This window comes from Cognatilysobacter terrigena (assembly GCF_004361065.1).
In the GTDB taxonomy this organism is placed as follows: Bacteria; Pseudomonadota; Gammaproteobacteria; order Xanthomonadales; family Xanthomonadaceae; genus Cognatilysobacter; species Cognatilysobacter terrigena.
In genome coordinates, this window is sequence record NZ_SELT01000001.1 from 166,948 (window position 1) to 342,938 (window position 175,991).

The following is a 175,991-nucleotide window of genomic DNA, read 5'->3' on the forward strand; positions in this document are numbered from 1 at the left end:
CGCTTCGTTGCCGTTCGCGTAAAGGTTGCTGACGCACAGGTTCGAATGCGCGCCGTACGACAGCCCGACCGAACCGGATGCGCGCGAGATCTCCTCCATCGCGACGAGATGCGCGAGATAGCCCATCTCGCTGCCGCCGTATTCGCCCGGCACGGTCATGCCGAGCAGGCCCATCTCGCCGAGCTTCGGCCAGAGGTCCTGCGGGAAGACGTTGTCGTGATCGATCTGCGCGGCGCGCGGGGCGATCTCGGATTCGGCGAAGCGGCGAACCGCGTCGCGCAGGGCATCGACCTCCTCACCGAGAGGGAAAGGACGCATGGAAGCTCCGTGTCAGGCTGGCGAAAAGCACGACGGGGCACGAAGCCCCGTCATGTCGAACGAACTGCGGATCAGTGACCGCCGCGGATGCGCCCGTGGAAGCGCGGCGCGGTACGGCCCATCGGCAGCTTGAGCTTGCCGATCGCGGCGATGCGCTCTTCGGCGAGGCGGTCGGCGGCCTTGTAGGTCGGGATGCCGTCGCGGTCGGAGATTTCGTAGATGCGCGAGAGGTTGTGGTAGATCGTGCGCATCATGCGCATCGCGCGCTCGCGGTTGTAGCCGTCGATCTCGAGCGACACGTTCATGACGCCGCCCGCATTCACCGCGTAGTCCGGCGCGTAGAGAATGCCGCGCTTCTGCACTTCGTCGCCGATCGCATTGTTCGCGAGCTGGTTGTTCGCGGCGCCGCAGATGATCTTGGCCTTCAGGCGCGGCAGCGTCTGCTCGTTGACCGTGCCGCCGAGGGCGCAGGGCGAGTAGACGTCGGCGTCGACGTCGTAGATCGCGTCCGGCGACACCGCTTCCGCGCCGTACTCTTCGACCGCGTGCGCGATCAGGCTCTTGTTGATGTCGGTGACGACCACCTTCGCGCCGCGCTCGCGCAGCAGCTTCACGAACTCCATGCCGACGTGGCCGAGGCCCTGCACCGCGTACGAGTAGTTACCGACTTCCTCGTTGCCGTACTTGCGGTTGAGCGTGGCCATCAGGCCCTGCAGCGTGCCGTAGGCGGTGAACGGCGACGGGTCGCCCGAACCGCCGTGCACCTGGTGCACGCCGGTGACGTATTCGGTTTCGCGATAGACGTATTCCATGTCGTTGACGTCGATACCGACGTCTTCGGCCGTGATGTAGCGGCCGCCCAGCGAATCGACGAACTTGCCGAACGCGCGGAAGAGGGCTTCGGACTTGTCGGTCGACGGGTCGCCGATGATCACCGCCTTGCCGCCGCCGATGTTCAGGCCGGCCACCGCGTTCTTGTACGTCATGCCGCGCGACAGGCGCAGCACGTCGTTGAGCGCGGCCTGCTCGTTCTCGTACGGCCACATGCGCAGGCCGCCGAGGGCGGGGCCGAGCACGGTGTTGTGGATCGCGATGATGGCCTTGAGGCCCGCGTCCTTGTTGTGGCAGAAGACAACCTGCTCGTGGCCGGTCGTGTCGAGGGTTTCGAAGATCATCTCGGGCTCCGCGCCGGCACCGACGAAACGCGCTCCGCGCTTTCCGGCCGACTGGGTTGGTTAAGTCGTTGATACGGCAAGGGGTGCTGCGACATGCCCGGCGCAAACGGCCCGAGACAGAAGCGGGATTTTAGCCCACTCCTGCGGCGCGAGCCTGTGTGCCCGGAGTGACGGAACCGTCCGCGCCACCCTTCGCAGGCGTACGGCCGCTTGGTGCGGTGGCGTCAGAACGCGCGGTAGGCGCGTTCGCGCAGCCACAGCGTGGCGAGCCATTTCTCGCCACGCTCCACGGGCAGGCCCGCATGCAGCGAATCCGGCTGGGGGCGACCGTCGGCATCGAGGTTGTCGAACACCACCGCGCGTCCCGCCTGCGGTTCGACGCGCACCTCGCGCGCGGGGAAATCCGTCGCGCCGCCTTCGGCCGGCGTATTGAGGTACGCGCAGATGGTGCGTCGACGATTGCCGGCCTGCGGTCCGTCGCGTTCGATCGCGTCGGGCGGCAGGTAGTCGCGATGCCGGCGGTATTCCTGGCCCGGTTCGTAGCGCAGCACGATGAGCTGCTCGGCGTCGACGAGCTCCGAACCGGCGGCGGCCGCCATGCGCAACTGCACGAGGCGCAGCGCGAAGTCTTCCATCAGCGGATCGAACGACGCATCGCTGCTCGTGCGCAGCGACTCGCGGCCGACGTCGCGTCCATCCGGCGAATGCACCTGCGACGGGCGCAGCATCGGCTGCGCGCTGGCGACGAGCAGTCGGCATTCGTCGACCGACAACAGGCCATCGAACTGCGCGATGTCCGGATCGGTGGCGAGCATCGTCGGCGCGGGTGGATCCAGCACTTCCTCGAGCGCCAGCGTCGACGGCGGCACCAGATGTTTTGGCGCGGCCGGCACCGCGATGATCTCGAGCAGATCGGGGAAACCGCTCTCGCGTAGGCGTGCCTTGAGTTGCGACGCCGCCTCCGGATTCGCGGTCACGCCTTCGCCGCGACGCAGGCGTTCGGCGAGCAGCTGGGCCGCGACGGCATCGCCGCGACCGGCGGCGTGGTCGAGCAGCTGCACCGCGAGCGCCTGGTCCTGCAGGTTCGGCTTGCGGCCGAAATGGATCGCCGCGGCACGCAACGCGGGTGGGTGACCGGCCTGCACGGCGGCGAGCAGGCGCGCGGCGACCTTTTCGTCGCGGGGCAGCGCCTTGTTCCCGAGCCCGATCAGCGCGAGGAAGTAGCCCGCGACCGGCTGGCCCGTCGCTTCGGCACGTTCAAACGCCTGCACCGCGCCCGGCAGGTCGGTGTCGGTGCCGACCCCGTACATCCGCATGCGCCCCAGCTCGATCAGCGAGCCGACATGGCCGGCGTCCGCGGCTGTCGCGTGGACGGCGTGCGCCTCCTCCATCTGCAGGTCCGCGACCAGTGCGGCGGCGAGTCGATGCAGGTCGTCGGGCGCGCCGCCGGCGGCCTTCGCGCGCAGGGCGCCGATGTCGTGTGAATCCGTCATGGCGCGCAGGGTACCCGACCCTACGCCGTCTTAAGGTCGCGTACGGACGCCTTGTTACAATCGGCCCATCCTTAGAAATAGATGTGCGACCGCCATGAGTTCGCCTGCCGACCGCCTGCCCGAAACCACCGCCACCGCCACGGAGACCGCGACGCCGCTGCGTTTCGTCACCGCCGCGAGCCTGTTCGACGGGCACGACGCCGCCATCAACATCATGCGCCGCCTGATCCAGGGGCAGGGCGCCGAAGTCATCCACCTCGGCCACAACCGCTCGGTCGAGGACGTCGTCCGCGCTGCGCTGCAGGAAGACGCCGACGCGATCGCGCTGTCGTCCTACCAGGGCGGCCACGTCGAGTACTTCAAGTACATGGTCGACATGCTGCGCGAGCGCGGCGCCGGCCACATCCGCGTGTTCGGCGGCGGCGGCGGCACGATCACGCCGGAGGAGATCCGCGAGCTGCAGGCCTACGGCGTGGAGCGCATCTACCACCCGAACGACGGCATGCACATGGGCCTGGTCGCGATGATCGAGGACGTGATTCGTCGCGCCGCGGCCGCGCGCCTGGACAGCCAGCCCGACACCACGCACCCGGCGATGACCGACGAGATCGCGCTCGGCCGCATGCTCAGCGCGATCGAAGAAGGCGCGTTCGACGAGGCGCAGCTCGCGCACCTGCGCAAGCAGTGGCAGCTCGCCGGCAGCAAGACGCCCGTCGTCGGCATCACCGGTACGGGCGGCGCAGGCAAGTCGTCGGTCACCGACGAACTGCTCAACCGCTTCCTCGCGCATTTCCCCGACATGCACATCGCGGTGATCTCGGTCGACCCGACCCGTCGCCGCACCGGCGGCGCGCTGCTGGGCGATCGCATCCGCATGAATGCACTGCGCAGCAACCGCGTCTACATGCGTTCGATGGCGACGCGCCGTCAGCACGCGGCGACGAATGTCGTGCTTCGCGACTGCATCGGCTTCCTCAAGGCGACGGGCTACGACCTCGTCATCGTCGAAACCGCTGGCATCGGCCAGAGTGATTCGGAGATCGTCGACCTCGTCGATTTCCCGATGTACGTGATGACGTCCGACTTCGGCGCGCCGAGCCAGCTCGAGAAGATCGACATGCTCGACTACGCCGAGCTCGTCGTGCTCAACAAGTTCGACAAGCGCGGCGCGGAAGATGCGCTGCGCGACGTGCGCAAGCAGTGGAAGCGCAACCGCGTCGCGTTCCAGATGGCGGACGAGGACGTGCCGGTCTATCCGACCATCGCCTCACAGTTCAACGACCCCGGCATCAGCTGGATGTTCGCCAACTTCTGCCGCCTGCTGCGCGAGAAGCTGCAGCTGCCGGCGGACAAGTGGACGCCCGAGATCGACACGAGCCTGCGCGAACCGCGCGCCACGGTGCTGATCCCCGGCAGCCGCGTGCGCTACCTCGCGGAGATCGCCGAGCAGGGGCGCGGCATCAATCGCCAGATCGAGACGCAGGCGGAAATTGCCGACCGCGCGCAGTCGCTGTGGCACGCGTTGAAGGAACTCGGCGACGCCAAGCTGCCGAAGGCGCTCGACCTGTACGACAGCGCCGACCTGCTCGGCACCACCGTGCAGCCCGCCGCATCGAACGTGCCGGACAGCCCGTCGCCGGTCGTCACCGTGCCGGCCGACACCACCGTCGACCGTTCGCTGCTCACGCTGCGCCAGCGCTACAACGATGCCGTGCAGTCGCTCACGTCCGAAGCGCTGAAGCTGCTGCGCGAGTGGCCGGCGCGTTTGAAGTCGATCACCGACGACATCACCGAATACAAGGTTCGCGACAAGGTCATCCGCGTCGAGAACTACCGCGAGTCGCTGTCGCACCAGAAGATCCCGAAGATCGCCGCGCCCACCTACCAGGGCTGGGGCGAGCTGCTCACGTTCCTGCAGAAGGAAAACCTGCCGGGCGAGTACCCGTACACCGGCGGCGTGTATCCGTACCGCCGCACGGGCGAGGATCCCATCCGCATGTTCGCGGGCGAGGGCACGCCGGAGCGCACCAATCGCCGCTTCCATTACCTCAGCGTCGGGCAACCTGCGGCGCGCCTGTCGACCGCGTTCGACAGCGTCACGCTGTACGGCGAAGACCCGGCGCCGCGTCCGGACATCTACGGCAAGATCGGCAACTCGGGCGTCAACATCCCCACGCTCGACGACATGAAGAAGCTGTACTCCGGCTTCGACCTGTGCGCACCGAGCACGTCGGTGTCGATGACGATCAACGGCCCCGCGCCGATGATCCTCGCGATGTTCATGAACACCGCGATCGACCAGCAGGTGGAGAAGTACCTGCGCGAGGACGACGCCCGCTGGCTCGCCGCGCGCGAGAAGATCGACGGGATGTTCGAGGGCCGCGAGCGCCCGACCTACGCCGGCCCGCTGCCGGAAGGCAACGACGGCCTCGGCCTTGGCCTGCTGGGCGTCACCGGCGATGAAGTCGTCGAGCCCGAAGTTTACGAGCGCATCAAGGCGCACACGCTGCAGACCGTGCGCGGCACCGTGCAGGCCGACATCCTCAAGGAAGATCAGGCGCAGAACACCTGCATCTTCAGCACCGAGTTCGCCCTGCGCATGATGGGCGACATCCAGCAGTACTTCGTCGACCGCAAGGTCCGCAACTTCTACTCGGTGTCGATCAGCGGGTATCACATCGCCGAAGCCGGCGCGAACCCGATCAGCCAGCTGGCCATTACGCTGAGCAACGGCTTCACCATCGTCGAGTACTACCTCGCGCGCGGGATGAACATCGACGACTTCGCGCCGAACCTGTCGTTCTTCTTCTCAAACGGCATGGACCCGGAGTACACGGTCATCGGCCGCGTCGCCCGCCGCATCTGGGCGCGCGCCATGCGCGAGCGCTACGGCGCCTCGCCGCGCAGCCAGATGATGAAGTACCACATTCAGACCAGCGGCCGGTCCCTGCACGCGCAGGAGATCCAGTTCAACGACATCCGCACCACGCTGCAGGCGCTGTACGCGCTGTTCGACAACTGCAACAGCCTGCACACCAACGCCTACGACGAAGCCATCACCACGCCGACGGAAGAAAGCGTGCGCCGCGCCGTCGCGATCCAGATGATCATCAACAAGGAGCTGGGGCTGAACTTCAACGAGAACCCCTGGCAGGGCAGCTTCATCGTCGACAAGCTCACCGACATCGTCGAGGAAGCCGTCTACAAGGAGTTCGAGGCCATCAGCGAGCGCGGCGGCGTGCTGGGCGCCATGGACACCATGTACCAGCGCGGCAAGATCCAGGAAGAGTCGCTGTACTACGAGCACAAGAAGCACGACGGCTCGCTGCCGCTGGTGGGCGTCAACACCTTCCTCGGCAAGGACGGCCATTCCGACGTCGCCACCGAGATCGAACTGATCCGCTCGACCGAAGAAGAGAAGGGCCAGCAGATCAGCAACGTCGCCGGCTACCAGGGCAACCGCAACGCGCGGGCAGGGGATGGCCTACGCTTCCTGCAGAAGACCGCCCGCGAACGCCGCAACGTGTTCGAGGCGCTGATGGAGGCGGTAAAGACGCATTCGCTGGGGCAGATCAGCCATGCGGTGTATGAGGTGGGTGGGGAGTACAGGCGAAATATGTAACCGAGCGCCGCCCCAACTGCGCCGTAGGTCGTCCGCGGATCGGGAATCAATCGCTGCAGAAGACCCGTAGTCTTGCCCCAGAGGCTGACACCGCTGCCCAGCACGAGTGCAGGAGATGAGCTGCTTGAAACGCTTGCGCGGCAGGGCTTTCCTTCGCGAGTTCCTGGACCAGTGCGGACTTCGACATGGTCGCTCCCAGTACCAGCCAGACTTCCCGCGAAGTGTCGGGCGCCCGGATTCTTCTATCGAGTAGGGACCAGGCATCCCTCGCGCCCGCGGGCCCTCGGCGAATGCGATTGAGTACCTGGCCCGTCGGAGTCTTTCCCGTGCGCCACGGTGCGCCCCAGTTTTTCAGGTTTGGTGGGCTGCGCATATTCAGCATGCTCAAGAACGATGCGTTCTTCACGGCTTGGCCGACCACTTCTTGAAGGGCGCTAGCTGACAGGGGCTTGTAGCTTGCTGCAGCCTTCGCGTGCGCCATCACAACTGTTTCGTTATTTGCCAAAAAGAAGTCGCACGTTTCCTTGTTCAAGTCATCGCAGATGATGACGTCAGGGCTTGGAAGAAAAGGCGCGAGCTCCGAGGTTCCGTCGCCGATCGCATCAATCCGTCCAAACAGGGAGTGGGCCTCCCAGCCGCTCCCGTCCGCGGCGCAAGTAGCTCCTTTTTCGGAATTGATCGCCCGAAAGCCAGATATGGGATGCAAGATCCCCGACAAAAGTGATGTTGACGGATCGAATCGGCGGCCGGTCGGGATTTGTGGATCGAAGAAGCTACCGTGGACGTACAACGCGCTGCGCGAAGCTGGGACTACATTGAACGACTGCCGTCGGTTTAGCCACGAAACCAAACCTTCGCTGCCGACGCTTTGGACATATCGATCGTCCAGGCTTTTTGACGCGATGACATATTGGCGACGTCGCGCGTCATAGGTGATCTCGCACTCCGTGACTTGCCCGTTTGCGACAAGCTCGAACTGCCATGTGCCGGGCTTCGACGGGTGAGCGACGCAATCAACACAGGCATCGTCGACCTCTAGCGGTTCGCCCGCGTCCCTCAAATCTTCCCTCAGTGCGAACACCGTCGATGCCTCTGCGAAGTCGACGAGCACGTTTCTGGGTGCGGTATTCGCTGGGCCGTCGGGAAGTTCGCGCGAATAACGCGATAGCAGGGTAGGGCCTCGTGCCCTGGTACTCGCAACCTTGGCAACGATGTCATCCGACCACGAGAAATATTCGTCAACGGTAGTCGACTTGCTGCTCTGCGACACTCGGCCCCGGCGGTAGCCGACGTACCGACGTATGGTGTCCGTCGCGCTTTCATCTGAGTAACCGGTGACCGCCGTGACTACGTGCTGGAAGTCGTCTAGGTAGGGGCTGAGATCATCCATGGACGGCGCGGTGGTGGTTCGCGTCCTCGATGTGCCGCGTGCAGCACTGCTGTTGCGCGTTGCAACCTCCGATATGCGGGTCCGAGGCCCTAGCTTTATGACCTTGCTCAAGCTCGCTTGCGGCGGCGCCCCGCAGATACCAGCTTCGAGCGCGTTTACGGGCAACATCCCACCGGAGTCATGAAACGCGATCAAGTTCTCGCTGGAATACAGCGTCGCTGCAACCAGGCCCAATCGTGGTTCTAGGAAATACATGCCTGACAGCAGGCGGGAGCTGGACGCGCGCGTGTAGGCGAGGAGTAGGCGATGTGACTCTCCCGAATCGTATTCCCGCCACTCGCAGTCTCCCGCCCCCAGTTGATCGACGACCCATCGACGAACACGCTCAACGGTGCTGTGGTCCGTTCGAAGGATGTATGCGTCCTTTGGAAGCCTAAATTCCGTGAGAGGCGATGCCACGCGATCGAACGAAAAGGGAGCTTTGAACTCTCGATCGAAGTATTGGAGGCCGGAGAACCCAGTACGCAGCAGCTCGTTTACCTGCTTCGCAAGGGAATTAGCGAGACTATCTGCAGTGACCGCCGCGTCGTACTCAAGAAACTGGTGCCACGTCTGTTCAAGTCGCCCCTCGTGGTGGTCGAGCACGAAAGCTGTTTCCCCTGTTCTGTTGCCGGGGTTCCGGGTTACGCGGCCGACTTGCTGGACGAACGCGCGGACGTTCATTGCCGGGCCGAACACTGCGAGCATGCGAAACGATGGCTCGTCAACGCCCTCTAACAGCTTGAATTGGTGAATCCACACTTGCGCGCGTTCAGTTCCGCGTGCAGGAACGGAATCCCGAAGCCATGTCTCCCGCGCGTCAGTAAAGCGATCGTGAATTCCAATAACCGACCGTCCGGTGCCGCGAAACGCATTGCACAATCGACGAATGGAAGCCGCGTCCTCACAACGAATGATGATCTTCGCTTCGTCACGCTTCGCTGCCGGCACATGACTCTCAAATGCGGCGATGACATCTCGGCAGTAGGCGTCGGGATCACTAAATTGCCCGCGTCTCAGCACTTGCACATCGCGTATTACGCCGCGGGAAACGGCGTCTCGAAACCGAAGTGTCGATACGCCCTGCTCGCTAATTCGGAAGGTCTTCAGGTCGTTCCGATAGGGCGTCGCCGTTAGCAGTACTGTCGGGCAGCGTAGGTCGCGAACCGTTTTGCTCCATGAAGACGCGGGTTCGTAGTGACCCTCGTCCATGAGCACAATGTCTAGGTTCGCGCGAAGAGCTTCATATTTTCCTGGCTCTAGCCTCCGCCATCGATCAAGCATCTGTACCGTGGTGACCAGCACTGCTGGCTCTGTGCTCAATGCTGCTTTCGCGGAAAGCTCTGCGACTAGCCGCGCTGGTACCGTTATCCCCGCTTTCAAAAAGAACGCGCCGCTCAACTCCTCGATCAACTGGGAGCGGATAGCGACCCTGGGGGCTATCACGAGTGCACGTCGGATTCCGGGGCAGAGGCGAGTCAGGGTGGCGATGATTCCAGTTTTTCCCGAACCGGTTGGCATTTGAACCAGTGCGCACGAATCGTCGCTAGCTGTCCGATGCTGGACAAATCTAATGACGTTTTCCACAGCCTCCTTCTGATGAAGGTGAAGCCCTAACCGTGAGAGCCCAGTTGGAATGCGAACCATGTGTGCTGCCTTTCCCCGTGTGAGCAGAAGACTAACGGCAAGGAGGCGGGAGCGAACGGAATAACGGGGTCGGGTTTGCGTTCCCCGGCGTGGCGGTCGCATGAGCCGGCACACGGGCCGGCCGCACGCTGGCGACGGCCCGGGTCGTTGCTTCGGCCGTCGCCTGGAACACGTTGCCGAGTAGCGAAAGGGAGTTAGGTTCAATCACCCCGAACGGCGCGGCGAGCGCCTCGCATTATTCGCTTGCTATCGGATATTTCGTGGCGAGGGCCTGGGCGATTAGGCCGCGCTTCGCCGCCGAAACGGTCTCATCGCCACGGGCGAACCACTCGCACCCGCGGCCCATCGGCGTGAACACGAAGATGTCGCCCGCCTTGCCAGCTTGGTTTTTTTCGATCCACCAGCCGGGTAGTGCAACCGCCGGCTGCACGTAGACGCCCTCTCCAAGAGTCTCCCGCAAGAACCCGGCCACGGACTGTGCTTGACGGCGTGCCTGCTCAAGAGGGGCGCTTGTCGCGAAATCTGGAAACCGTAGTGTCGAGCCGTCGAAGGCAACGACCGCCGGCTTGCCAGCAGAAATATTTTTTGGCTTGCGGAACGATTTGGTCTCGATCGCGAAGACGCCTCGGGGACTTACGACGACGTGGTCCACGTTGAAGCTGCCGAAGGGTAGGTCGTGAAGAATCAAACACCCTTCGGACATGAGACGGTTGAGCTGCATGCCCGTCACTCGCTCAGCGAGAAGCCCGTCTCGCGCCTGTTGCCTGCGCTTTGCGTGACGCTGATATTTCCATGCGCCAAAGATGAGGCAGCCGAGCCATCCCGCAATGAAGATGAGTTCGCCCACACCGAGGCGGACCATGCCCCAGTTGATTCTCATGGTTGCCCAAACGAGCGTAAGAAGTGGCGCTGCGATGATCATGACGTCAACGCCGAAGCTGGCTTCAAAGCTTTCGCTATCGATTCGCTCCAATAGCTGCTGACCGGGCAGGTGGCCAATTTGTTTCCCATAAAGTGGTGAGCGCCGTTGCCGACGTTGGCTTAGCCACTTAATGGTCAGGGTGATGGCCGCCGTGATGAATAACGAGCCGATAAAGATGAAGTGCCCCATGAATGCCTGCCACTTCATGCGCGTAGTCCGTCGCTAAATTGGCGGCCAATTTGACGCGAAATGGAGTGGGTTTCCACACCCGAGACGTTCAAGCCGGCCTGACGAGGAACCGCCTGTGGTAAACGGCTCAGGTTCAGTGATCCGCTACGCCTGCACGACCCGCCGGGAGTCTCCGATGGCCCAGGCGGGGGGACATCTCGCGACGTCAAATGCCGTACTTCCGCTTCAGCCCGCCTTGACGCGGTTGTAGTCGAATTCGAGAGCGCGTCGAAGATCATCACTTCGAAGATGAGACCTTCGAAGTGGTAGTCGGGGCCGCGGCCTGCGTCCTCGACAGAAGAGCGGGGTCAGGCTCACTCCGCGGGAGATCGGACCTGTCGCCTTTTCCACATTGACCCAACTCGTCAGGCGCCCGCCTCGATGCGGCTGAGCGCCGCGCCGGCGGTGTCGCGCCAAGCGGGGCTGAACTGCGGTTGCGTCGCGGCGCGTTGCAGCGCCGAGCGCACCGATGCCTTGCGCGTGGAGTACCGGTAGCCCTTCAGCACCGCGTCGAGCGCGGCGTCCTGACGGCCGAGCTCGGCATAGGTCTGGCCGAGGTTGAGCCACGTGGCCGAGCGCGTCGGCGACAGATCGAGCGCGGCCACGAGGCGCGACCGCGCGCGGTCATGGTCGCCCACCAGCATGTACGCGTAGCCGAGGTTGCCCAGCATCTCGGCGTCGCGCGGCTGCAGCACGAGCGCGTGTTCCAGCAGCGGGATCGCGGCCTCCGGTCGACCACCGTTGATCAGTGCGATGGCACGGGCATTGAGGCTGCGTGCATCGCCGTCGATCGCCGTCGCGGCGGTGGCGGGTGCGCGCGGCTGCGCTGCGGTGTCGCGCGCGCGTTCGGGCGTGACGTCACGCGGTGGCGCTTGCGCGATGTCGCGCGTGGTGGCGACGCGCGGCGCGGGGGCGTCCGTCACGGGCGGCGCGGTGCGGGCGCTGCGCGCAGGTGCGGCGGGCGCGCTGGCGGCGGTCGTATCGCGACGCATGTAGGCCTCGGCCGCCGAACGTCCGGGGCTTTCGTCGCGCGGCACATCGTCGTCGAGCGCAACGTCCCCGTCCTGCTCGATGGCCTCCTGCGACGGGGCCTCCACCACGACGCGCTCGGCGACCGCAGGCGTCGAATCGCCAACGGAACTCGGCGAGCCCGGCGCGTCGGAGACATGGAAGAAATCGTCGGAATCCGACTTCGACGACTGGCAGCCGCCGGCGGCGAGCGCCGCCGCCAGGGCGAAGGCGAGGGCGACGGGTGCGTGCGTGGCGCGAGGGGAGATGTCCATGCGCCCGACCGTAAGGATCGTGCGGTCGAAGGAGGGTTCAAGCGACGGGCCTGCGGTTAGAGCCGCTCCTGGAGTGTTCACCGTGGCGACGGGGTAAAGTTCATTGGCTCGTCCGGAAATTCGAGCCTGCCTCTTATCGCTCGCACGTCGCTCGCACAGCCAATCCTCTTCACGTGCGTTCGGCCAAACCGAACGAAGACCGTCCGGGCGATGCGCTACCCCTGCGGATTCGACGGTGCGTTGAAGCGCGGCAGTGCAGGGTCGTGCGATGACTCGAACCCCGTCTCTCTTTCCTCGCATCGTCGCCGTGCTGTTTGCGGCGGCGTTGTGCACGCCCGTCGTCGTCGACGCCAAGCCCGGGAAGCACGGTCACGGTCACGGCCATGGTCACGCCAAGGCGTGGAAGCACGGCGGATGGAAGCATCGGCTGCGGCTGTTCCGCGAAGTGGTGATCGAGCGACCGGCGACGCGGGTTGCAAGGCGCTTTCACGTCCACACGTCCACCGCGCCATCGGCGACGTATCGGGCGCGATCGACCGTCGATGGCCGCATGTCGTCGGCGGGTGCAGCGCCGTCGAACTCGCGCAATGTGGCGTCGACATCGAGCGTGGCGTCCACGCAGAACGATGCGGCGCGGAGCGCGGCGGTCGGTAGTTTCATGGCGGATCATCCGCCGCGTTGAGCGCGTGCGAACTCGGAGCAGCGGGCGAGTGATCCATCTTCGGATAGCGAATGGTGGAAGGGCCGGACAGGGGAAGAGGTCAGGCTCTCAACCTGAGTAGTCGCACTGCTGCTGCAGGTCGACGCTGTTGGCGGCGAGGTCGGTCGTTGCCGCGCACCACGACCTGTCGCGGCATATCACGCAGATCGAGATCGAGTAGGCGGGGCACGAACATAGGGTCCGGCGGCTTGGGCGATCAGGACATCCGGCCTCGCCGCGCCCGCGTGTCGGACGACGACAGCTCGACTCGAAGCGAATCTCCGCCCGTATGAGGTGGCCGGCTCAAGGCCGCCCGCAGGCGACCGTTAACGGACGCGACGCAGTCCCGGAGATGGGGCCGACGAGGCCCCTCGATATGCTCAGCGCCCTCAAAGACCTCGTGCTGACGCGCGATCCCAAGCAGCGCATCCGCCTCGCGCATTCGGGCCTGGCGTCGGTCTTGCTGCTCGCGGCCGTCGCGGCGATGCATGGGATGGCGGCGTTCGGCGTCAACGATGGCAAGGGCCTGTGGCCGTGGACGGCGGTGTCGATCACCTGCATCGTCGCGCTGTTTGCGGCGATCCGATTCGGCTGGTCGGCGCGTCTCAAGGATCCATCGCTGACGGTCGTGCAGCTGCTGTTCGCCGTGGCGTGCAGTGCGTCGGCCTATCGGGGGTCGCGGGCGCGGGGCACGGTGCGCCGCTCCTGATGGTCTCGGTGGTGCTGATGTTCGGCATGTTCGGACTGCGCGCGGTGCAGGCGTGGCTGATCGGCGGCTATTCGGTTCTGGCCTTCGGGCTCGCCATGTATTCGGGCGTCCGCGCGCGCCCCGACATCTACGACCCCCGCGTGCAACTCGCGTATTTCATCTGCCTGATCCTGTTCGTATGCGGTTTGACGGCGGTCAGCCAGCGCGTCGCGGCGATGCGCGATCGGCTCCGCGCGCAGCGCGCCGAACTCGCCGCGGCGCTGGAGCGCATCAGCCTGCTGGCGACGTCCGACGATTTGACCGGGCTGCCGAACCGCCGCGCGATGTCCGAACTTCTCGAACGCGAACGGCAGCGATCGGATCGCGCGGGGCATGCATGGTGCGTAGCGATCCTCGACATCGACCACTTCAAGCGCATCAACGACGTTCACGGACACGCCGCGGGTGATGAGGCGTTGCGTGTCGTCGCTCGCGTCTGCGCGACGACGATCCGCAGCTGCGACGCGGTGGCGCGCTGGGGCGGTGAGGAATTCGTACTGCTGTTCCGGGACGTGGATCCGGCGCACGCCGTGGCCGCGGCCGAACGTATCCGGGCGAGCGTCGCGGCGTCACCCGTGAGTTTCGGCGCGTCGACGTTCGGCCTGACCGCATCGATCGGCGTTGCGACCCATCAGCGCGGCGATGAAATCGCGCAGACGCTGTCGCGCGCCGATCGTGCGCTGTACACGGCGAAGGTCGCCGGTCGTGATCGCGTGCGGGATGCGGCAATAGGTTGATGCGATCCGTGCCTGTTCACGTGTGATGTGTCGCGAGAAGGGGACGGTGGCAGTCGAACGGGTTCATTGCTTGCGAAATCGCAGCTTGCCTCATCGCCTTATGAAACCGCGGCGTCGACGGCGGGCAACGAGGGCCAAGTCCCACGTCTGCGAAATGACCTGACCTGTGCTGCGCAGGCGCGGGAGTCTGATTCAGACTCCCGGATAGGCGATGCGAGATGCGACGCACCGTCGGCGCGACGGGCACCTCACGACCGCTTAGCGCCTGTACGCGTAACGTGCGCGGTCCAACCTCACGCAACCGCCGGCCATGAAGATCCTGATGGTGTTGACGTCGCACGACCGCCTGGGCGACACGGGCGAGAAGACGGGGTTCTGGCTGGAGGAATTCGCGGCGCCGTACTACGTGTTCAAGGACGCCGGCTTCGACGTCGCATTGGCGTCGCCCAAGGGCGGTCAGCCGCCGCTGGATCCGCGCAGTGATGCGCCGGACGCGCAGACGGACGCCACCCGTCGTTTCGGCAGCGACAATGCGGCGAAGCAGGCATTGGCGAACACGGCGAGGCTCGCCGACCTGCAGGCCAGCGAGTACGACGCGGTGTTCTATCCCGGCGGCCACGGCCCGCTGTGGGATCTCGCGTCCGATCCGCATTCGATTTCGCTGATCCAATCCACGTATGCGGCGGTGAAGCCGCTCGGCCTGGTGTGCCACGCACCCGGTGTCCTGCGGGACGCGACGGGCATGGACGAGGCGCCGCTGGTGCAGGGCCGCAAGGTCACCGGCTTCACGAACAGCGAAGAGGAGGCGGTCGGCCTCACCAAGGTGGTGCCGTTCCTCGTCGAGGACATGCTGAAGGCGAGGGGTGCCCACTACGAGAAGGGCGCCGACTTCGCGAGCCACGTCGTGATCGACGGCAACCTGATCACGGGGCAGAACCCGGCATCGTCCGCCGACGCGGCCAAGGCCATGATCGGGTTGCTCGGCAAGGGCTGATGCTCGCGGTAATCGACGTCGGAAAGTGCGCGCGCTTTGTGTCGCCTGAGCCGACGCCAGCGGGTGACCACCGATCCGATCCGTCCGATTTCCGCGAGCGCCGAATTTGAGTGCTGTTGCAGACTTTTCGCTCGAAGAACCAAGTCGTCGGGCGAGGCGGTTGGGTGCGCGCGAGCAGCGCTCTCTTCACCGTCATCGCCACGTCTGGCGCTAGAACTTCTCGCCGACCTTCAGATAGCGCCACGCTCCGGGCGGCATCGCGCCGTTCGGCCCCTTGCCGGTGCCGATGCGTCCGATCCGAAGGCGCCGGATCGACACGACGTCCAGGCCGGCCTGTGCGCACATCCAGCGCAGTTGTCCGTCGCGGACGCCCTTGATCGCGAACCGCAGGCGGTTCTCGTTCTGCCAGCTCACGTTGCACGGGGGCAGGGCGCGGCCCCGGTACTCGAGCCCGTGGCGCATCTTCGCCATGCCGTACGGGGCGAGTTCGCCGGAAATTTCGACGAGGTATTCGTGCTCGATCTCGTCCGCATCTTCGGTGAGTCGACGCCACACGCGGCCGTCCTGCGTAAGCACCATCAGCCCGCTCGCGTCACGCTCCAGCGGCACGAGTGGCGTGAGGCGGTGGAAATGACGCTGCAGCAGCCGCACGCCGGACGGGTCGTCGGCCCAGTGCGTTTCGGGTGTGACGAGCGCGACCGCCGGCTTCGGACCGTCGATCGCGTCGACGCCCACCGGCTTGTGGAGCAGGATCGTCGCGGGCTCGACGTCTTCGATGCGCGCATCCGCATCGATGTCGATGCGTTCGTCGGTGACGCGATGCTGCGGCGCTTCGACGACGCGTCCGTCGACCGACACCCAGCCGTTGCGCACGTACTGCTCCGCCTCGGCGCGGGAGCACTGCAGGAGCATCGCGACGCGTTGCGCGAGGCGGACCGGTTCGGTCACGGGCGTGCACCGGAAGAAGGGTCCGCAGTGTAACGGCCGCGGACGGGGCGGGCTGTTTGTTGCGTGGCGCGGACTGCGGCGGAGCTCGCTGGCCACGCCCGACGCGGGCGTCACGCAGCGTCCTCACGCATGTCAAATGCTGACCACTTGGCAACGTTGGGCCGGGTTAGGTGCTGTCCGACGAAAGGATGGGCGGCCGACGCGCTACTCGCGAACTGGGAGCCGCTCCTCCTTCGATGGCCTTTCGACGTCTGTCCGCGCGTGTGCCGCGCGTCGCCCGCGGGTGGCAAGATGCGATGCAAGGCGGGCGGGGGCCCGCTGCGACGGCCGACGTCGCGAATCGTTCAAGGGGAAACGGTGATGCGCAGCGACGAACATCGCGGCCTATTGGGCGCGAAGGGCAGGACACGTACCGGCGCCGTGCTGCTGGCATTCGCTTCGCTGGGCGCCTGTCCGCTCGCCGCCTTTGCGCAGGCCTCGTCCGCCTATTGCACGGTCGATGACTCCGGCGCGCGACAGATCTGGGTGTCGTCGGTATTCACGCCGCCGCCGTCGGCGAACGCGCAGGACCTCGCCACGGACTTCCACACGTACGTCGGCACACTGGGTGGTGCGGGCCTGAAGCAGTGCGTCGTAGCCGATCGGGCCACGGTGGATGCGACCCGCGCGCGCGTGGCCGAGATCATGGGCAAGCGCGTATTCGGCATGCGCGTGTACACCTGGCACGACGTGCCGTGGACTCCGGACGCGTCGCGTTACGCGGCGGCGTCGCCCGCGCCGCGCGGCGCATCGACGCAGTACGTGTACTGCCGCATGGTCGACGTCGAAACGCGAACGATGGTGACGAGCGCCGTCATCCCCGTGCAGATGCCGGGGCGTCAGGACATGGCGCACTTCAGCACGCTTGAGCGTTGGCAGAAGGCGTTCGGTGCGCAGGCCGCGGCGGCCTATCGCGTCAGCGAGTCGCCCAACTGCATCGCGAGCGACACCGCGGCGGAGGCCACCAAGGATCTCGAGGACTACCGCAAGGCGTTCCGCTTCTCGCGAGTGAAGAACATCGAGATGCCGTGGGTGCCGGATGCGGCCGATGCATCGGTACCGGCCGCCGCGCCGCAGGTTGCGCCGCTGAGCATTACGTCCGCAGCACCGAAGACCCCGCCGTCCGCCAATAGCGCAAAGGCTGCCGACGACGACGTCGAAGCCGAATTCTGGCGACGCATCAGCGGCAGCAGCCAGGCCGCGGATTTCGACGAGTATCTGGTTTCATTTCCGCAGGGCCGCCATGCACCGATCGCGCGGCTCGAGGCGCGTCGTCTGCGCGGTGAATCCGGCGGTGCGGCGACCCCGGCCGTCGCCTCGACGAACGTTGCAGGCGTGCCGGACGCGCTCGCGTCGCGCATCGCGAAGGATCCATTCTTCCAATTGCCGCCGTCGGGAACCGCGACCGTCGAGCGATCGGGCTCGCACAAGAACGGAGCGCTGGCGGTGAACCTGACGTTGCGTGCGCAGCGCGAGGCCGGGTCCAACCTCTGTCGCGTCCACACGACATCGAGCGCAGGCAGCGTCGAGACCCAGTACGACGGTACGACGTGGGCGGGATTGCTCGCGCTCGACGGAACGATGCGATCGCAGAGCCAAGTCGGCCCGCACGAGTTCCGCTCGCAGGTCACGTCGATCGACTCCTTGCAGGGCCAGCCGTTCCCGCTCGTGGAAGGCCGCACCTTCGGCTACACCACCAGCTTGCGCACGACGGATGGCGGCGCCACGAACATCTCGACGGCGACGTCCTATCGCTGCGTCGTCGGTCGCACCGGACCGGCCAGCGCCGTGGTGCCGGGCCTGTCGGGCGATGCGACGGAGTTGCAATGCACGCTCACCCTCAAGGACGGCGCGACGAGACCGTTGCAGCAGACGGTGCACTGGTTCAGTGACGCGGGCTGCTTCGTGCAGGATCCGTCGCGCTGACGAACGAGCCCCGCGTCCGTCGCTGGATGCATTGATGCGGTCGGGCGACGTGCCGCCTAGGAGAAGCAATGAGTCGACGTGCAGGACTTTTGAGTGCCGCATTCGGTGCGATGGCAGCTGTTGGCGCAACGTCCGCAATCCCCGTGCCATTGAGCGACAGCGCGCCGCCGCCCGCCGCAAGCACTTCGCTGCTGCCCGCAGACGCCGTCGTCGAAGGCGCGAGCTTCGGAGAATGGACGGGCCGTTGGTGGAACTGGGCGCTGTCGCAGCCGATCGAGCCGTACCTGGATCCCGACGGGCGTGTCTGTGATCAAGGTCAGGGCGGCCCGGTGTGGTATCTGGCCGGAACCGACGGCTCGTTCGACGCACACCGCGAATGCGTCGTACCGGAGGGGAAGTACCTGCTGATCCCCGTCATCAACATGGTGCAGATGCGGATGCCTGCGACAACACATTTGAATCGAGCGGCTTGTGACGATCTGCGGGAATCCGCGGCGGTCAACAACGATCACCTGGTGAGTGCGGTCGTCTTAATCGACGGCGTGAAGGTGCCCGATGTTTCCGGCTTCCGCGTTCGCAGCAGGCGATGCTTCGAAGTGGCGGCGCGTAACGCGAACGCCGCCGCGGACGGCTACTGGCTGTTCCTCAAACCGCTGCCCCGCGGGCGCCACGTCATTACGGTCGGCGCGAACTACGACTCCGGACGCGATCGCGGCTATGGAACGATGGTGCAGAACTTCGAGTACGTGGTCCACGTCGGCGGCCGGACAAACCTGACATCGCTGTGAGTCAAGAAGGGCTTGGTCGGGTCCTGCGGCGATCGGTTATCGACAAGAAGGGACGGCCTGCTGCGGGATGCGGGCCAGGGATCTGCAGTGGGCGTAGCAAGGGGTTTCCATAAGACGCCCATCGTGAGTCGACGTCGCGCGCCTGAGTGCGCGGAAACGCCGTTCTGAATCCGGTCGACCTACGCACTGCCGGAAAACACCACTCCGGCCCCGGTCCGTTGGCTGGCGAGTCGATTGATGTTTCGCGCAAGTTCTGTGTGGCGCTAGGCTTGCACCTTGGGGAACCGAGGCTTCACATGATCGTGTTTCGAAATCCAATTCGTCTGGCTGCCGCGTTGCTCATGCTCACTGCCTGCACGCCGCAGCCGCGCGACCGCGTAGTTGCGCAGGCGCGAGCCGACGTTACTGAGCGCGCATCCGCGCAGGTCGCCCGCACGGTCACGGGTTCGGCGAATGCAGTGTCGACGACGACGTTTCATTTCGAACGCGTGATCGTGACTCCGCTGGGTACAGGCTGGTACCCGCAGGACGTCATGGTCCGGGATGTCACGGGGGACGGATTGGCCGACGTCGTGCTGTCGTTGACGTACGGCGGGACGGACGGCTCGCAGGGGTGGGTCCGCGTCCGCATCCACGCGTCGAACTTGGACGGCAGCCTCGCGTCGCCGGTCGAACTCGACGTATCGAACAACGTGAACGCGGGACACGGCCTGGAGGTCGTCGATCTGGATGATGACGGGCGTGCCGAGATCATCGTGGGCAACCGCAGCGGATTGACGGTGTTCCGATGGGTCGATGGGGCGTGGGCGCGCAAGGAGTACGCACTGCCGGGTGAAACCCGCTACATGGTGTCGATCGACGCGGACGCCGATGGCCATCTGGACGTGTTCGCCCAGAGCTGGAGCAGCGGTGCGGACCTCTTCTACGGCGATGGACAGGGCGGCTTCCGCTCCGTCGCGCACGTCACGAGCAGCGCGGCGGGGTACAACATCGTGCGTGCCGCGGACTTCACCGCCGACGGTCGCAAGGACGTGGTCGTGACCAATGGGCAGGGATGGCCGAAGTTCTGGGTGCATCCCTTCGACCCGGTGTTGGGGCTGCGCCCGCAGGTCGAATTTGACCTACGCCCGGCCCAGCCGCGTCCGCTGAGCGGAATCGCAGTAGCGGACGTGAACCGCGATGGCCGACCGGATCTCGTGACCGCCGACGAGGGATCGAGCATCGAGTTCAAGGGCGTCCGCGTCTTCTATCGCGGCGCAGGCGATGACTTCAGCCGCGTGCTGCAGCTGCCGACGTCGGTCTACTACGACTATCCGGGCGCTGTGGATGTCGCGGACATCGACGGCAACGGCTATCCGGACATCGTCGTTATGCTCAACAGCAGCGACGGCATGGGCTACTACCTCCAGAACGCCGAGGGCTTTGCACCGATGGTCCGCGTGTCGGTGGACGACAACCCGTGGAGTAGCGGCTTCTACAACAACAAAGCGTTCGAGATCGTCGACCTGGATCGCGACGGGTGCAAGGACGTGGTGCTGGCCGAGTCCACCACCTCCCTGCGCGTGTTCTATGGCCGCGACTGCCTCGTCCCCAGACGTATCAAGAGCACGCCTCTTCCAGCGCAGCGCGCTTCGTAGCGGCGCCGTTCGACGGCTTCGCACAGTCGGCCGGGCGATCCGCGGGCGACTATCGCGGCGCCTATCCGGCACACGTCATGGTGCGTGGTCCGACTGTTGACCTCACGAACGGAGCGTCGATCGCGCACCCAGCTTGCTGTGAACCAAGAAAAGTGGGTCAGTTTCACTTCTTGCAAAGTTGGGGCGCCCCCTTACTTCACTAGCGCGGCGCGGGCCGCTCACGCCGGCTGGATTTGAGCGGCGCGCATCGAATTGTCGAAGGCCGCCTTCGGGTGGGCACTGTCGTCGCTCGACAAACCGGTCAGGTTCATTTCGTAGGAAATGCACACCAGCCCTTCTCGTTGAAAAGGACTCCCCAAGACGCCGGTGCTCAGTACCGCTAACGCAACGGCAGAAATAGCTCGGCCGCCGTGCCGAGTTCGGGCTTGTCGAGGAAGAAGCGCTGGCAGTAGATCGGGAAGTCGCGCATCTCCTCGCCGCTCTGCGGTAGCCAGTCGCGATAGAGGTAGAGCGCGGCGGGCTCCAGGTTGTGCGTGTCGCCGGTCACGCGCAGCACCGCGCATCGCCCACCGGGGATCTCGCCGAGCTTGACGTTGCCGTCGTTCGGATCGACCGCGTGGTCGGCATCGAGCCCGACACACAGGTCCATGCGGTAATCGGCCGGGTCGACGGGGTCGCGCTCCGAATACCAGATGTTGAACGTCGGGTTTGTCTGCGGCGACAGCCCAGCCGACTTTCGCCATGCGATGAAGCGCTGGATCGTCGCGTCGATGGTGCGGCGGTCGCCGTGGTGTTCGAAGATCGCGACGCGCGTGGGCGCGACGTCGCGAATGGTCACCTGATCTGCGCTGAATGTCGTGGTCATGATTTTGCTCCTCGCGTCATGGAGAGGTCGGAAGGCCTGGAGCCACGGCACCCAATCGGGCGACTTGCGAAAACTCGAAGGTGATTGCGTGAACCGCTGACGGAAGGCGCGCGCGAACGCATCGGGCGTCTCGTAGCCGGCGTCGAGCGCGATCTCGGTGATGCTCGGCCCTTGCGAACCCGCCAACTGCTTGGAGGCGCGCTGCAGACGCGCCAGCTGCACGTACCGGTGCAGCGAGACGCCGAAGAACGCGCCGAACTGCCGGTGGAAGTGGTACTTCGAGAACGCGGCGACGCGGCTCAAGGCGTCGAGGTCCAAGTCGCCATCGAGGTTGCGCTCGATGTGGTCGAGCACCTTTTCCATCCGGGCGCGATAGCGATCGAGATCGGTCATTGGGGTCCTTTGCCGTGGCCGCATGAGACTGCCGCGTGCCGCCAAGCCATGCTCGACCGATCTTGCGGCATGCGCGCCGTGGTGGCGCATTGAAGCGAGTGCGCCCGAAATGCAGGCCGACGGGTTCGCACGGTATCGACGCACATCGGCCAATGCTGCGCGCACCCCGCGCCCCGCGGAGGAGGACACGCGATGAACAACAATCTCGAAAGCCTGGCGCAGCAGCTTTCCGCGCATGGCAATGCGCCGGTGTCGCCTGAAGCGCGTCAGCAGGTCCAGCAGATCGTCGAGCAGGCGCCGCCGCAGGCGCTGAGCACGGGGCTGCAGGACGCGTTCAATTCCGACCAGACGCCGCCGTTCGCGCAGATGGTCAGCCAGCTCTTCGGTCACGCGAACGAGCAGCAGAAAGGGGGCATCTTGGGCGCGCTGCTCGGCGGCCTCGGCGGTGCGCAACATCCCGTCGTGCAGCAGGCCGGCATCGATCCGAGTGCGCCTGCACAGGCGACGCCGCAGCAGGTCGAGCAGATCGCGCAGCAGGCGCAGCAGCAGAACCCGGGCATCGTCGGGCAGATGAGCCAGTTCTATGCGCAGCATCCGACGCTGGTGAAGTCGCTCGGCGGCATGGCGCTGGCGGTGATGCTGGGGCGCATGCACGGCAGCACGCGGCATTGATTCGATGCGGGCTTCGCCATGACGGTGGCGAAGCCCGTTCGCGTTGCCGTCTCGATACCGGCACGCAAAGGCCCGCAGCGGAGTTCTGCACGGGCGCGGTCGACGATCGGGCCGGCACGTATGTCATCGCCGCGCCTCTGGCATGTCTGTTGCGGCGCGAATCCAAGTCGTCGCGGCACGAATCGCAGCGTCGTGCGCATGAGACGACAAGCGATCGAGGCTGGTACGCGTCGTATCCAGAGCCGTCGCCGGTCGGCCCCGGTTTGGGGATCGCATCCCGTTCCGTCGCTCGCCCTACGGGCTAACCTTGCGACGTACCGAAACAGGGACGAAGCAATGCGAACGACCGTCGTGGGTCTGGTGACGCCCCACCTCCTGCACCTCGTGGACCTCGCGAATCAGGCGGACAAGGGCGTCAACGTGGACTGGCACGTGCGTGCCGCGGTGAGCCGGACGGTGGGCGAGCTGCGCGAGCTGTTCAACGGGCCGGAGCTGATCGCTGCGTACATCGACGGGCTCGAGTCGGCGGCGGCGGATGCGCCTCCACGACGCGTCGAGTACGCCAACGTGCTTCGCGCAGCGGCCGAAGCGGCGCGAAACCCGCGCTAGAGTCTGAAAGACTGACGCGGCTGGTGTTCGCGCTGCTTACGATCGCGCTCCTCACTCGAATTGCCCGAGAACTCGCCTCGTCGCCGCAGGCGCCGCAGGCCTGAGCAAGCCATTCGACTCAATTGCTGACTTCATCGATCCGCGGCGGCTGACGTAGGCGGGCGGGGTGCCCCATGCGGGTGCAGTGGTCCCATCTGCGGTCCTCCGACCAACGGCAACCAAAAGGTTGCATAAGACGTTCTGTCAGGCGTAGAGTCGACGCGCAACCAAAAGGTTGCCCAAACACTCCCGCCGCGCCGGCGCACCGGTCGCGCCAACCTCAGGAATCCGCATGGACATCCAGGCCACCACCGACGCCATCGAACGCAGCATCATCATCAACGCCCCGCGCGAGCGAGTCTGGCGCGCGCTCACTGACACCACGGAGTTCAGCACGTGGTTCGGGGCCAGCCTCAAGGGACAGACCTTCACCGCCGGGCAGCGCGTGCGCGGGCCGATCACCCATTGCGGCTACGAGCACGTCAACTTCGACGTGGTGGTCGAGCGCGTGGAGCCGCAGACGGTGCTGGCCTATCGCTGGCATCCGTATCCGGTCGACCCGACGGTCGACTACGACGCCGAGACGCCGACGCTCGTGACCTTCGCCCTCAGCGAAGTGCCGGGCGGTACGCGCGTAACGGTGGTGGAGTCGGGCTTCGACCAGGTGCCGCCGGAGCGTCGCCTCGAAGCGTTCCGCATGAACGATCGCGGATGGGCCGCGCAGCTGGAGAACCTCGCTCGCCATGTCACCAACGCCTGATCCGAACGAGCCGGGCGCGGGCGCATCGCCCGCACTTCCGGGTGCGAACGACACGCTCGCGCGCGTGTTCGCCGCGCTCGGCGACCCGACGCGCCTGCGGCTGGTGATGTTGCTGTGCGCGGGCGGTGCGCTGTCGATCGCGCAGCTGACCGCCAGCACCGACATCAGCCGTCAGGGCGTCACCAAGCACCTCGAAGTGCTTGCGCAGGCCGGCGTCGTGCAGGACGTTCGGGCGGGACGCGAGCGCCTGTGGCAACTCGATCCCACGCAGATCGAGGCCGCGCGGCAGACGCTCGAGGTCATCGGCCGGCAGTGGGACGTCGCACTCGGAAGCCTCAAGGCGTTCGTCGAGTCGCAATGACGCAGCGGTCGGCTTGCCTCGCGCGGGCCGGCCGTACCGCGGGCGTGCAAGACGTCGGTCGGCCGCCGACAATGGCGCGCCGTCCACGACCACCTTCATCGCCCCATGGCTCACCGCATCCTGTTCGTCTGCGTCGAGAATTCGAACCGCAGCCAGATGGCCGAAGGTTTCGCGCGCCTGCATGGCGGTGACGACGTGGAGGCGATGAGCGCCGGCTCGAAGCCGTCGGGGCGCATCAACCCGAAGGCGATCCGCTTCATGGCCGAACGCGGCGTCGATCTGACGACGCATGCATCGAAATCGCTCGACGACGTCACGGGTGAATTCGATGCTGTAATCACGATGGGCTGCGGCGACAACTGCCCATGGGTGCCGGCCAAACGTCGCGAGGACTGGGCGCTGCCCGATCCGCGCGATATGGACGACGACGGCTACCGCGCCGTGCGCGACGAGATCGAGGCGCGGGTGAAGGCCCTGCTGGCGTCGCTGTGACGCCGCTTCCGCGTCGACTCGTCGCAGAGTTTCTCGGCACGACGCTGCTGCTCGCCACCGTAGTGGGCTCGGGCGTCATGGGCATGCAGCTGTCGGGCGGCAACGCGGGCATCGCATTGCTCGCGAATGCGGCCGCCACCGCGGCGATGCTCTACGTGCTGATCGTGCTGCTCGGCCCGGTGTCGGGCGCGCACATGAATCCAGCGGTGTCGATGGTAATGCGCGTGCGCGGCGAGCTACGCAGCCTGGAGCTCGTGGGCTACGTCGTCGCGCAGGTGGCCGGCGCCGCGGCGGGTGTCGTGCTCGCGCATCTCATGTTCGGGCTCGACATGGTGCAGCCCGGCGATCACGTGCGCAGCGGCGCTGCCCAGTGGCTCAGCGAAGCGGTGGCGACGTTCGGCCTGCTGCTGACGATCCTCGTCGGCGCGCAACGTCGGCCTGCAGCGAGTCCCGTGCTCGTCGCCGCGTACATCTTCGCGGCGTACTGGTTCACCGCGAGCACGTCGTTCGCGAATCCCGCCGTGACGCTAGCGCGATCGATGACGCGCACGTTCGCAGGCATCCGCCTGGATGACGTCATCGGATTCGTCGTCGCGCAGCTCGCGGGTGCGCTTCTCGCGCTGCCGGTTGCGCGTGCCGTGGCGACATCGCCGAACGGCGAGCCGCAGCACTAGGCGCCGCCACGGAACGCACGGCAACGCGCCTCGCGAGTTCAACTCGCAAGCGCGTTCATGTCCTTCGTCACTTCAACCGGATTCGCTGCAGGGCTCGACCGTGCGAGCGATGCGGTGTACCTCAGCCGTTCGTCGGCGTCTCGGTCGGGCGTGTCGCGCGGGCATCGCGCTTGCGCGCGTCCTTCTCGTCCTTCTGCTTCTTCTTTGCGAGTTCGCGCTGGCGCTTTTCGAAGGCGTAATTCGGCTTGGGCATCGGTAGTCCTGGTTGGAAGAGGGCGATCGTCAGGTGGCGGACGGCTTCGACTTGGCGCCTGCGGGCTCGCGCTGCGGCGCCCGCAGCGGCGTATTGCCGAGTCGCTCGACGATACCGCCCGAGGCCTCGAACGCCGCGACGTGATCGCGGATGTGTTCGCTGGTGATCTGGCGGCCGACGTCCGCACGGCGCGCGAACGCGGACGTGGCGGGTGCAGGCGACGTGGACGAGGGTGATTTCGCAGTCATGGCAACTCCTTAGATCAACACCGACGGGATGGGTGGATGGACCCTGCGCGTGTAGTCCTCGCGGACTGCGCAGCAGTACGGGCCGCCCATGCGGAAGCGGCGGCAGACGTCGGGGCGGGCGTCGTAGATCGAGCAGCACATGCGCGCGCTGTCGAGTGCCACGCACCAGCCTTCCGCATCGCGTGCCATGACGCGCAATCCGTTGAGATGCTCCATCAGGTGCTCGGCGATGCCGTCTTCCGGTTGGACGACGACGGTGAGGCGGCAGCAGACAGCGTCGCAACTGCTACATGAAACGGATGCGTCGACCTCGTCGGCATGCTGTTCGACGGGATTGGCCGACGGATGAAAAGGCAGCGACGGACCGACGGGGGCGTCGGCCAATGAACGGGCGGGTTGGTACACAACGCTCCCCAGGAGGGCGTCCGCAGTCGCGGTATCGCGTGAGAAGGAGCGGAACGGGGGCCGGAGCCGGCGTGGCGCACGAGTGGAGCTATGCGTCCATCCTACCCCCAAAGAGGCGCGACGCGGCCGGTCCTGTTCGGTTGGGGCAGTTCGGGTCAGGAGGCATTTCGGTATTGCGGCGGGCCGATGGGCCGTCCGGCGAGCGTTTCGCGCCGCTCGCGCCGCGCGCGTCGTCCGATGACGGAGTCGGTATCGAGTCGCCTCACGTGCCTTGAGGCCTGTTCACGTCCGACGTAACCTGCCGCGGTCGTCGAACGACTGCATGGGCCACGGACGGTCCGTATGCCGTGCAGTGCCAAGGAGTGGAATGCATGTTGCGTTGTCTGGCCTGTATCGGTCTTTTCCTGCTCACCGCCTGTAGCGCTTCGCCGCAGGGTTCTGTCGCGCCCGCCACGCAAACGCCATCACGTGCGCCAGCCGTACCTGCGCCCGCACCGGCTGCTCGGCCTGCACCGGTTGCGGTGCATCTGCCGTCGCAGGCGTGCGCGCGAGAAGGGTACGAGGCGTTTTTCGAAGCATTCGTCCGCGAGCCGGGGCATCGCGCCGCGCTTGCGCTGCCCGGCGCACCGGTCGCCGACCTCGACATCGCGATGCGTGACTACAGCTGGGTGCTCGCGTCGAAGCCGGACACGCTCCTGGATATCGACGAGCACCGATCAGGCGACGAGTTCTCCGTGAGCGCCAAGCCTGTCGAACGGAACGAAGACGATGAGGTGGTCAAAGTGCTCGGCCCGACACGCACCTACACGTTCCGATACGTGAATGGCTGCTGGAAGTTCGCATCCGTCCAATGACAACAACTGCCAGGGAGGGCACATGGGCCGCTACAGACTGATCGAGAGCGCGGAGCACGGCATCGAGCGCGTGCATGGCTATGCGGATCTGGAGATCCATCACCCGAGTCATCACGGCCACCAGCCGGGCCGCCATTACGCGACCGTCGACGGCCGCCGAGAAGAGGTTCTGAAGGCGCCGACTTCGGCCGGGCATCTGATGGTTTCGAAGGACTTCATCCTGACCGACGAAGCGGGATCGACCCGTGTCCCGGTGCCGTCGCCTGCCGCGGGCTACGTCGGAAAAGTGGATGCGCGTAACGGTCTGGTCTGCATTTACGACCGGAAAGGCGGAGAACTCATCGCCCAGGTGCGCCATATGGATCTGCACGGGTCCGGCGTCCACGAAGGACAAACGGTGGCCTACGGGCAGCCGCTCGGCTTCCAGGGTGGTTATGGTGGCGGCAATCCGCATGCCTATGGCGTTCACACGCATATCGATTTCAACACGGCGCGGCTCGACGACTTCAAGCGCTACTTCGCCGACTTGGACCGCGGGGTGATCACGATCGGTGGGGTACCGCACGTGCGGGCGACGCCGCAGATGCAGACGCTGCCCACATCCGGCGGCGAAGTCGCGCATTCGCAGGCACATCGCGGGGCTCACGCACCCGGGACGGCCACCGACGTCGCCGCGGTGCGACGCGCGCAGTCGGCGTTGGCCCACCTCGGCTATACAGGCGAAGACGGGCACGTCGTCCGGGTCGACGGCGTGGTGGGCGCGAACTCGCGTCACGCCCTTCGCGAATTCCAGCGGAACCATGGCCTCGTCGTTACCGGTGCGCTCGACGCGCAAACCGCGCAGCGCCTGTCCGAGGCGGAGCGCACGATGGCCAGCAGCACGCATCCGGCACATGAACTCTATGGGCAGTCCCTCAGCGCCGTGCAGGAACTGGACCGTCGCATGGGAATTCCGGGAGGACCCCACACCCTCGCGCTTGCGGGTGCGAGGGCCGCCGAGGCGGCGCGCGCGGGCCTCAAGCACATAGATCGGGTGGAGATCGGTCGCGATCGCGTGCAAGTGCAGGCCGTTCAATTCGCGCGCGGCGTCGACGATGCTGCGACCAATCGGATTTCCGCGCCGATCAATGTGGCGATCGCCGTAAACCAGTCGCTCGAAGAGAGCAGTCGGCAGGCGGCACGGGCCATCGAATCCCACGGGCGGACTGCGGAACAGCTCGCGCATCAGCACGCCCCAATGCGGAGTTCAGTGATGTAGCGAAGCTGGGCGCAACAAGGCGGCCGCCGCCTTGGCGCCACCGCGCGAGTCGCCCCAGTGAGTCGGCATCCGGGAATTGTTCTGTGGGGTGCCGACCCGCGCGTTCCTGCATTCATGACTTGCACGGCGAGCCGACCGGCGGGCAAAAGCAAGACAGCGTCGCCCGCGCCACCGGTCTATCCTCGACGCATGCAAAAGCTCGCCGACCGCTTCTGGAATATCCGCGGCACGTATCGTGTTGCCGGTGTGCTCAACATCGGCACGCACATGTCGCTCGTGCAGCGCGACGACGGTCGCTTTGTCGTCCTCGACGGTTGCGGCCTCGACGATGCGCAGCGCGATGCGTTGATGGCGCTGACCGACAACGGTGCGCTCGTCGACACCGTGATCCACGTCCACCCGTTCCACACCATGCACGTCGAGGCGACGCATCGGCTCCTGCCGAAGGCCACGCTGCATGGCACGGCGCGTCATCGCAAGCGGTTCCCGAACCTGCCGTGGTCGGGCGCACCGGTGGAGGAGTGGGCGGACGATCAGGCGTTCGCAGACGTGTTCGAGTTCTCGGTGCCGGCTGGCGTCGATTTCGTCTGCGTGGATGAGCGTGTGCACGTCGCGTCGGTGCTGGTGCGTCATCGCCCGTCCGGCATCGTGCATGTCGACGACACGCTCAACGTTCTTGCGCCGCAGGGTGCATTGCGTCGAATGCTGCCGCAGTCGTCCTTGCGCATGCATCCGCTGCTCGCAAGGGCGCTCAAGCCGAAAGCGGGCGCGGCGGACGACTACGTCGCATGGGCGCGTGGGCTGGCGGCGCGCTGGGCGGACACGCCTGTCGTCTGCGCGGCGCACTCGGCGGTGCGCCATCTGCCCGCGGGCGGTCTCCAGCGCGAGATGGAGGGCGCACTGGCGAAGGTGTCGCGCACGCTCGATCGGCATCGCGCGCGGCACGGTTGAAGCTCTGATGGTTCTGCGCGTGCGACGGCGGAGGCTGACGTTCGCGACCGGGATTCGACTGACTAAAGTTGATCCGGCCCATGCTGAGCGACATGTGTTGGCAGAAGGTCGACATACGGCTCGCGCACGAAGCCGCTCTTATTCGGCGACGCGCACAGACGCTCCTTCGCATATCCGCACTCTCGATGAACGCGTTGTTGCGACGCCGTTCGCAACTCGCTTCACGTTGACACGACGCTCACGTGTCGCGCTCGTAATTTGGCGCCATGGGGATTCCGACGCAGACCGAGTTTTTCGACTGCACTGCAGCGTCGGAATTGTTGACCCATGAATTGAGGCGAGTGGTCCGCACGTTCCGCCTCGACGCACGCCGCCTGGCGCGCGTACTGGCGATGGACGAAGGCGATGCGGCCGAGTTGCTTGCCGGACATCAATTGCTGCGCCCGTCCAGCCCTGAAGGACTGCGGACCTTGCGCCTCGTCCGCCTGCATCGCGCGCTGGGCGATGCGTTCGGAACGCTGGACGCGGTCGAGTGGTTCATGACGCACGCGAACGGCGAGGACGGTGCGATTCCGGCCGCGCTGCTCGAGGAGCCGGACGGGATCGAGCGTCTTTTCGCGCGGTTGGATTGCCAGGGCGTCGACCAGTGGCGTCCTCGCGAGTTCGCGCTACGCGTGGCGGGCGGGGTGTAAGCGGCGTCGGCCGAATTGCGCGTGACGGGGCGATGCGCTCGCATCGACCCGCTATCGGCCGCGCCGCGACCGGGCCACGGTCGAGATGCAACGGCTGCCGCAAAGCGTCCATCCATGCGCGTCACCTGGCTGACGGCCCGCCATCAAGCGATTCCCGGCCTATTGCGTTCACCCGGCCCGTCCCCACGTCGGTCGGACCGCGAGCGGGTATCCCGCTGTCACGAACGTGACGCAGGATCCGGCCGCCGGGCTTTCCCCGCTTTCGATGGGTGACCTCTTGGCAATGTCCAATTCCGATCGCAGCCGCGCAGCGCAGCGCACCGACGGCCGGTTCCGCAATCTCGATCCCGAGCGCCGCGCGCCGGCAACGGATCGCAACGTGATGTGGGACTTCTTCTTCAACAAGCCGAAGAACACGGTGCCCGCCGCGCCGATCCCGGTTCGTGCGCTCTCGCGCGCGGAACTCGACGCCGCGCCCGATCGCAGTCTGTATCGACTCGGCCATTCCACGCTGCTGCTGAAACTGCGCGGCGGGTGGTGGATCACCGATCCCGTGTTCGCGAAGCGCGCATCACCCGTGCAGTGGGCGGGCCCGCGCCGGTTCCACGTACCGCCCATCGCACTGCGCGACCTGCCGCCGCTGCGCGGCGTACTGCTCTCGCACGATCACTACGACCATCTCGATCGCGCCGCGGTACGTCGGCTCGCGAAGACGGGCGTGCATTTCTACATGCCGATCGGCGTCGGCGACCGCCTCGCCGCGTGGGGCGTACCGAAGCAGGCGATTCACGAGTTCGACTGGTGGCAGGGCATCGGCGTCGACGGCCTGCGCCTCACCGCGACGCCCGCGCAGCACTTTTCCGGTCGCACGTTGTCCGATCGCAACCGCACGCTGTGGGCGTCGTGGGTGATCGAGGACGGCGACTTCCGCCTGTTCTTCAGCGGCGACAGCGGCTATTTCAGCGGCTTCCGCGCCATCGGCGAGCGCTTCGGCCCCTTCGACGTCACGTGCATCGAGACCGGGGCCTACAACGTCAACTGGCCCGGCGTGCACATGCAGCCCGAGGAGACGGTGCAGGCCCACATCGACCTGCGCGGCCGCTGGCTGCTGCCCATACACAACGGCACGTTCGACCTCGCCATGCATGCCTGGTACGAGCCGTTCGAGCGCGTCCACGAGCTCGCGCACGCGCGCGGTGTCGCGCTCACGACGCCCGCATTCGGCGAACGCCTGCAGATGGACGCGCCGCACGCGGGAGCGGCGTGGTGGCGAACGGTCGAAGGCGCGCGACCGGCGACGTCGCAACTGGCGCCGGACGCGCGCTGATCGAGTCACCGCGGACACCGAGCGGCTGCGGTTGGGTCGACCAACCCGTCGCATAATCGCGACGGGCCATCGACGGCCCGCGAGTCCTCGGAGTCCGCCATGACGTTCGACGATTTCGGACCGCTGCTCGCGCGTGCGCATTCGCACGCGACGCAGTTTCTCGACGCGTTGCCCGAGCGCTTTGTCGGCGCGCGTGCGGGGCGCGACGAAATGATCGCGGCATTCGATACGCCGCTGCCGGTCGACGGCGAGCCCGGCACCGCGGTGCTCGATCGCCTCGCCGCGAGCGCGCCGCGCGGCGCGCAGGCGTGTGCTGGCCCGCGGTATTTCGGCTTCGTGATCGGCGGCGCGGTGCCGGTGGCGCTCGCGACCGACTGGCTCGTGTCGACGTGGGACCAGAACGCCGGCATCCACGTCATTTCGCCGCTGACCGCCGCGGTGGAGGAGGTCGCCGCGCGTTGGCTGCTCGACCTGTTCGATCTGCCGCGCGAGAGCGGCGTCGGCTTCGTGACGGGCTGCCAGATGGCGCATTTCACCTGCCTTGCGGCAGCGCGACACGGCGTGCTGCGCCGCGTCGGATGGGATGTCGAGGCCGACGGGTTGATGGGCGCACCGCGCGTGCACGTCGTCGCCTCGGCGGAAGCGCATGTCACCGTCGACGTGGCGCTTCGATATCTCGGTCTCGGCACGCGATCGATGGTGAAAGTCGATTCCGACGAGCAGGGCCGCATGCGCGTGGATCATCTGCGCGAGGTCATGGCGCGTCTCGACGGCCCGGTCATCGTCTGCGCGCAGGCCGGAAACGTGAATACCGGCGCATTCGATCCGCTGCGCGAAATCGCGGAGATCGCGCATTCGCGCGATGCGTGGCTGCACGTCGATGGCGCGTTCGGGCTGTGGGCACGCGCGGGCCACGCCGTGCGCGAGGTCGCCGACGGTATGGAACTCGCCGATTCATGGGCCACCGACGCGCACAAGTGGCTCAACGTGCCGTACGACAGTGGCGTCGCCATCGTGCGCAATGCGGAGGATCACCGCGCGGCGATGACGGTATCGGCGGCGTACCTCGTGCAGACACGCGGCGCCGAGCGCGACGCGGTCGACTGGGTGCCCGAGTTTTCGCGTCGTGCGCGTGGCATCCCGGTGTATGCGGCGCTGCGAGCGCTCGGTCGCTCCGGTGTCGCCGACCTGGTCGATCGCTGTTGCGCGCATGCGCGGAGGTTCGCGCAGCTGCTCGGCGATGCGCCGGGCGTGCGTGTGCTCAACGACGTCGTGCTCAACCAGGTGCTGGTGCGTTTCGGTGACGACGACGCCACCACGCGTGCGGTCGTCGAAGGCATCCAGCGGGACGGCACGTGCTGGGCGAGTGGCACGACGTGGCATGGGCTCGCGGCGTTGCGCATCTCGGTATCGAACTGGGCGACGACGGCCGATGATGTCGAGCGCAGTGCCGACGCGATGCTGCGGGTGTATCGCGAGGTCACGCAGCGCGAGCCGGCCTCCGGTTGATCGGCGACAGGGCCCATGGCCGCTTGCGACCCGCCCGGTGAGCGGCCATCGTGGCGTCCCACCCGCCCGGTAGCCCCGCCATGATCCCGAAGATCCGCCCCTGCCTGTGGTTCGATGGAAATGCCGAAGACGCCGCGCGCTTCTATGCGGAGACATTTCCCGATAGCCGCATCGATGCCGTGCATCGCGCACCGGGCGACTATCCGGCCGGGAAGCAGGGCGATCCGCTGGTGGTCGAGGCCACCATCCTCGGCATGCCCTTCATGCTCTTGAACGGCGGCCCGCAATTCAAATTCGACGAAGCGGTGAGTTTCCAGGTCGCGACCGACGACCAAGAAGAAACGGATCGCTACTGGAACGCCATCGTCAGCAACGGCGGTCAGGCGAGTGAATGCGGCTGGTGCAAGGATCGCTACGGCCTGTCGTGGCAGATCACGCCGCGACGCCTGACCGAATACATGGCCGCGGGCGGCGAAACCGCCGCGCGCGCATTCGGCGCGATGATGACGATGGGCAAGATCGACATCGCGACGCTCGATCGCGCGGTGCAGGGCGTTCCCGCCTGACGTTGCCTTCGCCGTGCAGCGGCACGCGGCATCGCCGTCGCGCGTCGTCATCTGAACCGTCGTTGTCCCGTGCGCGTCGCGCCTGGCTGCGCTGTGGCGGGATGTGACCTTCGGGGCTTGGCGCGGGCTGCGGACTTCGACAAAGTCCGCGCTTCATTCCTTCCCCCGGAGTGCCCGATGGGTCGCCTTGCGTCTTCCGTGCGTCTTGCCCTGTTCACCGCTGGCCTCGTGCTGTCCACGGGCGGCGCCGTCGCCGCGGGTACGCCGCAGGATTTCCTCGCTGCGCATCTCGACCGCTCGGTCGACCCGGGCGTCGACTTCTTCCAGTACGCGAACGGTGGCTGGCTGAAGGCGCATCCGATCCCGAAGTCGGAGTCGAGCTGGGGCATCGGCAACGAGGTCGACGACGAGCTGTACGCGCGGCTGCGCACCATCAGCGAATCGGCAGCGAAGACCAAGGCCGCCGCCGGCAGCGACACGCAGAAGATCGGCGACTTCTGGGCGACGGCGATGGATACGGCGAAGGCCGACCAGCTCGGCGTGCGTCCCCTCGACGTCGAACTCGGGCGCATCGACGCGATGGACACGACCGGCGCGGTCCTCGACGGCGTGTTCGCGCTCAAACCGATCGGCGTCGGCGCGCTGTTCCGCGTGGGTGTCGGGCAGGACAGCAAGGACAGCGCGACGATGGCGGTGCACGTCTCGCAGGGCGGCCTGGGCCTTCCGGAGCGTGACTTCTACTTCAACCCGGAGGCGGGCGTCGCCAAGCTGCGCACCGCGTACGTCGCGCACATCGCGCGGACTTTCGAGCTGCTCGGCCGCAAGCCCGACGATGCGAAGGCCGCGGCCGACAAGGTGATGGCGTTCGAGACCGCGCTCGCCCAGGCGTCGCGCAAGCTCGAGGACCTGCGCGATCCGGAGAAGAACTACAACAAGATGTCGCCGGCGGAGTTGACGTCGAAGTACACGCCGTCGATCGACTGGACCGCGCGCCTCGCCGCCTGGAACCTGCATCCGACCTACGTGATCGTCGGGCAGCCGGAGTTCCTGGCCGCCGAGGACAAACTCGTTCGCGAGACGCCGGTGAGCGTGCTGCAGGACTATCTGCGCTATCACCTCGTCGACAAGTACTCGCCCTTCCTCTCGAGTACGTTCGACGCCGAGAACTTCGACTTCCACGGCCGCGCGATGTCGGGCCAGCAGGAGCAGCGTCCGCGCTGGAAGCGTGTGCTCGACGAAGAGAACGACGCGATGGGCATGGTGCTCGGGCGCATCTTCGTCCGCGACTATTTCCCGGCGGCGTCGAAGAAACGCTATTCGGACATGGTCGAAGCGATCCGCACGACGTATCGCGACCGCATCGAACGCCTCGACTGGATGGGCGCCGAAACGAAGTCGAAGGCGCTCGCGAAACTGGCCGCGATCACGCCGAAGGTCGGCTATCCGGACAAGTGGAAGGATTACTCCGCACTGCAGGTCGGCCGTGATTCGTATGCCGCGAACGTGATGAACGCCGAGCGCTGGCAGTTCCAGGACAACCTGTCCAAGTTCGGCAGGCCGGTCGATCGCACCGAATGGGACATGACGCCGCAGACGTACAACGCGTACTACAACCCGTCGAACAACGAGATCGTGCTGCCGGCGGCGATCTTTATGGTGCCGGGCGTGCCGGACGCGAAGGTCGACGACGCGGTGGCGTACGGCTACGTGGCCGCGAGCACGATCGGCCACGAGATCACGCACGGTTTCGACGACGAAGGCCGCCAGTTCGACGCGAAGGGCAACCTCTCCGGCTGGTGGACGCCCGAGGACGCCGCGCGTTTCAACGCCGCGGCGCAGAAGATGGTCGACCAGTTCAACGCGTACGAGCCGCTGCCCGGCCTGCACATCAACGGCAAGGCCGCGCTCGGCGAGAACATCGCGGACTACGGCGGCGTGCTGCTCGGCCTCGAAGCCTTCGAGAAGACCGCGCAGTACAAGCAGGGCAAGTCGATCGGCGGCCTGACGCCGACGCAGCGCTACTTCCTCGGGTACGCGCTGGGTTGGATGAGCCAGCAGCGCGACGAGAAGCTGCGCCAGCGCCTGCTTTCCGACGTGCACGCACCCGCGAAGTGGCGCGTGCTCGGCCCGATGTCGAACGTCCCCGAGTTCTACCAGGCGTTCAACGTGAAGCCGGGCCAGCCGATGTGGCGCGCACCTGGGGATCGGGTGCGGATCTGGTGATGCATGAGGCTTCTGCGGATCGTGTCGTCGAGACGCGGTCCGCAGGAGCGCGATGCCCGGGCGCTTGCTGGCCGTCTACTCAGGCAGGCGTTCAAGTACGGGCGGACGACACGCGGCTCGATGACGTGTCGCACCTCGTACGCGGGGACGATTGGCTCGTCCGTTTAACGTAATGGCGACTATGGTGCCGGCGTCCGCTGCACGGGCTCCGTCGCGGGCGCCGGGCACCGCTTCATGTCGGGCGCCATCGGCAGCATGCAGACGACGCAGCACCTCGTCGGCGCCGTCGGCGTCAGCGGGCTCGTCGCGGGAACGTTCGCCGACGGGTTGAGCTTGAGCAGCGCGACCCAGTCCTGTCGATTGAAGTTGCAGGCGGACGGGTTGCCGGGATCGCAGTCGGGCTCGCCGCCGACGCGACGGGGCAGGGACCAGAACTGGCCGAGGCGGTTGAGCGGAAGCACACGCATCGTCACGCCTTGCAGCACGTTGCCGCCGACGAGGCGCGCGCGGCCGTTCGACGTCGAGACCACGATGTCGCAATGCATCGGCAGGCTGCCGGCGAATGGGCGGTCCAGCCATTGGCGGAACCCCTGCACGCCGAACACCTGCGAGGTGCGCGCGAAGCACATGAGGTCGCCCACCGCAGGCGCGACGGCATCGGGATCCGCGAGGCGATAGGGGCCGGTGTCGCCGTGCAGGAAGGCATCGCGCACGTAGTCGACGTGGCGTGCGGACGGCTGGAACCCCGGCACGCCCGCGCGCGTCATGACGTAGGACACGAACACCGCCGACCACGGGGTGTCGATCAGGAACGTGCGACATAGCGCCGATGCGACGTCGCCGCCCGCGCCGCTGCAATCCGCGCCGGCAGGCATCGACGACGCCGGCCACTGTGCGCCGCTGCCCTGCCAGTAGTTCGCGACGCGTCGCCACGCCGGCGTCGCGCCGTCGCGCAGACGAAGGCCTTCGGCTTCGGAGATGCGCAGGTTCGCGAGGCGCCCGTTCTCGTCGATGAAGGGCGCGTACCAGAGGTCGTGCTCCGCGCAGGCGACGGCGGCGATGCGCGACGCAGTCGTCCCGGTCGTCGACGCCGACGGATCCGCGCATACGTCGGCTGCATGCGCGCGCGCGGCGAACGCGGATGCGAGGAGAAGGGCGGCGAGGGCGCGGGTTCGCGAACGGGGCATGCGGGTCGGCGACGGCATCGAAGCCGTCGACGCTCGCACAGCGCGTGTTCGCATGCCGTCCATGACGTCGACCGTATGTCGGAAACTACGCTATGCGGTGCGACGGCCCGTATGCGGCGTCGTGATCAGCTTGGCGAGGTCGTAGCCGAGGCTGCGCGCGGTGCCGAGGAAGTCGTCGCGCGTGGCGGCATCGAGCGTGGGCTCGCGATGCAGCAGCCACAGGTACTCGTAGTCCGGGCTGCCGACGAGCGCGGTGCGGTAGGCGTCGTCGATGCGCAGCACCCAGTAGTCGCCCTTGGTGAACGGAATCCAGCGCAGGCCTTCCGGCAGGAACGTGACCCCCAGACGGCTCTTGTCGTTCGCATCGACAGGCTTGGCTTGGCCGATCGACTCCTGAAGCTCACCCTTGCCATCGAACGCGCGGTTCTGCACGCGCACGCTCCCGTCGGCGTCGAGGCTGTAGGTCGCGCTGACGTCGGTGTAGTCCGAGCGTTCGTAGCGCATGGGAAGACGTGCGATCTCGTACCACGTGCCGAGATAAAGGGTGAGATCGAGCGAGGCGACGGTCGGCGGTGCGGGACGGGACATGGGCAGCTCCGGAGCGGCGAGCCGCCGGTATAGAGGCGGGGCGGTGAATGGCGGGGCAAGGGATGACGGCAGCGAGCGCCACTTCGCCGTCAATGAATCCCGAGCATCGTGTGCACGCGATCGACACGTCGTGCGCGGATGTCGCTGTCACGGCGTCCAGCCAGCCCCTGCGCCACTGACGCCCACTCGCGGATAATCCAGGCGACCTCCGACGCGTCGTGGCCATGTCCATCGTTCTCACCGAATTCGCCCGCCCGCGACTGTTTCCGCGCGAGCCGCGGCGCAACACCATCCAGGACATCACGACCGAGCAGTTCGAGGCGCATCTCAACGAGGTGCCGCCGCTGAGGGTGCTCGACGGCTACGCGCCGTTCTGCAAGCTGCACGTGCATCGCAACTGGACATCGACGAGCTGTCTCGCCGTGCCGATCACCGACGACAATCGTCATCTGCTGCGCTCGGATTACGACGCACGCAACCGCGACGAACTCCCCGTACTGGTGCGCTGGTTCGAAGGCCTGGAGCCGCCGGTCGCGGCGTACCTGATCCCGATCCTCTACAGCCGCGAGCAGCTGGAGAAGGAAGGCACGCGCATCGATGCGGATTGGGGCGTCGTCGGCTGCATGTACACGGCCGAGCCTGCGGAAACGCCCATGGCGCCGATCACGATCATGCGCAATGCGCTGGGCGTCGAGGAGGGCGGCTCCGGCGTTCCGCTCGATCGCGAGGCCTACCTGCGCAGCGTCGAGTTCTGGCGCACGCACGCGAACTGGCGCGGCTGAAGGTAGATTCCTGCCATCGACCTGATGCCAGGCGCGTTACGCCCCCCGAGGATCCCGCATGTCGCTCGTCTTCTACGGCCATCCGTTCTCGTCGTACTGCCAGAAGGTCCTCATTGCGCTGTACGAGAACGCGCTGCCGTTCGACTACCGCGTGGTATCGGATCCCGATGTCGCGGGCGAATGGATCGCGTTGTGGCCGATGAAGCGCATGCCGGTGCTCGTCGACGATGGCCGCACGATCGTCGAATCCAGCATCCAGATCGAACACCTGCACCTGCATCATCGCGGCCCGGTGCCGCTGTTGCCGGACGATCCGGACGAGGCGCTCGAAGTGCGTTTCATGGACCGCGTGTTCGACCAGCACGTCATGACGCCGATGCAACAGCCGGTGGCCGAAGCGCTGCGGCCGGACGGCCGCGTGGAGGACGCGCGTCGTCGCTCGTCCGAGGCGCTGGAAGCCGCGTACGGCTGGCTGGAAACGCGCCTGAAGGGGCGCGAATGGGCGGCCGGCGACACGTTCAGCATGGCCGATTGCGCCGCCGCCCCATCCCTTTTCTACGCGGATTGGGTGCACCCGATCGGCGATGCGTATCCGACGCTGCGGGCCTACCGGTCCCGCCTGCTGCAGCGGCCGTCGTTCGCCCGGGCGGTCGAGGAAGCGCGTCCGTATCGCCCGCTGTTTCCGCTGGGGGCGCCGGACCGGGATTGACGCGGCAGCGCGGCAGGGTTCGCTATAGTCCGGCCGCGTTTTCCAGCGGGGCGGACCCTGTGACGGCGGTGAAGGCGGTATGCGACGCGAGTCTGGAACGGATTCGTTCCGGCGCTCCCGTCCTGGAAATTCTCGATGAGCTGGCCCGTGCGGCCGAGCAGGTGGCAGGCGACGGCGCGGCGTCGTCGATCCTCGTGATCAATCGCAGTGGCGTGTTGCGGAGCGCAGTCGCGCCGCAGTTGCCGCGCGAGTACACCGACGCGATCGACGGGCTGCGGCCCGACGCCGAGGTGGGTACGTGCGCGGCAGCGGCGGCCACGGGCGAAGACGTGTTCACGCCCAACTTCATGGAATGCGGCAAATGGCGCGAGCTGCGCCATCTTCCGCTCGCGCTGGGTTATGTCGGCGCCTGGAGCCGACCGATCAAGTCGTTGCTCAACGATCGCGTGCTGGGCACCTTCGGAACGTACTACCGCGATATCCGGCGGCCGTCGGCCGTGGAAATGGCGGCGGTGCGCGATCTGGCCATCGTCGCGGCCTGCGCGCTCGAGAATTGCGCGATCGACACCGAGCTTGCGCGTACGTCGGCGATGGCGTCCTAAGCGACGCTTTGGCGTATCGCGATTCATGCGTCACGCGGCGCGTCCGTGCGCCGCAGGAACGCGTTCCGATCTCAGTGCTCACGCGCCGCCACGTAGCCCGGCAGGTCCGTGCCGTCGAAGGCGAACACGTAGAACATGTTCGGGTTCGCCGCGCCTGACGGATGCCCGGCATCGGTGACGGACGGCAGGAAGTCGTTGTCGTTCGCGATGAACAGCGTGTGGCGCATGCGGCCGTCGACGCGCACGTCCGGGCCGAACGCGATGCCCTCGAGCTTGGCGGGGATATCGATGGCCGGGATGCCGTGCGCGGTCAGCGCCTGCACCACGTCGAGGAAGAGTGTCTTGGTCACTGCGCGCGGCGCGAGGTTGGCGGCGCCAGTGACGGCGTCGACGCTCGCTGCACCCGCGAGGTCGACACGATAGATGCGCTTGAACGCCGCCGGACTTCCATCGCCAAAGCCCTTGCCGTCGCGTTCGTCGATCAGCATTTCGTGGTCATTGATCGCGAGCACTTCGCTCACCGTCGGGTACTTCGGCTTGGCCGCCGTGCCGATGTTCGTCAGCGGATACGCGTACTGCCGCGTCGCGCGGCTCACGGTGTCGATGACGACGATGCGCACGTAAGGCGCGTTCGTTCCGCCGTCCTGCAGCAGCGGGCTCTGCATCGCGCCGAACAGCGTGCGGCCGTCGGGCGAAATGGCGAGTCCTTCCATGCCCTTGTTGGCGACGCGACCTAGAGTGTTGCGGGAGACCTCGGCGTCACCCACCGCGTTCTTGTGCGGCACCGCGAACGACGCGGGCAATGCGTAAGCGCGCGTGCGCAGGCCGGTCACGCGATCAAAACGGTAGACGAACGGGCCGTATTCGTCGGTGATGTAGACGCTGCGGCCGTCCGGCGAGACGCGAATGCCTTCGGGATCGAGGCGGCCATCGCGCGCATTCGTCGACAGCGCGTTCGCATCGAACGCATCGCTGCGGCCGGTGAAGTAGTACGTGCGGTTCTTGCGGTTGAGCGCGGGCGTTCCATCGGGCACGCCGACGTTGCGGCCGTCGCCGTACACGAGCGGCTGCGACGAGTGCAGCAGCGTGCTCGCGAGCAGGCGCGGCATCAGGCGCAGCGGCATCGCATCGCCGCGGCGCGCGGGCAGCAGGTCGAGCCGCAGCGTGTGGAAGCGCGGGATGTAGGTCGTGGTGTCGCTCACCGCGCTGTCGTACGGCACCACGTTGGGGCCGCGATCGGGCAGGGCGAGGAAGAAACCGTTGCCCGCATACGCAAGGCCCGATCCGATGCCGCCGAACAGGTTGCCGGCGACCCCGTTCTCCAACGGGGCGGCCGTGGCGGCGTTGCGGTCGCCGTCCTGCGCGCTCAGGCCGTCGATGGCGACGAGCCGGACTTCGGCGGACGCCGCACCGGCGGCGAGCAGCAGGGCAATGGCGGACGACAGGCGATGGATCGGGCGCATGGGCGAGCTCGGGTGGGGGATCGCGGGAGCGTCGTCTGCGAATGTTTCAGATCGACGCGCAGCGGATGACAGCGATGCGACACCGGACGCGCGGCGAGCGGCCGGACGCGATATGGTCCGGCGCAATGCGCCTTCTCCTGTTCCAGGTCGACGCCTTCGCGTCGCGACGCTTTGCGGGCAACCCGTCTCCGGTTGCGGGGCCGGAGTTCGTCGGTGGCGGGATGGTGGGTGCGTCGGCGTGCCCGAGCTTGAGCTGATGGCGCCGCGCGCTGTCAGATCGAGGTTGGCCGCCTCGGCCGATACGGGCACTGGCACGTCCGCCGACCCGCGCCTGCTGCGCCGCCTGCTCCGCGCGAAGGACCGCATGGACGCCGCCTCGCACGAGGCCTGGCCGATCACGCGGCTGGCGAAAGTCAGTGGCGTGTCCGAAGCCCACTTCGCACGCTCGTTCAGGGACGCGTTCGGCCTGCCGCCGCACCGCTACCTGCTCACGCGCCGCATCGAACGCGCGACGGCGCTGCTGCGCGATACCGACCTGCCGATCATCGACATCGCCCTGCAGACGGGCTGGAACAGCCTCGGCACGTTCGGTCGCACCTTTCGCGACATCACCGGCGAGAGCCCGACCGCCGTGCGCGAGCGCGTGCAGGCGATGCCGCAGCAGCGCGCGCCGGTGCCGGGGTGCTACCTGAGCGCGGCCGAACGGCCCGGCCTCACCATCGCAGTTTCGGAGAAGCGCCGCCGCGAGGCGCAGGCGTCTAATGGCGCCACCCACCACGAGGAATCGAAATGAGCCAGGGAGTTGCCGTCGTCGGTCTCTACGTCCGCGACCAGGACGAAGCGCTGCAGTTCTATGTCGACAAGCTGGGGTTCCGCGTGCACACCGACGCGCGCAACGGCGACTACCGCTGGCTGACGGTGCAGCATCCCGACCAGCCGTCGTTCCAGCTCGGCCTGTTCGCGCCCCAGGCGCCGACACTCGACGAAGCCACCGCCAAGGCGATGCGCGAACTCGTCGCCAAGGGCGCGATGCCGCCTCTGGTGCTCGTGGTCGACGACTGCTTCGCCGCCTGCGAACGCATGCGGGCGCACGGCGTCGAGTTCACGCAGGAGCCCGTCGAACGCTACGGCACCGTGGACGCCGGCTTCCGCGATCCGTCCGGCAACGGCTGGAAGATGATCCAGTCGCACCGCGCCACCGCCTGAGCCGCATCGAGGAGACGACCATGCACGCGAAGACGTTCTCGGACGTGCCGACGGGCGATGCGCCGTCGGCGTTGATCGACGGCCGGATCGCCGAACTCGGTGACTGGCGCGGCGCCATGCTCGCGCGCGTACGTGGCCTGATCCACGAGGTCGACGGCGACGTCGTCGAGGAGTGGAAGTGGCGCGGGGTGCCGGTGTGGTCGCATGCCGGCATCGTCTGCACCGGCGAGACCTACAAGGAGGTGGTCAAGCTCACCTTCGCGAAGGGCGCCTCGCTGCCGGACCCGTCGAAGCTGTTCAACTCGACCCTCGACGGCAATACGCGGCGCGCGATCGATATCCGAAAGGACGATCGTCTCGACGAGAGGGCGTTGAAGGCGCTGATTCGCGCCGCGATCGCGCTCAACGAGTCGAAGCCGGCACGCAAGAGCGTTGCGAAGAAGGCGCCTGCGAGAAAGGCGGCAGCGCGTTGAGGCGATGTCCCATCGGGCGGCGGCTTGTTCCGTCGCCCGATCGTTCCGTCAACCGAATGCAGCGGCGAGCACGCACAGGAAGCCGCCGATCGCGAGCACCGCGTGCCCGACGACGAGCCACGACGGCAGCAGTCGATCGTGCCATTTGTAGACGAGGCTCATCACTGCGCCGCCCCCGGCGGCAAGCAGGAGCAGTACGACCGCGAGCGACGCCAGCGGTGGCGCGCTGCCCGTCAGCACCGCATACAGCAGCAGCGTGAGACCCGACGCCGCGAGAAGCCCGTGCACCATCGCCAGCCACGCCGGTGGATTGCGCTTGCCGGCGAAGCGGATACCCGCCATGACGAGGCCCCCGAGCGCGGTGATCAGAAGGAGGATCGCGGCGGTCTGCAGCATGGTGCACCTCGGGTAGCGACGAAGGCCATCGTGATGGTCGAGGGTCGATAAGGGAGCAAACGGCGCTGCGCGAGCGTGAGAACGCACAACGCCGCCGCGTCGATCAACGCGCGCTGACGCGCCAGACCGTGTTGCCGACGTCGTCCGCAACGAGGAGTGCGCCGTCGCGATCCTGCGCCAGACCGACCGGCGCGCCGTAGAGCTGCTTCTCGTCCTTCGAATAGAAGCCGCTGACTAGCGTCTGCGGGAGTCCCGTCGGTCGCCCGTCCTTGAACGGCACGAAGACGACCGCGTAACCGCTCAGTGGCGAGCGGTCCCAGCTGCCGTGCTCGGAGACGAACGCGCCGCTGCGGTACTGCGGCGGAAGCGCGTTCGCTTCGGAGAAGTGCAGCCCCAGCGCCGCGACATGCGAGCCGAGCGCGTAGTCCGGCGCGATCGCCTTCCTGACGAGATCCGGACGCTGCGGCACCACGCGCCGATCCTCGTGCTGCCCGTAATAGCTGTAGGGCCAGCCATAGAAACCGCCCGGGCGTACGGACGTCAGGTAGTCGGGGACGAGATCGGCACCGATCTCATCGCGCTCGTTCGCGATCGCCCACAACTGGTGCGTCCACGGATTCCAATCGAGGCCCGTGGGGTTGCGGATGCCGGCCGCATAGATGCGGCTGCCGCCGGAGGCGACGTCCACTTCCAGCACGGCCGCGCGGCGATATTCGACTTCAAGGCCGTTCTCGCCGACGTTGCTGTTGGAGCCGACACCGACATACAGCTTCGATCCATCGGGACTCGCGAGCAGCGCCTTCGTCCAGTGATGGTTGATGGTATCGGGCAGGTCGGTGAAGTACGTGGCCGGCGCGTTGATGCGCGTTTCGCCGACATGGAACGGAAAACGCACGATCGCGTCGGTGTTCGCGACGTACAGCGCGTCGCCGATCAGCTGCACGCCGAATGGCGAATGCAGATGCTCGACGAGGACGTGCTGCTCCCACGGGCCCGACGCGGTGGGGCGAAGCAAGGTGATGCGATCGCCGCCTTTCCCGCCCTTGCCGGATTTCGCCTTGATCTTGCCGGCGATCCATTGCTTCGGCGTCGTCGTCGCTTCGGTGCCGGGGCCATTCGATTCGACGACGAGCAAGTCGCCATTCGGCAGCGCGAGCAGCTGACGCGGATGCTTCAGACCGTCTGCGACCTTGTCGATGCGCAGGCCCGCGGCCACGGTCGGCGCCTGACCCTGCGACCAGCCGACGCCGTTCGGCACCTGCATCGGTGGCAGCAGGAAATCGCGCGGCGACGGCAGCGGCGGCGCGCTGCCCGACTGCTGCGACGGGTCGAGCGATGCGCGGTTGCTGCAGGCCGCGAGCACCGAGACGAGCGAAACGGCCAGGAGCGTGCGTGCGCGGATCACGGCGTCACCTCCACAGTCGGGCGAGCGGTCGCAACGACGATCGCGCCGATCGCCATCAGCACGACGGTCAGCAAGGACAGCCACTCGCCTTCGGGCACCACGGCATAGGCATCACGGCTGTGCACGAACGCGTTGATGATGGCCGCAATGATCGCAACGACGTTGAGCCAGAAGTCGATGCGGTGCGCGCGAGTGAACGCGCGTCGCGAGGTGAACCACACCTGCGCGAGGTTCACCAGCCGCGGAATGATCGCGGCGAACAGGCCGATGACGATCAGCCAGGCGGCGGCCTTCGTCCACATGATCTCCGCGCTTCGCGCGTAAGTGATGTCGAAGATGAGCGCGGCGACGAAGCAGCCGAACGGAATCGGATTGAGCAGACCGTACAGCGCGTCCGCTACCGGCGAGCGGGACGAGGGGGAAGAACGCATGGACGCGGCCTCGGAGGGCGGGGGACATTACGGTGCGCGTCGACGCATTCGGCCGCGCGAACCGACCGCCGCAACGTAGCCAGCCCGATGTCCAGACCGCGTCAGCGGTCGGCGACAGCGACGTGCATGCCGCGTGAGTATTCAGTCCGGCAGCGCGGCGCCGATCGGCATGTCGGCCGCATGATGCGGACGCGTGCGCTTGATGGCGTACATCGCGCGGTCGGCCTGCACCAGCAGCGATTCCACCGAAGCGCCGTCGTCGGGGAAGCAGGCGGTGCCGATGCTGACGTCGAGCTGGATCGGCCCGTCCGGCAGTTCGAACGGTGCGCGTAGCCGGGTGCGCAATGCGTCGGCGACGTTGTGTGCGGACGCTGCATCCCGGCAACCGGGCAGCAGCGCGACGAATTCATCGCCACCGAACCGCGCGAGCAGGTCGCCTTGGCGCAGGCCTTCCAGCAGGCGATGCGCGGCGTCGCACAGCACGCGGTCGCCGGCGGCGTGGCCGCAGCGGTCGTTCGCCGCCTTGAAGCCGTCGAGGTCGAGATACAGCACCGCGAGGCCGGTGCCGGTTTCCGCTGCACGTTCGAGCGCGAGGCGAAGCTCGCGTTGCAGGTGGTAGCGGTTGGGCAGGTCGGTGAGCGCGTCGTGCCGTGCGAGATGTTCGAGCTCGGCTTCCTCGCGACGCAGCTCCGTCACCTCGCGTCCGATCGCGACGCGCACGCCGTACTGCGGCAGCCACCGCGCGGACCACTGCACGTCGACCGCGCGTCCGTCCTTGCGCAGGTAGCGGTTACGGAAGTGGCGCTGCAGCGTGCCGTCCATGATGCGTTGCGCGGCCGCGAGCGTCGCCTCGCGATCGTCGGGATGCACGAGCTCGATCATCGCGCGGCCGACCACGTCGGATGGTGCGTAACCGAAGATGCGTTCGTAGGCCGCGCTCACGTGGAGATATCGACCGTCGGCGTCCACCACGCAGATCGCGTCCGGCAGCAGGTCGAGGATCTCGGTGAGCGGAGGCATCGTTGCGGTCATGGCCTTCCCCTGAAAGGCGGCCGCGTCCTGCGCCGTTTCCCCCAGTATGCGGCGGCGCGCTACGGCCGCGCGCTGCCGTCGATACCGGCTGTCGCACGGCGGAGGCCGTTAGGCGCGACGCTTGTGGAAGTAGACCTGCTCGGCCGCCCAGCGCAGCGGCGGCGAATGCAGCAACAGGTCGAACGGCCAGTCGAACTGGAGGCGGTCGTACGCCCAGCGCAAGGCGCGCTTCGTGCGGAACCGCGGCGCCGCCTCGACGGCGACGGCTTCCGGCTGCGGGCCGCCATCGCGCACGTGCGCCGCGATCGCGCATCCCACGGCCCAGCCGTGCTCCCACGCCGAATGGATGCCGCCCGCGGTGACGGGCGACACGATGCCCGCCGCGTCGCCCACGAGGATGGCGCCGTCGCGCGCCATGTCGAGCACCGGTCCGCTGCAGGGAATCAGGCCCGCACGCGTCGCGCCTGGTTTGAGGTGGCGCGGCAATCCGCCCGCGTGGCCGACGCGCAACAGGAAACCTTCGATGTCCGGCACGCGCGCGTGCTCGGGATCATGGCGCAGCGCGAGTCCGGCCTGGATGCCCGTCGGACTCTGCGCGATCCATCCGATGTAGCCGGGCGCGTAGCGCTTGCTGATGAAGCAGTGCAACGCGTCGGGCTGCGCCAGCCGCGCGCCCGGAAACTCGTATTCGACGCCGTAGAGGAACTGCCGCACCTGGCCGAGTCCGCAGCGTTGCGCGACGCGCGAGCGCGCGCCGTCCGCACCGACGAGGTAGCGCACGCGGCCGACGCCGTCGACGTCCCATCTGCCGTCGACGGGACGCGCATCGGTGAATGCGCAACCGAGCCGGAGGTCCACGCCGTGCGCGCGCAGTTCGTCGGCAAGCCAACGCATCACCGATGGAGTGTCGGTGGTGAGGAAGTAGTAACCAGGTGCCGCCAGCGCGACCTGCTTGAGGCTGGGCGCATACAGCCGCACCTGCTCGATGCGGCGCGTCATCGACGGCGGCAAGCGGTTGAGCAGCGTCTGCTCCGCGGCTTCTTTCACGATGATGCCGGTGGTATGCAGCTTCGCGCCGGGGTCGCGCTTGCGCTCGAGCACGACGACGCGCAGTCCGCGCTGCACGGCCGCCAACGCGCACGCTGCGCCGGCGAAACTGGCGCCGACGATGACGAGGTCGACGTCTAAATGGGTGGAGTGGGACATGCGGCCGCGCTGGAGGACGATGCAACGAGCGTGCGGCTCGCGTGCAAAGCCCCGATGGGCGACGCGTGAAGCGAACTTGAAGTGGAGCGAACGCGCCCGATCAGCGCCTCACGCCGAACACGCCGTCCAGTGCCGGTTCCGCTTTGAATCCCGCGGCCTGAAGTCGCTTCACCACTTCCTTCGGCACGTCGCGGCCGCTGGTCAGCGCGTTCGGCGAACCGGTGTAGTGGAACAGGCGGCCGCCGCGACGGATGACGCGCGCGAGCTCGTTGTAGAACGCCTGCGAATAGAGCTCGCCGGCGATGCCGAAGCGCGGCGGGTCGTGCAGGATCGCGTCGACGGAGGCGTCGGCGATCTCGATGATCGCTTTGGACACGTCGCCGTGCGTGAGTTCGAGCCGCCCGCCGGCCTCCGGTGCATCAGGATCGGGCGACCAGGGGTTGATCGTGCGCAGCCACAGCACGTCTTCGTTCTTCTCGAACGAGCGGATGCGCGCAACGCCGGCATCCAGGCAGCACGCGGCGAAATAGCCGAGGCCGCCGCAGGTGTCGAGCACGACCTTGCCACGCGGCTCGACGAGCGCGACCTTGCGACGCGCATCGTCCAGTGGCGAGGCCTTCGACGTCGGCAGCATCTTGATGCCGTCGATCTCGAACGTCGGCACGCCCCAGTCGGTGGGAACGAGCTTGATCAACGAGCCGGCGTAGCGCGACACGGCCGCGAACTCGTCGCCGTCCCAGTAGTGGATCGTGCGGTCCTTGAGTCGGCCCGGGTACGGATAGGCGGCGCCGTTCCACGTCCACTGTTCGGGCGCGAGCATCGCGGTGCCCGTCGAACGGCCGAGGTCGAGCGAGCCGATCCATTCTCGTGCGCCGGCATCGCGCGCGCGCAGCAGCGCGTCGGCGTCGGGGCGGGTGAGGAGCGGGCCGGTGTAGCGGGGCATCGGTGTCGGTTAGCGCAGCGGGAGCGACACGATACCGGCAACGCGATGCGCGACGTCGCGAGTCGCCTCGAAGCGCGCGATCGATCAGCGCAGGCCCACCGAACGCCAGGCGACCGCTTCGACGAAACCTTGCGTGGCCTCGTCGCGCTCCAGTGTCGAACCGATCGGCTGGAACAGCCACGGCACGATGCTGGGATCGAACGCCGTGATCGCCTCGACCGCGTAGATGCCGAAGCAGTCGGGGTCGACCATGTCGGCGTCGTCCTCGTCGCCGGAAAAGAAGCGCCAGCCGGAATCGCCGGGCCAGACCGGGTGCGAGCGGTACATCCAGCGGATCGGCGCGCGATCGACCATCACCCGGTGGCTGGCGATGCAGCCGCCCAGGTCGGTGACATGCGGAAGAAGTCGTCCTTCCGGCAGAAGCACAGCCCGCCCCCGAATCGGTGGTGTCCCTAGCTTGCTGCGTCCGCGTTGCCTGCAGATTGCGGCTCGCGCGTCGCCCCCGGCCCAGTCTGGCGTAAACGTCCGCGGCGGTTTAGGCAGATGAGGCTTGAAAGCGGCTCTGCCCGACGAGCGGTGTCGTGGGACCGGTGAGCGTGAAGTCTTCGGCACGGCAGGGCGGCCTCGCCCGCTTTTTCCAGGCTTGCGGTCTATCGGGCATCTGCGCATGTGCGCCGGTCCGATAGTCTGGTCAGGCGCGGACCACACCGGCATTCGAGACGGTCGGCGCGACGTCCTCGTCCCCGCTGTCGTCCGCTTCGCAGTCGGCATCCTCGTTCTCGCCGAAGCCGATCCTCTGCACCACGGCGCTCGCCAGCGCCTTGCGTGCGACCGGATCGTACGCACGCGTGCAGCGCAACTCCGTGAGCACGTTGAAGTCGCCGTTGGCCGCCGTGAGCGCGTGGACCCAAGCGTTGACCTGCCGCTGCGCACCCGGGCTGAGCGGATCCGAGGCGCCCGCGACCGCGATGAAGTTGTTGGCTGCGACACCCGGAAACACCGCCTCGAAATCCGGTTGCCCGTCGGCTCCGCACGTCGACGCCAGGCACAGCACCTTGTACTCCGCGCGAGCGCCGACCAGTTGCTCGAGTTCGGCATACGTCAGCGGCGCGCCCGCGCGCACGACGCGCTTGCGATGGAGGACGGGCGTGAGGTCGACGCTGCACGCCGGGCCGTCCAGTTCGACGTTGATCCAGACGATGGCGCGATCGGCCGTCTCCACGTCGACCGTGCAACCGCCAACGGTGTAGGTGGACGTGGTCGCCGTGGCGTCGTCGGGCTCGCCAGCGACGCGTTCGAAGATGTCGAGGCGGCGGCCGATGTTGTCGGCGTCGAGGATGCGTGCGAGCCGTTGGGCGTCGGACAGCCTGGTGACGTTCGTGCGCGACGGCTTCTGCGCACGCGCGGCCGGCGCCGCCACGGGCGTTGCATCGCGCCCGCACGCGGCGAGCAGGAGAGACGCGACAACGGGCAGGGCAACGCGACAAAGCATCGGCAGGGACGACGGGACGGACAGATGCGCAATGGTAGGCCGCGCGCTCACAACCCGCCGCCCCATCGGTACTGCCAAGCGATACCGACAGCGTCGAAATCGCTGCCCGTGCGCGTCACCACGCCGCTGCTCGCGGTGAACTTCACCGAGTTGCGCCGGTTGACCGGCATCGCGAAAACGAACCCGATGCGCGCGTTGCGCTGCAGGTCGTTGTTGACGCGTCCGTTGACGTCCGTGCGCCCGCCGGTGAACCACGTCGCGTCCAGCGACAGCCACGTGCCGGACGCGAATCCGTAGATCGCATGGCCCTGAAGCGCGTACACCGGTCGTTGCGAGCGCACGTTGTCGCCGAGGAAGCGATCGTTGTCGCCGAACAGCGTCGCGGCCGCCTGCACCTCCAGCGTCCACGCGCCCCAGGCTTTCGACACACCGATCTCCGGCTTCACCGACCACCGATGGCTGCTCACGTTGACCAGTCGCGTCGCGTCGTACTGACCCCACGGCGGCGCGACCTGCAGGCTCACGCCGACGATCAGATCCTGCTTCCGGCCGTGGAACTCGCGGGCATCAAGCGCGGGCGCGCCGTAGAGATTCATCGACACGCGCAATGCCGGGCGCGCGAAGCCGCTGATGTCGCGCGACACGGTATCGCCCATGAACCGCGCGGTGCCGTCGATGTGCGAATACGGCACGATCGCGTCGAATTTTCCGGAGCGACCCAGAGGTCGAGCGTGCGCGCATGGGCGAGCACGACGGTCCGGGTGTCCAGATGCGCGTCGTCGAGCGGCACCGACGGATCGAACGAGAGCCCGCCGCGCGCGAGCACGTCGCCGACGATGACGAAGTTCACGCCGACGGGCGCGTTCGAATACGCACGGGGCTCGATGTCCTGCGCGAGTCCGGCGCGCGTCCACATCGCGGCGAGCGCGAACAGGACGACGACGGACCGGCGCCGCGCGTCCATCACCGTGAACCGCGCCGGCCTGCCGGAATCGACGCGGCACGCGGTGCTAGAGTCGATCGACAGACCGCAGCAGGAGCATCGTCGACATGAGCAACGCGCCGTATCCGATCGGCACGCCGGGACAGCCCTGGGGCGAACCCGAATTCGCCGCGTGGCGCAGTACGCAGAGCCGCAAGCGTAGCTATGCCGGCGAGGTCGTCAGCGTCATCGACCGGTTGCGCGACCGCTTCGACGTCGAGCAGTACGGCACGCTGGACTACGACGGCGAGACGTTCCCGTTGCTCGCGATCCGCAGCCGCGACTGGCGCGAGGATCTGCCGGTCGCGTTCGTCACCGGCGGTGTTCATGGGTACGAGACCAGTGGCGTGCATGGCGCGCTGCTGTTCGTCGAGCGCCATGGCGAGGATTACGCCGGGCGCATCAATCTGCTCGTCGCGCCGTGCGTGAGCCCATGGGCCTACGAGCGCATCCATCGCTGGAACCTGCATGCGATCGATCCGAACCGCTCGTTCCGCGTCGATGGCAAGGCCGACGAGTCGACCGCGTTGATGCGGCTGGTCGCACCGCTCCGCGATCGCGTGCTGGTGCACGTCGACCTGCACGAAACCACCGACAGCGACGAGAGCGAGTTCCGTCCTGCGCTTGCCGCGCGCGACGGCAAGCCGTTCGAACCGGATGGCGTGCCCGATGGCTTCTACGTCGTTGGTGACACGGCGAATCCGCAGCCGGAATTCCAGAACGCGATCATCGCGGCCGTCGCCGGGGTCACGCACATCGCGCCGGCCGACGCGAACGGACTGATCATCGGCTCGCCGGTGGCCGCTCATGGCGTCATCAACTATCCGTTGAAGCAGCTCGGCCTGTGCGCGGGCATCACCGATGCGCCGTACGTCACCACCACCGAGGTCTATCCCGACAGCCCGCGCGCGACGCCGGAGCAATGCAACGAAGCGCAGGTCGCGGCCGTTCGCGCCGCGCTGGATTACGCGCTCGCGCATCGCTGAGCGCGTCAACCGCCGAACGCGGAACGCCCCACCGGAGCGGGGCGTTCCAAGGGAGTCCATCGCGGCCAGCCGTTACTTCGCGCCGGCGTTCACGCCCTTGTCGACGACGAGCTTCACCGTCACCTTGCGCGCGTTCGCGTTGCTGCCCGTGCCCGCATGCGCGGCGACGCCCATGCCGTCCGGTTCACGCACGCGGCCCGGCATCAGTCCGCCCTTGGTCTGCAGGTACTGCGCGACGGCATGCGCACGCGCGATGCTGAGCCGCTCGTTCTTCTTCGCGTCACCGGTCGAATCGGTAAAGCCCTGCATGACGACTTGGTAGCCCTTGGTTTCCTTCGCCTTCTTGGCGAGGCCCTGCAGGTCCGTCTGCGCCTTCGCCGACAGCTTGCTGCTGCCGGTATCGAACAGCACGTCCACTGTCTGCAACGCTTCGTACGTGCCGAAGTCGTTCATGCGGTTGTGGATGCCTTCCATTTCCTTGCCGGTGCCTGCGCGCACCTGGCGGGCGGTCTTGAGGTCTTCCGACGTGAACGAGATGCCGGTCGCATGCTGCTCCTTGCCCGTGGCGACGAGGTCCGCGGTGATCGTCAGGCCCGGCAGCAGCGCGCCCTGTTGCGACTTCTCGTAGACCACGCCGGTCAGGCCCTTCTTCTGCTTGTAGGTGGTCTGCGGCGTCACCACGATGTGGTGGTCGACCTTGGCGTCGTCGCGGACGGTCACGTCATTGCCGTTGATGGCGATGATCCAGCCCTTGATGGTCGACTTGTCGCCGTCGGCAGCAAACGCCTGCGTCGAGGCCAGCAGGGCGACGAGCGCGGCGACAAGCATCGTCTTTCGATTCGAACGCGTTGCGGAAGTCATGGCGATTGCCTTCTGGCGGAGTCGGGGAGGCGTGTCCCGCGCACCGGTCGCTGCGGCATCGGATGTGGCGATGCCGACCGGCCCGCAGCCGGGCGGGGACGCAGCAGGAGCCTCGCGCAAGCCCGATAGGGGCGCCATTGACACTTGGTGAACCGGCCGTTTCCCCTTCGGGCACCGCCGCCTGAGGCGTCAGCTCGCCGCGGCGCTGCGATCGCTGGCGATGCGATTTTCGAGCGACGTTTTCGCCGACACCGGCATCACGATCGCGCAGCGCACGCCGTCGGGCTCGATCGCATACGACGTGCTCGCGCCCAGCTGGTAGGGCAGCGCGCGTTCGATGAGTTCGCGCCCGTACCCGCCGCCCTGGACCGGCGTGTCCAGATCGATGCGCATGCCGCTTTCCTTCCAGATCACGTGCAGACGCGGAACGCCCTGCGCATCGCGCTGCACCGTCCAGCGGATTTCCAGGCGACCGTTCGGGTCGGACAGCGCGCCGTACTTCAGCGCGTTCACCGTCAACTCGTGCAATGCGAGCGCGAGCGTCTGCACCGTGCTGGAACGCAGGCGCACGCCGGGCGGCCCGTCGAGCACGATGCGCCCGTCATCCTGCGCGGCGCGCACGCCGGAGATGCCGGCGACCTGCGACTCCAGCAGCTCCTCGAACGTCACGCGATCGGTGTCGTCGAGGCGCGAGAGCAGCGACTGCGCACGCGCGAGCGCATCGATGCGGTCGCGGAACGTCGGCCGGAAATCCTCCAGATCCTCGCTGTCGCGCGCGGTGCGGTCGGCGAGGGCACGTACCACCGAAAGGAGGTTGCGCGTGCGGTGCTGCAGCTCGGCGACGAGCACCGACTGCCGATCCTGCAGCGACCTGAGGTCGTGGATGTCGGTACTCGAGCCGAGCCAGGATTCGATCCGCCCGTCACTAGCGTAGTGCGGCTCGGAGCGGCTGCGATGCCAACGGTAGCTGCCGTCGCGCGCGCGAAGACGATGTTCGACGTCGAGGCGACCCGTGCGATGCGCGGCGACCCACTGCCTGTGCGTGAGCTCCCGATCGTCCGCGTGCACGACGTCCATCCAGCCGGTGCCGAGCACGGTGGACGGCGACTGCCCGGTGTATGCGAACCATTGCGGGCTCGCCCACGTACTCTGGCCCTGCGCGTCGGTGCGCCACAGCAGCTGCGGTACGCCCTGCACGAGGATGCGCTGGCGTGTCTCGCTGTCGGCGAGCGCGGCCTCCGCCGTGCGTGCGTCGGTGACGTCGTTGAACAGCACACCGATCTGGTCCGCGTGACGTCCGGCCCGGAAGACGCGATACGCGAAGATGCGCCCGTTCGTCGCCGGCCATTCGAACTCTTCCGGCGTGCCGCTCTCCAGCACCCGCGTCGCCATGTCCAGCCACTGCGTCTCGCGCCCCGGATGCACCTCGCCGATGTGACGACCGATCGCCGACATGCCGACGAGACGCTGCGCGGCCGGGTTTTCCTCGACGAAGGTCAGGTCGACCACGCGGTCGTCGTCGCGCCGCGCTTCGACGACGTGGAACGCTTCGGACATGCTCTCGAACAGGTCGGTGTAGCGGCGCTCGTGCAGGTCGATGTCGCTTCGGGTGCGCAGGTAGCGGCGCTGCAGCTCGGCCGCGTACAGCAACAGCAGGGTCAGCACCGCCACCGCGGTGATCAGCCCGTACATGCGGCCGACGTAGAAGCCGAGCTGGTAGCGGCCGGTGACGAGCAGGCCGCTGAGTCCGAGGTCGATGGCATCGGCGGTGAGCGCGACTGCAATCCAGAGGTCGATCAGGCGCCGACGCTGCACGCGACGCGCCATGCACGCGATCGCGACGAGATGCACCAGCCACGCGCCGGCGAGCATCTGCAGGGTGATCCGCCGGTAGTGCGTGCCGTCGATGAGCGGTGGCAACCACTTCGAGGCATTGCTCGCCGCGATGACCACCACGAGTGCGAAGACGAGCGTTGCGCCGTATGCGTACTTGCCGCGTCCGCGATCGGCGGGCGTCTCGCGTCGCACGCTGAAGATGAAGCCGAGCACGAACAGCGGGAACACGGTGTGCCACGTCATCCACAGCCATACCGTCGTCTGCGCATCGCCGAACAGCTGGCCCGGCACGAACGCATTCGGCAGGCTGAGGCCGTGCGCCATCGCCGTGATGCCCGCGAAGCCGTAGCCGCAGCCCAGCCACAGATAGGCGGGCGACCGCAGCCCGCGGTACTGGCCGTGCAGCAGCACGACGGTGAACAGGCAGAGCGCCGCGACGGCGGTGTCGTAGACCGGCACGAATGCCGGGATGGCCGGCCATGGACGCGATGCGAACGGCGCCGTCGCCAGGAACGCGACGACGAGCAGCGCGACGAGCGCGCGCGCGAGCCGGATGTCGCGTGGACTCGCCTGCAAATTGCCGAGCAACGGAAAGCCGGCGGATTCGTCAGGAAGGGAGGACAACATCGTGAAGGGCATGAACGTCCGGTCGGGTCGTGCGGCGGCACCCGGCACGGACTGCGACGTTAGCGCACGAAGCGACCGCGCCGCATGCCCACGGCACCACGGCCGCTTCGTCGTTCACTGACCTGCGTTTCACCGCGGCGAGGCCAGCATGGCGGGCCCTCATTTCCGGAGCCCGCCATGTCCCGCATTGCGATCCTCGCCACCGACGGTTTCGAGCAGTCCGAACTCATGGAGCCGCGGGCACAGCTGAAGGCCGCCGGGCACGACGTCGACGTGATTTCGCCCAAGGGCGGCGAGATCCGCGGTTGGAACCACAAGGAGTGGGGCGAGTCGGTGCCGGTGGACGTCGAGCTGTCGAAGGCGTCACCCGCGGACTACGACGCACTGGTATTGCCGGGCGGGCAGATGAATCCCGACGTGCTACGCCAGGACGCGGCTGCGCTCGACTTCGTGCGTGCGTTCGACCGCGCCGGCAAGCCGCTCGCCGCCATCTGCCATGCGCCGTGGCTGCTCGTTGAAACCGGGATCGCCAAGGATCGCGAAGTGACGTCGTGGCCGTCCGTGCGCACGGACCTCGTGAACGCCGGCGCGCAGTGGAGGGATGCAGAAGTCGTGGTCGACGGCCAGCTCATCACCAGCCGCAAGCCCGACGACATTCCGGCGTTCGTGCAGGCGATCGAACAGAAGCTGCACTGACGACTAGGCGATCGCGGCGCCCGGTGCCGTGCGCCGGGCCCAGCCGTCGCGGTCGACGCCGCGCACGAGCAGCCAGAGCGCGAACGAGGTTTCCGCGAGGAAGCAGGGCAGCATCAGGACGGCGAACAGTCGGCCCTGCAGGTCCGGCGCGAGCAGCATCAGCGCACTGTTGACGACATAGCAGACGCCGGCGACCTGCAACGCCGCGCCGAGAACGCGCGGCAGGTAGCCGGAGCGGTGCACCAACGCGCCTTCGACCAGCAGCACGAAACCGAAGAACACCAGGCCGATTCCGAACCCGTGTTCGTGCAGGCGGATGGCCGCGTACGAGAGACCCTGAAGCTGGGTTGCGTCGAACGCTTTGAGGTAGGCAGCGCCGGGGTCGAGGAGGAACAACGGTACGAGCAGCAGCGACTTGTTCGCGACTAGCACCGCCGTCTGCACGAGATTGAGCAGCAGCACGAGCCGCGCGCCGTTGCGGCTCACCGGGCGCAGTAGCACGTACAGCGACCACATGACGAAGACGTCGCAGACGTGCATCAGCAGGTCGAGCCCGATGCCTGCGCGCCACAGCCCCGGCGCTGCGGCGATGCGCGAAGCCGTTGCCGCCGCGTCACCCGCGACGACGAGCGAACCACGCACCGCCAGCTCGCCGAACGCACCGGCCGCGATGATCAAGAGATAGAGCAGGCCCGCGAAGCGGGCATAGCGTTGGGGCAGGGCCGTGTGCATCGTGCTCTCCGCAATTGAGCCACGATGCCAGCTCGCCGAGGCGCGCGTCAGTGACGTTCGACGCGCGACCGTTGCGCACTTGCGCGCACCAGGCGGATGCGCGATGCACGGCGATTCGTCAAGCCCCGAGTTATTCCACAGGCCATGTGGACAACTCTGGGGATCGAACGCGCGGCAACGTGTTCCACGCCAGCGGCCGCTTGGTGAGCGGCTGTGATGGTCAAAAATTGTCCAGTCGCGCGCGCGCCGCTATTGACAGATTTCGATGCGCGAAAAAAGGTCCCCGTCGCGTCGTGACTCCGCGCTCGCAGCCGACATGACAGCGTGGCGGCATCTCGAGAGGTGTGCCCATGTCCAACCCCGATCATTCGACCCCACGCGCCACGCTGTACCGCATGGTCCTTCCCGACCACGTCTGCCCCTACGGCCTGCAGGCGCTTTCGATGCTCGAGGACGCCGGCTTCGAGATCGACGACCGCCCGCTGAGGTCGCGCGAGGAGACGGATGCGTTCAAGGCCGAACGCGGCTTGGACACGACGCCGCTGGTGATCATCGACGACGAGGAAATCGGCGGGTCGGACGACCTGGAACGCTGGCTGCGTTCGCGGCACTGACGCTTCTCCCTATCGCACGTTGCTCGGCGCTTGTGCGGCGCGGCGCGGGCGACACGGCGTCAGCTGTCACGCCCGCTGTGAAGACGCTTCAGCGCGGCACGGCCCGCCGCCGTCGAACGGCGATGCGGCCGCGTCCACGTCTGTCACACTCGGCGCGCCCGCCCGGATGGCGAGCTCGGAGGCGCGGACCGGATCCGCGCAGGCACATGGACACATAAGGAGATGGACGTGTCGCATTCCCCGATCGCGATGGACCTGGGCGACGACCAGTTGCATGTCGTGCGTTCCGCACTGGACCGCATCGAAGCCGCGTTGCCGATGCTGGTCACGCTCGAATCGCACGAGCGACGCCTGCTCACCACCATGGGCGCCAAGTCCGAAGCGTTCGCGCGGCAGACGCTGCGCGTGCTCGAACACAACCCGAAGATCGTGCCGCCGGGTTTCGACGTCGCCGGCGCGCAAGCGGATCTCCGCGCGGTCGAACGACTGCGCCCCGTGCTCGAGCGCGTGCAACAGCTCGCCGCGCGCCTGGACGACACGGTCGCCGCGCTCGGCAGCGACGTCATGGATTCCGCGTTCGAGGGCTATGCGCTGATCAAGCTCTCGGGCGGCGCGTTGGGCCTGGACGAGTTGCGCCGCGAACTGTCGGGCCGCGCGGGCCGCGAGCGGCGGCGCTCGGCCGAAACCGCCTGATGGCGACGCGAAGGCCGGCGGATCCCGCGACCCGCCGACCGCGGCGTTACGCCGCGAGCGACGCGATGTCGATGACGAACCGGTACTTCACGTCGCTGCGCAGCATGCGCTCGTAGGCGTCGTTGATGTAGTCGGCGCGGATCATTTCGATGTCCGAGACGATGCCGTGCTTCGCGCAGAAGTCGAGCATCTCCTGCGTTTCGGGAATGCCGCCGATCAGCGAGCCCGCGATCGAGCGACGACCGAAGATCAGCACGCCGATATTCGGGCTCGGATGCGGATGCTCCGGCACGCCCACGAGGCACAACGTGCCGTCGCGCTTGAGCAGCGAAGTGAACGCGTCGAGCTGGTGGCTCGCGGCGACGGTGTCGAGGATGAAGTCGAAACTGCCGGCGTGCGCGGCCATGGCGTTCGCGTCGCGCGACACGACGACCTCGTCCGCCCCCAGCGAATGCGCATCCTGGCGCTTGCTCTCCGACGTGGTGAACGCGACGACGTGCGCGCCCATCGCATGCGCGAGCTTGATGCCCATGTGGCCGAGGCCGCCGATGCCGACGATGCCGACCTTCTTGCCCGGGCCGACGTTCCAGTGGCGCAGCGGCGAGTACGTGGTGATGCCGGCGCACAGCAGCGGCGCGACCGCGGCGAGCTGTTCCTTCGGGTGGTTGATGCGCAGCACGAAGCGCTGGTCGACCGTGATGCGCTGCGAGTAGCCGCCCAGCGTGTGGCCCGGCGGGTCCTGCGTGCGACCGTTGTAGGTGCCGGTGAAGCCGTTCTCGCAGTACTGCTCAAGACCTTCCGCGCACGCCGCGCAGTGCTGGCAGCTGTCGACCATGCAACCGACGCCGACCGTGTCGCCCACGGCGAAACCGTTGACGTCGCTGCCCACCGCGCTGACGGTGCCGACGATCTCGTGGCCCGGCACGCAGGGGTAGCGGGTGCCCGCCCATTCCGACTTCACCGTGTGCAGGTCGGAGTGGCAGACGCCGCAGTAGGCGATCTCGATCTGCACGTCGCGCGGCCCGGGCGTGCGGCGTTGGATGTCGAGGGCGACCAGGGGCTGATCGGCGGCGTGGGCGCCGTAGGCTTTCACGGACATGGGCAGGGCTCCAGGCGAGAGGCGGGACGGAGCCCGCGAGCCTACGCCGCCCGGCGTTACCCGGCGGCGACACCGTCGCGCCGCTGCATTCCACCGAGCCTCGGAAACGACGAAGGGCCGGCAGGCCGGCCCTTCGGTGGCGCATCGGATCAGACGATCAGCGGAAGACGCCGTACAGCACGTCCGCGATGATTCCCGACATGGCCTGCACGAGGTAGACGTCGCGGTCCACGCGCACCCAGTGGTAGCCACGCGGCGGAATGCGGAGCTGATAGGCGTACGGGTCGACGTAGTACTGGCTCACGTAGAACGGCGGCGGCATGCGCGAGCCGACGCGCCAGCGCTGCACCGCATAGCCCCGCGGCGGGGCGTAGATGTAGGCCGGGCGATAGACGACGCGCGGCGGGTTGTAGCGCGGCTGGTAGCCGCCATCGCGGTGGTCGTAGCGCCGGTCGTAGCGGTTGTCGTCGCGGCGGCCGTTGTCGTAGCGGTTGTTGTCACCGTAGCGACGGTCGTCGTGGCGGCGATCGTCGCGATCGTGGTCGCGTCGGTCGTCGCGGTCGTGGTCACGATCGCGGTCGCCCGACCACTCGTGGCGATCGTTGCCCCGATCGTGTTGCTGGGCGGCGGCGGGGAGGGCGAACGCGGTGGCCGATGCGAAAACGAGCGTCGCAGCCAATGCAGTGAGCTTGCTCATGGGTCTTGTTGTCTCTGGGTGCGGGGTCGCGACTGAAGCTTTGTCGCGAGCGGCCGTATCGCGACTGAACAGAACCGGGCCCTCCCATTCGGGTTCAGGCGGCGGTCGACGCGCTGAAGCGCGGCATCGTCGTCAATCGATGCGGCGTCAACCCGGATGCGCGACATGCGTTGCGCGACGTTCGAGCGCTTCCGGGGCGACGCGTGGTGCAGGGTCGCGCGTGCGCGGACCGCGCGGCGCTAGTACGGCGGCGTCTTTTTCTTGCCCGTCGTGGTGCCCTCGTCGCTCCCGCTCGACGAACTGGACGAGGTCGCGCCGGTGTCGCCGTTGACGTCGCTGGTGCCGCTGTCGGCGCCGGCCATGTTCGCGCGTCCGGTCAGTACCGAGGTGCCGCCACCGCTCGAACGGCCGCGTACGTCGTCGGACGTGCCGATCGCGCTGTATGCGCCGACGGCGAGCGGGCTGGGAGTGGGTCGCGCGTTCGCGCCGGTCATCGGGTTCGACGCCGGGGGCGTAAGGTTCGACGTGGTGTCGGGCGCGGTGGCGCAGGCGGCGAGGGCGGTGAGCAGGGCGGGCAGGAGCAGGCGGTGCGGACGCATGGGGAGCCTCCGGATGCGACAGGCCGTCGGGCGGATCCCGGCGACGCCACCACGCTAGCCCCGGCGGCATTAGCGGCGAGCGAAGGTGCGATGTCGACGCGCCGTTGAACGCGACGTCGGCAGCATGCGCCTTTCCCCGCGGACGACCGCCATGCGCATCGAAGGCTCGTGCCACTGCGGACAGGTGCGCTTCTCCTGCGACGCGCCGTCGCCCGTGCCCTACCAGATCTGCTACTGCTCGATCTGCCGCAAGACCGCGGGCGGCAGCGGCGGCGCGATCAACCTGGGCGCGCGGATGGCGACACTCGAGATCGAGGGTCGCGAACACCTCGGCGTCTATCGCGCACGCATCCGTGACGACGACGAATGCCGCACCAGCACCGGCCAACGCCACTTCTGCACGGGGTGCGGCAGTGCGTTGTGGTTGTTCGACCCCGAGTGGCCCGAGCTCGTGCACCCGCATGCGTCGGCGATCGACACGCCGCTGCCGGTGCCGCCCGAACGCGTGCACATGATGCTGGGCTCCAAGGCGAACTGGGTGCAGGTGCCGTCCGGCAAGGGCGAGATCCATTTCGACGACTACCCCGAGGAATCGCTCGAGGATTGGCATCGTCGGCACGGCCTGTACGACGACGCTTCGGGCGACTGACGGCTAGACGCGCGCCTCGACGACCAGCGCACGCATCTGCGCTTGGATCGCGCCGGTGCCGAACCGCGCCTGCAGCACCGGCGTCACCGCGGCGATCGCGTCATCGACACCGCCCGGATCGCGTTCTTCGATCTCGTGCCGTACCGGCGTGCCGCTGCAGAACGCGATGGCGGCCTCGCGCGCGTCGCGTGCCGTTGCCACGGCGTCGACCGGGCGAATGCGCACGTCGCGGAAACCCGCGGCGGCAAGGTCCGCTTCGATCCGCGCGGCATCGTGGTAGCCGTGCGGAACGCGTGCGGTGAATCGCGGCGGGTCATCGGGAAACCGCGCAGCCAGCGCTTGCACGACGGTCGCGGCAAGCGGGTTGGCGTCGAGTGCGTCCCACACGTTGAACAGGAACGGGCCGCCGCCGCGCAGCACCCGTCGCGCGTCTGCATAGGCGCGCACGCGGTCGGGAAAGAACATCACGCCGAACTGGCAGGCGACGACGTCGAAGCACGCGTCATCGAACGGCAGCGATTGCGCGTCGACGACGCGAAGCTTCACGTGCGCATCGAGCGTGTGTCGCGCCATTTCGAGCATTGGCGCATTGAGGTCGGTGGCGACGATGTGCGCGCCCGGCAGCCGCGACGCAAGTTCGCGCGTGACCGCGCCGGTGCCAGCCGCCGTCTCCAGCACGTCGCGCGGCTTCAACGCGGCGACGCGTTCGGCGAGGTCGACGGCATACGGCGCGAAAAGCATGGGCACGAGCAGCCGCGCATAGACGTCCGCGATGCCGGCGGCGAAGTTGGCGTCCTGTCGGCCCATCGCATCGCTCCGTCCGTGGGGAACGAAACGACGATACGCCGCGCCCGCCGGCGCAAGGCGGGCGGCCGCGGCGTGCGCCGATCGGCGGTCAGGCCGGATCGAGTGACGGGTAGTCGACGTAACCCTTCGCGTCGCCGCCGTAGAACGTCGAACGGTCGGGCTCGGCGAGCGGCGCGCCTTCGCGGAAGCGCCGGACCAGATCCGGGTTGGAAATGAAGAGGCTACCGAACGCGACCGCGTCGGCACGACCTTCGCGGATCGCGGCCTGCGCCATCTCGAAGGTGTAGCCGTTGTTGACGATCCACGCGCCGTCGAAGCGCGAGCGCAGCGCGTCGTAATCGAACGGCTGCACGTCGCGCGGGCCGCCGGTCGCGCCTTCGACCACATGCACGTAGGCGATGCCGAGCGCGTTCACGCGTTCGACCGCACGCTCGAACAGCGGCTGCGGGTTCGAATCGGCGATGTCGTTCGACGGCGTCACCGGGGCGATGCGCACGCCGGTGCGATCCGCGCCGATCTCGTTCGCCACGGCCTGCACGACCTCGTGCAGGAAGCGCGTGCGGTTCTCGATGCTGCCGCCGTATTCGTCGGTGCGATGGTTGGTCTTGTCGCGCAGGAACTGGTCGATGAGGTAGCCGTTCGCGGCATGCACTTCGACGCCGTCGAACCCCGCGTCCATCGCGTGGCGCGCGGCCTTGCGGAAATCCTCGACGATGCCCGGGATCTCCTCGATGCCGAGCGCGCGCGGTTCGGAAACGTCGACGAACCCTTCCGGCGTGAACGTCTTGGTGTTCGCGCGGATCGCACTCGGCGCCACCGGCACTTCGCCCGGCGGCAGCAGGCTCGTATGCGAGATGCGGCCCACGTGCCACAGCTGCACGACGATGCGACCGCCGCGGCGATGCACTTCGTCGGTGACCTTCTTCCAGCCTTGCACCTGTTCCGGGGTGAACACGCCGGGCGTGCTGATGTAGCCCTGCGCGAGCCAGTTCACCTGCGTCGCTTCGGTGATGATGAGCCCGGCAGTCGCGCGCTGACCGTAGTACTCGACGGCGAGCGGCGAGGGCACCAGCCCTTCGGCCGCGCGGCTGCGTGTGAGCGGCGCCATGACGATGCGGTTGGCGAGGTCGATCGCGCCGATGCGCACGGGATCGAACAACGACGGTGGCTGCTGCGATGCGACGGCGGCGGAACTGGACATGCGCGGGCCTGCTGCGTGGATCGGGGTAGCCACTCTGGGGATGCGGACGTCACGTCACAGGCGACGTGGCGTGCACGCTTTGTTGCATTTGCGACGCGAGTGCTCCGGCGGCTCCTGTGAAACCGTTGCGGGGCAAGGCCGGCGGCGTCGCGCATAGATCGCTTCTATCGCAGCGATTCGGACAAACGCCGTGACACGGCGCGCGAGCGGGCTCAGGCTTCGCATCCCAACGACGCAGGTCGCGTCGACCCTAAAGGAACTTCGATGTCCCTCGACAACGTTCTCTACACCGGCCACGCCTCGGCCACCGGCGGCCGCGATGGCCGCGCGACGTCATCCGACAACGTGCTGGACGTCCGCCTGACGACGCCGCGCGAGCTCGGCGGTGCGGGCGGCGAGGGCACGAATCCCGAGCAGTTGTTCGCGGCCGGCTATTCGGCGTGCTTCCTCGGCGCGATGAAGTTCGTTGCCGGCCAACAGAAGATTGCGTTGCCGGCGGACACGCGCATCGATGGAAGCGTCGGCATCGGCCCGATTCCGAATGGCTTCGGCATCAACGCGACGCTGCGCGTGCATGTGACCGGCCTGCCGCGGGAGCAGGTCGAAGCGCTGGTCGAGAAGGCGCATCAGGTGTGCCCGTATTCGAACGCCACGCGCGGGAACATCGACGTCGAACTGATCGTCGTCTGATCCGAACGCCCGCGCGTGTTTGCACGCGCAGGCGGTCTTGAAACGGTCGAACCGGCGTCGGAGCGCCCTTGTGGCCGCACGGGGAGGGCAATGCCGCTCCCCGTCGACGCCGGTTCTGCCGCGTTGTTACTGCACGGTGGACGTTGCGGCTGCGGCGGCGCGAAGTGCACCGCGGCTGGCTACACCACCGCGACGGCCGATCGCCGCCATGTGGTCGCGATTGCCGCTCACGGCTTCGCCGCCCTTGCGGCCGATTTCGGCCATGTGCGAGCGGTTGCGGCTCACGGCCTCGCCGCCCTTGCGGCCGGCGGCGCGGGCTTCGCTCGAGTCGAACTCGTGCGCATTGCCGCTGCGATGCGCCGCACGTCCGCCCATCGAGGCGATCTCGCGCTGGCGGTCGGGATTCATGCGTCCAAATCCGCCCCTGGGGCGGTTCTGAGTTTCGAGGGTCATGCGGTTCTCCGGGTTGAGGGCGACCGCCGACGTCGCATTCCCGCGCGTCGCTTCGGTCTTCTTCGGGTCGATGTTCCCCGGGCTGCGCAATGAACCCCGCTCGGGTCCGCCTTCCACCACGTCCTTCCGCCGCGCAGCCCGGGGAACGGGATCGATGCTCCTCAGCAGCGCATTAGCGCGAAGCGAAACGCAGGTGCACGCGACATTCGCCGCATGAAGCGCGTCATTCGTGGGCGATCGACTTGTCGACGCGTTTGCGGATCGGGCTGCGACCCCCGAACTTGAACGGCTCATCGTTGTGTACGGCTGCTTCACGCCGGCACGATGAACGCGGCCGGTCGACATCGTCGCGCTGCATCGATAGATTGGGACGATGAATACCGCACTCCTCGAACGACCCCGCGCTCCCGGACGGCTGCTTGTCGTCGAAGACGAGTACTTCGTCGCCGACGAAATGCGCCGCGATCTGGAAGCCCTCGGAGCGAGCGTGCTCGGCCCGGTAGGCAGCGTGGCGTCCGCGATCGCCCTGCTCGGGGACGAAGACGCCATCGACGGCGCGATCCTCGACATCAACCTGGCGGGCGACACCGTGTTCCCGGTCGCCGCGGCGCTCGAGGCGCGGCGCATCCCGTTCGTGTTCTGGACGGCGTATGAAAGCTGGACGCTGCCGAGCGAGTTCCGCGATCGCCCGCGTCTGGCCAAGCCGTCGAGCGCGGAAGAAGCGCTGCGCTTCCTGCAGCCGATGCCGGTCATCGAGCGCGTGGCGCCGGCGCCGCGGCGTCGCCCGCAGGTGCAGCTGGCCGATGTGTTCGTCACCGCGCACGGCGATTACCTGCTGCGCCTGCACGCCGGCGGTTCGTCGCACGAGCCGGACCTCGACTGGGTGGGCCTGGCGAGCATCGACCCCGCGCAGTGGGGCGTGCGCCTGCGCATGACGATGGAGGCCGGCGTGTTCTATCGCGTGCCGCCGCGCTACCTGCAGGGATTGTGGTCGGAACTAGCCGTCATCGGCTGATCGATCCCGAGGCGCGCATCGCATGACGCCGCGCCTCATCTACACCCCGCGGTCGCACTTCTCACGCAAGGTTCGCCTGCTCGCGGACGGCCTCGGCATCGCACTCGATCTCGTCGACGCCGGTAACGTCGCCGACTCGGATGCCGCGCGTTTCGGCCCGAATCCGCTGATGAAGGTGCCGACGCTCATCGACGGCAAGCAGGTCGTGTTCGATGCCGACCACATCGCCGCGTGGCTGGTGCGCACGCACGATCCGTCCGATCGCTTCGACGTGATGACACGCGATGTCGACGTGCTCAACGCACGCGCGGTGATGAACGGGATGATGGCGGCGGAGGTCGAACTCGTGCTCGCCGCGCGCACCGGCATCGACACGTCGCATCGGCGCTTCGACAAGATGCGTGCATCGCTGCTTGCCGGCATCGACTGGCTGGAGCAGAACGCCGACGTGTTTCCGTCGGCGCCGTCGTATCTCGGCCTGCATCTGGTCGCGCTGTGCGACCACCTCGCGCTTTACGGAGTCGCGCGGCTGGATCATCCGCGACTCGCATCGCGGGTTGCTGCGCTCACCGCACTGCCGTGGGTGAGCGCGTCGAAACCGGTGTAACGGTTACTTCGCCTTCGCGGCCTTGGCCGGCTTGACCGACTTCACGCCGTCGAGCATCGCCTGCACGTGCTGGTTCGGATTGAGGTCGGAATAGGCCGCCGCGATCGTGCCGTCCGGCGCAACTACGTACGACGTGCGGTTCGACCATTCCGGCTTCTTTTCGAGCACCGCGTCGTACTGCTTCGCGATCTGCGCGCCCGGGTCGGCGCCGACGGCGAACTTGCCGCCGCAATGCTCGGTTTCCTTGGAGAAGTCCGACAGCTGGTCGGTGTTGCCGGCGCTGAGGCCGATCACCGTCGCGCCCGCGGCCTTGAACTTGTCGCTGGCCTCGGAGAACAGGTGCGCTTCCAGGTTGCAGCCCGGCGTGTGCGCGGCCGGGAAGAAGTAGACGACGACCGGCCCCTTCTTCAGCGCCTTCGCGAGTTCGAACGTGAAGGGCTTGCCGGCGAGGTAGGCCTGCGCTTTGAAGTCGGGTGCCTTGTCGCCGGCCTTCAGCGCGGCGACGGCCGGCGAGGCAAGGGCGAGGGTGGCGATGGCGGCGAGCGTGGCGCGATGCAGGACGTTCATGGGGAGGCCCTCTGACGGAGGCGACCGTTATACGCCAGCCGGGCGGACACGGCATCGCGCGTTCGTCCGTTCGCCGTCGGCGGCGATCCGTTCATCGGCATCCGCATGGCGCCACGCATCCGATACGAAGACATCACGACGGCGAAACGACGAACCTGATGTATTCAGCGTGCGTCCCGGGACGGGTCGCAGCGCGTACCAACTGGGTCGAGGTCGCGTCTCTCCAATGAGGGCTTGAGCCCCGGACTTCTCTCGGGTCCGGGGCTTTTTATGTGTGCGCCAAGCGCGCCTCGAGCCACTGTGCGACGGCGTCGACCATCGCGTCGTCGACCTCATGTCCGGTGTCGAACAACTCGAGTTGCGTGGTGAGGCCGAGGGCTTCGAGCCGCGACGCCGCATCGCGTGCGTCATCGACGGGCAGGGTGTCGTCATTGTGGCCATGCACGACGAGCGCTTCGAGATGAGCCGCCTCGCCGTCGGCACAGTCCATCTCGGGCAACAGGCGGCCCGACATCATGAAAAAGCCGGCCATAGACGCCGGCGTCGTCAACGCGGTGGTCGCCGCGAGGATGCCGCCCTGGCTGAAACCGCCGATCCATGTGCGCTCGGGCGCGACGTCGTAGCGCGACTGGAGTTGCGCGATGAAGTCGACGAGCTTCGCGCGCGCCTCGGCTTCCTCGTCTTCGACCACCTGCAGGCCGTCGTCGCTCAGGCCGATGCGGTACCAGCCGAGTCGCCCGCCGCTGATCGTGCGGTGGCCACGCGGCAGCACGACGAGCGTGTCCGGCGGCATGCGTTCGCCCAGCGCAGCCAGCTGGTGCTCGTCACCGCCGACGCCGTGCAGCAACACGAGCAGGGCGCGCGCCGGATCCGGCCGCGGTTCCACTACGACGTGCGAGTACGCGTAGTCCGCGGCATCGATCAGGTCACTGGTGGTTGCGTTGCATGGCGAGGTCGACATACGACGAGCCTGCGGCAGCGCGGGTGACGCGACGGTCGCGCGCGTGTTTGCGCATCGGTCACACTGTCGCGTCGCCCCGATCCCGGAACCGCCATGAAGGTCATCGAAGTCCGCCATCCCCTGGTGCAGCACAAGCTCGGGCTGATGCGGCGCGCCGACCTCAGTACCAAGGAGTTCCGCGACCTGGCGTCCGAAGTCGCCACGCTGCTCACCTACGAGGCCACGGCCGATCTGCCGACCGAGAGCATCACCGTCGACGGCTGGGCCGGGCCGGTGCAGGTGCATCGCATCAAGGGCCGCAAGGTCACGCTGGTGCCGATCCTGCGAGCGGGGCTGGGCATGCTGCCCGGCGTGCTCGAACTGGTGCCGGGTGCGAAGGTGAGCGTGGTCGGCCTGCAGCGCGATGAGGAGACGCACCTCGCGGTCGGCTACTACGAGAAGCTCGCCGGCAACATGGCTGACCGCATCGCGTTGATCCTCGATCCGATGCTCGCGACCGGCGGATCGCTCATCGCCGCCATCGATCTGCTCAAGGCCGCGGGCGCGACGCGCATCAAGGCGCTGTGCCTGGTCTGCGCACCGGAAGGGCTGCGCGCCGTGGAGGCGAAGCATCCGGACGTCGACATCGTGACCGCGGCGGTCGACGAGCGCCTCAACGAGCGCGCCTACATCCTTCCGGGCCTCGGCGACGCCGGCGACCGCATCTTCGGAACGCGAGCCGGCTGATGCGCCGCGTGAACGCGGTCACCTTCGGCCGCGTTCGACCGGGACTTTCGGCCTAGAAGCCGCCCGGCCGGCCCGCCGTATGCTCCGGGGTAGAACCGCACCGGCACTTTCCGGTGCTCGCCGGAGAACCCGTTTGAAGACCACGCTGCTTCCGCTCGCCGCAGCCCTCGCGCTCGCGATCGCCCCCACGCTCCACGCGCAGGACGCGCATTGCCTCGACGAGACCTGCAGCCTGCAGGCGCTTCTGCCCGCCGACAGCGGCACCGCGTCGCCGTCCGCATCCGCCGATGCCACCGTCGCGCCGAAGCTCGGCACCTGGGGCATCGACACCGCGGGCATGGACCGCAGCGTCAAGCCGGGCGCCGACTTCTTCGGCTACGTCAACGGCAACTGGGCCAAGACGACGCAGATCCCGGCGGACCGTTCGAGCTACGGCGGTTTCGCCGTCCTGCGCGATCTGTCCGAAGCGCGCGTGCGCAAGCTCGTCGAGAGCTATCCGGCCGATCCGTCCAAGGGCGACGACGCCTCGAAGATCGGCGCGCTGTATCGCGGCTTCATGGACGAGGCGACGATCGAGAAGCTCGGCGCCAAGCCGCTGAAGCCGACCCTCGACGGCATCCGTGGCGTCAAGAACAAGACGCAGATGGCCGAGGTGATGGGTCGCTCGATGGGCGGCTTCGGTCGCAGCTTCGTCGGCCTGTCGATCGGCGACGATGCGCGCGATCCCGAGCACTACGCGCTCTACATGAGCCAGTCGGGCCTCGGCCTGGGCGATCGCGAGCTCTATCTCGATCCCAAGTTCGCGCCGCAGCGCGAGCGCTACCAGAAGTACATCGAGCAGATGCTGCAGCTGGGCGGTTGGGACAAGCCCGCCGAACACGCCGCGGCGATCATGGTGCTGGAAACGAAGATCGCGAACGTCCACTGGACGCGCGCGCAGAGCCGCGACCGCGACAAGACCTACAACCCGGTGCAGGTCGCCGAACTCGACGCGAAGGCGCCGGGCTTCCCGTGGGCGCAGTTCCTCAAGGCCGCGGGCGTCGACAGCGCGACGCGCGCCGTCGTGCGCCAGGACACCGCGCTGCCCAAGCTCGCGCAGATCTACAACGAGACGGATCTCGACACGCTGAAGGCGTGGGAAGCGTTCCAGGTCATCGACCAGGCGTCGCCGGTGCTGTCGAAGAACTTCGCCGACGCGAACTTCGAGTTCCGTTCGAAGTTCATGTCCGGCCAGCCGCGGCAGCGCGAGCGCTGGAAGCGCGCCGTGGCGTTCGCGGACGGTGCGATGGGCGAGGCCATCGGCCGCGACTACGTCAAGGAATACTTCCCGGCCGAATCGAAGGCGAAGATGGACGCGCTGGTCGCGAACATCAAGGAAGCCATGCGCGCGCGCCTCAACCAGCTTTCGTGGATGAGCGACGACACGCGCAAGGAAGCCCTCGCCAAGCTCGACAACTTCGGCCTGAAGATCGGCTACCCCGAGAAGTGGCGCGACTACAGCGGCCTGAAGGTCGCCGCGGGTGACGTCTATGGCAATGCCGAGCGTTCGTCGCAGTTCGAATGGGCCTACGACGTCTCGCGCCTCGGCAAGGTCACCGACAAGCTCGAGTGGGGCATGACGCCGCAGACAGTCAACGCCTACTACTCGTCGGTGAAGAACGAGATCGTGTTCCCGGCCGCGATCCTGCAGCCGCCGTTCTTCGATCCGGACGCCGATCCGGCGGTGAACTACGGTGCGATCGGTGGCGTGATCGGCCACGAGATCACGCACGGCTTCGACGACCAGGGCCGCAAGTCCGACGGCAAGGGCGTGCTGCGCGACTGGTGGACGAAGGACGACGCCGCCAAGTTCGAAGCGCAGGCCGCCAAGCTCGGCGCGCAGTACGAGGGCTACGACTTCGCGTCGCTGCCCGGCGTGCACATCAACGGCAAGGCGTCGATGGGCGAGAACATCGGCGACCTCGGCGGCATCACGCTCGGTCTCGAGGCCTACCACCGTTCGCTCGGCGGCAAGCCGGCACCGGTGATCGACGGTTTCACCGGCGACCAGCGCGTCTTCCTCGGCTGGGGCCAGGTCTGGCGCACGCTGATGCGCGACGACGCGCTGCGCCAGCAGCTCGTGGGCGACCCGCACTCGCCCGGCCAGATCCGCGCGTTCGCGCCGCTGCGCAACGTCGACGCCTGGTACGACGCGTTCGGCATCACCAAGGGCGATCCGCTGTACATCGCGCCGGAAGACCGCGTGCGCATCTGGTAACCCGCTCCTCGTCGGGTTCCACTTCGATCGGCGCCTGCGGGCGCCGATCGTCGTTTGAGCGGTCGGCACGCCGCGGATCCGTGACGGATGTCCGACCGGGCCGACGCTGCCTCACGCCGGTTGAATGTCCGGCCGGTTAGACAGGGCGCGTCTCCACCACCCCGGACCCCGATGGAAACGCGGATCCTCGTCGTCGACGACAACGCGCGCGTGCGCGAAATGCTGGCCGACCTGCTGGAGCTCGACGGCCATGTCGTCTACCAGGCGGAAACGGGCCAGGTGGCCCTTCAACTCCTGCAGGGCGGCCTGCAGCCGCGCCTGATCGTGTGCGACCTGATGATGCCGGACGTCGACGGCTGGCAGGTGCTGGCGGCCGTCGAGCAGATGCCCGATCGCCCGGACGTCATCATCTTCAGCTCCCTCGGTGACCTGACCTCGGTCGAACGCCTGACCGAGCGCTACGGTTGCACCGTGCTGAAGAAGCCCGAGCAGTTGCGCGAAGTGGTGGGCGCGGCGCGCGCGAAGATCGAACGTCCGCACTGATCCACGGCGCGTTTCGGCCGGGCGGCAACGCGGCCTGAGCGCCCGTGCCGCGCATTCGGTAATACTGCGCATCGTCGCGGGGCTTTCACGGATTCGTCACCAGAATCCGCGGCACATGCAGGAACCGATATCCAGGGGCGAAACGATGTCCGAAAGCACGGTCGACGCGAACGTGCATCCCTTCCCGCCGCGGCACGAGCAGATCGGGCTCGGCGAAAGCGAACGGCAATTTCGCCTGCTGGTGCAGGGGGTGACCGACTACGCGATCTACATGCTCGACACCAACGGGCAGATCGCGAGCTGGAATGCCGGCGGACAGCGGATCAAGGGCTACAAGGCCGACGAGATCATCGGCCAGCACTTCTCGCGGTTCTATACCGACGAAGACCGTTCGACGGGCGAGCCTGCCCGCGCGCTCGAAACCGCGCGCACTCAGGGCCGCTACGAGAAGGAAGGCTGGCGGCTGCGGAAAGATGGCACGCGCTTCTGGGCGAACGTCATCATCGATCCGGTGTACGACGAGGACGGCCGCCACATCGGCTTCGCCAAGATCACCCGCGACATCACCGAGCGCCGCGAACAGCAGCGCGCGCTGGAAGTGGCGCAGCAGGCGATGCTGCAGGCGCATCGGATGGAAGCGATCGGCCAGCTGACCTACGGCGTCGCCCACGACTTCAACAACCTGCTGACGGTCATCACCAACAGCCTCGACCTGATTGCCGTCGACAGCAGCGATCCGCAGCGCGTGCGTCGCCTGATCGCCGGCGCGCAGCGCGCGGCGGAGCGTGGCTCGCTGCTGACGCGCCAGCTGCTCGCGTATTCGCGTCGGCAGACGCTGCGACCGGAAACGCACGACCTCAACGCGTTGATCTACGGCGCGGAGTCGGTGCTGCGACGCGGCGTCGGCGAGAACGTCGAGATCGAACTCTCGCTGGGCCGGGACCTCGGCGAAGTGCACATCGATGCACCGGAGTTCGAAGCCGCGTTGCTCAACCTCGTCGTCAATGCGCGCGACGCGATGCCCGACGGCGGGCGCATCACCATTCGCTCGCGCGAACACACACAGCGCGAGCGCGAAGGCCGACGCACCGCGGGCCGCTACGTGGTGGTGACCGTGGAAGACACGGGCACCGGCATGTCGCCCGAGGTCATCGAACACGCGATGGAGCCCTTCTTCACCACGAAGGAAGTGGGCAAGGGCAGTGGCCTCGGCCTGAGTCAGGTGTACGGCTTTGCCGTGCAGTCCGGCGGCGACGTCACCATCGACAGCACGCAGGGCGGAGGCACCACGATCAGCTTCTACCTGCCCGTGCGCGATGGCGACACGCGCCTGGGCGAGGGCGACAGCGGTGCGCCGATCAAGATCCTCCTCGTCGAGGACGATCCGGACGTGCAGGCGATGGCGATCGAATCATTGCGGTTCCTCGGCTATGCGGTGCTCACGGCCGACGAAGGCACCGCCGCGCTCGAGATCCTGACGCGCGATCCAGAGATCGAAGTGCTGTTCACCGACGTGGTGATGCCCAAGGGCATGAGCGGCGTCGACCTGTTCCGCGAAGCGCGGCGTATCCGACCGGAGCTGCGCGTGCTGCTCGCATCCGGTTACGCGCGCGGGCAGCTGCCGACGATTCCCGAGGGTTGCGACTTCATCCCGAAGCCCTATCGCGTGGAAGATCTCGGCAAGCGCCTCGGTGCGCTGCTGGGCCATCCGCCGGTGCCGATGGCGTCCTGATCGCGTGACGCAGCCCCGCGACGACGATCCCGCCGCTCGCTATGGCGAGGCGGTCCGCACCGATCCTGCACGCCTGCGCGAACGCGAGCGTCGCCGCTATTCGACGAAGCGCGGCCGCGGCACCTGGATCTGGTGGACGGTCGCGATCGGCGGATTGATCGCATTTGCCGGCCTGATGTGGGGCGTCATGGAAAAGACGAAGTGGACCGCCGGGGATATCGATCGGGAAACCGGGCAGGCCTTGTAGGGCCGTGCGGTTTCGATGGTTGTCTGCGTCGCCCGTGTCGTGATGTCCGCCCTGAGAATTGGTCGCGATGTTTGCGGAGCGGTTTCGGCCGCGGCGGGCCGATGTCGTTGCGGGTGAGCGGACGACCGCCGCGCAGACGTCGCCGCGTCGCACGCCCAGCGTGAACCGATCCAACTCGGCGACTGCGTTCGGATAGCGTCGGTCGCGGGATCAGGCGAAACTTGCCGTATGAAATTCGCTCCCTTCCTCGCGACGATCGTCGCGGTCGCCAGCTTTTCCGCATCCGCGCAACACGACCACCATGCAATGACGGCGGCGTCGCCACCGCCGGCGGCATCGACCCCAACCTCGACCGAGCCGCCCACGACCCCGAACACCACCGCACCGCCGATGGATCACGGCGCGATGGACCACGAGGGCATGGACCACACCGGCATGAGCGGCATGCACGACATGGGCGGCATGGACATGCCGGAGCATGCGATGCAGGGCGCGCTCGGGCCGTATGTGTCGGCGCGCGAAGCATCGGGCACGTCGTGGCAGCCGGACACATCGACGCACGGCGGCCTTCATGCCATGCAGGGCGACTGGATGCTGATGGCGCACGGCGTGCTCAACGCCGTGTACGACGACCAGTCGGGCCCGCGCGGCGACAGTGGCTCGTTCGCCTCCGGCAGGTTGATGGGCATGGCGCAACGGCCCTTGGGCAGCGGCACGCTGCAGCTGCGCGCGATGCTGAGTCCGGATCCGTTGATGGGCGCGCGCGGCTATCCGCTGCTGCTCGCGAGCGGCGAGACGGCGAACGGCGTCGACCGGCTCGTCGACCGCCAGCATCCGCACGACTTCTTCATGGAACTCGCCGCGTCCGCGTCGCACGACATCGGCGAGCGCAGCAGCGTGTTTCTCTATGGCGGCCTTCCGGGCGAGCCGGCATTCGGGCCGCCGGCCTTCATGCACCGCGAAGCGATCCTCGATTCACCCGAAGCGCCGATTACGCATCACTGGCTCGATTCCACGCACATCAGCATGGGCGTGCTGACCGCCGGCGTCGTCGTCGATAACGCGAAGCTCGAAGTGAGCCGCTTCAATGCGCGCGAGCCGGACGAGCGCCGCTGGAACATCGAAACCGGCGCACTGGATTCGACCGCCGTGCGCGCATCGTGGAATCCGGTGCCGACGCTCGCGCTGCAGGCCAGCTGGGGTCGCTTCAAGGATCCCGAACAGCTGGAGCCGGGTGTCGACCAGGATCGCTGGTCCGCGAGTGCGCTTTATGCGCGCGATGTCGCGCCGGGATGGCGTCTCGCCGGCACGTTCGCCTGGGGCCGCAAGTCGATCAAGCACCACGGCGAACGACTCGACGACGACGCCTTCGCGCTCGAAGGCTCGGTCAAGCACAACGGCTGGACCGTGTTCGCGCGAGGGGAGAACACGGAAAACCGCGAGCTGGTGGAGGCGGACGACGGACACGGCCCGGCGTATTCGGTGAGCAAGATGTCGCTCGGCGCGCTGCGTGACGTCGCCATCAGTCCGCATCTCGTGTTCGGCGTGGGTGGACTGGTGTCTGTCAACTTCGTGCCCGAGGAATTGCGGGACGTCTACGGCGGTCGGCATCCGACCGCCGTCATGGGCTTCGTGCGCTTGAAGCTCGACTGAGGTTCGTGCTGCGGAATGGTGTACCGCGGGCGCGGCCCTCCAGAGTCGCGCAGCAACACCGATGACGGGTGGTCGCGAACCACAACGTACCGGGGGCCGACTCGCATCTCGATGACGCACCGCCGCATCGATCGGCTCGTGCGCGCGTCTGCATCCAAGGAAAACGGGTCGTCCACAACCGCACATCGGGCGGGTCGCAAGGCGCGCGATGGCGCGTCGTAGGATCGGGCAGCCACTGACCCATGGAGCCCGCCATGCCCCACCGTTGCACGCCGCGCATCCTCGCGCTTTCCCTCGGACTCGCGCTCGGCGCCATCACCGGTACGGCGTCCGCCGACGATCGCAGCGACATCCGCTCGGAAGTCACGCGACGCCACGACGAGGCAGTGAAGCGCCTGCAGGACTGGATCGCGCTGCCTTCGATCGCGGCCGAGAACCGCAATTCGCAGGAAGGTGCCGAGTACATGGCGAAGCTCGCGCGCGATGCGGGCTTTCAGAAGGTGGAGATCGTGAAGACCGACGGCAAGCCCGGCGTGTTCGCGACGCTCGACGCCGGCGCGAAGAAGACCGTCGGCCTGTACTTCATGTACGACGTGAAGCAGTTCGATCCGTCGGAGTGGTCGTCGCCGCCGCTGGAAGCGCGCATCGTCGACAAGCCCGACTACGGCAAGGCGATCGTCGGCCGCGGCGCGGTGAACCAGAAAGGGCCGGAGTCGGCGTTCCTCGCCGCATTGCACGCCATCCGCGGTGCGAACAAGACGATGCCGGTGAACCTCGTGCTGGTGGCGGAAGGCGAGGAAGAAATCGGCTCGCCGCACATCGCGCAGATCGTGCGTCGCCCGGACGTCGCCGCGGCGATGAAGAACACCGTCGGCGTGTTCATGCCGTCGGCCGAGCAGGAGTCCGATGGCACGGTCACGGTCACGCTCGGCGCGAAGGGCGTCGTCGAACTCGAACTCGTCAGCAGCGGCGAGAAGTGGGGCCGCGGACCGTCGAAGGACGTGCATTCGTCGCTCAAGGCGATGGTCGACAGCCCGAGCTGGCACCTGATCAAGGCGCTCGACACGCTGGTGTCGGCCGACGGCAACACGATCACGGTCGAGGGTTATCCGAAGGCGCCGCCGATCAGCGCCGAACACCGCGCGATGATCGCGGCGGCGGTGAAGGCGTCGCCCGACGGCGAGGCCATGTCGAAGAAGCAGCTGGGCGTGCAGCACTGGATCGGCGATCTGCCGTGGCAGGCGGCGCAGGAACGCCTGGTTTCGCAGCCGACGATCAACATCGAAGGGCTCGTCGCTGGCTACACCGGGCCGGGCGGCAAGACGGTGCTGCCGCATCGCGCCGTCGCGAAGATCGACATGCGCCTCGTGCCGGGCATGACGAAGGATGCAGCGGTCGCGGCGCTGAAGTCGCATCTCGCGAAGCACGGCTTCGGCGACATCGAGGTCAACGTCAGCGGCGGCTACAACCCGACGAGCACGGATTCGAAGGCGCCGCTGATCCAGGCGCAGGTGGCGACGCTGCGATCGCTCGGCATCGAGCCGCTGTTGTGGCCGCGCGGCGCCGGCTCGTATCCGGGCTTCGTGTTCACCGACCCGCCGCTGAGTCTGGCGTCGGGCCACTTCGGCCTTGGCACGGGCGGCGGTGCGCACGCGCCGGACGAGTTCTACGTCATCGAATCGAGCAACCCGAAAGTGCAGGGCTACGACGGCGCGGTGATGTCGTTCGTCGACTACCTGTACCAGCTCGCAAAGTGACGATCAGGGCGCGATCGCGGCCAGCGCGGTCGACAGGCTGACGCGGTCGCGCCCCGCACGCTTGGATGCGTACATGGCTTCGTCGCTCGCGCGCATCAGCGTGGCGGCGTCGCAGCCGTGCAGGCCGTAGAGCGCGACGCCGATCGACACGGTGACGCGCAGCGATTCGCCCGGCACGATGCCGTCGAACGCCTGCTCCGCGATCGCGACGCGCAGGCGGTCGGCGAACGTCATCGCGCTGTCGATGTCGTGCTCGGCGATGACGACGAGGAATTCCTCGCCGCCCAGCCGCACCGGCAGGTCGGAACTGCGGCTCGCCTGCCGCAGTTGCGCTGCGATGCCTGCGAGCACCCGGTCGCCGGCCTCGTGGCCGTAGGTGTCGTTGATGCGCTTGAAGTGGTCGATGTCGAGCGCGACGAACGCGAGCCCGCCGCCACGCCGCTCCGCCAGCGGCATCTGCACGCGCAGGTATTCGTCGAGGAAGCGACGGTTGTACAGGCGCGTGAGTTCGTCGGTGATGACGAGCTTCTGCAGCTCCTGCGCTTCCTGCTTGGCGCGTTCGCGGATGCGATGGTTCTCGACCGCCATCGCCAGCAGCTTGGCCGCCGACAGCAGCGTGCGTTCCTGACGCTGCGACGGCCGGCGCGTGCGCGGCGACAGTGCGGCGAGCACGCCGAGCGGCGCAGTCGCACCGGGCAGCGGGGACAGCGCCAGCACGTGCACGCCCTTGGCGGCCAGCCGCGCGCGCAGCGCATCGGGGCCGTCGTCGCCGTCTTCGGGCGACGCCGAGGCGTCGCGCAGTCGCGCGTCGGTCGCGGCATCGGCGATGCGATGCAGGCGCTGGCCATCGCTGACCATATGCACGCTTGCGGCCTCGACGATGTCGTAAGCCGTGAGGATTTCGCAGGCGTTGCGCGCGAGTTGCGCCTCGCCGACGTCGGTATCGGCCAGCGCGGCGGACAATGCGGACAATGTCGACAGCTCGCGATCACGGGCGCGCTGGCGGCGATGCATGACGTGCAGCATCAGGCCGGCAACGGCGATCACGCCGAGCGCCGCGGCGAGCGCCCAGGCGATCCAGCGGTGCCATTCCGGCGGCGGGGGCTGCAGCAGCTGGATGTCGCCCGGGTCTGCGAGCACGACTTGGAAGCCGCCATCGAACGGCCACGTCGGCTTGTAGATCGACAGCACGCCGGTCGCGGCGATGCGCGTGCCGCGCGGATAGCGCTTCCAGTCGAAGCGATCGACGACCGGCGCGGGAATGAAGAGCTGCATCGGCACGCCGTCGTCGCCGGTGATGCGCAGCATCGCGAAGCTGTCGAGGCTCACCGCGCCGGCGACGCCTTCGACGCGCACGCGCTTGCCGACGTGCGTCCAGTCGTCCGCTTCTTCCACGGTGAGCGGCAGCGGCTTGGGCAGCGCTGCGTGACCGACGCGGCGGACCTGCGCGTCCTGCAGCTGGATCGAGCCCTTGAACTGGTTGACCTCGCCCCAGGCCTCGACGACGTCGCCGGCCGCGAGCTGCACGCGCACGTCGCGTGGGTTGAAGAGGCCGAGGCCGCCGGTGGCGTCCTGCACGAAGACCTGCAGGCCGACGCGTCGCGATACACCGGTCGGAATCAGGACGGTGCCGCGCACGCGCACACGCTCGCCTTTGCGGTCGGGGACCGTGTCGTGGTCGCTGTCGATGACGACACTTGCGATCGGCTCGAGCGGCAGCGTGGCCGGATCAAGGTCGACCACGCGCGGTCGCGGCGCGTGCGGCGCGGCGACGGCCAGCGCCGGAAGCATCGCGAGCAGGAGCGTGAGGACGAAGCGTCGTAACGGTTCCACGCAGGCGGCTTTCCTCCCGGCGGCGACCCGGGCTCGAAGCGGCTATCGGCCGGTCGTCGCGAATCTGAAGGGCGATCCTTCACACGCGCACGTGGTCGCGACGCGGGTCGTGGCATCAGCGTGCTTTCCGTCGCGGACACGCCATGCGCCGATTCGCCCAGGCCCTGCTGCCCGAAGCGCTACCCGCCGGCCTGCCGCCACGCGTGGCGGCCGCGCTGCCGCAGTCGCCCGAGCGCTACAACATTGCGGTGCGCAAGCCGGCAGCGATCATCCTCGACATCGGCGACGGCCCGGATGTCGGCGATGCGCTCTGGGGCCTGGTGCCGAGCTGGTCGAAAACGCCCGAGACGAAATACACCACGGTGACCGCGCGCCTCGACCGCGCACCGTCGAGCCGCATCTATCGCAGCGCATGGGAGAAGCGGCGCTGCGTGGTGCCGATGACGGGCTATTACAAGTGGGATCGCACCGTGAAGCCGGCACGCCCGTACTTCATCCAGTCGAAAGCGGGTGAGGTGCTGTTCGCGGCCGGCCTGTGGGACCGCTGGCCGGCGGATGCACCCGAGATGCTGACGTTCACCGTGCTCACCATGCCTAACAGTGCGATCCCGCCGCCGCTCGTGCCCGACGGCCCGGTGTTCATTCCCGCGTCGAAGGTGGAGGACTGGATCGCCGGGCCGTGGTTCCCGCAGCGCTTCCTGTCGGGCATGAAGCAGCCTGCGTTGGAGGCGTACGCGGTATCCCGCGCGATCCGCGATCGCGACGTCGATGACTACACGCTGCTCGAGCCCGCATCAGCGAGCGACGACGGTATACCGCAAGCGCCCGACGACGAGTCGTGGCTCGACGACGAAGACGATATCGACTGAGTGCGCGGCACGGTTCGATCGAAGTGCGCCGGCGTGGTCGTCGTGTTGGTCGACGGAGCGCTGGCTGGCTGATCGGTTGGGCGATCTCCGGGCGCTTACGCGCCTCCACCATTTGCCGCTGGTGCGGTCGCGCGAGGCAAGGGCAGAGCTCGCACGCTAATGCGACTCATCCATTCGCTAACGCGTCTGCTTACGCGGTGCACAACCCGCGTCGCACGTCGCTACACCAGTGCTGTTGCCACATCGACGGCAAGCGGCGTCGGAAGTCGAGCAGGCGTGCTGTAGAGCATCGCGCAACGCACCAGACAACCACGACAAGAATCCGCTGATGTGCAGTCCAACCGTCAAGCGAACGAGCTCCAGCAAACACGCGAAATTCCTCGCGTCGATGCGTAGTCGCTTATGCATGAAGCGAACTTTTGGGAGCGTAGCGTGCACCTCCCGCGTCGCACCCACTGCCCGTCCGTAGCACGTCAACTTACCTTGGAGGCTTCATGCGCGCACTCGTCTACAACGGGCCCCGCGACGTCAGCGTCGTTGACCGACCCGATCCGAAAATCGAAAAACCGACCGATGCGATCGTCCGCATCACCACCACGAACATCTGCGGCTCGGACCTGCACATGTACGAGGGCCGCACGTCAATGCCGGGCGGCAGCATCCTCGGCCACGAGAACCTCGGCGAAGTGATCGAAGTCGGCAATGCGGTCGAACGCGTCCGCAAGGGCGATCGCGTCGCCGTGCCGTTCAACGTCGCCTGTGGCTGCTGCGAGAACTGCGAGCGCGGCTTCACCGGCGCCTGCCTGCGCGCGAACCCCGACGGCGTGGGCGCTGCTTACGGGTTCGCCGAAATGGGCCCGTACGCCGGTGGCCAGGCCGAGTACCTGCGCGTGCCGTATGCGGACTTCAATTGCCTGATCCTGCCCGCCGACGCGGCGGAGCGGGAAAACGACTACGTGATGCTCGCCGACATTTTTCCCACTGGCTATCACGCGACCGAACTCGCAGGCCTGCAGCCCGGCGAAAGCGTGGTGATTTACGGCGCCGGCCCTGTCGGCCTGATGGCGGCGTACTCGGCCGTCCTCCGTGGCGCCTACCAGGTGATGGTGGTGGACACCCAGAAGGATCGCCTCGCGCTCGCCGAACAGATCGGCGCCATCCCGATCGACGACACCGAACAGGACGGCGTCGATCAGGTGCTCGAGCTCACCAACGGCAAGGGCGCGGACCGTGGTTGCGAATGCGTCGGCTATCAGTGCTTCAACTGCGCGCGTCGCGAAACGCCCGGCCTAACGATGAACAACCTCATCCAGGCGGTGAAGCCGACTGGTGGTATCGGCGCCGTCGGCGTGTTCATGCCGGAAGATCCGGGCGGTGCGACCGACCTCGCGAAGGAGGGCAAGATCCCGTTCGACATCGGCATGTTCTTCTACAAGGGTCAGCAGTTCGCGAGTGGGCAGTGCCACGTCAAGCGCTACAACCGCTACCTGATGCACCTCATCCACAGCGGCAAGGCGACACCGTCGTTCATCATCTCGCACGAGCTGCCGCTGGAGCAGGCGCCGGAAGGCTACAAGAACTTCGACGAGCGCAATGATGGCTGGACGAAGGTCGTTCTGAAGCCGGGCACGTGACGGGAGTGCCATCGACATGACCACACCACGATCCGAGCCCGCCGCGTCCACCGCGCACGGCGCGATGCAATCGGCCGACATCGATGTCCGCCTCGTCGAGGTCGCGCACTTCGACCATCAGGTGACGGGCGTCAGCGTCACCGAGGACGGGCGCATCTTCGTCAACTTCCCACGATGGACGGAGGACACCGAGGTCTCCGTCGCCGAGCTTCTGCCCGATGGCAGCCTGCGTCCGTACCCGGATGCGCACTGGAACTCATGGCGCAACGCGAAGAAGAACGCGTTGTCGCCGGACGACCGCTGGGTCTGCGTGCAGAGTGTCGTGGCCGACGGCCGCGGCTCGCTGTGGGTGATCGACCCGGCGGCACCGGCCGCCGCATTTCTCGTGCAGGGCGGCCCGAAGCTCGTGCGCATCGATCTCGCGAACGACTCGATCGCACAGACGATCGCGTTCGACGAGCAGGTGGCGCGCGAGGGTTCGTACCTCAACGATGTGCGCTTGGGCTCCGACGGGCGCTACGCGTACATCACCGATTCGGGAACGCGCGGCGCGCTGGTCGTCGTCGACATCGAGTCCGGCCGCGCGCGTCGCGTGCTCGACGGGCATCCGAGCACGCAACTCGAGAAGGATGTGGTGGTCAAGCACCACGGTCGGGAGATAAGGCGAACGGATGGCCGCGGCGTGGAGTTCAGTTCCGACGGCATCGCGCTGTCGCCCGATGGCGAAACGCTCTACTGGCAGGCGGTCACCGGTCGCACGCTGTATCGCATCGCGACGCGCGTGCTGCAGGATGAGTCATTGTCGGAGGATGAGGTGGCCGACGCGGTGCAGCGAGTCGGCGAGAACGGCGTCGCCGACGGCCTGTGGATCGATCCGCAGGGCCGCATGTACATCTCGGCTCTGGAGGACGATGCGATCAGGGTGCGCGACGGTGAACGCGTCGAGATGTTCCTTCAGGACGAGCGCCTGCGGTGGCCGGACACGTTCTCGCAGGGTCCGGACGGCACGATGTACGTCACCGCGTCGCGCATCATGGACAGTATCTGGCACGACCCCGACGCACCGCCGCGCCTGTCGACCACGCTGTTCCGCTTCACGCCGGACGACGCCTCGGCAGCGCGGCCGCACTGAAGCTAAGGCAGGTCGATCACGGCGGGTCGAGTGGCGTCACCGGCATCGTCAGGGGTGCGCCATCGGCGCCGAGATGGCGGCACAGGGACTCGATGGGGCCCGCGCACCGCGCGCGGGCCCGACGGAAATCGTCGCCGTTCGCATCCGCGCGCAGCCGATAGCCCGCGCCGCGAAGGCGTTCCAGCAGGTCGGCGATCTCCTGGTCGCTGGCATCGATGTCGGTCGTATCGAGCTTCAGCAGTTTGCTGAGTTCCGTCGCGAGCGATGACGCCTGTCGACGCGTCAGCGACCCGAGGCCGCTCAGCGCGTCATCGTCGATCAGCAGCTCGTAGATGAGCGCCACGTCCATCACGACGCCGAGCGATGTCGGCCACGCCGTGCCCACCGACGGCGTGCGGAAGTAGATCAGCCAGGGATGCGAGGAATGCGTCTGCAGCACGGCAGCGCACCAGTCGCGACCGTTGCGAAGCACGTTGTCCAGCTCGCCGCGGCAGCCGAGCGACGCGTAGTGCTCGAGCAGCACCAGCGCGGACGGCGGACGGCCCGCCGACGTGGAAATCTTGAGGACGCCCCGATCGCGCTCGTGGATCGACGACTGCACTTCAAGCACGTACGTCACGGCCATCGTCATGCTGGCCAACCCGGTCAGACCGCCGCCGACGACGACGAAGGCCGCCAACGCCGTGGGCTGCGCGCGGCCCGTGCCGATCGTGGTGAACGCGCCACCCGCCGCGAAGAGGGCCTCCCCGAAACCGGTGAGAGCCGGATCGAACTGGCCCGCCAGCGCGTGCGCCATGAGCGCCAATCCAAGGATCAATAGCAGCACCCAGATGGCGAACGACGTGATCAGGATCGTGGGCGCGAAACTAACCGCGATCTCCCGACGCTGCCCGCGCGTCCACAGCGGCAATGCCAGGTCGACCAGATGTTTCGAGACATGCAGCGAGTTGCGCGCACCACCGGGCACCACGACGGTCTGCACCAGGTCACGAAAGGTGATCGCGACGATCACCAGTCCGGCAAGGAATTCGAGGATGGCGCGCATGCGGGATTGGTGACTCGGGCGCCAACGGGCGATCGGCGGATCTTCCGTGGAGAGCTGACGACACGGAGTCAACGACGGCGTAGCGCGTCGACGCACGCCCCTTATGGCCGGCCGCAGACGCCGCGTTGGTGTCGCCCCGTGGCGTCCATTCCGCCCGCTTAGACTGCTCGGCATCGCTCTCCATTCGCCGGGTCATCGTGAAGCTTCGCAACCGCCGAGTCGTCGTGCTCGCCGTCCTGTTACTGCCGGCGTCGACGTGGCTGACGTGGATCACCAGACTCCGGCCCGTCGACGATCGAATTGGCCCGATACCGACTGCGCTGGGCGACGGCTGGCCGCTTTCGACGCCCGATGCCGAAGGATTCGACCGGCAGGCGCTCGTCGCGGCGACCAGGCGCCTGATGGACAGGCCGTTGAACGTGCATTCGGTCGTGATCGAACGTCACGGCCGACTCGTACTCGAGATGTACCAGGGCGGTCGCGATCGTTCGGTCTATTCGCTACTTTCAACGCGTCGGTCGTTCGGCCCGACGACGTTGCACGATGTCCGGTCCGTCGGAAAGACGGTCACGTCGCTCCTGTATGGCGTTGCGTTGGCGCAGGGCAGGGTGCCGGCCCCGGATGCGACCCTTGACCGAAGCCTTCCGCACCTAGGTGGCGTTGCGTCCGAGAATGCACGCCGCATCCGCGTCCGCGATCTTCTGGACATGAGCAGCGGACTGGAATGGACGGAAGGCGAGCCCGGCCTCAACGACGAGTTGCGCCTGTTCTGGCGACGGGACGTCCCTGCCTACGTTCTTGACCGCCGCATGAGCGCGGCGCCCGGCACGACGTTCAACTACAACGGCGGCGGCACGGCGCTGCTCGCGCAGCTCATTACGGATGGAACCGGTCAATCTCTCGACCGGTTCGCCAACGACCGCCTGTTCGCACCGATCGGAATTACGCAGTGGAGCTGGGTGCAGGACGTGCACGGGCGTCCGATGGCCTTCAACGGATTGCGTCTGCGCCCACGCGACCTGCTGAAGTTCGGGCGACTGACGCTCGCGGACGGTCGCTGGAATGGTCGCCAACTGGTGCCGGCCGAGTGGATTCGCGATTCATGGGCACCGGGACTGCCGACCGGCGTTGCCGACTTCGGCTATCACGCGCAGTGGTGGTCCGGGACCGTGCATCGACACGGGCATCCGATCACGTGGCACGCCGCGTTCGGAAATGGCGGGCAACGACTCTTCGTCGTACCGGAGCTTGATCTCGCTGTTGCAACGACGGCGGGTGCCTACGATGAGCTGCCCACTGCGACCGCGGTCAACCAGTTCATTGGCGAAGTCGTGGACACGGTCCGGCACTGAGCGAGAGCGACGCGAGCTTTCGATCAAGACGCCGACTCGATCAGCACAGTCAATGTGGCCACCGGCCGAAGTGCGTGACTGCAGCGGCAGCTGGCGGGCTGCGGGTCACGACATTGCAAGAGCGACCGTGCGTAGCGAGCGCCAGCTCAAGCGCATAAGCGTCCGTCAACTTCACAGACGAAGGGCGTATGGTGAGTCGCTCGTAACCCGAGGAGACGCACCATGGTCAAAGTCGCCCTGTTCGTCCGCTTGGAAGCGAAGCCCGGAAAAGAGAAGGACGTCGAGCAGTTCCTTCTTGGCGGGCTTCCATTGGTGCAAGAGGAACCCGCGACGACCGCATGGTTCGGTATTCGTCTCGGGCCATCGACATTCGGCATCTTCGACGCGTTTCCCGATGAGGCGGGCCGCCAGGCTCATCTGACGGGCAAGGTCGCCGCAGCGCTCATGGCCCAGGCGAGCGATCTATTTTCCTCGCCGCCGGCGATCGAGAAGGTCGACGTGCTCGCCGCGAAACTGCCGGGCTCGTGAAGCTGACCGTGCATGCGAAGCGGACGTGGTGGGTCCGCTTCGCCAATGCAGGTGCGACTGAGTCGGCTTTGAATCGCGCGGATGCGGCGTCGGTGGCGACGACGCGTGCGCGTCTGTCGTTCTCGTCTCACGACTGCACGCGTCCGACACGATCGATCGACGTCGGCACTTTCGCGATCGCTGCGCCGCGACACATCGCGTGTGTATCGGAGATGCGATTCCAATGATGGTGCGCACGCAAGGTCGTCAGCCTGCAGACACGCAAACGCACGGTGCGGAGCGTGGCCTCGGCCGCTTCGAAGGCTTCAGCGACGCGGTGTTCGCCATCGCGCTCACCTTGCTGATCGTCGAGATCAAGGTGCCGGGATCTCCCGAGGGCGCGCATGGCTACAGTGACCTGCTGCGCGCCATGGCCGAGCAATGGCGCGAATTTCTTGCACTGGGCCTGTGCTATGTCGTGATCGGCGCGTACTGGGTGCAACACCATTATTCCGGCCGGATCTACGCGAAGAGTGATCATTGGTTCGGTGTGATCAACCTCGTCTTCCTGCTCGCGATCGTCGTCATTCCGTATCCCGTTCGTGTCTGGTGCTTTCACCTTGGCACGCGCTTCGAAGAGGTGGCGTCGGTGACTCTCGTTGCCGCTCTTGCCGTGACGGCGTGCGCGTGGATGGCGAAGTGGTTCTACGGAATGCCCGGCCGCCGGGTGATGGACAAGCGGCTCGCGCCCGATTTTCTCCGGCAGATGACGCGACGCTACGGCATTGCGACCCTCATCCAGATCGCCGCGGTACCGGTCGCGATCGTCGCGCCACGTGTTGGAGTCGCCGTCACACTGCTGTGCATCGCGTTCTTCCTGCTCCCACAGCCCAGGCCACGCTACAAGCCCGGCGAGGAGCCGAACGAGGACGAAAAGTTGAAGGAGTAGCTGGCGCGCAAGGTCGCTCTGGATGCACTCGATGACACGACCGCAGTTGCCGGTCGACTGCATTTAGGACCCATCAGTCGGGTTCAGCGAGCCTTATCGTTCGACCCAGCGTCGCCGAATCGATGGCCGCTTCGAGCACGCGCATGACACGAATCGCTTGATCCGGCGGCACCGGATTCGCCGCTTTTCCCGCGATTGCATCGCAGAGTTCGACATAGAACTGCGTCTGGTCGCCGCGCGTCGCGGGCACGGTCTCTGTCGACCCGTCCGCGTTGTGCCAGAGCAACGGGTCGGGATCCATGCCCCAGTCGCTGTCGCCTGGACGTCGCCCCGCGATCAGCTGCATTTCCTGACGGTCGGGATGTTGCTTGATCAAAGTACCGGCGCTTCCGTGCATGACGAATCGCGCGCCCGGTGCAGCAGCCGTCATGCTGGTGTGCAGCACCGCGCGGCGCTCGCCGAAACCGAGAACCACGTGCGCCCAATCGTCCGTCGACGCACCGGCGCGCTGCATCGCAAGACTCGCTTGCACGGTATCGGGCCATCCGAGAAGCAGCAGCGCTTGGTCCACGAGATGCGGTCCCAAGTCCCACCAGAGGCCACCTGCGGGGCCCGGACGCTCGCGCCAACGGTCGCGCACCTCCGGGCGGAACCGTTCGATGCGCGACTCAAGATGCCACACGTCGCCGACGGCGCCCTCGCGTATCGCGTCCCGTACGGACAGGAAGTCGCTGTCCCACCGACGGTTATGAAAAACCGCGAGCACGCGCTCGTTGGCTTCCGCCAAGCGCGCCAGCTCGATCGCTTCTTCGAGCCGAGGCGTCATCGGCTTGTCGACCACGACATGCTTGCCTGCCTGCAACGCCGCGCGTGCCAACGGGTAATGCGCCTCGTTGGGTGCCGCGATGACCACGAGGTCCACCTCAGGCGAGGCGACTGCGCGCATCGGGTCGGGCTCGATCGCCACATCGGGCAATGCCTGTCGAACGCTTTCCTGCGACCGCGACGCGACGAGAACGAGCGACAGCTGCGGCACGGCGGCGATCAGCGGCGCGTGGAACGTGCGGCCGGCGAAACCGTAGCCGATGAGCGCGACGCGGATCTTCTCGGGGGGGTTCATCGAAGGTCCTCATTCGCTGTCGGCTCTGCAGACCCAATGTAGCTGCTTTCACTCGACAGCCGTCGCGCCCGACGTGGGCCAAGGATGAGGAGGAACGTCGTCGCGTAGCGGCGCTCCACAGTTTTCATTACTTGTTGGTGAGCAGTCGCGAAAGCGATGGACCTCGCAGGTCACCACAAGCAGCACTCGCTCCAACGATGCCTACTCCGACGGAGGGCGTCGAACCGCGCCGCGATAGGCGATGCCAGTCCCCGAACGGACTGCGATTGATGCTGTTACCGAATCGGTAACAGCATTTTCACAGCTCATCGACGTAGTCCAACGCCAGCTGTATGCGCATCATGAATGCGGCCGCAAGGTCGCTATATTTCGAAGACCCCCCAGAGGAAGGAGGTTTGAAAATGATTCTGACCAAGCAACATCAAACGATGGCCCGCACGCTCGCTCTGGCAATCGCCACGCTGAGCCTTGGCGCCTGCGCCACCTACGATGACGACTTCGCGCGGATCAACTCACGCCTCGATCAACTCGACACGAGGGTCCAGAGCGCGGCGCAGAGCGCCGACGCGGCGAACCAGTCCGCACAGCGGGCGAATCAGCGCCTCGATCAGATCGAAGGCCGTGTCCAGCAGCTCGAGACGGCGCCTCGTCGCAAGCCGCGCGGCTGATCGCTTGCGCTGTTCGCGACACACGGCGTGAGCCGGGACACCGGTGGCCATCGCTGGTCATCGGTGTCTTTGATGCCATCCAGTATTCCGTTTCAAGGACCTATCCCATCCGCACGTCCACGCACTCCGCCCTACGGGCCGCCATGTTGTCGCTCGCCTTCGCGAGCTTAACGGTTGCGTTCGCCGCGAACGCGGACGAGCAGAGCGCCTCCGCGGTCGATCAGCTTCCGGAAGGCCAGGAGGTCTCCGACACGGTGGTCGAGCTTGCGGGTTGGGTTGTCGCCAGCAAAGACAGCCAGGGCTATCCGTTCGCGGTCATCGACAAGGCGGCTGCACAGATCCTCGTGTTCGGTGGCGACGGCCGGCTTCGCGGCGCCGCACCTGCGCTTCTCGGTTCCGCGAAAGGCGATCACATTGCGCCGGGCGTCGCCGGCCTCGCCCTTCGCGAGATTCCGGGCCGCGACCGCACGACGCCTGCCGGCCGCTTCGTGGGCGGTTTCGGCCCGTCGATCGACGCCGGACGCGTGCTGTGGGTGGACTACGACTCCGCCGTCTCGATCCACCCGACCGCGACGGGCGTGCCGTCCGAAAAGCGTCCCGAGCGTCTCGCATCGCCGTCGCCGGACGACAATCGCGTCACGCATGGCTGCATCAATGTTTCGCCCGAGTTCTACGATCAGGTCATCCGTCCGACGTTCGAGCGGGGCGGGGTGTTCTACGTGCTGCCGGATGTGATGCCGATAGCGGAGGCGTTCCCGGACTTCGCGCAGAGTCGCACCAGTGCGCAGCGCAAGGACGGACGGCGCGCGCGGTCGTCTGGCCGCTGACGAGCGCATCCGTGCGTTGCGTGCGGTGCGCGCTTCGGTGGCGACGTTACGGGTGGTGTGGTCCTGACACTCCGACGTAAGGCGATCCGGGCGGCGGAAGGTCGATCCCCTGGCCGGCGCAATCGCCCTCCAAGCGTCGCTGCGGCATGCTGTCGACATGGACACCAAGCCTTTCGCACCTGCGTGCGAGCGCAATCGCGAACCCATCCTCGAGGTTCTGCGCACGCGGTTCGCCGACCGTCGCAGCGTGCTCGAAGTCGGGAGCGGCACCGGGCAGCACGCCGTGCACTTCGCTGCCGCGCTTCCGTGGCTGTGGTGGCAGTGCAGCGATCTTCCTGAGCAGTTGTCCGGTATTCGACAGTGGCTGGACGAAGCGGGCCTCGCCAACACGCCGCCGCCGCTCCCGCTCGACGTTTCCGGGCAATGGCCGACCGGGCCGTACGACGCGGTGTTCAGCGCCAACGTCCTGCACATCGTCGACATGCCCACGGTGGAGGCGTTTTTTGCGGGTGTCGGACGCGTGCTGAGCCGCGAAGGCGTGCTCGTCGTGTACGGCCCGTTCAATGAAGGCGGCAATTACACCAGTGCAAGCAACCGGGCCTTCGATGCGTGGCTGAAGGCGCGCGATCCGCGCTCGGGGATTCGCGATATCGAGGTGATCCACGCCCTCGCCGAGCAGGCGGGCCTGCGTGCGATCGACGACATCCCAATGCCTGCGAATAACCGCTGTCTCGTGTGGTCGAAAGTCTGACGCCGGCGGCGAGGTGCGGTGCAGTCTGCTTCAGCGCACCTCACGTCTCGACGTGCACTCAGGTCGGCTGCCACGTCGACCAGCCGGCAGCAATGTGTGTTCCACCTCGAGCGAATCCGGCGAAACGCATCGACGCCCGATCGGCACTAGCATTGCCGAACCGGCATCGTTGCCGGTCGGAAACCCTCGGAGCCCGCCGTGCCCCGCATCGATCTCGACGCCATTCCTGCCGTGAACACCACCGGCTATCCCGCGCCGTTCGCCGCCGACGTCGCGGGCCGCTGGTATCGTCGTCTCGCGCCGACGGCCGGCCTCACCGATTTCGGCGCCAGCCATGTCGTGTTGAAGCCCGGCGCGTGGTCGGCGCAACGCCACTGGCACGAGGACGAGGACGAACTCGTCGTGATGATTTCCGGCGAAGCCGTGCTCGTCGACGACAGCGGCGAGACGCCGCTGCGCCCCGGCGACGTCGCTGCGTTCCCGAAGAACGACGGCAACGGCCACTGCATCCGCAACGACAGCGATGCCGACTGCATGTTCGTCGCGATCGGCCAGGCCACGACGCGGATGTGCCATTACCCCGATATCGACATGGTCTGGTCCGGCGATGCCGGCCGCTACCTGCACCGCGACGGCACGCCGTACTGAGTCAGTGCGCGGGCGCGACGTCGAGCGTCGCGAGCCGCAGTTCGAAGAAGGGCGTGCCGTTCTGGTCGATGCGCAGCACGCGCGGCCAGCGCACGCCGTCGTCCTCGATGACGCCATCGAAGGTGAAGCGTTGCGCGATAGCCACGCCGGGTTCCGCGTCGGGCACGCGGTCTTCGAGGGCGACCAGCCGACCGGTCGCGTCGAAGAACAGATCGGCGGGCGCTGCCTTCGGATGTTCGACGTGCAGCACCTGCAGGCCATTGCGATCAGGACGTCGCTCGACGCGCGTACCGGGGTCGCGCAGCGTCACGAGTCGCATCAGGCCGTAGGTCGCGTACTGCGGGCGTTCGTTCGCGAGCATGTCCGCCGCCATCGGCTCACGGCGACCGTCGCGTTCGATCCAGCCGCTGTCACCGTCGATCACCATGCGACGCTGCGTCGTGTCGCGCTTGTCGCGCAGCCACGTCGTCGACGATGCGCGTTCGAACGGGACGACGGTGCTGTCGACACCCAACTCGATGCGCCGATCGCCCGCGAACGCCGTCGCGTCACCCGTCCAGTGCAAGGACTGCGCGCGTTGCAGCGCGGCTTGCCCACCCGCCGCATCGATCGCCTTGGCGATCAACGCATCCTCGCGCACGCGCACCTGCGTGCAGGCGACGCAGGCGAGCAGGGCGATAACGAGCAGCGAGCGATGGGTGCGCATGCGCGCAGACTAGCCGCACGACGCGGCGGCATCGCGCCGCCCGTCGATCACCAGCGCTGGGACAGGCCAACCGTCCAGGCGCGGTCGACGGCGGCGTCACTCAGGCCGTAGCTGAAGGCCATGTCGACCTGCGTGCTGTCGCCGAAACGCCAGCTGGCGCCGGCGTCAAACGTGGTTTCCGGGCCGCCGTTGCCGTGCATCGGGATGCGCTGCGCCGCGACTTCGCCGAACACGCGCGCACGGCCGTCGGCGAACGACTTGCCGACGACCACGGCGAACAGGCCGGCCAGACCGTCGTCGCCATCCCCGCGTTCGTACGCAATGCCCGGCATGACACCGACGCCGATGTCGTGCGCGAACTCCCATTCGGCGACGAACTCCAGCGACGGTCGCACGCCGCGATGGTCGGCGCCGACGCCGGTCGGCAGCTCCGCGCCAGCGATCCACGCCATCGACGGCATGCCGTCGCGATCCTGCAGGTGATGCTTCACGCCGATGCCGAGATCGCTCCAGTCGGACTGACCAACGGCGGTGACGCGGCCTTCGGTCTCGAAGCGCAGCTCCCAGGCATCGCCCAGTCCGACGCGAAGCAGCGTGGGCGTCGAACGCTCCAGCGGCGAGCCGGCGTCCGCACTCGCGGCGACGCTCGTTTCCAGCTGCACGTGGCGGCCAACGGTGGCGCTGGATTCGACGAAGTCGGGACGATCCGTCGAGATCGGGTCTTCCGCGAAGGCGGGCAGTGCGGCAGCAAGGCCGGCGACGAGCAGGAGGCGGCAGGCGGTCGAGCGGATCATCGAGACGAACGTTCCAGGGTGGTCCCGTACGTGAACGACCCGGCCGCGCCGACCTTTAGCGGCGCGGTAGGAACGGCGGTACGCCGCGGCTACAGCGCCCCGCCAGCGGAGGCCGAGAGCCGGCGCAGGCGGCGTCCGAGCCGGTCGACGTTGTCGCGGGTGAGGGCGAGTCCGTCGGCCTGCGGGCGGTCGAGCATGGACTCCGCGAGCGCACGCAGTGCCGCCTCGTGCTCGGCCGCGGAGGCCGCGTCGACAGCGATGCGCGATGCGATCGCCGGGCGTTCGTCGGCGGTCGGTATGCCATAACCCGACGGCGCGAACGACGCCGGGCGTGCGAGGCGCGCGGCGATCGCGATTGCATCGCGTGTGTCGGACCGCAGTGCGGAAGCATCGCGATCGTTGTCGTCCAGGAGCCGACGCTTAAGCGCATCGGTGGCGCGCAGCTCGGCACGTCGAAGTGCGGCCGTCTCGATTACGAGCAGGGCGGCGGTCTGCTTGAGGTCGCCCCGGTCGAGCCATTCGGTACGACGGGATGCGGGAAGGTCGAGCCACGAGACCACGTCGCGCGCCGGCAAGGGGAGCGTCGACGTGGCGACGGCAAACAGCTCGGCGTAGTGCTGGCCTTGCGAGTCGAAGCGATAGCCGAGGCGACGTGCCTCGTCGATGTCCGCAAGCACGGACATGTCCGCGACACCCGCGCGAACGAGCCTCGACTGCAGGCCGGTCGGCGTCAGGCTCGAGAGATCCAGCGACGCCAGCCGCGGTACGCCGTCGTGCAGCAGTGTCCACGTTTCGACCGCGCAGTTGCGGGTGACGAAGCGATAGCGGCCGTCGTACGACCAGTGCACCTGCGCGGCGCGTTCCATCAGCGACGCGATCTCCTGGCGCGACAGCTTCAACGGGATCGACGTCAGGTCGCGCAGTTCGACCTTCGTGTATTCGTCGATGACCTGTGGCATCGGCAGCGCGAACAGGCGCGAGGGATAGCCGCCGGCCAGCCCGCGCCAGCTCGACAGCTGAACGTCGTCGACGAACGCGCGGAACGACAGAACGACGTGCCACGCGATGTCGAGGCGACAATCGGGGCCGACGGCGCGACCCGGCGCGCAGACGACCAGCCGCAGCATCGAATGGCCCCAGCGGCTCATTGGCTGTCGATCGGCGCCCGCGATCAGGTAGTCGATCGCGTAGACGCGCGACGGATCGAGCGCGAGCAGCGACGAGGGATCGGCTGCGCCGTCGCTACGGGCCTGCACGAAGGTCGGCGTTGCGCAGTCGTTCGCGTGGACCGTGGCGCCCGTGCGCGCAGCGAACCATCGTGCGAGCGCGGGACGGCGGCAGGCGTAGTCGGCGTCGAGAACGAAGTGTTCGAGGTTGACGGCGACGAACTCGCGCGGATCGGTGAGTTCGTACGCATCCGGGCTGCGGTCGTGGAAATCGTTGCGCCGAACGCGCGCGTGCAGCGGCGCCACGGACCAGCCGGCGAGGTCGAGCAATCGAGCTTCGCGCGACAGCCCGCCGCGCGGCGAGCGATCCCATGCATGCGCTAGTTCGTGCAGCACCGCGGCGAGCGCGTTGCGCGATGGCGCGTCGACGGTGGATGCATCGAGCAGCCCGCGCCGAAGCTGCAGCGTGTTTGCGACGTAATGGCCGTCGACGTGTGCGGGCAGGTCGTCGCGCCACTGCACGCGCAGCGGCGCATCGAGCGCGCCCGCCCATGCGGGCGGAAGGAGCGATGTCGCGCGGGCGAGCACCGCGTCGCTCGCCGCGCGCTGCGCATCGGTCAGGTTCTGCGTGTCGTTCGCGAGCTCGACCGCGCAGGCCGGTGTCGCGAGCAGCGCCGCGGCGAAGGCCGCGACGAGCGCGAGGGTCCGCGCTGCGGTCATGCGAAGGGTGAAGCGATCAGCGGGCGAGGATCGCCATCGCGAGCTGCAAGTCGCTCGCGGACTGCGCGTCCGCGCGGTGTTCGCGCATCAGTCGCAGCGCCGCCTCGAGCTGCGCGCCGCGCACGCGACCGTCCGTGGCAACGAAGAGCGCCGCATCGTCGCGCGCCTGCATCACCACCTTGTCGTCGCCCGATGAGCTGCCGCTGGAGTTGGACGACGCGCCGGCCGACGAGCCCGCGGACGAACCGGCGAAGCTGCTGGCCGCGGCGGACAGCGGGAGGGCGAGGGCGATCGCCGTCGCGAGCAGGGTGCGGGTCGTGGTCATGCGGTCGGCATCCGGTCGAGGGATGCCGAGCATAGTGCGGCCCGCGCGCAGCCGGCTGAACCGAGCGTCAGTGTAGGCGGCCGATGTCGTCCGGGGTGCCGTCCTTGGGATCGACCACGACGTACTCGGGCGATTCGGCGTCGTGCACATGGCGCAGCGCTTCGACCACCTCGGGCGCCAGACGGCTGACGTCCAGCACCACCTTGCCGGAGTGCACGTCGCGCACCGCGCTGTTGGGCAGCACGAAGTCACCGGCGTTCTGGATGTTGACGACGAACTCGGAGCGTCGCGTCTCGCGCACCGCGCCGATTCCGACGCCGCCATCCGCGACGAACACCATCTGCCCGACTTCGATCCGTTCCTGCATGGCCAGCACCTCGCGACGTCGCGGCCCACGGCCGCATGGGCCGATATTGCCGGCCGCAGTCGTTTTCGAAGGGTGAACGTGGTCATCGTCGCGGCGCGCTCACCGCGCGTATCGACCATCGCGGCATGCCTTCCGCGCTCCGACGCTTCTTCTCCGACGCGAACGGCCGCCTGGTCATCGCGCAACGGCCGAATCTGCCGCTTGTGCTGTGGGCGGCGTTTGCCATTGCGGCCCGGCTGATGCCGCCGTCGCATACGCGCGACGTGGTCGGCTTCGTGGGCTCGGCCCTCGCATTCACCTGGGCGTGGCTGGAACTCACTGACGGCGACAGTCCGTTCCGTCGCGTGCTGGGCGCGCTCGTGCTCGTCGGTATCGTCGTGCTACGGGCGATGGGCTGATGCGACTGGTTGCAGCCGTGGCCAGGGATTGACCGCGCCGTTCGCGGTGTAGATGCCGTAATGCAGATGCGGCGGCGTGCCGCGCGCGTTGCCGGTATCGCCGACGATGCCGAGCTGTGTGCCTGCGCGGATCAGGTCGCCCACGTGCAGGTCGCGATCCCACGCATCGAGGTGCGCGTAGTAATGGCGCTCACCGCCCGGGCCGAGCACCCACACCTGCCGGCCGCCGAGCCCCTGGTCACGAATCGCGATGACGAGACCGCGCGTCGCGCTCGTCACCGGCGTGCCGCGGCGCGCGAAGATGTCGACGCCCTGATGGTGGCGATTCGGTGGACGCGCCGCGTTCCACGTATCCGCGATGCTACGCGGCGCTACGCCGAGGACCGGCACCGGCACATGCATCGGCGCCGGTTCGCGCTGCAGCGCCGCGATCGCACGCGGCACGGCCATGAACGGTTGGCGCCAGGCCCAGACGCCGATGAGCGCCGCGACGCAGCCCGCCGCAACGAGGATCAGCACCCGGCGCGCGAGGGGCGCGTAGTGGCGGGTTTCAGGGGTCACGCGTCACTCCGCCGACGGGCTTGGCCGCTCGTCGCGCCGACGTATTACGCTTGCGTTCTTCCCCACGTGAGGCGGTCATGACGATCTCCCTGTCCCAGGCGTCCATCCCGGTGTTCGTTCGTGCGCTGCGCAATCTACGGCACATCCTCGAGAAGGGCGCAGCGCATGCGCGCGAGCGCGGCGTCGATGCCGATTCGCTGCTGCAGCTGCGCATCGTCGACGACATGCTTCCGCTGTCGCGCCAGGTCCAGATCGCCTGCGACATGGCCAAGAACGGCGCTGCGCGTCTCGCCGGGCAGGACCCGGTGCCGCTCGCCGACGAGGAGACCACGCTCGAGCAGCTCTACGCGCGCATCGAGAAGACGGTCGAGCTGATCGAAGGCGTGGATGCGTCGAAGATCGACGGCAGTGAAGGCCGCGAGATCGTGCTGAAGATGCGTTCGGGCGAGCTGCGCTTCAACGGGCAGGACTACCTGCTGCAGTTCGTGCTGCCGAACCTCTACTTCCACGTCACGACGACGTATGCGCTGCTGCGTCGCGAAGGCGCGCCGCTGGGCAAGACCGACTTCATCGCCGGTCCGAACGCGCCGGCCTGATGACACGGTCGTCCTCACGGTTTCGTGAGCCGCCGCTCACCGGCGCTTTGCGCGGCGCCGGGCAGGGTGGCGTCTTCCGCACAACCCGCACAGGACGACCGCATGGCCAGCCAGCACCCCAAGGGCGACGGCGCGCGTACCGCCGACGCCCAGCGCCGCATCCAGTCGAAGATCGACGGTAAAGAAGCCGCCAAGGGCGGCACGTCGTCGGGCGACGACAAGAAGGCCGTGCAGGCGGGCCTCGACGACAAGCCCGAGAACCCGCTGCCCAAGCAGCACCTGAAGAAGCCCGGCAACGAGCACGACCTCGAGCTCGAGCCGCGTTTCCTCGCGCCGGGATACATCGGCAGCGGCAAGCTCGATGACATGGTCGCCATCGTCACCGGCGGCGATTCGGGCATCGGTCGCGCCGTCGCGGTGCTGTTCGCGCGCGAAGGCGCGGACGTCGCCGTGATGTATCTCGACGAGCACGAGGACGCCGAGACCACCAAAGAGTTCGTCGAAGCTGAAGGCCGTCGCTGCATCACGATCGCCGGTGACGTGCGCGACGCGGGCTTCTGCGATCGCGCCGTGCAGCAGGTCGTCGACGAGTTCGGCCGCCTCGACATCCTCGTCAACAACGCCGCATTTCAGCAGCACGCGAAGAAGCTCGAGGACATCACCGACGAGCAGCTGATGATGACGCTGGAGACGAACGTCGGTGGCTACTTCCACATGGCGCGCGCCGCGCTGCCGCACATGAAGCAGGGCGCGTGCATCATCAACACGACGTCGGAGACCGCGATCTTCGGCAGCAAGGAACTGCTCGATTACTCGGCGACGAAGGGCGCGATCAGCGCATTTACCATGTCGCTCGCGAGCAACCTGCTGGAGCGCGGCATCCGGGTGAACGCGGTGGCGCCGGGGCCGGTGTGGACGCCGCTGAATCCCGCCGACAAGGACGCCGAATCCGTCGCCTCGTTCGGCCAGGACAGCGACATGAAGCGTCCCGCGCAGCCGGAGGAGCTGTCGCCGGCGTACGTCTTCCTCGCGTCGCCGGTGACCGGCTCCTACGTCAACGGCGCGATCCTGCCGGTGATGGGCGGTCCGCGCGGTTGATGTGTTGGTCGCGGGCGGAGGTCAGCCCTTCGCCCGCGCCATGCAGCGCCGATAGCGCTGGTCGACGCGCTGCGCGAACCACGCGGTCGTCAGGCGGCGCGTGATCTTCGGGCTTTCGAGGCTGATCTCGGGAAGCCGCGCGCGCGGCAACGCGTGGCCCGCCGCGCGCTCGGCGAGTTGCGCGATGTCGCGATAGAGATCGGTCTTCTCGAAGTCGAGCGAACGCGATTTGAGCAGGGCGCGATGGATGGTCGCGCTATCCGTTCCGAGTTCGGGCGCGAGGGTGTCGATCGCGTTCTCGGTCTTGCTCGGCCCGCCGTCGCCGCTGATGAGGTCCCCGTCGAGTTCCAGCGGAATGCCGGTCGCCACCGACACCATGTTCTGGAACGCGGCATTGCGGCTCGCGTACCAACCGGCGTTGTAGTCGGCGAAGCGGTAGATCGGCTGCTTGTACGACGCGCGATAACCGAGCAGGTGCGCGGTACCGAAGTAGACGCCGCCGCGACGGGTGAACACCTCGTGCCGGATCGAACCCTGCACCGGATACGGATAGTCTTTGTCGCGTGCGAGTTCCTGCGCGAAATTGATGCTCACCTGCATTGGTCCGCCGGTGTGCACGGGATTGGAACTCGCGAGCAGGCGCGTCCCCATCGGCACGCGATCGATCATCGCCTCGTAGATGTCGCTGAGTTCGCGTTCCGTGGTCGCCGCGGCGATGCGTTGCTCCCATGTGCGGCCGTCCGGCGACTCGATCTGCAGCGCGGCGCGTGCGACCAGCGGCGGGATGTGGTGCGACGACATCCGCCGATCGATTTCCTCGAGCGCGATGCGACCCAGCCCCGGCACGCTGGGATCGGACGCGAATCCGGATTCCTGTTCCGTCACCGCAACGACCGCGCAGAGATTCGCCGTCGCCGGATCGATCTTCAGCGACTGGAACGCGGCCTGGATGTCGGCGGCCCAACCGGTGCGATCCCGCACGCCACGTGGAATGAGCCGCGCCAGTTCAGCCCGGACCTCGGCGGGCGTCTTCGGCCGCGGTTTGGGCTTCTCATGGCAGCCGACCAACAACGTGGTGATCACCAGCGCGACGGCTAGCCACGTGGAGCGGGAAATCACGGATGAACGCATCGGCATCAGCCTAGAGGTGTCGCGGTGTGGACGGCGCATCGTCGGCTAGCGCGAGTTCGGGCGCGGCGACGAACCTGCTGCGCCTGCGTGTGCGCTGCCAGGGCGAACGAAAGAATCAGTCCGGCGAACGGGGCGTCGGGGCACGGGAGCGGCGGGCGACGGGGGATGCGGAAGGGTAGCCGAGCGCCGCCCGCGACGCAGCGCAGGATCCGGATAGCACGCCGCGCGCGCGGCGCCGATGCTGCACGCATCGTCCCGCAGGAGTTTCGCTATGACCTTCCGCATTTACGGTCTCGACCCGTCGCCTTTCGTATCGCTGTACGGGCTGTCGGACGAGGAACTCGCGTCGCGCGGCGCACGTCGCGTCGTCGTTGGGCCCGATGGCGGCGTGCCCGATCGCGTCGAACTTCGCGACCTCCGCGAAGGCGAGATCGCCTTGCTCGTCAACCACACGCACCAGCCCGCCAACACGCCGTATCGCGCGAGCCATGCCGTTTACGTGCTGGAAGGCGCGACATCCGCGCGCACCGTCGACGGCGCGGTGCCAGAGGTAATGCGTCGACGCCTGCTGTCGCTGCGCGCGTTCGATGCGGAGCACATGATGATCGAGGCGGACGTGGTCGACGGCGCCGATGCCGACGCACGCCTCGCCGGGATGTTCGCCGACGCCCGCGTCGCCTACATCCACGTGCACTACGCGCGGCCCGGCTGTTTCGCCGCGCGGGTCGAGCGCATCGCCGCCTAGGCGCGCAGCCCGCGGCGTTCGCGCGTGGTCTTGTACATCGCGTCGTCGGCGCGACTGATCACCGCGTTGGCATCGATCTCGCCGGTGCGCGCGAGCACCACGCCGACGCTCGCGCCGCGGTAGTCGATATGGCGGCCTTCGCCGAGATCGAATCGTCCCGCGGTCGCGTCGGCCAGCCGGTTGCACAGCACTTCGGCCGAGGCCGCCGCGTTCTCACGCGGGATCGTGCCGGCGACGACGAATTCATCGCCGCCAATGCGCGCGATCAAGTCACCGCCGCGCAGCGCGCCTTCGAGCACGCGCGCCATCGCGATCAGGAAGCGATCGCCGGCGTCGTGGCCGTAGCGGTCGTTGATCGCCTTGAAGCCGTCGAGGTCGATGAAGGCGACGACGAGGGATCGGTCGTCGCGCTGCACGCGCGCGAGCATGCGATTGAGTTCGAGCTCCAGCGAGCGACGATTTGGCAGGCCGGTGAGCGGGTCGGACAGCGCCGACGTCGCCAGTTCGGAGTTCGCGCGCCGCAGCTGGTCGATCAGGCGCTCGCGTTCGACGTGGTACGCGATGAGTCGCGAGAACAGCCGCAGCACGTTCTCGGAGTCGGTATCGAGCACGTGGCGTTCGGCGCTGGCGGCGCACAGCGTGCCGAACAGCGCGCCGTCACCAGTGCGCACGGGCACGCTCACGTAGGTCTGCAGGCCGAGCGCGGCCGCGGCCTCGGAATCGCCCCAGCGGTCCGGCACGTCATCGCACTGGGTCCGGCCTTCTTCGAGCGCGCGCTTGCAGAGCGTGTCGTTCCACGGAACGGTCAGCCCTTCGGGCATCTGCAGCGCGCCGCGGTTGTGCGAATACAGGATGTGCTGTTCGCCCGCCACCTCGTCGATCTCGGTAAGGTAGGCGGACTCCAGGCCGGTGACGGTCTGGAGCATGTCGAGCAGGGGCCGCACGAGCTGGTCGAGCGAGCGGGCGCCTTCGAGCGATTGCGAGAGCTGGGCGAGCAGCCGATCCATCCGTCTTCCCCAAGTCGGTGAAGCGATTTTGCACGACTGCGGCCCGCGTGGCTCAACACGGCGTGATACCGGCCGGGCTCTGTCGTCGAAGGATTCATCGCGTCGGCCCTATGCTTCCACCCAGGAGGACGTGGCGATGGCGACGGGTTGGGCAGGCGACGGTGCGGTGCAGGAGCAGATCGACGCGACGGTCGGCGATGCGATCCGCCGTGCGAGAAGCCGCCTTCCGAGCGGACCGGGCCGCAGCCACTGCGAGGAGTGCGAGGCGCCGATTCCCGAGGCGCGCCGCAATGCACTGCCGGGTGTCCGCCTCTGCGTGGCCTGCCAGGAAGCGCTCGACGAAGAGGAGCGCACCTTCACCGGCTACAACCGCCGCGGCAGCAAGGACAGCCAGCTGCGCTGATCAGATCAGCGGGCCGCCGTTGACCAGCGTGTCGAGCCGGTCGAGCAGGGGGCGCTGGCTTTCGAGCATCTTCGTATGCGCGCGCTGGAGCGGGAACCATTGCGCGCGGTCGACTTCCGGGAACTCCGTGAAGCGCCCGCTGCGTGGCGGCCACTCCATGCGGAACATGATGCTGTTGAGCTGGGCGGGATCGAAGTCGCCTTCCATCGCGAACGCCTCGACCCACTTGCCGCCCTTCTGACGCAGCCGGCCCAGCGGTGCGAGATCGCCCGTCGCCGGCATGCCGAGCTCGTCCTCGAACTCGCGCCGCGCGGTTTCCTCCGGTGTTTCGCCGGGATTCGGGCCGCCTTTCGGGATGCTCCACGCGCCGTCGTCGCGCGAGTGCCAGAACGGGCCGCCGGGATGCGCGAGGAGCACATGCAACCCGTCGCGTTCCTTGCGGTAGAGCAGGATGCCGGCGCTTTCCTGGGGCATGCGACGTCGCTTATGAACCGCGGCGAAGTCTTGCCGCGTCGACGCGTCGACAGCGTGAACGTTACTGCGGGCGAGATGCGGCGTCGCGATCGTCCGAGCGCTCGACGCGTTCGGCTTCGAGTACTGCGAGATAGGCCTCGAGGGTCAGGCCAGCGGCCTCGGCTTCCAGGGTCGCGGGTGTTTCGAGTGCCGGCGCGACGCGGATGCTGAGCGGCGTGTCGTCGTTCGACAGCGTGGCTCGCGCGTGCCGCAGCATCGCGATCGCCATGCCCGCGCTGTCGGTGGATGCGATGACGCGACCGCCGAGCACGAGCGCGTATTCGTCATCGCGCTTCGCGACCCCGCCGACGATGCGATCGTCGGCGGCGAGCAGATGCGCGACCGCCGGCATGCTGCGGCCGCTGTCGCCGTCGGAGCGGCGGCGTGGATGGCGAGGGCGCGAGGAAACGGGCATGGCGTGGCGCGGGCGATGGGGCGCGCAGTCTGCACCCTCGCGCATCGCGGCGCGAGGGGCGTAGCGCGCGGGCGTCAGTGCTCCAACCCGTCCTGCCCGCCGCGGCCGGACAGATCGGTCCGCTCGCCGAGGGATGCACCCGTGCCGATGCCTGCGCTCGAATCCGCGCCCTCCATGCGGCGGCCCGTATCGCGATCGGCGAGACGCCCGAGGCTGTCGTCCTGCGATGGCGCCTGCTGCGATGACGTACGCGACGTCGCGGTCTGGCCGGTTCCCTCGCGTTCCGCACGTTCGCGGGCGGCGTCTTGGGCGCGGCGGCCTTCGATGGCGGAGTCGAGCCCGCTGTGGTTGCTCCCGACCAGGTTGCTGTTGCCGTAGCCGCCGTCGTCGTGGACGCGTTTGTCGTTGCTCATCGTCGTGCTCCCGATGTGTTGGCGTCAGCGTGCCGTGCGCAGCGTGACCCGTGCGTCGCGATCAATGACGCGGCTGGTTCCGCTCGACGTCGAGCCGCTGCAGGATGCTGCCGTGCACGCCGGTGCCGATAGCGAGCGGGCGATGCAGGTTGCCGCTTTCGATCGGCGCTTCCGGCGCTTCGTCCTGCAGCAGCTGCTGCATCGCGCCGGTCATGCCGTGCGTGATCGTTTGCGACATGCGCTCGGCGATGACGGCGGCGGTCGCGGACAGCCCGACGGTGACCTCGTCCTGGGGCGCGTTCACCACGCCGACGATCGCGTCGACGATCTCCTCGGCATCGGTGATCGGGAACGGATGCAGCGTGTGCCCCGTGTAGTTCGCCGCGTGGTCGAAGAACGGCGTATCCGCCGCCATCGGCAGCACCGCGCAGATGCGGATGTTGTTCGCGCCCACTGCGGCGACCTCCTGACGCAACGCATCGCAGAGGCCGATAATTCCGTACTTCGTCGCGCAGTAGCTCGCGTAGTACGGCGCCGGCGTGCGGCCCAGCATCGACGCGACGTTGATCAACGTGCCGTCGCCGAGCTGGCGGAAGTGGCGGAGCGCAACGTAGCTGCCTGCGATCGCGCCGCCGAGGTTGGTCTGCACGACGCGCATGTGATCCTCGAGCGGAATGCGCTCGAACGCACCCAGCGCGGCGACGCCCGCGTTGTTGATCCACACGTCGAACCGGTTGAACTTCGCGATCGCCGCGGCAGCGAGCTTCTCGACGGCATGGGGATCGCCGACGTCGCAGGTCACCGCGATCGCGTTGGGGCCGCATTCGTCCGCGAGTTGCTGCAGCAGGTGCGAGCGGCGCGCGGCGAGCACCAGGTTGAAGCCTTCCTGGGCCAGGCGCAGCGCCACGCCGCGGCCGAAACCGCTGGAGGCGCCGGTGATGACGACGGTGCGTGCAGGCATGGTCGATTCCCGTTGGACGATCGGCACAGCCTGCGGGACCGGCCGTGGTGGCCGGGTGTGCGTCGGTCAGTGCGGGCGACTGCGCGAGTCGTCGAAGGAGTCGTCACCGGGCCGCCGATGCACCGGCGGCACGTCGGGCGACCAACGCGGATCGACCGTGGCGCGGCTTCGCGGCGTGTCTGCGCGCATGCGGTCGGCCGGAATGCGCGCCGAGCGGCCGGCGAGGCGCTCGAACTCGAGCACGTCGTGCGAGCAGAAGATGTCGATGTCCGAGCCGTGCGTGCGTCGCAGCTCGCGCAGGCGCTTCTGGTTGTCGAGGCGCGCGCGGCGATCCTTCTCGAGCATCCACTGGTAGAAGCGCAGGCCCGGCGTGCAGTGCGGACGGACCGCGTCCATTTCCGCGTGATAGAAGTAGGCGTCGCCCGCGTTGAGTTTCCAGCGCCCTTCGCTGCGTACCGCGACGCCGACGTGCCCGTGGGTATGCCCGTGCAGCGGAACGAGCAGCACGTCGGACGGCAGGCTTTCGAGTTCGCGCACGCAGTCGAAACCCATCCATTTTTCGCCCGACGAGCCGGCGTACGTATGCCACTGGCCGCGCGTCGACCACTGCTGTGGACGGAAGCGCTGCCGGTCCATCCACGTCTTCTGCTGTTCGGCGTATTCGCGCTCGCGCGTCGTCAGGTGCACTCGCGCATGCGGGAAGTCGTCGAGACCGCCGGCGTGGTCGAAATCGAGATGCGTCAGCACGATGTCGCGGACGTCGCGCGGATCGAAACCCATGCGTTCGACCTGGCGGATCGCGGTCATCTCCTCGCGGAAATCCGGCGCGACGAGGCCGAGGAAGAATCCGGAAATACGACTGCGCGGGTCATGGACATCGCGCAGCCCCATGCCGGTGTCGACGAGGATCAGGCGATCGTCGGCTTCGAGCAGAAGGCAGTGGGAGGTGAGATGGCCGCGCTCGACCATGGAACGCGTGAAGCCGTCCATCAACCGGCCGCCGAGAGGGCAGGTCGAAATGCAGTTGAGATGATGGATCTTCATGGTCACGCCCGCCCGCCACGACGTGACCGAGGCTGGCAAGGCCGGGGTCGGCGCGCCGTGACAGCGGCCCGTTCAGCCGAGTGCGTCGGGCAGCACCACCGTGCAATCGGCGCGCAGGGCGAGGCTCGCGAGCTCGTCCGCACGTGTCGACCCGCGCGTGAGCAGCGCGATCGGTGTGCCCGCTTCGTGCGCCATGCGCGCGAAACGGAAGCCGGAATACACCATCAGTGACGAGCCGACGACGAGCAGCGCATCGCTCGCCGCGAGCGCGTCACGTGCATGTTCGAACCGCGCACGCGGCACGTTCTCGCCGAAGAACACGACGTCCGGCTTCAGCATGCCGCCGCAGCACGTGCAGGCGGGAATGACGAAGTCGCGGAAGTCGGTGCGTTCGAGATCGGCGTCGCCATCGGGCGCGAATGCGGCGATCGTATCGATCCAGCCCGCGTTCGCATCGGCGAGTCGCTGCTGCATCGCCTCGCGAGGCGTGAGGTCGCCGCAGTCGAGGCAACGGATCGTGTCGAGGCGGCCATGCAGGTCGATCACATGGCGACTGCCCGCACGCTGGTGCAGCGTGTCGACGTTCTGGGTGAGCAGCATCGACATGCGGCCCGTCGCCTCCCACTCCGCGAGTGCGCGATGCGCGCGGTTCGGCTGCGCTGTCGAGAACACCGGCCAGCCGGCGAACGAGCGCGCCCAGTAGCGACGTCGCGTTTCGTCGTCCTGCGTAAAGGCCTGGTACGTGACGGGCGGCTTGCGCTTCCAGCCGCCGGCTTCATCGCGGTAGTCCGGGATGCCGGACGCGGTGCTGCAGCCCGCCCCGGTCAGCACGAAGACTCGGTCGAACGCGGAGAGCCAGTCGCGCAGCAGGCGGGCCTCGGAGGCGGCGTCGACGTCGGCGATCACGTGCATGCGTGCATCCTAGCGGCCGAGCCTGTCATGGAGATGACGCGATGCCGACCGATCGCCGACCGCCGTGGAAGAAGCCCGCGCCCAAGGGGACGGGCGGGGCGGGCGGGCACCTCACGCCAGCGCAGAAGGAGGCGGCGAAGGCCCGCGCGGAGGCGGCGGGTCGCCGCTACCCGAACCTCGTGGACAACATGTGGGCAATGCGCCAGCCGAAGGGCGGCGATCAGGCGTAGATCATCTTGCGGCTCATGCCGCCATCGGCGACGAAGTTCTGGCCGGTGATGAAGCCCGCGGCGTCGGACAGCAGATACACGGCCAACATGCCGATGTCTTCGGGCGTGCCGACGCGCCCCACAGGATGCTGCTGTTGATCCTTGCGACCCAGCTTGGGGCGGCGTCGCGACGCCGGCTTCTGCCACGCTTCCGTCGGCACCCAGCCGGGGCTGATGCAGTTCACGCGTATGTCGGGCCCGGCGCTAATGGCGAGGGCGTGAGTGAATGCCACGAGGCCACCTTTGCTCGTCGCGTAGCACTCGGTATCGGGTTCGGACTGCATCGCGCGGGTCGAGGCGATGTTGACGATCGCGCCCTTGGATTCGCGCAGTGCCGGTAGTGCGTCGCGACTGCACAGGAATGCACTGCTGAGGTTGGTCGCGAGATAGCGGTTCCAATCGGCGAGCGACAGCGCTTCGAGTTTTCCGCTGTGCGGATCGGCGTTCGCGGCGTTGTTGACGAGGCCGTCGATGCGCCCGTATTCGCGCCGTGCCGCGTCGACGAAGCGCCGCACCGAGCGCTCCTTCGACACGTCGAGATGAACGAACATCGCGGCGGCGCCGGCGTCCCACTCCTCGATGCAGGCGGCGCCCGCATCGTCGTCGCTGTCGCCGATCACCACCGCGCCTCCGGCCGCGAGCACGCAGTGCGCAATGCCGCGGCCGATGCCCTGCGCGCCGCCGGTGACGAGCACGACGCGCCCGCGCAGCGGTTGCGCGTCGAACGTCGGGATCGGCGGCGTCAGGCCCATGTTGGAAGGCGCATGCCCGTCAGTGCAGGCGACCGAGGTCGCTGTCGAGGCGGCGCTGCAGCTTCTTCGCTGCGCCCGTGATCGCCGCCGCGATCGTGTCCGCATCTTCTGATGCCGCGAGCGGCGGGCGGCCTTCGACCTTGGCTTCGAGCAGGCAATGACGATCCCCGTTGCCACGCCGTTCGGCATTCTTGTCGTGCAGGTGCACTTCGATGCGCGTCACCTGGTCCGCGAACCGCGACAGCGTGCTGTCCAGCGTCTGCCGAACATGGCGCTCGACGGACTCGTCGTACTGGATGTGGTTGTCGTGATTGATTTCGATGTGCATGGCGACATCCCGCTCTGTGGGTCGGTCTCCACCGTAGACGACCGGCCGTGGACAAAAGGTTCAGCGCGTCTGCGCGGTGTGTGAATGCTCGGCGTCGATGGCGTGGAAGATCTCTTCGACCATCGGCGTCCACGTGCTCCAGGCGTGCTTGCCGGGGCGCACGAGGACGTGGTTCGACGGCAGCGCCTCGGCGACGAGGGGCATGCCTTCGCGCAGGTAGTCGTTGTCGCCGTAGGCGAGCCAGACGTTGCGCGTGCGTTCCGGCGCGGCGCGCCAGGTCTTCATCTGCGCCCAGAGGTCGCGCTGCCAGAGCACCTTCTGGTCGAGCGACGACGTGCGGGGGTTCCACGCGCCGAGCCCGCCCGCCGCGCGGATCTCGTCGTGGATCTCGCGCTCGCCGGTGTACGGCGCGAGCATGACGATGCCGTCGACCTGCTCGGGGTACATGCCGTCGTAAAGGATGCTGCCCATGCCGCCGAGCGACGCGCCCACGAGCCAGATCTCGGTGTAGGCGCGGCGACGCGCCGGGAGCAGCACTTCGTCATGCAGGCGCTGCGGCGCGCTGCGGTCGACGGAGTAGGGCATCGACAGCTCGGCGAAGAGGACGTCGGCGTCCGGCCAGACGCGTTGGATGGCTTCGCCCACGCCGCTGCGACGCAGCGATTCCAGCCGATCGCGGCGCCCTGGCAACACCACTACCAGCCGCTTGGAGCCTTCCTTCGAGGGCAGCAACGCGGTAGGCACGGGTCGCGACAGGTCGACGCGCGTCGGAACGCAGGCGAGCAATGCGCTCGCGGCAAGCAGGACCACCGACCACCGCAACAGACGCATGTGAGACCCTCCCATTCAGCAAACACGAGTCTCGCAGGCGGGCGTTACGACAGGGTCGACGCAACGCGTGACGTCGTAAGCGTGACCGATGCACAGACGCGGATCACATGCACTTTATGGTCGCTCGACGAGGATCGGTCGCTCTCGTCGTACAGCGGAATTCCAGAACGTGCTGACCCCCGGTCGACCCCGGACGGAGCGGGGCCTACCCTGGATCGCTTCCTCCTCGAAGGACAGCGAAATCCTTCGCTTGCGCGGCCTCGTGGCTGCGTTGGCGTCGATCGCCGAGCATCCGGGCACGACCGAATCCTTCATCGAATACGCGCTCGACAAGGTCGTGGAGATCACGCGCGCCACGGGCGGCGTGGTGCTGCTCGACAGCGGCGAAGCGGGGCTGACGGTGGCGTGCGCGCGCGGGCAGATGGCGCGCCTGGACATCGACGCGTTCAACGGCGGCGAGACGCTCGCCTGTGCCTGCCTGAAGGAGGCGACCTCGCTGCGCAGCGACGCGACGGGGGCCGATAGCCGCATCCAGGGCGATGCACGCCGTCGCCATCAGTTGCATGCACTGATCGCGGCACCGTTGCGCTACGGCGACACGGCGCAGGGCGTGCTGGAGATCTGTTCGTCCGTCACCCATGCGTTCGACGACATCGACGCGCAGGCGATCGCGCTGATCGGCAACGCGATGGGCGCCGCGCTCGGCCGTCAGCTCGCACTCGAAGAGAACGCCCGCCTTCTGCGCCGCCTGCACGATGCGCTGCTCGATACGCAAGCGACTGCGCAGATGTACCAGGACGCGGCGTCCCTCGATGCACTGACGGGCCTGCCGAATCGCGCGACGTTCGAAGCCCAGCTTGAGGCCGTCTGCGCCGCGCACGACGGCCAGCCGCATCGCTTCGGCCTGCTGTTCATCGACCTCGACGACTTCAAGGAAATCAACGACACGCACGGCCACGCGACGGGCGACGCCGTGCTGCGCGCCGCCGCCGGCGTGCTGCGCGAAACGTTGCGCGATACCGATGTCGTCGCGCGCCTCGGCGGCGATGAATTCGTAGTGCTGCTGTCGTCGCTGCGCGATGCGGATCGCGACGTTCGGTCCGTTGCAGCCGCCGTGGAAGACGAGCTCGCCCGCCCGCGCGTGGTCAACGGTGTGCGGCTGCGCATCAAGTGCAGCGTCGGCTGGGTGATCCACGACGGCGAAGCGCATGCATCGCAGGTGCTGCATACCGCCGACGAGCGCATGTACGAGCAGAAGCGCGCGCGCCGACAGCGCTGAACCACCTTGCGCTCACGCGCGCGGGGCTATTCATCCGTGCATGCGGCGCTGATGCCGCGCATCGTCACGGAGGTTCCGATGTCCCGTCATCTTTCCGCCCGCACGCTGGGGCTCGCCGTCGTCGCCGCGCTTGCGCTCGCGGCCTGCAAGGGCAAGGGCAGCAACGACACGCTCGCCGACGGCACCACCGACGCGCCCACCGCGAACAACGGGTCGACGTCGACGGGCCCGGGCGCACCGCCGGTGGATTCCGCGAGCCCGGCGATGGGCAACAGCGCGTCGCAGCCCGCGGCATCCGCACCGCCGGGCGGCGCGGCCGGCCCGACGCTCGTGCTGGTGCCGGACGGCCCGCACGGCCCCTACCTGACGAACGCCGCGGGCAACGCGCTGTACTGGGTCGAGGGCGATCGCGACGGCAGCACGTGCACCGGCCCGTGCACGCAGGCGTGGCCGCCGGTCACGATCGACGCACAGCAGCCGACCGGTGCGGCCGGGCTGCAGGGCGCGTCGATCGCGACGGTCAGCCGGGCGGACGGCTCGCGCCAGGTCACCTTCGAAGGCCACCCGCTGTACCGCTACGCCGCCGATGCGGGCGTGGGCCAGGCGAACGGGGATGGCGTGAAGGACAAGTTCGGCAGCTGGCACGTCGCCATGCCGAGCGGAGGCACTGCCGGCGCCGCCACGGCCCCCAATACGACGACGCCCGCAGGCGCGGCGCCTGCGGGCGGTTCGAAGAACGGTTGATGCTGACGGGCGGCCGGCTCGGCCGGTCGCCCGTCAGCCGTGTGCGCGACGCGGCGCGAAGGACGGGCTGTGCGCGAACGCGGGGCTGGGATCGATGGCGTCGCGACCGGCCGGCGAAAGGCAGCGGTCCCACGAGACCTGCAGCAAGCCCTTGGCGTAGAACTCGTCCTCCAGCTGCTTGTCGATCTTGGCGCGGCCGTCGACCGCGAGCAGGCGAAGGGCGGCGAGTTCGCGCGGGCTGATGATCGTCGCGTGCGGTTGGATGTTCATGGCGCGGGCTCCCCGGGTGGTACGGGAGCCAGTCTGCGGGGCGCCGAGTTCAAGGCCACGTGAAGCCTGCGGCCGCTCGCTGACGCCTTCAGGCTGGGCGGTCGACGCCGGGGTGCAGGCGGCGTCGAACCGGCCGTAGGGCGACGTCAGTCGCCCAGCACCAGCAGGAACGGGCCGAGCTGCGACGTCATCGAAACCAGCACGTGCATGCCGTCATCGAGCGCCGAAACCGGGGTTTCGAAGTCCGGCGGCGAGGCGCGATAGGTCGCGTCCTCCGGCAGGCTGTCCTTGACGACGTAGCCCATCAGCACGTTGACGAGTTCGCCCAGCGCGTCCAGCGCGAGTTCTTCGTCGCAGGCCTCGGGCGGAATCGACAGGAAGGCCTGCGCCATCGCATGCATGGTCGCGCGGTCGCAGGCAATGCCGATCGCGAGCGGGCGTTCGGCGGCTACGCGGACGAGTGCCATCGCATCCGTCGGCGGCGGGTTCTTGGCGTCGACCACCGCGGAGAACTGGCACTGCGTGCGCATCAGGCGCGGGAAGAGCTTGTTGCAGGTCGCGATCGAATTGCCGACGCGGCGGCCGATCTTGTGCGACGCGACCATCGTGTCGAGCGAACGCATCGCATCGTCGCGTTCGCCGGCGTGCGAACGCAGCTCGGCGTCGAGCTGGTCGCGCGTCAGGAAGCCTTCGTCGACGAGAATCTCGCCGAACATCTTGCGACGCGACTTCTGCTCGTCGAGCAGGATGTTCACTTCGTCGCCGGTGAGCAACCCCATTGACTGCGCGAGGTCGCCGAAGCGCTTGTCTTCGCGACGCTGGCGTTCGTTGATCGCCATCGCCTGGTCGGCGGTGAGCATGCCCTTCTCGCAGGCGAGCTCGCCGAGGGCGGGATTGGAAATGCGCTGGATCTCGAGCGCGCGCAGGAGCTGCTGCGCGTCGATGACGCCCTTTTCCAGCAGGAACTGGCCGAAGAACTTGGCTGCCATCGTCGAGTCCTCAGGCGGTCGCGGTGGCGGTGACTTCGGCCAGCACGCGCGCGAGCGTGTCGCGGTCGATCGGCTTCTGCAGGTAGCTCTTCGCGCCCATCTTCAGGCACTGCTCGATGTCGTTCTGCGCGCCCAGCGAACTGAGCACGATGACCTTCGCCATAGGATCGAGCTCGAGGATGCGCTTGAGCGCGGCCTTGCCGTCGACCTTCGGCATCACGAGGTCGAGCAGCACGACATCCGGCTTAAGCGCGAGGTACTGCTCGACGGCCTTGACGCCGTTGTCGGCCTCACCGGCGAGCTCGTAGCCACAGGCGTCGATCTGCTGCGCGGTCAGCATGCGCAGCGCGCGGGAATCGTCGCAGAGAAGAACCTTCGGGCGGGCGGTCATCGTGGTGTCCTGGCACGCATCCGGCGCGCGCGTTCCGTGGGCGATCGGCATCGACCCTCGGAACTCCGTAACGGCGCGTATGGAGGAAGCTTGAGGGCGATCAACGCGCCACGTGACGGGCGGCGGCGCGCCCGGCACGCAGCCCGCTCGCGAAGCAGGCGGTGAGCAGGTAACCGCCGGTGGGCGCCTCCCAGTCGAGCATCTCGCCGGCGACGAAGACGCCCGGGCGATCGCGTAGCTGCAGGTCGTCGTCGAGGTCTTCGAGGCGCACTCCGCCTGCCGAGCTGATGGCCTCGGCGATCGGGCGGGGCGAGAGCAGCCGCAGCGGCAGCCGCTTCAGCGTGGCGGCGAGGCGGGCGGGATCGTCGGGCAGCGGGTGGCCCAGCACCTCGTGCAGCAGCCCTGCGCGCACGCCGTGGACGCCGGCCTGCCGGCGCAGGTGGTCACTCAGGCTCCGGCCCTTGCGTGGGCGGGCGAGGGCGTCGCGCAGGGCGGCCTCGTCGCGGCCCGGGACCAGGTCGAGTTCCAGCACGGCGGAGCCACTGCGCGCGATCGAATCGCGCAGGTCGGCGGACAGCGCGTAGATCAGGCTGCCTTCGATGCCCGAGGCGCTGACCACGCATTCGCCCTGCAGCGAGCGATGCGCACCTGCGGTATCCGCCCAGTGCGCGACGACGGGCTTCAACGGCTCGCCCGCGAATCGCTGGACGAAATACGGCGTCCACGCCACGTCGAACCCGCAGTTCGACGGCACGAGCGATGCGACGTCGACGCCCGCATGGCGAAACGGTGCCACCCACGCGCCGTCCGACCCCAGTTCGGGCCAGCTGCCGCCACCCAGCGCGAACACGGTCGCACGCGCGCTCGCTTCGACGACGCCATCGGGCGTGTCGAAGCACAGCGCACCGTCCTCGCTCCATCCCCTCCAGCGATGCTGCACGTGGAACCGCACACCGGATTCGCGCAAACGCCGCACCCAGCCGCGCAGCAGCGGCGCGGCTTTCATGTCGGTCGGAAACACGCGGCCTGACGTGCCGACAAAAGTGTCGATGCCAAACCCGCGCGCCCACTCGCGCAGAGCGTCCGCATCGAAATCGTCGAGCCAGCGCCCGACCTCCGCCGCACGCTCGCGGTAGCGCGTGTCGAAGGCAGGGCGCGGCTCGGAATGCGTGAGGTTCAGCCCGCCCTTGCCGGCGATCAGAAACTTGCGCCCGACCGATCCTTTCGCATCGAACAGATCGACCTCGACGCCCGCGGTGCGTGCGATTTCCGCCGCCATCAGGCCGGCGGGGCCGCCGCCGATGATGGCGATGCCGGGAAGGTCGAGTCGTTCGGACGACATGCGGTGCGGAATACGACGTGGGGCGCACAGCATGCCTGCAGCGACGGCCGACACGGTATCGTCCGCCGCTCGTCCCTTCGATCCGACCCGATGACGCCGCGCCTGTCCGCCTGCCTGCTCGTGCTTCCGCTCCTGCACGTCGCGCCCGTCAGTGCGCGGCAAAGCGCTTCTGCGCCCACTGCCGACGCCGCGGCCGCCATTCCCGCACAGCTCGCCGATTTCGACGCCTACGTCGACTCCGCACGCAAGCGTTTCGACGTGCCGGGCATCGCGGTCGCCATCGTGAAGGACGGCCACATCGTCCTCGAGAAGGGCTGGGGCGTGCGCAAGATGGGCACGAACGATCCGGTCACCGCACACACGCAGTTCGCGATCGCATCGAACACCAAGGCGTTCACGTCGATGGCGATCTCGATGCTCGCCGATGAAGGCAAGCTCTCGCCCGACGATCGCGTCATCGATCACCTGCCGTGGTTTCGCATGTCGGACCCGTACATCACGCACGAAATGCGCATTCGCGATCTGCTCGCGCATCGTTCGGGCCTGAGCCTGGGCGCCGGCGATCTTCTTTACTGGCCCGGCACGTCCTACAGCGGACGCGAAGTCGCCGCGCGTCTGAAGAACGTGCCTATCAACGGCAGCTTCCGCGGGCAGTATGCCTACGACAACATCCTGTTCGGCGTCGCGCAGCAGGTGGTCGAGCAGGTCAGCGGGCAGAGTTTCCAGAGCTTCCTCGACGCGCGCATCCTCGGCCCGCTCGGCATGAACGAGACGCGCTACAACAGCGATTTCCTCAAGCCAGGCGACGAGGTCGCGATCGGCCACGCCGCGTTCGACTTCAAGGACGTCAAGCCGCTCGCCGCACCGATGACGTGGTCGAACGTCGCGGGCGCCGGCGGCATCTATTCGAGCGTGCACGACATGACGCGCTGGATGGAGGTACAGCTCGCGGGCGGCGTGATCAGCGGAAGCGGTGACGATGCGAAGCGGCTCGTCAGCGAGAAGCGTCACGATGCGCAGTGGCAGCTCGTCACGCCGATTCCGGTGTCGAAGCCGTCCGTGCCGCAACTCGAGCCGCTGAAGCCGAATTACGCAGGCTACGGCGAAGGCTGGTTCCTGTCCGACTACCGCGGCCACAAGCTCGTCTGGCACACCGGCGGCTGGCCCGGCATGGTGTCGAAGGTGACGATGGTGCCGGACCTCGGCGTCGGCGTGGTCGTGCTGACGAATGCGGAGATGGGCGGCGCGTTCAACTCGATCACCTACCGCGTGATCGACGCCTACACGGGCGCGCCGAAGACGGACTGGGTCGCGGCGTATGGCGCGGCGCTCGACAAGCAGCGCGGCGATGCCGACGAAAGCTGGAAGAAGCACCTCGCGTCGCGCGATGCATCGTCCAGGCCGTCGCTGCCGCTCGCGAAGTACGTCGGCACGTATCGCGATCCGTGGTACGGCGATGTCGTCGTCGAACGCGCGGGCAACGGGCTGCGGCTGCGTTTCACGAAGACGCCGGAGCTCGTCGGCCGCCTCGACCACTGGCAGCACGACAGCTTCATCGTCCACTGGGACCAGCGCTGGCTCAACGCGGATGCGTTCGTCGATTTCGACCTCGACCACGACGGCGCGATCCGCGGCGTGCGCATGGAGCCCGTGTCGCCGCTCACGGATTTCAGTTTCGATTTCCAGGACCTGCGCCTCGCGCCGGTCGCCACGCCGTAACGTTCAACGGTTCCGGTCTATGCTGGCCGGAACCGACAGGACCCGCCCATGAGCATCGTCGCGATCGTCATCGTCATCCTCGGCATCTGGCTCGCCTTCAAGGCGGTCGGGATGATCGTCCGCCTGCTGATCTGGGCCGTGGTCCTCGGCGCGATCTACTGGCTGGCAGCGCCGTATCTCGGCCTGCCGATGCCGGGCTGATCGCGAATACGCGGAAAGGGGACCGCACATGAACTGGCACGTCTATTCCATCGGCCCGATCGATTACGGCTGGCACCATCTGCGCACCGTGCGCGAAACGCTCGAAGTCGCGGCCGTGCCCTGCGAGGGCAGCGACCCGCGCGAAGGCGTCGATACCTCGGCCACGCTGGCGTTCCTGAAGAGCTGGGAGTCGGCGAAGGAAGCCGCGCTGGCCGCCGGCTGGGAAGGCGGTTTCCGCCTCGAGCCGCGCGTGGTCTGGGTGCCGGACGACCTGCAGATGGCGCACGGCTTCGTCTTCAAGCAGGACCACAACGGCGCGACCTTCGTCGCCAGCCCACAGCCGCTTCCGCACCTCGCGGCGCTCGTCGCGGCTGAACAGCCCGCCTGAGTCCGGGGCGGCCGGACCGGGCCGCTTCGTACAATGGCGACCATGCCGCTCAACGTCGCCGCCTACCATTTCGCCGTTCTCGACGATGCCGACGCGCTCGCCGCCACGCTGCATGCCGCGGCGGAGGCGGGCGACGTGCGCGGCACGGTTCTCGTTGCGCCCGAAGGCGTAAACCTCTTCCTTGCGGGCGACGAGGCCGCGGTTGAATCGGTGCTCGACGTGCTGCGCGCCGACGCACGCTTCGCCGGTCTCGAGGTCAAGCGCAGCTGGAGCCGCGCGCAGCCGTTTGGCCGCCTCAAGGTCAAACGCAAGCCCGAGATCATCACGTTCCGCCGCGACGGCACCACGCCGTTCGATCGCCGCGCACCCGCAGTCGATCCGCCCACGCTCGCGCGCTGGATCGCGCAGGGAGCGGACGATGACGGCCGTCGCCTCGTGTTGCTGGACACGCGCAATCGCGAGGAGTTCGACTACGGCACGTTCGACGGCGCGATGACGCTGCCCATCGACAACTTCACCGATCTGCCGGCTGCGCTCGAACCGCATCGCGAATCGCTGAGCGACGCGACAGTCGTGAGCTTCTGCACCGGCGGCATCCGTTGCGAAAAGGCCGCGCTGTGGCTGCACGACGACGGCATGCACAACGTGCTGCAGCTCGACGGCGGCATCCTCGGCTACTTCGAACAGGTGGGCGGTTTCGGTTACGACGGTCGCTGCTTCGTGTTCGATGGCCGCGTCGCGCTGGATCCGCAGCTGCAGCCGCTGGTCGACGACGCGGCCTGAAGCGTCGCCGCGTTTCACCGGCCGTGCGCGGCCGCTGAGGTCTCCTAGGCGGTGGCGGCACAGGGCCGCATTGCCAAGGAGACGACATGGACCTGCGCGACGACGGCCGCACCGCCGCCCCCGACCGCGACGAGAACATCGAGAAGCTTCGCGACCTGGCCAAGGGCCTGCATATCGCGATGCTCACTACGCGCGGCGAGGACGGTCGCCTCTTCAGCCGCCCGCTCGGCGTCGCCGAGATCGAATTCGACGGTGATCTCTGGTTCGCGACGGGCGCCGACAGCGAGAAAGTACGCGAGATCGAAGCGAATCCGCAGGTCAATGTCGCGTTCGCATCGAAGGACAACGGCACCTATATCTCGATCAGTGGCTTCGCCGTGGCGACGCGCGACCGCGCGGAGATCGAGCGCCGCTGGAAGCCGTACATGGCCCCGTACTTCCAGGGCGGCAAGGACGATCCGAACCTCTGCCTGATCCGCGTCGAAGCGGAGAGCGCGGAGTACTGGGACGGCCCCGGCACGATCGCGGGCAAGGCGCTGCATTTCCTGCTGACCGCGGTAACGAACGACCCCGGCAAGCTGACCGACAACCAGCGGATGAATCTGCAGTAATCGCGCTGGGTTGCGGCGGCGTCGACGCCGACACTTCGACTGCGACGACTTCGCAGTCGCCGTCGCTGTCGACCGTCGTGTTGTTGCATCTCGCGCGCGTCGCGGTCGATCAGCGGTGCAACGTCGATCTCCGCAAACAAAAAGGCCCGCGATCGCTCGCGGGCCTTTCGTATCTCACACGTGATCAGCGATCGCGGCGCGGACCTCGATATCCACTGCGATCCCCGCGATCTCCACGTCCGCCGCGGTCACCGCGATCAGTCCGATCGCCATCGCGCGGCGGCGCGCCGTCGTCGCGACGCAACTTGAGCTGCTGACCCGCGACGCGAACCCGCTTGAGGTGTTCCATCGTCTCGCGCGGCATGCCCTCGGGCAGGTCGATCAGCGTGAAGTGATCGCGGATGTCGATGCGGCCGATGAAGCGGCTTTCGAGATCCGCTTCGTTCGCGATCGCGCCGACGAGGTTGCCAGGCTTGACCCCGTGCACGTGGCCGACCTCGACGCGGAACGTCTCCATGCCGGCTTCCGGCCCGCGCTGCGGGCGCTCGCGACGCGGTGCGTCGTCGAACGCGCGCTCGGCCTCGTTGCGTGGGCGCTCGCGATCGAACCGTGGGCCGCGCGATTCGAAATCGCTGCCGGTGCGCGGCGGGCGATCCTGGTCACGGGGTTCGTGGCGCGGACGGCTGTCGTCGCGCTCGAAACGCTGCGGACGCGCGTCGTCACCCATCGGGCCGCGCTCGATGCGAGGCGCCTGATCGCTCTGCTCCGCGCGGGGTGCACGGCCGTAGGCGCGGTCGCCGGCGTCATCACGCGGCGGGCGGGCGTCACGGGCCGGGCGTTCGCCACGATCCGCGAAACGGTCGGGGTAAGGCTTGCCGTCGCGATCCTGACGCGGCTGCGGACGATCGCCTCGATCGAAGCGCGCCGGACGCCCGCCGCGATCGTCGCGCTGCGGCCGCTCCTGTCGCGGCCCGCGGTCCTGGCGCTCGCGATCCATGCGGTCACGACGCTGCGCGTCGAGCAGCGGATCATGGCCGGTCGGCATCAACAGCGGCGACTCGCCCTGCAGCAGGTGCGCAAGCGCTGCGGCGATTTCCACGGCCGGCACGTTGCGCTCGTTCTCGAAGCGCTCGATGAGATCCCGGTACATCGGAAGCTCGGCCGATTCCAGCGCATCGGAAATGCGCTCCATGAACTTGTCGACGCGACGCGCGTTCACCGACTCGATGCTCGGCGGCTCCATCGGTTCGATCGGCTGACGCGTCGCCCGCTCGATCGCACGCAGCATGCCGCGCTCGCGGGGCGTCACGAACAGGATCGCTTCGCCGGTGCGGCCCGCGCGGCCCGTGCGACCGATGCGGTGCACGTAGCTCTCGGTGTCGTACGGAATGTCGTAGTTCAAAACGTGGGTGATGCGGTCTACGTCCAGACCGCGCGCGGCGACGTCGGTCGCCACCAGCACGTCGACGCGGCCGTCCTTCAGCTGCTGCACGATCTTCTCGCGCTGCGCCTGCTGGATGTCGCCATTCAGGGCCGCGGCGGCGATTCCGCGTGCCGCGAGCTTGTCGGCGAGCTCTTCCGTCGCGATCTTGGTGCGCGCGAACACGATCATCGCATCGAAGCTTTCCGCCTCCAGAACGCGCGTGATCGCGTCGAGCTTGTGGTGCTGGCTGACGGGGACGTACCGCTGGCGGATGTTCGCCGCGGTGGTGGTCGTCGCCTTGATGGCGATCTCGACCGGATCCTTGAGGTACGTCTGCGCGATGCGGCGGATCGGCGGGGGCATGGTCGCCGAGAACAGCGCGACCTGGCGGGTCGCCGGCGTCGCCTTCATCACCGCCTCGACGTCGTCGATGAAGCCCATGCGCAGCATTTCGTCGGCTTCGTCGAGCACGACGACCGACAGCTCGGAGAGATCGAGCGAGCCGCGGTTGAGGTGGTCGATCACGCGGCCCGGCGTACCGACGATGACCTGCACGCCGCGGCGCAGCGCCGCCAGCTGCGGGCCGTAACCCTGGCCGCCATAGATCGGCAGCACGTTGAACTGCGGCAGGTAGTGCGCGTACTTCTGGAAGGCCTCGGCGACCTGGATCGCGAGCTCGCGCGTCGGCGCCAGCACCAGCGCCTGCGGCTTGATCTTGGCGGGATCGATGCGCGCGAGCACGGGCAGCGCGAACGCGGCGGTCTTGCCGGTGCCGGTCTGCGCCTGGCCGATGACGTCGCGGCCTTCGAGCAGCGGCGGGATGGTCGCGGCCTGGATCGGCGAGGGCGTTTCGTAGCCGACGTCGGCGAGGGCGCGCAGCAGCGGCGCGCCCAGCGCGAGGTCGTTGAAGGTCAGTGCGGACGGTTCGTTTTCGGCGCTCATGGCAGCTCAACGTCGGCGCCGGGCGGGCCGGTCGGGGGCGGCAGTCTACAGGCCCGTACGCGACCGCACCGTCGATGGCGACGTTTTCAGGGGATTTGCGGGGCGAAAACGACGGTCGGCATCGCGCGGTGCATGACGTCCCGCCGGATACGATGCCGTCCCGACGCGCGTGCCGCGTCCGTTTCCAGATCACCGATGAGCCTGTCCGACCTGCATTTCGACAACCGTTTCGTGCGCGAGCTGCCCGGCGACCCGTCGCGCGAGAACGTGGTGCGACAGGTGCATGGCGCGCTGTGGTCGCCCGTGGAACCCGACCCGGTCGCCGCGCCGCGCGTGCTGGCGGTGTCGCGCGAGATGCTGGAAACGCTCGGGCTCGACGCGAGCGACGCGGCGACCCCCGAGTTCGCCGCCATCTTCGGCGGCAATGCGTTGCTCACCGGCATGCAGCCGTACGCGTCGAACTACGGCGGCCATCAGTTCGGTCACTGGGCGGGCCAACTGGGCGACGGCCGCGCGATCACGCTCGGTGAAACGGTCAACAAGGCCGGCGAGCGCTGGGAGCTGCAGCTCAAGGGCGCCGGTCGCACGCCGTACTCGCGCACTGCCGACGGCCGCGCCGTGCTGCGATCGTCCATCCGCGAATTCCTGTGCAGCGAGGCGATGCATCACCTCGGCGTGCCGACCACGCGCGCGTTGAGCCTGGTCGCGACCGGCGAGGACGTCGTCCGCGACATGTTCTACGACGGCCACGCCGCGCCCGAGCCCGGCGCGGTGGTCTGTCGCGTCGCGCCGTCGTTCATCCGCTTCGGGCACTTCGAGCTGCCGGCATCGCGTGGCGATATCGACCTGCTGCGGCAGCTCGTCGAATTCTGTATTCGACGGGACTTCCCGCACCTCGATCCGGATGCGCCCGACGTCGTCTCAAGTTGGTTCGGCGAAATCTGCGAACGCACCGCCGTGATGATCGGCCACTGGATGCGCGTGGGTTTCGTCCACGGCGTGATGAACACCGACAACATGTCGATCCTCGGGCTCACCATCGACTACGGCCCATACGGGTGGATCGACAACTACGATCCCGACTGGACGCCCAACACCACCGACGCGCAGCGCCGTCGATACCGCTTCGGTCAGCAACCTGCGGTGGCGTACTGGAATCTCGGCCGGCTCGCATCGGCGCTGGCGGCGATGGATCCCGACGTCGCGCCGCTGCAGGCAGGGCTCGCGCGGTATGTCGACGCGTACGAGCGCACCGAGCGCGACAACGCCGTCGGCAAGCTTGGCCTTGGCGAGTTCCGCGAAGGCGACCTGGATCTCGTCGACTCGCTGCAGCAGTGGATGCGCGAGACCGAAGTCGACATAACGCTGTTCTTCCGCGGGTTGATCGACGTCGATCCCGTGTCGCCCGACCTCGCGCCGCTCGACAACGCTTATTACGACGATGCCAAGCGCGAGGCAGGCCTGCCTGCGCTGCGTGAATGGCTCGCGCGTTACGCCGCGCGGCTGGCGGACGGGCCATCGCCGGAGCAACGCCGCGAACAGATGCGGCGTGCCAACCCGCGTTACGTGCCGCGCAACTACGTCGTGCAGCAGGTCATCGACCGCGCGACGGCAGGCGATGCGTCCGGCATCGAGGAACTGCTCGACGTGATGCGCCATCCGTACGACGACCAGCCCGGTCGCGAAGCGTTCGCGCAGCGCCGCCCCGACTGGGCGCGTCACAAGGCCGGTTGCTCGATGCTGTCCTGCAGTTCGTGAACCGGGCTGCGGCGGCGCGCCGCGTAGAATGAGCGCATGCCCCTGATCACTCTCCAGTCCGTCGACTTCAGCGTCGGCGGCCCGCTGCTGCTCGACCACGTCGACCTTTCCATCGAATCCGGCGAGCGCATCGCCGTCATCGGCCGCAACGGCGCCGGCAAGTCGACGCTGCTCAAGCTCATCTCGGGCGACCTGCATGTCGACGACGGCGAGGTGCGCTACGAGGGCGGCGTGCGCGTCGCGCGCCTCGAGCAGGAAGTGCCGATCGACACAGCGGGCGACGTGTTCGACGTCGTCGCCGGTGGCCTGGGCGAGCAGGGCGCGTTGCTCGCGCAGTTCCACCACCTCAGCCATGCCGCGGACGTCGATGCGAACGCGCTGGCCGAGGTGCAGTCGCGCATCGAAGCGTTAGGTGCGTGGTCGCTCGATCAGCGCGTCACGGAGACGCTGACGCGCCTTTCGCTGGACGGCGACCTGCCGTTCGCCGGGCTGTCGGGCGGCATGCGACGTCGCGTGATGCTCGCGCGTGCGCTCGTGTCGGCGCCGGATGTGCTGCTGCTCGACGAGCCGACCAACCATCTCGACATCGAGTCGATCGACTGGCTGGAAGGGTTCCTCAAGTCGTGGCGGGGCACGCTGATCTTCATCACCCACGATCGCCGCTTCATGCGGTCGCTGGCGACGCGCATCGTCGAGATCGACCGGGGTTCGCTCACGAGCTGGCCCGGCGACTGGGACAACTACCTGCGCCGCCGCGAAGAGCGCCTGCACTCGGAAGCGCAGGAAAACGCGCGCTTCGACAAGCTGCTCGCGCAGGAAGAGGTGTGGATCCGCCAAGGCATCAAGGCGCGGCGCACACGCGACGAAGGCCGCGTGCGACGGCTCAAGGCGATGCGCGAGGAACGCGCGCAGCGTCGCGATCTCACTGGCAAGGTGCGCATGGAAGCCGCGCAGGCGGACGCCTCGGGCCGCAAGGTGATCGAAGCCAAGGACGTCAGCGTCAAACTCGGCGGCCGGACGATCATCCGCGACTTCTCGACGACGATTTTCCGGGGCGACCGAATCGGCCTGATCGGCCCGAACGGCAGCGGCAAGACGACGCTGCTGCGCACGCTGCTCGGCGACCTCGTGCCCGACACCGGTGAAGTGCGGCCCGGCACCGGCCTGCAGATCGCCTACTTCGACCAGTATCGCGCGACGCTGCGCGAAGACTGGAACGCGATCGAGAACGTGGCCGAGGGCCGCGAGTTCGTCGAGTTCAACGGCAAGCGCAAGCACATCATCGGCTACCTGCAGGACTTCCTGTTCACGCCGGAACGCGCGCGCGCCCCGATCACACGGCTGTCGGGCGGTGAGCGCAATCGCCTGCTGCTCGCACGCCTGTTCGCGCAGCCGTCCAACCTGCTGGTGATGGACGAACCGACCAACGATCTCGACGTCGAAACGCTGGAGCTTCTGGAAGAGCTGCTCGGCGACTACGCGGGCACGCTGCTGCTGGTGAGCCACGATCGCGACTTCCTCGACAACGTGGTGACGTCGACGCTCGTCATGGAAGGCGACGGGCGCGTGGGCGACTACGTCGGCGGTTACACCGACTGGCTGCGGCAGAAGCCCACCTTGGAATCGAGAGGCGTGAAGCCGGAAGCGTCCAAGGCGGCGCCGGTCGCATCGACGTCCGCCGTTGCGCCCGCCAAGCGCAAGCTCAGCTACAAGGAAACCCGCGAGCTGGAAGCACTCCCGGGCCGTATCGAGACGCTTGAAGGCGATGTCGCGCGGCTCACCGGCGCGCTGTCCGACCCCTCGTTCTACACACGCGACGCCGCCGCGATCACGGCGCACAATGCCGAGCTCGCCCGTGCGCAGGCCGAGCTGGACGCGGCCTATGCGCGGTGGTCGGAACTCGACGGCTAGGAATCGCCATGCGCAGGACGTGGGTCGTTGCGGTGATCGTGCTGGTGGTTGCCGGTGCCGTCGCGTGGGGCTGGCAGCTGAAGCGTCGCCACGACCACGCGGCCTACGTCGCCGCACAGCGTGCGCGTGCCATTACGGTGCGCGTCGACGTCGACATTCCGCACAGGTTGCTCGTTGCGCGAACGGGTGATGGGGTCGAGCAGCGCGTCGATCTCGGTCAACTCGAAATGCTCGCCGTGCATCAGCAGCCGGAGGGCGGCGATGCGCTGATGACGCTCGAGTCGCAGCGTCGCATCGTCAGCCTGCCGTATTACGGCCTGGACGCCTGGCGTGTGCTTCAGCAGCTGCCGCCAGTACTGACCAATCTGGACGATGGCGTGGTCGCGACGCAGCTGTCGCGCTTCGAGAACGAACGCGACCTGAGCTGCGTGCTGTGGGCGTCTCCGGCGCGCGCGGCGGCACTGGAGAAGGCGGGTCATCTGGTCGGCCATTGCTGGCCGCGCACGGCATCGCCCTGATCAGGCTTCCGGCGTGTAGCCCTGCGCGCGGTCGGCGTTGCCTTCGAAGAGGAACTTCTCCATCTGCTCCGCGAGATACGCGCGGTGCTTCGGGTTCATCGGCGACAGCCGGTTCTCGTTGATCAGGAGCGTCTGGTGCGCGAGCCATGCCGCCCATGCCTGCTTGCCGACCTGCACATAGACGCGCCGCCCGAGTTCGCCGGGCCACGGGATGAAATCGAGGCCTTCGTCCTCGCGCTTGAGCCAGACGCAGTCGACGGTGCGGGCCATTTCAGTCCTCGAACAGGCGGTTGAGCAGGGTGCGGACGGGTGCGGGAATGCCGAGCGATACGAGATCGTTGCGGGCCACCCACGCCGCGGCATCGTCGTCCGCAACGCGCGTCGCCGCTTGGATGCGATGCACGCGCGGCCGCAAGGTCAGATGGTAGTGCGAGAAGCCGTGCGCGACGTCGTCGAGCCACATCAGCGCATCGCCACGCAGCGGTTGCGAGGCCAGCCACGCGTCCGCAGCGGCCTCATCCTCGAACTGCGGAAGCGACCAGAGTGATGCCCAGACGCCGGTCGCGTCGCGTCGACGCAACAGCACGCGGCCGTCGGCATCGCGCAGCACGAGCACGACGGCCTGGCGCTGCGGCAGCACTTTCGCCGGGCGCGGCGTCGGCAGTTCGTCCTGGCGGCCTTCGATGCGCGCGACGCAGTCGTCCTGCAGCGGGCAGATGACGCACGCCGGACGGCGCGGCGTGCAGAGCGTCGCGCCGAAATCCATCTGCGCCTGCGTGTAGTCGGCGAGTCGATCGTCCGGGAGGCCCGCTTCGGCGACGTGCGCGTTCGCGAACTGCCACAGCACGCGTTCGACCTTCGGCGCGCCCGGCCAGCCCTCGACGCCGTGGTAGCGCGCGAGTACGCGCTTGACGTTGCCGTCGAGGATCGCGTGCCGGTCGTTCCACGCCTGCGCCGCGATCGCCGCGGCGGTGCTTCGACCGATGCCCGGCAGCGCGGCAAGCGCTTCGACGTCGCGTCGCAGTTCGCCGCCGTGCCGCTCCATGCACAGCCGCGCGGCGGCATGCAGGTTTCGGGCGCGTGTGTAGTAGCCGAGGCCGGACCACAGCGCGAGCACGCGGTCGAGCGGTGCGTCGGCGAGATCGCGCAGCGTCGGCAGTGCGTCGACGAAGCGATGGAAGTAGGGGATGACGGTCGCGACCTGCGTTTGCTGCAGCATCACTTCCGACAGCCAGACGCGATACGGCGTGCGCGGGTGCTGCCAGGGAAGGTCGTGGCGGCCGTTGACATCGAACCACGCGAGCAGGCGCGCGGCGAACCCCTCATTCGCCATCGGAAAACTCGACCTCGACGCCGTCCATCGTCACGCCCGGGAACTCGAGACGCGGCGTCGACACGCGTCCTACGAGCGGCGGCAGCGGCGTGCCTTTGGACGAGGCATCGAGCCACGCCAGCACGCGCGGCGTTCTGAAACGTCCGTCGAACGTCGTTGAGCCCGACGCGAGATGCAGGGCTGCTTCACCGGAGAAGTCGATCGGCCCCGTGTACGCAAGGCGCATCGGCAGCGGGCCACGCGGACGATGCAATGGCGCGGGAAGCTCGGGCCACGCCGACGGCCACTTCGCGATCGTGCCCGCCATGTCGAGCGACAGCGCGTTCGTCCAGTCGAGACGTCCCGACGCGGTGAGATCGGGAATCGCGTCGCCTTGACGCAACGCCAGCCCGAACGGCGCGAGATGCACGCCTTGCGCATAGGTGGCGCGGCCGCCGATGCCGAGGCGGAACGGCAGCGTCGTCGTTGGGGAGACATAGCGTGCGCGTGCGCCCATCGCGAGCCGGTCGACGGCGATGCCATGCGACAGGTCGGGCACGCCGCGCAGCACCAGGTCCATCGGCAGCGACCAGTCGGGGCGTTGCACTGTCACCTTGCCCGCGACCCCGAGGCCCGTGGGCATTTCCGGTTGCGACAGCGTTGCTGCCACGTCGAACGGCACGCGCGTGGAGCCGGCCACCATGCGGCCGCGAAGCGTCCCGCGAACGATGCGATGCGGCGCGAGTTTCGGAACGTAGACTTCAAGCCTGTCGATGATCCAGCCGTCGCCGGTGACGACGCCCTTCGTCGCGACGAAACCGTCGGTGAGCGTGGGCGTGGGGCGTTGCGGCGTCGGCGGACGCGTCGCGAGCCAGCGTTGCAGCGCACCGATGTCGAGCTGCGGATGATCGAGTTCGATGCGATGCACGACGACGTCCGCGCCGCGCGACCTGATCGTCGACATCGGAACGGAGAGCGCGATGCGGTCCGCGCGCAGGACGGGCGTGGCGTCGCCGTCGCGTTGCGCGGTCACGTCACGCAGGACGAGCCGCGGCGTGTCGCCGAGTGTGTATTCGCTGACACCCTTGGCGGTGATGCGCAGGCCGAGCGCGCGGCTCGCCTGCGAAAGCACCAGCGAGGCGACCTGCTGCGGCCGCGACGCCCATCGGGCGAGTCCGGCGAGCAGCACGATGACGACCAGAAGCGCGATCCACCACGCGCGACGGCGCGACCGCGCGGGCGCGGCGGATGGCGTCGGCTCGGCCGGCGCGGCGTCCGTCATCCGGCGCCCAGCGACTCCGGAAGCAGCGCGTCGACGAATGCCGCCGCGTCGAACACGCGCAGGTCTTCAGGGCGCTCGCCGATGCCGGCGAAGCGGATCGGGATGCCGAACTCGCGGGCGAGCGCGAACACCACGCCGCCCTTGGCGGTACCGTCGAGCTTGGTGACGACGAGGCCGGTCACACCGATGGCGGCATTGAACTGGCGCACCTGCGAAATCGCGTTCTGCCCGGTCGTGCCGTCGATGACGAGCAGCACTTCCTGCGGTGCAGCGGTGTCGAGCTTCTGCAGCACGCGCTTGATCTTGCCGAGTTCCGCCATCAGGCCCTGCTGCGTGTGCAGGCGGCCCGCGGTGTCGGCGATGAGCACGTCGGTGCCGCGCGCCTTCGCCGCCTGCAGCGCATCGAACGCGACCGATGCGGCGTCCGCATTCTGGCCCTGTGCGACGACCTGCACGCCATTGCGTTCGCCCCAGGCCTGCAACTGCGCGACCGCCGCGGCGCGGAAGGTATCGCCCGCGGCCAGCATCAGCGTGCGGCCTTCGTCGCGGAAGCGACGCGCGAGCTTGCCGATGGTCGTGGTCTTGCCGACGCCATTGACGCCGATGGTCAGCAGCACGAACGGCTTGGCGTTGCGATCGATGACCAGCGGCTTCGCGACCGGCGCGAGGATCGCGAGCAGGTCGGCACGCAGCGCGCCGAGTAGTGCGTTCGCATCGGCAAACTCGCGCGACTTCATGCGCTTGCGCAGGTCGCCGACGATCTCGGTGGTCGCCGTGACGCCGACATCCGCCGTGATGAGCGCCGTCTCGATCTCGTCGAGCAGGTCGTCGTCGAGCTTGGGATTGCGCGAGAACAGGCCGCCGAGCGAACGCGTGAACGCATTGCCGCGCAGGCGCTCGAACCAGCCACGCTTGCCGGCGGGTGCCGCAGGCGTGGTCGGAACGACGCCCGGAACCTCGTCGGCCGTGGCATCGGCGGGCGTCGCGTTCAGCAGATCGCCGCGGGCCGCGGGGCCGGTGAACTCGGGCGCGCTCGGCCACGCCGTGGTGATTTCCGGTTCGACGACGGGTGCCGGAGCCGAAACGTCGTCGGCGACATCCGCGGTCGACGGCAGCGTCTCGCGCGCGAGCGCTTCCGCCGCGGCGTCGACCGCCGCCGGATCGTTGATCGATGCATCGATGCCGCGCTCCACGTCGGCTTCGGTCGCGTCGGCGGATTCCGAGGTGGCGGGCTGCGCGTCCGGAAACGCCGCGGCGAGCTCCTCGACGGACATGCGCCGCTCGGGCTCGGTCGGCTTCTTGCGGCGCAGGAAACTCAGCATCGGCAGGCGTCGGAATTGGGGGAAAATGGGCGCGACATGCTAGCACCGGCCCCCACGACGCCCCGATGAACACGCCCGCAGGGAAGGTCCGTCTCATCGGCGGGCGATGGCGCGGAACGCGCCTGGAGGTGCCGAACGTGGCGGGGCTGCGGCCTTCGTCCGACCGCGTGCGCGAGACGCTGTTCAACTGGCTGATGCCGTGGTTGCCGGGCGCACGTGTCGTCGACGTGTTCGCCGGCACGGGCGCGCTCGGGCTCGAGGCGTTGTCGCGCGGCGCGGAGTCGGCCGTGCTGATCGAACGTGAGGCGAGCCTCGCGACAGCACTTCGCAACACGCTCGACCGTCTCGAAGGTGGCGCGCGAGGGCAGGTGGTGCAGGGCGATGCGCTCGGCTGGCTCGCAGCGTCCACGGCCACTTTCGACATCGCCTTCGTCGACCCGCCCTTCGCAGGCGGGCTCTGGCCCCGCGTGTGGCCGGCCCTGGCGCCGCGGCTGGCCCCGGACGCGCTCGTCCACGTCGAGAGCCCATCTGACGTCGACCCCGGCGTACCGTCGAACTGGGAGCTGCATCGCGAAGGACGCACGCGGGACGTCCGATATGCCCTGTACCGCGTGCCTGCGGCCGCGATCGCCACTGCTACACTCGGCCCCGAAGCGACGGCCGGGGAGCCGTCGAACCCGCACGAGAGTCCATGAGCGCGGCACGACACCGCACCGCCGTCTATCCCGGCACGTTCGATCCGGTCACGAATGGTCATATCGACCTCGTCGATCGCGCGGCGCCGTTGTTCGAGCGCCTCGTCATCGGCGTCGCGGAGAGTCCGTCCAAGGGCCCGGCCATGCCGCTCGACGTGCGCGTCGGGCTCGTGCAGGAAGCGATCGCCCACCATCCGAACGTCGAAGTGCGCGGCTTCAACTCGCTGCTCGCGCATTTCGTCCGCGACATCCAGGCCGGCGTGCTGCTGCGCGGCCTGCGCGCGGTGTCCGATTTCGAATACGAGTTCCAGATGGCCAGCATGAACCGCCATCTGATCCCGGAAGTCGAAACGCTGTTCCTGACGCCGGCCGAGCAGTACGGCTTCATTTCTTCATCGCTGGTCCGTGAGATCGCCCGCCTCGGCGGGGACGTCTCGGGCTTCGTGCCCCCGGCGGTGGCCTCCGCGCTGCAGGCCCATTGGCGGCGCACTTGACGTCAACCCCGAGGAAACACATGAAGACCACGACCCGCCTGTTGCTGCTCGCCGTGCTCGCCCTGCCGGTCCTGGCGGCGTGCAAGAAGGAAGACGACACGCAGACCGCCCAGAGCTCCAAGCCGGCCGTCGCCAAGCCGGCGAACACCACCGACGAGAACGCCTGGAATGCGTACATCCAGGACCAGGTGACCCGTCACCTCGAAGGCGCGACCAGCACCTTCGCGTACACGCTGCCGATGCCGGGCTCCGAGGGTTACGACGACGCCTTCCAGCGCGCGACCGACAAGGCCAAGGAAGACGTGTCGCGTGGCGGTGTCGAAGGCACGCTGATGGCGTTCGGCTCGGCCGATTCGAAGAAGACCGCCGACATGATCGAAGCCGCTTTCAAGGGCGTCGGCACAGACACCATGAAGGGCGTGCGCGTCATGTTCATCGGTGACGCGGCCGACAAGGATCGCGCCGAGGCGGCGGTGAAGCCGTCGGGCGCCAAGTTCGAGTTCGTCGAAGCCAAGTAATCCGACGCGGGCGCTTCGCCCCGTCACGACGGCCGGCCTTAGCGCCGGCCGATTTCGTTTGCGGCCCGGCGTTCCGCGACAGGCAACCCGGCGTGCAGCGGGTGTCGGCGCCGGCGGTGATCGCGGGTGCGACAATGCCCGCTCGATTCCCGATCCGCCGTGGCATGTCCCTTCGCATCAACGACCTCTGCGTCAACTGCGACGTCTGCGAGCCCGCCTGTCCCAACCAGGCGATATCGCAGGGCGAGGTCATCTACGTGATCGATCCGGCGCGCTGCACGGAGTGCGTCGGCCACTTCGACGAGCCGCAGTGCGTCGTCGTCTGCCCGGTCGAATGCATCGACCCGGATCCCACCCATCCCGAATCCCGCGACGAGTTGCTGGCGAAGGCGATCGCGCTCGCCGGCGGCTCGCTGGAGACCCCCTGATGCGTCCAGTTCTGCACGTCTTCGCTGCTGTTGTTCTGTCGCTCGTCGTCGCCATGCCGACGGCCGCGAAAACCCCAGCAGCGAAGACGGCGACGACGGCTGCGCACGCATCGCATCCGCCGGGTGCCGCGATCGCGAGCGCCCACGCGCTGGCCACGGATGCCGGGCTCGAAATGCTGCGCAAGGGCGGCAATGCATTCGATGCCGCGGTCGCGGTGTCGGGGGTGCTCTCCGTCGTCGAGCCGGTGAGCTCGGGCATCGGCGGTGGCGGCTTCTTCCTGCTGCACGATGCGAAGACCGGTCGCGATGTGTTCGTCGACGCGCGCGAAACCGCGCCCGAGTCGGCGACGCCGGCCTCGTTCCTCGACGCGAAGGGCGATCTCGACCGCGACCGCGCGCAGAACGGGCCGTGGTCGGCCGGCATCCCGGGCTTGCCCGCGGCGCTCGTCCACATCGCGAAGAAGTACGGAAAGCTTCCGCTCACGACCACGCTCGCGCCCGCCATCCGCATCGCGCGCGACGGCTTCCCCGTGTATGAGCGCCTCGAGAAGGGCTACGCCAGCCGTCGCACGGTGATGGAGCGCTACCGTGGCACGCGTGCGGTGTTCCTCGCCGACGGCGATCCGCCGAAGGTCGGCGAAACGTTCAAGCAGCCCGAACTCGCGCACACGCTCGAACTGATCGCGAGCAAGGGTTTCGACGGCTTCTATCGTGGCGAGACCGCGACGAAGCTGCTCGCGGCGGTCAAGGAAGAGGGCGGCCGCTGGACGCCGAACGAACTCGCCGGATACCGCGTGCGCGAACGCACGCCGCTAAAGTTCGACTATCGCGGCTGGCACATCACCACCGCGCCGCCGCCGTCGTCCGGTGGCGTCGCGCTCGCGGAGATCCTGCAGACCGTCTCCGGCTGGGACCTGCAGAAGCTCGACCCCGCACATCGCACGCACATCCTCACCGAGGCGATGCGCCGCGCGTACCGCGACCGCACGATCTATCTCGGCGATCCGGACTTCGTGAAGGTGCCGATGTCGCGCCTGATGTCGCCGGACTACGCGGCGGGCCTGCGCGCCACGATCCACCCGGACAAGGCGACGCCGAGCGAGCTGCTGCCGGGCCAGCCCGCGCCGCTGGAAGACGACGAGACCACGCATTACTCGATCATCGACGCGCAGGGAAACCTCGTGTCGACGACGCAGACGGTCAACCTCACCTACGGTTCGGGCATGGTCGCGACGGGCACGGGCGTGCTGCTCAACAACGAGATGGACGACTTCGCGCTGAAGCCGGGCACGGCGAACGCATTCGGCGTGATGGGCTTCGAGGCGAACGCACCCAAGCCCGGCAAGCGCATGCTGAGTTCGATGACGCCGAGCTTCATGGAGTCGAAGGACAAGCTGGTCGTGATCGGCGCGCCGGGCGGCAGCCGCATCATCACCGAGGTGCTCATCGGCATCCTGGGTTATGACGCTGGTCTGTCGGCGCAGCAGGTCGCAGCGCTGCCGCGCATCCACCACCAATGGCTGCCGGACTTGATCTCCGCCGAGGCGGGTGCGCTCGATGCGCAGACGGTGACCGCACTGGAGGCCATGGGCCACAAGGTCAACGCCGCCGAGGCGAATTGGGGCAACCTGCAGACGGTCGCGTGGGACAAGCGCGCGAACACGCTGGAAGGCGGCACCGATCCGCGCAATCCCATGGGCAAGGCGGCCGTCGATACCGCGCCGCGCGCCGCGCACTGACCCGAAACCCCGCAAGGACGACGCATGGCGCTCGAACGGCTTCCGAACGCACCGACCGATTTCGACTTCGTGATCGGCGACTGGCGCGTCACCCATCGCCGGCTCAAGGATCGGCTCGCGAACTGCACCGAGTGGGTGGAGTTCGACGGCGAGATGTCGACACGGCACGTGCTCGGCGGCTTCGGCAATGTCGAGGACAACCGGCTGATGTTTCCCGAGGGCGAGTTCCGCGCGGTCGCGCTGCGCTCGTACGACGCATCGGCGGGCACGTGGTCGATCTGGTGGCTTGACGGTCGTTTCCCGGGTCGCGTCGACGTGCCCGTCGTCGGGCGCTTCGAGAACGGCGTCGGTACGTTCTTCGCCAAGGACACGTTCGGCGACATGCCGATCACGATCCGCTTCATCTGGTCGACGTCGGACGTCGACACGTTGCGCTGGGAGCAGGCGTTCTCCGCCGACGACGGCCGCACGTGGGAAACCAACTGGACGATGGACTTCCGTCGCCGCGCCTGACGCGGGCGGTTCCGCGCACGCGACGGGCGGGCGTTCGCCTCCAAGCGGCCGTGGAATCATGGCGCTTTCCGGAGGACTGCAGATGGACCCGTACAACAGCGTCGCCACGCCGCCGCCGCATTCGAACGGCGCGCTCACCCTCAACGACCAGATGGTCACCACCGCGTTCGAACTGCCCGGGCTGCGCGTCGTGCGCAACCTCGGCGTGGTGCGCGGCATCACCGTGCGCTCGCGCTCGGTCGTCGGCAACTTCCTCGGCGGCCTGCAGACGATCTTCGGCGGCAACATCACCATCTACACGCAGCTCTGCGAGCAGGCGCGAATGGAGACGTACCGCGACATGATGGTGCACGCGCGACAACTCGGCGCCAACGCGATCATCGCCGTGCGCTACGACGCCACCGAGCTGATGGCGGGGCTGACCGAGGTGCTGTGCTACGGCACGGCCGTCGTCGTCGAGCCCGAGCACTGACATTCACCGCCCGTGAGACGGCCGCGCGCCAAGCTCGCGGCATGTCCACCGGCCAGCCCTCCCTGTTCGACACCGGCGACGTCGTCCTGTTCGACGACGCCGAAGGCGGCATCCGCTATCGGCCGCGCCTGGTCGATACCGGCACGGCCGCGCGCTGGTTCGAGGAACTCGTGCGCGATGTCGAATGGCGGTCGCTGCAGCGCGAGATGTACGAACGCACGGTGGACGTGCCGCGACTGATCGGGTCGTATCCGCTGGATTCGGCGGCGCTCCCCGCAACGCTGCACGAAGTGCTGGCAGCGGTCCGCAGCGTCGTCGACGCACCGTTCGATACGGTCGGCTGCAATCTCTACCGCGACGGCCGGGACAGCGTCGCGCCGCACAACGACACCCTGCATGCGCTGATGCCGCGCCAGCCGATCGCGCTGGTTTCGCTGGGCGACGTGCGCGACATGGTGATCACGCCGAAGCCCGGCACGCGCGGCCGACGCATTCGTCTACCGCTCGAGCCGGGCAGCCTGCTCGTCATGAGCCATGCGTCGCAGTCGACGCACGATCACGGCATTCCGAAAACGCGCGACAAGGTCGGCCCGCGCATCAGCCTCGCGTTCCGCGCGCGGCAACCCGGCGGCGATCTGCTAAGGGGCTATCGTCCCGCCGGCTGACTCAACCGATGAAGCTGCCGCCGTTGACGTGGATGAACTGCCCGGTGATGTAGCTGCTGTCCTCGCTCGCCAGGAAGACGTACGCCGGGCCGAGTTCGCTCGGCTGACCCGGCCGGCCCATCGGCGTGTCCTTCCCGAATTCGCGCTGTGCCTTCGCGTCATAGGTCGACGTGATCAGCGGCGTCCAGATCGGGCCGGGCGCGACGCCATTGACGCGGATGCCGCGCTTCACCAAGTTCTTCGCGAGCGAATAGGTGAACGTCTCGATCGCGCCCTTGGTCGATGCGTAGTCGAGCAGGTGCTCGCTGCCGCGGAAGGACGTCACCGAACCGGTATTGATGATGACGTCGCCGGCTTCGAGATGCTCCAACGCGAAGCGCGTGATGAAGAAGAACGGATAGACATTGTTCTCGAACGTCGTCCTGAGCTGCTTCGCGCTGACGTCCTCCAGCCGATCCTGCGAGACGTGGTCGGCGAGGTTGTTGACCAGGATGTTGAGCCCGCCCAGTTTCGCGACCGTCTGCTCCACGGCCCAGCGGCAGCGTGATTCGCTGCGTGCGTCCCCGCGCAGCAGCAGGCAGCGGCGCCCTTCGGCCGTCACCAGGCGTTCGGTGTCCCGCGCATCCTCGTCTTCCGACAGATAGAGGATCGCGACGTCCGCGCCTTCGCGGGCGAAGTGCACCGCCACGGCGCGACCGATGCCGCTGTCGCCGCCGGTGACCAGCGCGACCTTGCCTTCGAGCTTGCCGCTGCCGCGATACGTGGCTCGGATCGTTTCCGGCTGCTTGCGCATCGCGCGCTGGTGGCCCGGTCGGTTGATCGCGTTTGCGGATTTGCGTGCGGCCATGGTCGGTCTCCTTCGATGCGCGATCGTCGGCGGCCGGCCGTGGCCGCGGCATGAAGCGGTCGTCGCATCGGCCCGCCTAGACTCGCGACATGACGGATCCCATTCCTTCTACGGTCGCCGGCGGTCATCGACTGTTCTTCGCGTTGTGGCCCGATGACGAAACCCGCGCCGCGCTCGAGCGCGCCGTGGCGAGCGTCGCGATGTTCCGTGGCGCCGGGCGGCGCACGTCGCCCAGCAAGTACCACCTCACGCTGCATTTCCTCGGCGGTTGGGCGACGCGGCCGGACGACGTGGCCGATCGCGCGCGCCGCGGCCGCGAACGTCGACGCGCGCGCGTTCCATCTCGTGCTGGACCGTGCCGGTGGATTTCCCGGCGCGCGTGTCGGGTGGCTCGCGCCTGCGGGCAACTCCGGGCTCGACGCGCTGTGGTGCGCGTTGCGGCACGCGTTGGACGACGCGGGCATCGAGCATCGCGACCACGCAAAGTTCTCGCCGCACGTCACGGTGCTGCGTGGCGTCGCCGGTCGCTTGCCCGAGACACCGATCGAGCCGGTGTCGTGGCCGGTGACGGACTTCGTGCTGGTGTACGGCTTCGACGGACGCTACGAAATCCTCGAACGCTGGCCGCTGCGCGCCTGAGCGTTCACCTCGTGAACGCGCCGCGCATGCAGCCTTGGGGCGCATGACGGAGCATCTGCATATCGGTTGCGCGGGCTGGAGCGTCCCCGGCGCGCACGCGGCGCATTTTCCCGAGGACGGCACGCATCTTGCGCGCTATGCGCGGCGCTTCAACATGGTCGAGATCAATTCGTCGTTCTATCGACCGCATCAGCCGAAGACGTATGCGAAGTGGGCCGCCTGCGTGCCGGACAACTTCCGCTTCGCGGTGAAATTTCCGCGCGCGGGAACACACGACGCGCGGCTGCACGAAGCCGAGCCGATCATCGAGAGCTTCGCGTCGCAGGTGCACGAACTGGGCGACCGGCTGGGTCCGGTCCTCGTGCAGCTGCCGCCGAGCCTCGCGTTCGAGCGCGATGTGGCCGAAGTATTTTTCGATGCGATGCGCCAGCACTTCGACGGGCCGCTCGTCTGCGAGCCGCGCCATCCGACATGGTTCACGCCGGCGGGCGACGCGTTGTGGAAGCGATTCGACGTGGCGCGCGTCGCGGCCGATCCCGCGCGTGTACCCGAGGCGGCGATCGCCGGCGGTGCCGGGCCGGTGCGCTACTGGCGGCTGCACGGCGCGCCACGCGTCTACTACGACGCCTACGGCGACGAAGGCCTGCGCCCGTGGGCCGGCGATATCCGCGCCGCACGCGAAGCGGGCCTCGATTGCTGGGCGGTCATGGACAACACCGCGCTCGGCCACGCGACGCTCGACGCGATGCGGCTCGAAGCGATGCTCGCCGACGTGCGCTAGCGGTCAGTCCTGCAGCTTCGCGCCGCAGCCGCGGTACGTCGTGCCACCGACGTCGAGCGTGACGGTCGCCTCGAACGCCTGTCCGCTCATGCCATCACGGCAGCGCTCGTTCTTCACCGTCATGCGGATTGCACGGCCCGTGCTGTCGATGCCGGTGTACCCGTCCGCTGCGGGCTTGAGCGGCGCGGTCACATGCGTCTGTCCGTAGTCGAGCAGCGCATCGAGTCGTGGCGGGGTGCCCGCGATTTCGGCCGTCCAGCCCGGTTCGTTGCCGACGGCGCGGAACGTCGCGCCGCGAAGCACGGCCTGGTTCCACGGCGACACCTGCGACGCCTGCACGCAGTCGCGTGCGGGTTCGCCGGCGAGCGTCAGCGTGCCGGTCGCGCCTTTCGTCCAGAACTCGTTGCCGCGGGCGTCCGCGTAGCGCGCGCCCGATGCCGAACGCGCGAGCGGCAGCGTGACCGATGCGCCGTTGTAGGCGAGCCGCACCTGCTTGGGCGCATCGTCGAAGCGCGACATGACGCCCAGGTCGCCGCATTCCCAGTGCGCGACGGGTCCGGTCGGCGGCGCGGCGACGGCGTCGCTTGCGGCTGCACGCCGCATGCGGACTTCGACACTGTTGCCGCCCGGCATGACGCCGACGGGCGCGGGCGTCTCGAACCAGCGCTGGCCGTCCGGACCGATCAGCGTGGCGCGCACCGCGTAGCCGGCAGGGTGCGGCGTCGACGGCACGGGCAGTTCGAACGGGTAGGGCGCGCCGGCGACATCGCGCAACGTCTTCGACCCGACCGACGCGCCGGATTCCGCACCGAGCAGGTCGACCTGCAGCGACGCGCCGGGCGGCATCTTGATGCGCTCGAGGTACGTGGCGACGCCGCGAACCGGCGCGTTGGACGTACTCGCGACCGGTGCGGCCGGCGGCGCGGCGTCGGGCGCCGCGGCGCTCGCAGGCTGCGGAGGTTGTTTTCCGGAACAGGCCGCGACGAACGAGGCGACGGCGGCAACGAGCACGGCGGATCGGACGGTCATGCCTTCAGCCTGCCAGCCGTCGCGTTCGTCCGGTGTCAGCGCGGCGCGGTGTCGACGCGCAGCACGGGGTAGAGGCCGTAGCGGTCGTCCCAGGCGCTGTGGCGGCGGTAGAAGAACTCGAGGCGCCTGTCGGGGCTCTTGGCGAAGTCCGGATCGTCCTTCACCCGCTTCTCGAACTCGGCGCGGAGCGCGGGATTGGCGGCCAGCATCTTCTCCGCCTCTTCCTCGGCGACGTAGTCCTCCATGTATTCCTTACGCTCGAACGCCGCGTTCGTGCGGCCCCAGGCCGCGATCGCGTCGGGCGCCGTCGGCTCGAGCAGACCCATGATGAGGCGCGCCTTGGGCTGCGCGATCGGCACGAACAGCGTGCCGGCAACCAGCGACCGCGTCTCGGGCGCCCACTTGCCCTGCGCGTCGAGGCGCTGGTGGCCTTCGAACGAGTCCGACGAGAACTTGATCGTGTCCGCGCGCCAAGCCTGCGCGGCGAGGTTCGACAGCGGCGCGTCGATGCGCTCGTAACGGATCGCATGCGCGTCGAGCGTCGGCTTCACCATGTCGACCCAGGCCGCCGGCACGACATAACCCGCGCGCGGGGCGTCGGCGCTGATGCGCGGGACCACGACGTCGTGCAGCGGGATACGCCAGACCTGCGGCCTGGTCTCGTCGTAGCGCGTCATCAGCGCGCCCGAGATCGGCGACATCGTCCGCGTGTACGCGTAACCCTTGAAGTCGATCGTGCGCGACGCGTCGGTCGCCTTGTAGTCGAGCGGCACCGCCGTGCCGCCGAGCTTGGTCGCGCGTTCGTCCGCCTCGCGCTCCATGCGCTGCCACGCCGCGCCGTTCGCCGCGACCTGCTGCAGCACCGCGACGATCGCGTCGTGCGTCGTATTGACGCGGTACTTGTACGGCCGCCACGAATGCGTCTCGACCAGCATCGCCATGCGGTTGCGCAGCTGCATGTAGCCGAGCGAGAACCGCGGCGTCGACACGCCGTCCTCGAAGCCGGACATCGGGTCGTCGCCCTTCACGAACGAGGGATAGAACGGCAGCGGCATGCCGCCGCGCTTGGCGATGTAGTCCATCGTGCCCTGGCGCAGTGCGCGGCCGGCGAGGCGCAGCTTCTCGTCGCCGGAGTTCACCGGTTCCACCTGCACGGCGAGGTCGTGCTGGAACTTCGCGCCGTCGGTGACGTGCAGGTCGACGTAGGCGACCGGGTCCCAGCGCTCGATCAGCGCCAGCATCGCGCGCATCTCCGGCGCGTCGGCCTTCATGTAGTCGCGGTTGAGGTTGAGGTTCTGCGCGGTCGCGCGCCAGCCCATTTCCTCGGGGCCGCGCTGGTTCGGGCGGTTCCAGGCCCTGAAGCGCTCATGGCCGTCGACGTTGAACACGGGCACGAAGACGAACACCTGGCGGTCGAGCGCGCCCTTGGCCAGCTTGCCGTCCAGCAGCTCGCGCAGAGCGAGGAAGCCCGCGTCCTTGCCGTCGATTTCCCCGGCGTGGATGCCGCCTTGCATAAGCGTGACCGGCAGGTTCTTCGCACGCGCGGCCTCGGGCGTCAGCGCGCCGGACGTGGACGCGATCAGCACCTTCATCGATCGGCCTTCCGGCGTGGTGCCGAAGGTCTCGCAGCGCACGACGTTGGGGTACTTCGCCGCGAACGCGTCGCAGAGCGCGATGACCTCGTCGTAGCGGCCCGTGCGGACGAAGTCGCTGCGCTCGGCGACGGTAGTGAGCGCGTCCTGCGCGAAGGCGGGGAGTGCGACGGCGAGCAGGGCGGCAAGAAGCGGCGTGCGATTCATCGGCGGCGGGGTCGGGAGGGGACGCCGCATGGTAGCCGTCCGCCCGTGCGATCATGCCGGGCCGTTCCGCAGGAGACCCCGATGCGCAGCCTGTACTACGCGCCCGGTGCCGCGAGCTTCGTCGTCCACTGGCTGCTCATCGAGCTCGGGCTCGACCACGAGCTGCGCAAGGTCGACACCGCGGCGGGCGAGCAGAAGAGCCCCGAATACCTCGCGATCAATCCGAATGGTGTCGTGCCCACCTACGTGGACGAAGGCCGGACGATGTTCGAGGCCGCGGCCATCGCGATGACGCTGGGCGACCGCCACAGCGCGGGTCGTCTCGCCCCGACGTTCGATGCCCCGGAACGCGCGAACTACAACCAGTGGATGTTCCACCTCGCGAACGCGGTGCAGCCGCTGTTCCGCATCTGGTGGTATCCGCACGAGCCGGCGGGCGAGGGCAATGCCGAGGTCGTGCGCCAGCACGTCATCCCGCGCATCGAAGCGGCGTGGCAGCGCCTGGACGACCACCTCGCCAAGAACGGCCCGTACCTGCTCGGCGGACAGCCCAGCGTCGCCGACTTCTACCTGACGATGCTGATGCGCTGGTCGCGCGGCATGCCCAAGCCGGGCGACCGCTGGCCGCATCTCGGCGCGCTCGCCGCGAAGATGAAGGCGCGCCCCTCGTTCGCGACGCTGTACGAGCGCGAAGGCCTCACCGAATGGGCCTGACGCCCGCACCTGCGACGACCGAATGCTGACTCTTCTCATCATCGCCGTGACCGCGATCGTCTCGTGGCTCGCGTTCCAGAAACCGCGCCTCGCCGAACGGCTGATCCTCTATCCCCCGGCGGTGAAGCGCGGGCAGGTCGAACGGTTGCTCACGCATGGCTTCATCCATGCCGACCTGTCGCACCTGTTCTTCAACATGCTGACGCTGTTCTTCTTCGGTCGCCTGACCGAGCGCGTCGTCGAGGGACTGGCCGGGCCGATCACGTTCATCTTCTTCTACATCTCGGCGATCATCGTCGCGATCCTGCCGAGCTACCTGCGCCACCGCGACGACAGCCGCTACCGCAGCCTCGGTGCGTCGGGCGCCGTCGCCGCCATGCTGTTCGCCGCGATCCTGATCGATCCGTGGATGATGATCTTCATCCCGAGTCCCGTGCCCGGCATCCTCTATGGGATCGGCTACGTGGCGTGGTCGTGGTGGGCCGATCGCAACAGCATGGACGGCGTCAATCACAACGCGCACCTGTCCGGCGCGATCTACGGCGTGCTCTTCATGCTGGTGATGAATCCTGCCGTCGGCCGGCACTTCCTCGCCGCGCTCGCATCCCCGCATTTCTGACGCTCACCGGCCCTGCATCGCGGCCGGTGTCTCCTGATCGTTTGACGAACGGAGCGATCCCATGGACGTGCAGCACGAGCCCGAGAACGAGCGATTCATCGCCAAGGTCGATGGATACATCGCAGAGATGAGCTACCGGCGCGAGGACGGCGTCCTCGCGATCACGCACACGGGCGTGCCGTCGGAAATCGGCGGCCGGGGCATCGCCGGCGACCTCGTGCGTGCGGGCTTCGACTATGCGCGCGCCCACGGCCTGCGCGTGCGTCCGCTGTGCAGCTACGCGGCCGCATGGGCGCAGCGGCATCCGGACTACGCGGACGTCCTCGCCAGCTGACGGCTGCACGACGGGCGCGGTTGTGACAGCATCCGCGCCCCACGCCGGCCCGATCCCGCCATGCGCATCAGCAAATACATCAGCGACACCGGCCTCTGCTCGCGGCGCGAAGCCGACCGCCTGATCGCGGAAGGCCGCGTCACCGTCAACGGCCTGCGTGCGCGGGTCGGCGTGGAGATGGGCGAGGGTGACGAGGTGCGCGTCGACGGCGAGAAGCTCGCCGTGCGCAAGGCGGCGCCGAACAAGCGTCGCCACGTCTACATCGCGTTGAACAAGCCGGTCGGCGTGACGTGCACGACCGAGAGTTCGGTGCCCGGCAACATCGTGGAGTTCGTCGGGCACGAGCAGCGCATCTTCCCGATCGGGCGCCTGGACAAGGATTCCGAAGGGCTGATCCTGCTCACCAGCAACGGCGACATCGTCAATGAGATCCTGCGCGCCGAGAACAAGCTGGAGAAGGAATATCTCGTCGCGGTGAACAATCCTGTGACCGACGAATTCCTGCGCGGCATGGCGCGCGGCGTACCGGTGCACGGGCAGATGACGCTGCCGTGCCGCACCGGCAAGCTCGGTCGATTCGGTTTCCGCATCACGCTGGTGCAGGGCCTGAACCGCCAGATCCGCTTGATGGCCGCGCACTTCGGCTATCGGGTCAAGACGCTCGTTCGCGTGCGCATCGGCGGGGTCAAGCTGGGCCATCTGAAGATCGGTCAGTGGCGCAACCTCACCGACGCGGAACTGCACGGGCTCGTCCCCGGCGGCACCGACTGGTAACGCGTCGATACGGGCATCACACGCCGCCCATTAATTTTGCGTCGACGCCCCGTTCAATCCGCCGACGCTGCATGACCCCCCATTCGATGGTTCCCCGCCGCGTGCCCCGGCTGGCCGCGCCCGCGGTTGCCTGCCTGTTGCTCGCCGCCTGCCAGAAGCCCGACGCTGCCTCCCCCGCGGCCGCACGCACGGGTGCGTCCCGTCCGGCCGCCGCGAGCGAGCGCGCGGAGCTCAAGGACGTGCTCGACACCTCGGCGACGCACGTCATCGGCATCAGCTATCCGGCGGGGCTCGCGAAATACCCGCAGCTCGCGGCGCTCGCACAGCGTTTCGCGGCGCAGGCGCGTGACCAGCTGATCGAAGCCGAACGCCAGCGGCCGCCCGACAGCGCCGCCGGGCCGTACGAGCTGTCGATGGAATTCCAGCTTCGCCACGACTCCCCGCAGCTGGTCGTGCTGGCGGTCGACGGCAGCACGTTCACCGGCGGCGCGCATTCGATGCCGATCATCCAGCGCTGGGTGTGGCTGCCGGCGCAGAATCGCCAGCTCACGGCCGCCGAACTGTTCCCGCAGGAGCAGAGCTGGACGCGCATTTCGAGCGACGTACGCGCGCAGCTCAAGGCCGAATTGCAGCAGCGACTGGAGGCCGACGACATCGCGCCGAACGAACGCGCGCAGCTGATGAAGTCGGCGACGGCGATGATCGAAGGCGGCACCGAGCCCAAGGCCGAGGACTTCGCCGTGTTCGAACCGCTGTTCGACGACGCCGGCCACGTCAGCGCGGTCCGCTTCGTGTTCCCGCCGTACCAGGTCGGTCCGTATTCCGACGGCACGCACACCGTCGAACTGCCGGCGGCGCAGCTCGTGCAGGACGTCGCGCCGCAATACCGCGCGCTGTTCGCGACCGCCGGCTGATGGCGACGCGCGCGTCCACGCCGACATCGACGACGCGCACGCGCGCACCGTCGACGCGCCGACGCGAGAAGCGTTTCCCGGACGTTCCCGAAGGCACGGCGCCCGAACCCGCCGGCACGAGCCTGCGCGCACTTCGCGAAGCCGCGGCTGCCTGCAAGCGCTGCGATCTCTGGCGACCGGCGACGCAGACGGTGTTCGGCGAGGGCTCGCCGAAGGCGCGGATCTTCGTCATCGGCGAGCAGCCGGGCGACCGCGAGGACATGGCCGGCGAGCCGTTCGTGGGGCCGGCCGGGCGGATCTTCGACCAGGCGATCGAAGATCTCGGCCTCGACCGCAAGTCCATGTACGTCACCAACGCCGTCAAGCACTTCAAGTTCGAGCCGCGCGGCAAGCGGCGCATCCACAAGCAGCCGAATCCTGCCGAGCAGAAGGCCTGCCACGTCTGGCTGGAGCGCGAGCTCAAGGCGGTGAAGGCGGAGGTGGTCGTCTGCCTCGGCGCCATTGCCGCCAAAGCCGTGTTCGGATCGAAGTTCGCCCTGATGAAGCAGCACGGCGAATGGCAGGAACTGCCGGACGGCCGCCGCGCGTTCGCGACCATGCACCCCTCATGGGTGCTGCGCCAGCGCGGCGACGCCGACCGAGAAGCCGCGTTCAGGACGTTCCGCGCCGACCTGGCCCTGCTCACCGAATTGGAGCGCCGCCACTAAGCGGCCGTAGCCCGCGTCTCACAGGCCGAGACGGCCCGCCGACACCATGGGCCCGTCCTTCAGGAGCCGCGGCCCGTGAACACGATCGACAAGCTCGCGATCCTCGCCGACGCCGCGAAGTACGACGCGTCCTGCGCGTCGAGCGGCGGCAAAGTGCGCGATTCGTCCGGCACGGGCGGGATTGGCAGCACCGGCGGCATGGGTATCTGTCACTCGTATACGCCGGACGGCCGCTGCGTATCGCTATTGAAGATCCTGCTGACGAATTTCTGCGTCTACGACTGCGCGTATTGCGTGAACCGCCGCAGCAGCAACGTGCGTCGCGCGCGGTTCTCGACCGATGAAGTCGTGCGGCTCACGCTCGACTTCTACAAGCGCAACTACATCGAAGGCCTGTTCCTCTCCAGCGGCATCATCCGTAATGCCGACTACACGATGGAGCAGCTGGTCGAAGTCGCGCGTTCGCTGCGCGAGGACCATGCGTTCGGCGGCTACATCCATCTCAAGACGATTCCCGAGGCGTCGCCCGAACTGCTCGCAGCGGCCGGCCGCCACGCCGATCGATTGAGCATCAACATCGAACTCCCGACGGAAAGCGGGCTGTCGACACTCGCGCCCGAGAAGACAGCGACGAGCATCCGCGGCGCGATGGGCCAGTTGCGCTGGCGCATCGAGGAGTCGAAGGAGGAACGCGCGAAGGTGACGCGCGCTCCGGTGTTCGCGCCTGCGGGGCAGAGCACGCAGATGATCGTCGGCGCCGACGGTGCGGACGATAGGAGCATCCTCGACACCAGCGCGAACCTCTACGGCAACTATCGGCTGCGGCGGGTGTACTACTCCGCGTTCAGTCCTATTCCTGATGCGTCCGTCGCGCTGCCGCTGAAGTCGCCGCCGCTCGTGCGCGAGCATCGCCTCTACCAGGCCGACTGGCTGATGCGCTTCTACGGGTTCGCTGTCGACGAGATCGCGCCACGCGATGCGGGCGCGGGGATGCTCGATCTCGACATCGATCCCAAGCTCGCGTGGGCGTTGCGTCACCCCGATAAATTCCCCGTCGACGTGAACAGCGCGCCGAAGGATCTGCTGCTGCGCGTCCCGGGTTTTGGCACGAAGACGGTCAAGCGCGTGCTGTCGTCGCGCCGCTTTGCGCGCATGCGGCTCGACGACCTCGCGCGGCTCGGTGCCAGCCTGCGCAAGGTCATGCCGTTCGTGCAGACGCTGGATCACCACCCGCGCGGCACTCTCGATCGGCCCGAACGCCTGCGCGCGAAGCTTGCGGCCCCGCCGGTGCAGGCGTCGCTGTTCTGATGTGGCGCGCGACCGTCGAGCCGGCGTGGGAGCTGGCTGCGTGGCGTGATCAGGCGCGGATGGCGCTGCGCGCGGAGATTGCGCCGGAGGTCATCGAATGGAACGGTGACGTCGACGGATTGCTCGGTGCACGGGCGCTCGTGGATGCGGAGCCTGTGCGCGAAGCACCCGCCGTTCCGGGCGGGTTTCTTCGTCTCGCGCAGGCCGTCATCGCGCATCGTGATCCGCACCGGCATGCGCTGCTGTACCGCCTCCTGTGGCGGCTGACGCATGGCGAGCCGTCACTGCTCGAGCATGATGCGGATATCGATGTCCGCCGGGCGGCGCAGCTCGAGAAGGCGGTACATCGCGACGCGCACAAGATGAAGGCCTTCGTGCGCTTTCGCGAGGTTCCCGGCGAGGACAACGCGTTCATCGCCTGGTACGAGCCCGACCACCATGTGGCCGACCTCGTCGCGCCGTTCTTCGCCAAGCGTTTCGCGGGCATGCGCTGGGCGATCCTGACGCCGTATCGCCGCGCGATCTGGGACGGCGAGCACCTCGAACTCGGCCCGGGCGGTGATCGCAATGAAGTGCCGCATGACGACGCCGGCGAAGCGCTGTGGCGTCGCTACTACGCGAGCATCTTCAACCCGGCACGGCTGAATCCGCGTGCGATGAAAGCCGAGATGCCGGTGCGCTTCTGGAAGCACTTGCCGGAGGCACGAGACCTTCCGCTGTTGATGCGCGATGCGACGCAACGCGTCGATGCGATGGTCGCGCGTGCCCCCGAACCTGCGCGTCGTCGCGTGCCGGCACCGATGTTCGCAACACCGACGCCGGTCGACGATCTCGACGCGCTGAATCTCGCACTGCGCGATTGCCGCGCGTGTCCGCTGTGGCAACCGGCGACGCAGGCCGTGCCCGGCGAAGGCCCGCGCGATGCGCGCATCGTCTTCGTCGGTGAGCAGCCTGGCGACGAAGAGGATCTCTGCGGCCGTCCGTTTACCGGACCCGCCGGTCGGCTGTTCGATCGTGCGATGGCGGAGGCCGGGCTCGACCGCAGCGCGGTCTACGTCACCAACGCCGTCAAGCATTTCAAGTTCGAGCTCCGCGGCAAACGCCGCATCCACCAGCGCGCGAATGCGGCCGAGCAGGCGGCATGTCGCGGTTGGCTGGAGCGCGAACTCGCGCTGCTGCAGCCCGAACGCGTCGTTTGCCTGGGTGCGACGGCCGCGACGGCGATGCTCGGTCGGGGATTTCCGCTGATGCGCGAACGCGGTCGCTGGCATCGCACCGCCAGCGACGTCCCGGTGATGGCGACGGTGCACCCGTCGTGGGTGCTTCGCCAACCGCCGCACGAGCAGGAGGCCGCTTATCGCGGTCTCGTCGACGACCTGCGCCGGATCATCGAACTCGATGCCGAGTTGCCGACGCACGCAACACCGAGCGTGGCGAACCGGCACTAGCATCGACGTTCCATCCCGCCGGAGCCGGCCATGTCGTTCAATCCCGTCAACTGGTTCGAGATCTACGTCGACGACATGGCGCGTGCGCGCCGCTTCTACGAGACCGTGTTGAAGCGAACGCTCTCTCAGCTGCCGTCGCCCGACATCGAGATGTGGGTGTTCGACGCCACGCCCGATCAACCCGGTGCCGGCGGCTCGCTGGTGCACTACGAAGGGCTGAAGGCCGGTGGCGCGTCGACCATCGTCTATTTCCGTTGCGAGGACTGCGCGGTCGAAGCGTCGCGCGTGGAAGCGGCCGGCGGTCGCATCCACAAACCGAAGATGTCGATCGGGCCGTACGGCTTCATCGCCCTGGCGGTGGATACCGAGGGCAACATGTTCGGCCTGCACTCGATGGCGTGAAGGCGCGCGTTCGGACGAACGGTCGCGGCGCCGGGTTGCCTGCGTGCCGCATCGCGGGCAGGATCGATGCATGGTCTCGACGCCCGCCCTCGCTTTGAACGCCGCCCGCTCCGGGCGCGTCGACGCGCGCGTCAATAACAATCGCAATAACGCCAGCCTCCCGCGGGCCGGCGATTAGCGCGCGCAACATCCACGCTCATCGACCACGAAGCCCGCACTGAGAAGTGCGGGCTTCTTCGTTTTCCACCCCGTGAAATCCCACCCCACGAACGAAGGCTCGCACCATGTGCTCGATCCTCGCCGCATTCGATCTCCGCCCCGACGCCGACCTGCGCGTGCTCCGCCCGCTCGCGCTCGCCATGTCGGCCCGACAACGCCATCGCGGTCCCGACTGGAGCGGCGTGCATGCCGACGATGCGGCACTGCTGGTGCACGAGCGCCTCGCCATCGTCGATCCCGTCGGCGGTGCGCAGCCCATCGTGTCGAAGGACGGGCGCGTCGTGCTCGCGGTCAACGGCGAGATCTACAACCATCGCGAGCTGCGTGCATCGATGCAGGACTACGCGTTCACCACCGGCTCGGACTGCGAGCCGATCAGTGCGCTGTACACGCACGAAGCGGATGTCGGTGCATGGCTCGATCGCCTCAACGGCATCTTCGCCTTCGCGCTGTGGGACACCGAAGCCAAGCGCTTCGTGATTGCGCGCGATCCGATCGGCGTCTGCCCGCTGTACTGGGGCCACGATGCGGACGGCCGCATCTGGGTTGCGTCGGAGATGAAGGCGATCGCGCGCAACTGCCCGGACGTCGGCCCGTTCCCGCCGGGCCACTGGTACGACAGCGCGACCGGCCAGCTGCGCCGCTACCACGTGCGCGACTGGCGTCGGTTCGAGACCACGGAAGGCGTAGAGGTGTCGAAGGCGGAGCTGCGCGAAGCGTTCGAACGCGCGGTGCATCGCCAGATGATGAGCGACGTGCCGTACGGCGTGCTTCTCTCGGGTGGGCTGGATTCGTCGCTGGTCGCCGCCATCGCCGCGCGTTATGCGCGACGCCGCATCGAGGACGACGACCGGAGCGAAGCGTGGTGGCCGCGCCTGCATTCATTCGCGATCGGGCTGGAAGGCTCCCCCGATCTCGCGGCCGCGCAGATCGCCGCCGATGCGATCGGCACCGTCCACCACGGTTTCACCTACACGGTGGAGGAGGGCATCGACGCACTGCCCGAAGTCATCCGCCACATCGAGACGTACGACGTCACCACGATCCGCGCATCGACGCCGATGTTCCTGCTCGCGCGCCGTATCCGTGCGATGGGTATCAAGATGGTGCTGTCGGGCGAGGGCAGCGACGAGATCTTCGGCGGCTATCTCTACTTCCACAAAGCGCCGAACGCCCGCGAGTTCCACGAGGAAACGGTGCGCAAGCTCGAAGGGCTGCACCAGTTCGACTGCCTGCGCGCGAACAAGTCGATGATGGCGTGGGGCGTCGAAGCGCGCGTGCCGTTCCTCGACACCGAGTTCCTCGACGTCGCCATGCGCATGGACGCCACCGCGAAGATGGCGGGCAAGGGCCGCATCGAAAAGGCGGTGCTGCGCGAAGCCTTCGAAGGCGCGCTGCCCGATTCGATCCTGTGGCGGCAGAAGGAGCAGTTCAGTGACGGCGTCGGCTACGGCTGGATCGATTCGCTGAAGGCGCACGCCGAGCGCGAGGTCACCGATGCCGCGCTCGCGACCGCCGAATTCCGCTACCCGATCAACCCGCCGCAGACCAAGGAGGCCTACCTCTACCGGACGCTGTTCGAGCGCTGGTATCCGGGCGAGGCCTGCGCGCGGACGGTGCCGGGCGGCAAGTCGATCGCCTGCTCGACGCCGGCCGCGATCGCCTGGGACGCCGCCTTCGCCGCGGCCGCCGATCCGTCCGGCCGGGCGGTCGCGGGGGTGCACGAAGCGGTGCTGGGATCGTCGAGCGAGACGCGCGTCACGGCGGCATGACTCAAGGTCGGCCGCATCGCGCCCGTTAACGAGCGGGAGAACGCGCGTCTGCGGTCGGCTGCTCCGGTGGCCGCACGCCGCGCGATGCATCGATCGGAGCGGCATGACTTCCAGCGAGGCGACCCTTAGCACATCCCGCCAGGCCGGCCGGCCGGCGCGGGAAAGGCGCAGATTGCGCCTGCTGGCCGTGGGCTGGGGGCTCGCCGCGCTGTTGCCCGTGATCGCCGTGCTGCTCGCGGCGTCGGACTATCGGGATTACCAGCAGGCCCGCGAGGTCCGCAGCCGGCTGGTGGCGGACGCGGTGCAGCGTCAGCTCCTCGACCGCCTCACGCTGATCGGCCGGCAGCTCGAGGACGTCGTCGCCCCGTCCGCCCAGGGCGTACTGGTGCCGATGGACGACGTCGCGGTCGCGCCGGCCGGCCCGAACGACGTACCGGCGTCGACCTGGGCCCACGTCGATGCGCCGCGCAGGATCGACGGCGTCTGGCGACTGCCCGTCGAGCGTCGCGTCGGCGATCACGTGATCCGCGCCACCGTCGACCCGCGGATCCTCATCGCGGTCGTCCGCGGTTATCGCCTCAACGCGCACGAATTCGTCAGCCTGATCCAGGACGAGAAGGTTCTGGTCGCGGGTTCGTTCCGCAGCGTGGTGTCGATCGGCGATCCGATGTCGAAGTCCCCGCTGTTCGCGCCCGAACGCATCGCGCAGCGCGAGGGTCGCTACGTTTCCAAGACGCTCGGCGACGGACGCGAACGCGAGCACGCATTCCGGCGCCTGCCCAATACCGGCCTGACCATCGTCGTCGGCACCGAGCCGCCGCATCTCCTCGACCTGTGGGCGCGTCCGGCGGGTGCGATCGGCTTGGTCGCGCTGCTGCTCGCCGCGGCATGGGGCTGGCTGGTGACGCGCTTCGATCGCGCGTTGCACGCGCTGAACAACCGCGAGGAGCGCCTCGAGCAGGCGAAGACGCTCGCGATGCTCGGCGAGTACGAGTGGGACCCGGAGACCGACGTCATCCACGTGACCCGGCAGGGCGCGCGCATCTACGGCCTGCCCGAAAGCACGCGCCAGCTGCCGGTCGAGGACGTGCTGGCGCTGGTGCATCCCGACGACGTCGATGCGCTGCGCAAGAAGATCCGCTCGATGCGACCGGGCCCCGACCCGCTGGAGATGCAGTTCCGCATCCGACGCCCTGACGGTGAGGAACGTGCGGTGCTCGCACGCAGCACCTTCGCGCGCGACGAGGACGGCAACCGCATCGTGCGCGGGTTCCAGCAGGACATCACCGAGCTCGCCGAAGCCCGCGCCCGCGCCGTGCGTGCCGAAGGCGAGTACCGCTTCCTGTTCGAACACAACCCGCTGCCGATGTGGGTGTTCGACCGCGAGACGCTGCGCATCCTCGCGATCAACGACGCGATGGAGCGCCACTACGGCTACTCCCGCGACGAGCTGGTCGGCGCGAGCATGCTGTCGATCCGGCCGGAGTCCGAACACGAGGCGGTGCGCCTCGCGGCGGCGGATTCGTCGGCCGACCGCCCGCAGGGCCACGTCTGGACGCACCTGCATCGCAACGGCCATGTCATGCGCATGGCGATCTACAGCCACGACATCGACTTCCACGGCCGTTCCGCGCGGCTGGTGGCCGCCGAGGACGTCACCGAGCGCGAGCGCGCGCAGGAGCGCTTCCGGCTGGTCTCGCGCGCAACCAGCGACGCGATCTACGACTACGACGTCGAGACCGGCGACATCTGGTGGAGCGAGAGCTACTACACGCAGTTCGGCACGTTGCCGCAGCCCGTTTCGCCGATCGAGGAATGGTCCGCACGCGTGCATCCCACCGATGCCCCGCGCGTCATGGCCGGGCTCAAGCGCGCGCTAGAAGGCGATGACGCCGAATGGCGTGATCAGTACCGCTATCGCCGCGGCGACGGCAGCTACGCGCTGGTCATCGATCGCGCGTTCATCCAGCGCGACGGCGCGGGACGCGCACTGCGCGTCGTCGGCGGCATGCTCGACATGACGGAGCGCGAGAGCTACGAAGAGCGTCTGGCCTATCGTGCGACGCACGACGCGCTGACCGACCTTCCGAACCGCCAGCTCCTGCAGGACCGCCTGCAGCAGGCGCTGCTCAATGCGCAGCGCTACGGTCGCGATGGCGTACTGATCTTCATCGATCTCGACGACTTCAAGCTGGTCAACGACGCGCTCGGCCACGGCGCCGGCGACGCCGTGCTCGTGGAAGTCGCGAACCGTCTGCGCGCCGTCGCGCGCGAGACCGACACCGTCGCGCGCTTCGGGGGGGACGAGTTCGTCATCATCCTCACCGAGCAGATGGGCGACAGCGGCGCGACCGAAGTGATCCGTCGCATCACCGAATCGTTGTCGCGGCCGATCGACCTCGGCGAAACGCAGCACATGCTCACCGCCAGCCTCGGCTGGTGCCGCTTCCCGGAAGCGGGCAAGGACGTCGAAACGCTGCTCAAGCACGGCGACCTCGCGATGCACCAGGCCAAGCGCCAGGGCCGCAATCGCGCCGTGCCGTTCCAGGCCGAGTTCGTCGACGGCGTCTCGCGTCGCGTGCAGCTGGTGTCCGAGCTGCGTCGTGCGCTCGAACGCGACGAGTTCGTGCCGGTGTTCCAGCCGCTGTTCGACAGCAACGAGCGCCCGGTCGCGCTGGAAACGCTGGTGCGCTGGAAGCATCCGGAGCGCGGCCTGCTCATGCCCGGCGAGTTCATTCCGGTGTGCGAGGAGAGCGGCCTGATCGTCGATCTCGGCCGTCGCGTGCTCGACCAGGCGGCGCGTCATTACCGCATGCTGGCCGACGCAGGCCTGCCGCAGCTACGCGTGGCAGTGAACGTCTCGCCGGCGCAGTTCAACGATGAGCTGGTGCAGTACGTCGCGGAGACGGTGCATCGTCATTCGTTGCCGGCCGAAGTGCTCGAGCTCGAGATCACCGAGGGCCTGCTGATGCAGGATCCCGAGCGCGCGATCGAACTGATGCGACAGATTGCAGGCCTCGGCGTCAGCTTCTCGATCGACGACTTCGGCACCGGCTACTCGTCGCTCGCCTATCTCAAGCGCTTCCCGATCGACCGTCTCAAGATCGACCGTTCGTTCGTGCGCGACCTCGGCAGCGACGATGACGACGCAGCGATCTGCAATTCGATCATCGGCCTCGCGCACGCACTTGACATCCGCACCGTTGCGGAAGGCGTGGAAACGTCGCTGCAGCTCGACTGGCTGCGCGAGCGCCACATCGACGAAGTGCAGGGCTACCTGCTCGGCCGCCCGATGCCGTTCGAAGAGCTGCTGCCGCTGCTCATGCGCTACGTCGAACGCGAACGCGGCGGCACCGCGACGCCGCACGCGGCGCCGGCGATCGTCTGAGTCGGCTCGACCGGCGCGCCGTCAGCGCGTCGGCTGCAAGGTCATCCGATGCGTTGCTGCGCCCGGGAGGAACGGCGTCGCGCGTCCGTGCACCCAATCGTCGTGGCCGGCACCCCAGTACGGCGACGCCGGATTCCCGGTCGGCCCGCCCGGCACGTGCGTGATGCCGTCAGCCTCGTGACCCGGCGCGACCACCATGCGTTCGGAGGCACCGAAATCCGGCGCGACCGCGCGCGGTGTGAGCCCATCGCCATCGAGTGGTTCCATCGGCATGCACAGCAGGCGGCGTGCGAACGGCAACGCGGCCGCGAGCGGGTGGCAGATCGCTGCCGTGTTGCGCTCGCCCCAGGTGCGATCGCGCAGCGGGCCCCGCTTGGCCAGCGCATCGCGAACGTCGGCTGCGGCGTCGTCGAACAGCGCATCCCATGATGCGAAGCGCGGATTCAGCAGGTGCGGCGGCCGCTGCGTCACCAGAGGCCACGCAACGCCCTCGAGCTGGGGCAGTTCGGGCATCGCGGCATTGGGTCCGAGCGCGACGCGTGCCGGCATCAGGAGGCCTTCGCGCACGCGGTCGAGCACCGCCTGCCGCCACGCACGCACGAAGCGGTACTGCACGGCGTCGGCGCTCGCACGTGGTTCGAGCGGACGGAGGTCGATCGCACGCAATGCGGAGTTCTTTTCGCTGCGCGAAGCCGTGTCGTGGAGCAGGGTTGCCCAGCGCTGCAGGAACACGCTGCGATCGTCGAGCTGGATCGCCAGCAGGTCGCGTTCGGTGAACTGCGACTTCTCCATCAGGTCGTCGCGGATGCGGCGCGCGCGCACCGCGAGGACGTAGCCGCCGTCGCCGATGCGCTGAAGATCCGCGCCATCCGCGACGCGCGCATTCGCCGACCACAGGCGACCGGACGGCGGGTCGATCACCGACGGTGTTGCGGCGGTCGAGAACGACCACGGCGGGCACGTGGTGCCGTCGGAGACACCGGCCGCGTCGCATCCGGCTGCACGCTGCGGTACCGGACCCAAAAGGCGCCACGCGATGCGACCGCTGCGATCGGCGACGAGCAGGTTCTGCGCGGGAATCGCGGTGCGGTCGGCAACGCGCAGGGCGTCGTCGAGTGAGCCCGCGCGCGCCATGTCGAGCAGTCCGAGATTGAGCGAGCCCGGCAGGTGCGCGACCCAGCGACGCGCGAGCGCGCGATCCTGCCCGTCGAAGTGATCGATCGGCCCCCACGGTGTTTCGATCACGTCCACCGTCATGTTCGGCAGCACGCGTTCGCGCACGACGCGCCCGACGGGACACGATGCACGATGGCAGTTCGGCACGACGATCCAGTCCAGCCAGTCGCCGTAGCTGTTGGTGAAGCCCCACGCGACATGCGTGTTGCTGCCCACGATCACGCCCGGTAGGCCGGGCAAGGTGAAGCCGGTGACGTCGACGCGCCCGCCCGGCGCGCGTGCATCGGCGTAGCGCAGACGCGCGCGCAGCCAGATGTCCGGCACGCGCAGGCCGAGGTGCATGTCGTCCGCGAGGATGGCGCGACCGTCGCGCGTCAGCGTGCCGGCGACGGCGAAATTGTTGCTGCCGACCTCGGGCTTCGGCGTCAGTGGTTCGATGCGCTTGGCCTGCGTCGCCCAGCGGCGCAGATCGATCTGGTCGGCGGTCGGCAATGCCGCGTCGCCGCGCGGCTCGCCTTCGAGCGGCGCGTCCCAGCTGCCGCCGTCGTGGCGAATCAGCGTCTGCAACGGCGCGGGCAGTGTCGGCAGCGCGCGCGACAGCGCGAGTTCGCGCGCCGCGGTTGCGTCCTGCAGGTCGTAGTACATCGCGTAACCGACGAGGGGCGTGTCCTCGATCGCCCACGCGCGCGGCGCCTGGCGCAGCAACAGGTAGGGCCACGGCCGCACCTTCAGCGAGTCCGCGCCCGCATTGACACCGGCGACGTAGGCCTCGGCCACGCTACGGCGGTCGCCGAGCGCGGCATCCAGATTCGCGGTGACGCGCGCACGCAGGCGGTCCTGACGATGCTTCGCGTCGATCTCGAACGCACGCGTGCCGAACAGCCCGGACAGCTCGCCTGCGGCGACGCGCCGCATCAGGTCCATCTCGAAGTAGCGTTCCTGGCCGTGCACGTAGCCGAGCGCACGCATCGCATCGGCTTCGTTCGCGGCATCGATGGTGACGACGCCGAGCGCGTCGCGCTGGATGTTCACCGGCGCGGACAGGCCGGGGAGGGCGACCTGGCCGTCCATGCGCGGCACGCTGCCGCGCATCGCAAGCCACAGGGCGAGCGCCGCCGCCACGACGACCAAGACCAGCGCGATCGCCAGTCGAACAGTCCACCGCATCCAACGTTTCATGCCGTTCCCCTTGCGACCCCGCCGTACTGTACGCGGGGCGACGGGATCAGCGGCGGTCGAGGCGGTAGACGGCGGTCGACAGCGCGGTGACGCCTTCGTCGACGAAGGATTGCTGCGATTCGAGGATGTCGCGACGCTCGAGCAGCTCAACGCGCCAGTCGCGGCCGAAACGCTCGCGCACTTCGGCTTCGTCGACCGAGAACGGCGGACCGGCCTTCTCGTGCTGGGGATATTCGAGCGTGATCAGCAGCCCGCGGCAGTGCGCCGGCAGGCGCGCGTAGAGCTCGTGCACGTAGCGCTCGCGCATGGCGTCCGGTAGGGCGATGAGCGCCGCCCGATCGAAGACGGCATCGCAGCCGCGCAGCGCGTCCTCGTCCAGCGCGAATGCATCGCCGCATACGATCTCGATGCCGCCGGCGCGGTAATGACGGCCGTAACGCGTGTCTTCGACGTCCGGCGTCAGCGCGTGCTCGGCGAAGAACTGTTCGACGGCGCGCGCCGACAGCTCGACCCCCAGCACCTCATGGCCCTGCGATGCGAACCACGCGAGGTCCAAGGACTTGCCGCACAACGGCACGAACACGCGCGAACCCGGTGCGAGTTGCAGCGACGGCCAATGCTTGAGCATCAGCGGCGTCGGGCGGTCCTGGTGGAAGCCGATGCGGTTTTCCTGCCAGCGCGAATGCCAGAAGCCTGCGTCCATTGCGATCCCGTGCGGTTGCGTCGTGCGGCGCGGTCCCTCGACCGCGCCACGATCCATTAGTCGTGCGTCGCGCCGGTCATTCGACCAGCAGGCCCTCGACCTTCTGCCAGCCACGCGGCAGCAGTCCGCCGCGCGCGGCGCGCTGGCCCATGTAGCTCTCGAGGTCCTTGTAGGACAGCGTCATCGAGCGCGAGCCCGACAGGACGACCAGCGACTGCTCCGGCGTCACCACGACGACATCGACCACACGCTCGGTGCCGAGCTTCGCCTTCGGAATGTCGATGATCTTGTTGCCCTTGCCGCGATCCATCTCCGGCAGCTGGCCGATCGGGAAGGCGAGCACGTGGCCGGCACTGGTGGCCGCGACGACGCGCGCACCCTTGGTGGTCGGCGCGACGGCGGGTTGCAGCACCTCGGCGTTCGGCGTCAGCGACAGCATCGCCTTGCCCGCCTTGTTGCGGCCGACGAGGTTGTCGAACTTGGTGACGAAGCCGTAGCCGTGGCTGGTGGCCAACAGGAATGTCTGCTCGGCATCGCCGCTCGCGATCGCCTGGAACGACGCGCCCGATGGCGGCGAGAAGCGGCCCGTCAGCGGCTCGCCATTGCCGCGCGCGGATGGCAGCGTGTGCACGAGCGCGGAATAGCTGCGGCCCGTCGAATCGAGGAACGCGACCTGCGCGGTGCTGCGCGTGCGCACGGCCGCCAGCAGCTCGTCGCCTTCGCGATAGCTGAGGCCCGCGGCGTCGATCTCGTGGCCCTTCGCCGCACGCACCCAACCCTTCTGGCTGACGACGACCGTCATCGGCTCGCTCGCGACCAGCTCGCTTTCCGAGATCGCCTGCGCTGCACCGCGCGCGACCAGCGGCGAGCGACGCGCGTCGCCGAACTTCTTCGCGTCGGCCAGCAGTTCGTCCTTGATGAGCTTGCGCAGCTTCGCCTTGCTGCCGAGGATCGCCTGGATGCGCTCGCGCTCCGCGGCCAGGTCGTTCTGCTCGCCGCGAATCTTCATTTCCTCGAGGCGCGCGAGCTGGCGCAGCCGGGTTTCGAGGATGTAGTCGGTCTGTTCTTCCGTGAGGCCGAAGCGCGCCATTAGCACCGGCTTCGGTTCGTCCTCGCTGCGGATGATGCGGATCACTTCGTCGAGGTTGAGGAACGCGACGAGCAGGCCTTCCAGCAGGTGCAGGCGACGTTCGACACGTTCGAGGCGATGCGTCAGACGGCGCGTCACCGTGTCGCTGCGGAACTGCAGCCACTCGCTGAGTAGCGCCTTCAGGCCCTTGACCTGCGGCTTCCCGTCCAACCCGATGATGTTGAAGTTGATGCGGTAGCTGCGTTCGAGATCCGTCGTCGCGAACAGATGGCCCATCAGCGGGTCGACGTCGACGCGGTTGCTGCGCGTCACCAGCACGATGCGCGTCGGGTTCGCGTGGTCGGATTCGTCGCGGATGTCTTCCAGCCACGGCAGCTTCTTCGCGCGCATCTGCGTCGCGATCTGTTCGATCACCTTGCCCGGCGACACCTGGTACGGCAGGGCGGTGATGACGATGTTCTGCCCGTCCTTCTGCCACACGGCGCGGGCGCGCACGGCGCCGTTGCCGGTCTCGTACATCTGCAGGATGTCCGCGCGCGGTGTGATGATTTCCGCGGTCGTCGGATAGTCCGGACCCTGCACGTGCTCGCAGAGATCACGCGTGGTGGCGTCCGGATCGTCGAGCAGGCGCACGCAGGCGCTGACGACTTCGGTGAGGTTGTGCGGCGGCACGTCGGTCGCCATGCCGACGGCGATGCCGGTGGTGCCGTTGAGCAGCAGGTGCGGCAGGCGCGCGGGCAGCCAGCTGGGTTCCTCGAGCGTGCCGTCGAAGTTCGGATCCCAGTCGACCGTGCCGTGCGCGAGTTCGCCGAGCAGCACTTCGGCGATCGGCGTCAGCTTGGACTCGGTGTAGCGCATCGCCGCGAACGACTTGGGGTCGTCCGGCGAACCGAAATTGCCCTGGCCTTCGATCAGCGGATAGCGATACGAGAACGGCTGCGCCATGAGCACCAGCGCTTCGTAGCAGGCGCTGTCGCCATGCGGATGGAACTTGCCGATCACGTCGCCGACGGTGCGCGCCGACTTCTTGGGCTTGGCACCCGCGTTGAGGCCCAGCTCGCTCATCGCATAGACGATGCGGCGCTGCACAGGCTTCAGGCCGTCGCCGATAAAGGGCAGGGCGCGGTCGAGCACCACGTACATCGAGTAGTCGAGATAGGCGCGCTCGGCGTATTCGCGCAGCGGGATCTGCTCGAAGCCGTGGAAGGTGGAGCGGGGCGAATCGGTCATGGATTTCCGGGAGGCGACGCGAGCGGCGCTCGCGATGGCGCGGGCGCGGCCCGCGGGAGTTCGATTTCGCATGGATTCTACGTGCGCGCTGGACGTCGCCAGCATCCGCCGCGAAGGTCTCAGCGGCCGCGACCGCCGCCGGCGCTGAATCCTGCGACGCCGCTCCCGTTGACATCCCCTGCACCGGCGGCGAACATACGCGCCCTCGCCGGTGACGACGTCTCCGGCCGGGCCCGGGTGGCGGAATTGGTAGACGCACTAGTTTCAGGTACTAGCGGGTAAAACCGTGGAGGTTCGAGTCCTCTCCCGGGCACCACTCATTACGAAGAACCCTCGAGCGATCGGGGGTTTTTTCGTTTCCGGGTTCCGCGTCGTGCGACCCGTCGCTCGAGGTCTCGACCTGCGATCGGAATGCACCGCCCAATGCCGGCCGTGAACGCCTTTCGAACGCATTTGCGCGAATGCGTCCGCCTTGTCCCGCTCTTCACCCGCGACGCGCGACGGTCCGTTACGTGCACCTCGTAAGACGGAGAGCCCCATGAGCAAGCGAGAGCTGATCGAACCGAATCCCGGCGACAAGCGTTACGTGCGTCGCGACGAGAAGGGTCGCTTCACCGAATCCGACGACGTCGGCCGTTCGTTGTCGCAGGACCGCAAGCGCCACGCCGAGAACGACGCGGGCCCCGGCCAGGGCGATCGCGGCGACCGCCAGCGCAGTCACTGAGTCGCCGGTCCAGAACGAAAAACCCGCGGAGATCCGCGGGTTTTTCGCATCCGGCGATACGATCAGTGCCGGGTGACGCTGCGAAGTCGCTCGTCGATCTCGATCGCCGTGACGTGCACGCCCTGGATGAGCGGGGCGTCGACATGCTCGGGATTGATCAGGATGTTGCAGCTCTCCTCCGACAGCGCGCTCGGCACCTGCGCGGCCAGCGACTGGTGCGCCGACGACCATGCGTCGCCGACCTGCTGCACGTCGGACCGGTAGGGGCGCTCGCGCCAGGTCGACGGATAGGCGTGGACGACGGTGACGCGCTCGCGCGGCAGATGCGCCTTGGCGAGGTAGGCCGTCTGCGGCGGCTCGCCCTCGCAGTGCGCGAGGAATTCCAGGAGCGCAGCAGAGGGCGACAGCGACGCATAGACCGCCGGCGTGCCTTCCGACGTCCAGCGGCCCGCCTTGCTCGGCCCGGCGCCGAACGGCTTGTCCTTCTGGTCCTCGCCGACGATCCGGTAGACGGTGACGGTGCCCGGGTGCGCCGCGCTGCGCTCGGACGCGCCGAGGCTGTCGCTGGTCGGCGTGGCGGTCAGGTGCACGGTCGCGGAGACCGGATCGCTGGCCGGGAACGTGTCCTTCAGGGCCTTGTCGAGTTCTTTCTCAGTGGGAATCGGGGGCGTGTGCGAGGTTTGCATGGCGGTCCAGTGGGGCGGGGACGCGACGCGTCGTCGGACCGGTTTTAACAAGGCGTACTCATCGCACCCGTGAAGCTGCGGCCATGTCGCGTCCGCCCGCTCCTGTCGCCGCCACCGCCAAGTCGGTGCCCCCCACGCTGCGTGCGCTGCTGTTCGAGAGCGACCACCCCAGCCGCGAGGTCGCGCCTGACGACCTGCACGCGCACGCACCGGTGCCGGACCAGCGCCTGTTGTGGGTCGATGTCGTGCGCTCGGACGGCCTTCCGGAAACGCTGTCGGCACTCGGCGCAAATCCCGGCCGTCTCGATCCGGATGCATCGGGCGAACTCGGCCTCGCGATCGAAGGCGACTGGAAGTACCTCCACGTGCGCGCGCTCAACTGGCACGACGGCAGCCGGCCGAGCCACATACCGGTCGCGTTCGGCGTCGGCCCGAACATCGTGCTGAGCGTTCACCGCGAGCCGGTCGACTTCATCTCCAGCGTTCTCGACAACGAAGCCGACCATCTGCGCGTCGGTCGGCTCGAAGCCACGAGCTTCGCGACCACGCTGCTCGATCGCATGCTCACCGACTACCTCGACGCGCGCGACGCCTTCGAAACGCGGCTCGACCGCCTCGAGCTGCTGATCCTGCGACGCCCGAAACCGTCGCACCTCGCCGAGTTGCAGGCGCTGCGTCATCTCGCGTCGCGGCTGCGTCGGCATCTCTCGTCGCAACGCGATCTGTTCGACGCGCTCGGCCGCCCGGACTTCGACCCGCGGCAGTCGGAATCCGCCGAAAAGCACTGCCGACTGGTGAGCACGCGCTACAGCCACGTCATGCAGTCGATCGAAGCAGCGCGCGAGCTCGTCAATGGCAGTTTCGACCTCTATACGTCGCGCACGGCCGAGAGCACGAACGAAGCCGTGTACACGCTCACGGTCGTCACCGTCGCGATGGGGCTCGCGGCGACGGTAGCGGGCGTGCTCGGCATGAACTTCGAGGCGCCGCTGTTCAACAGCGGCAAGACCGGCTTCTACATCGCAGCGGGCTCGATCGTCGCCGTGCTGCTCGTATCGGGGCTCTGGGCGGCGTGGCGACTGCGGCGCGGCGCGAACTAGCCGACGTGCTCTTCATGAACGTGTGAGACGATCCCGTTCATGAAACAAAAGAACTCCTCCCGCGGTGGCGCGGGCAAGGGCGGCGGCGACAAGCGCGGCCCGTCGACACCGTCCCGCGGTGCCCCCTCCAACTCATCCGCCGGCCGACCGGGCGCCCGCGGCAAGCAAGGGCCGCAGCGGCCCGCCTGGATGCCCGAGCCACCACGCGCGATACGCGGACGTCGCGACGCACCCACCGTCGACCCGCAGGCGCATCGCGAGGCGGCGCGCTACGAGAATCCGATCGCAAGCCGCGAGATGATCCTCGGCCTGCTCGCGGCCGCCGACGGCCCGCTGCCGATCGAAGTGATCGCCGACCAGCTGCGCATCCACGACGACGAACGCCGCGAAGCACTCGGCTTCCGCCTGCGCGCGATGCTGCGCGACGGTCAGCTGCTGCAGAACCGCAAGGGCGCGTTCCTGCCGGCGCAGCAGGTCGACCTGATTCCCGGCGTGGTCATCGCGAATCCCGACGGCTACGGCTTCCTCAAGCCCGATCCGGGCCACGGCGACGACCTGTTCCTTCCGCCGTTCGAGATGCGCCGCGTGATGCACGGCGACCGCGTGCTCGCGAGCGTGACCGGTGTCGACCGTCGCGGACGTCGCGAAGGTGCGATCGCCGAAATCCTCGAGCGCCGACTGACGCGCCTGATCGGGCGTTACGAAATGCGTGCCGGCGTCGGCTTCGTGATTCCGGATGATCGCCGCATCCAGCAGGACATCCTGATTCCGCCGAATGCCGCGAACGAGGCGAAGAACGGCCAGCTCGTCGTCTGCGAAATCACCGAAATGCCCGACGGCAAGCACGTGCCGGTCGGCCGCATCCTCACGGTGCTCGGCGACAAGCTCACCGCGTCGCTCGCCGTGCAGGCCGCCATCCACGGCCACGACATTCCGCACGAATTCCCGCAGGCGGTGCTGGAAGAGGCCGCGTCGATTCCGATTGACGTCGATGCCGAAGCGGCGAGCGGTCGCGTCGACCTCCGCAACGTGCCGCTGGTCACCATCGACGGCGAGGACGCCAAGGATTTCGACGACGCCGTCTACGCCGAACCGAATCGCGACGGGTTCCGGTTGATCGTCGCGATCGCCGACGTGTCCACCTACGTGCGCCCCGGCACCCCGCTGGACGAGGAGGCGCAGAAGCGCGCGACGTCGGTGTATTTCCCTGGTTTCGTCGTGCCGATGCTGCCGGAGACTCTGTCGAACGGCATCTGCTCGCTCAAGCCCAAGGTCGACCGCCTGTGCTTCGTCTGCGACATGCAGATCGATCGCAAGGGCCAGGTCACGTCGTCGAAGTTCTACGAAGCCGTGATGCATTCGCATGCGCGCCTGACGTACACGCAGGTGTGGAACGCGATCGGCGACGGCATCCCCGACGACGCGCGCGCCGAAGCGCTGGGCGTGATCGGTTCGCTGCTGCCGAACATCCAGAACCTGCACCAGCTCTACGGCAACCTCGCCAAGGCACGCGAGCGCCGCGGCGCCATCGAGTTCGAATCGGGCGAAGTGCGCTTCGTCATCGGCCCGCAGGGCGAGGTCGTGCAGGCCGGCATGCTCCAGCGCAACGATGCTCACAAGCTGATCGAGGAATGCATGATCGCGGCGAACGTCGAAGCCGCGAAGTTCCTGATCGAAGGCGACGTGCCGGCGCCGTTCCGCATCCACGAGCGCCCGCCCGAGCAGAAGTACGAAGACCTGCTCGAATTCCTCAAGGAGTTCGGGCTCAGTCTGCCGGCGTGGTCGAAGGTGCGCCCCAAGGATTTCACCGCACTGCTCAAGAAGATCCGCGAGCGCCCCGATGCAGCGCTGCTCGAATCCGTGCTGCTGCGCAGCCAGGCGCTTGCGGTGTACGCGCCGACCAACGTCGGCCACTTCGGTCTTGCGCTCGATGCGTACGCGCATTTCACCTCGCCGATCCGTCGTTATCCCGACCTGCTCGTGCATCGCGCCATCAAGCACGTGCTGAGCGGCGCCAAGCCGGAGAAGTTCCGTTATTCGCCGAGTGCGATGGCGCAGCTCGCGCTGGAAAGCTCGGAGCGCTCGCGACGTGCGGACGAAGCCTCGCGCGAGGTCGACGAACGCTATCGCGCCGCGTGGATGGAGCAGCACGTCGGCAGCGAGTTCGATGGAACCATCAGCGGCGTGACGAGCTTCGGCCTGTTCATCGAGCTCGACGAATCGAAGGTCAACGGACTCGTGCACGTCACGCAGCTGCCGAACGACTTCTACCACTTCGATCCAATCCGCAAGACGCTGACCGGCGAGCGCCGCGGTCGTGAATACCGGTTGGGCGATCGGGTGCGGATCGTTGTGCTGAAGGCGAGCGTGGAGGATCGGCGCATCGACTTCCGTCTGGTCGAGGAGGGCGGCGGATTGAAGCCGCCGCCGCCGCGAGGGCAGCCGGCGAAGCGGAAGAAGCAGCCGTATTGATCGATCGGGCGGGCTGCCGAGAATGGTGGCCCGACGCGTCCCAACGGATGGGCAAGCAGGGAAGCGGGTCTTCTCCCGCGTAGCGACGCGTTAGGGGCCGTCGCAGGCGGATTTGGTCGCGGCGCGCCGCACCGCGGCACAATAGGCGCATGAGCAAACAGAACCAGTGGATCGCCGGCATCAACGCGGTGTCGGCGGCGCTCCAGAACGACGCGGAAAACGTGCGCGAGGTGCTTCTCGAGGCCGGCGCGAAGAATCCGCGCATCCAGGAGATCGAGTCGCAGGCGCGCCGCATGGACATTCCCGTGCGTCGCGTCGCGCAGCAAGCGCTCGACGGCGCGGCGGGTGGCCTGCGCCACCAGGGCGCGATCGCGCGCTACATCGCGGCGCGCACCTGGAGCGAGAACGAGCTCGAAGAGCTGATCCAGGCGGCCGACGGCCGCGCGCTCGTCTTGATCCTCGATGGCGTGCAGGACCCGCACAACCTCGGCGCCTGCCTACGCAGCGCGGCGGCGGCGGGCGCGACCGCCGTGGTCATCCCGAAGGACAAGTCCGTGCAGGTCAATGCGACGGTGCGCAAGACATCCGCGGGTGCCGCCGACGCGGTGCCGGTCGTGCCGGTCACCAACCTCGCGCGCACCATGAAGGACCTGCAGCAGCTCGGCGTCTGGCTGTACGGCCTCGCGGGTGAAGCGGAAAGTTCGTTCTACGCGCTGGACCTGCGCGGCAACGTCGGCCTCGTGCTGGGCGGTGAGGCCGACGGCCTGCGTCGCCTGACGCGCGATACCTGCGACGGCCTCGTCTCGGTGCCGATGCCCGGCGCCGCGCAGACCGGTGTCGAAAGCCTCAACGTGTCGGTGACGGCGGGCGTGACGCTGTTCGAAGCCGTGCGTCAGCGGAGTGCAGGCTGATGGACGACGGCGCGCTCATCTCGCTGCACTGGTACGACGTGGTCGGCCTCGGCGGCTCCTTCGCGATTCTGCTCGCGTTCTATCTCGCGCAGTCGCGGCGCCTCTCCGCCACCGGCATCCCGTACCAGCTGCTCAACCTGCTCGGCGCGGCGGCGGTGCTGGTGTCGCTGGTCGGCACGTTCAACCTGTCGGTCGCGCTGCTCGAGAGCGCATGGATCGCCGTCAGCGCCTACGGCATCGCCCGGTCCCTGCGGGAACGCGGCCGCTGACATCGGCGGGCGCTGCATCCGCCCGCCGCCTCCGTCCGTAGTCAGCCCCGTACGCGCGCCATTCCGGCGTGCTTGCGAGGGCCCGCGACGGATGGCATAACGCTCCGGCCCTCGGCACTCGAGCGAGGGATGCAGTGATCGTCATCGCCCCCACCGGATTCCGCGAGGCACCCATGCTCACTGCCGCGAGCGACACGGACGCGCACGTCGATCTGTTGCTGGACGTCGCCCAGGGCGACCGCGACGCGTTCGAGCGCCTCTATCGCGCCGCATCGCCGCGACTGTTCTCGATCTGCCTGCGCCTGCTGCCGGACCGTGCCGAGGCCGAAGACGTGCTTCAGGAAGTCTTCGCAGCGATCTGGCACAAGGCCGAGCAGTTCGATCCGGCGCGCGCGAACGCGATGGCGTGGATGGCGATGATCGCGCGCAATCGCTGCATCGACCGCCTGCGTTCGCCGGGGCACACGGTGCGCACCACCGCGATCGAACTCGGCGAGGAATTGCCCGATCACGGTGAAACCCCGATCGACGCCGCCGTCGCGTCCGACGACCGCGAACGCCTGCAGCGCTGCATGCAGCGCCTCGACGAGCGACGTCGCGGCCTCATCCGCACTGCGTTCTTCGATGGCGCGACGTACGAAGAACTCGCGACGCGCTCCGGCGCGCCACTGGGCTCGGTAAAGAGCTGGATCCGACGCGGCCTGCTGCAGCTTCGCGCGTGCCTGGAGCAATGACCATGCGCGAACACGATCTCGACCGCGATCCGCCCTCCGCCGACCTGCTGGCCGGCGAATACGTGCTCGGCGTGCTCGACGCGCGCACGCGCCGTGAAGCGCGCCTGCGCGCCGCACATGACACCGCATTCGCGCGCCTGATCGACGACTGGGCGCGTCGTCTTGACCCGTTGCACGATGAGTTGCCCGCAGCGAGCGTGCCCGCGCATGTCTGGCCACGGTTGCGCACGCGCCTGGGCTGGTCGCCGGTGGAACGCGCATCGGCGCCGGGCGTCGGATTCTGGAAGGCGGCGACGGCGGCCGGGTTCGCCATTGCAGCGGCGCTCGCGGTCGTCGCGGTGAAGGTGCCGCGCACGGCGGCGCCGACTGCGCCGGTTGCGTCGACGCAGAAGCCTGCGATGCCAACGGTGATGCCGGAGATGCCGGTCACCCGCCTGGTCACCGATCGCGGGCAGATCGCGTATCTCGCGACGGTCGACGCGCACGGCGGCGGCATGTGGCTGGTTCCGGTGCCGGGCACGGTTCCGGAAGGCCAGCAGGCGCCGGTGCTGTGGCTGATCGCGCCGGGGCACAAGCCGAAGTCGTTGGGCTACGTCGGCGCGTCGAAGTCGCATTGGGTCGACGTGCCGAAGGACGAGCTGCACGCCGGCATGCAGTCCGGTTGGACGGTCGCGATCACCATGGAGCCGGTGCAACCGGTGGCGCCGCAGGTGCCGTCGTCGAAACCGATGGCCGCGGGCACGCTGTCGCTCTAATGCGTCAGCCTTCGGACGGTGCGGGCGCCGCGACGCCTGCGCCGCCGAGCATCGGCCAGGCGTTGACGATCTTGCAGAAGAGTTCCGCCGTGCGCTCGGCGTCGTACACCGCCGAGTGCGCTTCGCTCGCGTTCCACTCGATGCCGGCGGCCTGCAACGCGCGGCCGAGCACGGTCTGTCCGTAGGCGACGCCCGCGAGCGACACGGTGTCGAACACGCTGAAGGGATGGAACGGATTGCGCTGATGCCGCGATCGCGCCACCGCGGCATTGAGGAAGTTGAGATCGAAGTGCGCGTTGTGGCCGACGAGGATCGCGCGCTGGCAGCCGTGCTTCTTCATCGCAGCGCGCACCGGTGCGAATACGACGTCAAGCGCCTGCCGCTCGTTCTTCGCGTCGCGGAACGGGTGGTCGATGATGATGCCGGTGACTTCCAGCGACTTCGGATCGATCTCCGTGCCCGGCGCGGGCATCACGTGCGCGCTCGTGGTCGGGCACGGCACGAGCCGACCTGCATCGTCGAGATCGAGCGGCACCGCTGCGATCTCGAGCAACGCGTGGCGGTTCCAGTCGAAGCCGCCCGTCTCGACGTCGACGACGACCGGCAGGAAGCCGCGAAAGCGCGTGGCAAGTGAGGGCACGGGAGGCGGGGGCGGTGGTGCGGCCGGGAAGCCTAGCAGACAGGCCCGCGCGCGGCCGTCAGCCCGCGGCGCGCGTGCCGAGCACGATGCGGTCGCGGCGATAGTCTTCGAGCAGCGCGATGCCGGCGTCGACGAATGCCTCGACGTCGGGCGCAGCGACCTCATGCGCGAGCGCTCGGAGGTGCGTGTCGCCGGTCGCTGCGGGAACGTCGATGAGGCGCTGCAGCAGATGGAACGCCAGCAGGCTGAGGGCGTGGAAACCGACGCTGCCGTCGTCGTGACGATGCACGAGCAGCAGTGTCGGTTCCGGCGACTCGGGGACGGCACCGGGCGCGATGCGCTCCACGGGCCAGTCGTAGGCGAGCGGCCAGGCGAGCGGCGACACCACCGGCACGCCGTTGCGCAGGTCGCCGTGTGGATCGTGCGGAATCCGCGCCGGCGACTCGTCGCTGATCTGCAGCGCGAGCTCGACCCATTCGTAATGCGCGAGTTCGCGCAGCCAAGGTGGGTCGCTTCGGGCGGCGTCGGCACGCGCGTCGAGGTAGCGCAACAGTTCGCGCGGCAGCTCGGTGAACACCGGCGTGCGTGCATCGTGCTCGCGAAGGAAGTCGCGGATGAGCACGCGCCAGGCGTCGCCGAGCGTCGCACGTGTCACGGGGAACGTGCCGGCCAGCAAGGACTCGACGTTGTTGAAGACGAGGTCGGCATAGACCTTGAGTCGACGCGCTTCGATGTCGACGGGCGCCGTCGCGCGCTCGGGATCGCGGACGTAGGCCGCCAGCGCGTCCAACGAATCGAACGACTCAGGCGGCATCGCGACGACCGCGTGTCGCCTGCGCGAGGCGGGTGCGCACGCCACCGAGTTCGGAGAGCAGCTCGTCGAACGGTGGCAGGTTGAAGTCGCGCTCGAGCAACGTCGGGCGTGGACCGAAGCGTGCGTAGGTCGCGTCGAGCAGATCCCAGACCGGCGTGCTGACCGACGCGCCGTGCGTATCGATCTTCAGGTCGTCGGCTTCGTCGTAATGCCCGGCGACGTGGATGTAGGCGATGCGGTCGCCCGGCAGGCCCGCGAGGAACTCACGCGCGTCGTAGCGATGATTGGTCGCGTTGACGACGATGTTGTTGACGTCGAGGAGCAGGTCGCAGTCCGCCCGATGGAGCACGTCGTTGATGAAGTCGATTTCGCGCATGGCCGCGTCGTCGCCGGTGGCGAGTGTCGCGTAGTAGGAGATGTTTTCGACGGCGATGCGCCGGCCCAGGACGTCCTGCGTGCGGCGGATGCGCGCGACGACGTGGTCGACCGCCGCGCGATGGAACGGCAGTGGCATCAGGTCGTACAGCTGGCCGCGTGCGTCGGTGCACGCGGAGAGATGTTCGCTGTAGATCGGGCTGTCGAAGCGGTCGAGGAAACGCCACAGTTTGGCGAGCAACGTTTCATCGAGTTCGCCCGGTCCGCCGAGCGAGAGCGACAGGCCGTGGCAGACCACCGGCCAACGCGATGCGATCGCCTCGAACGCATCGCCGAGCGCGCCACCGACGCCGATCCAGTTTTCGGGCGCGACTTCGATGAAGTCGATCGCGTCATCCGATGCGGCCTGCAGCGGACCCAGCAGGGCCCGCCGCAGGCCGAGACCTGCGGCATCCGCGGCGAGAGGGCGGGCCGCAGCCATCAATCTGCGATCAGATCGAACCGCCGCACTTGCCTTCGCCGCACTTGCCCTCCGCCATCTTGGCGTCGGCCATCTTCTTGTCGGCGACCGGCTGCGCCTTCGGCTTGGCGTTGGCATCCGGCTTCGCCGCTGCGGGCTTCATGTCGCCGGTCTTGGCGGCGTCCGCACCGCACTTCATCTCGCCCGACTTGGCCATGTCGGCGCCGCACTTCATCTCGGCGGCCTTCGCGTCGGACTTGGCGCTGGCCTTCTGCGGCACGTCGGCGGCGGAGAGCATGTAGCCCTGCGGGAGCGGGGTGGACGCGAACGCGGTGCCGGCGAGGACGAGCGAACCGGCGAGCGTGGCGAGGGCGGGCGTCTTCAGGGAACGGGACATGGGAGGACCTCGTGTCGGTGCGGCCGGGCCGCGCGAAGCCGCGATCCTAGCGCGGCGGGGTGGGTTCGGCAGCCGGCAGGGCCGGTCGACCGGGCGCCGGTTCATCCGGCGTCAGAGCTCCATTACGGTCCGACCTGGCGCCCGGATGCAGCAGGAGCGGCAAACGCGAAGGGCGGCCCGAAGGCCGCCCTGCTGCAACGCGCGTCGATCAGAGCGTCGCCGTATTGCTCTCGTCGGCCTTCTCGCGCGGCGGCAGTGCTTCCTCGCCACGCTCGAGGAACCAGATGTTCTCGGCGATGTTGGTCGCGTGGTCGCCGATGCGCTCGATGTTCTTCGCCATGAACAGCAGATGCGTGCACGGCGTGATCGCACGCGCGTCTTCCATCATGTACGTCAGCAGCTCGCGGAACAGGCCGGTGTAGGCGGCATCGATCTCCGCGTCGGCGGCGCGAACGCGCTGCGCGGCTTCGACGTCGCCGTCGCGATACGCCGCGATCACCGCACGCACCTGCTGGACGGCGAGCGTGCCGATCAGCTGCAGGCCGGCGACATGCGGCAGCGGCGGGGCCGTGTTGAGCGCCATCGAGCGCTTGGCGACGTTCGCCGCATAGTCGCCGATCCGTTCGATATCCGATGCGATCCGGATGGCCGCAAGGATCTCGCGCAGGTCGCGCGCCATGGGGCCGCGCAGCGCGAGCTTCATGACGTCGTGGCTGACTTCGTGCTCGAGCGCGTCGATGGCTTCGTCGTTAGCGACGATGCGCGCGGCCGCCTTGTCGTCGCGGCGCTGCACCACGTCGAGTGCGGCTTCGAGCTGCGATGCGGCCATCTCGCCCATGCGAAGGGTTTCGTCGAGCAGGCGCTTCTGCTCGGCGTCGTAGCTTTTTAGGATGTGGTCGTGCATGTGCGTTTCCCCGGGATCAGCCGAAGCGGCCCGTGATGTAATCCTCGGTCTGGCGCTTCGAGGGGTTGGAGAAGATCGTTTCCGTCGTGCCGTGCTCGACGAGCTCGCCGAGATACATGAAGGCGGTGAAGTCCGAGATGCGCGCCGCCTGCTGCATGTTGTGCGTCACGATGACGATCGTGAAGTCCTTCTTGAGGTCGTCGACCAGCTGTTCGATGCGGCTCGTGGAGATCGGATCGAGCGCCGACGTCGGCTCGTCGAGCAGCAGCACGCCCGGACGCAGCGCGACGGCGCGCGCGATGCACAGGCGCTGCTGCTGGCCGCCGGAAAGACCCAACGCGCTCTGGCCGAGCTTGTCCTTGACCTCGTCCCACAGCGCGGCCTGGCGCAGCGCCTGCTCGACGCGATCCTTCATCTCAGATTTCGACAGGCGTTCGTGATGGCGGATGCCGTACGCCACGTTCTCGAAGATCGTCATCGGGAACGGCACCGGCTTCTGGAACACCATGCCGATCTTGCTGCGCAGTCGGTTGAGCGGATAACGCGGGTCGAGGATGTTCTCGCCGTCGAGGAGCACGTCGCCCTTCGCCGTCAGCTTCGGGTACAGCGAGTAGATGCGGTTGAAGACACGAAGCAGCGTCGACTTGCCGCAACCCGACGGCCCGATCAGCGCGGTCACCTGCCGCTCGGGAATGTCGAGGTTGACGTTCTTTACCGCGTGGAACTTGTCGTAATAGAAGTCGAGCCCGCGGGCGGCGAGCTTGACGGGCGCGCCGGTGGCGGCGCTGTGCGCGGTCGCCAGGTGGAAGCGGGGAGCGTCGTTCATGGCGATGTCCGGAGGAGGGGCGGCGTTCATCAGTCGTGGGCCACTGGGTTACGCACGACGATCGCGCGGGCGACGAGGCTTACCGCCAGCACGAACAGCATCAGGACGAAGGCACCGGCCCATGCGAGCGAATGCCAGGCGTCGTAGGGGCTCATCGCGTACTGGAAGATCACCACCGGCACGTTCGCCATCGGCGAGGTGACGTCGGTCGACCAGTACTGGTTGTTGAGCGCGGTGAAGAGCAGCGGCGCGGTCTCGCCGGAGATGCGGGCGAGCGCGAGCAGGATGCCGGTGATGATGCCGGGCAGCGACGAGCGGTACAGCACCTGCACGATCACCTTCCACTGCGGGATGCCGAGCGACAGCGCGGCCTCGCGCATCTGCGTCGGCACCAGGCGCAGCATCTCGTCCGTGGTGCGCACGACGACCGGCAGCACGATGAAGGCGAGGGCGATCGCACCGGCGAGCGCCGAGAAGTGGCCCATGCGCGCGACCACCAGCGTGTACACGAACAGTCCGAGCACGATCGACGGCGCCGACAGCAGGATGTCATTGACGAAGCGGACGGTGTCGCCGATCCAGCTGCGGTTCGAGTATTCCGCGAGGTACGTGCCGGCGAGCACGCCGATCGGCGCGCCCATCGCGATGCCCAGAAGGCTCATGAGCGCGCTGCCGAAGAACGCGTTGAGCAGGCCGCCTTCCTCGCCGGGTGGCGGGGTCATCGCGGTGAACAGCGCGCCGTTGATCGACGCGATGCCGTTGTGCAGCGTGGTCCAGAGGATCCACACCAGCCAGAACAGGCCGAACGCCGTGGCGAGGATCGCGAGGCATTGCGCCACCACGTTCATGACGCGGCGTCGTGCGTAGAGCGACATCATCACGCACCCTCCCGCTTGGACAGGCGACGCAGCATCAGGCGCGCCACCGAAAGCACGACGAAGGTCACCAGGAACAGAACGAAGCCGAGCGCGATCAGCGCGGAGCGGTACTGGTCGGAATCGGCTTCGGCGAACTCGTTCGCGATCGTCGCGGCGATCGAGTTGCCCGGCATCAGCAGTGACGCCGTGAGTTCATGCGCGTTGCCGAGCACGAACGTCACCGCCATCGTCTCCCCCAGTGCGCGGCCGAGGCCGAGGAAGATGCCGCCGATGACCGCCGAGCGCGTGTAGGGCAGCACGACGTCCCATACGACTTCCCAGCGCGTCGAACCCAGCGCGTACGACGATTCCTTCAGGCGGTTGGGCACCGTCAGGAACACCTCGCGCATCACCGACGCGATGAACGGAATGATCATGATCGCGAGCACCAAACCCGCGGTGAGCATGCCGAGACCGAGCGGCGGGCCGGCGAAAAGCGTGCCGATCAGCGGCAACGTGCCGAGGTGCGCGTCGATCCACGGGTACACGTGCTCGCTCAGGTACGGCACGAGCACGAACAGGCCCCACATGCCGTAGATGATCGACGGGATGCCGGCGAGCAGTTCGATCGCGGTACCGACCGGCCCGCGCATCCACTTCGGCGCGATCTCGGTGAGGAACATCGCGATGCCGAAGCTCACGGGGACGGCGATGAGCATCGCGATCAATGCGGTGACGACGGTGCCGTAGATCGGCACCAGCGCGCCGAACTGCAGGCCGACCGGATCCCACGCACGCGAGGTGAAGAAGCCGAGACCGAACGTCCGGAACGTCTCGCGGCCGCCCCAGAGCATCGAGAGCGCGGCGGCGGCCAGCGACACCAGCACGAAGATGCCGGCGGCGGTGACGAGCCAACGGAAGCCGCGGTCCGCGGTGGCGTCGCGCGTGGTCGTGTCGACGGCGGGGGCGGGAATTGCGCTCATGTCACCGTTGCGTGGCGTGTCGGGATGTCGCGTGTGGAAACGGCGTCGCCGTGATGCGCGACGCCGTCATTGCGGTCCGCGTGTCGCGGACGCGTTCGATCACTTGAACTGGGTCGACCAGTAGGTCTCGACCTGCGACACCACTTCCGGCGGCAGCGGCACGTAGTTCAGCGATTCGGCGGTCTTGCCACCGTCGTGCAGCGCCCAGCGGAAGAAGTCGAGCGCGGCCTTCGAGCGCGCCGGATCCTTCGGCTGCTTGTACATGAGGATGAAATTCGTCGCCGCGATCGGCCACGCCTGCGCGCCCGGCGCATTGGTGATGACGACGCTGAAGTCCTGTGCGTTCTTCCAGTCGGCGGCCGCGGCGGCGGCCTGGAACGACGCGATGCTCGGCTGCACCCACTGGCCGGCGGCGTTCTGCATCTGCGCATGCGCCATGCCGTTCTCGGCGGCGTAGGCGAGTTCGACGTAACCGATCGACCCCTTGATCTGCTTCACGTATGCCGCAACGCCTTCGTTGCCCTTGCCGCCGATGCCAGTCGGCCAGTTCACCGACGTGCCTTCGCCGACCTTGGTCTTCCACTCCGGGCTGACCTTGGACAGGTAATTGACGAAGTTGAAGGTGGTGCCCGAACCGTCCGAGCGCTTAACCACGTTGATCTTGATCGCCGGCAGCGCCACGCCCGGGTTGAGCGCCGCGATCGCCGCGTCGTTCCACATCGTGACCTTGCCGAGGTAGATGTCGGCGAGCACCGGGCCGGTGAGCTTGAGCTGGCCCGCGGCGATGCCCGGCAGGTTGACGACCGGCACCACGCCGCCGACCGCCGACGGGAACTGGCCGAGGCCGGCAGCCGCGAGTTCGTCCGACGACAGCGGCTTGTCGCTCGAACCGAAGTCGACGGTCGCGGCCTTGATCTGCGCGATGCCGCCGCCCGAACCGATCGACTGGTAGTTGATCTTGCTGCCGGTCTTCTGCGCGTACTCCGCCGACCACTTCGACAGCAGCGGATAGATGAACGTCGCGCCCGCGCCGGTGATGGTCGCTTCGGCCTTATCGCCGGCGCTCGGGACTGCGGCGGTCGAAGGAGAGGCTGCCTTGTCCGCGCCGGTGTTGCCGCCGGAGCAGGCGGTCAACGCGACGGTCATGGCGAGAGCGAGGCCGGCGAGGCGGGCGACGTGCATGGCGACTCCATAAGGATGTGCCGCCGGATGGCGGCGTTGCCCCGCCATGAAATGATGTTTTTGTTACACGACCATGACAAGGGCGGCGCAACGCGAACGGGCCCCGAAGAGGGGCCCGTCCGGTTCAGCCATCGCGGCTCAGTACTTCGCGTTGACCGACCAGTACTGCTCGATCTGCTTGATCAGCGTATCCGGCAGCGGCACGTAGTCGAGGGCCTTGGCCTGCGCGTCGCCGCTGGTGTAGACCCAACGGAAGAAGTCCTTCGCATTCTTCGCGCCGGCGGCGTTCTTCGGCTGCTTGTACATGAGGATGAAAGTCGTCGCCGTGATCGGCCACGACTGCGCGCCCGGCGCGTTCGTCATCACCAGGTAGAAGTCCTTGGCGTTCGTCCAGTCGGCGCTGGCGGCGGCCGCGGCGAAGGTTTCGTCGCTCGGCAGCACGTAGTTGCCCGCAGCGTTCTTCATGCGCGAGTACGCCATCTTGTTCTGCAGCGCGTACGACAACTCGACGTAGCCGATGCCGCCCGGGATCTGCTTCACGTACGCGGCGACGCCTTCATTGCCCTTGCCGCCGATGCCGACCGGCCACTGCACCATCGTGCCTTCGCCGACCTTCTGCTTCCACGTCGGGCTGACCTTGCCGAGGTAGTTGACGAAGTTGAAGGTGGTGCCCGAACCGTCCGAACGGTGCACGACCGTGATCTTCTTCGCCGGCAGCTGGATGCCGCCGTTCTGCGCGACGATCGCCGGGTCGTTCCACATCGTGATCTGGCCGAGGAAGATCTTCGCCAGCGTGTCGCCGTCGAGTTTCATCGCGCCCGAGGCCACGCCCGGCACGTTGATCACCGGCACCACGCCGCCGATCACCGACGGGAACTGGATCAGGCCCGACTTCGCGAGCTCCTCGGGCTTGAGCGGCGCATCGGTCGAACCGAAGTCGACGGTGCCGGCCTTGGCCTGCGCGATGCCGCCGCCCGAGCCGATCGACTGGTAGTTCACCTTCTTGCCGGTGGCCTTGGCGTAGTCGGCCGACCACTTCGACATGACGGGATAGATGAAGGACGCGCCGGCGCCGGTGACGTCCGCCGCGTTGGCGGCGAAGGCGGCCACGGCGAGGGACAGCGCGAGCACGCGGGCGTGCATGGTGCGCGAACGAATGGACTTCAGCACGGAAGGACTCCTGGAAAAGGGACGGGCACGACCCGCCTCCCGGCATTCCATCGCGGCGTGATGACACGGCGGTTGCACGTCGATGACATTCGCGTGACACGCCGCAGAAACAAAAAAGGAGGCGCAGCGTTGGCTGCGCCTCCAATGACTCGACCCTTGGAGAGAGTGTGACGCCGCGATTACCAGTAGAACTGGACGCGCGCCTCGATGATGTCCGGATTGTCGTCGACGACGGCGTTGAACGTCCTGTTGTTGAGCGCCGGATCCGCGGAGTACGTCGCGCTGGTCTTGCCGATGTAACGCGAGCTGTCGACCTTGACGTAGTTCAGCATGAACTTGAAGTTCGAATGCCAGTACCAGTTCGCGCCGATCGTCCACGCGTTCTGGCGGCCGCCGAGCACGCCGTTGACGGTGGGCGTTCCCGTCGGCGCCGCCGGCGGAGTGATGCTGCCGTCGTCGAGATCGATGTGGTCGTAACGCAGGCCCAGCTGGAACATGCCGGATGCCGGGTTGTTCGGGAGCGGGGTGGTCGGCACGCCCGCCTTGTACCCGAACTTCTCGCCGGTGATGTTCCACACGCCCGAGATGTAATAGCCGTCGGCGTCGAACGAGCTGCCCGGCTGCGCGGCGTAAGGCGTGGCGTAGCGATCGACGCTCGCCTTCATGTATTCGCCCTGCAGCTTAAACGGGCCATGCGCCCACAGGCCTTCGAGGCCGACCACCGCTTCGCGGTCCGCATTGCGGATCCCAGTGGCGCCGGTGTCGACGAGACGCGTGCCGGCGAGGTCGGCGAGCGGACGCGCGCGCAGGCGGATCGTGTCCGTATCGGTGTCCATGTCGACGTACGACAGGCCGACGTGGACGATGTTGTCGCCGTTGTTGACCGGCGCCCACGTGCCGCGCAGGCCGTAGCCATTGCCGTGCGCGAGGTTGCGGGTCAGCTCACGCTCGAAATATGCGCCGGTGACCGACCAGTTGGTGTCGCCGTAGCTGAACTGGCCGCCGAGACGACGCGACACACCGAACGTGTTCGTGATCGACGCCTTGGCGATGAAGTCGTTGTTCTTGGTCGACGACAGTTCTTCCAGGCTGTTCGGCATCTTGAACTGGCCGATCTGGATGAACTTGTTGGCGTCGCCGCCGAGCTTGTACTTCGCGTTGACGTCGAGCCACTTGTTGGCCTTGGCGTCGTAGCCCAATACCCATTCGTAATTGCCCGGGCCCTTGCCCTTGAGCACGAGTTCCGCGCGACGCATGTCGAAGTCGTGGTCGACGCCGTCGTTGCTGTTGGCACCGAGGAACGCCTTGTCCTCGTTGTACCAGTTGGCATCGGCCTGGACGAGGCCTTCGAACGACACTTCCGAGTCGTGGATGACGTCGATGGCGACTTCGGCGTTGGCGGCCGGCGCGGCGAGCACGCCCAGCAGGGCGAGGGCGAGCGTGTTACGCGAGAGTTTCATGGCGGGTCCTGGGAAGGAGGAGCGCCGCGAAGGCTAGGACGTGAAGATTGCGTAAATGTGACAGTTCCGCGGCCGCTGGACGGCTGCGGTCATTTACGACGCGTCCGCGCCGGCGCGACTTCGAGCGGCGGAGCATTGCCCGGCGTCTTGTCCGGGAAATGACAGAGGTCGCGCACTATGCAGCGCGGGCAGTCTGGCACGCGCGCCTTGCAGACGTAGCGGCCGTGGAGGATCAGCCAGTGGTGGGCGTTCTGCAGGTACGCGTCCGGCACCACGCGTAGCAGCTCGTCCTCGACCGCGCGAACATCCGGCCCCGTCGCGAGCCCGGTCCGGTTGGAAACGCGGAAGATGTGCGTGTCGACCGCCATCGTGCCTTCGCCGAACGCGGTGTTGAGCACGACATTCGCCGTCTTGCGGCCGACGCCCGGCAACGCTTCCAGCGCATCGCGATCGCGCGGCACCTCACCGCCGTGCAGTTCGATCAGCTGCTTCGCCGTCGCGACGACGTTCGCCGCTTTCGTGCGAGTGAAGTTGACGTTCGCGATGTACGGAAGCAGCCGCTCGACGCCGAGTCTCGCGATCGCCTGCGGCGTGTTCGCCACCGGGAACAGCTTGCGCGTCGCGATGTTGACGCCGACATCCGTCATCTGCGCCGAGAGCGCGACCGCGACGAGAAGTTCGTAAGGCGTCGAATATTCGAGTTCGGTGGTGGGTGCAGGATTCGCTTCGCGGAAGCGCTCGAAGAGTTGAGTGATTTCCTTCGGTGTCATGCGCCGCGACGGCGTGATGCGCTCGCTGCCGCCGACGGGACGCGCGCTGCGCGGTCTGGCAGCCGCCGTCTTCTTCGCGACGTTCGCCTTGCCGCGCGCGGTCGTCTTGGACACGACCTTCTTGATCGCTTTCGCGAGCGCTTTGCGCGTAGGCGTCTTGCGACCGGTCTCGCTCGATGCGCTGATCGGTTCGGCTTTGCGTTGCGAAGCTGACGCTGCCCGCGACGGCACGCGCGCTGGCTTGGACGCGTCACCCGCCTTCGATTTGTCGCCCGCCATCGCTCTCGTGCGACCGGTACGCGTGCCCGTCGTCACCGCGCCGGCCCCTTCGCACGCGCAAGTGCGCGTTGCAACGCCGCGGCTGCGGCAGGCGGAAGGGCAGGCACGTTCGCCGCCGTGGCTGGTCGCGCATTGCGTGCGGCCTCACGCTCGACAACTCGTCGCGCGAGTCGGCGTTCGCGTGCGCGGAACCGCTCGCGCGCCGCGAGCGCAACGCGTCGCTGATTGCGCATCGCGATCACGTGCATCGTGCTGGCTGCGGCGCACCCCGCACACGGCTCGACATCGAGAAGCCCCGCCTCGATCGCCGCATCCACATCGTCGGCCTGCAGGCAGCCCGCGATCGCATGCGCCGCCGACAGCGCATTGCAAGCGCAGACGGGGCAGGGCGCGTGCGTCACGAGCCGTTGAACGAGGGCTTGCGGCGCTCGAGGAACGCCGACGTGCCTTCGCGCATGTCCTGCGTTGCGAACATCAGGCCGAACTGCGCCGCTTCGTATTCGAGACCTTCCTCGATGCCGCATTCGCCGCCGACGTTGATGCAGTCGATCGCACCACGCAGTGCGAGTGGCGCCGACGATGCGAGTTGCTGCGCGATCGCCATGGTCTGCGCTTCGAGCTCGGCCGCGGGAACGACGCGATTGACGATGCCGAGCTCGCGCGCGCGTTGCGCATCGATCGGCGTACCGAGCAGGCAGAGCTCGAGCGTCGCCGCACGTCCGGCGAGGCGCAGCAACCGCTGCGTGCCGCCGAAGCCGGGGATCAGGCCGAGATTGATTTCCGGCTGCCCGACGCGCGCGTTGTCCGCGGCGATGCGCAGGTGGCAGCACATCGCGAGTTCGAGCCCGCCGCCGAGCGCAAACCCGTTGACCATCGCGATCACCGGCTTCGGGCTCTTCTCGACGCGACGCATCATGCGCTGGCCGCGCAGCGAGAAGTCGCGGCCCTGCGCGGGTGTGAGGGTGTTCATCTCGGCGATGTCGGCGCCGGCGACGAACGCCTTCGGGCCGGCACCGGTCAGCACGATCGCGCGGACCGACGGCGCGTCGATCGCTTCGGCGAACGCGACGTCCAGGGCGTCCAGCGTCGCGGCGTTGAGTGCGTTGAGTTTGTCCGGCCGGTTGACGGTGATGATGCGGACGGCGTCGCGGTCGGCGACGGTCACCGGCGATGCGCTGCTGCTCTCGGTCATGGCGGGCCTGAATGGAAAACGTCGGGAAATCGCGCTCCGAAGCGGCCGCGGAACTCGAGCGGCGGGGCGCGGTCAGAGGGTTCGGTGTCAGTGGCGGTTAAGCCCTGCCCTCAGTATCCTAGCGCGCCACTCGGGGCTGTCGACCGGTACGCGGCACAGGGTTGTCCAACGCCGTTGCGCACCAAGCGCGCCCGGCTTTCCCCATACCGGAGGTTTCACCCGATGAAGTTTCGTCTGATGGCCGTCGCTGCTGCGGCGTTCGTTATTGCCGCGGGCGCTGCGTCCGCCCAGGACATCACGTCCGAAAAGGGCAAGCTCAGCTACGCGCTCGGCTTCAAGACCGGCGCCGACGCCGCCGAGCTCGTCGATCGTGGCGAGCAGCTCGACCTGGCCGCCATCACCAAGGGCCTGCAGGACGCGTACGCCAAGAAGCAGCCGGCCGTGCCGGTCGACCAGCTCCAGAAGGTGCTGGGCGACATGCAGACGCGCCTCACCACGAAGGCGAAGGCCGAGTGGGACAAGGCGGCTGCCGAGAACAAGACCAAGAGCGACGCCTTCATCAACGCCAACAAGGCCAAGGCCGGCGTGAAGGTGCTGCCGAGCGGCGTGCAGTACCGCGTGATCGAGAACGGCACCGGCGCCAAGCCGACCATGGCCAGCACGGTCGCGCTCGAAGTCGCAGGTCCGTACCCGTGGGGCAACCGCCCGCAGGAAGCGCGCCCGGCGCAGAGCATCCCGTCGATCAAGGTCAGCCAGATCGAAATGCCGGCGATGCGTGAAGTGATCCAGCAGATGCCGGTCGGCTCGAAGTGGGAAGTCGCGCTTCCGGCCGACAAGGCCTATGGCGCCGACCCGCGCACCGGTTTCCCGCCGAACGTGGCGGTGGTGTTCGAGATCAAGCTCGTCAGCTCCAAGTAATCGAACCTTCGCAGGTTCTCCGAACGCCGGCCTTGCGCCGGCGTTCGTGTTTCCGGCCCCCGCGCTCTGCGAGAATGCCCGCATGAATTCCCCGTTCCGCGCCGTCCTCAGCCCCTGCGTCGGCATCTGCGAGATGCGCGACGACGGCCTGTGCGCGGGCTGCTTCCGCACGCTCGACGAGATCGCGCGATGGGGCACGATGGGCGACGACGAACGCCTGCGGATCATGGACGGCGTGCTGCCGACCCGCGAGGCCGAACGCGCGGATGGCTGAGTTCGACGTCGCGCATCTTCGCCGCGCGCTGCATGCGCTGGATGCGCCGCCTCGCGGACCTGCCTGGAACCTCGTCGACCTCGACGGCCTGATCGACAGCGAACCCATGCGTGATGCCGCGGTGCTCGTCGGACTCGTACCGCGCGACCACGGCCTGCAGGTACTGCTCACGCGCCGCAACGACGCACTGCGCCAGCACGCGGGGCAGGTGAGCTTTCCGGGCGGCGCATGCGATCCCGGCGATATCGACGCGATCGCCGCTGCGCTGCGTGAAACGCACGAGGAAGTCGGTATTCCGGCGGCGCAGGTCGAACCGATGGGCTTCCTCGATCCGCTCGCCACGATCACCGGGTTCCGCGTGCTGCCGGTCGTTGCGATGATCGACCCGCGCTACGTCGCACGACCCGATCCGGCCGAAGTGGCCGTCGTGTTCGAGGTGCCGCTCGCGTACCTGATGGATGCCGACAACCGCGTCGAGCGTCGTTTCGACTATCAGGGGCGCAGCCGCGCGGTGTGGGAGTACCGTTATCCCGACCAGCGCATCTGGGGCGCGACCGCTTCGATGCTGCTCAACCTGCACGACCGGCTGGAGGCGCACCGATGACCTGGACCACGCTGATCGATGTCGATTCGCTCAAGCGCGCGATCGCGTCGGACGATCGACCGCTCGCCATCATCGACACGCGCGTCGACCTCGCCGATCGCAGCGCAGGCGCGAAGCGTTTCGCGGAAGGTCATATTCCGGATGCGCGTCGCGCGGATCTCGAAGCGGATCTCTCCGGTCCGCATTACCCCGGCGCCGGCCGCCATCCATGGCCGTCGGACGACGCGTTCGCCGCGACGCTCGGTCGTCTCGGCATCACGCCGGCGCATCAGGTCGTCGTCTACGACGATGCGCAGGGCGCGCTCGCCGCGGCGCGGCTGTGGTTCATGCTGAAGACGTGGGGACACGAGGCCGTCGCCGCGCTCGATGGCGGCTGGTCCGCGTGGCGTGCAGCGGATGGCGCAGTCGAAACGGGGGATGCAACGCCGTCGAATGTCGGCCCGTATGCGGGCGCCTTCGATCACACACGACTGCTCGATGCCGCCGACGTCGAGGCGGCACTGGCATCGAACGATCCCGTCGTCGACGCACGCGCCGCCGAACGTTATCGCGGCGACGTCGAGCCGCTCGATCGCAAGGCCGGCCATATGCCCGGCGCGCTGAACCGTCCCTTCGCGACGAATCTCGCTGACGGGCGTTTCCGTCCGGCCAGCGAACTGCGCGCGGCGTTCGACGCA

Annotated in this window: 182 protein-coding genes, 1 tRNA gene and 3 pseudogenes (1 of these 186 running past the window's edge); 102 read left to right on the top strand and 84 right to left on the bottom strand. The window is 67.9% G+C overall.

Going from position 1 to position 175,991, the window contains the following annotated elements:
- From EVS83_RS00850 to EVS83_RS00860, 3 genes are all read right to left on the bottom strand, one after another.
- Nucleotides 1-318 carry the 5' portion of an isovaleryl-CoA dehydrogenase gene (locus tag EVS83_RS00850; protein WP_133498597.1) on the bottom strand. It extends 840 nt beyond the left edge of the window, so the window shows 318 of its 1,158 coding nt (coding positions 1-318); it begins with the start codon at nt 316-318; its stop codon lies beyond the left edge, outside the window.
- A gap of 71 nt (nt 319-389) precedes the next feature.
- Entirely contained in the window at nt 390-1,493 is a 1,104-nt protein-coding gene (locus tag EVS83_RS00855; RefSeq protein WP_133498599.1) for a Glu/Leu/Phe/Val dehydrogenase dimerization domain-containing protein, read from the bottom strand.
- Between the two features lie 224 nt (nt 1,494-1,717).
- Nucleotides 1,718-2,986 (bottom strand): 2OG-Fe(II) oxygenase, encoded by a 1,269-nt coding sequence (locus tag EVS83_RS00860; RefSeq protein ID WP_246022728.1) that lies wholly within the window; start codon nt 2,984-2,986, stop codon nt 1,718-1,720.
- Nucleotides 2,987-3,080: 94 nt separating this feature from the next.
- Here EVS83_RS00860 and EVS83_RS00865 point away from each other — a divergent pair, with 94 nt between their 5' ends.
- Nucleotides 3,081-6,608, top strand: coding sequence for a methylmalonyl-CoA mutase family protein (locus tag EVS83_RS00865; RefSeq protein WP_133498601.1), 3,528 nt, complete (start codon nt 3,081-3,083; stop codon nt 6,606-6,608).
- A 46-nt stretch (nt 6,609-6,654) separates the two neighbouring features.
- Here EVS83_RS00865 and EVS83_RS00870 read toward each other — a convergent pair whose 3' ends face one another.
- The 4 genes from EVS83_RS00870 to EVS83_RS15525 form a co-directional block, all read right to left on the bottom strand.
- Nucleotides 6,655-9,786 carry a DEAD/DEAH box helicase family protein gene (locus tag EVS83_RS00870; protein WP_133498603.1) on the bottom strand — a complete coding sequence of 1,044 codons (3,132 nt, stop codon included), beginning with the start codon at nt 9,784-9,786 and terminating at the stop codon, nt 6,655-6,657.
- Between the two features lie 133 nt (nt 9,787-9,919).
- Entirely contained in the window at nt 9,920-10,813 is an 894-nt protein-coding gene (locus EVS83_RS00875; RefSeq protein WP_133498605.1) for a nuclease-related domain-containing protein, read from the bottom strand.
- 386 nt (nt 10,814-11,199) lie between these two features.
- Nucleotides 11,200-12,450, bottom strand: coding sequence for a tetratricopeptide repeat protein (locus tag EVS83_RS00880; protein ID WP_133498607.1), 1,251 nt, complete (start codon nt 12,448-12,450; stop codon nt 11,200-11,202).
- 153 nt (nt 12,451-12,603) lie between these two features.
- Nucleotides 12,604-12,777 carry a hypothetical protein gene (locus EVS83_RS15525; RefSeq protein WP_166636735.1) on the bottom strand — a complete coding sequence of 58 codons (174 nt, stop codon included), beginning with the start codon at nt 12,775-12,777 and terminating at the stop codon, nt 12,604-12,606.
- 416 nt (nt 12,778-13,193) lie between these two features.
- Here EVS83_RS15525 and EVS83_RS00885 point away from each other — a divergent pair, with 416 nt between their 5' ends.
- The 3 genes from EVS83_RS00885 to EVS83_RS00895 all read left to right on the top strand — a co-directional run bounded on the left by EVS83_RS00885 (nt 13,194) and on the right by EVS83_RS00895 (nt 15,296).
- Nucleotides 13,194-13,526, top strand: coding sequence for a hypothetical protein (locus EVS83_RS00885; protein ID WP_133498609.1), 333 nt, complete (start codon nt 13,194-13,196; stop codon nt 13,524-13,526).
- A 17-nt stretch (nt 13,527-13,543) separates the two neighbouring features.
- A complete protein-coding gene (locus EVS83_RS00890) occupies nt 13,544-14,302 on the top strand; it encodes a GGDEF domain-containing protein (protein WP_166636736.1) in 759 nt (252 codons plus the stop codon).
- Between the two features lie 310 nt (nt 14,303-14,612).
- Nucleotides 14,613-15,296, top strand: a complete 684-nt coding sequence (locus EVS83_RS00895) for a type 1 glutamine amidotransferase domain-containing protein (RefSeq protein WP_133498613.1) — start codon at nt 14,613-14,615, stop codon at nt 15,294-15,296.
- Between the two features lie 210 nt (nt 15,297-15,506).
- Here EVS83_RS00895 and EVS83_RS00900 read toward each other — a convergent pair whose 3' ends face one another.
- The gene (locus tag EVS83_RS00900) at nt 15,507-16,244 is read right to left on the bottom strand and encodes an rRNA pseudouridine synthase (protein ID WP_133498615.1); all 738 of its coding nucleotides are present in this window, start codon (nt 16,242-16,244) and stop codon (nt 15,507-15,509) included.
- Nucleotides 16,245-16,604: 360 nt separating this feature from the next.
- Here EVS83_RS00900 and EVS83_RS00905 point away from each other — a divergent pair, with 360 nt between their 5' ends.
- The 3 genes from EVS83_RS00905 (at nt 16,605) to EVS83_RS00915 (ending at nt 20,634) form a co-directional block, all read left to right on the top strand.
- Nucleotides 16,605-18,209, top strand: coding sequence for a hypothetical protein (locus EVS83_RS00905; RefSeq protein WP_133498617.1), 1,605 nt, complete (start codon nt 16,605-16,607; stop codon nt 18,207-18,209).
- A 68-nt stretch (nt 18,210-18,277) separates the two neighbouring features.
- On the top strand, nt 18,278-18,997 hold the full coding sequence (locus tag EVS83_RS00910) for a hypothetical protein (RefSeq protein WP_133498619.1): 720 nt from the start codon (nt 18,278-18,280) through the stop codon (nt 18,995-18,997).
- A gap of 146 nt (nt 18,998-19,143) precedes the next feature.
- Nucleotides 19,144-20,634 (top strand): FG-GAP repeat domain-containing protein, encoded by a 1,491-nt coding sequence (locus EVS83_RS00915; protein WP_133498621.1) that lies wholly within the window; start codon nt 19,144-19,146, stop codon nt 20,632-20,634.
- A gap of 379 nt (nt 20,635-21,013) precedes the next feature.
- Here EVS83_RS00915 and EVS83_RS00920 read toward each other — a convergent pair whose 3' ends face one another.
- Nucleotides 21,014-21,892: an AraC family transcriptional regulator gene (locus EVS83_RS00920; protein ID WP_133498623.1), complete on the bottom strand. Its 879-nt coding sequence runs from the start codon at nt 21,890-21,892 to the stop codon at nt 21,014-21,016.
- Between the two features lie 192 nt (nt 21,893-22,084).
- Between EVS83_RS00920 and EVS83_RS00925 the strand changes: the two genes are divergently transcribed.
- From EVS83_RS00925 to EVS83_RS00950, 6 genes are all read left to right on the top strand, one after another.
- Nucleotides 22,085-22,564, top strand: a complete 480-nt coding sequence (locus tag EVS83_RS00925) for a hypothetical protein (protein WP_133498625.1) — start codon at nt 22,085-22,087, stop codon at nt 22,562-22,564.
- A 336-nt stretch (nt 22,565-22,900) separates the two neighbouring features.
- On the top strand, nt 22,901-23,173 hold the full coding sequence (locus EVS83_RS00930) for a hypothetical protein (protein ID WP_133498627.1): 273 nt from the start codon (nt 22,901-22,903) through the stop codon (nt 23,171-23,173).
- Nucleotides 23,174-23,504: 331 nt separating this feature from the next.
- Nucleotides 23,505-23,972 carry an SRPBCC family protein gene (locus tag EVS83_RS00935; protein WP_208108645.1) on the top strand — a complete coding sequence of 156 codons (468 nt, stop codon included), beginning with the start codon at nt 23,505-23,507 and terminating at the stop codon, nt 23,970-23,972.
- Nucleotides 23,956-24,333, top strand: a complete 378-nt coding sequence (locus EVS83_RS00940) for an ArsR/SmtB family transcription factor (RefSeq protein ID WP_133498629.1) — start codon at nt 23,956-23,958, stop codon at nt 24,331-24,333. The genes EVS83_RS00935 and EVS83_RS00940 overlap by 17 nt, the downstream gene beginning before the upstream one ends.
- Before the next feature lie 105 nt (nt 24,334-24,438).
- A complete protein-coding gene (locus tag EVS83_RS00945; RefSeq protein ID WP_208108646.1) occupies nt 24,439-24,825 on the top strand; it encodes an arsenate reductase ArsC in 387 nt (128 codons plus the stop codon).
- Nucleotides 24,822-25,499 carry an aquaporin gene (locus EVS83_RS00950; RefSeq protein ID WP_208108647.1) on the top strand — a complete coding sequence of 226 codons (678 nt, stop codon included), beginning with the start codon at nt 24,822-24,824 and terminating at the stop codon, nt 25,497-25,499. Before EVS83_RS00945 ends, EVS83_RS00950 begins: the two co-directional genes overlap by 4 nt.
- A gap of 121 nt (nt 25,500-25,620) precedes the next feature.
- Here the strand turns inward: EVS83_RS00950 and EVS83_RS16125 are convergent, their stop codons facing one another.
- The 3 genes from EVS83_RS16125 to EVS83_RS00960 are packed head-to-tail and all read right to left on the bottom strand — an operon-like array spanning nt 25,621 to nt 26,384.
- Entirely contained in the window at nt 25,621-25,752 is a 132-nt protein-coding gene (locus EVS83_RS16125; RefSeq protein WP_281275091.1) for a hypothetical protein, read from the bottom strand.
- Between the two features lie 29 nt (nt 25,753-25,781).
- Nucleotides 25,782-26,000: a hypothetical protein gene (locus EVS83_RS00955; protein ID WP_133498634.1), complete on the bottom strand. Its 219-nt coding sequence runs from the start codon at nt 25,998-26,000 to the stop codon at nt 25,782-25,784.
- Nucleotides 26,001-26,009: 9 nt separating this feature from the next.
- A complete protein-coding gene (locus EVS83_RS00960) occupies nt 26,010-26,384 on the bottom strand; it encodes a YkgJ family cysteine cluster protein (RefSeq protein WP_425456039.1) in 375 nt (124 codons plus the stop codon).
- A 392-nt stretch (nt 26,385-26,776) separates the two neighbouring features.
- Here EVS83_RS00960 and EVS83_RS15825 point away from each other — a divergent pair, with 392 nt between their 5' ends.
- From EVS83_RS15825 to EVS83_RS01000, 8 genes are all read left to right on the top strand, one after another.
- Nucleotides 26,777-27,259, top strand: coding sequence for a hypothetical protein (locus EVS83_RS15825; protein ID WP_208108648.1), 483 nt, complete (start codon nt 26,777-26,779; stop codon nt 27,257-27,259).
- Between the two features lie 22 nt (nt 27,260-27,281).
- Entirely contained in the window at nt 27,282-28,517 is a 1,236-nt protein-coding gene (locus EVS83_RS00970; protein WP_166636737.1) for a peptidoglycan-binding domain-containing protein, read from the top strand.
- A 189-nt stretch (nt 28,518-28,706) separates the two neighbouring features.
- Nucleotides 28,707-29,468: a hypothetical protein gene (locus EVS83_RS00975; protein ID WP_133498638.1), complete on the top strand. Its 762-nt coding sequence runs from the start codon at nt 28,707-28,709 to the stop codon at nt 29,466-29,468.
- Nucleotides 29,469-29,734: 266 nt separating this feature from the next.
- Nucleotides 29,735-30,160 carry a hypothetical protein gene (locus EVS83_RS00980; protein ID WP_208108649.1) on the top strand — a complete coding sequence of 142 codons (426 nt, stop codon included), beginning with the start codon at nt 29,735-29,737 and terminating at the stop codon, nt 30,158-30,160.
- 283 nt (nt 30,161-30,443) lie between these two features.
- Complete coding sequence (locus EVS83_RS00985) at nt 30,444-31,487, top strand: MBL fold metallo-hydrolase (RefSeq protein ID WP_246022729.1); 1,044 nt, start codon at nt 30,444-30,446, stop codon at nt 31,485-31,487.
- A gap of 99 nt (nt 31,488-31,586) precedes the next feature.
- Nucleotides 31,587-32,996, top strand: a complete 1,410-nt coding sequence (locus EVS83_RS00990; RefSeq protein WP_133498644.1) for a pyridoxal phosphate-dependent decarboxylase family protein — start codon at nt 31,587-31,589, stop codon at nt 32,994-32,996.
- Nucleotides 32,997-33,076: 80 nt separating this feature from the next.
- Entirely contained in the window at nt 33,077-33,562 is a 486-nt protein-coding gene (locus EVS83_RS00995) for a VOC family protein (RefSeq protein ID WP_133498646.1), read from the top strand.
- 177 nt (nt 33,563-33,739) lie between these two features.
- Entirely contained in the window at nt 33,740-35,785 is a 2,046-nt protein-coding gene (locus tag EVS83_RS01000) for a M13 family metallopeptidase (protein WP_133498648.1), read from the top strand.
- Between the two features lie 179 nt (nt 35,786-35,964).
- On the opposite strand, the gene EVS83_RS01005 is transcribed toward EVS83_RS01000, so the two are convergent.
- Nucleotides 35,965-36,972 carry a DUF2272 domain-containing protein gene (locus tag EVS83_RS01005; protein WP_166636738.1) on the bottom strand — a complete coding sequence of 336 codons (1,008 nt, stop codon included), beginning with the start codon at nt 36,970-36,972 and terminating at the stop codon, nt 35,965-35,967.
- Nucleotides 36,973-37,062: 90 nt separating this feature from the next.
- Nucleotides 37,063-37,560: a lipocalin family protein gene (locus EVS83_RS01010; protein ID WP_133498652.1), complete on the bottom strand. Its 498-nt coding sequence runs from the start codon at nt 37,558-37,560 to the stop codon at nt 37,063-37,065.
- A 224-nt stretch (nt 37,561-37,784) separates the two neighbouring features.
- Here EVS83_RS01010 and EVS83_RS01015 point away from each other — a divergent pair, with 224 nt between their 5' ends.
- Genes EVS83_RS01015 through EVS83_RS01025 form a run of 3 tightly spaced genes read left to right on the top strand, consistent with a single transcriptional unit; the run spans nt 37,785 to nt 39,653 of the window.
- The gene (locus EVS83_RS01015; protein ID WP_133498654.1) at nt 37,785-38,342 is read left to right on the top strand and encodes a DUF3228 family protein; all 558 of its coding nucleotides are present in this window, start codon (nt 37,785-37,787) and stop codon (nt 38,340-38,342) included.
- 58 nt (nt 38,343-38,400) lie between these two features.
- Complete coding sequence (locus EVS83_RS01020) at nt 38,401-39,051, top strand: glutathione S-transferase family protein (RefSeq protein WP_133498656.1); 651 nt, start codon at nt 38,401-38,403, stop codon at nt 39,049-39,051.
- Complete coding sequence (locus EVS83_RS01025) at nt 39,048-39,653, top strand: GAF domain-containing protein (protein ID WP_133498658.1); 606 nt, start codon at nt 39,048-39,050, stop codon at nt 39,651-39,653. The genes EVS83_RS01020 and EVS83_RS01025 overlap by 4 nt, the downstream gene beginning before the upstream one ends.
- Nucleotides 39,654-39,724: 71 nt before the next feature.
- On the opposite strand, the gene EVS83_RS01030 is transcribed toward EVS83_RS01025, so the two are convergent.
- Nucleotides 39,725-41,116 carry an esterase-like activity of phytase family protein gene (locus EVS83_RS01030; RefSeq protein WP_133498660.1) on the bottom strand — a complete coding sequence of 464 codons (1,392 nt, stop codon included), beginning with the start codon at nt 41,114-41,116 and terminating at the stop codon, nt 39,725-39,727.
- 364 nt (nt 41,117-41,480) lie between these two features.
- Here EVS83_RS01030 and EVS83_RS01035 point away from each other — a divergent pair, with 364 nt between their 5' ends.
- From EVS83_RS01035 to EVS83_RS01045, 3 genes are read left to right on the top strand one after another with little or no spacing between them, the layout of a single operon-like run.
- Nucleotides 41,481-41,909, top strand: coding sequence for a helix-turn-helix transcriptional regulator (locus EVS83_RS01035; protein ID WP_208108661.1), 429 nt, complete (start codon nt 41,481-41,483; stop codon nt 41,907-41,909).
- Nucleotides 41,906-42,322: a VOC family protein gene (locus tag EVS83_RS01040; protein ID WP_133498662.1), complete on the top strand. Its 417-nt coding sequence runs from the start codon at nt 41,906-41,908 to the stop codon at nt 42,320-42,322. The genes EVS83_RS01035 and EVS83_RS01040 overlap by 4 nt, the downstream gene beginning before the upstream one ends.
- A 20-nt stretch (nt 42,323-42,342) precedes the next feature.
- Nucleotides 42,343-42,795: a DUF1801 domain-containing protein gene (locus EVS83_RS01045; RefSeq protein ID WP_133498664.1), complete on the top strand. Its 453-nt coding sequence runs from the start codon at nt 42,343-42,345 to the stop codon at nt 42,793-42,795.
- Nucleotides 42,796-42,843: 48 nt separating this feature from the next.
- On the opposite strand, the gene EVS83_RS01050 is transcribed toward EVS83_RS01045, so the two are convergent.
- The 9 genes from EVS83_RS01050 to EVS83_RS01085 all read right to left on the bottom strand — a co-directional run bounded on the left by EVS83_RS01050 (nt 42,844) and on the right by EVS83_RS01085 (nt 50,392).
- Nucleotides 42,844-43,191 carry a hypothetical protein gene (locus tag EVS83_RS01050; RefSeq protein ID WP_133498666.1) on the bottom strand — a complete coding sequence of 116 codons (348 nt, stop codon included), beginning with the start codon at nt 43,189-43,191 and terminating at the stop codon, nt 42,844-42,846.
- Nucleotides 43,192-43,294: 103 nt separating this feature from the next.
- Entirely contained in the window at nt 43,295-44,596 is a 1,302-nt protein-coding gene (locus tag EVS83_RS01055; RefSeq protein WP_208108650.1) for a PQQ-dependent sugar dehydrogenase, read from the bottom strand.
- Nucleotides 44,593-45,027, bottom strand: coding sequence for a DUF2231 domain-containing protein (locus tag EVS83_RS01060; protein WP_133498668.1), 435 nt, complete (start codon nt 45,025-45,027; stop codon nt 44,593-44,595). The genes EVS83_RS01055 and EVS83_RS01060 overlap by 4 nt, the downstream gene beginning before the upstream one ends.
- A gap of 141 nt (nt 45,028-45,168) precedes the next feature.
- The gene (locus tag EVS83_RS01065; RefSeq protein WP_133498670.1) at nt 45,169-46,059 is read right to left on the bottom strand and encodes a sensor domain-containing diguanylate cyclase; all 891 of its coding nucleotides are present in this window, start codon (nt 46,057-46,059) and stop codon (nt 45,169-45,171) included.
- A 108-nt stretch (nt 46,060-46,167) separates the two neighbouring features.
- Entirely contained in the window at nt 46,168-47,265 is a 1,098-nt protein-coding gene (locus tag EVS83_RS01070) for an NAD(P)/FAD-dependent oxidoreductase (protein WP_133498672.1), read from the bottom strand.
- 100 nt (nt 47,266-47,365) lie between these two features.
- Complete coding sequence (locus EVS83_RS01075; RefSeq protein WP_133498674.1) at nt 47,366-48,208, bottom strand: class I SAM-dependent methyltransferase; 843 nt, start codon at nt 48,206-48,208, stop codon at nt 47,366-47,368.
- Nucleotides 48,209-48,292: 84 nt separating this feature from the next.
- The gene (locus EVS83_RS15530) at nt 48,293-48,634 is read right to left on the bottom strand and encodes a DUF2185 domain-containing protein (protein WP_166636739.1); all 342 of its coding nucleotides are present in this window, start codon (nt 48,632-48,634) and stop codon (nt 48,293-48,295) included.
- Nucleotides 48,635-48,899: 265 nt separating this feature from the next.
- A complete protein-coding gene (locus tag EVS83_RS15535) occupies nt 48,900-49,628 on the bottom strand; it encodes a hypothetical protein (protein WP_166636740.1) in 729 nt (242 codons plus the stop codon).
- A gap of 119 nt (nt 49,629-49,747) precedes the next feature.
- The gene (locus EVS83_RS01085) at nt 49,748-50,392 is read right to left on the bottom strand and encodes a transporter (protein ID WP_133498678.1); all 645 of its coding nucleotides are present in this window, start codon (nt 50,390-50,392) and stop codon (nt 49,748-49,750) included.
- A 47-nt stretch (nt 50,393-50,439) separates the two neighbouring features.
- Between EVS83_RS01085 and EVS83_RS01090 the strand changes: the two genes are divergently transcribed.
- Both EVS83_RS01090 and EVS83_RS01095 read left to right on the top strand, forming a co-directional pair.
- Nucleotides 50,440-50,754, top strand: a complete 315-nt coding sequence (locus EVS83_RS01090; protein ID WP_133498680.1) for a hypothetical protein — start codon at nt 50,440-50,442, stop codon at nt 50,752-50,754.
- Nucleotides 50,751-51,668: a M14 family metallopeptidase gene (locus EVS83_RS01095; RefSeq protein ID WP_133498682.1), complete on the top strand. Its 918-nt coding sequence runs from the start codon at nt 50,751-50,753 to the stop codon at nt 51,666-51,668. Before EVS83_RS01090 ends, EVS83_RS01095 begins: the two co-directional genes overlap by 4 nt.
- A gap of 72 nt (nt 51,669-51,740) precedes the next feature.
- On the opposite strand, the gene EVS83_RS01100 is transcribed toward EVS83_RS01095, so the two are convergent.
- Nucleotides 51,741-52,529: an OmpA family protein gene (locus EVS83_RS01100; RefSeq protein ID WP_166636741.1), complete on the bottom strand. Its 789-nt coding sequence runs from the start codon at nt 52,527-52,529 to the stop codon at nt 51,741-51,743.
- Between the two features lie 189 nt (nt 52,530-52,718).
- Nucleotides 52,719-55,004, bottom strand: coding sequence for an MASE4 domain-containing protein (locus EVS83_RS01105; RefSeq protein WP_133498686.1), 2,286 nt, complete (start codon nt 55,002-55,004; stop codon nt 52,719-52,721).
- Between the two features lie 165 nt (nt 55,005-55,169).
- Between EVS83_RS01105 and EVS83_RS01110 the strand changes: the two genes are divergently transcribed.
- On the top strand, nt 55,170-55,688 hold the full coding sequence (locus tag EVS83_RS01110) for a type 1 glutamine amidotransferase domain-containing protein (protein WP_133498688.1): 519 nt from the start codon (nt 55,170-55,172) through the stop codon (nt 55,686-55,688).
- A 3-nt stretch (nt 55,689-55,691) separates the two neighbouring features.
- On the opposite strand, the gene EVS83_RS01115 is transcribed toward EVS83_RS01110, so the two are convergent.
- Complete coding sequence (locus EVS83_RS01115) at nt 55,692-56,420, bottom strand: DUF4386 domain-containing protein (RefSeq protein WP_133498690.1); 729 nt, start codon at nt 56,418-56,420, stop codon at nt 55,692-55,694.
- 350 nt (nt 56,421-56,770) lie between these two features.
- Between EVS83_RS01115 and EVS83_RS01120 the strand changes: the two genes are divergently transcribed.
- Both EVS83_RS01120 and EVS83_RS01125 read left to right on the top strand, forming a co-directional pair.
- Nucleotides 56,771-57,034, top strand: coding sequence for a thioredoxin domain-containing protein (locus EVS83_RS01120; protein ID WP_166636742.1), 264 nt, complete (start codon nt 56,771-56,773; stop codon nt 57,032-57,034).
- Nucleotides 57,035-57,262: 228 nt separating this feature from the next.
- Entirely contained in the window at nt 57,263-57,727 is a 465-nt protein-coding gene (locus tag EVS83_RS01125) for a hypothetical protein (RefSeq protein WP_133498692.1), read from the top strand.
- Nucleotides 57,728-57,773: 46 nt separating this feature from the next.
- Here EVS83_RS01125 and EVS83_RS01130 read toward each other — a convergent pair whose 3' ends face one another.
- From EVS83_RS01130 to EVS83_RS01140, 3 genes are all read right to left on the bottom strand, one after another.
- Nucleotides 57,774-58,826, bottom strand: a complete 1,053-nt coding sequence (locus tag EVS83_RS01130) for an NAD(P)-dependent alcohol dehydrogenase (RefSeq protein ID WP_133498694.1) — start codon at nt 58,824-58,826, stop codon at nt 57,774-57,776.
- Nucleotides 58,827-58,983: 157 nt separating this feature from the next.
- Entirely contained in the window at nt 58,984-59,523 is a 540-nt protein-coding gene (locus tag EVS83_RS01135; protein ID WP_133498696.1) for an RcnB family protein, read from the bottom strand.
- Between the two features lie 239 nt (nt 59,524-59,762).
- A complete protein-coding gene (locus EVS83_RS01140; RefSeq protein WP_133498698.1) occupies nt 59,763-60,122 on the bottom strand; it encodes a hypothetical protein in 360 nt (119 codons plus the stop codon).
- Between the two features lie 151 nt (nt 60,123-60,273).
- Here EVS83_RS01140 and EVS83_RS01145 point away from each other — a divergent pair, with 151 nt between their 5' ends.
- The gene (locus EVS83_RS01145) at nt 60,274-60,771 is read left to right on the top strand and encodes a GFA family protein (RefSeq protein WP_133498700.1); all 498 of its coding nucleotides are present in this window, start codon (nt 60,274-60,276) and stop codon (nt 60,769-60,771) included.
- A gap of 3 nt (nt 60,772-60,774) precedes the next feature.
- Here EVS83_RS01145 and EVS83_RS01150 read toward each other — a convergent pair whose 3' ends face one another.
- On the bottom strand, nt 60,775-61,578 hold the full coding sequence (locus EVS83_RS01150; RefSeq protein WP_133498702.1) for a class I SAM-dependent methyltransferase: 804 nt from the start codon (nt 61,576-61,578) through the stop codon (nt 60,775-60,777).
- 88 nt (nt 61,579-61,666) lie between these two features.
- Nucleotides 61,667-62,779, bottom strand: coding sequence for an alkene reductase (locus tag EVS83_RS01155; protein ID WP_133498705.1), 1,113 nt, complete (start codon nt 62,777-62,779; stop codon nt 61,667-61,669).
- A 264-nt stretch (nt 62,780-63,043) separates the two neighbouring features.
- On the opposite strand from EVS83_RS01155, the gene EVS83_RS01160 reads away from it, so the two are divergent.
- Complete coding sequence (locus EVS83_RS01160) at nt 63,044-63,469, top strand: organic hydroperoxide resistance protein (protein WP_133498707.1); 426 nt, start codon at nt 63,044-63,046, stop codon at nt 63,467-63,469.
- 126 nt (nt 63,470-63,595) lie between these two features.
- On the opposite strand, the gene EVS83_RS01165 is transcribed toward EVS83_RS01160, so the two are convergent.
- Nucleotides 63,596-63,922, bottom strand: coding sequence for a KGG domain-containing protein (locus tag EVS83_RS01165; protein ID WP_208108651.1), 327 nt, complete (start codon nt 63,920-63,922; stop codon nt 63,596-63,598).
- A 373-nt stretch (nt 63,923-64,295) separates the two neighbouring features.
- Here EVS83_RS01165 and EVS83_RS15830 point away from each other — a divergent pair, with 373 nt between their 5' ends.
- Entirely contained in the window at nt 64,296-64,937 is a 642-nt protein-coding gene (locus EVS83_RS15830; protein WP_208108652.1) for a response regulator, read from the top strand.
- 22 nt (nt 64,938-64,959) lie between these two features.
- A complete protein-coding gene (locus EVS83_RS01175; RefSeq protein ID WP_133498709.1) occupies nt 64,960-65,544 on the top strand; it encodes a glutathione S-transferase family protein in 585 nt (194 codons plus the stop codon).
- A 3-nt stretch (nt 65,545-65,547) separates the two neighbouring features.
- Here EVS83_RS01175 and EVS83_RS01180 read toward each other — a convergent pair whose 3' ends face one another.
- Both EVS83_RS01180 and EVS83_RS01185 read right to left on the bottom strand, forming a co-directional pair.
- Complete coding sequence (locus tag EVS83_RS01180; protein ID WP_133498711.1) at nt 65,548-66,111, bottom strand: peroxiredoxin; 564 nt, start codon at nt 66,109-66,111, stop codon at nt 65,548-65,550.
- Between the two features lie 268 nt (nt 66,112-66,379).
- Entirely contained in the window at nt 66,380-67,072 is a 693-nt protein-coding gene (locus EVS83_RS01185; protein ID WP_166636743.1) for an alpha/beta hydrolase, read from the bottom strand.
- Nucleotides 67,073-67,165: 93 nt separating this feature from the next.
- Between EVS83_RS01185 and upp the strand changes: the two genes are divergently transcribed.
- From upp to EVS83_RS01220, 8 genes and pseudogenes are all read left to right on the top strand, one after another.
- A complete protein-coding gene (upp, locus tag EVS83_RS01190) occupies nt 67,166-67,798 on the top strand; it encodes a uracil phosphoribosyltransferase (protein ID WP_133498715.1) in 633 nt (210 codons plus the stop codon).
- Nucleotides 67,799-67,931: 133 nt separating this feature from the next.
- Nucleotides 67,932-70,055 carry a M13 family metallopeptidase gene (locus EVS83_RS01195; RefSeq protein ID WP_246022730.1) on the top strand — a complete coding sequence of 708 codons (2,124 nt, stop codon included), beginning with the start codon at nt 67,932-67,934 and terminating at the stop codon, nt 70,053-70,055.
- A gap of 171 nt (nt 70,056-70,226) precedes the next feature.
- Nucleotides 70,227-70,598 (top strand): response regulator, encoded by a 372-nt coding sequence (locus EVS83_RS01200; protein WP_166636744.1) that lies wholly within the window; start codon nt 70,227-70,229, stop codon nt 70,596-70,598.
- A 145-nt stretch (nt 70,599-70,743) separates the two neighbouring features.
- Nucleotides 70,744-71,907 (top strand): annotated as a pseudogene (locus EVS83_RS01205) (PAS domain S-box protein); the annotation flags it as partial.
- Between the two features lie 66 nt (nt 71,908-71,973).
- Nucleotides 71,974-72,330, top strand: a pseudogene (locus EVS83_RS16185) (response regulator); the annotation flags it as partial.
- Nucleotides 72,331-72,334: 4 nt separating this feature from the next.
- Nucleotides 72,335-72,577 (top strand): hypothetical protein, encoded by a 243-nt coding sequence (locus EVS83_RS01210; RefSeq protein WP_133498723.1) that lies wholly within the window; start codon nt 72,335-72,337, stop codon nt 72,575-72,577.
- A 228-nt stretch (nt 72,578-72,805) separates the two neighbouring features.
- A complete protein-coding gene (locus EVS83_RS01215) occupies nt 72,806-74,230 on the top strand; it encodes a hypothetical protein (protein ID WP_133498725.1) in 1,425 nt (474 codons plus the stop codon).
- A gap of 254 nt (nt 74,231-74,484) precedes the next feature.
- A complete protein-coding gene (locus EVS83_RS01220; RefSeq protein ID WP_133498727.1) occupies nt 74,485-75,987 on the top strand; it encodes a M20/M25/M40 family metallo-hydrolase in 1,503 nt (500 codons plus the stop codon).
- 3 nt (nt 75,988-75,990) lie between these two features.
- On the opposite strand, the gene EVS83_RS01225 is transcribed toward EVS83_RS01220, so the two are convergent.
- A complete protein-coding gene (locus EVS83_RS01225) occupies nt 75,991-77,820 on the bottom strand; it encodes a GGDEF domain-containing protein (protein WP_133498729.1) in 1,830 nt (609 codons plus the stop codon).
- Nucleotides 77,821-77,963: 143 nt separating this feature from the next.
- Here EVS83_RS01225 and EVS83_RS01230 point away from each other — a divergent pair, with 143 nt between their 5' ends.
- The 3 genes from EVS83_RS01230 (at nt 77,964) to EVS83_RS01240 (ending at nt 81,455) form a co-directional block, all read left to right on the top strand.
- A complete protein-coding gene (locus tag EVS83_RS01230; protein WP_133498731.1) occupies nt 77,964-78,689 on the top strand; it encodes an SOS response-associated peptidase in 726 nt (241 codons plus the stop codon).
- Nucleotides 78,690-79,183: 494 nt separating this feature from the next.
- Nucleotides 79,184-80,323 (top strand): glutathione-independent formaldehyde dehydrogenase, encoded by a 1,140-nt coding sequence (locus tag EVS83_RS01235; protein ID WP_133498733.1) that lies wholly within the window; start codon nt 79,184-79,186, stop codon nt 80,321-80,323.
- Between the two features lie 16 nt (nt 80,324-80,339).
- On the top strand, nt 80,340-81,455 hold the full coding sequence (locus tag EVS83_RS01240) for an L-dopachrome tautomerase-related protein (RefSeq protein WP_208108653.1): 1,116 nt from the start codon (nt 80,340-80,342) through the stop codon (nt 81,453-81,455).
- A gap of 16 nt (nt 81,456-81,471) precedes the next feature.
- On the opposite strand, the gene EVS83_RS01245 is transcribed toward EVS83_RS01240, so the two are convergent.
- Nucleotides 81,472-82,500 carry a hypothetical protein gene (locus EVS83_RS01245; protein WP_133498735.1) on the bottom strand — a complete coding sequence of 343 codons (1,029 nt, stop codon included), beginning with the start codon at nt 82,498-82,500 and terminating at the stop codon, nt 81,472-81,474.
- Nucleotides 82,501-82,901: 401 nt separating this feature from the next.
- Between EVS83_RS01245 and EVS83_RS01250 the strand changes: the two genes are divergently transcribed.
- The 3 genes from EVS83_RS01250 to EVS83_RS01260 all read left to right on the top strand — a co-directional run bounded on the left by EVS83_RS01250 (nt 82,902) and on the right by EVS83_RS01260 (nt 85,308).
- Complete coding sequence (locus tag EVS83_RS01250; protein WP_133498737.1) at nt 82,902-83,852, top strand: serine hydrolase; 951 nt, start codon at nt 82,902-82,904, stop codon at nt 83,850-83,852.
- 222 nt (nt 83,853-84,074) lie between these two features.
- Complete coding sequence (locus EVS83_RS01255; protein ID WP_133498739.1) at nt 84,075-84,380, top strand: putative quinol monooxygenase; 306 nt, start codon at nt 84,075-84,077, stop codon at nt 84,378-84,380.
- Nucleotides 84,381-84,603: 223 nt separating this feature from the next.
- Complete coding sequence (locus tag EVS83_RS01260) at nt 84,604-85,308, top strand: TMEM175 family protein (protein ID WP_133498741.1); 705 nt, start codon at nt 84,604-84,606, stop codon at nt 85,306-85,308.
- Nucleotides 85,309-85,381: 73 nt separating this feature from the next.
- Here EVS83_RS01260 and EVS83_RS01265 read toward each other — a convergent pair whose 3' ends face one another.
- A complete protein-coding gene (locus EVS83_RS01265) occupies nt 85,382-86,428 on the bottom strand; it encodes an oxidoreductase (RefSeq protein WP_133498743.1) in 1,047 nt (348 codons plus the stop codon).
- Nucleotides 86,429-86,829: 401 nt separating this feature from the next.
- On the opposite strand from EVS83_RS01265, the gene EVS83_RS01270 reads away from it, so the two are divergent.
- From EVS83_RS01270 to EVS83_RS01285, 4 genes are all read left to right on the top strand, one after another.
- Nucleotides 86,830-87,096 carry a hypothetical protein gene (locus tag EVS83_RS01270; RefSeq protein ID WP_133498745.1) on the top strand — a complete coding sequence of 89 codons (267 nt, stop codon included), beginning with the start codon at nt 86,830-86,832 and terminating at the stop codon, nt 87,094-87,096.
- 146 nt (nt 87,097-87,242) lie between these two features.
- The gene (locus EVS83_RS01275; RefSeq protein ID WP_133498966.1) at nt 87,243-87,923 is read left to right on the top strand and encodes a L,D-transpeptidase family protein; all 681 of its coding nucleotides are present in this window, start codon (nt 87,243-87,245) and stop codon (nt 87,921-87,923) included.
- A gap of 157 nt (nt 87,924-88,080) precedes the next feature.
- Nucleotides 88,081-88,674, top strand: a complete 594-nt coding sequence (locus EVS83_RS01280; protein ID WP_133498747.1) for a DUF938 domain-containing protein — start codon at nt 88,081-88,083, stop codon at nt 88,672-88,674.
- 198 nt (nt 88,675-88,872) lie between these two features.
- Nucleotides 88,873-89,322: a cupin domain-containing protein gene (locus EVS83_RS01285; protein WP_133498749.1), complete on the top strand. Its 450-nt coding sequence runs from the start codon at nt 88,873-88,875 to the stop codon at nt 89,320-89,322.
- Nucleotide 89,323: 1 nt separating this feature from the next.
- Here the strand turns inward: EVS83_RS01285 and EVS83_RS01290 are convergent, their stop codons facing one another.
- From EVS83_RS01290 to EVS83_RS01310, 5 genes are all read right to left on the bottom strand, one after another.
- Complete coding sequence (locus tag EVS83_RS01290; RefSeq protein ID WP_133498751.1) at nt 89,324-90,028, bottom strand: hypothetical protein; 705 nt, start codon at nt 90,026-90,028, stop codon at nt 89,324-89,326.
- 47 nt (nt 90,029-90,075) lie between these two features.
- Nucleotides 90,076-90,822, bottom strand: a complete 747-nt coding sequence (locus tag EVS83_RS01295) for a transporter (RefSeq protein WP_133498753.1) — start codon at nt 90,820-90,822, stop codon at nt 90,076-90,078.
- Between the two features lie 89 nt (nt 90,823-90,911).
- A complete protein-coding gene (locus EVS83_RS01300; protein ID WP_133498755.1) occupies nt 90,912-92,708 on the bottom strand; it encodes a DUF7844 domain-containing protein in 1,797 nt (598 codons plus the stop codon).
- Between the two features lie 16 nt (nt 92,709-92,724).
- Nucleotides 92,725-93,033 carry a DUF2388 domain-containing protein gene (locus EVS83_RS01305; protein ID WP_133498757.1) on the bottom strand — a complete coding sequence of 103 codons (309 nt, stop codon included), beginning with the start codon at nt 93,031-93,033 and terminating at the stop codon, nt 92,725-92,727.
- 67 nt (nt 93,034-93,100) lie between these two features.
- Complete coding sequence (locus tag EVS83_RS01310; RefSeq protein WP_208108654.1) at nt 93,101-93,400, bottom strand: hypothetical protein; 300 nt, start codon at nt 93,398-93,400, stop codon at nt 93,101-93,103.
- Nucleotides 93,401-93,525: 125 nt separating this feature from the next.
- Here EVS83_RS01310 and EVS83_RS01315 point away from each other — a divergent pair, with 125 nt between their 5' ends.
- A complete protein-coding gene (locus EVS83_RS01315; protein ID WP_133498759.1) occupies nt 93,526-93,798 on the top strand; it encodes a hypothetical protein in 273 nt (90 codons plus the stop codon).
- Here the strand turns inward: EVS83_RS01315 and EVS83_RS01320 are convergent.
- Complete coding sequence (locus tag EVS83_RS01320; RefSeq protein ID WP_425456043.1) at nt 93,781-94,359, bottom strand: M23 family metallopeptidase; 579 nt, start codon at nt 94,357-94,359, stop codon at nt 93,781-93,783. The genes EVS83_RS01315 and EVS83_RS01320 overlap by 18 nt on opposite strands.
- A gap of 77 nt (nt 94,360-94,436) precedes the next feature.
- Here EVS83_RS01320 and EVS83_RS01325 point away from each other — a divergent pair, with 77 nt between their 5' ends.
- Together EVS83_RS01325 and EVS83_RS01330 are read left to right on the top strand one after the other, a co-directional pair.
- Entirely contained in the window at nt 94,437-94,955 is a 519-nt protein-coding gene (locus tag EVS83_RS01325) for a DUF1993 domain-containing protein (RefSeq protein WP_133498761.1), read from the top strand.
- A gap of 102 nt (nt 94,956-95,057) precedes the next feature.
- Nucleotides 95,058-96,053 carry an SDR family oxidoreductase gene (locus EVS83_RS01330; RefSeq protein WP_133498763.1) on the top strand — a complete coding sequence of 332 codons (996 nt, stop codon included), beginning with the start codon at nt 95,058-95,060 and terminating at the stop codon, nt 96,051-96,053.
- A 21-nt stretch (nt 96,054-96,074) separates the two neighbouring features.
- Here the strand turns inward: EVS83_RS01330 and EVS83_RS01335 are convergent, their stop codons facing one another.
- Nucleotides 96,075-97,172: a DUF1615 domain-containing protein gene (locus EVS83_RS01335; protein WP_246022732.1), complete on the bottom strand. Its 1,098-nt coding sequence runs from the start codon at nt 97,170-97,172 to the stop codon at nt 96,075-96,077.
- 283 nt (nt 97,173-97,455) lie between these two features.
- Here EVS83_RS01335 and EVS83_RS01340 point away from each other — a divergent pair, with 283 nt between their 5' ends.
- Nucleotides 97,456-97,929, top strand: a complete 474-nt coding sequence (locus tag EVS83_RS01340) for a DUF1203 domain-containing protein (protein ID WP_133498768.1) — start codon at nt 97,456-97,458, stop codon at nt 97,927-97,929.
- Here EVS83_RS01340 and EVS83_RS01345 read toward each other — a convergent pair.
- Complete coding sequence (locus tag EVS83_RS01345; RefSeq protein ID WP_133498770.1) at nt 97,926-98,936, bottom strand: GGDEF domain-containing protein; 1,011 nt, start codon at nt 98,934-98,936, stop codon at nt 97,926-97,928. The genes EVS83_RS01340 and EVS83_RS01345 overlap by 4 nt on opposite strands.
- Before the next feature lie 136 nt (nt 98,937-99,072).
- Here EVS83_RS01345 and EVS83_RS01350 point away from each other — a divergent pair, with 136 nt between their 5' ends.
- Nucleotides 99,073-99,339 (top strand): DksA/TraR family C4-type zinc finger protein, encoded by a 267-nt coding sequence (locus tag EVS83_RS01350; protein WP_133498772.1) that lies wholly within the window; start codon nt 99,073-99,075, stop codon nt 99,337-99,339.
- Here EVS83_RS01350 and EVS83_RS01355 read toward each other — a convergent pair whose 3' ends face one another.
- From EVS83_RS01355 to EVS83_RS01380, 6 genes are all read right to left on the bottom strand, one after another.
- Nucleotides 99,340-99,813 (bottom strand): NUDIX hydrolase, encoded by a 474-nt coding sequence (locus EVS83_RS01355; protein ID WP_133498774.1) that lies wholly within the window; start codon nt 99,811-99,813, stop codon nt 99,340-99,342.
- 61 nt (nt 99,814-99,874) lie between these two features.
- The gene (locus EVS83_RS01360; protein WP_133498775.1) at nt 99,875-100,267 is read right to left on the bottom strand and encodes a hypothetical protein; all 393 of its coding nucleotides are present in this window, start codon (nt 100,265-100,267) and stop codon (nt 99,875-99,877) included.
- Nucleotides 100,268-100,341: 74 nt separating this feature from the next.
- Nucleotides 100,342-100,680: a hypothetical protein gene (locus EVS83_RS01365; RefSeq protein ID WP_133498777.1), complete on the bottom strand. Its 339-nt coding sequence runs from the start codon at nt 100,678-100,680 to the stop codon at nt 100,342-100,344.
- A gap of 61 nt (nt 100,681-100,741) precedes the next feature.
- On the bottom strand, nt 100,742-101,641 hold the full coding sequence (locus tag EVS83_RS01370) for an SDR family NAD(P)-dependent oxidoreductase (RefSeq protein WP_133498778.1): 900 nt from the start codon (nt 101,639-101,641) through the stop codon (nt 100,742-100,744).
- Between the two features lie 66 nt (nt 101,642-101,707).
- On the bottom strand, nt 101,708-102,685 hold the full coding sequence (locus tag EVS83_RS01375; protein WP_133498972.1) for an MBL fold metallo-hydrolase: 978 nt from the start codon (nt 102,683-102,685) through the stop codon (nt 101,708-101,710).
- A 72-nt stretch (nt 102,686-102,757) separates the two neighbouring features.
- Nucleotides 102,758-103,597: an NAD-dependent protein deacetylase gene (locus EVS83_RS01380; protein ID WP_133498780.1), complete on the bottom strand. Its 840-nt coding sequence runs from the start codon at nt 103,595-103,597 to the stop codon at nt 102,758-102,760.
- Nucleotides 103,598-103,638: 41 nt separating this feature from the next.
- Between EVS83_RS01380 and EVS83_RS01385 the strand changes: the two genes are divergently transcribed.
- Nucleotides 103,639-103,827 (top strand): hypothetical protein, encoded by a 189-nt coding sequence (locus tag EVS83_RS01385; protein WP_133498782.1) that lies wholly within the window; start codon nt 103,639-103,641, stop codon nt 103,825-103,827.
- Here the strand turns inward: EVS83_RS01385 and EVS83_RS01390 are convergent.
- From EVS83_RS01390 to EVS83_RS01400, 3 genes are read right to left on the bottom strand one after another with little or no spacing between them, the layout of a single operon-like run.
- Nucleotides 103,818-104,618, bottom strand: a complete 801-nt coding sequence (locus EVS83_RS01390; RefSeq protein ID WP_133498784.1) for a glucose 1-dehydrogenase — start codon at nt 104,616-104,618, stop codon at nt 103,818-103,820. The genes EVS83_RS01385 and EVS83_RS01390 overlap by 10 nt on opposite strands.
- A 19-nt stretch (nt 104,619-104,637) precedes the next feature.
- Complete coding sequence (locus tag EVS83_RS01395; protein ID WP_133498786.1) at nt 104,638-104,946, bottom strand: HPF/RaiA family ribosome-associated protein; 309 nt, start codon at nt 104,944-104,946, stop codon at nt 104,638-104,640.
- 60 nt (nt 104,947-105,006) lie between these two features.
- On the bottom strand, nt 105,007-105,777 hold the full coding sequence (locus EVS83_RS01400; protein ID WP_133498789.1) for an alpha/beta hydrolase-fold protein: 771 nt from the start codon (nt 105,775-105,777) through the stop codon (nt 105,007-105,009).
- 250 nt (nt 105,778-106,027) lie between these two features.
- Here EVS83_RS01400 and EVS83_RS01405 point away from each other — a divergent pair, with 250 nt between their 5' ends.
- Together EVS83_RS01405 and EVS83_RS01410 are read left to right on the top strand one after the other, a co-directional pair.
- Complete coding sequence (locus EVS83_RS01405) at nt 106,028-107,056, top strand: GGDEF domain-containing protein (RefSeq protein WP_166636746.1); 1,029 nt, start codon at nt 106,028-106,030, stop codon at nt 107,054-107,056.
- Between the two features lie 78 nt (nt 107,057-107,134).
- On the top strand, nt 107,135-107,800 hold the full coding sequence (locus tag EVS83_RS01410; RefSeq protein ID WP_133498794.1) for a COG4315 family predicted lipoprotein: 666 nt from the start codon (nt 107,135-107,137) through the stop codon (nt 107,798-107,800).
- 33 nt (nt 107,801-107,833) lie between these two features.
- Here EVS83_RS01410 and EVS83_RS01415 read toward each other — a convergent pair whose 3' ends face one another.
- The 4 genes from EVS83_RS01415 to EVS83_RS01430 all read right to left on the bottom strand — a co-directional run bounded on the left by EVS83_RS01415 (nt 107,834) and on the right by EVS83_RS01430 (nt 110,792).
- Nucleotides 107,834-108,070 (bottom strand): hypothetical protein, encoded by a 237-nt coding sequence (locus tag EVS83_RS01415; RefSeq protein ID WP_133498796.1) that lies wholly within the window; start codon nt 108,068-108,070, stop codon nt 107,834-107,836.
- Between the two features lie 146 nt (nt 108,071-108,216).
- On the bottom strand, nt 108,217-109,059 hold the full coding sequence (locus EVS83_RS01420; RefSeq protein WP_133498798.1) for a cyclic di-GMP-binding domain-containing protein, MshE-related: 843 nt from the start codon (nt 109,057-109,059) through the stop codon (nt 108,217-108,219).
- Between the two features lie 10 nt (nt 109,060-109,069).
- Entirely contained in the window at nt 109,070-109,450 is a 381-nt protein-coding gene (locus EVS83_RS01425) for a response regulator (protein ID WP_133498800.1), read from the bottom strand.
- 100 nt (nt 109,451-109,550) lie between these two features.
- Nucleotides 109,551-110,792, bottom strand: coding sequence for a TIGR03862 family flavoprotein (locus EVS83_RS01430; RefSeq protein ID WP_133498802.1), 1,242 nt, complete (start codon nt 110,790-110,792; stop codon nt 109,551-109,553).
- Nucleotides 110,793-110,882: 90 nt separating this feature from the next.
- Here EVS83_RS01430 and EVS83_RS01435 point away from each other — a divergent pair, with 90 nt between their 5' ends.
- From EVS83_RS01435 to EVS83_RS01450, 5 genes are all read left to right on the top strand, one after another.
- Entirely contained in the window at nt 110,883-112,511 is a 1,629-nt protein-coding gene (locus EVS83_RS01435; protein WP_133498804.1) for a serine hydrolase, read from the top strand.
- A gap of 48 nt (nt 112,512-112,559) precedes the next feature.
- Nucleotides 112,560-112,712 (top strand): hypothetical protein, encoded by a 153-nt coding sequence (locus EVS83_RS15540; RefSeq protein WP_166636747.1) that lies wholly within the window; start codon nt 112,560-112,562, stop codon nt 112,710-112,712.
- A gap of 28 nt (nt 112,713-112,740) precedes the next feature.
- Complete coding sequence (locus EVS83_RS01440; protein WP_133498806.1) at nt 112,741-113,100, top strand: hypothetical protein; 360 nt, start codon at nt 112,741-112,743, stop codon at nt 113,098-113,100.
- A gap of 42 nt (nt 113,101-113,142) precedes the next feature.
- Nucleotides 113,143-113,883, top strand: a complete 741-nt coding sequence (locus EVS83_RS01445) for a sulfurtransferase (protein ID WP_133498974.1) — start codon at nt 113,143-113,145, stop codon at nt 113,881-113,883.
- Nucleotides 113,884-113,969: 86 nt separating this feature from the next.
- Nucleotides 113,970-114,494, top strand: coding sequence for a pyridoxamine 5'-phosphate oxidase family protein (locus EVS83_RS01450; protein WP_133498808.1), 525 nt, complete (start codon nt 113,970-113,972; stop codon nt 114,492-114,494).
- A 184-nt stretch (nt 114,495-114,678) separates the two neighbouring features.
- Here EVS83_RS01450 and EVS83_RS01455 read toward each other — a convergent pair whose 3' ends face one another.
- Nucleotides 114,679-116,859: a DEAD/DEAH box helicase gene (locus EVS83_RS01455; RefSeq protein WP_133498810.1), complete on the bottom strand. Its 2,181-nt coding sequence runs from the start codon at nt 116,857-116,859 to the stop codon at nt 114,679-114,681.
- A 201-nt stretch (nt 116,860-117,060) separates the two neighbouring features.
- Between EVS83_RS01455 and EVS83_RS01460 the strand changes: the two genes are divergently transcribed.
- The 3 genes from EVS83_RS01460 to EVS83_RS01470 are packed head-to-tail and all read left to right on the top strand — an operon-like array spanning nt 117,061 to nt 121,046.
- A complete protein-coding gene (locus EVS83_RS01460) occupies nt 117,061-118,617 on the top strand; it encodes a protein adenylyltransferase SelO (protein ID WP_133498976.1) in 1,557 nt (518 codons plus the stop codon).
- Nucleotides 118,618-118,653: 36 nt separating this feature from the next.
- Entirely contained in the window at nt 118,654-120,528 is a 1,875-nt protein-coding gene (locus tag EVS83_RS01465) for an ATP-binding cassette domain-containing protein (RefSeq protein WP_133498812.1), read from the top strand.
- A gap of 8 nt (nt 120,529-120,536) precedes the next feature.
- Entirely contained in the window at nt 120,537-121,046 is a 510-nt protein-coding gene (locus EVS83_RS01470; protein WP_133498814.1) for a hypothetical protein, read from the top strand.
- Here EVS83_RS01470 and EVS83_RS01475 read toward each other — a convergent pair whose 3' ends face one another.
- From EVS83_RS01475 to ftsY, 4 genes are read right to left on the bottom strand one after another with little or no spacing between them, the layout of a single operon-like run.
- Complete coding sequence (locus EVS83_RS01475) at nt 121,047-121,316, bottom strand: oxidative damage protection protein (RefSeq protein WP_133498816.1); 270 nt, start codon at nt 121,314-121,316, stop codon at nt 121,047-121,049.
- A 1-nt stretch (nt 121,317) separates the two neighbouring features.
- Nucleotides 121,318-122,379 (bottom strand): A/G-specific adenine glycosylase, encoded by a 1,062-nt coding sequence (gene mutY, locus EVS83_RS01480; RefSeq protein ID WP_133498818.1) that lies wholly within the window; start codon nt 122,377-122,379, stop codon nt 121,318-121,320.
- Nucleotides 122,369-123,640: an AsmA family protein gene (locus EVS83_RS01485; protein ID WP_133498820.1), complete on the bottom strand. Its 1,272-nt coding sequence runs from the start codon at nt 123,638-123,640 to the stop codon at nt 122,369-122,371. The genes mutY and EVS83_RS01485 overlap by 11 nt, the downstream gene beginning before the upstream one ends.
- Entirely contained in the window at nt 123,637-124,962 is a 1,326-nt protein-coding gene (gene ftsY, locus EVS83_RS01490; RefSeq protein WP_133498821.1) for a signal recognition particle-docking protein FtsY, read from the bottom strand. The genes EVS83_RS01485 and ftsY overlap by 4 nt, the downstream gene beginning before the upstream one ends.
- A 65-nt stretch (nt 124,963-125,027) precedes the next feature.
- Here ftsY and rsmD point away from each other — a divergent pair, with 65 nt between their 5' ends.
- From rsmD to EVS83_RS01530, 8 genes are all read left to right on the top strand, one after another.
- On the top strand, nt 125,028-125,657 hold the full coding sequence (gene rsmD / locus EVS83_RS01495) for a 16S rRNA (guanine(966)-N(2))-methyltransferase RsmD (protein WP_133498824.1): 630 nt from the start codon (nt 125,028-125,030) through the stop codon (nt 125,655-125,657).
- The gene (gene coaD / locus EVS83_RS01500) at nt 125,654-126,151 is read left to right on the top strand and encodes a pantetheine-phosphate adenylyltransferase (RefSeq protein WP_133498827.1); all 498 of its coding nucleotides are present in this window, start codon (nt 125,654-125,656) and stop codon (nt 126,149-126,151) included. The genes rsmD and coaD overlap by 4 nt, the downstream gene beginning before the upstream one ends.
- Before the next feature lie 20 nt (nt 126,152-126,171).
- Nucleotides 126,172-126,669 (top strand): hypothetical protein, encoded by a 498-nt coding sequence (locus EVS83_RS01505; RefSeq protein ID WP_133498829.1) that lies wholly within the window; start codon nt 126,172-126,174, stop codon nt 126,667-126,669.
- A 164-nt stretch (nt 126,670-126,833) separates the two neighbouring features.
- Nucleotides 126,834-127,097 (top strand): YfhL family 4Fe-4S dicluster ferredoxin, encoded by a 264-nt coding sequence (locus EVS83_RS01510; protein ID WP_133498831.1) that lies wholly within the window; start codon nt 126,834-126,836, stop codon nt 127,095-127,097.
- Nucleotides 127,097-128,836, top strand: coding sequence for a gamma-glutamyltransferase (gene ggt / locus EVS83_RS01515; protein ID WP_133498833.1), 1,740 nt, complete (start codon nt 127,097-127,099; stop codon nt 128,834-128,836). Before EVS83_RS01510 ends, ggt begins: the two co-directional genes overlap by 1 nt.
- 24 nt (nt 128,837-128,860) lie before the next feature.
- Nucleotides 128,861-129,349 carry a DUF1579 domain-containing protein gene (locus EVS83_RS01520; protein ID WP_133498835.1) on the top strand — a complete coding sequence of 163 codons (489 nt, stop codon included), beginning with the start codon at nt 128,861-128,863 and terminating at the stop codon, nt 129,347-129,349.
- Nucleotides 129,350-129,431: 82 nt separating this feature from the next.
- Nucleotides 129,432-129,821 (top strand): YbjQ family protein, encoded by a 390-nt coding sequence (locus EVS83_RS01525; RefSeq protein ID WP_133498837.1) that lies wholly within the window; start codon nt 129,432-129,434, stop codon nt 129,819-129,821.
- Between the two features lie 41 nt (nt 129,822-129,862).
- On the top strand, nt 129,863-130,486 hold the full coding sequence (locus EVS83_RS01530) for an alpha-ketoglutarate-dependent dioxygenase AlkB (protein WP_133498839.1): 624 nt from the start codon (nt 129,863-129,865) through the stop codon (nt 130,484-130,486).
- Nucleotide 130,487: 1 nt separating this feature from the next.
- Here the strand turns inward: EVS83_RS01530 and EVS83_RS01535 are convergent, their stop codons facing one another.
- A complete protein-coding gene (locus EVS83_RS01535; protein ID WP_133498841.1) occupies nt 130,488-131,333 on the bottom strand; it encodes an SDR family oxidoreductase in 846 nt (281 codons plus the stop codon).
- Nucleotides 131,334-131,486: 153 nt separating this feature from the next.
- Here EVS83_RS01535 and EVS83_RS16190 point away from each other — a divergent pair, with 153 nt between their 5' ends.
- Nucleotides 131,487-131,972, top strand: coding sequence for a 2'-5' RNA ligase family protein (locus EVS83_RS16190; protein WP_342774904.1), 486 nt, complete (start codon nt 131,487-131,489; stop codon nt 131,970-131,972).
- Nucleotides 131,973-132,015: 43 nt separating this feature from the next.
- Complete coding sequence (locus EVS83_RS01545) at nt 132,016-132,753, top strand: DUF72 domain-containing protein (protein ID WP_133498845.1); 738 nt, start codon at nt 132,016-132,018, stop codon at nt 132,751-132,753.
- 3 nt (nt 132,754-132,756) lie between these two features.
- On the opposite strand, the gene EVS83_RS01550 is transcribed toward EVS83_RS01545, so the two are convergent.
- Both EVS83_RS01550 and EVS83_RS01555 read right to left on the bottom strand, forming a co-directional pair.
- Complete coding sequence (locus EVS83_RS01550) at nt 132,757-133,782, bottom strand: MliC family protein (RefSeq protein ID WP_133498847.1); 1,026 nt, start codon at nt 133,780-133,782, stop codon at nt 132,757-132,759.
- A gap of 35 nt (nt 133,783-133,817) precedes the next feature.
- A complete protein-coding gene (locus EVS83_RS01555; RefSeq protein WP_425456046.1) occupies nt 133,818-135,611 on the bottom strand; it encodes a M14 family zinc carboxypeptidase in 1,794 nt (597 codons plus the stop codon).
- 51 nt (nt 135,612-135,662) lie between these two features.
- Here EVS83_RS01555 and EVS83_RS01560 point away from each other — a divergent pair, with 51 nt between their 5' ends.
- The 11 genes from EVS83_RS01560 (at nt 135,663) to EVS83_RS01610 (ending at nt 148,180) form a co-directional block, all read left to right on the top strand.
- The gene (locus EVS83_RS01560) at nt 135,663-136,295 is read left to right on the top strand and encodes a glutathione S-transferase family protein (protein WP_133498849.1); all 633 of its coding nucleotides are present in this window, start codon (nt 135,663-135,665) and stop codon (nt 136,293-136,295) included.
- A gap of 22 nt (nt 136,296-136,317) precedes the next feature.
- Nucleotides 136,318-136,914, top strand: a complete 597-nt coding sequence (locus EVS83_RS01565) for a rhomboid family intramembrane serine protease (protein ID WP_133498851.1) — start codon at nt 136,318-136,320, stop codon at nt 136,912-136,914.
- Nucleotides 136,915-136,975: 61 nt separating this feature from the next.
- Complete coding sequence (locus tag EVS83_RS01570) at nt 136,976-137,248, top strand: GNAT family N-acetyltransferase (protein ID WP_133498853.1); 273 nt, start codon at nt 136,976-136,978, stop codon at nt 137,246-137,248.
- Between the two features lie 60 nt (nt 137,249-137,308).
- Nucleotides 137,309-138,022: a pseudouridine synthase gene (locus EVS83_RS01575; RefSeq protein WP_133498855.1), complete on the top strand. Its 714-nt coding sequence runs from the start codon at nt 137,309-137,311 to the stop codon at nt 138,020-138,022.
- An 86-nt stretch (nt 138,023-138,108) separates the two neighbouring features.
- Nucleotides 138,109-138,936, top strand: coding sequence for a DUF3298 and DUF4163 domain-containing protein (locus tag EVS83_RS01580; protein WP_166636748.1), 828 nt, complete (start codon nt 138,109-138,111; stop codon nt 138,934-138,936).
- Nucleotides 138,936-139,643 (top strand): UdgX family uracil-DNA binding protein, encoded by a 708-nt coding sequence (locus EVS83_RS01585; RefSeq protein ID WP_133498859.1) that lies wholly within the window; start codon nt 138,936-138,938, stop codon nt 139,641-139,643. The genes EVS83_RS01580 and EVS83_RS01585 overlap by 1 nt, the downstream gene beginning before the upstream one ends.
- A gap of 75 nt (nt 139,644-139,718) precedes the next feature.
- Nucleotides 139,719-140,951, top strand: coding sequence for a putative DNA modification/repair radical SAM protein (locus EVS83_RS01590; protein WP_133498861.1), 1,233 nt, complete (start codon nt 139,719-139,721; stop codon nt 140,949-140,951).
- The gene (locus EVS83_RS01595) at nt 140,951-142,399 is read left to right on the top strand and encodes a UdgX family uracil-DNA binding protein (RefSeq protein ID WP_133498863.1); all 1,449 of its coding nucleotides are present in this window, start codon (nt 140,951-140,953) and stop codon (nt 142,397-142,399) included. The genes EVS83_RS01590 and EVS83_RS01595 overlap by 1 nt, the downstream gene beginning before the upstream one ends.
- Before the next feature lie 30 nt (nt 142,400-142,429).
- Nucleotides 142,430-142,801, top strand: a complete 372-nt coding sequence (locus EVS83_RS01600; RefSeq protein ID WP_133498865.1) for a VOC family protein — start codon at nt 142,430-142,432, stop codon at nt 142,799-142,801.
- Nucleotides 142,802-143,085: 284 nt separating this feature from the next.
- Nucleotides 143,086-144,792 (top strand): asparagine synthase B, encoded by a 1,707-nt coding sequence (gene asnB / locus EVS83_RS01605; RefSeq protein ID WP_133498867.1) that lies wholly within the window; start codon nt 143,086-143,088, stop codon nt 144,790-144,792.
- Nucleotides 144,793-144,964: 172 nt separating this feature from the next.
- The gene (locus EVS83_RS01610) at nt 144,965-148,180 is read left to right on the top strand and encodes an EAL domain-containing protein (protein ID WP_133498869.1); all 3,216 of its coding nucleotides are present in this window, start codon (nt 144,965-144,967) and stop codon (nt 148,178-148,180) included.
- Between the two features lie 21 nt (nt 148,181-148,201).
- On the opposite strand, the gene EVS83_RS01615 is transcribed toward EVS83_RS01610, so the two are convergent.
- The 3 genes from EVS83_RS01615 to parC form a co-directional block, all read right to left on the bottom strand.
- Nucleotides 148,202-150,535: a penicillin acylase family protein gene (locus EVS83_RS01615; RefSeq protein WP_133498871.1), complete on the bottom strand. Its 2,334-nt coding sequence runs from the start codon at nt 150,533-150,535 to the stop codon at nt 148,202-148,204.
- Nucleotides 150,536-150,581: 46 nt separating this feature from the next.
- Entirely contained in the window at nt 150,582-151,238 is a 657-nt protein-coding gene (locus EVS83_RS01620) for a thiopurine S-methyltransferase (protein WP_133498873.1), read from the bottom strand.
- A gap of 76 nt (nt 151,239-151,314) precedes the next feature.
- Nucleotides 151,315-153,558, bottom strand: coding sequence for a DNA topoisomerase IV subunit A (gene parC / locus EVS83_RS01625; protein WP_133498875.1), 2,244 nt, complete (start codon nt 153,556-153,558; stop codon nt 151,315-151,317).
- A gap of 231 nt (nt 153,559-153,789) precedes the next feature.
- Between parC and EVS83_RS01630 the strand changes: the two genes are divergently transcribed.
- Nucleotides 153,790-153,874: transfer RNA gene (locus EVS83_RS01630), tRNA-Leu, on the top strand.
- 222 nt (nt 153,875-154,096) lie between these two features.
- Nucleotides 154,097-154,282: a hypothetical protein gene (locus EVS83_RS01635; protein ID WP_133498877.1), complete on the top strand. Its 186-nt coding sequence runs from the start codon at nt 154,097-154,099 to the stop codon at nt 154,280-154,282.
- Between the two features lie 62 nt (nt 154,283-154,344).
- Here EVS83_RS01635 and EVS83_RS01640 read toward each other — a convergent pair whose 3' ends face one another.
- Nucleotides 154,345-154,968 (bottom strand): RES family NAD+ phosphorylase, encoded by a 624-nt coding sequence (locus tag EVS83_RS01640; RefSeq protein ID WP_166636749.1) that lies wholly within the window; start codon nt 154,966-154,968, stop codon nt 154,345-154,347.
- Between the two features lie 83 nt (nt 154,969-155,051).
- Here EVS83_RS01640 and EVS83_RS01645 point away from each other — a divergent pair, with 83 nt between their 5' ends.
- From EVS83_RS01645 to EVS83_RS01670, 6 genes are all read left to right on the top strand, one after another.
- On the top strand, nt 155,052-156,068 hold the full coding sequence (locus EVS83_RS01645) for a magnesium transporter CorA family protein (RefSeq protein WP_133498881.1): 1,017 nt from the start codon (nt 155,052-155,054) through the stop codon (nt 156,066-156,068).
- 39 nt (nt 156,069-156,107) lie between these two features.
- Complete coding sequence (gene rnr / locus EVS83_RS01650; protein ID WP_133498883.1) at nt 156,108-158,540, top strand: ribonuclease R; 2,433 nt, start codon at nt 156,108-156,110, stop codon at nt 158,538-158,540.
- Between the two features lie 149 nt (nt 158,541-158,689).
- Nucleotides 158,690-159,451, top strand: coding sequence for a 23S rRNA (guanosine(2251)-2'-O)-methyltransferase RlmB (rlmB, locus tag EVS83_RS01655; protein WP_133498885.1), 762 nt, complete (start codon nt 158,690-158,692; stop codon nt 159,449-159,451).
- Nucleotides 159,451-159,720: a CBU_0592 family membrane protein gene (locus tag EVS83_RS01660; RefSeq protein ID WP_133498887.1), complete on the top strand. Its 270-nt coding sequence runs from the start codon at nt 159,451-159,453 to the stop codon at nt 159,718-159,720. Before rlmB ends, EVS83_RS01660 begins: the two co-directional genes overlap by 1 nt.
- 173 nt (nt 159,721-159,893) lie before the next feature.
- Nucleotides 159,894-160,454: a sigma-70 family RNA polymerase sigma factor gene (locus EVS83_RS01665; protein ID WP_133498889.1), complete on the top strand. Its 561-nt coding sequence runs from the start codon at nt 159,894-159,896 to the stop codon at nt 160,452-160,454.
- Nucleotides 160,455-160,456: 2 nt separating this feature from the next.
- Entirely contained in the window at nt 160,457-161,209 is a 753-nt protein-coding gene (locus EVS83_RS01670; RefSeq protein ID WP_166636750.1) for an anti-sigma factor, read from the top strand.
- A gap of 4 nt (nt 161,210-161,213) precedes the next feature.
- Here EVS83_RS01670 and rnt read toward each other — a convergent pair whose 3' ends face one another.
- The 13 genes from rnt to EVS83_RS01735 all read right to left on the bottom strand — a co-directional run bounded on the left by rnt (nt 161,214) and on the right by EVS83_RS01735 (nt 173,518).
- Complete coding sequence (rnt, locus tag EVS83_RS01675) at nt 161,214-161,888, bottom strand: ribonuclease T (RefSeq protein ID WP_425456048.1); 675 nt, start codon at nt 161,886-161,888, stop codon at nt 161,214-161,216.
- Nucleotides 161,889-161,907: 19 nt separating this feature from the next.
- A complete protein-coding gene (locus EVS83_RS01680) occupies nt 161,908-162,663 on the bottom strand; it encodes an HvfC family RiPP maturation protein (RefSeq protein WP_133498895.1) in 756 nt (251 codons plus the stop codon).
- Entirely contained in the window at nt 162,653-163,519 is an 867-nt protein-coding gene (locus tag EVS83_RS01685; RefSeq protein WP_133498897.1) for an HvfB family MNIO-type RiPP peptide maturase, read from the bottom strand. The genes EVS83_RS01680 and EVS83_RS01685 overlap by 11 nt, the downstream gene beginning before the upstream one ends.
- 10 nt (nt 163,520-163,529) lie before the next feature.
- Nucleotides 163,530-163,895: an HvfA family oxazolone/thioamide-modified RiPP metallophore gene (locus EVS83_RS01690; RefSeq protein WP_133498899.1), complete on the bottom strand. Its 366-nt coding sequence runs from the start codon at nt 163,893-163,895 to the stop codon at nt 163,530-163,532.
- Nucleotides 163,896-164,103: 208 nt separating this feature from the next.
- On the bottom strand, nt 164,104-164,799 hold the full coding sequence (gene phoU / locus EVS83_RS01695) for a phosphate signaling complex protein PhoU (RefSeq protein ID WP_133498901.1): 696 nt from the start codon (nt 164,797-164,799) through the stop codon (nt 164,104-164,106).
- A gap of 16 nt (nt 164,800-164,815) precedes the next feature.
- Complete coding sequence (gene pstB, locus EVS83_RS01700; RefSeq protein ID WP_133498903.1) at nt 164,816-165,625, bottom strand: phosphate ABC transporter ATP-binding protein PstB; 810 nt, start codon at nt 165,623-165,625, stop codon at nt 164,816-164,818.
- 29 nt (nt 165,626-165,654) lie between these two features.
- On the bottom strand, nt 165,655-166,503 hold the full coding sequence (gene pstA, locus EVS83_RS01705; protein WP_133498905.1) for a phosphate ABC transporter permease PstA: 849 nt from the start codon (nt 166,501-166,503) through the stop codon (nt 165,655-165,657).
- Nucleotides 166,503-167,465, bottom strand: a complete 963-nt coding sequence (gene pstC / locus EVS83_RS01710; RefSeq protein WP_133498907.1) for a phosphate ABC transporter permease subunit PstC — start codon at nt 167,463-167,465, stop codon at nt 166,503-166,505. Before pstC ends, pstA begins: the two co-directional genes overlap by 1 nt.
- A gap of 99 nt (nt 167,466-167,564) precedes the next feature.
- On the bottom strand, nt 167,565-168,647 hold the full coding sequence (gene pstS, locus EVS83_RS01715; protein ID WP_133498909.1) for a phosphate ABC transporter substrate-binding protein PstS: 1,083 nt from the start codon (nt 168,645-168,647) through the stop codon (nt 167,565-167,567).
- A gap of 138 nt (nt 168,648-168,785) precedes the next feature.
- Nucleotides 168,786-169,790 carry a phosphate ABC transporter substrate-binding protein PstS gene (gene pstS / locus EVS83_RS01720; protein ID WP_425456049.1) on the bottom strand — a complete coding sequence of 335 codons (1,005 nt, stop codon included), beginning with the start codon at nt 169,788-169,790 and terminating at the stop codon, nt 168,786-168,788.
- A 206-nt stretch (nt 169,791-169,996) separates the two neighbouring features.
- The gene (locus tag EVS83_RS01725) at nt 169,997-171,277 is read right to left on the bottom strand and encodes an OprO/OprP family phosphate-selective porin (protein WP_133498911.1); all 1,281 of its coding nucleotides are present in this window, start codon (nt 171,275-171,277) and stop codon (nt 169,997-169,999) included.
- An 89-nt stretch (nt 171,278-171,366) separates the two neighbouring features.
- Nucleotides 171,367-172,047, bottom strand: coding sequence for an endonuclease III (gene nth / locus EVS83_RS01730; protein ID WP_133498983.1), 681 nt, complete (start codon nt 172,045-172,047; stop codon nt 171,367-171,369).
- A gap of 676 nt (nt 172,048-172,723) precedes the next feature.
- Entirely contained in the window at nt 172,724-173,518 is a 795-nt protein-coding gene (locus EVS83_RS01735; RefSeq protein WP_133498913.1) for an enoyl-CoA hydratase/isomerase family protein, read from the bottom strand.
- Nucleotides 173,519-173,740: 222 nt separating this feature from the next.
- Here EVS83_RS01735 and EVS83_RS01740 point away from each other — a divergent pair, with 222 nt between their 5' ends.
- From EVS83_RS01740 to EVS83_RS01750, 3 genes and pseudogenes are all read left to right on the top strand, one after another.
- Nucleotides 173,741-174,436: an FKBP-type peptidyl-prolyl cis-trans isomerase N-terminal domain-containing protein gene (locus tag EVS83_RS01740; protein ID WP_133498915.1), complete on the top strand. Its 696-nt coding sequence runs from the start codon at nt 173,741-173,743 to the stop codon at nt 174,434-174,436.
- Between the two features lie 82 nt (nt 174,437-174,518).
- Nucleotides 174,519-175,314: pseudogene (locus EVS83_RS01745) on the top strand (CoA pyrophosphatase).
- On the top strand, nt 175,311-175,991 hold a 681-nt coding region (locus EVS83_RS01750), incomplete at its 3' end, for a sulfurtransferase (protein ID WP_133498917.1). The pseudogene EVS83_RS01745 and the gene EVS83_RS01750, both read left to right, overlap by 4 nt.

What these genes read in the sequence shown, in the direction of transcription:
- EVS83_RS00855 (WP_133498599.1), bottom strand. Translation starts at nt 1,493, where the DNA reads ATGATCTTCGAAACCCTCGACACGACCGGCCACGAGCAGGTTGTCTTC.
- EVS83_RS00860 (WP_246022728.1), bottom strand. Translation starts at nt 2,986, where the DNA reads ATGACGGATTCACACGACATCGGCGCCCTGCGCGCGAAGGCCGCCGGC.
- EVS83_RS00865 (WP_133498601.1), top strand. Translation starts at nt 3,081, where the DNA reads ATGAGTTCGCCTGCCGACCGCCTGCCCGAAACCACCGCCACCGCCACG.
- EVS83_RS00870 (WP_133498603.1), bottom strand. Translation starts at nt 9,786, where the DNA reads ATGCGACCGCCACGCCGGGGAACGCAAACCCGACCCCGTTATTCCGTT.
- EVS83_RS00875 (WP_133498605.1), bottom strand. Translation starts at nt 10,813, where the DNA reads ATGAAGTGGCAGGCATTCATGGGGCACTTCATCTTTATCGGCTCGTTA.
- EVS83_RS15525 (WP_166636735.1), bottom strand. Translation starts at nt 12,777, where the DNA reads ATGAAACTACCGACCGCCGCGCTCCGCGCCGCATCGTTCTGCGTGGAC.
- EVS83_RS00885 (WP_133498609.1), top strand. Translation starts at nt 13,194, where the DNA reads ATGCTCAGCGCCCTCAAAGACCTCGTGCTGACGCGCGATCCCAAGCAG.
- EVS83_RS00890 (WP_166636736.1), top strand. Translation starts at nt 13,544, where the DNA reads ATGTTCGGCATGTTCGGACTGCGCGCGGTGCAGGCGTGGCTGATCGGC.
- EVS83_RS00895 (WP_133498613.1), top strand. Translation starts at nt 14,613, where the DNA reads ATGAAGATCCTGATGGTGTTGACGTCGCACGACCGCCTGGGCGACACG.
- EVS83_RS00905 (WP_133498617.1), top strand. Translation starts at nt 16,605, where the DNA reads ATGCGCAGCGACGAACATCGCGGCCTATTGGGCGCGAAGGGCAGGACA.
- EVS83_RS00910 (WP_133498619.1), top strand. Translation starts at nt 18,278, where the DNA reads ATGAGTCGACGTGCAGGACTTTTGAGTGCCGCATTCGGTGCGATGGCA.
- EVS83_RS00920 (WP_133498623.1), bottom strand. Translation starts at nt 21,892, where the DNA reads ATGACCGATCTCGATCGCTATCGCGCCCGGATGGAAAAGGTGCTCGAC.
- EVS83_RS00925 (WP_133498625.1), top strand. Translation starts at nt 22,085, where the DNA reads ATGAACAACAATCTCGAAAGCCTGGCGCAGCAGCTTTCCGCGCATGGC.
- EVS83_RS00930 (WP_133498627.1), top strand. Translation starts at nt 22,901, where the DNA reads ATGCGAACGACCGTCGTGGGTCTGGTGACGCCCCACCTCCTGCACCTC.
- EVS83_RS00935 (WP_208108645.1), top strand. Translation starts at nt 23,505, where the DNA reads ATGGACATCCAGGCCACCACCGACGCCATCGAACGCAGCATCATCATC.
- EVS83_RS00940 (WP_133498629.1), top strand. Translation starts at nt 23,956, where the DNA reads ATGTCACCAACGCCTGATCCGAACGAGCCGGGCGCGGGCGCATCGCCC.
- EVS83_RS00945 (WP_208108646.1), top strand. Translation starts at nt 24,439, where the DNA reads ATGGCTCACCGCATCCTGTTCGTCTGCGTCGAGAATTCGAACCGCAGC.
- EVS83_RS16125 (WP_281275091.1), bottom strand. Translation starts at nt 25,752, where the DNA reads ATGCCCAAGCCGAATTACGCCTTCGAAAAGCGCCAGCGCGAACTCGCA.
- EVS83_RS00955 (WP_133498634.1), bottom strand. Translation starts at nt 26,000, where the DNA reads ATGACTGCGAAATCACCCTCGTCCACGTCGCCTGCACCCGCCACGTCC.
- EVS83_RS15825 (WP_208108648.1), top strand. Translation starts at nt 26,777, where the DNA reads ATGTTGCGTTGTCTGGCCTGTATCGGTCTTTTCCTGCTCACCGCCTGT.
- EVS83_RS00970 (WP_166636737.1), top strand. Translation starts at nt 27,282, where the DNA reads ATGGGCCGCTACAGACTGATCGAGAGCGCGGAGCACGGCATCGAGCGC.
- EVS83_RS00975 (WP_133498638.1), top strand. Translation starts at nt 28,707, where the DNA reads ATGCAAAAGCTCGCCGACCGCTTCTGGAATATCCGCGGCACGTATCGT.
- EVS83_RS00980 (WP_208108649.1), top strand. Translation starts at nt 29,735, where the DNA reads ATGGGGATTCCGACGCAGACCGAGTTTTTCGACTGCACTGCAGCGTCG.
- EVS83_RS00985 (WP_246022729.1), top strand. Translation starts at nt 30,444, where the DNA reads ATGTCCAATTCCGATCGCAGCCGCGCAGCGCAGCGCACCGACGGCCGG.
- EVS83_RS00990 (WP_133498644.1), top strand. Translation starts at nt 31,587, where the DNA reads ATGACGTTCGACGATTTCGGACCGCTGCTCGCGCGTGCGCATTCGCAC.
- EVS83_RS00995 (WP_133498646.1), top strand. Translation starts at nt 33,077, where the DNA reads ATGATCCCGAAGATCCGCCCCTGCCTGTGGTTCGATGGAAATGCCGAA.
- EVS83_RS01000 (WP_133498648.1), top strand. Translation starts at nt 33,740, where the DNA reads ATGGGTCGCCTTGCGTCTTCCGTGCGTCTTGCCCTGTTCACCGCTGGC.
- EVS83_RS01005 (WP_166636738.1), bottom strand. Translation starts at nt 36,972, where the DNA reads ATGCCCCGTTCGCGAACCCGCGCCCTCGCCGCCCTTCTCCTCGCATCC.
- EVS83_RS01010 (WP_133498652.1), bottom strand. Translation starts at nt 37,560, where the DNA reads ATGTCCCGTCCCGCACCGCCGACCGTCGCCTCGCTCGATCTCACCCTT.
- EVS83_RS01015 (WP_133498654.1), top strand. Translation starts at nt 37,785, where the DNA reads ATGTCCATCGTTCTCACCGAATTCGCCCGCCCGCGACTGTTTCCGCGC.
- EVS83_RS01020 (WP_133498656.1), top strand. Translation starts at nt 38,401, where the DNA reads ATGTCGCTCGTCTTCTACGGCCATCCGTTCTCGTCGTACTGCCAGAAG.
- EVS83_RS01030 (WP_133498660.1), bottom strand. Translation starts at nt 41,116, where the DNA reads ATGCGCCCGATCCATCGCCTGTCGTCCGCCATTGCCCTGCTGCTCGCC.
- EVS83_RS01035 (WP_208108661.1), top strand. Translation starts at nt 41,481, where the DNA reads ATGGACGCCGCCTCGCACGAGGCCTGGCCGATCACGCGGCTGGCGAAA.
- EVS83_RS01040 (WP_133498662.1), top strand. Translation starts at nt 41,906, where the DNA reads ATGAGCCAGGGAGTTGCCGTCGTCGGTCTCTACGTCCGCGACCAGGAC.
- EVS83_RS01045 (WP_133498664.1), top strand. Translation starts at nt 42,343, where the DNA reads ATGCACGCGAAGACGTTCTCGGACGTGCCGACGGGCGATGCGCCGTCG.
- EVS83_RS01050 (WP_133498666.1), bottom strand. Translation starts at nt 43,191, where the DNA reads ATGCTGCAGACCGCCGCGATCCTCCTTCTGATCACCGCGCTCGGGGGC.
- EVS83_RS01060 (WP_133498668.1), bottom strand. Translation starts at nt 45,027, where the DNA reads ATGCGTTCTTCCCCCTCGTCCCGCTCGCCGGTAGCGGACGCGCTGTAC.
- EVS83_RS01065 (WP_133498670.1), bottom strand. Translation starts at nt 46,059, where the DNA reads ATGACCGCAACGATGCCTCCGCTCACCGAGATCCTCGACCTGCTGCCG.
- EVS83_RS01070 (WP_133498672.1), bottom strand. Translation starts at nt 47,265, where the DNA reads ATGTCCCACTCCACCCATTTAGACGTCGACCTCGTCATCGTCGGCGCC.
- EVS83_RS01075 (WP_133498674.1), bottom strand. Translation starts at nt 48,208, where the DNA reads ATGCCCCGCTACACCGGCCCGCTCCTCACCCGCCCCGACGCCGACGCG.
- EVS83_RS01090 (WP_133498680.1), top strand. Translation starts at nt 50,440, where the DNA reads ATGGGCGAGCACGACGGTCCGGGTGTCCAGATGCGCGTCGTCGAGCGG.
- EVS83_RS01095 (WP_133498682.1), top strand. Translation starts at nt 50,751, where the DNA reads ATGAGCAACGCGCCGTATCCGATCGGCACGCCGGGACAGCCCTGGGGC.
- EVS83_RS01100 (WP_166636741.1), bottom strand. Translation starts at nt 52,529, where the DNA reads ATGACTTCCGCAACGCGTTCGAATCGAAAGACGATGCTTGTCGCCGCG.
- EVS83_RS01105 (WP_133498686.1), bottom strand. Translation starts at nt 55,004, where the DNA reads ATGCCCTTCACGATGTTGTCCTCCCTTCCTGACGAATCCGCCGGCTTT.
- EVS83_RS01110 (WP_133498688.1), top strand. Translation starts at nt 55,170, where the DNA reads ATGTCCCGCATTGCGATCCTCGCCACCGACGGTTTCGAGCAGTCCGAA.
- EVS83_RS01115 (WP_133498690.1), bottom strand. Translation starts at nt 56,420, where the DNA reads ATGCACACGGCCCTGCCCCAACGCTATGCCCGCTTCGCGGGCCTGCTC.
- EVS83_RS01120 (WP_166636742.1), top strand. Translation starts at nt 56,771, where the DNA reads ATGTCCAACCCCGATCATTCGACCCCACGCGCCACGCTGTACCGCATG.
- EVS83_RS01130 (WP_133498694.1), bottom strand. Translation starts at nt 58,826, where the DNA reads ATGTCCGTGAAAGCCTACGGCGCCCACGCCGCCGATCAGCCCCTGGTC.
- EVS83_RS01135 (WP_133498696.1), bottom strand. Translation starts at nt 59,523, where the DNA reads ATGAGCAAGCTCACTGCATTGGCTGCGACGCTCGTTTTCGCATCGGCC.
- EVS83_RS01140 (WP_133498698.1), bottom strand. Translation starts at nt 60,122, where the DNA reads ATGCGTCCGCACCGCCTGCTCCTGCCCGCCCTGCTCACCGCCCTCGCC.
- EVS83_RS01145 (WP_133498700.1), top strand. Translation starts at nt 60,274, where the DNA reads ATGCGCATCGAAGGCTCGTGCCACTGCGGACAGGTGCGCTTCTCCTGC.
- EVS83_RS01150 (WP_133498702.1), bottom strand. Translation starts at nt 61,578, where the DNA reads ATGGGCCGACAGGACGCCAACTTCGCCGCCGGCATCGCGGACGTCTAT.
- EVS83_RS01155 (WP_133498705.1), bottom strand. Translation starts at nt 62,779, where the DNA reads ATGTCCAGTTCCGCCGCCGTCGCATCGCAGCAGCCACCGTCGTTGTTC.
- EVS83_RS01160 (WP_133498707.1), top strand. Translation starts at nt 63,044, where the DNA reads ATGTCCCTCGACAACGTTCTCTACACCGGCCACGCCTCGGCCACCGGC.
- EVS83_RS01165 (WP_208108651.1), bottom strand. Translation starts at nt 63,922, where the DNA reads ATGACCCTCGAAACTCAGAACCGCCCCAGGGGCGGATTTGGACGCATG.
- EVS83_RS15830 (WP_208108652.1), top strand. Translation starts at nt 64,296, where the DNA reads ATGAATACCGCACTCCTCGAACGACCCCGCGCTCCCGGACGGCTGCTT.
- EVS83_RS01175 (WP_133498709.1), top strand. Translation starts at nt 64,960, where the DNA reads ATGACGCCGCGCCTCATCTACACCCCGCGGTCGCACTTCTCACGCAAG.
- EVS83_RS01180 (WP_133498711.1), bottom strand. Translation starts at nt 66,111, where the DNA reads ATGAACGTCCTGCATCGCGCCACGCTCGCCGCCATCGCCACCCTCGCC.
- EVS83_RS01185 (WP_166636743.1), bottom strand. Translation starts at nt 67,072, where the DNA reads ATGTCGACCTCGCCATGCAACGCAACCACCAGTGACCTGATCGATGCC.
- upp (WP_133498715.1), top strand. Translation starts at nt 67,166, where the DNA reads ATGAAGGTCATCGAAGTCCGCCATCCCCTGGTGCAGCACAAGCTCGGG.
- EVS83_RS01200 (WP_166636744.1), top strand. Translation starts at nt 70,227, where the DNA reads ATGGAAACGCGGATCCTCGTCGTCGACGACAACGCGCGCGTGCGCGAA.
- EVS83_RS01215 (WP_133498725.1), top strand. Translation starts at nt 72,806, where the DNA reads ATGAAATTCGCTCCCTTCCTCGCGACGATCGTCGCGGTCGCCAGCTTT.
- EVS83_RS01220 (WP_133498727.1), top strand. Translation starts at nt 74,485, where the DNA reads ATGCCCCACCGTTGCACGCCGCGCATCCTCGCGCTTTCCCTCGGACTC.
- EVS83_RS01230 (WP_133498731.1), top strand. Translation starts at nt 77,964, where the DNA reads ATGCGCCGATTCGCCCAGGCCCTGCTGCCCGAAGCGCTACCCGCCGGC.
- EVS83_RS01235 (WP_133498733.1), top strand. Translation starts at nt 79,184, where the DNA reads ATGCGCGCACTCGTCTACAACGGGCCCCGCGACGTCAGCGTCGTTGAC.
- EVS83_RS01240 (WP_208108653.1), top strand. Translation starts at nt 80,340, where the DNA reads ATGACCACACCACGATCCGAGCCCGCCGCGTCCACCGCGCACGGCGCG.
- EVS83_RS01245 (WP_133498735.1), bottom strand. Translation starts at nt 82,500, where the DNA reads ATGCGCGCCATCCTCGAATTCCTTGCCGGACTGGTGATCGTCGCGATC.
- EVS83_RS01250 (WP_133498737.1), top strand. Translation starts at nt 82,902, where the DNA reads ATGGACAGGCCGTTGAACGTGCATTCGGTCGTGATCGAACGTCACGGC.
- EVS83_RS01255 (WP_133498739.1), top strand. Translation starts at nt 84,075, where the DNA reads ATGGTCAAAGTCGCCCTGTTCGTCCGCTTGGAAGCGAAGCCCGGAAAA.
- EVS83_RS01260 (WP_133498741.1), top strand. Translation starts at nt 84,604, where the DNA reads ATGATGGTGCGCACGCAAGGTCGTCAGCCTGCAGACACGCAAACGCAC.
- EVS83_RS01265 (WP_133498743.1), bottom strand. Translation starts at nt 86,428, where the DNA reads ATGAACCCCCCCGAGAAGATCCGCGTCGCGCTCATCGGCTACGGTTTC.
- EVS83_RS01270 (WP_133498745.1), top strand. Translation starts at nt 86,830, where the DNA reads ATGATTCTGACCAAGCAACATCAAACGATGGCCCGCACGCTCGCTCTG.
- EVS83_RS01280 (WP_133498747.1), top strand. Translation starts at nt 88,081, where the DNA reads ATGGACACCAAGCCTTTCGCACCTGCGTGCGAGCGCAATCGCGAACCC.
- EVS83_RS01290 (WP_133498751.1), bottom strand. Translation starts at nt 90,028, where the DNA reads ATGCGCACCCATCGCTCGCTGCTCGTTATCGCCCTGCTCGCCTGCGTC.
- EVS83_RS01295 (WP_133498753.1), bottom strand. Translation starts at nt 90,822, where the DNA reads ATGATCCGCTCGACCGCCTGCCGCCTCCTGCTCGTCGCCGGCCTTGCT.
- EVS83_RS01300 (WP_133498755.1), bottom strand. Translation starts at nt 92,708, where the DNA reads ATGACCGCAGCGCGGACCCTCGCGCTCGTCGCGGCCTTCGCCGCGGCG.
- EVS83_RS01305 (WP_133498757.1), bottom strand. Translation starts at nt 93,033, where the DNA reads ATGACCACGACCCGCACCCTGCTCGCGACGGCGATCGCCCTCGCCCTC.
- EVS83_RS01310 (WP_208108654.1), bottom strand. Translation starts at nt 93,400, where the DNA reads ATGCAGGAACGGATCGAAGTCGGGCAGATGGTGTTCGTCGCGGATGGC.
- EVS83_RS01315 (WP_133498759.1), top strand. Translation starts at nt 93,526, where the DNA reads ATGCCTTCCGCGCTCCGACGCTTCTTCTCCGACGCGAACGGCCGCCTG.
- EVS83_RS01325 (WP_133498761.1), top strand. Translation starts at nt 94,437, where the DNA reads ATGACGATCTCCCTGTCCCAGGCGTCCATCCCGGTGTTCGTTCGTGCG.
- EVS83_RS01330 (WP_133498763.1), top strand. Translation starts at nt 95,058, where the DNA reads ATGGCCAGCCAGCACCCCAAGGGCGACGGCGCGCGTACCGCCGACGCC.
- EVS83_RS01340 (WP_133498768.1), top strand. Translation starts at nt 97,456, where the DNA reads ATGACCTTCCGCATTTACGGTCTCGACCCGTCGCCTTTCGTATCGCTG.
- EVS83_RS01345 (WP_133498770.1), bottom strand. Translation starts at nt 98,936, where the DNA reads ATGGATCGGCTGCTCGCCCAGCTCTCGCAATCGCTCGAAGGCGCCCGC.
- EVS83_RS01350 (WP_133498772.1), top strand. Translation starts at nt 99,073, where the DNA reads ATGGCGACGGGTTGGGCAGGCGACGGTGCGGTGCAGGAGCAGATCGAC.
- EVS83_RS01355 (WP_133498774.1), bottom strand. Translation starts at nt 99,813, where the DNA reads ATGCCCCAGGAAAGCGCCGGCATCCTGCTCTACCGCAAGGAACGCGAC.
- EVS83_RS01360 (WP_133498775.1), bottom strand. Translation starts at nt 100,267, where the DNA reads ATGCCCGTTTCCTCGCGCCCTCGCCATCCACGCCGCCGCTCCGACGGC.
- EVS83_RS01365 (WP_133498777.1), bottom strand. Translation starts at nt 100,680, where the DNA reads ATGAGCAACGACAAACGCGTCCACGACGACGGCGGCTACGGCAACAGC.
- EVS83_RS01370 (WP_133498778.1), bottom strand. Translation starts at nt 101,641, where the DNA reads ATGCCTGCACGCACCGTCGTCATCACCGGCGCCTCCAGCGGTTTCGGC.
- EVS83_RS01375 (WP_133498972.1), bottom strand. Translation starts at nt 102,685, where the DNA reads ATGAAGATCCATCATCTCAACTGCATTTCGACCTGCCCTCTCGGCGGC.
- EVS83_RS01380 (WP_133498780.1), bottom strand. Translation starts at nt 103,597, where the DNA reads ATGCACGTGATCGCCGACGTCGACGCCGCCTCCGAGGCCCGCCTGCTG.
- EVS83_RS01385 (WP_133498782.1), top strand. Translation starts at nt 103,639, where the DNA reads ATGCCGACCGATCGCCGACCGCCGTGGAAGAAGCCCGCGCCCAAGGGG.
- EVS83_RS01390 (WP_133498784.1), bottom strand. Translation starts at nt 104,618, where the DNA reads ATGGGCCTGACGCCGCCGATCCCGACGTTCGACGCGCAACCGCTGCGC.
- EVS83_RS01395 (WP_133498786.1), bottom strand. Translation starts at nt 104,946, where the DNA reads ATGCACATCGAAATCAATCACGACAACCACATCCAGTACGACGAGTCC.
- EVS83_RS01400 (WP_133498789.1), bottom strand. Translation starts at nt 105,777, where the DNA reads ATGCGTCTGTTGCGGTGGTCGGTGGTCCTGCTTGCCGCGAGCGCATTG.
- EVS83_RS01410 (WP_133498794.1), top strand. Translation starts at nt 107,135, where the DNA reads ATGTCCCGTCATCTTTCCGCCCGCACGCTGGGGCTCGCCGTCGTCGCC.
- EVS83_RS01415 (WP_133498796.1), bottom strand. Translation starts at nt 108,070, where the DNA reads ATGAACATCCAACCGCACGCGACGATCATCAGCCCGCGCGAACTCGCC.
- EVS83_RS01420 (WP_133498798.1), bottom strand. Translation starts at nt 109,059, where the DNA reads ATGGCAGCCAAGTTCTTCGGCCAGTTCCTGCTGGAAAAGGGCGTCATC.
- EVS83_RS01425 (WP_133498800.1), bottom strand. Translation starts at nt 109,450, where the DNA reads ATGACCGCCCGCCCGAAGGTTCTTCTCTGCGACGATTCCCGCGCGCTG.
- EVS83_RS01430 (WP_133498802.1), bottom strand. Translation starts at nt 110,792, where the DNA reads ATGTCGTCCGAACGACTCGACCTTCCCGGCATCGCCATCATCGGCGGC.
- EVS83_RS01435 (WP_133498804.1), top strand. Translation starts at nt 110,883, where the DNA reads ATGACGCCGCGCCTGTCCGCCTGCCTGCTCGTGCTTCCGCTCCTGCAC.
- EVS83_RS15540 (WP_166636747.1), top strand. Translation starts at nt 112,560, where the DNA reads ATGAGCATCGTCGCGATCGTCATCGTCATCCTCGGCATCTGGCTCGCC.
- EVS83_RS01440 (WP_133498806.1), top strand. Translation starts at nt 112,741, where the DNA reads ATGAACTGGCACGTCTATTCCATCGGCCCGATCGATTACGGCTGGCAC.
- EVS83_RS01445 (WP_133498974.1), top strand. Translation starts at nt 113,143, where the DNA reads ATGCCGCTCAACGTCGCCGCCTACCATTTCGCCGTTCTCGACGATGCC.
- EVS83_RS01450 (WP_133498808.1), top strand. Translation starts at nt 113,970, where the DNA reads ATGGACCTGCGCGACGACGGCCGCACCGCCGCCCCCGACCGCGACGAG.
- EVS83_RS01455 (WP_133498810.1), bottom strand. Translation starts at nt 116,859, where the DNA reads ATGAGCGCCGAAAACGAACCGTCCGCACTGACCTTCAACGACCTCGCG.
- EVS83_RS01465 (WP_133498812.1), top strand. Translation starts at nt 118,654, where the DNA reads ATGCCCCTGATCACTCTCCAGTCCGTCGACTTCAGCGTCGGCGGCCCG.
- EVS83_RS01470 (WP_133498814.1), top strand. Translation starts at nt 120,537, where the DNA reads ATGCGCAGGACGTGGGTCGTTGCGGTGATCGTGCTGGTGGTTGCCGGT.
- EVS83_RS01475 (WP_133498816.1), bottom strand. Translation starts at nt 121,316, where the DNA reads ATGGCCCGCACCGTCGACTGCGTCTGGCTCAAGCGCGAGGACGAAGGC.
- mutY (WP_133498818.1), bottom strand. Translation starts at nt 122,379, where the DNA reads ATGGCGAATGAGGGGTTCGCCGCGCGCCTGCTCGCGTGGTTCGATGTC.
- EVS83_RS01485 (WP_133498820.1), bottom strand. Translation starts at nt 123,640, where the DNA reads ATGACGGACGCCGCGCCGGCCGAGCCGACGCCATCCGCCGCGCCCGCG.
- ftsY (WP_133498821.1), bottom strand. Translation starts at nt 124,962, where the DNA reads ATGCTGAGTTTCCTGCGCCGCAAGAAGCCGACCGAGCCCGAGCGGCGC.
- rsmD (WP_133498824.1), top strand. Translation starts at nt 125,028, where the DNA reads ATGAACACGCCCGCAGGGAAGGTCCGTCTCATCGGCGGGCGATGGCGC.
- coaD (WP_133498827.1), top strand. Translation starts at nt 125,654, where the DNA reads ATGAGCGCGGCACGACACCGCACCGCCGTCTATCCCGGCACGTTCGAT.
- EVS83_RS01505 (WP_133498829.1), top strand. Translation starts at nt 126,172, where the DNA reads ATGAAGACCACGACCCGCCTGTTGCTGCTCGCCGTGCTCGCCCTGCCG.
- EVS83_RS01510 (WP_133498831.1), top strand. Translation starts at nt 126,834, where the DNA reads ATGTCCCTTCGCATCAACGACCTCTGCGTCAACTGCGACGTCTGCGAG.
- ggt (WP_133498833.1), top strand. Translation starts at nt 127,097, where the DNA reads ATGCGTCCAGTTCTGCACGTCTTCGCTGCTGTTGTTCTGTCGCTCGTC.
- EVS83_RS01520 (WP_133498835.1), top strand. Translation starts at nt 128,861, where the DNA reads ATGGCGCTCGAACGGCTTCCGAACGCACCGACCGATTTCGACTTCGTG.
- EVS83_RS01525 (WP_133498837.1), top strand. Translation starts at nt 129,432, where the DNA reads ATGGACCCGTACAACAGCGTCGCCACGCCGCCGCCGCATTCGAACGGC.
- EVS83_RS01530 (WP_133498839.1), top strand. Translation starts at nt 129,863, where the DNA reads ATGTCCACCGGCCAGCCCTCCCTGTTCGACACCGGCGACGTCGTCCTG.
- EVS83_RS01535 (WP_133498841.1), bottom strand. Translation starts at nt 131,333, where the DNA reads ATGGCCGCACGCAAATCCGCAAACGCGATCAACCGACCGGGCCACCAG.
- EVS83_RS16190 (WP_342774904.1), top strand. Translation starts at nt 131,487, where the DNA reads ATGACGAAACCCGCGCCGCGCTCGAGCGCGCCGTGGCGAGCGTCGCGA.
- EVS83_RS01545 (WP_133498845.1), top strand. Translation starts at nt 132,016, where the DNA reads ATGACGGAGCATCTGCATATCGGTTGCGCGGGCTGGAGCGTCCCCGGC.
- EVS83_RS01550 (WP_133498847.1), bottom strand. Translation starts at nt 133,782, where the DNA reads ATGACCGTCCGATCCGCCGTGCTCGTTGCCGCCGTCGCCTCGTTCGTC.
- EVS83_RS01555 (WP_425456046.1), bottom strand. Translation starts at nt 135,611, where the DNA reads ATGCGGCGTCCCCTCCCGACCCCGCCGCCGATGAATCGCACGCCGCTT.
- EVS83_RS01560 (WP_133498849.1), top strand. Translation starts at nt 135,663, where the DNA reads ATGCGCAGCCTGTACTACGCGCCCGGTGCCGCGAGCTTCGTCGTCCAC.
- EVS83_RS01565 (WP_133498851.1), top strand. Translation starts at nt 136,318, where the DNA reads ATGCTGACTCTTCTCATCATCGCCGTGACCGCGATCGTCTCGTGGCTC.
- EVS83_RS01570 (WP_133498853.1), top strand. Translation starts at nt 136,976, where the DNA reads ATGGACGTGCAGCACGAGCCCGAGAACGAGCGATTCATCGCCAAGGTC.
- EVS83_RS01575 (WP_133498855.1), top strand. Translation starts at nt 137,309, where the DNA reads ATGCGCATCAGCAAATACATCAGCGACACCGGCCTCTGCTCGCGGCGC.
- EVS83_RS01580 (WP_166636748.1), top strand. Translation starts at nt 138,109, where the DNA reads ATGGTTCCCCGCCGCGTGCCCCGGCTGGCCGCGCCCGCGGTTGCCTGC.
- EVS83_RS01585 (WP_133498859.1), top strand. Translation starts at nt 138,936, where the DNA reads ATGGCGACGCGCGCGTCCACGCCGACATCGACGACGCGCACGCGCGCA.
- EVS83_RS01595 (WP_133498863.1), top strand. Translation starts at nt 140,951, where the DNA reads ATGTGGCGCGCGACCGTCGAGCCGGCGTGGGAGCTGGCTGCGTGGCGT.
- EVS83_RS01600 (WP_133498865.1), top strand. Translation starts at nt 142,430, where the DNA reads ATGTCGTTCAATCCCGTCAACTGGTTCGAGATCTACGTCGACGACATG.
- asnB (WP_133498867.1), top strand. Translation starts at nt 143,086, where the DNA reads ATGTGCTCGATCCTCGCCGCATTCGATCTCCGCCCCGACGCCGACCTG.
- EVS83_RS01615 (WP_133498871.1), bottom strand. Translation starts at nt 150,535, where the DNA reads ATGAAACGTTGGATGCGGTGGACTGTTCGACTGGCGATCGCGCTGGTC.
- EVS83_RS01620 (WP_133498873.1), bottom strand. Translation starts at nt 151,238, where the DNA reads ATGGACGCAGGCTTCTGGCATTCGCGCTGGCAGGAAAACCGCATCGGC.
- parC (WP_133498875.1), bottom strand. Translation starts at nt 153,558, where the DNA reads ATGACCGATTCGCCCCGCTCCACCTTCCACGGCTTCGAGCAGATCCCG.
- EVS83_RS01635 (WP_133498877.1), top strand. Translation starts at nt 154,097, where the DNA reads ATGAGCAAGCGAGAGCTGATCGAACCGAATCCCGGCGACAAGCGTTAC.
- EVS83_RS01640 (WP_166636749.1), bottom strand. Translation starts at nt 154,968, where the DNA reads ATGCAAACCTCGCACACGCCCCCGATTCCCACTGAGAAAGAACTCGAC.
- EVS83_RS01645 (WP_133498881.1), top strand. Translation starts at nt 155,052, where the DNA reads ATGTCGCGTCCGCCCGCTCCTGTCGCCGCCACCGCCAAGTCGGTGCCC.
- rnr (WP_133498883.1), top strand. Translation starts at nt 156,108, where the DNA reads ATGAAACAAAAGAACTCCTCCCGCGGTGGCGCGGGCAAGGGCGGCGGC.
- rlmB (WP_133498885.1), top strand. Translation starts at nt 158,690, where the DNA reads ATGAGCAAACAGAACCAGTGGATCGCCGGCATCAACGCGGTGTCGGCG.
- EVS83_RS01660 (WP_133498887.1), top strand. Translation starts at nt 159,451, where the DNA reads ATGGACGACGGCGCGCTCATCTCGCTGCACTGGTACGACGTGGTCGGC.
- EVS83_RS01665 (WP_133498889.1), top strand. Translation starts at nt 159,894, where the DNA reads ATGCTCACTGCCGCGAGCGACACGGACGCGCACGTCGATCTGTTGCTG.
- EVS83_RS01670 (WP_166636750.1), top strand. Translation starts at nt 160,457, where the DNA reads ATGCGCGAACACGATCTCGACCGCGATCCGCCCTCCGCCGACCTGCTG.
- EVS83_RS01680 (WP_133498895.1), bottom strand. Translation starts at nt 162,663, where the DNA reads ATGCCGCCTGAGTCGTTCGATTCGTTGGACGCGCTGGCGGCCTACGTC.
- EVS83_RS01685 (WP_133498897.1), bottom strand. Translation starts at nt 163,519, where the DNA reads ATGGCTGCGGCCCGCCCTCTCGCCGCGGATGCCGCAGGTCTCGGCCTG.
- EVS83_RS01690 (WP_133498899.1), bottom strand. Translation starts at nt 163,895, where the DNA reads ATGTCCCGTTCCCTGAAGACGCCCGCCCTCGCCACGCTCGCCGGTTCG.
- phoU (WP_133498901.1), bottom strand. Translation starts at nt 164,799, where the DNA reads ATGCACGACCACATCCTAAAAAGCTACGACGCCGAGCAGAAGCGCCTG.
- pstB (WP_133498903.1), bottom strand. Translation starts at nt 165,625, where the DNA reads ATGAACGACGCTCCCCGCTTCCACCTGGCGACCGCGCACAGCGCCGCC.
- pstA (WP_133498905.1), bottom strand. Translation starts at nt 166,503, where the DNA reads ATGATGTCGCTCTACGCACGACGCCGCGTCATGAACGTGGTGGCGCAA.
- pstC (WP_133498907.1), bottom strand. Translation starts at nt 167,465, where the DNA reads ATGAGCGCAATTCCCGCCCCCGCCGTCGACACGACCACGCGCGACGCC.
- pstS (WP_133498909.1), bottom strand. Translation starts at nt 168,647, where the DNA reads ATGCACGTCGCCCGCCTCGCCGGCCTCGCTCTCGCCATGACCGTCGCG.
- pstS (WP_425456049.1), bottom strand. Translation starts at nt 169,790, where the DNA reads ATGCACGCCCGCGTGCTCGCGCTGTCCCTCGCCGTGGCCGCCTTCGCC.
- EVS83_RS01725 (WP_133498911.1), bottom strand. Translation starts at nt 171,277, where the DNA reads ATGAAACTCTCGCGTAACACGCTCGCCCTCGCCCTGCTGGGCGTGCTC.
- nth (WP_133498983.1), bottom strand. Translation starts at nt 172,047, where the DNA reads ATGACACCGAAGGAAATCACTCAACTCTTCGAGCGCTTCCGCGAAGCG.
- EVS83_RS01735 (WP_133498913.1), bottom strand. Translation starts at nt 173,518, where the DNA reads ATGACCGAGAGCAGCAGCGCATCGCCGGTGACCGTCGCCGACCGCGAC.
- EVS83_RS01740 (WP_133498915.1), top strand. Translation starts at nt 173,741, where the DNA reads ATGAAGTTTCGTCTGATGGCCGTCGCTGCTGCGGCGTTCGTTATTGCC.